The organism is Bacillus yunxiaonensis, from assembly GCF_037104695.1.
In the GTDB taxonomy this organism is placed as follows: domain Bacteria; phylum Bacillota; class Bacilli; order Bacillales; family Bacillaceae_G; genus Bacillus_A; species Bacillus_A yunxiaonensis.
This window is the reverse complement of record NZ_JBAWSV010000005.1, coordinates 173,015-403,700: the sequence shown is the minus strand read 5'-3', so window position 1 is coordinate 403,700 and position 230,686 is coordinate 173,015. Positions and strand designations below refer to the sequence as shown.

The 230,686-nt window shown below is 36.8% G+C and carries 200 protein-coding genes, 12 pseudogenes and 1 riboswitch (2 of these 213 cut by a window edge); of the genes and pseudogenes, 189 read left to right on the top strand and 23 right to left on the bottom strand.

Annotation, left to right across the window (positions count from 1 at the left end; genetic code table 11):
* The 7 genes from rlmN to spoVM all read left to right on the top strand — a co-directional run.
* Window positions 1-304, top strand: the 3' portion of a protein-coding gene (gene rlmN, locus WAX78_RS16720) for a dual-specificity RNA methyltransferase RlmN (RefSeq protein ID WP_336483147.1). It extends 785 nt beyond the left edge of the window; 304 of the gene's 1,089 nt are visible here — the last part of the coding sequence; its start codon lies off the left edge, out of view; the stop codon is at window positions 302-304.
* A 4-nt stretch (window positions 305-308) separates the two neighbouring features.
* On the top strand, window positions 309-1,061 hold the full coding sequence (locus WAX78_RS16715; RefSeq protein WP_336483146.1) for a Stp1/IreP family PP2C-type Ser/Thr phosphatase: 753 nt from the start codon (window positions 309-311) through the stop codon (window positions 1,059-1,061).
* A gap of 8 nt (window positions 1,062-1,069) precedes the next feature.
* Window positions 1,070-3,040, top strand: a complete 1,971-nt coding sequence (gene pknB / locus WAX78_RS16710; protein ID WP_336483145.1) for a Stk1 family PASTA domain-containing Ser/Thr kinase — start codon at window positions 1,070-1,072, stop codon at window positions 3,038-3,040.
* Between the two features lie 131 nt (window positions 3,041-3,171).
* Window positions 3,172-4,053, top strand: coding sequence for a ribosome small subunit-dependent GTPase A (gene rsgA, locus WAX78_RS16705; protein ID WP_336483144.1), 882 nt, complete (start codon window positions 3,172-3,174; stop codon window positions 4,051-4,053).
* Window positions 4,054-4,055: 2 nt separating this feature from the next.
* Window positions 4,056-4,700 (top strand): ribulose-phosphate 3-epimerase, encoded by a 645-nt coding sequence (gene rpe, locus WAX78_RS16700; protein WP_336483143.1) that lies wholly within the window; start codon window positions 4,056-4,058, stop codon window positions 4,698-4,700.
* A gap of 241 nt (window positions 4,701-4,941) precedes the next feature.
* On the top strand, window positions 4,942-5,583 hold the full coding sequence (locus WAX78_RS16695) for a thiamine diphosphokinase (protein WP_336483142.1): 642 nt from the start codon (window positions 4,942-4,944) through the stop codon (window positions 5,581-5,583).
* 65 nt (window positions 5,584-5,648) lie between these two features.
* A complete protein-coding gene (gene spoVM, locus WAX78_RS16690; protein WP_098309662.1) occupies window positions 5,649-5,729 on the top strand; it encodes a stage V sporulation protein SpoVM in 81 nt (26 codons plus the stop codon).
* 71 nt (window positions 5,730-5,800) lie between these two features.
* On the opposite strand, the gene rpmB is transcribed toward spoVM, so the two are convergent.
* The gene (gene rpmB / locus WAX78_RS16685; RefSeq protein WP_000124776.1) at window positions 5,801-5,989 is read right to left on the bottom strand and encodes a 50S ribosomal protein L28; all 189 of its coding nucleotides are present in this window, start codon (window positions 5,987-5,989) and stop codon (window positions 5,801-5,803) included.
* Window positions 5,990-6,362: 373 nt separating this feature from the next.
* Between rpmB and WAX78_RS16680 the strand changes: the two genes are divergently transcribed.
* The 96 genes from WAX78_RS16680 to WAX78_RS16205 all read left to right on the top strand — a co-directional run bounded on the left by WAX78_RS16680 (window position 6,363) and on the right by WAX78_RS16205 (window position 112,821).
* A complete protein-coding gene (locus WAX78_RS16680; RefSeq protein WP_336483141.1) occupies window positions 6,363-6,725 on the top strand; it encodes an Asp23/Gls24 family envelope stress response protein in 363 nt (120 codons plus the stop codon).
* 22 nt (window positions 6,726-6,747) lie between these two features.
* A complete protein-coding gene (locus WAX78_RS16675) occupies window positions 6,748-8,424 on the top strand; it encodes a DAK2 domain-containing protein (RefSeq protein ID WP_336483140.1) in 1,677 nt (558 codons plus the stop codon).
* A 734-nt stretch (window positions 8,425-9,158) separates the two neighbouring features.
* A complete protein-coding gene (gene recG, locus WAX78_RS16670; protein WP_336483139.1) occupies window positions 9,159-11,207 on the top strand; it encodes an ATP-dependent DNA helicase RecG in 2,049 nt (682 codons plus the stop codon).
* Window positions 11,208-11,294: 87 nt separating this feature from the next.
* Complete coding sequence (gene fapR, locus WAX78_RS16665) at window positions 11,295-11,885, top strand: transcription factor FapR (RefSeq protein ID WP_336483138.1); 591 nt, start codon at window positions 11,295-11,297, stop codon at window positions 11,883-11,885.
* The gene (gene plsX, locus WAX78_RS16660; protein ID WP_336483137.1) at window positions 11,882-12,874 is read left to right on the top strand and encodes a phosphate acyltransferase PlsX; all 993 of its coding nucleotides are present in this window, start codon (window positions 11,882-11,884) and stop codon (window positions 12,872-12,874) included. The genes fapR and plsX overlap by 4 nt, the downstream gene beginning before the upstream one ends.
* Window positions 12,875-12,889: 15 nt before the next feature.
* The gene (fabD, locus tag WAX78_RS16655; protein ID WP_336483136.1) at window positions 12,890-13,834 is read left to right on the top strand and encodes an ACP S-malonyltransferase; all 945 of its coding nucleotides are present in this window, start codon (window positions 12,890-12,892) and stop codon (window positions 13,832-13,834) included.
* A complete protein-coding gene (fabG, locus tag WAX78_RS16650; RefSeq protein ID WP_336483135.1) occupies window positions 13,834-14,577 on the top strand; it encodes a 3-oxoacyl-[acyl-carrier-protein] reductase in 744 nt (247 codons plus the stop codon). Before fabD ends, fabG begins: the two co-directional genes overlap by 1 nt.
* A gap of 155 nt (window positions 14,578-14,732) precedes the next feature.
* Entirely contained in the window at window positions 14,733-14,966 is a 234-nt protein-coding gene (gene acpP, locus WAX78_RS16645) for an acyl carrier protein (RefSeq protein ID WP_098309669.1), read from the top strand.
* A gap of 60 nt (window positions 14,967-15,026) precedes the next feature.
* Entirely contained in the window at window positions 15,027-15,764 is a 738-nt protein-coding gene (gene rnc, locus WAX78_RS16640; RefSeq protein WP_336483134.1) for a ribonuclease III, read from the top strand.
* Window positions 15,765-15,819: 55 nt separating this feature from the next.
* The gene (gene smc, locus WAX78_RS16635; RefSeq protein WP_336483133.1) at window positions 15,820-19,389 is read left to right on the top strand and encodes a chromosome segregation protein SMC; all 3,570 of its coding nucleotides are present in this window, start codon (window positions 15,820-15,822) and stop codon (window positions 19,387-19,389) included.
* Window positions 19,390-19,404: 15 nt separating this feature from the next.
* Window positions 19,405-20,394, top strand: a complete 990-nt coding sequence (gene ftsY, locus WAX78_RS16630) for a signal recognition particle-docking protein FtsY (protein ID WP_336483132.1) — start codon at window positions 19,405-19,407, stop codon at window positions 20,392-20,394.
* Between the two features lie 244 nt (window positions 20,395-20,638).
* On the top strand, window positions 20,639-20,971 hold the full coding sequence (locus WAX78_RS16625; RefSeq protein ID WP_154711789.1) for a putative DNA-binding protein: 333 nt from the start codon (window positions 20,639-20,641) through the stop codon (window positions 20,969-20,971).
* Between the two features lie 12 nt (window positions 20,972-20,983).
* Window positions 20,984-22,333, top strand: coding sequence for a signal recognition particle protein (gene ffh, locus WAX78_RS16620; protein WP_336483131.1), 1,350 nt, complete (start codon window positions 20,984-20,986; stop codon window positions 22,331-22,333).
* A gap of 101 nt (window positions 22,334-22,434) precedes the next feature.
* Window positions 22,435-22,707 (top strand): 30S ribosomal protein S16, encoded by a 273-nt coding sequence (rpsP, locus tag WAX78_RS16615; RefSeq protein WP_090912726.1) that lies wholly within the window; start codon window positions 22,435-22,437, stop codon window positions 22,705-22,707.
* A gap of 14 nt (window positions 22,708-22,721) precedes the next feature.
* Window positions 22,722-22,949, top strand: a complete 228-nt coding sequence (locus WAX78_RS16610) for a KH domain-containing protein (RefSeq protein ID WP_336483130.1) — start codon at window positions 22,722-22,724, stop codon at window positions 22,947-22,949.
* 120 nt (window positions 22,950-23,069) lie between these two features.
* Window positions 23,070-23,585, top strand: coding sequence for a ribosome maturation factor RimM (gene rimM, locus WAX78_RS16605; protein WP_336483129.1), 516 nt, complete (start codon window positions 23,070-23,072; stop codon window positions 23,583-23,585).
* On the top strand, window positions 23,585-24,319 hold the full coding sequence (gene trmD / locus WAX78_RS16600) for a tRNA (guanosine(37)-N1)-methyltransferase TrmD (protein ID WP_336483128.1): 735 nt from the start codon (window positions 23,585-23,587) through the stop codon (window positions 24,317-24,319). The genes rimM and trmD overlap by 1 nt, the downstream gene beginning before the upstream one ends.
* Window positions 24,320-24,461: 142 nt before the next feature.
* Entirely contained in the window at window positions 24,462-24,806 is a 345-nt protein-coding gene (gene rplS, locus WAX78_RS16595; RefSeq protein WP_035428999.1) for a 50S ribosomal protein L19, read from the top strand.
* Window positions 24,807-24,904: 98 nt separating this feature from the next.
* Window positions 24,905-25,456, top strand: a complete 552-nt coding sequence (gene lepB / locus WAX78_RS16590; protein ID WP_336483127.1) for a signal peptidase I — start codon at window positions 24,905-24,907, stop codon at window positions 25,454-25,456.
* 22 nt (window positions 25,457-25,478) lie between these two features.
* Window positions 25,479-26,342 (top strand): ribosome biogenesis GTPase YlqF, encoded by an 864-nt coding sequence (gene ylqF / locus WAX78_RS16585; protein ID WP_336483126.1) that lies wholly within the window; start codon window positions 25,479-25,481, stop codon window positions 26,340-26,342.
* 323 nt (window positions 26,343-26,665) lie between these two features.
* Window positions 26,666-27,442: a ribonuclease HII gene (locus WAX78_RS16580; protein ID WP_336483125.1), complete on the top strand. Its 777-nt coding sequence runs from the start codon at window positions 26,666-26,668 to the stop codon at window positions 27,440-27,442.
* Window positions 27,443-27,634: 192 nt separating this feature from the next.
* Window positions 27,635-28,795 (top strand): ADP-forming succinate--CoA ligase subunit beta, encoded by a 1,161-nt coding sequence (sucC, locus tag WAX78_RS16575; RefSeq protein ID WP_253630209.1) that lies wholly within the window; start codon window positions 27,635-27,637, stop codon window positions 28,793-28,795.
* Between the two features lie 20 nt (window positions 28,796-28,815).
* A complete protein-coding gene (gene sucD, locus WAX78_RS16570) occupies window positions 28,816-29,718 on the top strand; it encodes a succinate--CoA ligase subunit alpha (protein WP_098309681.1) in 903 nt (300 codons plus the stop codon).
* An 89-nt stretch (window positions 29,719-29,807) separates the two neighbouring features.
* Window positions 29,808-30,680, top strand: a complete 873-nt coding sequence (gene dprA / locus WAX78_RS16565) for a DNA-processing protein DprA (protein ID WP_336483124.1) — start codon at window positions 29,808-29,810, stop codon at window positions 30,678-30,680.
* A gap of 202 nt (window positions 30,681-30,882) precedes the next feature.
* On the top strand, window positions 30,883-32,961 hold the full coding sequence (topA, locus tag WAX78_RS16560; protein ID WP_336483123.1) for a type I DNA topoisomerase: 2,079 nt from the start codon (window positions 30,883-30,885) through the stop codon (window positions 32,959-32,961).
* A gap of 51 nt (window positions 32,962-33,012) precedes the next feature.
* On the top strand, window positions 33,013-34,317 hold the full coding sequence (trmFO, locus tag WAX78_RS16555) for an FADH(2)-oxidizing methylenetetrahydrofolate--tRNA-(uracil(54)-C(5))-methyltransferase TrmFO (protein WP_336483122.1): 1,305 nt from the start codon (window positions 33,013-33,015) through the stop codon (window positions 34,315-34,317).
* 65 nt (window positions 34,318-34,382) lie between these two features.
* Complete coding sequence (gene xerC / locus WAX78_RS16550; RefSeq protein WP_336483121.1) at window positions 34,383-35,288, top strand: tyrosine recombinase XerC; 906 nt, start codon at window positions 34,383-34,385, stop codon at window positions 35,286-35,288.
* A gap of 43 nt (window positions 35,289-35,331) precedes the next feature.
* Window positions 35,332-35,874, top strand: a complete 543-nt coding sequence (gene hslV, locus WAX78_RS16545) for an ATP-dependent protease subunit HslV (RefSeq protein ID WP_336483120.1) — start codon at window positions 35,332-35,334, stop codon at window positions 35,872-35,874.
* 22 nt (window positions 35,875-35,896) lie between these two features.
* The gene (hslU, locus tag WAX78_RS16540; RefSeq protein ID WP_336483119.1) at window positions 35,897-37,294 is read left to right on the top strand and encodes an ATP-dependent protease ATPase subunit HslU; all 1,398 of its coding nucleotides are present in this window, start codon (window positions 35,897-35,899) and stop codon (window positions 37,292-37,294) included.
* 76 nt (window positions 37,295-37,370) lie between these two features.
* Entirely contained in the window at window positions 37,371-38,150 is a 780-nt protein-coding gene (gene codY, locus WAX78_RS16535; RefSeq protein ID WP_090912755.1) for a GTP-sensing pleiotropic transcriptional regulator CodY, read from the top strand.
* Between the two features lie 351 nt (window positions 38,151-38,501).
* Complete coding sequence (rpsB, locus tag WAX78_RS16530; protein ID WP_035428981.1) at window positions 38,502-39,203, top strand: 30S ribosomal protein S2; 702 nt, start codon at window positions 38,502-38,504, stop codon at window positions 39,201-39,203.
* Window positions 39,204-39,285: 82 nt separating this feature from the next.
* Window positions 39,286-40,173 carry a translation elongation factor Ts gene (gene tsf / locus WAX78_RS16525; protein WP_336483118.1) on the top strand — a complete coding sequence of 296 codons (888 nt, stop codon included), beginning with the start codon at window positions 39,286-39,288 and terminating at the stop codon, window positions 40,171-40,173.
* A 65-nt stretch (window positions 40,174-40,238) separates the two neighbouring features.
* Window positions 40,239-40,961, top strand: a complete 723-nt coding sequence (gene pyrH, locus WAX78_RS16520; protein WP_154711805.1) for a UMP kinase — start codon at window positions 40,239-40,241, stop codon at window positions 40,959-40,961.
* Window positions 40,962-40,963: 2 nt separating this feature from the next.
* Window positions 40,964-41,521 carry a ribosome recycling factor gene (gene frr, locus WAX78_RS16515; RefSeq protein ID WP_336483117.1) on the top strand — a complete coding sequence of 186 codons (558 nt, stop codon included), beginning with the start codon at window positions 40,964-40,966 and terminating at the stop codon, window positions 41,519-41,521.
* A gap of 85 nt (window positions 41,522-41,606) precedes the next feature.
* A complete protein-coding gene (locus tag WAX78_RS16510; RefSeq protein WP_336483116.1) occupies window positions 41,607-42,383 on the top strand; it encodes an isoprenyl transferase in 777 nt (258 codons plus the stop codon).
* 17 nt (window positions 42,384-42,400) lie between these two features.
* Window positions 42,401-43,189, top strand: coding sequence for a phosphatidate cytidylyltransferase (locus WAX78_RS16505; RefSeq protein WP_336483115.1), 789 nt, complete (start codon window positions 42,401-42,403; stop codon window positions 43,187-43,189).
* A gap of 23 nt (window positions 43,190-43,212) precedes the next feature.
* Window positions 43,213-44,355 carry a 1-deoxy-D-xylulose-5-phosphate reductoisomerase gene (dxr, locus tag WAX78_RS16500; RefSeq protein WP_336483114.1) on the top strand — a complete coding sequence of 381 codons (1,143 nt, stop codon included), beginning with the start codon at window positions 43,213-43,215 and terminating at the stop codon, window positions 44,353-44,355.
* Between the two features lie 18 nt (window positions 44,356-44,373).
* On the top strand, window positions 44,374-45,630 hold the full coding sequence (gene rseP, locus WAX78_RS16495; protein ID WP_336483113.1) for an RIP metalloprotease RseP: 1,257 nt from the start codon (window positions 44,374-44,376) through the stop codon (window positions 45,628-45,630).
* A 15-nt stretch (window positions 45,631-45,645) separates the two neighbouring features.
* The gene (locus WAX78_RS16490) at window positions 45,646-47,343 is read left to right on the top strand and encodes a proline--tRNA ligase (RefSeq protein ID WP_336483112.1); all 1,698 of its coding nucleotides are present in this window, start codon (window positions 45,646-45,648) and stop codon (window positions 47,341-47,343) included.
* 82 nt (window positions 47,344-47,425) lie between these two features.
* Window positions 47,426-51,727, top strand: coding sequence for a PolC-type DNA polymerase III (locus WAX78_RS16485; RefSeq protein WP_336483111.1), 4,302 nt, complete (start codon window positions 47,426-47,428; stop codon window positions 51,725-51,727).
* A gap of 342 nt (window positions 51,728-52,069) precedes the next feature.
* Window positions 52,070-52,540 carry a ribosome maturation factor RimP gene (rimP, locus tag WAX78_RS16480; protein ID WP_154711812.1) on the top strand — a complete coding sequence of 157 codons (471 nt, stop codon included), beginning with the start codon at window positions 52,070-52,072 and terminating at the stop codon, window positions 52,538-52,540.
* Window positions 52,541-52,557: 17 nt separating this feature from the next.
* The gene (gene nusA / locus WAX78_RS16475) at window positions 52,558-53,658 is read left to right on the top strand and encodes a transcription termination factor NusA (RefSeq protein WP_098309698.1); all 1,101 of its coding nucleotides are present in this window, start codon (window positions 52,558-52,560) and stop codon (window positions 53,656-53,658) included.
* Between the two features lie 11 nt (window positions 53,659-53,669).
* Window positions 53,670-53,942, top strand: coding sequence for an RNase P modulator RnpM (rnpM, locus tag WAX78_RS16470; protein ID WP_020059150.1), 273 nt, complete (start codon window positions 53,670-53,672; stop codon window positions 53,940-53,942).
* Window positions 53,943-54,254 carry a YlxQ family RNA-binding protein gene (locus tag WAX78_RS16465; protein WP_020059149.1) on the top strand — a complete coding sequence of 104 codons (312 nt, stop codon included), beginning with the start codon at window positions 53,943-53,945 and terminating at the stop codon, window positions 54,252-54,254. It abuts the gene before it with no gap.
* Between the two features lie 4 nt (window positions 54,255-54,258).
* A complete protein-coding gene (infB, locus tag WAX78_RS16460; RefSeq protein ID WP_336483110.1) occupies window positions 54,259-56,325 on the top strand; it encodes a translation initiation factor IF-2 in 2,067 nt (688 codons plus the stop codon).
* Window positions 56,322-56,603 (top strand): DUF503 domain-containing protein, encoded by a 282-nt coding sequence (locus tag WAX78_RS16455; RefSeq protein ID WP_098309700.1) that lies wholly within the window; start codon window positions 56,322-56,324, stop codon window positions 56,601-56,603. Before infB ends, WAX78_RS16455 begins: the two co-directional genes overlap by 4 nt.
* Window positions 56,604-56,618: 15 nt before the next feature.
* On the top strand, window positions 56,619-56,975 hold the full coding sequence (rbfA, locus tag WAX78_RS16450; protein ID WP_336483109.1) for a 30S ribosome-binding factor RbfA: 357 nt from the start codon (window positions 56,619-56,621) through the stop codon (window positions 56,973-56,975).
* Between the two features lie 77 nt (window positions 56,976-57,052).
* The gene (truB, locus tag WAX78_RS16445; RefSeq protein ID WP_336483108.1) at window positions 57,053-57,976 is read left to right on the top strand and encodes a tRNA pseudouridine(55) synthase TruB; all 924 of its coding nucleotides are present in this window, start codon (window positions 57,053-57,055) and stop codon (window positions 57,974-57,976) included.
* A gap of 43 nt (window positions 57,977-58,019) precedes the next feature.
* A complete protein-coding gene (ribF, locus tag WAX78_RS16440; protein WP_336483107.1) occupies window positions 58,020-58,991 on the top strand; it encodes a bifunctional riboflavin kinase/FAD synthetase in 972 nt (323 codons plus the stop codon).
* A 100-nt stretch (window positions 58,992-59,091) separates the two neighbouring features.
* Entirely contained in the window at window positions 59,092-59,361 is a 270-nt protein-coding gene (rpsO, locus tag WAX78_RS16435) for a 30S ribosomal protein S15 (protein ID WP_020059143.1), read from the top strand.
* A 160-nt stretch (window positions 59,362-59,521) separates the two neighbouring features.
* Entirely contained in the window at window positions 59,522-61,666 is a 2,145-nt protein-coding gene (pnp, locus tag WAX78_RS16430; protein WP_336483106.1) for a polyribonucleotide nucleotidyltransferase, read from the top strand.
* Between the two features lie 272 nt (window positions 61,667-61,938).
* Window positions 61,939-62,838 carry a polysaccharide deacetylase family protein gene (locus tag WAX78_RS16425; RefSeq protein ID WP_336483105.1) on the top strand — a complete coding sequence of 300 codons (900 nt, stop codon included), beginning with the start codon at window positions 61,939-61,941 and terminating at the stop codon, window positions 62,836-62,838.
* Window positions 62,839-62,926: 88 nt separating this feature from the next.
* On the top strand, window positions 62,927-64,171 hold the full coding sequence (locus WAX78_RS16420; RefSeq protein WP_154711820.1) for a M16 family metallopeptidase: 1,245 nt from the start codon (window positions 62,927-62,929) through the stop codon (window positions 64,169-64,171).
* A gap of 287 nt (window positions 64,172-64,458) precedes the next feature.
* Entirely contained in the window at window positions 64,459-64,710 is a 252-nt protein-coding gene (locus WAX78_RS16415; protein WP_336483104.1) for a YlmC/YmxH family sporulation protein, read from the top strand.
* A gap of 170 nt (window positions 64,711-64,880) precedes the next feature.
* Window positions 64,881-65,783 (top strand): dipicolinic acid synthetase subunit A, encoded by a 903-nt coding sequence (dpaA, locus tag WAX78_RS16410; protein ID WP_336483103.1) that lies wholly within the window; start codon window positions 64,881-64,883, stop codon window positions 65,781-65,783.
* Window positions 65,780-66,379, top strand: a complete 600-nt coding sequence (locus tag WAX78_RS16405) for a dipicolinate synthase subunit B (protein WP_336483102.1) — start codon at window positions 65,780-65,782, stop codon at window positions 66,377-66,379. Before dpaA ends, WAX78_RS16405 begins: the two co-directional genes overlap by 4 nt.
* 149 nt (window positions 66,380-66,528) lie before the next feature.
* Entirely contained in the window at window positions 66,529-67,575 is a 1,047-nt protein-coding gene (gene asd, locus WAX78_RS16400; protein ID WP_098309709.1) for an aspartate-semialdehyde dehydrogenase, read from the top strand.
* 22 nt (window positions 67,576-67,597) lie between these two features.
* A complete protein-coding gene (gene dapG, locus WAX78_RS16395) occupies window positions 67,598-68,830 on the top strand; it encodes an aspartate kinase (RefSeq protein ID WP_336483101.1) in 1,233 nt (410 codons plus the stop codon).
* An 11-nt stretch (window positions 68,831-68,841) separates the two neighbouring features.
* Complete coding sequence (dapA, locus tag WAX78_RS16390; protein WP_336483100.1) at window positions 68,842-69,720, top strand: 4-hydroxy-tetrahydrodipicolinate synthase; 879 nt, start codon at window positions 68,842-68,844, stop codon at window positions 69,718-69,720.
* Window positions 69,721-70,217: 497 nt separating this feature from the next.
* Entirely contained in the window at window positions 70,218-71,888 is a 1,671-nt protein-coding gene (locus WAX78_RS16385) for a ribonuclease J (protein WP_336483099.1), read from the top strand.
* Window positions 71,889-71,991: 103 nt separating this feature from the next.
* On the top strand, window positions 71,992-72,741 hold the full coding sequence (locus tag WAX78_RS16380) for a ClpP family protease (protein WP_336483098.1): 750 nt from the start codon (window positions 71,992-71,994) through the stop codon (window positions 72,739-72,741).
* Window positions 72,738-72,944 carry a YlzJ-like family protein gene (locus WAX78_RS16375; RefSeq protein ID WP_336483097.1) on the top strand — a complete coding sequence of 69 codons (207 nt, stop codon included), beginning with the start codon at window positions 72,738-72,740 and terminating at the stop codon, window positions 72,942-72,944. Before WAX78_RS16380 ends, WAX78_RS16375 begins: the two co-directional genes overlap by 4 nt.
* Window positions 72,945-73,305: 361 nt before the next feature.
* Complete coding sequence (locus tag WAX78_RS16370; RefSeq protein ID WP_336483096.1) at window positions 73,306-75,675, top strand: DNA translocase FtsK; 2,370 nt, start codon at window positions 73,306-73,308, stop codon at window positions 75,673-75,675.
* Window positions 75,676-76,044: 369 nt separating this feature from the next.
* A riboswitch (purine riboswitch) is annotated at window positions 76,045-76,147 on the top strand.
* Window positions 76,148-76,383: 236 nt separating this feature from the next.
* A complete protein-coding gene (locus WAX78_RS16365; protein WP_336483095.1) occupies window positions 76,384-77,109 on the top strand; it encodes a GntR family transcriptional regulator in 726 nt (241 codons plus the stop codon).
* 87 nt (window positions 77,110-77,196) lie between these two features.
* On the top strand, window positions 77,197-78,279 hold the full coding sequence (locus tag WAX78_RS16360) for a BMP family lipoprotein (RefSeq protein ID WP_336483094.1): 1,083 nt from the start codon (window positions 77,197-77,199) through the stop codon (window positions 78,277-78,279).
* Window positions 78,280-78,360: 81 nt separating this feature from the next.
* Window positions 78,361-79,893, top strand: coding sequence for an ABC transporter ATP-binding protein (locus WAX78_RS16355; protein WP_336483093.1), 1,533 nt, complete (start codon window positions 78,361-78,363; stop codon window positions 79,891-79,893).
* Window positions 79,886-80,944, top strand: coding sequence for an ABC transporter permease (locus WAX78_RS16350; RefSeq protein WP_336483092.1), 1,059 nt, complete (start codon window positions 79,886-79,888; stop codon window positions 80,942-80,944). The genes WAX78_RS16355 and WAX78_RS16350 overlap by 8 nt, the downstream gene beginning before the upstream one ends.
* A complete protein-coding gene (locus WAX78_RS16345; protein ID WP_336483091.1) occupies window positions 80,945-81,904 on the top strand; it encodes an ABC transporter permease in 960 nt (319 codons plus the stop codon).
* 123 nt (window positions 81,905-82,027) lie between these two features.
* Entirely contained in the window at window positions 82,028-83,302 is a 1,275-nt protein-coding gene (gene yfmF / locus WAX78_RS16340) for an EF-P 5-aminopentanol modification-associated protein YfmF (protein ID WP_336483090.1), read from the top strand.
* A gap of 1 nt (window position 83,303) precedes the next feature.
* A complete protein-coding gene (yfmH, locus tag WAX78_RS16335; RefSeq protein ID WP_336483089.1) occupies window positions 83,304-84,590 on the top strand; it encodes an EF-P 5-aminopentanol modification-associated protein YfmH in 1,287 nt (428 codons plus the stop codon).
* Between the two features lie 21 nt (window positions 84,591-84,611).
* Complete coding sequence (ymfI, locus tag WAX78_RS16330; protein ID WP_336483088.1) at window positions 84,612-85,325, top strand: elongation factor P 5-aminopentanone reductase; 714 nt, start codon at window positions 84,612-84,614, stop codon at window positions 85,323-85,325.
* 108 nt (window positions 85,326-85,433) lie between these two features.
* On the top strand, window positions 85,434-85,682 hold the full coding sequence (locus WAX78_RS16325; protein WP_336483087.1) for a DUF3243 domain-containing protein: 249 nt from the start codon (window positions 85,434-85,436) through the stop codon (window positions 85,680-85,682).
* A 147-nt stretch (window positions 85,683-85,829) separates the two neighbouring features.
* Window positions 85,830-86,615: a DUF3388 domain-containing protein gene (locus tag WAX78_RS16320; RefSeq protein WP_336483086.1), complete on the top strand. Its 786-nt coding sequence runs from the start codon at window positions 85,830-85,832 to the stop codon at window positions 86,613-86,615.
* A gap of 21 nt (window positions 86,616-86,636) precedes the next feature.
* Window positions 86,637-87,530 carry a helix-turn-helix domain-containing protein gene (locus WAX78_RS16315; RefSeq protein ID WP_336483248.1) on the top strand — a complete coding sequence of 298 codons (894 nt, stop codon included), beginning with the start codon at window positions 86,637-86,639 and terminating at the stop codon, window positions 87,528-87,530.
* A 64-nt stretch (window positions 87,531-87,594) separates the two neighbouring features.
* On the top strand, window positions 87,595-88,173 hold the full coding sequence (gene pgsA, locus WAX78_RS16310) for a CDP-diacylglycerol--glycerol-3-phosphate 3-phosphatidyltransferase (protein WP_336483085.1): 579 nt from the start codon (window positions 87,595-87,597) through the stop codon (window positions 88,171-88,173).
* A 21-nt stretch (window positions 88,174-88,194) separates the two neighbouring features.
* Window positions 88,195-89,433 (top strand): competence/damage-inducible protein A, encoded by a 1,239-nt coding sequence (locus tag WAX78_RS16305; RefSeq protein WP_336483084.1) that lies wholly within the window; start codon window positions 88,195-88,197, stop codon window positions 89,431-89,433.
* A gap of 152 nt (window positions 89,434-89,585) precedes the next feature.
* Window positions 89,586-90,620 (top strand): recombinase RecA, encoded by a 1,035-nt coding sequence (gene recA / locus WAX78_RS16300; protein WP_336483083.1) that lies wholly within the window; start codon window positions 89,586-89,588, stop codon window positions 90,618-90,620.
* A 318-nt stretch (window positions 90,621-90,938) separates the two neighbouring features.
* On the top strand, window positions 90,939-92,501 hold the full coding sequence (gene rny, locus WAX78_RS16295) for a ribonuclease Y (protein WP_336483082.1): 1,563 nt from the start codon (window positions 90,939-90,941) through the stop codon (window positions 92,499-92,501).
* Window positions 92,502-92,684: 183 nt separating this feature from the next.
* A complete protein-coding gene (locus WAX78_RS16290; RefSeq protein WP_336483081.1) occupies window positions 92,685-93,479 on the top strand; it encodes a TIGR00282 family metallophosphoesterase in 795 nt (264 codons plus the stop codon).
* 151 nt (window positions 93,480-93,630) lie between these two features.
* Entirely contained in the window at window positions 93,631-93,891 is a 261-nt protein-coding gene (gene spoVS, locus WAX78_RS16285; protein WP_020059065.1) for a stage V sporulation protein SpoVS, read from the top strand.
* 177 nt (window positions 93,892-94,068) lie between these two features.
* The gene (locus WAX78_RS16280) at window positions 94,069-94,992 is read left to right on the top strand and encodes a dipeptidase (RefSeq protein ID WP_336483080.1); all 924 of its coding nucleotides are present in this window, start codon (window positions 94,069-94,071) and stop codon (window positions 94,990-94,992) included.
* Between the two features lie 258 nt (window positions 94,993-95,250).
* Complete coding sequence (locus WAX78_RS16275; protein ID WP_336483079.1) at window positions 95,251-97,008, top strand: 2-oxoacid:acceptor oxidoreductase subunit alpha; 1,758 nt, start codon at window positions 95,251-95,253, stop codon at window positions 97,006-97,008.
* On the top strand, window positions 96,995-97,861 hold the full coding sequence (locus WAX78_RS16270; protein ID WP_336483078.1) for a 2-oxoacid:ferredoxin oxidoreductase subunit beta: 867 nt from the start codon (window positions 96,995-96,997) through the stop codon (window positions 97,859-97,861). The genes WAX78_RS16275 and WAX78_RS16270 overlap by 14 nt, the downstream gene beginning before the upstream one ends.
* 330 nt (window positions 97,862-98,191) lie before the next feature.
* The gene (gene miaB / locus WAX78_RS16265) at window positions 98,192-99,721 is read left to right on the top strand and encodes a tRNA (N6-isopentenyl adenosine(37)-C2)-methylthiotransferase MiaB (protein WP_336483077.1); all 1,530 of its coding nucleotides are present in this window, start codon (window positions 98,192-98,194) and stop codon (window positions 99,719-99,721) included.
* Between the two features lie 3 nt (window positions 99,722-99,724).
* Window positions 99,725-100,156, top strand: a complete 432-nt coding sequence (locus WAX78_RS16260; RefSeq protein ID WP_336483076.1) for a YlbF/YmcA family competence regulator — start codon at window positions 99,725-99,727, stop codon at window positions 100,154-100,156.
* A gap of 185 nt (window positions 100,157-100,341) precedes the next feature.
* Complete coding sequence (cotE, locus tag WAX78_RS16255) at window positions 100,342-100,914, top strand: outer spore coat protein CotE (protein WP_336483075.1); 573 nt, start codon at window positions 100,342-100,344, stop codon at window positions 100,912-100,914.
* Between the two features lie 128 nt (window positions 100,915-101,042).
* Window positions 101,043-103,712, top strand: coding sequence for a DNA mismatch repair protein MutS (gene mutS, locus WAX78_RS16250; RefSeq protein ID WP_336483074.1), 2,670 nt, complete (start codon window positions 101,043-101,045; stop codon window positions 103,710-103,712).
* Between the two features lie 8 nt (window positions 103,713-103,720).
* Window positions 103,721-105,640: a DNA mismatch repair endonuclease MutL gene (mutL, locus tag WAX78_RS16245; protein ID WP_336483073.1), complete on the top strand. Its 1,920-nt coding sequence runs from the start codon at window positions 103,721-103,723 to the stop codon at window positions 105,638-105,640.
* 357 nt (window positions 105,641-105,997) lie between these two features.
* The gene (locus WAX78_RS16240) at window positions 105,998-106,441 is read left to right on the top strand and encodes a MarR family winged helix-turn-helix transcriptional regulator (protein WP_336483072.1); all 444 of its coding nucleotides are present in this window, start codon (window positions 105,998-106,000) and stop codon (window positions 106,439-106,441) included.
* Window positions 106,442-106,744: 303 nt separating this feature from the next.
* Window positions 106,745-107,683: a ring-cleaving dioxygenase gene (locus tag WAX78_RS16235; RefSeq protein ID WP_336483071.1), complete on the top strand. Its 939-nt coding sequence runs from the start codon at window positions 106,745-106,747 to the stop codon at window positions 107,681-107,683.
* A gap of 35 nt (window positions 107,684-107,718) precedes the next feature.
* Window positions 107,719-108,318, top strand: coding sequence for a flavin reductase family protein (locus WAX78_RS16230; RefSeq protein ID WP_336483247.1), 600 nt, complete (start codon window positions 107,719-107,721; stop codon window positions 108,316-108,318).
* 37 nt (window positions 108,319-108,355) lie between these two features.
* Complete coding sequence (locus WAX78_RS16225; protein WP_336483070.1) at window positions 108,356-109,303, top strand: ring-cleaving dioxygenase; 948 nt, start codon at window positions 108,356-108,358, stop codon at window positions 109,301-109,303.
* Window positions 109,303-109,914 carry an alpha/beta hydrolase gene (locus tag WAX78_RS16220; RefSeq protein WP_336483069.1) on the top strand — a complete coding sequence of 204 codons (612 nt, stop codon included), beginning with the start codon at window positions 109,303-109,305 and terminating at the stop codon, window positions 109,912-109,914. Before WAX78_RS16225 ends, WAX78_RS16220 begins: the two co-directional genes overlap by 1 nt.
* Before the next feature lie 118 nt (window positions 109,915-110,032).
* Window positions 110,033-110,644, top strand: a complete 612-nt coding sequence (gene wrbA, locus WAX78_RS16215; RefSeq protein ID WP_336483068.1) for an NAD(P)H:quinone oxidoreductase — start codon at window positions 110,033-110,035, stop codon at window positions 110,642-110,644.
* Window positions 110,645-111,673: 1,029 nt separating this feature from the next.
* Window positions 111,674-112,360, top strand: coding sequence for a poly-gamma-glutamate hydrolase family protein (locus WAX78_RS16210; protein ID WP_336483067.1), 687 nt, complete (start codon window positions 111,674-111,676; stop codon window positions 112,358-112,360).
* A gap of 281 nt (window positions 112,361-112,641) precedes the next feature.
* A complete protein-coding gene (locus WAX78_RS16205) occupies window positions 112,642-112,821 on the top strand; it encodes a hypothetical protein (protein WP_336483066.1) in 180 nt (59 codons plus the stop codon).
* Window positions 112,822-113,244: 423 nt separating this feature from the next.
* Here the strand turns inward: WAX78_RS16205 and WAX78_RS16200 are convergent.
* Window positions 113,245-113,459: pseudogene (locus WAX78_RS16200) on the bottom strand (spore germination protein).
* A 23-nt stretch (window positions 113,460-113,482) separates the two neighbouring features.
* Between WAX78_RS16200 and WAX78_RS16195 the strand changes: the two are divergent.
* Window positions 113,483-113,656: a hypothetical protein gene (locus tag WAX78_RS16195; RefSeq protein WP_336483065.1), complete on the top strand. Its 174-nt coding sequence runs from the start codon at window positions 113,483-113,485 to the stop codon at window positions 113,654-113,656.
* A gap of 33 nt (window positions 113,657-113,689) precedes the next feature.
* On the opposite strand, the gene WAX78_RS16190 is transcribed toward WAX78_RS16195, so the two are convergent.
* Window positions 113,690-114,559, bottom strand: coding sequence for a LysR family transcriptional regulator (locus tag WAX78_RS16190; RefSeq protein WP_336483064.1), 870 nt, complete (start codon window positions 114,557-114,559; stop codon window positions 113,690-113,692).
* Window positions 114,560-114,656: 97 nt separating this feature from the next.
* Here WAX78_RS16190 and WAX78_RS16185 point away from each other — a divergent pair, with 97 nt between their 5' ends.
* The 7 genes and pseudogenes from WAX78_RS16185 to WAX78_RS16155 all read left to right on the top strand — a co-directional run bounded on the left by WAX78_RS16185 (window position 114,657) and on the right by WAX78_RS16155 (window position 121,915).
* Window positions 114,657-115,568, top strand: a complete 912-nt coding sequence (locus WAX78_RS16185; protein ID WP_336483063.1) for a DMT family transporter — start codon at window positions 114,657-114,659, stop codon at window positions 115,566-115,568.
* A gap of 277 nt (window positions 115,569-115,845) precedes the next feature.
* Entirely contained in the window at window positions 115,846-116,286 is a 441-nt protein-coding gene (locus WAX78_RS16180; protein WP_336483062.1) for a YaiI/YqxD family protein, read from the top strand.
* Between the two features lie 506 nt (window positions 116,287-116,792).
* The gene (locus tag WAX78_RS16175) at window positions 116,793-117,170 is read left to right on the top strand and encodes a hotdog family protein (protein WP_336483061.1); all 378 of its coding nucleotides are present in this window, start codon (window positions 116,793-116,795) and stop codon (window positions 117,168-117,170) included.
* Window positions 117,171-117,732: 562 nt separating this feature from the next.
* Window positions 117,733-117,919, top strand: a pseudogene (locus WAX78_RS25220) (transposase domain-containing protein); the annotation flags it as partial.
* Between the two features lie 172 nt (window positions 117,920-118,091).
* Window positions 118,092-119,858: a sensor histidine kinase gene (locus tag WAX78_RS16165; RefSeq protein ID WP_336483060.1), complete on the top strand. Its 1,767-nt coding sequence runs from the start codon at window positions 118,092-118,094 to the stop codon at window positions 119,856-119,858.
* The gene (locus tag WAX78_RS16160) at window positions 119,836-120,576 is read left to right on the top strand and encodes a LytR/AlgR family response regulator transcription factor (RefSeq protein ID WP_336483246.1); all 741 of its coding nucleotides are present in this window, start codon (window positions 119,836-119,838) and stop codon (window positions 120,574-120,576) included. The genes WAX78_RS16165 and WAX78_RS16160 overlap by 23 nt, the downstream gene beginning before the upstream one ends.
* Before the next feature lie 136 nt (window positions 120,577-120,712).
* Window positions 120,713-121,915 (top strand): L-lactate MFS transporter, encoded by a 1,203-nt coding sequence (locus WAX78_RS16155; protein ID WP_336483059.1) that lies wholly within the window; start codon window positions 120,713-120,715, stop codon window positions 121,913-121,915.
* 566 nt (window positions 121,916-122,481) lie between these two features.
* On the opposite strand, the gene WAX78_RS16150 is transcribed toward WAX78_RS16155, so the two are convergent.
* Window positions 122,482-123,387: an AraC family transcriptional regulator gene (locus tag WAX78_RS16150; protein ID WP_336483058.1), complete on the bottom strand. Its 906-nt coding sequence runs from the start codon at window positions 123,385-123,387 to the stop codon at window positions 122,482-122,484.
* 253 nt (window positions 123,388-123,640) lie between these two features.
* On the opposite strand from WAX78_RS16150, the gene WAX78_RS16145 reads away from it, so the two are divergent.
* The 25 genes and pseudogenes from WAX78_RS16145 to WAX78_RS16025 form a co-directional block, all read left to right on the top strand.
* A complete protein-coding gene (locus WAX78_RS16145; protein WP_336483057.1) occupies window positions 123,641-125,095 on the top strand; it encodes a glycoside-pentoside-hexuronide (GPH):cation symporter in 1,455 nt (484 codons plus the stop codon).
* Window positions 125,096-125,115: 20 nt separating this feature from the next.
* The gene (locus tag WAX78_RS16140; RefSeq protein WP_336483056.1) at window positions 125,116-126,147 is read left to right on the top strand and encodes a galactose-1-epimerase; all 1,032 of its coding nucleotides are present in this window, start codon (window positions 125,116-125,118) and stop codon (window positions 126,145-126,147) included.
* A 172-nt stretch (window positions 126,148-126,319) separates the two neighbouring features.
* Complete coding sequence (locus WAX78_RS16135; RefSeq protein WP_336483055.1) at window positions 126,320-127,489, top strand: galactokinase; 1,170 nt, start codon at window positions 126,320-126,322, stop codon at window positions 127,487-127,489.
* Entirely contained in the window at window positions 127,486-129,015 is a 1,530-nt protein-coding gene (galT, locus tag WAX78_RS16130; protein WP_336483054.1) for a UDP-glucose--hexose-1-phosphate uridylyltransferase, read from the top strand. The genes WAX78_RS16135 and galT overlap by 4 nt, the downstream gene beginning before the upstream one ends.
* Complete coding sequence (galE, locus tag WAX78_RS16125) at window positions 129,012-129,998, top strand: UDP-glucose 4-epimerase GalE (protein WP_336483053.1); 987 nt, start codon at window positions 129,012-129,014, stop codon at window positions 129,996-129,998. The genes galT and galE overlap by 4 nt, the downstream gene beginning before the upstream one ends.
* A 100-nt stretch (window positions 129,999-130,098) precedes the next feature.
* Window positions 130,099-130,287: pseudogene (locus tag WAX78_RS16120) on the top strand (IS3 family transposase); the annotation flags it as partial.
* Window positions 130,288-130,404: 117 nt separating this feature from the next.
* A pseudogene (locus WAX78_RS16115) lies at window positions 130,405-130,597 on the top strand (hypothetical protein).
* The gene (gene fdhF / locus WAX78_RS16110; protein ID WP_336483052.1) at window positions 130,566-133,505 is read left to right on the top strand and encodes a formate dehydrogenase subunit alpha; all 2,940 of its coding nucleotides are present in this window, start codon (window positions 130,566-130,568) and stop codon (window positions 133,503-133,505) included. Before WAX78_RS16115 ends, fdhF begins: the two are co-directional and overlap by 32 nt.
* Window positions 133,506-133,520: 15 nt before the next feature.
* A complete protein-coding gene (locus WAX78_RS16105; protein WP_336483051.1) occupies window positions 133,521-134,003 on the top strand; it encodes a helical membrane plugin domain-containing protein in 483 nt (160 codons plus the stop codon).
* A 180-nt stretch (window positions 134,004-134,183) separates the two neighbouring features.
* Window positions 134,184-134,528 carry a Na-translocating system protein MpsC family protein gene (locus tag WAX78_RS16100; RefSeq protein ID WP_002168730.1) on the top strand — a complete coding sequence of 115 codons (345 nt, stop codon included), beginning with the start codon at window positions 134,184-134,186 and terminating at the stop codon, window positions 134,526-134,528.
* Window positions 134,529-134,544: 16 nt separating this feature from the next.
* Window positions 134,545-135,342 (top strand): formate dehydrogenase accessory sulfurtransferase FdhD, encoded by a 798-nt coding sequence (gene fdhD / locus WAX78_RS16095; RefSeq protein WP_336483050.1) that lies wholly within the window; start codon window positions 134,545-134,547, stop codon window positions 135,340-135,342.
* A gap of 66 nt (window positions 135,343-135,408) precedes the next feature.
* Window positions 135,409-136,425, top strand: a complete 1,017-nt coding sequence (moaA, locus tag WAX78_RS16090; RefSeq protein ID WP_336483049.1) for a GTP 3',8-cyclase MoaA — start codon at window positions 135,409-135,411, stop codon at window positions 136,423-136,425.
* A 261-nt stretch (window positions 136,426-136,686) separates the two neighbouring features.
* Window positions 136,687-137,466, top strand: coding sequence for a formate/nitrite transporter family protein (locus WAX78_RS16085; RefSeq protein ID WP_336483048.1), 780 nt, complete (start codon window positions 136,687-136,689; stop codon window positions 137,464-137,466).
* A gap of 71 nt (window positions 137,467-137,537) precedes the next feature.
* The gene (locus tag WAX78_RS16080) at window positions 137,538-138,554 is read left to right on the top strand and encodes a molybdopterin-synthase adenylyltransferase MoeB (RefSeq protein ID WP_336483047.1); all 1,017 of its coding nucleotides are present in this window, start codon (window positions 137,538-137,540) and stop codon (window positions 138,552-138,554) included.
* A 20-nt stretch (window positions 138,555-138,574) separates the two neighbouring features.
* Window positions 138,575-139,861 carry a molybdopterin molybdotransferase MoeA gene (locus WAX78_RS16075; RefSeq protein WP_336483245.1) on the top strand — a complete coding sequence of 429 codons (1,287 nt, stop codon included), beginning with the start codon at window positions 138,575-138,577 and terminating at the stop codon, window positions 139,859-139,861.
* Between the two features lie 141 nt (window positions 139,862-140,002).
* Window positions 140,003-140,467: a molybdenum cofactor biosynthesis protein MoaE gene (locus tag WAX78_RS16070; RefSeq protein ID WP_336483046.1), complete on the top strand. Its 465-nt coding sequence runs from the start codon at window positions 140,003-140,005 to the stop codon at window positions 140,465-140,467.
* A 4-nt stretch (window positions 140,468-140,471) separates the two neighbouring features.
* Complete coding sequence (gene moaD / locus WAX78_RS16065) at window positions 140,472-140,708, top strand: molybdopterin converting factor subunit 1 (RefSeq protein WP_336483045.1); 237 nt, start codon at window positions 140,472-140,474, stop codon at window positions 140,706-140,708.
* 438 nt (window positions 140,709-141,146) lie between these two features.
* Window positions 141,147-142,196 (top strand): Mrp/NBP35 family ATP-binding protein, encoded by a 1,050-nt coding sequence (locus tag WAX78_RS16060; protein WP_336483044.1) that lies wholly within the window; start codon window positions 141,147-141,149, stop codon window positions 142,194-142,196.
* A gap of 135 nt (window positions 142,197-142,331) precedes the next feature.
* Window positions 142,332-142,559 carry a hypothetical protein gene (locus WAX78_RS16055; protein WP_336483043.1) on the top strand — a complete coding sequence of 76 codons (228 nt, stop codon included), beginning with the start codon at window positions 142,332-142,334 and terminating at the stop codon, window positions 142,557-142,559.
* A 68-nt stretch (window positions 142,560-142,627) separates the two neighbouring features.
* Window positions 142,628-142,912 (top strand): hypothetical protein, encoded by a 285-nt coding sequence (locus WAX78_RS16050; RefSeq protein ID WP_336483042.1) that lies wholly within the window; start codon window positions 142,628-142,630, stop codon window positions 142,910-142,912.
* Between the two features lie 386 nt (window positions 142,913-143,298).
* A pseudogene (locus WAX78_RS16045) lies at window positions 143,299-143,403 on the top strand (hypothetical protein); the annotation flags it as partial.
* 430 nt (window positions 143,404-143,833) lie between these two features.
* Window positions 143,834-145,288, top strand: a complete 1,455-nt coding sequence (locus tag WAX78_RS16040) for a YfcC family protein (protein ID WP_336483041.1) — start codon at window positions 143,834-143,836, stop codon at window positions 145,286-145,288.
* 32 nt (window positions 145,289-145,320) lie between these two features.
* Window positions 145,321-146,445, top strand: coding sequence for a M20 family metallopeptidase (locus tag WAX78_RS16035; protein ID WP_336483040.1), 1,125 nt, complete (start codon window positions 145,321-145,323; stop codon window positions 146,443-146,445).
* 238 nt (window positions 146,446-146,683) lie between these two features.
* Window positions 146,684-147,301 (top strand): hypothetical protein, encoded by a 618-nt coding sequence (locus tag WAX78_RS16030; protein WP_336483039.1) that lies wholly within the window; start codon window positions 146,684-146,686, stop codon window positions 147,299-147,301.
* 90 nt (window positions 147,302-147,391) lie between these two features.
* Window positions 147,392-147,641: pseudogene (locus tag WAX78_RS16025) on the top strand (DDE-type integrase/transposase/recombinase); the annotation flags it as partial.
* A gap of 272 nt (window positions 147,642-147,913) precedes the next feature.
* On the opposite strand, the gene WAX78_RS16020 reads toward WAX78_RS16025, so the two are convergent.
* The gene (locus WAX78_RS16020; RefSeq protein WP_336481317.1) at window positions 147,914-148,597 is read right to left on the bottom strand and encodes a GntR family transcriptional regulator; all 684 of its coding nucleotides are present in this window, start codon (window positions 148,595-148,597) and stop codon (window positions 147,914-147,916) included.
* Window positions 148,598-149,291: 694 nt separating this feature from the next.
* On the opposite strand from WAX78_RS16020, the gene WAX78_RS16015 reads away from it, so the two are divergent.
* From WAX78_RS16015 to WAX78_RS16005, 3 genes are all read left to right on the top strand, one after another.
* Entirely contained in the window at window positions 149,292-150,380 is a 1,089-nt protein-coding gene (locus WAX78_RS16015) for an aromatic ring-hydroxylating oxygenase subunit alpha (RefSeq protein ID WP_336481316.1), read from the top strand.
* The gene (locus WAX78_RS16010) at window positions 150,381-151,790 is read left to right on the top strand and encodes an amino acid permease (RefSeq protein ID WP_336481315.1); all 1,410 of its coding nucleotides are present in this window, start codon (window positions 150,381-150,383) and stop codon (window positions 151,788-151,790) included.
* A 549-nt stretch (window positions 151,791-152,339) separates the two neighbouring features.
* On the top strand, window positions 152,340-152,705 hold the full coding sequence (locus WAX78_RS16005) for a hypothetical protein (protein ID WP_336481314.1): 366 nt from the start codon (window positions 152,340-152,342) through the stop codon (window positions 152,703-152,705).
* Between the two features lie 68 nt (window positions 152,706-152,773).
* On the opposite strand, the gene WAX78_RS16000 is transcribed toward WAX78_RS16005, so the two are convergent.
* Window positions 152,774-153,316: a hypothetical protein gene (locus WAX78_RS16000; RefSeq protein ID WP_336481313.1), complete on the bottom strand. Its 543-nt coding sequence runs from the start codon at window positions 153,314-153,316 to the stop codon at window positions 152,774-152,776.
* 277 nt (window positions 153,317-153,593) lie between these two features.
* On the opposite strand from WAX78_RS16000, the gene WAX78_RS15995 reads away from it, so the two are divergent.
* Window positions 153,594-153,935 carry a DUF3888 domain-containing protein gene (locus WAX78_RS15995; protein ID WP_336481312.1) on the top strand — a complete coding sequence of 114 codons (342 nt, stop codon included), beginning with the start codon at window positions 153,594-153,596 and terminating at the stop codon, window positions 153,933-153,935.
* A 1,521-nt stretch (window positions 153,936-155,456) separates the two neighbouring features.
* Here WAX78_RS15995 and WAX78_RS15990 read toward each other — a convergent pair.
* Together WAX78_RS15990 and WAX78_RS15985 are read right to left on the bottom strand one after the other, a co-directional pair.
* Window positions 155,457-155,615, bottom strand: coding sequence for a hypothetical protein (locus tag WAX78_RS15990; protein WP_336481385.1), 159 nt, complete (start codon window positions 155,613-155,615; stop codon window positions 155,457-155,459).
* 501 nt (window positions 155,616-156,116) lie between these two features.
* Window positions 156,117-156,518: a hypothetical protein gene (locus WAX78_RS15985; protein ID WP_336481311.1), complete on the bottom strand. Its 402-nt coding sequence runs from the start codon at window positions 156,516-156,518 to the stop codon at window positions 156,117-156,119.
* Between the two features lie 301 nt (window positions 156,519-156,819).
* Between WAX78_RS15985 and WAX78_RS15980 the strand changes: the two genes are divergently transcribed.
* Both WAX78_RS15980 and WAX78_RS15975 read left to right on the top strand, forming a co-directional pair.
* The gene (locus tag WAX78_RS15980) at window positions 156,820-157,599 is read left to right on the top strand and encodes an alpha/beta fold hydrolase (RefSeq protein WP_336481310.1); all 780 of its coding nucleotides are present in this window, start codon (window positions 156,820-156,822) and stop codon (window positions 157,597-157,599) included.
* A 359-nt stretch (window positions 157,600-157,958) separates the two neighbouring features.
* The gene (locus tag WAX78_RS15975) at window positions 157,959-158,156 is read left to right on the top strand and encodes a hypothetical protein (protein ID WP_336481309.1); all 198 of its coding nucleotides are present in this window, start codon (window positions 157,959-157,961) and stop codon (window positions 158,154-158,156) included.
* Between the two features lie 359 nt (window positions 158,157-158,515).
* On the opposite strand, the gene WAX78_RS15970 is transcribed toward WAX78_RS15975, so the two are convergent.
* The 3 genes and pseudogenes from WAX78_RS15970 to WAX78_RS15960 all read right to left on the bottom strand — a co-directional run bounded on the left by WAX78_RS15970 (window position 158,516) and on the right by WAX78_RS15960 (window position 160,368).
* Complete coding sequence (locus WAX78_RS15970) at window positions 158,516-159,175, bottom strand: protein kinase family protein (RefSeq protein WP_336481381.1); 660 nt, start codon at window positions 159,173-159,175, stop codon at window positions 158,516-158,518.
* A gap of 72 nt (window positions 159,176-159,247) precedes the next feature.
* Window positions 159,248-159,858, bottom strand: a pseudogene (locus WAX78_RS15965) (recombinase family protein).
* 348 nt (window positions 159,859-160,206) lie between these two features.
* Window positions 160,207-160,368, bottom strand: coding sequence for a hypothetical protein (locus WAX78_RS15960; RefSeq protein WP_336481308.1), 162 nt, complete (start codon window positions 160,366-160,368; stop codon window positions 160,207-160,209).
* A 507-nt stretch (window positions 160,369-160,875) separates the two neighbouring features.
* Here WAX78_RS15960 and WAX78_RS15955 point away from each other — a divergent pair.
* The 5 genes from WAX78_RS15955 (at window position 160,876) to WAX78_RS15935 (ending at window position 177,411) form a co-directional block, all read left to right on the top strand.
* Window positions 160,876-164,421 carry a S8 family serine peptidase gene (locus WAX78_RS15955; protein ID WP_336483038.1) on the top strand — a complete coding sequence of 1,182 codons (3,546 nt, stop codon included), beginning with the start codon at window positions 160,876-160,878 and terminating at the stop codon, window positions 164,419-164,421.
* A 403-nt stretch (window positions 164,422-164,824) separates the two neighbouring features.
* The gene (locus WAX78_RS15950; protein WP_336481307.1) at window positions 164,825-165,013 is read left to right on the top strand and encodes an aspartyl-phosphate phosphatase Spo0E family protein; all 189 of its coding nucleotides are present in this window, start codon (window positions 164,825-164,827) and stop codon (window positions 165,011-165,013) included.
* 634 nt (window positions 165,014-165,647) lie between these two features.
* On the top strand, window positions 165,648-170,066 hold the full coding sequence (locus WAX78_RS15945) for a discoidin domain-containing protein (protein ID WP_336481306.1): 4,419 nt from the start codon (window positions 165,648-165,650) through the stop codon (window positions 170,064-170,066).
* Between the two features lie 815 nt (window positions 170,067-170,881).
* The gene (locus WAX78_RS15940) at window positions 170,882-177,085 is read left to right on the top strand and encodes an Ig-like domain-containing protein (RefSeq protein WP_336481305.1); all 6,204 of its coding nucleotides are present in this window, start codon (window positions 170,882-170,884) and stop codon (window positions 177,083-177,085) included.
* Between the two features lie 119 nt (window positions 177,086-177,204).
* Complete coding sequence (locus WAX78_RS15935) at window positions 177,205-177,411, top strand: hypothetical protein (protein ID WP_336481304.1); 207 nt, start codon at window positions 177,205-177,207, stop codon at window positions 177,409-177,411.
* 101 nt (window positions 177,412-177,512) lie between these two features.
* Here WAX78_RS15935 and WAX78_RS15930 read toward each other — a convergent pair.
* Window positions 177,513-177,794, bottom strand: a pseudogene (locus WAX78_RS15930) (hypothetical protein); the annotation flags it as partial.
* Between the two features lie 774 nt (window positions 177,795-178,568).
* Here WAX78_RS15930 and WAX78_RS15925 point away from each other — a divergent pair.
* The 25 genes and pseudogenes from WAX78_RS15925 to WAX78_RS25215 form a co-directional block, all read left to right on the top strand.
* Window positions 178,569-179,720: a Gfo/Idh/MocA family protein gene (locus tag WAX78_RS15925; protein ID WP_336481303.1), complete on the top strand. Its 1,152-nt coding sequence runs from the start codon at window positions 178,569-178,571 to the stop codon at window positions 179,718-179,720.
* A gap of 60 nt (window positions 179,721-179,780) precedes the next feature.
* Window positions 179,781-180,734 (top strand): ABC transporter permease, encoded by a 954-nt coding sequence (locus WAX78_RS15920; protein WP_413789172.1) that lies wholly within the window; start codon window positions 179,781-179,783, stop codon window positions 180,732-180,734.
* Window positions 180,735-180,746: 12 nt separating this feature from the next.
* Window positions 180,747-181,628: a carbohydrate ABC transporter permease gene (locus WAX78_RS15915; RefSeq protein WP_336481301.1), complete on the top strand. Its 882-nt coding sequence runs from the start codon at window positions 180,747-180,749 to the stop codon at window positions 181,626-181,628.
* A gap of 17 nt (window positions 181,629-181,645) precedes the next feature.
* Complete coding sequence (locus WAX78_RS15910) at window positions 181,646-183,277, top strand: extracellular solute-binding protein (protein WP_336481300.1); 1,632 nt, start codon at window positions 181,646-181,648, stop codon at window positions 183,275-183,277.
* A gap of 76 nt (window positions 183,278-183,353) precedes the next feature.
* Window positions 183,354-184,061, top strand: a complete 708-nt coding sequence (locus WAX78_RS15905; RefSeq protein ID WP_336481299.1) for a YesL family protein — start codon at window positions 183,354-183,356, stop codon at window positions 184,059-184,061.
* Between the two features lie 213 nt (window positions 184,062-184,274).
* Complete coding sequence (locus tag WAX78_RS15900) at window positions 184,275-186,884, top strand: beta-galactosidase (RefSeq protein WP_336481298.1); 2,610 nt, start codon at window positions 184,275-184,277, stop codon at window positions 186,882-186,884.
* Window positions 186,885-186,915: 31 nt separating this feature from the next.
* Window positions 186,916-188,019: an ABC transporter ATP-binding protein gene (locus WAX78_RS15895; RefSeq protein ID WP_336481297.1), complete on the top strand. Its 1,104-nt coding sequence runs from the start codon at window positions 186,916-186,918 to the stop codon at window positions 188,017-188,019.
* Between the two features lie 293 nt (window positions 188,020-188,312).
* The gene (locus WAX78_RS15890) at window positions 188,313-188,489 is read left to right on the top strand and encodes a hypothetical protein (protein ID WP_336481296.1); all 177 of its coding nucleotides are present in this window, start codon (window positions 188,313-188,315) and stop codon (window positions 188,487-188,489) included.
* A gap of 355 nt (window positions 188,490-188,844) precedes the next feature.
* Entirely contained in the window at window positions 188,845-189,141 is a 297-nt protein-coding gene (locus tag WAX78_RS15885) for a hypothetical protein (RefSeq protein ID WP_336481295.1), read from the top strand.
* 334 nt (window positions 189,142-189,475) lie between these two features.
* Window positions 189,476-190,639 (top strand): SIS domain-containing protein, encoded by a 1,164-nt coding sequence (locus WAX78_RS15880; RefSeq protein ID WP_336481294.1) that lies wholly within the window; start codon window positions 189,476-189,478, stop codon window positions 190,637-190,639.
* Complete coding sequence (gene nagA, locus WAX78_RS15875; RefSeq protein ID WP_336481293.1) at window positions 190,629-191,828, top strand: N-acetylglucosamine-6-phosphate deacetylase; 1,200 nt, start codon at window positions 190,629-190,631, stop codon at window positions 191,826-191,828. The genes WAX78_RS15880 and nagA overlap by 11 nt, the downstream gene beginning before the upstream one ends.
* Before the next feature lie 280 nt (window positions 191,829-192,108).
* Entirely contained in the window at window positions 192,109-192,582 is a 474-nt protein-coding gene (gene agaV, locus WAX78_RS15870) for a PTS N-acetylgalactosamine transporter subunit IIB (RefSeq protein ID WP_336481292.1), read from the top strand.
* 16 nt (window positions 192,583-192,598) lie between these two features.
* A complete protein-coding gene (gene agaW / locus WAX78_RS15865; protein ID WP_336481291.1) occupies window positions 192,599-193,372 on the top strand; it encodes a PTS N-acetylgalactosamine transporter subunit IIC in 774 nt (257 codons plus the stop codon).
* Window positions 193,362-194,228 (top strand): PTS system mannose/fructose/sorbose family transporter subunit IID, encoded by an 867-nt coding sequence (locus WAX78_RS15860; protein ID WP_253630150.1) that lies wholly within the window; start codon window positions 193,362-193,364, stop codon window positions 194,226-194,228. The genes agaW and WAX78_RS15860 overlap by 11 nt, the downstream gene beginning before the upstream one ends.
* A 28-nt stretch (window positions 194,229-194,256) precedes the next feature.
* A complete protein-coding gene (gene agaF / locus WAX78_RS15855) occupies window positions 194,257-194,679 on the top strand; it encodes a PTS galactosamine/N-acetylgalactosamine transporter subunit IIA (RefSeq protein ID WP_336481290.1) in 423 nt (140 codons plus the stop codon).
* A 410-nt stretch (window positions 194,680-195,089) separates the two neighbouring features.
* The gene (locus WAX78_RS15850; RefSeq protein WP_336481379.1) at window positions 195,090-195,383 is read left to right on the top strand and encodes an amidohydrolase family protein; all 294 of its coding nucleotides are present in this window, start codon (window positions 195,090-195,092) and stop codon (window positions 195,381-195,383) included.
* On the top strand, window positions 195,380-196,315 hold the full coding sequence (lacC, locus tag WAX78_RS15845; protein WP_336481289.1) for a tagatose-6-phosphate kinase: 936 nt from the start codon (window positions 195,380-195,382) through the stop codon (window positions 196,313-196,315). The genes WAX78_RS15850 and lacC overlap by 4 nt, the downstream gene beginning before the upstream one ends.
* A gap of 15 nt (window positions 196,316-196,330) precedes the next feature.
* Entirely contained in the window at window positions 196,331-197,320 is a 990-nt protein-coding gene (gene lacD, locus WAX78_RS15840) for a tagatose-bisphosphate aldolase (protein WP_336481288.1), read from the top strand.
* A 289-nt stretch (window positions 197,321-197,609) separates the two neighbouring features.
* Window positions 197,610-198,341, top strand: coding sequence for a GntR family transcriptional regulator (locus WAX78_RS15835; protein ID WP_336481287.1), 732 nt, complete (start codon window positions 197,610-197,612; stop codon window positions 198,339-198,341).
* Window positions 198,342-198,368: 27 nt separating this feature from the next.
* A complete protein-coding gene (locus WAX78_RS15830; RefSeq protein WP_336481286.1) occupies window positions 198,369-198,581 on the top strand; it encodes a hypothetical protein in 213 nt (70 codons plus the stop codon).
* 80 nt (window positions 198,582-198,661) lie between these two features.
* On the top strand, window positions 198,662-198,928 hold the full coding sequence (locus WAX78_RS15825; protein ID WP_336481285.1) for a phosphocarrier protein HPr: 267 nt from the start codon (window positions 198,662-198,664) through the stop codon (window positions 198,926-198,928).
* 352 nt (window positions 198,929-199,280) lie between these two features.
* The gene (gene ptsP, locus WAX78_RS15820; protein ID WP_336481284.1) at window positions 199,281-201,017 is read left to right on the top strand and encodes a phosphoenolpyruvate--protein phosphotransferase; all 1,737 of its coding nucleotides are present in this window, start codon (window positions 199,281-199,283) and stop codon (window positions 201,015-201,017) included.
* 355 nt (window positions 201,018-201,372) lie between these two features.
* Entirely contained in the window at window positions 201,373-201,507 is a 135-nt protein-coding gene (locus WAX78_RS15815; RefSeq protein ID WP_336481283.1) for a hypothetical protein, read from the top strand.
* Window positions 201,508-201,766: 259 nt separating this feature from the next.
* Window positions 201,767-203,863 carry a sigma-54 interaction domain-containing protein gene (locus WAX78_RS15810; RefSeq protein ID WP_336481282.1) on the top strand — a complete coding sequence of 699 codons (2,097 nt, stop codon included), beginning with the start codon at window positions 201,767-201,769 and terminating at the stop codon, window positions 203,861-203,863.
* Window positions 203,864-204,000: pseudogene (locus WAX78_RS25215) on the top strand (PhnA domain-containing protein); the annotation flags it as partial.
* A gap of 335 nt (window positions 204,001-204,335) precedes the next feature.
* Here the strand turns inward: WAX78_RS25215 and WAX78_RS15800 are convergent.
* A complete protein-coding gene (locus WAX78_RS15800; protein WP_336481280.1) occupies window positions 204,336-204,941 on the bottom strand; it encodes a hypothetical protein in 606 nt (201 codons plus the stop codon).
* 208 nt (window positions 204,942-205,149) lie between these two features.
* Between WAX78_RS15800 and WAX78_RS15795 the strand changes: the two are divergent.
* The 5 genes and pseudogenes from WAX78_RS15795 to WAX78_RS25205 all read left to right on the top strand — a co-directional run bounded on the left by WAX78_RS15795 (window position 205,150) and on the right by WAX78_RS25205 (window position 209,628).
* Window positions 205,150-205,721 (top strand): annotated as a pseudogene (locus WAX78_RS15795) (hypothetical protein).
* Window positions 205,722-206,163: 442 nt separating this feature from the next.
* Window positions 206,164-207,416, top strand: a pseudogene (locus WAX78_RS15790) (ATP-binding protein).
* Between the two features lie 505 nt (window positions 207,417-207,921).
* On the top strand, window positions 207,922-208,497 hold the full coding sequence (locus tag WAX78_RS15785) for a DinB family protein (RefSeq protein ID WP_336481279.1): 576 nt from the start codon (window positions 207,922-207,924) through the stop codon (window positions 208,495-208,497).
* A gap of 153 nt (window positions 208,498-208,650) precedes the next feature.
* Window positions 208,651-209,091 (top strand): annotated as a pseudogene (locus WAX78_RS25210) (PAS domain-containing protein); the annotation flags it as partial.
* Between the two features lie 93 nt (window positions 209,092-209,184).
* Entirely contained in the window at window positions 209,185-209,628 is a 444-nt protein-coding gene (locus WAX78_RS25205; protein WP_413789170.1) for a methyl-accepting chemotaxis protein, read from the top strand.
* A 223-nt stretch (window positions 209,629-209,851) separates the two neighbouring features.
* On the opposite strand, the gene WAX78_RS15775 is transcribed toward WAX78_RS25205, so the two are convergent.
* Both WAX78_RS15775 and WAX78_RS15770 read right to left on the bottom strand, forming a co-directional pair.
* Window positions 209,852-210,247: a hypothetical protein gene (locus tag WAX78_RS15775; RefSeq protein ID WP_336481277.1), complete on the bottom strand. Its 396-nt coding sequence runs from the start codon at window positions 210,245-210,247 to the stop codon at window positions 209,852-209,854.
* Between the two features lie 730 nt (window positions 210,248-210,977).
* A complete protein-coding gene (locus WAX78_RS15770; RefSeq protein ID WP_336481276.1) occupies window positions 210,978-212,327 on the bottom strand; it encodes an APC family permease in 1,350 nt (449 codons plus the stop codon).
* 510 nt (window positions 212,328-212,837) lie between these two features.
* Here WAX78_RS15770 and ald point away from each other — a divergent pair.
* The 4 genes from ald to pepT all read left to right on the top strand — a co-directional run bounded on the left by ald (window position 212,838) and on the right by pepT (window position 217,380).
* Window positions 212,838-213,950 carry an alanine dehydrogenase gene (gene ald, locus WAX78_RS15765; RefSeq protein ID WP_336481275.1) on the top strand — a complete coding sequence of 371 codons (1,113 nt, stop codon included), beginning with the start codon at window positions 212,838-212,840 and terminating at the stop codon, window positions 213,948-213,950.
* Entirely contained in the window at window positions 213,947-214,945 is a 999-nt protein-coding gene (tdcB, locus tag WAX78_RS15760; RefSeq protein WP_336481273.1) for a bifunctional threonine ammonia-lyase/L-serine ammonia-lyase TdcB, read from the top strand. Before ald ends, tdcB begins: the two co-directional genes overlap by 4 nt.
* A gap of 336 nt (window positions 214,946-215,281) precedes the next feature.
* On the top strand, window positions 215,282-216,001 hold the full coding sequence (locus tag WAX78_RS15755) for a YebC/PmpR family DNA-binding transcriptional regulator (protein WP_336481272.1): 720 nt from the start codon (window positions 215,282-215,284) through the stop codon (window positions 215,999-216,001).
* Window positions 216,002-216,147: 146 nt separating this feature from the next.
* Window positions 216,148-217,380 (top strand): peptidase T, encoded by a 1,233-nt coding sequence (gene pepT, locus WAX78_RS15750; protein ID WP_336481271.1) that lies wholly within the window; start codon window positions 216,148-216,150, stop codon window positions 217,378-217,380.
* 74 nt (window positions 217,381-217,454) lie between these two features.
* Here the strand turns inward: pepT and WAX78_RS15745 are convergent, their stop codons facing one another.
* Together WAX78_RS15745 and WAX78_RS15740 are read right to left on the bottom strand one after the other, a co-directional pair.
* Window positions 217,455-217,970: a methylated-DNA--[protein]-cysteine S-methyltransferase gene (locus WAX78_RS15745; RefSeq protein ID WP_336481270.1), complete on the bottom strand. Its 516-nt coding sequence runs from the start codon at window positions 217,968-217,970 to the stop codon at window positions 217,455-217,457.
* A 1-nt stretch (window position 217,971) separates the two neighbouring features.
* A complete protein-coding gene (locus tag WAX78_RS15740) occupies window positions 217,972-218,526 on the bottom strand; it encodes a bifunctional transcriptional activator/DNA repair enzyme AdaA (protein WP_336481378.1) in 555 nt (184 codons plus the stop codon).
* 344 nt (window positions 218,527-218,870) lie between these two features.
* Between WAX78_RS15740 and WAX78_RS15735 the strand changes: the two genes are divergently transcribed.
* The 3 genes from WAX78_RS15735 (at window position 218,871) to WAX78_RS15725 (ending at window position 221,370) form a co-directional block, all read left to right on the top strand.
* Window positions 218,871-219,176, top strand: a complete 306-nt coding sequence (locus WAX78_RS15735) for a hypothetical protein (protein WP_336481269.1) — start codon at window positions 218,871-218,873, stop codon at window positions 219,174-219,176.
* A gap of 375 nt (window positions 219,177-219,551) precedes the next feature.
* On the top strand, window positions 219,552-220,091 hold the full coding sequence (locus WAX78_RS15730; RefSeq protein ID WP_336481268.1) for a DUF420 domain-containing protein: 540 nt from the start codon (window positions 219,552-219,554) through the stop codon (window positions 220,089-220,091).
* A 115-nt stretch (window positions 220,092-220,206) separates the two neighbouring features.
* Window positions 220,207-221,370, top strand: a complete 1,164-nt coding sequence (locus WAX78_RS15725; protein WP_336481267.1) for an iron-containing alcohol dehydrogenase — start codon at window positions 220,207-220,209, stop codon at window positions 221,368-221,370.
* A gap of 425 nt (window positions 221,371-221,795) precedes the next feature.
* Here WAX78_RS15725 and WAX78_RS15720 read toward each other — a convergent pair whose 3' ends face one another.
* Window positions 221,796-222,038 carry a hypothetical protein gene (locus WAX78_RS15720; protein ID WP_336481266.1) on the bottom strand — a complete coding sequence of 81 codons (243 nt, stop codon included), beginning with the start codon at window positions 222,036-222,038 and terminating at the stop codon, window positions 221,796-221,798.
* A 193-nt stretch (window positions 222,039-222,231) separates the two neighbouring features.
* Here WAX78_RS15720 and miaA point away from each other — a divergent pair, with 193 nt between their 5' ends.
* Both miaA and hfq read left to right on the top strand, forming a co-directional pair.
* Entirely contained in the window at window positions 222,232-223,182 is a 951-nt protein-coding gene (gene miaA / locus WAX78_RS15715) for a tRNA (adenosine(37)-N6)-dimethylallyltransferase MiaA (RefSeq protein WP_336481265.1), read from the top strand.
* A gap of 25 nt (window positions 223,183-223,207) precedes the next feature.
* Window positions 223,208-223,432 (top strand): RNA chaperone Hfq, encoded by a 225-nt coding sequence (hfq, locus tag WAX78_RS15710; protein WP_000813896.1) that lies wholly within the window; start codon window positions 223,208-223,210, stop codon window positions 223,430-223,432.
* A 285-nt stretch (window positions 223,433-223,717) separates the two neighbouring features.
* On the opposite strand, the gene WAX78_RS15705 is transcribed toward hfq, so the two are convergent.
* Together WAX78_RS15705 and WAX78_RS15700 are read right to left on the bottom strand one after the other, a co-directional pair.
* Complete coding sequence (locus WAX78_RS15705; protein WP_336483037.1) at window positions 223,718-225,016, bottom strand: collagen-like repeat preface domain-containing protein; 1,299 nt, start codon at window positions 225,014-225,016, stop codon at window positions 223,718-223,720.
* Between the two features lie 114 nt (window positions 225,017-225,130).
* Window positions 225,131-226,093 (bottom strand): tyrosine-type recombinase/integrase, encoded by a 963-nt coding sequence (locus tag WAX78_RS15700; RefSeq protein WP_336481263.1) that lies wholly within the window; start codon window positions 226,091-226,093, stop codon window positions 225,131-225,133.
* A 119-nt stretch (window positions 226,094-226,212) separates the two neighbouring features.
* On the opposite strand from WAX78_RS15700, the gene spoVK reads away from it, so the two are divergent.
* Entirely contained in the window at window positions 226,213-227,169 is a 957-nt protein-coding gene (gene spoVK, locus WAX78_RS15695) for a stage V sporulation protein K (protein WP_336481262.1), read from the top strand.
* 126 nt (window positions 227,170-227,295) lie between these two features.
* Here the strand turns inward: spoVK and WAX78_RS15690 are convergent, their stop codons facing one another.
* The 3 genes from WAX78_RS15690 to WAX78_RS15680 form a co-directional block, all read right to left on the bottom strand.
* Window positions 227,296-227,430: a hypothetical protein gene (locus WAX78_RS15690; RefSeq protein WP_255258187.1), complete on the bottom strand. Its 135-nt coding sequence runs from the start codon at window positions 227,428-227,430 to the stop codon at window positions 227,296-227,298.
* 12 nt (window positions 227,431-227,442) lie between these two features.
* Window positions 227,443-227,580: a hypothetical protein gene (locus tag WAX78_RS15685; protein WP_336481261.1), complete on the bottom strand. Its 138-nt coding sequence runs from the start codon at window positions 227,578-227,580 to the stop codon at window positions 227,443-227,445.
* 228 nt (window positions 227,581-227,808) lie between these two features.
* A complete protein-coding gene (locus WAX78_RS15680) occupies window positions 227,809-228,441 on the bottom strand; it encodes a trimeric intracellular cation channel family protein (RefSeq protein WP_098311110.1) in 633 nt (210 codons plus the stop codon).
* A gap of 91 nt (window positions 228,442-228,532) precedes the next feature.
* Between WAX78_RS15680 and hflX the strand changes: the two genes are divergently transcribed.
* The gene (gene hflX, locus WAX78_RS15675; protein ID WP_336481377.1) at window positions 228,533-229,810 is read left to right on the top strand and encodes a GTPase HflX; all 1,278 of its coding nucleotides are present in this window, start codon (window positions 228,533-228,535) and stop codon (window positions 229,808-229,810) included.
* On the top strand, window positions 229,803-230,686 hold the 5' portion of the coding sequence (locus tag WAX78_RS15670) for a methionine gamma-lyase family protein (RefSeq protein WP_336481260.1). The gene runs 388 nt beyond the window's last position; 884 of the gene's 1,272 nt are visible here — the first part of the coding sequence; the start codon lies at window positions 229,803-229,805; its stop codon lies off the right edge, out of view. Before hflX ends, WAX78_RS15670 begins: the two co-directional genes overlap by 8 nt.

Genomic DNA, 230,686 nt, shown 5'->3' with positions numbered 1-230,686 from the left:
CGAGAAAACAGGGCGCCGTGTTTCATTTGAATATGGCTTATTTGGAGGAGAAAATGACCAAGTCGAACATGCTGAGGAATTAGCTCAGCTGTTAAAAGGTGTGAAATGTCATGTTAACTTAATTCCAGTTAACTATGTACCAGAACGCGATTATGTAAGAACACCGCGCGAACAAATTTTCTTGTTTGAAAAAACATTAAAAGATCGTGGTGTTAACGTAACGATTCGTCGTGAACAAGGTCATGATATTGATGCAGCCTGCGGTCAATTGCGTGCAAAGGAGCGCAAAGAAGAGACGAGGTGAGATGATGAAAACCGTGTTTCTATCAGATAAAGGAAAAGTTCGTCAACATAATGAAGATAGTGCAGGAGTATTTCATAATCTAGATGGAGCTGTTTTAGCGGTTGTAGCAGATGGAATGGGAGGTCATCGAGCGGGCGATGTTGCCAGCTCGATGGCAATCCAATTGTTCCATGACTATTGGGAACAAACGTATAATATGGATACGCCTAAAAAAGCAGAACAATGGTTACATAATCATGCTCAAATTATTAATGAACGTGTATACAAATATTCTGGAGAACATCCAGAATGTAGTGGAATGGGGACAACAATCGTTGCAGCTATATGCACAGCTACTTTTGTTACAATTGGCCATATTGGAGATAGTCGCTGTTATATGTTATCGGACGATTATATGTCACTTGTAACCGAAGATCATTCCCTTGTAAATGAACTCGTTCGACATGGAGAAATTTCAAAAGAAGATGCTGAATATCATCCAAGAAAAAATGTTTTATTAAGAGCACTTGGTACGGAAGAAACCGTTATATTAGATGCGAAAACTTTAGTATTAGAAGAGGGAGATCAGTTGTTGCTCTGTTCCGATGGGTTATCTAATAAAGTTGCAATGAGCCGTATGAAAGAGGTTTTACAATCTGATGAGCTTTTGCAAACAAAAAGCGAACAACTTGTGCAGCTTGCAAATGACCTTGGCGGTGAAGATAACATTACTCTTGTCATTATTGATTATGCGGATTCGGCGAACGAAAGTAGGTGAATTACAACGTGATGATTGGAAGACGCCTAAATGACCGTTACAAGCTGCTTAAAATGATTGGTGGCGGGGGAATGGCCAATGTATATTTGGCGCATGATGACATACTTGATCGCGATGTAGCTGTAAAGATGTTACGCCTTGATTATTCGAATAATGATGAGTTTATTAAGCGTTTCCATCGAGAAGCTCAATCGGTCACGACGTTGTCGCATCCAAATATTGTTAATATGTATGACGTCGGAGAAGAAGATGGAATTTATTATCTTGTTATGGAATATGTGCCTGGTCAAACGTTAAAGCAATACATACAACAGCGAGGTCTTCTTCCTGTAGGAGAAGCGCTTGATATTATGGAACAATTAACTGCTGCGATGGCTCATGCGCATCATTTTGAAATTGTTCACCGTGATATTAAGCCTCATAATATTTTAATTCGAAGTGATGGTGTTGTGAAGGTCACAGACTTTGGTATTGCAACAGCGACAAGCGCAACGACGATTACACATACAAATTCTGTTCTTGGTTCTGTTCATTATTTATCTCCTGAGCAGGCAAGAGGCGGTGTTGCCAATAAGCAATCAGATATTTATTCACTTGGAATTGTGATGTTTGAACTATTAACAGGAAGGCCGCCGTTTTCTGGAGAATCTGCTGTTTCTATTGCTCTTAAACATTTGCAAAATGAAACACCATCTCCGAAAAGATGGAATCCTGATATTCCACAAAGTGTAGAAAATATTATTTTGAAAGCAACAACGAAAGACCCATTTCATCGCTATCAATCTGCTAATGCAATGAAACGTGATATTGAAACAGCATTATATCCAGAACGAATAAATGAACAACCTTTCCATATACCTGAAGATATGGAAGCAACAAAGGCAATTCCTATCATTCAGCAGGAGCAATTGATAAATACAAATAGTGAAGAAACGATTATTTTATCTGGAAATTCGAAAGAAGAAAAGCAGCAAAATGAAGTGAAACAAGAAGAAAAACAAAAAAAGAAAAGCAATCGATGGCTCAAAATTTTACTTGCGACTTTCATATTTTTAGTTGTGTGTGGAATATTGGCAGTGACAGTTATTCCAGGTTTCTTTATTCCAAAGGAAGTCAAAGTGCCGGATGTGTCTGGTATGACCTATGAAAAAGCTGTCAATACACTTGTTGATAAAGGGTTCGAATTGACGACACCGCAAGTTGTATATACAGATGAAGTGGAAGAAGGTAAGGCCATTAAAACAAATCCAGCGGCAGGACGGATTGTGAGAGAGAATACAAAAATCACGATTTTTCAATCAGGTGGAAAACAAAAGAAAAAAATGCCTAATTTAATTGGGAAAGAATATACTCAGATTAAAGATGAATTAACTCAATATAAGGGCGTTGTACCTTATTATATTGAAAGTGAAAAGCCGAAAGATGAAATTGTAGAACAAATTCCTGAAGCAGGACAATCTATTGTAGAGGAAGAACAAGAAATAAAAGTGTGGATTAGTAAGGGACCGAAACAAATTCGACTTGTTGATTTTTCTGGTTGGACAGAAAATAGTGTGAATAGCTATTTAAACGATAAAAAGCTTGTACCAGAAATAAAGAGAGAGTATTCAAATACAGTTGATAAAGGGCTTGTTATTTCACAATCACCAAAGCCAGATACGAACTTAAAAGAAGGGACAAAAGTAACAATTGTTGTCTCTGATGGACCTAAAGAAAAACCGACAAAAATTGTAAAAGTCGACAATATCCCAATCGAGTATCAAGCACCGGCAACTGGAGAGAAAAAACCACAAACAATTGAAATATATAAAGAAGATATGCAGAATACTATGGATAAGCCGTTTGAAACGAGAACGATAACAGAGTCTACGACAATTTCTCTTGAGTTTGTTATTCAGGAAGGAAATAAAGGACGTTATAAAATTGTTCGTGACGGAACGACGTTAATCGAAAAAGAAGTTCTGTATCCAACAGGGTAAAGTGAAACTCACGTTAGGAACTTATAAATGGTGAGTTGAACGAATCTCGTTCTAAAGTCTATTATGAATATCTATAAAAAGAAATTGGCTTTTTATGTTCTTTAGAACAAGATAAATGAAGGAGAGAATGTATGCCAGAAGGGAAAATTATAAAAGCTTTAAGTGGATTTTACTATGTGCAGCATGAAGAGGGGGTAACGCAGTGCCGAGGACGTGGTGTATTCCGTAAACATAAAATTACACCGCTTGTTGGCGATCAAGTCGTATTCCAAGCTGAAAATCCGAGCGAAGGATATGTTCTAGAAATATTAGAGCGAAAAAATGAACTTGTGCGCCCGCCGATTGCGAACGTTGATCAAGCGCTGCTTGTATTTTCTGCAGTAGAACCAGAGTTTAATCCATTGTTATTAGACCGTTTTTTAGTTTTAATCGAGTTTCATAATATTAAACCAATTATTTGTATCAGTAAGATGGATTTAATAGATGCGAAAACACGTGAAACAATTGAATCGTATGCACGGGATTACATTGCAATTGGTTACGATGTAGTATTTACTTCAACGACAACTTCAGAGAGCATAGAAGTATTAAAGCCGTTTTTACAAGGTTGTGTTTCTGTTGTAGCGGGACAATCTGGTGTAGGGAAATCTTCTCTTTTAAACGTGTTACGTCCAGATTTAGCTTTAAAAACGAGTGGAATTTCAGCTCATTTAGGACGAGGTAAGCATACGACAAGACATGTGGAATTAATTGAAGTAGGAAGCGGCCTTGTTGCAGATACACCTGGGTTTAGTTCGCTGGATTTTATCGATATAGAAGTAGAAGATCTCACATATTGTTTTCCAGAATTGAAAGAACAGAGTCAATACTGTAAATTTAGAGGTTGTACGCATCTTTCTGAGCCGAAGTGTGCGGTAAAAGATGCTGTAGAAGAAGGTGGCATTACACGCTATCGTTACGAGCACTATATGCAATTCGTTGAAGAAATTAGAGATAGAAAGCCGAGGTATTAATGATGATTAAAATTGCACCATCGATTTTATCAGCAGACTTTTCAAGATTGGGAGAAGAAATTAAAGATGTAGAAAAAGGCGGAGCGGATTACATACATGTCGATGTAATGGACGGACATTTTGTTCCAAATATTACAATTGGTCCGTTGATTGTAGAAGCAATTCGTCCAATTACTTCTTTACCATTAGATGTTCATCTTATGATTGAAAACCCGGATCAGTACATTCCTATTTTTGCAAAAGCAGGAGCGGATATTATTACAGTACACGTAGAAGCGTGTCCGCACTTACATCGTACGATTCAATTAATCAAGTCGCATGGTATTAAAGCGGGTGTTGTTTTAAATCCACATACATCAGTTTCTATGATTGAGCATGTATTAGGAGATATAGATATGGTGTTACTTATGACGGTAAATCCGGGTTTTGGTGGTCAAAAGTTCATTCATTCTGTATTACCAAAAATTAAACAAGTTGCTGACATGGTTCGTGAACGCAATTTACAAGTAGAGATTGAAGTTGATGGCGGCGTTAATATAGAAACAGCGAAATTATGTGTAGAAGCAGGAGCGAATGTTCTCGTTGCAGGATCCGCTGTATACAATCAAAAAGATCGCGGGGCGGCAATTGCAGCTATTCGTGGATAAAGTGAAACTTCCATCAGTGGTGGGGGTTATCCCCCACTGATGGAAAGCTTTCACCAATCGGGCGCATGCCAGCAGTTATCCCCCACCTATCTTCTTTACCTTTTTCTGAATCTTAAGGTGGAGGTCTTACTGCATGCAAATAGCAGGATAAAAATGAATCTGTAGATTGGTAAAATGGTTAAAGGAAAGAGGTAATCTAGCTATTGGTAGATTGCCTTTTTTCTATAGAAGGAGAGAGAACATGATTATTCATATTTTAGCTGGAGGTCCAGTAGAGTGTTGGGCGGATTTTTCAAAATATGAGAGTGAGGAGGTTGTATGGGCAGCTGTTGACCGAGGGGTATATCGTTTGTTACAGCTCGGAATAACACCACAAGTAGCTTTTGGTGATTATGATTCTGTTACAGAAGAAGAGTTAGTATGGATGCGAAAACAAAAACAAGACTTGCATATTGTACCGAAAGAAAAGGATCAAACGGATTTAGAGATTGCAATTAATTGGGCTTTAGAGCAAGAACCAGAACAGATTCGTATTTTTGGTGCAACAGGTGGAAGATTGGATCATGGTTTAGCAAACACTCAAATGCTACTAAAGGGCTTACGAGCAAATGTGAACATGAGCATTGTAGATTATAAAAATGAAATTTTTGTTAAAGAATCAGGTGCATATACAATAGAAGAAAATTCATCATTTCCTTACATATCTTTTGTTCCTGTTACAGAAATAGTATTGGGAATTACACTTCGCGGTTTTAAATATCCTCTTACAGATAAAACGATAGAATGGGGATCAACACTTTGTATTAGTAATGAACTCGTTGCGGAAAAAGGTACTTTTTCATTTACTTCTGGCATATTAATGGTGATAAGAAGCACTGATTGAAGAACTACTTTTGTCGCTACGTCATATAGTAAACAAGTGGAGTAATGGGGATTAGGAGGGAAACCATGAGATTTTATACAATTAAGTTGCCAAAATTTCTTGGTGGAATTGTTCGCGCGGTGTTGAATACCTTTAAAAAGGAATAAAAAAAGCACCTGTTACCGGTGCTTTTTTCATGAGGATAATAAAAAAAGAGCCAAAAGGCTCTTTTTTATTATTAAACACGTTCGATTTTGCCAGATTTTAATGCTCTAGCAGAAACGTAAACACGTTGAACTTTACCGTCAATGCGTACGCGAACTTTTTGAAGGTTAGCGCCCCATTTACGTTTTGTAGCGTTCATTGCGTGAGAACGAGAGTTACCAGAACGAGCTTTTCTTCCAGTAATAGCACAAACACGAGCCATCTATATTTCCCTCCCTTAACTACCGTAACCTACGTAATTTTCAATGTTAGTCTTTTATGCGATGCTAAAAACACTACTATAATTTAACACAACTAAAAAGAGAATGCAACAGTGTATCAGAAAGAAATCAAGAAAAATTACTTGACACTATATATAAGAAAAGCGGATATCAAGAAAAATCACTTGACATATTATAGGGATATGTGTTGTATAATAAAAATGGACTATTGTGCTCATCATAAAAAGAAGTGCTATATTATTCTATAAATACGAGAGCGAAAGTAAAGAACGTTGGAATTTTTTTTGAAAAGATTATATGATAGTAATTAAAGTAGTCTAGCTCACTTTCACCATTTCTAAAGGGGGAAAAGAGATGTCAATTGAAATCAAAACAAAGTTCGGTCAAATTGATATTAGTACAGATGTAATTGCAACAATTGCTGGAGGCGCTGCAGTAGATTGCTACGGCATCGTTGGTATGGCGTCAAAAAATCAATTAAAAGATGGATTAACAGAAATCTTACGAAAAGAAAATTTCACAAGAGGCGTTATTGTTCGTAAAGAGAATGATGAAGTACATATTGACATGTATATTATCGTGAGCTATGGTACAAAAATTTCAGAGGTAGCACACAATGTTCAAACGAAAGTGAAGTATACATTAGATCAAACAGTAGGACTAGCAGTAGATTCTGTAAACATCTACGTGCAAGGAGTAAAAGTAACAAACTTGTAATGTGCATTAAGGAGGAAAATCTGTGTCAATTCAAAAAATTGATGGGAAGCGTTTAGCCCAAATGATTCTGCAAGGGGCAAATAATTTAACAAATAACGTCAAGCTAGTTGATGCTTTAAACGTTTTTCCAGTTCCAGATGGCGATACCGGTACAAACATGAATTTATCGATGACTTCAGGAGCGAGAGAAGTAAAGAAAAATCCTTCTGAGCATGCTGGGAAAGTCGGAGTGAGCTTAGCGAAAGGATTATTAATGGGAGCACGTGGAAATTCTGGCGTAATTTTATCTCAGCTTTTCCGTGGCTTCTCAAAATCTATTGAGCAAAAAGAAACGTTAACAACAGTTGATTTTGCTGATGCTTTAGAAGCTGGTGTAGAAACTGCATATAAAGCAGTTATGAAACCGATTGAAGGAACGATTTTAACTGTTGCAAGAGAAACGAGTAAACATGCAGTCACAGTTGCGAAAAAACAACGCGACTTTGTTTTGTTTATGGAAGAAGTTGTGAAAGAGGCGAACGCATCTTTAAATCGTACGCCGGATTTATTACCTGTATTAAAGCAAGTTGGTGTTGTAGATAGCGGTGGTAAAGGCCTTGTTGTTGTGTATGAAGGCTTTTTAGCTGAGTTAAAAGGTGAAACAATTACTTCTGATGAGCCAGCGCAACCATCTATGAATGAAATGGTACGTGCAGAACATCACCGTAGTGTACAAAGCCAATTGAGTACAGAAGATATCACATATGGCTACTGTACAGAATTTATGGTCAAACTAGACGAAGAGAAGATGAAAGAACATAACTTCTCTGAGCAAAAATTCCGTGAAGATATTAGCGTGTACGGTGATTCATTGCTGGTTGTATCTGATGATGAAATCGTGAAAGTTCACATTCATGCAGAGCATCCTGGAGATGCAATGAACTACGGACAACGTTATGGTAGCCTAATTAATATTAAAGTAGAAAATATGCGTGAACAACATACCGCTTTATTAGATGAGCCTGCAGTGATGCATGAAGAAGTGAAACAATCTGCAGAAAAGCAGCCTTACGGAATCGTAACGGTAGCGATGGGATCTGGTATTAAAGAATTGTTTGAAAGTATCGGCGCGACGGTAGTTATTGAAGGCGGCCAAACGATGAATCCAAGTACAGAGGATATTGTAAAAGCAATTGAAGAAGCAAATGCAGAAAAAGTTATTATTTTACCAAACAACGGTAATATTGTAATGGCTGCAGAACAAGCTGCTTCTGTACTGAACCAAGAAGTAATCGTTGTTCGTTCGAAAACAGTTCCGCAAGGTATGGCAGCGATGCTAGCATTCAATTCAGTAGGAACGCTGGAAGAAAATGCAGCAAATATGAATGAGGCGCTTACTCATGTGAAGACAGGCCAAATTACGTATGCGGTTCGTGATACAGAGATTGATGGTGTAACAATTCATAAAGATGATTTCATGTGCATTGCCGATGGAAAAATTGTATCAACGGATGCAAAGAAATTAGAAGCTGCGAAAAAGCTGTTAGAAAATATGCTTGATGAAGATGCAGAAATCTTAACGATTTTACAAGGTGAGGATGCATCGGAAGAAGAGGTAGCTGCATTGGTAGCATTTGTAGAAGAAAAATTTGAAGATGTAGAGGTTGAGGTTCATAACGGAAATCAACCTATATATTCCTTTATTTTTTCTGTCGAATAAAGTGAAACTTCATCCCTGTTAGTGGTTAGCTCCGCTAATCGAACTTTGTACGTAGCGTATCTCCTTCGAAAATGGGATTGCTCTGCATAGGGTGAGACAATATAAATAATGAGAGGGCCTTACTAGCTAATGCAGTGAGGCTCTCTTTCTTGTTTATCCCGTATGAACGAGCAGTAAGCTCCCGCCTCAAGATTCGGAGAAAATCGTTGTCCAGCTCTAGCGGCTAGAATCTCCGGTCGTTTCGCCCCCTCGGACGAGGCAAAAAGCACCTCTCTGCCTTGAGCTCCAACGTCCTGCGATTCTGGGCGAGCCGCTTCCGCTTTTCTACAGAAGATAGGTGTGGGATAACTGCCCGTAAAAGTCCGATTGGTGAGAGCTTTCCATCAGTGGGGGATGAAGCACCCCCCGCTGATGGAAGTTCCGCTTTATCCCGCTATGCGTGGGCAGTAAGACCCCGTTGATGGAAATGTCGCTTTATAATAAGTGCTACATAGGAAGAAAATGGTAGGAAAATAGAAATAGGTAGCTGGAATTTGGATTGGTATATGTGGCTAGATAAGGGGGAAACGACTGTTCCGCTTTACTAATGCTATGGTAGAATAGGAGAGGTAGAGATTGCGTATTTAAAATGCGAATGGAGATATGTAGTCATTATGATGATATAACGTACAAGGAAAGAAGATACGTATTGTATGTGAAGAGTTAGGAATAAGATTTAACGGAGCGTGAAGATCTTGAATGAAGTTGTGCAAGTTCCGATTACGGATGTGAAAGGAATTGGAGAAGAAACAGCTGTATTATTAAATGAGATGGGGATTTTTACGGTTTCTGATTTACTAGAGCATTTTCCATATCGATACGAAGACTATGCGATGAAAGATTTAGCTGAAGTTAAGCACGAAGAACGTGTAACGGTGGAAGGAAAAGTACATAGTGCGCCGTTGTTGCAGTATTATGGAAAGAAGAAATCTCGTCTCACTGTACGTGTTCTCGTTGGGCGTTATTTAATTACAGCCGTATGCTTTAATAGACCGTACTATAAGCAGAAATTAAATATTGATGAAACAATAACGATAACTGGAAAGTGGGATCAACACCGTCAAACAATTTCGGTATCTGAACTCCACTTTGGACCTGTTGTACGTCAACAAGAAGTAGAGCCGGTATATTCGGTTAAAGGGAAATTGACAGTAAAACAGATGCGGCGTTTTATTGCGCAAGCATTTAAAGAATACGGTTCTTTTGTGAAAGAAGTACTGCCAGATGGGTTGTTGTCTCGGTATAAATTATTATCTCGTTATGAAGCGTTATATGCCTTGCATTTTCCTAGTGGACAAGAAGATATGAAACAGGCGCGCCGGCGCTTTGTATATGAAGAATTTTTCTTGTTCCAATTGAAAATGCAAGCACTTCGTAAAATGGAACGAGAAAGTTCAAAAGGGATAGAAAAAGATGTCTCTCTTGAGTTGTTAGAAGAGTTTATAGGTGCACTTCCTTTTCCTTTAACGAATGCGCAGCATCGTGTAGTTTTGGAAATTATGAAAGATTTGCAGTCACCGTATCGAATGAATCGCTTATTACAAGGGGATGTAGGCTCGGGGAAAACGGTAGTTGCTGCTATTGCTTTATATGCGGCGAAATTAGCTGGATATCAAGGAGCATTAATGGTACCGACAGAAATTTTGGCTGAGCAACATCATCAATCGCTCGTATCTACGTTTGCTCATTTTAATATGAATATTGAATTATTAACAAGTTCTGTAAAGGGAGCGCGTCGTCGTGATATATTAGCTAGACTAGAACAAGGAGAGATTGATATTCTTGTTGGAACGCATGCTTTAATTCAAGATGAAGTCATATTTCACAGGCTTGGACTTGTTATTACGGACGAGCAACATCGATTTGGTGTAGCGCAGCGCCGGGTTTTGAGAGAGAAAGGTGAAAGTCCAGATGTTTTATTTATGACGGCAACACCAATTCCTCGTACGTTGGCGATTACTGCGTTTGGTGAAATGGATGTATCAATTATTGATGAGATGCCGGCGGGGCGTAAAGTAATTGAAACGTACTGGGCGAAACACGATATGTTTGAGCGTGTTCTTGGATTTGTTGAGAAAGAAGTGAAAAAAGGACGACAAGCATATGTCATTTGCCCGCTAATTGAAGAATCAGAGAAACTGGACGTGCAAAATGCAATTGATTTGCATAGTATGTTGACTCATCATTATCAAGGGAAATTTCAAGTTGGATTAATGCATGGACGCCTTTCTTCTCAGGAGAAAGATGAAGTAATGCAACAATTTAGTGAAAATAAAGTACAAATTCTCATTTCGACAACAGTTGTAGAAGTTGGTGTGAACGTACCGAATGCAACAACAATGGTTATTTATGATGCGGAACGTTTTGGATTATCACAACTTCACCAACTTCGTGGTCGTGTAGGGCGTGGAAGTGAACAATCTTATTGTATTTTAATTGCTGATCCGAAATCAGAAACGGGAAAAGAGCGCATGCGTATTATGACAGAGACAAATGATGGCTTTGTGTTATCAGAAAAAGATTTGGAGCTGCGTGGTCCTGGGGATTTCTTTGGAAGTAAGCAAAGTGGTTTACCTGAATTTAAAGTAGCTGATATGGTACATGATTATCGAGCATTAGAAACAGCTAGGCAAGATGCAGCTTTACTTGTGGATTCAACTGCATTTTGGCAAAGTGGGCAGTATGAAATGCTACGGAAATATTTAGAGAAATCAGGTGTTTTTCAAGGAGAAAAGCTGGATTAAAGCGGAAGAAACAAAAAAATGTTGCATTCTGTATTTAATGCTTATATACTACTGTTAGTACCTAGTCATAAAAATGGATGGTGCGGAATGAAAAAAAGAAGGAAAAAAGAAAGACAAGAGTTGTTACAACATACAATAGAAGCAAATCCGTTTATTACGGATGAAGAATTAGCTGAACAATTTCAGGTGAGTATTCAAACGATTCGTCTTGATCGTATGGAACTTTCGATTCCTGAATTGCGAGAACGAATTAAACATGTGGCAACGAAACAACATGAAGAAGATGTAAAATCCTTACCGCTTGATGAAGTGGTAGGAGAAATTATTGATATAGAATTAGATAGACATGCGATTTCAATTTTTGAAGTGAAAGTAGAACATGTCTTTAAACGTAATCAAATTGCTCGTGGGCATCATTTATTTGCACAAGCGAACTCATTAGCTGTTGCGGTTATTGATGAAGAACTAGCTTTAACTGCAAAGTCCACCATTCGATATATTCGTCCTGTAAAATTAGGAGAGCGTGTTGTTGCAAAAGCGCGTGTTGAAGATGTGGAGAATGATAAAGGACGGACGGTTGTAAAAGTGCAAAGTTTTGTCGGAGATGAACTTGTTTTTAAAGGCACTTTTGAAATGTATCGATCTAGTAATTATAGTGAGGAAGGTAACAACTTATGAGAATCGCAATAGATGCAATGGGCGGCGATCATGCGCCAAAATCTGTCGTACTCGGAGCAATGAAGGCAATTAAACAATATTCAGATTTACATATTACATTAGTAGGAAAAGAAGACGAAATTCGTAAGTATTTAACAAGTGAAGAGCGTATTACTGTACTGCATACAGATGAAGTAATTGAAGGGACGGATGAGCCGGTACGAGCAGTACGTCGCAAAAAACAGGCTTCCATGGTACTTGCTGCGCAGCAAGTAAAAGAAGGTGCAGCTGATGCTTGTATTTCCGCAGGGAATACGGGGGCTCTTATGGCAGCTGGATTATTTGTAATTGGACGTATAGAAGGGATTGAACGCCCAGCTCTTTCGCCTACTATGCCAACAGTAGACGGCAAAGGATTTGTTATGTTAGATGTTGGAGCAAACGTCGATGCAAAAGCAATTCATTTATACCAATATGCTGTAATGGGATCTGTATATGCAGAGAAAGTGAGAGGAATTGCTAATCCTCGCGTAGGTCTTTTAAATGTTGGAACTGAGGATGGAAAAGGAAATGAGCTTTCTAAGCAAGTTTTTGCAATGCTAAAAGATGCACCGATTAACTTTGTTGGAAATGTAGAATCACGAGACTTATTACACGGTGTAGCTGATGTGGTTGTTTGTGATGGATTTACCGGAAATGTTGCCCTTAAAACGTTAGAGGGTACTGCACTTGCATTATTCTCAATGCTAAAAGAGCAATTGATGAGTTCGTTTACAAGTAAACTAGCGGCGGCGGTATTAAAACCAAAGCTTATGGTGTTAAAAGATAAAATGGATTATTCAGAGTATGGAGGAGCGGCTTTATTTGGATTGAAAGCTCCTGTCATCAAAGCGCACGGTTCCTCCAATGACCAATCGATTTTTAGTGCGATTCGTCAAACTAGAGAAATGGTAGCGAAGGAAGTTATTCCTACTATTACGAGTGTAATAGAGGAGGAGCCGCTTCAATAATGAGGAGGGTTTGAAATGGGAAAACTGGCATTTCTTTTTCCAGGACAAGGTTCACAGGCAGTTGGAATGGGAAAACAATTAGCAGAAAGTCATGAAGAGGTTGCGAAAGTATTTCATCAGGCTGATGAAATTTTAAAAGATTCTCTTTCATCACTTATTTTTGAGGGACCTCAAGAAACGTTGACGTTAACAACAAATGCACAGCCAGCATTATTAACGACAAGTATTGCAATTTTAAAGGCGCTGGAGCAGTATGAGATTAAACCTGACTATGTTGCAGGACATAGTTTAGGTGAGTATAGTGCACTGGTAGCAGCGGGTGCTATGTCATTTGAAGATGGTGTATACGCTGTAAGAAAACGCGGTGAGTACATGGAAGAAGCTGTGCCAAATGGCGAAGGTGCAATGGCAGCTATTCTGGGAGCGGATCCAGATATGTTAAAACAGGTGACCGAAGAGGTGACACAGGAAGGATATGCTGTACAAGTTGCGAATATGAACAGCACGAAGCAAATTGTCATTTCTGGTACAAAGCAAGGTGTGGAATTGGCTTCAGAAAGAGCGAAAGAAAATGGTGCAAAACGTGCAATTCCATTACGCGTTAGCGGTCCGTTTCATTCATCGCTTATGAAACCAGCGGCTGAGAAGTTTCGCGGTGTGTTAAATGAAATTTCAATTCAAGATGTGAAGGTTCCCGTTGTTGCAAATGTAACGGCAGATTGCATTACTCGTAAAGAGGATATTCAAGAAAAATTAATTGAACAACTCTATTCCCCTGTATTATGGTACCCATCCATTGAACGGATGGTAGAACTTGGTGTGGATACATTTATTGAAATTGGGCCTGGAAAGGTTTTAGCTGGTCTTATGAAATCAATCGCTCCATCTGCGAAAGTATATGCGATATATGATGAAGAGACGATGAAGGATACCATTTCAAAACTGAGAGGAGAAGGCTAATGTTATTAAAAGATAAAGTCGCATTAGTAACGGGAGCATCTCGTGGAATCGGTCGTGCAATTGCATTAGATTTAGCAAAACAAGGTGCGAAAGTAGTTGTAAACTACGCAGGAAACGAATTAAAAGCAAATGAAGTTGTAGATGAGATTAAAAAATTAGGCTCAGAAGCAATTGCAGTAAAAGCAAATGTTGCTAGTAGCGAAGAAGTGACTGATATGGTAAAACAAACAGTTGATACATTTGGTCAAATTGATATTCTTGTAAATAACGCTGGTATTACAAAAGACAATTTACTAATGCGTATGAAAGAAGAAGAATGGGATGCTGTTATTAATACAAACTTAAAAGGTGTCTTTTTATGTACAAAAGCTGTATCTCGCTATATGATGCGTCAACGCCATGGTCGGATTATTAATATCGCCTCTGTTGTTGGTGTTACTGGGAACCCAGGGCAAGCAAACTACGTTGCAGCAAAAGCGGGTGTAATTGGATTAACAAAAACTTCAGCAAAAGAGCTAGCAAGTCGTAATATTACAGTAAATGCAATTGCTCCTGGATTTATCGTAACAGATATGACAGATGTATTGGCAGAAGATGTGAAGAATGAAATGCTAAAATTAATCCCAATTGCAAAATTTGGAGAAGCAGAAGATATTTCAAATGCAGTTGCATTTTTAGCATCAGATGCGAGCCGTTATATCACTGGGCAAACACTTCATGTTGATGGCGGCATGGTGATGTAAAAGGAAAAACTACAGAAATAGGTTGATTTCATCTAGCTTTTCTGTACAATATTAAATATAATGGCTTGAGAAGATCGGAAAAATAGTGGTCTAATCTACGGATAAATTTAAAAAAGTGGTTGTTTGTCAATACTTTTTAAAGGAGGTGAATGAATATGGCAGACGTTTTAGAGCGTGTAACGAAAATTATCGTAGATCGTCTAGGAGTAGACGAAACAGAGGTAACAACAGCTGCAAACTTTAAAGAAGATTTAGGTGCTGATTCTCTAGATGTAGTAGAACTTGTAATGCAACTAGAAGATGAGTTTGAAATGGAAATTTCTGATGAGGAAGCAGAAAAAATTGCTACTGTTGGCGATGCTGTGACTTACATAGAGAGTCATCTATAATGCTTGATGAAGTCCCGTTTATATACGGGGCTTTCTCAGCATATATATCTGGAGGGACCTATGCCGTACAGAAAGTATAGAGATAAGAAGTATGAAGCGAAATATCGCGAGGCTTTTAAAAAGTTCCAAGCGAAAATAGGTATTACATTTACAAATGAAAAATTGTTGATTCAGGCATTTACGCATTCATCGTATGTGAATGAGCATCGAAAAAAGCCACATGAAGATAATGAGCGTCTTGAATTTCTTGGTGATGCGGTATTAGAACTGACGGTTTCGCAATATTTGTTTCAAAAATATCCGACAATGAGCGAGGGAGAATTAACAAAACTTCGCGCGGCTATTGTATGTGAACCTTCTCTCGTTCGTTTTGCGAATGAGCTAGCATTTGGTAATCTTGTCCTTTTAGGAAAAGGGGAAGAAATGACAGGAGGTCGCGAACGTCCAGCGTTATTAGCGGATGTCTTTGAAGCGTTTATTGGAGCACTTTACTTGGACCAAGGTTTAGACAAGGTATGGGGATTTTTAAAAACAGTTGTTTATCCGAAAATTAATGAAGGTGCTTTTTCTCATGTGATGGATTTTAAGAGTCAACTACAAGAATTAATTCAGCGTGATGGTAGCGGTAATATAGAGTATCAAATTTTGCAAGAAAAAGGACCAGCCCATAATCGAGAGTTTGTATCGCGTGTTACATTAAACGGCGAAGTATTAGGACTTGGAAGTGGAAAGTCTAAGAAAGAGGCAGAACAACATGCCGCCCAAGAAGCGTTAGAAAAATTAAAAGAGCATTCATAACGAATCCCCCTTCTACTTAGGGGGATTCCTTGTGCATAAAGGGGGAAGGCCTTTCGTGTTTTTAAAACGGTTAGAGATAGCAGGATTTAAATCTTTTGCAGAACGTGTATCGATTGACTTTGTACCAGGTGTAACGTCTGTGGTAGGTCCAAATGGAAGTGGAAAAAGTAACATTACAGATGCCATTCGTTGGGTACTTGGTGAGCAATCCGTAAAGTCGCTGCGCGGTGCGAAAATGGAAGATATTATTTTTTCAGGCAGTGATACACGTAAAGCGTTGAATGTTGCTGAGGTGACATTAACATTAAATAATGAGGATCAGCGTTTGCCGATTGAATATAACGAAGTAAGTGTAACAAGACGAGTATATCGTTCAGGAGATAGTGATTTTCTGATTAACAAACAATCTTGTCGTTTAAAAGATATTGTAGATTTATTTATGGACTCTGGTATGGGACGTGAAGCATTTTCTATTATCAGTCAGGGGAAAGTAGAAGAGATTTTAAGTAGTAAGTCAGAAGACCGCCGTAGTGTTTTTGAAGAAGCAGCTGGTGTACTGAAATATAAAATCCGTAAAAAGAAAGCGGAAGGAAAATTAGCGGAGACACAAGATAATTTAAATCGTGTAGAAGATATTATTCATGAATTGAGTGCTCAAGTTGAACCTCTTGAAAGACAAGCTTCGATTGCAAAAGATTATCTTGAGAAAAAAGAAGAATTAGAAAAAGTTGAAGCGGCATTAATAGTATATGAAATTGAAGAGTTACATGAAAAATGGGAAGCGCTTCGCGAGCAATTTAAACATAACAAAGATGAAGAAGTGAAATTATCAGCACATCTTCAAAAAAATGAAGCGGATTTAGAAGAAGTGCGTGGAAACGTACAAGCCATTGATGAATCTGTTCAATCTTTGCAAGAGGTTCTTCTTCTTTCTAGTAAAGAACTTGAAAAATTAGAAGGGCAACGTGAGCTGCTGAAAGAAAGAAAGCACAATGCGACAACACATTGTGCACAGTTAGAAGCACTCATTCATGAATTAACAGACAAAGTTTCTGCATATGAAGGAAGTGTTGTGCAAGGAACTGACGAATTAATGAAATTAACAAATCATGTGAAAGAGTTAGAACAGAAACTGCATGATAGTGAAAGATTGTTGTCTACATATGTACAAAATTTAGATGAGCAAATCGAGTATTTAAAAGGTGATTATATTGAACTTTTAAATCAACAGGCAAGTTACCGAAATGAACTTTCTATGTTAGAGGAACAATTTAAACAAAGAGATTTCAAAAACCAGCGTCTTGACGAAGAAAATGAAAAATATGTGCAGATGCGCATAGAAATTGCACAGAAAAAATCAACGTTCGTTGAAAAATATGAACATATAAAAGAGCAAATTGCAAATCTGCTGTCAAGTATGCAGCAAACGGACGTTGCACTTGGGAAATGTAAAGAACAATATAGCGAAAATGAGAGCAAGTTGTACCAAGCATATCAATATGTTCAACAAGCTCGTTCTCGTAAAGAAATGCTTGAAGAAATGCAAGTGGATTATTCGGGATTTTATCAAGGAGTTCGTGAAGTATTAAAGGCACGTGATAGCCAGTTGCATGGTATTGAAGGTGCAGTTGCAGAACTTCTTACTGTACCGAAAAAATACGAAGTGGCAATGGAAATTGCGCTTGGGGCAGCAATGCAGCATGTTGTTGTACAAACAGAAGAACATGCGCGCCGAGCAATTGCATTTTTAAAGCAAAATCGCCATGGACGTGCGACTTTTTTACCGCAAAGTGTAATTAAAGGGAGAGCACTTAATGCAGAGCAACTTCGTATTGTAAATCAGCACGCATCATTTATAGGAGTAGCTTCAGAGCTTATGCAGTACAATAATAAATATGAAAATGTTATTACAAATTTATTAGGTACGGTAATTGTTGCTCATGATTTAAAAGGAGCGAATGAATTAGCAAAGCAGCTACAATATCGTTATCGTATTGTTACATTAGAAGGTGACCTTGTAAATCCAGGGGGTTCAATGACGGGTGGTGCCGTGAAGCAAACGAATTCCTCTCTATTAGGACGTCAACGTGAATTAGAAGAGTGGAATGAAAAGTTGGCAGATATGGAAGAAAAGACGGAAAAACTAGAAAGCTACGTCAAAGCGTTAAAACAAGAAATACAAGAAAAAGAAGTGCAGATGAAAGAAATTCGACAAAGCGTCGATGAAAAGCGTGTAGATGAACAAAAATGCAAGGAAGAGATTAATCAGCTAGAACTAGAAGAGCATCGTATTAATGAGCGCTTATCTATTTATGATTTAGAGCTAGAAGGATTTTTGCAAGATCAAGTGAAGATACAAGGGCGGAAAACAGAGCTAGAAGAAACGCTTACTGAGCTGCAAGAAAAAATTATGCAACTTGATACAACAATTAAAGAATTAACGAAGCAAAAGAGTGAGCAACATTCTTCGAAAGAAAAAGTGCAGACAGAAATTACGGAGTTAAAAGTACAAGCAGCTGAAAAGCAACAACAATTATCGAATCAAAAAGAGACAGTAGACCGCCTCATGAAAGAACAAGATGAGACAAAAAAGAATCTTATAAAGACAAAAGAAGATTTAGCATTCTTGAAACAAGAAATGACATCGAATTCCAGTGGTGAAGAGCAAATTACAAGTATGATTCAAAAGAAAACCCACGATCGAAATCAAACTGTCGAATTAATTAGCTCACGCCGTGAACAACGCCTTGATCTTCAAGGGCGACTAGAATATTTAGATTTAGAGGTAAAAGAAGCGAAACGTCAGCATAAATACTTGCTCGATGTATTAAAAGATGAAGAAGTAAAAATAAATCGTCTAGACGTGGAGTTAGAAAACCGCTTGCAGCACTTACAAGAAACATATACCATTTCTTTCGAAGCTGCGAAACAAAAGTATACGATGACAATGTCTGGTGATGAAGCTCGTAAAAAAGTGAAATTAATTAAACTATCTATCGAAGAACTTGGGACAGTAAACTTAGGTTCGATTGATGAATACGAGCGTGTATCTGAGCGTCATACGTTCTTGTTAGAGCAGCGTGATGATTTGGAAGAGGCGAAAACAACATTGCATCAAGTAATTGATGAGATGGATGAGGAAATGAAAAAACGCTTTTCGTATACATTCCAAGCAATTCGTACAGAATTCCAGTTTGTGTTTAGTGAATTATTTGGCGGAGGGCGAGCGGATTTAGTTATGACAAACCCGCAAGATTTATTAAATACAGGAATTGATATTGTTGCACAGCCACCGGGAAAGAAATTGCAAAATTTAGGTCTTCTTTCTGGAGGGGAACGAGCATTAACAGCTATTGCATTGCTATTTAGTATTTTAAAAGTTCGTCCTGTACCGTTTTGTGTACTTGATGAGGTTGAAGCAGCGCTGGATGAAGCGAACGTTGCTCGTTTTGCGCAGTACTTGAGAAAGTTTAGTGATGAAACACAATTTATAGTCATTACACATCGAAAAGGAACAATGGAAGAATCAGATGTACTATATGGTGTAACGATGCAGGAATCTGGTGTTTCTAAGCTTGTATCTGTTCGTTTAGATGACGGGGCAGAAGTTGTGACAAGTGAATAGAGAGGATGGGAAAGAATGAGTTTTTTTAAAAAATTAAAAGAAAAAATTTCAAAGCAAACAGATACGGTAACAGAAAAGTTTAAACACGGTTTAGAGAAAACGAGAAACTCTTTTGCTGAAAAGGTAAATGACTTAGTATATCGTTATCGCAAGGTTGATGAAGATTTCTTCGAAGAGTTAGAAGAAATTTTAATTGGTGCGGATGTGGGTGTGTCCACAGTAATGGAATTAATTGACCAATTAAGAGATGAAGTGAAACGTCGTAATATCCAGGACCCAAGAGAAGTACAAGCTGTTATCTCTGAAAAATTAGTTGAGATTTACAAAGGCGATGGTAATTTTAATAATGAATTAAATGTACAAGATAACGCATTGACAGTTATTTTATTTGTTGGGGTAAATGGTGTTGGGAAAACAACAACAATTGGAAAGATGGCTCATAAATTTAAAGCAGACGGCAAGTCTGTATTATTGGCGGCGGGTGATACATTCCGTGCCGGAGCGATTGAACAGCTAGAAGTATGGGGCGAACGTGTTGGTGTAGATGTGATTAAACAAGGATCAGGTTCGGATCCAGCAGCTGTTATGTACGATGCAATTCAGGCTGCAAAATCACGAAAAGTTGATGTATTGTTATGCGATACAGCAGGTCGTTTGCAAAACAAAGTTAATTTAATGAAAGAATTAGAGAAAGTAAAACGTGTAATCGAACGTGAGGTTCCTGGAGCTCCTCATGAAGTATTACTTGTTATTGATGCGACAACAGGACAAAATGGTTTAAGTCAAGCAAAAACATTCCGCGAGGCGACAAATGTAACAGGAATTGTACTAACGAAATTAGATGGAACTGCTAAAGGTGGAATCGTATTAGCAATTCGTAATGAGATGGATGTACCGGTGAAGTTTGTGGGCCTTGGAGAAAAAATGGATGACTTGCAAGAATTTAACCCAGAACAATATGTATATGGACTATTTGCAGACTTTGTAGAAACAGAAGTAGAATAAAGCAAGGTTTCATTAGTGAGAGACTTTATATGTTACTAATAGTTTGCTGAATTCCTCCATGCTCTTACGTATATCTAAGTAGGAAATGTTTTTGGTAGGTATGTGGTAAAAAAGAAGAGGCGGTGCTTGCCGCTTCTTCTTTTTAAATTTAAATAAGATGTTAAGAAAAAAACTTGACACTCTTTTCTACTCCATGTAAACTAATTCATGTAAAGGTAATTCACTTAACAAAGGGTGATTCAACATGCTCGAAAAAACAACGAGAATGAATTATTTATTTGATTTTTATCATTCGTTGTTAACGCCAAAACAAAGAAGTTATATGTCACTTTACTATCTTGATGATCTCTCGCTTGGTGAAATTGCAGAAGAATTTGAAGTGAGCCGCCAAGCAGTGTATGATAACATTAAACGGACAGAAGCGATGCTTGAAGAATATGAAGAAAAGTTATTGTTACTTCAAAAGTTTCAAGAAAGGCAGCAACTTGTTGAAAAGTTAAAGCAGCTAATCAGCGAAGAAGAGCATGTAGATGAACAAGTGAAACAAGTTGTTGAAGCTATCGAAAATTTAGATTAGGAGGGCGGCAATATGGCATTTGAAGGATTAGCCGACCGACTTCAACAGACAATGCAAAAAATTCGCGGCAAAGGGAAAGTAACTGAAGCCGACGTAAAAGAAATGATGAGAGAAGTTCGTCTTGCTCTTTTAGAGGCAGACGTTAACTTTAAAGTAGTAAAAGATTTTGTTAAGCGTGTGTCTGAACGTGCTGTCGGACAAGATGTAATGAAAAGTTTAACACCTGGACAGCAAGTTATTAAAGTAGTACAGGAAGAACTTACAGAATTAATGGGTGGAGAGCAGAGTAAAATTGCTGTCTCTAACCGTCCGCCAACTGTTATTATGATGGTTGGTTTGCAGGGTGCAGGTAAAACGACGACAACAGGTAAGCTTGCGAATTTGCTTCGTAAAAAGCATAATCGTAAACCGATGTTGGTCGCGGCTGATATTTATCGCCCAGCAGCAATTAAACAGCTTGAAACACTTGGTAAGCAATTGGATATGCCAGTTTTCTCTTTAGGAGATAAGGTAAGTCCTGTTGAAATTGCAAAGCAAGCGATTGCGAAAGCTAAAGAAGATCACCATGATTATGTTCTGATTGATACAGCAGGTCGTCTGCATATTGATGAGGAGCTCATGGATGAATTAGCACAAGTTAAAGAAGTAGCCAATCCGGATGAAATTTTCCTTGTTGTTGATGCAATGACAGGACAAGATGCGGTAAATGTGGCTCAAAGCTTCCATGAACAGCTTGGTTTAACAGGTGTCGTATTAACAAAATTAGATGGTGATACGCGCGGAGGTGCAGCGCTATCTATTAAAGCTGTTACAAACACACCGATTAAATTTGCTGGTATGGGTGAGAAATTAGATGCATTAGAGGTATTTCATCCAGAACGTATGGCATCTCGTATTTTAGGTATGGGTGATGTTCTAACGTTAATTGAAAAGGCGCAGGCGACAGTTGATGAAGAAAAAGCAAGAGAACTTGAGCAAAAAATGCGTACACTTTCCTTTACGTTGGATGATTTTCTAGAGCAATTAGGACAAGTGCGTCAATTGGGACCGCTTGATGAACTTCTTAATATGCTTCCTGGTGCCGGGAAAATTAAAGGATTAAAAAATGTTCAAGTTGACGAAAAGCAAATTGGACACATTGAAGCGATTATTCGCTCAATGACAAAATTAGAGCGTGAACAACCGGAAATGATTAACGCTAGTCGTAAGAAACGTATCGCTAAAGGTAGCGGTACAACTGTACAAGAGATCAATCGTCTTTTGAAACAATTTGAAGATATGAAAAAGATGATGAAAACGATGTCTGGTATGCAAAAAGGTAAGAAAAAAGGACTAGGCGGCTTGAAGTTTCCATTTATGTAAGGAAAAAAAGATGGCTCTGTTAAGAAAAAATACTTTACAAAGGGTCACTCTTTTTGCTAATATTATTATCTGTGTGAAATATATTCGGAGGTGCTTTATAAATGGCAGTTAAAATTCGTTTAAAACGTATGGGAGCTAAAAAATCTCCTTTCTATCGTGTAGTTGTTGCAGATTCTCGTTCTCCTCGTGACGGACGTTTCATCGAGGAAATCGGAACTTACAATCCAGTTGCTCAACCAGCTGAAGTTAAAATCAACGAAGAAGCAGCATTAAAATGGTTAGGAAACGGTGCGAAACCATCTGATACAGTTCGTAACCTGTTCTCTAAACAAGGTATCATGGAGAAATTCCACTTATCTAAACAAGGTAAGTAATTCGAACAATGGCTATGACAGGGTTAATCGAAACAATTGTTAAACCCCTTGTGGATCATCCTGAAGATGTAAAGGTTACACAGGAACTGTACAACGGAGAGATGAAGTATCGATTAATCGTACATCCTGAGGATGTGGGTAAAGTCATTGGGAAACAAGGGCGAGTTGCAAAAGCAATTCGAACGATCTTATATGCAGCGGGACATCATCAAAATGAGAAAGTAACGCTGGAAATTCAATAAGCATAAAAAGGGCGAGGATCTGTTCCTCACCCTTTTTTAACATTTTAAGATAAATCGCATCTTCAGCAAAGAGAATGGAGATGCTAACGACATATAACAAACAGGGGTGACGTGCTGTTTATGACAAAATGGTTTAATGTAGGGAAAATTGTAAATACTCAAGGTGTTAAAGGAGAGGTACGTGTAATCTCTCGGACAGATTTTCCGGAAGAGCGCTATAAAGTAGGAAACATATTATACATATGGCAAGAGAAAGTGGCTGAGCCACTAGCTGTAAAGGTAACTTCTCATCGTCAGCATAAATCTTTTGATTTACTGACATTTGAAGGTTATAACAATATAAATGAAGTAGAGCAATTGAAAGGCTCTTTATTAAAAGTCCCAGAGGAGCAGCTTGGAGAATTGCCTGAAGGAGAATATTATTATCACGAAATTATTGGTTGTACTGTTGTAACAGAAGACGGAGAAACAATCGGTACGATTAAAGAAATTCTTTCTCCTGGCGCAAACGACGTTTGGGTCATCAAACAACCAAAAGGTCAAGATGTTTTAATCCCATATATCGAGGAAGTTGTCTTACAAGTAAACATTGATGAAAAGCTTGTGACCATTCAAGTAATGGAAGGATTACTGTAATGAAAATCGATATTTTAACATTGTTTCCAGAAATGTTTACGGGTGTTTTTGGTTCTTCTATATTAAAAAAAGCACAAGAAAAAGAAGCTGTGCAACTAAGAGTTGTGAACTTCCGTGATTATTCAACCAATAAACATAATAGTGTCGATGATTACCCGTATGGCGGGGGAGCGGGGATGGTGTTAACACCACAACCGATTTTTGATGCGGTAGAACAGTTAACGAAGGAAACAGAGCGTAAACCACGTATTGTGTTAATGTGTCCGCAAGGAGAGCGTTTTACGCAAAAGAAAGCTGAAGAGTTAGCGCAAGAAGAACATATAATTTTTGTTTGTGGTCATTATGAAGGGTATGATGAGCGTGTTCGCGAGCACCTTGTAACAGATGAAATTTCAATAGGAGATTACGTATTAACAGGCGGAGAACTGGCATCTATGGTTATTACAGATAGTGTTGTCCGTTTATTGCCTGATGTCCTAGGAAATCAACAATCACAAATAGAAGATTCATTTAGTACAGGCTTACTCGAACACCCGCATTATACAAGACCAGCGGATTTTCGTGGAATGAAAGTACCAGATGTACTTATGTCTGGTAATCATAAATATATTGAAGAATGGCGTCATAAAGAATCACTTCGCCGCACGCATATGCGCCGCCCTGACTTATTAGAGGAACGTAGTTTATCAAAACAAGAAGAAAAATGGTTAGCGGAATTTAAAGAAGAGAAGTAAAAAAATGCTATTGCAACAGAACGAGCAATATGCTATTATAACACTTGTGCTACTTATAGAGAGTAGCCGTTAACAACGGTGTTCCGCTGTAATTTATGAAATGACTTTGCATGAGCATCTGTTTGGAAGGAGAGAATTGAATATGCAACAATTAATCGCAGAAATTACAAAAAATCAATTAAAAACTGATTTACCTTCATTCCGTCCTGGTGACACTTTACGTGTACACGTAAAAGTAGTAGAGGGTACTCGTGAGAGAATTCAGATTTTTGAAGGTGTTGTAATTAAACGTCGTGGTGGCGGAATTAGCGAAACATTCACAGTTCGTAAGATTTCTTACGGTGTAGGTGTTGAACGTACATTCCCAGTTCACACGCCAAGAATCGCGAAAATCGAAGTACTTCGCCGTGGTAAAGTACGTCGTGCTAAGTTATACTACTTACGCAACCTTCGCGGTAAAAAAGCACGTATTAAAGAAATTCGATAAGACATGTATGGGAGCTTGTATTTGCAAGCTCCCTTTTTCCAATCTAGCTGTATTTTGCTTGTATACAAACAGCTTACATAATTGTGGAGGGGAACCGCATGACGAAACAAAAAAGTACGCTTTGGGAATGGATAAAAGCTATTTTGATCGCTGTCGTCTTAGCTTGGGTTATTAGACAGTTTTTCTTTGCTCCGATTCTTGTAGATGGTGTATCTATGTCACCAACTCTTCATGATCGTGATCGAATGATTGTCAACAAAATTGGATATCACATTGGAGAACCAAAACGCTTTGATATTATTGTGTTTCAAGCGACGGAAGATAAAGATTACATTAAACGTGTCATTGGTTTGCCGGGTGATCAGGTAGAATATCGAAACGACACACTCTATATTAACGGAAAGCCGTATAAAGAGCCGTATTTAGATAAGGAAAAAAAGCAGCTTTCTGAAGGTCCTCTAACATATGATTTTAAGCTTGAAGAAATTACAGGAAAGACAACAGTTCCAAAGGGGCAATTATTTGTATTAGGAGACAATCGCCGTTTTAGTAAAGATAGTCGTACAATTGGAACAATTTCAATGGACCAAGTGATTGGGAAAGCTAATATGTTATATTGGCCATTAAAAGATGCTCGTATTGTAAAATGAACGTAGAAAAGAAGGTGGAAATATGGTAATTCAATGGTTTCCAGGTCATATGGCCAAAGCAAGGCGGCAAGTAACAGAAAAGTTAAAATTAATCGATGTTGTAATCGAACTTGTTGATGCAAGATTGCCATTATCATCACGAAATCCGATGATTGATGAAATTATTACGCATAAGCCAAGGCTTGTCGTTTTAAATAAAGCGGATATGGCAGATGATCGTGTAACAAAGGAATGGATTGCGTATTTTGAGGGAAAAGGTCATAAAGCAATTTCTATTAACGCGCAAGCTGGACAAGGTATGAAAGAAATTACAGCAGCATGTAAAGAACTGGTGAAAGAAAAGTTTGATAAGATGATTGCAAAAGGTATTAAACCGCGAGCAATTCGCGCTTTAATTGTTGGTATTCCGAACGTTGGAAAATCAACATTAATTAATAAATTAGCAAAGAAAAATATTGCAAAAACAGGCGATCGTCCGGGTGTAACGACTGCACAGCAGTGGATTAAAGTAGGAAAAGAAATGGAATTACTAGATACACCGGGTATTTTGTGGCCAAAATTTGAAGATGAAATGGTTGGACTTCGTCTTGCAACGACTGGTGCAATTAAAGATTCGATTTTAAATTTACAAGATGTGGCTGTATATGCACTTCGGTTTATGGAGAAACAGTACCCAGAACGTTTGAAAGAGCGTTATAAGTTAAATGACATTCCAGAAGATATTGTGGAATTATTTGACGCAATTGGAAAGAATAGAGGTTGTTTAATGGGTGGGGGACTTGTTGATTATGACAAAACATCAGAACTTGTTCTTCGTGAGCTTCGTGGTGGTAAACTTGGAAAAATGACATTTGAAACACCAGAAGAAACAATAGAAGAAGCGTAAAGTGAAACTTCTATCAGTGGGAATTTTCTTCATCCTCCGCTGATAGAAAGTTTTCACCAATCGGGCACATGCCAGCAGTTAGCCCTCACCTATCTTCTTGGCTACTCTCTGAAATTTGAGGTGGGGGATTTATTGTCCGTGAAGAGCGGCATAAAACCGGACTTCTAGTTGGTTTGTTGTATTCATTGAATTTTTACTGGTAGTTATTTTAAGCTCGGTGTCTTTCATTCTTCTGAATACAGAGATAAGGCTTGCTACTTGTTAAACGGGAAAGAAAAGGCGCGCTTTTGCACGCCTTTTCTTATTTGGAGGAGGAACTGCGTATGTCTAAAAAACAAACAATTCAAGAAATAGAAGCTCTATTACGAGAAATTGTACAAGAAGACGACGAGCGTTTTGCTATGTTATTAGAAGACGAACGAAAAGGTGTGCAAAGACTCATTACAAAATGGAAAAAACAAAAAGGGGATAAAGAAAAAGAAAAACAAAAATTTATTGAGATGTCAATTTATGAAAGTACGCTCCGTCAAAGAGGAATTGTATCTATTGCTGGTATTGATGAAGTGGGAAGAGGACCGTTAGCAGGACCTGTTGTTACTGCTGCTGTTGTGCTTCCAGAAGATTTCTATATACCAGGTTTAAATGATTCGAAAAAGCTGAGCGAGGCGAAGCGTGAGCGGTTTTATGGTGAAATTCAAGAGAAGGCATTAGCAATCGGGATTGGGATTATCCCACCTAATGTAATTGATGAAATAAATATTTACCAAGCGACGAAACAAGCGATGTTAGATGCTGTTGCAAATTTATCTTGTACGCCAGAGCATTTACTAATTGATGCGATGGAACTTCCTACTTCAATTCCTCAAACGTCTATTATTAAAGGAGATGCGAAAAGCATTTCTATTTCGGCTGCATCTGTAATTGCGAAAGTAACGCGTGATCGTATGATGAAGGAGCTTGGAAAACGATATCCGCAGTATGGATTTGAGCAACATATGGGTTATGGAACGAAACAGCATTTACAAGCGATTGAAACTTACGGTGTGTTAGATGAACATCGAAAATCGTTTGCTCCAATTAAAGATATGATTAAAAAATAAGCTAATCTACAGCTTATTTTTTTATTTTTGTATATTAACATTACTATTTTTGAAAAAAGAATAAAGCGATTTCAGTTTTCTGACACTTTATTGTAGACAGCGTGGCAATCATTTTATACAATGACTAATGTAGTGTTTAAAAACATTAAAATACTTTTCGAGTAAAACAGGAAAATAGGGGAGGATGGGACCATGAATATCCACGAGTATCAGGGGAAAGAAGTCCTTAGAAACTATGGGGTAAGCGTTCCGAACGGGAAGGTTGCCTTTACAGTAGAAGAAGCTGTAGAAGCAGCGAAAGAATTAGGAACGAGTGTATGTGTAGTAAAAGCACAAATTCATGCTGGCGGACGCGGCAAAGCTGGCGGTGTAAAAGTAGCGAAGAACTTAGATGAAGTTCGTACATATGCAGAGGAAATTCTGGGGAAAACGCTTGTAACTCATCAAACAGGTCCTGAAGGTAAAGAAGTAAAGCGCTTACTTATCGAAGAAGGATGCGACATTAAAAAAGAATATTATGTTGGTCTTGTATTAGATCGTGCAACTTCTCAAGTTGTATTAATGGCGTCTGAAGAAGGCGGCACAGAAATTGAAGAAGTAGCAGAGAAAACACCAGAAAAAATCTTTAAAGAATATATTGATCCTGCGGTAGGTTTACAAGGCTTCCAAGCGCGTCGTATTGCATTTAATATCAATATTCCAAATGAGCTTGTTGGACAAGCTGTGAAGTTTATGATGGGCTTATACCGTGCGTTTATTGAAAAAGATTGCTCTATCGCAGAAATTAACCCGCTTGTTACAACAGGTGACGGAAAAGTTATGGCGTTAGATGCAAAATTAAACTTCGATTCTAATGCTTTATATCGTCATAAAGATATTTTAGAACTTCGTGATCTTGATGAAGAAGATCCAAAAGAAGTGGAAGCTTCTAAATATGACTTAAACTATATTTCATTAGATGGAAATATCGGTTGCATGGTAAACGGTGCTGGACTAGCGATGGCAACGATGGATATTATTAAACATTATAGTGGTGACCCAGCTAACTTCTTAGATGTTGGTGGCGGTGCTACAGCTGAAAAAGTTACAGAAGCTTTCAAAATTATTCTTTCTGACAAAAATGTAAAAGGTATTTTTGTTAACATTTTCGGTGGAATTATGAAATGTGATGTAATTGCAGAAGGTGTTATCGAAGCAACGAAACAAGTGGGCCTTGAATTACCGCTTGTAGTTCGTCTTGAAGGTACAAATGTAGAATTAGGAAAGAAAATTTTAAATGAATCTGGTTTAAATATTGTTGCAGCAGAATCTATGGCAGACGGTGCACAAAAAATTGTTTCACTAGTAGGCTAATAGAAAGCGGGGGAGAAGAAATGAGCGTATTAGTTAATAAAGATACAAAAGTTATTGTACAAGGTATTACAGGTTCTCAAGGTTTATTCCATACAAAACAAATGATTGAATATGGTACAAAAATCGTCGGTGGTGTAACGCCTGGTAAAGGTGGTACTGAAATCGAAGGTGTACCAGTATTTAATACAGTAGAAGACGCTGTAAAAGCAACGGGTGCAAACGCTTCTGTTGTGTACGTTCCACCTGCTTTTGCTGCTGATGCAATTATGGAAGCTGTTGATGCGGAGCTTGATTTAGTAGTATGTATTACAGAGGGTATCCCTGTATTAGACATGGTAAATGTTAAGAAATACATGCAAGGTAAAAAGACGCGTCTTCTTGGACCAAACTGCCCAGGTGTTATTACGCCAGATGAGTGTAAGATTGGTATTATGCCAGGATACATTCATAAAAAAGGTCATGTAGGTATCGTATCTCGTTCAGGTACGTTAACATATGAAGCTGTACATCAATTAACACAAGAAGGAATCGGCCAATCAACAGCAGTTGGTATCGGTGGTGACCCTGTAAATGGTACAAACTTCATCGATGCATTAAAAGCATTCAATGAAGATGAAGAAACACATGCTGTTATTATGATTGGTGAAATCGGTGGAACAGCAGAAGAAGAAGCTGCTGAGTGGGTAAAAGCGAACATGACGAAACCTGTTGTTGGCTTTATTGGTGGCCAAACAGCACCTCCAGGAAAACGCATGGGCCATGCTGGTGCGATTATTTCCGGCGGTAAAGGTACAGCTGCTGAAAAGATTAAAACGATGGAAGCTTGCGGTATTAAAGTTGCTGAAACACCAGCTGTTATGGGTGAAACTTTAATTTCTGTTTTAAAAGAAAAAGGTTTATTTGAAACTTGTAAAAATTATTAATAGTTTAGAAAGACACCTTCTGTAAAAGAGGGTGTCTTTTATACCTTTCATTGTTTACATAATATTAATTATGGGTAAGGAGAATAAATATGAAACGTGAGAGATTGTTACATATTCACTACTGTTTGGCGGATCAGTGGAAAGTACTCAGGCGTTTACTATCTATCGATCCTCAGTTAACCGACATTTATTCCTTTCAAATTCCTCAAATTGAAAAGTATCTTGGGCTGTCTATGCCAAAAGCCTCTGCACTTTTTTCTTATCTTCAAAAAACACTTCCTTCTTTCTGTATTCAAAAATTACAAGATGAAAACATTTTTTATATAACGATATGGGATGATGAATATCCGAATTTATTGCGCGAAATTCCTGATCCTCCGTTTGTTTTATATGGAAAGGGAAAAAAAGAACTGCTACAACAAGCAAAAAAAATAGCTGTTGTTGGGACGAGAAACCCGTCTTTATACGGAAAAGGCAACATACAATCTATTTTACAACCGCTTATGAAAAATGAATGGTTAATTGTGAGCGGGCTTGCAAGTGGCATTGATACAATTGCGCATGAAATTGCCGTAGAGCACCGCTTTGCGACAATTGCAGTATTAGGACACGGCTTACAATATATGTATCCAAAGAAGAATCAATCTTTTTATGAAAAATGGAAAGAACAAATCGTACTTGTAACGGAGTATCCCCCGCATTATGCACCGCAAAAATGGTATTTTCCGAGGCGAAATCGTATTATAAGTGGACTTTGTCAAGGTGTTCTCGTAGTGGAGGCGAAAGCTCGGAGTGGTTCTCTTATTACAGCGGACTTTGCTTTAGAACAAAATAGAGAAGTATTTGCTTTGCCGGGACCTAACTATATTGAGAGTGCAAGTGGAACGAATCAGCTCATCCAGCAAGGGGCGAAATTAGTTCAATGTGCCAAAGATGTGATAGAAGAACTTTCAAATTGCTAGTATATTTCATTTTTTTATTAAACAATTATTGACAAATAGTAGATTGTCACTGTATGTTATATTCATTGTTGATTGACAAAAATGAGGGAAATCAATAATATTAGTCAATAATCCATCCAAAAAAGTTTTAGGAACTTTTAGGAAGGGGCATCTGTGTAAGTGAAGATGCAGACTTGAATCCACCTCTTAAGGAGGCACTAGCATGTCAGATTACCTTGTAATCGTGGAGTCGCCTTCTAAGGCGAAAACGATTGAAAAATATTTAGGGAAAAAATACAAAGTAGTCGCGTCTATGGGCCATGTTCGCGATTTACCTAAAAGCCAAATGGGAATAGAAGTGAAAAATAATTTCACTCCCAAATATATTACCATTCGTGGTAAAGGGCCTGTTTTAAAAGATTTGAAGACAGCGGCAAAAAAAGCAAAAAAAGTCTATCTCGCAGCCGATCCAGATCGCGAAGGAGAAGCGATTGCTTGGCATTTAGCTAATACGCTGAATGTAGATGTAGAATCAGATTGCCGTGTTGTATTCAATGAAATTACAAAAGATGCCATTAAAGAATCCTTTAAACATCCTCGTGCGATTAATATGGATTTAGTGGATGCGCAGCAAGCAAGACGCGTGCTTGACCGACTTGTCGGTTATAACATTAGTCCTTTATTATGGAAGAAAGTAAAAAAAGGATTAAGTGCAGGTCGTGTGCAGTCTGTTGCAGTACGCCTAATTATAGATCGCGAAAAAGAAATTCAAGCGTTTATACCAGAAGAATTCTGGACGATTAAAACTGAATTTGTAAAAGGAAAAGAGACGTTTGAAGCATCCTTCTATGGAATGAACGGAGAAAAAGTAGAGTTAACAAATGAACAGCAAGTAAATGAAGTTATTGAAAAAATGCAAGGGAATGCATTTTCAGTTGAAAGTGTAACGAAAAAAGAACGAAAACGTAATCCTGCATTACCATTTACGACATCTTCTCTGCAACAAGAAGCTGCGAGAAAGTTAAATATGCGAGCAAAGAAAACGATGATGCTTGCACAGCAGCTTTATGAAGGGATTGACATTGGAAAGCAAGGAACGGTCGGATTAATTACATATATGAGAACAGATTCTACGAGAATTTCAGAAACAGCGCAGCAAGAAGCACGTTCTTATATTGAAGAAGCATTTGGGGCAGACTACATAGGGACACAAAAAAAGAAAGAGTCGAAAAAGGCAAATGCACAAGATGCGCATGAAGCGATTCGCCCTTCATCTGTCTTGCGTAAACCAGATGAATTAAAAAGCAATTTGAGCCGTGACCAATATCGTTTATATAAACTGATTTGGGAGCGATTTGTTGCAAGTCAGATGGCATCTGCTATAATGGATACCGTTACAGCTACATTGATAAACAATTCTGTTCAATTTCGTGCGAATGGATCTGTTGTGAAATTCCCAGGGTTTATGAAAGTATATGTGGAAGCAAAAGATGATGGAGCGGAAGAGAAGGATAGAATGTTACCTAAGTTGGACATAGGAGAAACAGTTTTTTCTAAAGATGTCGAACCGAAACAACATTTCACTCAGCCACCACCACGTTATACAGAGGCGCGTTTAGTAAAAACGTTAGAGGAGCTTGGGATTGGTAGACCATCTACATATGTACCGACGCTAGAAACGATTCAAAAACGCGGATATGTAGGGTTAGACAATAAGAGATTTATTCCGACTGAGCTTGGCGAAATTGTAATTGAACTTATTTTAGAGTTTTTCCCAGAAATTATTAATATCGAGTTTACAGCTAATATGGAGCAAAATCTTGATGAAGTAGAAGAGGGAAAAGCAAATTGGGTACAAATTGTTGATGATTTCTACAAAGAGTTTGAACCGCGTTTAGAGAAAGCGGAGAAAGAAATGCGCGAAATAGAAATTAAAGATGAGCCTGCCGGAGAAGATTGTGATCTGTGCGGTAACCCAATGGTCTTCAAAATGGGTAAATTTGGAAAGTTTATGGCTTGTTCTAATTTCCCAGATTGCCGAAATACAAAACCGATTGTTAAAGAAATCGGTGTTACATGTCCGAAGTGTAACGAAGGACAAATTATTGAGCGACGAAGTAATAAAAAGAAACGTCTTTTTTACGGCTGCGGCACATATCCTGAGTGCGACTTTGTTTCTTGGGATAAGCCAATTGGTCGGAAATGTCCAAAGTGTGAAGGGATGCTTGTTGAGAAGAAGTTGAAAAAAGGCGTTCAAGTACAGTGTATTTCTTGTGATTATGAAGAAGAACAACAAATGTGAGCCTACCAGCTCACATTTTTTTCGGGAAATGAAAAAAGAAAGGTGAGACAAATGACAACACAAGTAGTAAATGTAATTGGTGCAGGTCTTGCAGGAAGCGAAGCAGCTTACCAAATTGCAAAACGTGGCGTTCAAGTAAGATTATATGAAATGAGACCAGTAAAACAAACACCAGCTCATCATACAGATAAATTTGCTGAGCTTGTATGTAGTAACTCGCTTCGTGCGAATACATTAACAAATGCGGTTGGTGTAATTAAAGAAGAGATGCGCCGTATGGATTCTGTTATTATTCGTGCAGCAGATGAGTGTTCTGTACCGGCGGGCGGTGCTTTAGCTGTAGACCGTCATGAATTTGCGGCGAAGGTAACAGAATATGTGAAAAATCATCCGAACGTAACGGTAATGAATGAGGAACTTACAGAAATTCCAGAAGGACCTACTGTAATTGCAACAGGGCCGCTTACTTCACCAGCGCTATCAGCACAACTAAAAGAACTAACGGGTGAGGACTATTTTTACTTCTATGATGCGGCAGCACCTATTTTGGAAAAAGATAGCATTGATATGGAGAAAGTCTATTTAAAATCTCGCTATGATAAAGGTGAGGCAGCATATTTAAACTGTCCGATGACAGAAGAAGAATTTAACCGTTTTTATGATGCGTTAATTGCTGCAGAAACAGTGCCATTAAAAGAATTCGAGAAGGAAGTTTTCTTTGAAGGGTGCATGCCTGTAGAAGTAATGGCAAACCGTGGCCGACAAACATTGCTATTTGGACCAATGAAACCAGTTGGATTAGAAGATCCGAAAACAGGGAAAACGCCATATGCAGTTGTTCAATTACGTCAAGATGATGCGGCAGGAACATTATACAATATTGTTGGTTTCCAAACTCACTTAAAGTGGGGACCACAAAAGGAAGTGTTACAACTAATTCCTGGATTAGAAAATGCAGAGATTGTACGTTATGGTGTGATGCATCGTAATACATTTATTAATTCGCCAAAACTACTTCGTCCAACATACCAATATAAAAATCGAAATGATTTATTCTTTGCTGGACAAATGACTGGAGTAGAGGGATATGTAGAATCAGCCGCTTCAGGCTTATTGGCAGGTATAAATGCAGCTCGCCTTGTGAAAGGTGAAGAGCCGGTTGTTTTACCGCCAGTAACAGCAATGGGAAGTATGGCGAATTACATCACAACAACGAATGTGAAAAACTTCCAACCGATGAACGCGAATTTCGGATTGTTTGCACCGCTAGAAAAGAAAATTAAGCAGAAGCAAGAACGTAATGAAGCGTATGCAAATCGCGCATTAGAAACAATTCAAAATTTTGTAAATATTTAGTTAAATTTCTTGCAAAGGCTACTAAATTGTGATACGATTTAGTAGCCTTTATTGAGGTGAAGAGTATGGATGAACATGTGAATAAAATGTTACAATTATTCGTCGGATATTTACAAATTGAAAGAAATTATTCAAAATATACAATTGAAAGTTATCAGAATGATTTAGAACATTTTGTGCAATTTATGAAGCGAGAAGGTATTTCCTCTTTTGCGGATATTACGTACGTTGATGTTCGTTTATATTTAACCACTTTGCATAATGAAAAGTTAGCAAGGAAATCTGTAGCGCGCAAAATCTCGAGTTTACGAAGTCTGTACCGTTTTTTGATGCGTGAAGGATATAGAGAAGATAATCCATTTGCACTTGCGTCACTCCCTAAAAAAGAGTGGTCAATCCCAAAATTTTTGTACGCCGAAGAATTAGAGCGGTTATTTGAAGTTTCCGATACCGCCAAACCGTTAGGGCAGCGAGATCAAGCTTTATTGGAGCTCATGTATGCGACGGGTATTCGTGTCAGTGAATGTGTGAAGCTTCAACTTACCGATATTGATTTTTCAATTGGGACGATTTTGGTGATGGGGAAAGGAAAGAAACAGCGTTATGTTCCCTTTGGGAGTTATGCACAAGATGCTTTACTAACTTACATAGAAAATGGGAGAAAACGATTAGAGAAAAAATCGGAGAAACACTCCCAAATGGTGTTTTTAAATGCGAAAGGTACACCGTTAACAGATCGGGGTGTTCGATATATTTTAAATGAACTAATAAAAAAAACTTCCCTTACAATGCATATAAGCCCTCATATGTTAAGACATACATTTGCGACTCATATGTTAAATGAAGGGGCAGACTTACGAACTGTACAAGAGCTATTAGGACATGAAAATTTATCGGCAACACAAATTTATACGCATGTCTCAAAGGAAAGGTTACGTTCTGTTTACATGATGCATCATCCTCGCGCATAAATTGCTTTTAAAAGCTATAAAAACAAATAAAGGAGTTTTTTCTATGGGAAATTTCCATGCTACAACGATATTTGCAATTCACCATAATGGAGAATGTGCAATGGCTGGTGACGGGCAAGTTACGCTTGGAAATGCTGTTGTTATGAAGCATACAGCTCGTAAAGTGCGAAAGTTATTTCACGGTAAAGTGTTAGCTGGTTTTGCGGGTTCTGTCGCAGATGCTTTTACGCTTTTTGAGATGTTCGAAGGGAAGCTTGAAGAATACAACGGTAATTTGCAGCGAGCTGCTGTAGAAATGGCAAAGCAGTGGCGGGGAGATAAAATGCTTCGCCAATTAGAGGCAATGTTAATCGTTATGGACAAAAGTACGTTATTACTAGTTTCAGGAACAGGTGAAGTGATTGAACCTGATGATGGCATTTTAGCGATTGGATCTGGTGGGCATTATGCACTTGCAGCAGGGCGTGCTTTAAAACAGCATGCAGGTGATCATTTTAAAGCAAGAGACATTGCGAAAGCAAGTTTAGAAATCGCTAGTAATATTTGTGTATATACGAACGAAAATATTATTGTGGAAGAATTGTAGAACTGTAAGGGAGGCATTTTATATGCATTTACATTTTACTCCGCGACAAATTGTAGAGAAGCTAGATCAATATATTATTGGTCAAAAAGACGCGAAGAAAGCGGTTGCAGTGGCGCTCCGAAATCGTTATCGCCGCAGTAAATTAGCGGAAGAACTTCGCGATGAAATTGCACCCAAAAATATTTTAATGATTGGGCCGACTGGGGTCGGGAAAACAGAAGTGGCGAGACGAATTGCAAAGCTCGTAGGTGCTCCTTTTATTAAAGTAGAGGCGACAAAATTTACAGAAGTAGGTTATGTTGGTCGTGATGTTGAATCTATGATTCGTGATCTTGTGGAAACTTCTGTTCGAATTGTGAAAGAAGAGAAAATGGTTCATGTTAAGGATAAAGCGGAAGAGCAAGCAAATCAGCGAATTGTTGAAATTTTAGTACCGCATAAACAAAAAGAATCAGGATTTAAAAATCCATTAGAAATGTTATTTGGTGGGTATCAAAATCAAAATACAACTTCAGTATCGGAACAGCAGGATGAGCGGGAAATTGAACAGAAACGAAAAGAAGTAGAAAAGCAGCTTGTTGCAGGTTTACTAGAAGATGAAGCAATTACAATCGAAGTGACAGAACAACAATCATCTATGTTTGATATGCTTCAAGGTACAGGAATGGAACAAATGGGCATGAATTTTCAAGATGCACTTGGAAGTTTTATGCCGAAAAAGACGAAGAAACGTAAACTTTCTGTAAAAGAAGCGAGAAAAGTCTTGACAAATGAAGAGGCACAGCGCTTAATTGATATGGATGAAGTTACACAAGAGGCTGTTTATCGTGCTGAACAGCTTGGAATTATTTTTATTGATGAGATTGACAAAATTGCTGGTAAACAAACGAATAGCGTTGATGTATCACGTGAAGGCGTACAGCGGGATATCTTACCGATTGTGGAAGGATCGACTGTTGTGACGAAGTATGGACCGATAAGAACGGATTACGTTTTATTTATCGCAGCGGGCGCTTTTCATATGTCAAAGCCGTCAGATTTAATTCCTGAACTACAAGGAAGATTCCCGATTCGAGTAGAATTAACGAAATTGTCAGCAGATGATTTTGTGAAAATCCTTGTAGAGCCAGATAATGCTTTAGTAAAACAATATATAGCATTATTGGAAACGGAAGGTATAGAAATTGAATTTTCTGACGAAGCTATTCGTAAGATTGCCGAGATTGCCTATCAAGTCAATCAAGACACAGATAATATTGGAGCAAGAAGGCTTCATACCATCATGGAAAAACTTCTTGAAGATTTATCGTTTGAAGCATCTGAAATTACGTTAGAAAAGGTAACGATAACACCTCAGTATGTAGAGGAAAAGTTAGCGACGATTGCTAAAAATAAAGATGTGAGCCAGTTTATTTTGTAATAGTATCATCAGGTGACTCGCCCTAGTTTCCAAGTGATTAAAATTATGTGAATAATATGTAGGAGGAAATTTTGAAATGGAATTATTAGCAAAAACAAGAAAGCTGAATGCGTTATTACAGAGCGCAGCAGGTAAACCAGTAAACTTTAGAGAAATGGCTGACACGATGTGTGAAGTAATCGAAGCGAACGTGTTTGTTGTAAGTCGTCGCGGAAAATTATTAGGATATGCAATCCACCAGCAAATCGAAAACGAGCGCATGAAACAAATGCTTGCTGAGCGTCAGTTCCCAGAAGAATATACAAAGAACTTATTCAATGTAACTGAAACATCTCCAAACTTAGAAGTAAACAGTGAGTATACAGCGTTCCCTGTAGAAAACAGAGAGTTGTTTGGTCAAGGTTTAACAACAATCGTACCAATCGTTGGTGGCGGTGAGCGTCTAGGTACATTAGTATTAGCGCGTCTTGGTCAAGAATTCTTAGATGATGATTTAATTCTTGCTGAATATAGTTCTACGGTAGTAGGTATGGAAATTCTACGTGAAAAAGCAGAAGAAATTGAAGAAGAAGCACGTAGTAAAGCGGTTGTACAAATGGCAATTAGCTCATTATCATACAGTGAACTAGAAGCAATTGAGCATATTTTTGAAGAGTTAAATGGAACAGAAGGCTTGCTTGTTGCAAGTAAAATTGCTGATCGTGTAGGTATTACACGTTCTGTAATCGTAAACGCACTTCGTAAGTTAGAAAGTGCTGGTGTAATCGAATCTCGTTCTTTAGGTATGAAAGGAACATACATTAAAGTATTGAATGATAAATTTTTACATGAACTTGCAAAATTAAAAACAAACTAATTATAAGAGAAAAAGAGCTCTTCTGTATTGTGCAGAAGAGCTCTTTTTTTAATGTGCTCAGCAGAAAAAATTCTTAATGAGAGGAACGTTTTATTATTAAAATAGCTTAAAAATAAGGGAGAATGGCAATACTGTAATATGATTCGATAGTAAAAATAAGTAACTGAAAAGAAAGTTTCATAATGTATGTATTTTCGACTTGATTGTGATATTTTGTTGTGATATAGTTGTCAGTGGTGTCAGTACAAAGTACACACGTTCATTGATTTAAGTGTTGGTGCTACGCTTGTAGTTTCGCTTAAAGATGAAGTGAACGGAGGATATCAAAAACCATTTAGGAGGAACTAAATTATGTCAGTAATTTCTATGAAGCAATTGCTTGAAGCTGGTGTTCACTTCGGACATCAAACTCGTCGTTGGAACCCAAAAATGAAACGTTACATTTTCACAGAGCGTAACGGTATCTACATCATCGACTTACAAAAAACTGTGAAAAAAGTTGAAGAAGCATTCAACGTAATGAGAGACATCGCTGCTAACGGCGGTAACGTATTATTCGTAGGTACAAAAAAACAAGCACAAGATGCTATTAAAGAAGAAGCAACTCGCGCTGGTATGTACTTCGTTAACCAACGTTGGTTAGGTGGTACGTTAACAAACTTCCAAACAATTCAAAAGCGTATTAAACGCCTTAAAGACATCGAAAGAATGCAAGAAGATGGTACTTTCGAAGTACTTCCTAAGAAAGAAGTTGTACAACTTAAGAAAGAATTAGAGCGTCTTGAAAAATTCTTAGGCGGCATTAAAGATATGAAAGGTCTTCCAGATGCATTATTCATAGTAGACCCTCGTAAAGAGCGTATCGCAGTTGCTGAAGCACGCAAATTAAACATTCCAATCATCGGTATCGTTGATACAAACTGTGATCCAGACGAAATCGATCACGTAATTCCAGCAAACGATGATGCAATTCGTGCTGTAAAACTTCTTACATCTAAAATGGCAGACGCGATCCTTGAAGCAAAACAAGGTGAAGAAACTGTTACTGCGTAACAAATTTGGAAAGGTGATAAGGGGTTCGGCCTTTTATCACCTTTTTTAAGGTATAAATACATATTTTAGGAGGATGAAAAGTATGGCAATCACTGCACAAATGGTAAAAGAACTTCGTGAAAAAACTGGCGCAGGTATGATGGACTGCAAAAAAGCTTTAACAGAAACTAACGGCGACATGGAGAAAGCAATTGATTTCTTACGTGAAAAAGGTATTGCAAAAGCTGCTAAAAAAGCAGACCGCATCGCTGCTGAAGGTTTAACTTTCATCGAAACAAACGGTAACGACGGTTTAATCTTAGAATTAAACTCTGAAACTGATTTCGTTGCGAAAAACGAAGGTTTCCAAACATTAATTAAAGAATTAGCTGCTCACTTATTAGCTAACAAACCTGCTAACATTGAAGAAGCAATGGCTCAAACAATTGCAAACGGCAAAACAGTAGAAGAGCACATCAACGAAGCAATCGCTAAAATTGGTGAAAAACTTACACTTCGTCGTTTTGAAATCGTATCAAAAACTGATGCAGATGCATTCGGTGCTTACCTACACATGGGTGGACGCATTGGTGTATTAGCAGTTCTTGAAGGTACTACAGATGAAGCGGCTGCTAAAGACGTAGCAATGCACATTGCAGCAGTTAACCCTAAATACATCGACCGTGATGCTGTAACAGCTGAAGAAGTTGAGCATGAGCGTGAAGTATTAACACAACAAGCTTTAAACGAAGGCAAGCCAGAAAAAATCGTTGCGAAAATGGTTGAAGGTCGCCTAGGTAAATTCTTCGAAGAGATTTGCTTACTTGACCAAGCATTCGTTAAAAATCCTGATATGAAAGTTCGTCAGTTCGTTGAGTCTAAAGGCGGCACATTAAAAGGATTCGTTCGCTACGCTGTTGGTGAAGGTATTGAAAAGCGTCAAGACAACTTTGCTGAAGAAGTAATGAACCAAGTAAAAGGCAGCAACTAATAAAGATTGGGGGACACATTGTGTTCCCTTTTTTAAAATAAAGATGTAGGCAATGGAGGTTCATTATGAGTAAGCCAAAATATAATCGTGTAGTATTAAAGCTAAGCGGTGAAGCTTTAGCTGGAGATAAAGGATTTGGAATTAATCCGTCTGTTATTAAATCTGTTGCTGAGCAAGTGAAAGAAATTGCTGAGTTAGACGTAGAAGTTGCAGTTGTTGTTGGCGGTGGTAACATTTGGCGCGGTAAGATTGGTAGCGAAATGGGAATGGATCGTGCAACGGCTGATTATATGGGAATGTTAGCAACGGTAATGAATTCTTTAGCTCTTCAAGACAGCTTAGAGAATTTAGGAGTTCAAACACGAGTGCAAACTTCTATTGAAATGCGCCAAGTAGCTGAGCCTTACATTCGTCGTAAAGCAAATCGTCACTTAGAGAAGAAACGTGTTGTAATTTTTGCAGCAGGTACAGGTAACCCTTACTTCTCTACTGATACAACAGCAGCACTACGTGCAGCTGAGATTGAGGCAGATGTTATTTTAATGGCGAAAAATAATGTAGATGGCGTATATAGTGCGGATCCAACAATTGATGAAACAGCAACAAAATACGAATCACTTACATATTTAGATGTCTTGAAAGAAGGCTTGGGTGTAATGGATTCTACAGCTTCTTCTTTATGTATGGATAATGATATTCCGTTAATTGTATTCTCTATCATGGAAGAAGGAAACATTAAGCGCGCCGTTCTGGGCGAAAATATTGGAACAATTGTGAGGGGGAAATAATAATGGGACAACAAGTGTTAAGCAATGCAAAAGAGAAAATGGAAAAAGCAGTTGCAGCATATTCTCGTGAACTTTCAACAGTTCGTGCAGGTCGTGCAAGTGCTTCTGTATTAGATAAAGTACAAGTAGATTACTACGGTGCACCAACTCCGGTTGTACAATTAGCAAACATCACAGTTCCTGAAGCACGTTTACTAGTTATTCAGCCATACGATAAGACATCTATCGGTGATATTGAAAAAGCAATTTTAAAAGCTGATTTAGGATTAAATCCTTCTAATGATGGTACTGTTATTCGTATTGCATTCCCTGCATTAACAGAAGAACGTCGTCGTGAACTTGTGAAAGTTGTGAAAAAATATTCTGAAGATGCAAAAGTAGCTGTTCGCAACGTTCGTCGTGATGCAAACGATGAATTGAAAAAACTTGAGAAAAACGGCGACATTACAGAAGATGATTTAAGAGGATATACAGAAGATATCCAAAAAGAAACAGATAAATATATCGCAAAAGTTGAAGATGTTACAAAAAACAAAGAAAAAGAAATTATGGAAGTGTAATCGCGAAGCTTTCGCAAATATGACCCTCTTCTTAAGGGGGTCTTTTTACACTTTTAGGCATATGTCTGCTCGTTGGAGGGTTTGAATGATGTTTAGAAAACTTCCTTTTTTTAAAGGCAATAAGATCGCGTCGTTTGATCATCTCGTAGAAGAAGCAAAAAAAGGAGAAATCCCAGCGCATATTGCAATCATTATGGACGGTAATGGAAGATGGGCGAAAAGAAGAGCGATGCCTCGCATTGCAGGTCATCATGAAGGAATGCAGGTTGTAAAGAAAATTACGAAGTTTGCTAGTAAACTCGGTGTCAAAGTACTGACTCTTTATGCCTTTTCTACAGAGAACTGGAAAAGACCGAAATTAGAAGTGGATTATTTAATGAAACTTCCTGAAGAATTTTTAGGTGCATTTTTGCCAGAGCTTATTGAAGAAAATGTACAAGTACGTGTCATAGGACAAAAGGATCGCCTTCCAACTCATACGCGCAGAGCGATGGAAAAAGCGATGGAGGATACGAAAGATAACACGGGATTAATCTTAAATTTTGCGTTAAACTATGGAAGTCGTGATGAAATTGTATCTGCTGTGCAAAATATGGTTAAGGATAGTGAAGAAGGAAAACTTCGTTCTGCAGAAATAACAGAAGAAACAATTTCTTCGTACTTAATGACAAGAACATTGCCTGATCCTGATTTGTTAATCCGAACAAGCGGTGAAATTCGTATTAGTAATTTTATGCTGTGGCAAATTGCTTATTCAGAACTTTGGTTTACTGATGTATATTGGCCAGATTTTACAGAAGAACATTTATTGCAGTCCATTACTGACTTCCAAAATAGAGGTCGCAGATTTGGAGGCGTGTAGAAAGAGAGGGTTTGGTAGTGAAACAGAGAATAATTACTGGAGTGATTGCTGCCGCGCTGTTCATTCCCATCGTATTTTACGGTGGCGTGCCTTTTACAATTTTAGTGTATGCATTAGCTTCCGTTGGATTATATGAATTAATTCGAATGAATAAGTTAACGGTTATCTCTATGCCAACAGTTTTAGCAGCATTATTGCTTTGGATTATTTTAGTTCCAAGTAATGTAACGGGCGTATTTGAAACAATTGGTTTAACAAAAGTAGAAATTACATTTGTAATTGTCTTATTACTTTTATCATATACTGTCCTTTCTAAGAATACATTTACTTTTGACAATGCTGCATTTTTATTGATGGCAACAACTTATGTTGCGATGGGTTTCTTTTATTTGAATGAAACTCGTCTTGCAGGAATTCAATATGTATTTTATGCATTGTTTGTGATTTGGGCAACGGATTCCGGGGCTTACTTTATTGGAAAAGCGATTGGGAAACGAAAGCTTTGGCCAGAAATTAGTCCAAATAAAACGATAGAAGGTTCTATCGGCGGTATTTTATGTGGAATCGTTGTTGCTCTTGTGTATAATGTATTTTTACCGGTTCAGTCGAATATAAGTGTTCTTATTGCAGTTACCATTGCAATATCAGTATTTGGTCAAATTGGAGACTTAGTAGAATCAGCCTTTAAACGTCATTATGGCGTAAAAGATTCGGGTACAATTTTACCAGGACACGGTGGTATTCTCGATCGAACTGATAGTTGGTTATTTGTATTACCGCTATTACATTTCTTACATTTCATTTAATGAACGAACGAGGAGTTGGAGCAATGAAAACCATTAGTTTATTAGGTGCAAGTGGATCAATTGGAACGCAAACATTAGATGTATTGCGCTCGCACCAAGACCAATTCCGTCTCGTTGCTTTTTCTGTGGGGAGAAACATTGAGTTTGCTCAGCAAATGATTCAAGAATTTTCTCCTGAGATTGTGTCTGTACAACAAAAAGAAGATGCTTGGCGATTACAAACAGTTTGTGGAAATACGAAAATTGTATATGGAGATGAAGGGCTGCTTGAAGTTGCACTTCATCCGGATGCAGAAATACTTGTAAACGCTGTTGTTGGTAGTGTCGGATTACTACCGACGTTACGAGCAATTGAGGCGAAAAAAACGATTGCAATTGCAAATAAAGAAACATTAGTAACAGCAGGGCATTTAGTTATGGAAGCTGCAGAAAAGCATAACGTATCTTTACTTCCTGTAGATAGTGAACACTCTGCTATTTTTCAATGTTTAAACGGAGAAAATGAGAAGCGTATTTCTCGATTAATATTGACAGCATCAGGTGGAAGTTTCCGAGATAAAACGAGGAATGAACTTCAACATGTAACAGTAGAAGATGCACTTTGTCATCCAAACTGGTCTATGGGTTCGAAAATTACCATTGATTCTGCTACAATGATGAATAAGGGATTAGAGGTTATTGAAGCGCATTGGCTTTTTAATATCCCTTATGAGCAAATCGATGTTGTATTACATAAAGAAAGTATCATTCACTCTATGGTTGAGTTTGAAGATCGCAGTGTAATGGCGCAGCTTGGTACACCAGATATGCGTGTTCCAATTCAATATGCACTTACTTACCCTGATCGTTTTTCACTTCCAAACGCTAAACAGCTGAATTTATGGGAAATTGGAACATTACATTTTCAAACAATGGATATGGAACGTTTCCGCTGTCTTCAATTTGCATATGAAGCTGGGAAAATGGGAGGAAGTATGCCAACTGTGATGAATGCAGCTAATGAAGCCGCTGTAGAAGCTTTTCTGCAAAAGAAAATCAGTTTCTTAACAGTAGAAGACCTCATTGAAAAAGCAATGCACCATCACAATGTCATTGCGCGTCCAAGCTTAGAAGAAATTCAGGAAATCGATGCTGCCACAAGACGATTTGTGATGGAACAAATTTAGCAAAGGTGGTTATGGAACTTGAATACAGCGATTGTCTTTATTTTAATTTTCGGTGCACTCGTGTTTTTCCATGAACTTGGACATTTGTACTTTGCCAAACGTGCTGGTATTTTGTGTCGTGAATTTGCCATTGGTTTTGGTCCAAAATTGTTCTCGTTTGAAAAAAATGAAACAGTTTATACAGTTCGTTTACTTCCGCTTGGTGGTTATGTACGAATGGCTGGGGAGGATCCAGAAACCATTGAACTAAAACCTGGTACAAAAGTTGGACTTGTTTTAAACGAAAAAGAAGAGGTTACGAAAATTGTTTTGGATAATCGTGAAAAATATCCAAATGTTCGTGTTGTTGAAGTGGAACAAGCTGACTTGGAACACAAGTTAATCATATCTGGATATGAAGAGTATGAAGAAGATTTACAAACATTTCGGATTCACGAGAAAGCTCGTTATGTTTCAGCAGGAGAGGAAACGCAGATTGCGCCGTATAATCGACAATTTGGCTCAAAAACGTTAGGGCAACGAGCGCTTGCTATTTTTGCAGGTCCTGCAATGAACTTTGTTCTTGCTTTCGTTATATTTGTTATGATTGGTTTTATACAAGGGATTCCTGTGGATAAACCGATAATTGGAAAAGTGGTATCTGATAGCGTGGCACAGAAAGCTGGATTACATGAAGATGATAAAATTTCGTCAATTAATAATAAACCGACAAATAGTTGGCAAGATGTAGTAAATATCGTTCGTGAAAATCCAGGAAAAGAAATTAAGATGGATGTAACTCGTGATAGTAAAAAAATGACGATACAAGTTACGCCTGCTGCTGAAAAAGAGGGTAATGTTACGGTTGGTAGACTCGGGGTACAATCACCTGTTGAGAAGTCCCTGTTTGGTTCTATTAAAGCGGGATTTGATGAAACATACAGATGGACAAAACTTATCTTTGTTTCCCTTGTTCAGCTCGTTACAGGACATTTTTCGATTAACGACTTATCTGGCCCGGTAGGGATTTATAACTTAACAGGCCAAGTTGTAGAGTATGGTACGATTCGTGTTCTTAGCTTAACAGCTGTTCTAAGTATAAATCTTGGTTTGTTTAACTTATTACCTGTTCCTGCATTAGATGGGGGACGCCTTTTCTTCTTCTTAATTGAAGCGCTCCGCGGGAAACCGATTGACCGTCAAAAAGAAGGAATGGTTCACTTTATTGGTTTTGCTTTATTAATGTTACTGATGTTAGTCGTAACATGGAATGATATACGGAAGTTTTTCTTATAAAAGAGGTGCTATGGAATGAAACAAAGTATAATATTTAGTCCTACATTGCGTGAAGTACCAGCTGATGCGGAAATTAAAAGCCATCAGCTTCTACTACGCGCAGGATTTATGCGTCAAAATGCTTCAGGTATATATAGCTTTTTGCCGCTTGGTCTGAAAGTGTTGCATAAAGTAGAGCGTATTGTTCGTGAAGAAATGGAGAAAGCTGGTGCTGTAGAATTATTAATGCCAGCTCTTCAGGCAGCTGAATTATGGCAAGAATCTGGACGCTGGTATTCATATGGTTCAGAATTAATGCGTATGAACGATCGAAATAATCGTGAGTTCGCTCTAGGAGCAACACATGAAGAAGTTATTACTGATCTTGTACGTGACGAAATTAAGTCATATAAAAAATTACCTTTAACACTTTATCAAATTCAAACAAAATTCCGTGATGAACAAAGGCCGCGTTTTGGTTTGTTACGCGGAAGAGAGTTTTTAATGAAGGATGCATATTCTTTCCATGCAACGCAAGAGAGTTTAGATGAAGTGTATAACCGTCTTTTCCAAGCTTACTCTAATATTTTTGCGCGCTGTGGTTTAAACTTCCGTGCTGTTATCGCTGACTCTGGAGCAATGGGCGGAAAAGATACACATGAATTTATGGTGTTATCAGATGTAGGAGAAGATACAATTGCATATTCTGATACATCTGATTATGCTGCAAATATTGAGATGGCACCTGTTATTGCTTCTTATGAAAAGAGCGATGAGGTAGAAAAAACACTTGAAAAAGTTGCAACGCCAGATCAAAAATCAATTGAAGAAGTATCTGCGTTCTTAAATATCGAGGCATCAAATTGTATTAAGTCTATGGTCTTTAAAGCAGACGAGAAATTTATTGTTGTTCTTGTTCGCGGAGACCATGAAGTGAACGATGTTAAGGTGAAAAACCTATACGGTGCTTCTGTTGTCGAACTTGCATCTCATGAAGAAGTAAAAGAATTATTAAACTGTGAAGTCGGTTCTTTAGGTCCAATTGGTGTAACAGGAGTAGAAGTAATTGCTGATCATGCTGTACAAGCTATCGTAAATGGATGTTGCGGAGCAAATGAAGAAGGCTTCCATTATGTGAATGTAAACCCAGAACGGGACTTTAAAGTAAGCCAATATACAGATTTACGCTTCATCCAAGAAGGAGATCTTTCTCCAGATGGCAAGGGAACAATTCGCTTTGCTCGCGGTATTGAAGTGGGACATGTATTTAAACTTGGTACACGCTATAGTGAATCTATGAATGCGACATTCTTGGATGAAAACGGTAAAACACAACCGATCATTATGGGTTGCTACGGAATTGGTGTATCTCGTACAGTTGCAGCGATCGCTGAGCAATTTAACGATGAGAATGGCTTAGTTTGGCCAAAGGCAGTTGCGCCATTCCATGTACATGTGATTCCAGTAAATATGAAATCTGATGCACAGCGTGAAGTCGGTGAAAATATCTACAATTCATTACAAGAGCAAGGATATGAAGTATTATTAGATGACCGTGCGGAACGTGCAGGCGTAAAATTTGCTGATGCGGATTTATTCGGTCTTCCAGTTCGAGTAACAGTTGGTAAAAAAGCTGATGAAGGCATTGTCGAAGTAAAAGTACGTGCAACAAATGAATCTGCAGAAGTGAAAGTGGAAGAACTTCACACATACATTGCTAATATTTTAAAATAAGAAGAGGTACCTCGCTATGAGGTACCTTCTCTTTCTTTGTGGAACGTTTCAATTTATAATAGCAGATGGAAGGAGGTTGCTTATGTCATTAACAAACGAACAACAAGAGCGATTTCAAATTTTGCTCCAACAGTTACAAATGCCTGAAGACCTTATCAATCAATATTTACAAGGTGGTGGCATTCAAAGGTTAGTTGTTGATAAAGCAAATAAGAGTTGGCATTTTGATTTACAAGTACCACGTATTTTACCAACAGAATTATATGAATTGCTTGAAACGCAGCTTAAGCAGTCATTTTCTCATATTGCAAAAACATCATTTTCACTAGAAACAGAGAATAAGCAATTTACGGAAGAAGAGGTCAAGGCGTATTGGCCGCTCTGTACAGATCGAATTACTTTTTCACCTATGTTTGCATATTTAAAAAAGCAACTTCCGCATGTAAACGGAGTGAAGTTGTTACTTGATGTGAATAATGATTTAGAATCTACTGCGCTAAAGAAAAATCTTGCGAAGCCAGTCGGAGACCAATATGAAGTTTTTGGATTTCCTCGTTTTCAGCTAGAAACAAATATAAAACAAAATGAAGAGGAAGTTCAAAAGTTTCGTGAACAAACACAGCAAGAGGATCGTCAGCGCGTTATACAAGCCATGGAAGAAATGGCCAAGAAACAAGCGGAAGAAAGTGATGTTGTACACGAAGGGCCGATTGTACTCGGTTATCTTATTAAGCCTGATGAGGAGATTACACCACTTCGTGAAATTCAAGATGAAGAAAGAAGAAAAACGGTTCAAGGTTATGTTTTCCATGTGGAAACAAAAGAACTTCGTAGTGGACGTACATTATTGACATTAAAAATAACGGATTACACCGATTCTATTATGATTAAAATGTTCTCACGCGATAAAGAAGATATTCCGCTTCTACAATCGTTGAAAAAAGGAATGTGGGTAAAAGCGCGTGGATCTGTTCAAAATGATACATTTGTTCGAGATTTAGTCATGATTGCAAACGATATTAATGAAATAACAGGACCGTCTCGAAAAGATAAAGCACCTGAAGGAGAAAAAAGGGTAGAGCTTCATATGCATACGCCTATGAGCCAAATGGATGCTGTAACATCTGCATCTACACTTGTGAGTCAAGCGGCAAAATGGGGACATGAAGCAGTAGCTGTGACAGACCATGCTGTTGCGCAATCTTTTCCTGAAGCGTATTCTGCTGGGAAAAAAGCAGGAATTAAAGTGATTTTTGGTGTAGAGGCAAACCTTGTTAATGATGGTGTACCAATTGCGTATAATGAAGAACATCGACTACTTGCTGATGAGACATATGTTGTATTCGACGTTGAGACGACAGGGTTATCAGCTGTATATGATACGGTTATTGAGCTTGCTGCTGTAAAAATAAAAGGCGGAGAAATTATCGATCGTTTTGAATCCTTTGCAAATCCACATCAGCCGTTATCAGCAACAATTATCGAATTAACAGGTATTACAGACGATATGTTAACGGATGCGCCAGAAGTAGAAGAAGTGTTTAAAAAGTTTGAACAGTGGATTGGTAATCATACACTTGTAGCTCATAATGCAAGCTTTGATATGGGGTTCTTAAATGTTGGATTTAAGAAAAGTGGTCTAGAAAAAACGAAAAACCCAGTTATCGATACGTTAGAGTTAGCTCGTTTCTTATTTCCAGAGATGAAAAATCATCGTTTAAATACGCTATGTAAAAAGCTTGATATTGAATTAACACAACATCACCGTGCCATTTATGATACAGAAGCAACTGGTTATTTGCTTGTGAAAATGTTAAAAAGTGTAATCGAAAAAGGATTTGAATATCACGATCAGTTAAATGACAGTATGGGACAAGGTGATGCGTATAAACGTGGACGCCCAAGTCATGTGACGCTGCTTGCAACATCGGATGAAGGGCTGAAGAACTTATATAAACTTGTTTCTTATGCGCATCTTCAATACTTCTACCGTGTACCGCGTATTCCACGTTCTCTATTAAAGAAGTATCGCGAAGGTATATTAGTTGGTACAGCTTGTGATAAAGGCGAAGTATTTGAAGCAATGATGCAAAAGGCACCAGAAGAAGTAGAGGAAATTGCACAGTTTTATGACTACATCGAGGTTATGCCTCCAGAAGTGTTACGACATTTGGTGGAGCTTGAGCTCGTTCGTGATGAGGGTCAATTAAAAACAATTATTTCGAACTTAATAAAGTTAGGTGAAACGTTAGATAAGCCTGTTGTTGCAACAGGAAATGTTCATTATCTAAATCCTGAAGATGCAATGTATCGTAAAATTTTAGTAAGTTCGCAAGGCGGAGCAAACCCATTAAATCGTCATTCATTGCCACCTGTGTATTTCCGAACAACAGATGAAATGCTAGATTGCTTCTCCTTCTTAGGAGAAGAGAAAGCAAAAGAAATTGTTGTAACAAATACGCAAAAAGTTGCATCGATGATTGGTGAAGTAAAGCCTGTAAAAGATGACCTTTACACACCAAAAATCGAAGGTGCAGATGATGAAACGCGGGATATGAGTTACGAAATGGCGCGGAGTATTTACGGAGAGGAGCTTCCGGAAATTGTAGAGGCTCGTTTGGAAAAAGAATTGAAAAGTATTATTGGACATGGATTTGCTGTTATTTATTTGATTTCACATAAGTTAGTAAAGAAATCTCTTGTTGATGGCTATCTTGTTGGTTCACGTGGTTCGGTTGGTTCGTCATTTGTTGCGACAATGATGGAGATTACAGAGGTAAATCCTTTGCCGCCGCATTATGTTTGTCCAAATTGTAAACAATCACAGTTCTTTAATGATGGGTCGGTCGGTTCCGGATTTGATTTACCTGATAAAGATTGTCCAAACTGCGGAACTGCATATAAAAAAGATGGTCATGATATTCCGTTCGAAACGTTCCTAGGCTTTAAAGGAGATAAAGTTCCGGATATTGATTTGAACTTCTCGGGAGAATATCAGCCTCGCGCTCATAACTATACGAAAGTGCTGTTTGGTGAAGATAATGTATATCGTGCTGGAACAATTGGTACAGTTGCTGAAAAAACGGCGTATGGTTATGTGAAAGGTTATGCATCAGACCATAATTTAACGATACGAGGAGCAGAAGTGGATCGTCTTGTAGCGGGTTGTACTGGTGTTAAGCGAACGACGGGGCAACATCCAGGTGGTATTATCGTAGTCCCAGATTACATGGATGTCTTTGATTTTACACCTATTCAATTTCCAGCAGATTCTTTAGATGCGGAGTGGAGAACAACACATTTTGATTTCCATTCTATCCATGATAATTTATTAAAACTTGATATACTTGGACACGATGATCCGACAGTTATCCGTATGTTGCAAGATTTGAGTGGAGTTGATCCAAAGACAATTCCGACTGATGATCCAGAAGTAATGAAAATTTTCTCAGGTACGGAATCGCTTGGCGTAACAGAAGAGCAAATTAATTGTAAAACAGGGACACTTGGTATCCCGGAATTCGGTACAAAGTTCGTTCGTCAAATGTTAGAAGAAACGAAGCCAACGACATTCTCCGAGCTTGTCCAAATTTCTGGGTTATCTCACGGTACAGATGTATGGCTTGGAAACGCCAATGAGTTAATCTATGACGGAACATGTACACTGAGTGAAGTAATCGGTTGTCGTGATGATATTATGGTATATTTAATTTACCAAGGTTTAGAACCATCTTTAGCGTTTAAAATTATGGAATCTGTACGTAAGGGGAAAGGTGTGCCTCCGGAGTGGGAAGAGGAAATGCGTAATAATAATGTGCCGGGATGGTATATTGATTCATGTAAAAAGATTAAGTACATGTTCCCGAAAGCCCATGCGGCGGCATATGTCCTAATGGCTGTACGTATCGCATATTTCAAAGTGCATTTTGCACTCTTATTCTACGCAGCATATTTTACTGTTCGTGCAGACGATTTTGATTTAGATGCGATGGTAAAAGGTTCAGCGTCCATTCGTGCTAAAATTGATGAAATTTCGCAAAAAGGATTAGATGCATCGCCGAAAGAGAAAAGTTTACTAACAGTATTAGAGATGACACTTGAAATGTGTGAACGTGGTTATTCATTCCAAAAAGTTGATTTATATCGCTCTAGTGCAACTGATTTTATTATTGATGGAAATACATTGATTCCACCATTTAATGCAATACCTGGTCTTGGTACAAATGCTGCACTGAATATTGTAGCAGCACGTGAAAATGGCGAGTTCTTATCGAAAGAGGATTTACAGCAGCGCAGTAAGATTTCAAAAACAATTATTGAGTATTTAGACAGTCAAGGTTGTTTAGGAGAACTACCAGATCAAAACCAGCTATCACTGTTCTAGTAGGCAGGAAAAGTCTTTGCAAAACCATGGTTGCTATGATATACTAGTAAGCGAGATAACCATGTCATGTATATTTTTTTTAAAAAAAGAGTGGGGAAACCCACTCTTTCGTGTTACTATCTATGTTTCTGCGCCGAGATGATAGATGAGGCGCTGCTGTCGTATATACATATTTTGTTACAAGTTTTACTTCTTAAATTTGGTAATACTAAGACAGATATTCCCTGCTTATTGGCAGGGGCTTTTGTTAGCTAACGAGAAAGAATATATAAGCTGCGTTGGTTAACTATACGCAGAGTGAAATCTTTCAGACGGCACATGGCGGCAGAAAGGAGGCTGTTTATGGATAAGAAAGTTACAGAAATTGTTGAAGCACTTGCGCAGCCAATTGTCGAAGAGCTTGGTCTTGAGCTTGTAGATGTAGAGTATGTGAAAGAAGGAAAAGATTGGTTTTTACGCGTATCCATTGACTCTGATACAGGAGTAGATATTGAGGAATGCGGCGCGGTAAGTGAGCAATTAAGTGAAGCTTTAGATAAAGAGGATCCAATTCCTCATCTTTACTTTTTAGATGTATCCTCTCCAGGAGCGGAGCGTCCATTAAAGAAAGAAAAAGATTTCCAGCAAGCAGTAGGAAAACAAGTTGCGATTAAAACATATGAGCCAATCGATGGTGAGAAAATGTTTGAAGGAAAACTACTCGCGTACGATGGAACAACAATCACATTACTATTAACAATTAAAACACGTAAAAAAGAAATCCAAATTCCAATGGATAAAGTTGCCAATGCGCGACTTGCAGTTACGTTTTAGTAAGAAGGGGGATCCTCATGAGCACTGAGTTGTTAGATGCTTTGCTCGTATTAGAACAAGAAAAAGGTATAAGCAAAGATATTATTATTGATGCTATTGAAGCAGCTTTAATCTCTGCTTATAAACGAAATTTTAACCAAGCGCAAAATGTTCGCGTTAGCTTCAACCCTGAAGTTGGAACTATTCAAGTATTAGCACGTAAAGATGTTGTGGAAAATGTATTTGATCCACGTCTTGAAATTTCTGTTGAAAAAGCAAGACAAATTAATCCGAACTATCAAGAGGGCGACGTATTAGAAATTGAAGTTACGCCAAAAGATTTCGGACGCATTGCAGCGCAAACAGCAAAACAAGTTGTGACGCAACGTGTACGCGAGGCAGAGCGTGGCGTTATTTATTCTGAGTTTAGCGATCGTGAAGAAGACATTATGGTTGGTATTGTACAACGTCAAGATGCTCGCTTTATTTATGTAAGTTTAGGAAAAGTAGAAGCACTTTTACCTGTAAGTGAGCAAATGCCAAACGAACAATATAAACCGCATGATCGCATTCGTGTTTTCATTACAAAAGTAGAGAAAACAACAAAAGGACCGCAAATTTATGTATCTCGTACACATCCAGGTCTTTTAAAGCGTCTGTTTGAAATTGAAGTGCCGGAGATTTATGATGGAACTGTAGAAATTCGTTCTGTAGCACGTGAAGCTGGAGATCGTTCTAAAATCTCTGTGTACTCTGAAAACATAGATGTAGATCCAGTAGGTTCTTGTGTAGGGCCGAAAGGACAACGTGTACAACGCATCGTAGATGAGCTAAAAGGTGAAAAAATTGATATTGTTCGCTGGTCAAATGATCCAGTTGAATATGTAGCAAATGCATTGAGCCCATCACAAGTTGTAAAAGTGCTTGTAAACGAAGAAGAAAAAGCAACTACTGTCATTGTTCCAGATCATCAGCTTTCTTTAGCGATTGGTAAGCGTGGTCAAAATGCGCGACTTGCAGCGAAGTTAACTGCCTGGAAAATTGATATTAAAAGTGAGTCTGATGCGAAACAACTAGGACTTTTAACAGAAGAAGATATGATGATCGCATTCGATTCTGCTGAAGACGAAATCGAATAGAGGTGATGAACGTGAGCAATCGAAAAGTTCCGTTACGAAAATGTGTTGTAACACAAGAGATGAAATCAAAACGCGAGCTCATTCGCATTGTTCGTTCCAAAGAGGGAGTCGTGTCTATTGATTTAACAGGCAAACAATCAGGACGCGGTGCATACTTGTCAAAAGATAAAGAATGCATTTCTCAGGCGAAAAAGAAGAATGTCTTGGAACATCACCTAAAAGCGAAAATTGATGACTCTCTTTATGAAGAGCTAATTGAGCTTGTTGAGAAGGAGTCGAAGTAAGTGTCCAATTGGAAATCGTTTTTAGGGCTAGCTAATCGGGCCCGAAAGATTATATCGGGTGAAGAGCTTGTTTTAAAAGAAGTTCGAGGCGGTAAGGCAAAGCTCGTATTGCTTTCTGAAGATGCGTCAGCAAATACAACAAAGCGTATTACGGACAAAACAACGTTCTACAACGTACCAATGAGAAAAGTCGAAAATCGACAAGAGTTAGGGCATGCGATTGGGAGAGAAGAACGAGTCGTTGTAGCGGTGTTAGATGACGGCTTTGCTAAGAAGCTGCTTAGCATGCTCGATACAACTTACCGGGGGTGAAGGTATGAGTAAAATTCGAGTATATGAATATGCAAAAAAACACAATATCTCAAGTAAAGATATTATTACAAAACTAAAAGAAATGAATATTGAGGTATCGAATCATATGGCGATGTTAGATGATGAAGTAGTAAACAAGTTAGATAATCAATATAATGATGGAGCAGAAAAAACTTCTGTTGCAGATGAGTTTGAAGTAGAGGAAAAAGTTGTTCGTAGCAAAAAGAACAGCAATAAGAATAAGAAAAAAGGTAAAGGGAATCAAGACAAACGTCAAGAAAACTTTGCTGGAAGACAACAAACGCAAACGGTAGAAACGCCAGATAAAATCACTTTCTCTGGTACACTTGCTGTAGGCGAATTGGCAAAAAAATTAAGCAAAGAGCCGTCTGAAATTATTAAAAAGCTCTTTATGCTTGGAATCATGGCAACAATTAACCAAGATTTAGACAAAGATACAATTGAGCTAATTGCTGGTGATTACGGTATTGAAGTAGAAGAAGAAGTAATTGTTAGTGAAACAGAATTCGAAACATTTATGGATGAGCAAGACGATGAAGAAAACTTAAAAGAACGTCCGGCTGTTGTTACAATTATGGGACACGTTGACCATGGTAAAACAACATTACTTGACTCTATTCGTAATTCAAAAGTAACTGCTGGTGAAGCGGGCGGAATTACACAGCATATTGGTGCATACCAAGTTGAAGTAAACGACAAAAAAATTACGTTCCTAGATACACCAGGTCACGCAGCATTTACAACAATGCGTGCACGCGGTGCGCAAGTTACGGATATTACAATTCTAGTTGTAGCAGCTGATGACGGTGTTATGCCACAAACAGTTGAAGCGATTAACCACGCAAAGGCAGCTGGAGTACCAATTATCGTTGCTGTGAATAAAATGGATAAACCATCAGCAAATCCAGACCGTGTAATGCAAGAGTTAACTGAATATGAGTTAGTTCCAGAAGCTTGGGGCGGCGATACAATTTTCGTACCGATTGCTGCGATTAAAGGCGAAGGAATTGACAACTTATTAGAAATGATTCTTCTTGTAAGTGAAGTAGAAGAATATAAGGCAAATCCAAATCGCTATGCAACTGGTACAGTAATCGAAGCACAGCTTGATAAAGGTAAAGGAACAATCGCGACATTACTTGTTCAAAACGGTACACTTCGAGTAGGAGACCCAATCGTTGTTGGTACATCATTCGGCCGTGTTCGTGCGATGGTAAATGATATTGGTCGTCGTGTAAAAGTTGCTGGTCCGTCTACTCCTGTTGAAATTACAGGCTTAAACGAAGTACCACAAGCTGGCGATCGCTTTATGGCATTTGCTGACGAGAAGAAAGCACGTCAAATCGGTGAATCACGTGCACAACAAGCATTGCTTGCACAGCGCGGTGAAAAATCTAAACTAAGCCTAGAAGATTTATTCCAACAAATTCAAGAAGGCGATGTAAAAGAAATTAACCTAATTGTGAAAGCAGACGTACAAGGTTCTGTAGAAGCAATGGCAGCATCACTTCGTAAAATTGATGTTGAAGGCGTAAAAGTGAAAATCATCCATACTGGCGTAGGTGCAATTACAGAATCTGATATTATTTTAGCTTCTGCATCAAATGCAATCGTAATCGGATTTAACGTACGTCCTGATGTAAACGCGAAACGTACAGCTGAATTAGAAAATGTTGATATTCGTTTACACCGTATTATTTACAAAGTAATTGAAGAAATTGAAGCAGCAATGCAAGGTATGCTAGATCCTGAATTCGTAGAAAAAGTAATCGGTCAAGCAGAAGTTCGTCAAACATTCAAAGTAACGAAAGTTGGAACAATTGCAGGATGTTACGTAACTGATGGTAAAATCACACGTGATAGCGGCGTACGTATCATTCGTGATGGCGTAGTTATTTTCGAAGGACAGCTTGATACGTTAAAACGTTTCAAAGATGACGTAAAAGAAGTTGCACAAAACTATGAGTGTGGTATTACAATTGAAAGATATAATGATCTTAAAGAAGGGGACATCATTGAGGCGTACATTATGGAAGAAGTGAAGCGATGATTATCGCTTCACTCTCATTCGAATGTATGATTTATGATGTGCATTCTTTAAAAGAGAAACGAGCAATTTTACAGCGTATTTTAACTCGTGTGAAACAGCGTTACAATGTATCTGTTTCAGAAGTTGGACACCAGGATGTATGGCAACGTACAGAAATTGCAATCGTTTCCGTATCCTCAAATCGTGTTGTCTGCGAAAAAGAAATGAATCGTGTACTTGAGTATATTGACTCATTTCCTGAGATTGAACGTACGATAACACAATTGGAATGGTATTGAATGAGGTGATTAGTTATGAAGCTACGTGCAAATCGCGTGGGCGAGCAAATGAAGAAAGAATTAGGCGAAATTATCAGTCGCAAAATTAAAGATCCACGTATCGGTTTTGTGACGGTAACAGATGTGCAAGTAAGTGGGGATTTACAGATTGCCAAAGTATATATTTCTGTTTTAGGAGACGAAGAGCAGAAAGAAAATACGTTAAAAGGCTTAGCAAAGGCGAAAGGCTTTATTCGTTCCGAAATTGGACAACGTATTCGTCTTCGTAAAACACCTGAAATCTCCTTTGAATTTGATGAATCGATTGGATATGGTCATCGAATTGATACGCTTTTACATGAAATTAATAAAGAAGATAAACGTGAAGAATAATGGATAGACATTTGTCTATCCATTTTTTCAATCTGAAGTAAATTTGACATACAAAAGTATAACAATGAGGTGAACATATGGAAGGTGTAGTGTTATTACATAAACCAAAAGGAATGACATCGCATGATTGCGTATTTAAGTTAAGAAAAATATTAAGAGAGAAACGCATAGGGCATACAGGAACTTTAGATCCGGATGTGACAGGTGTATTACCGATTTGTGTGGGACGTGCTACAAAAATCGCTCAGTTTTTAACGAGTGAAACAAAAACATATGAGGGCGAAGTTACGCTGGGCTTTTCGACGACTACAGAAGATGCTTCGGGTGAAATTGTAGAAAAACAGGATGTAAATCGTATTATTACAAGTAAAGAAGTAGAATCCGTATTGGAGGATTTAACAGGAACACTTGAACAAGTACCACCGATGTACTCTGCTGTAAAAGTAAATGGAAAAAAATTATATGAATATGCAAGGGCAGGAATAGAAGTAGAGCGCCCGGTTCGTACCATTACGATTCATGAATTCACATTACTTGATGACCGTGAAGTGTTTGAGGGGGCAACAATTTCCTTCCGTTTTCGAGTGACTTGTAGCAAAGGCACATACGTAAGAACATTAGCTGTGATGATTGGTGAAAAACTTGGATTCCCTGCGCATATGTCAGATCTTGTACGAACAGCATCAGGAGAGTTTCACTTAGAAGATTGCATATCATTTGAAGAAATTGAGCAAAACGTGCAAAATGGAACAGTGGAATCTATCTTTATTTCCATTGATGAAGCATTACATAAGTTTCCAAAAATAATTGTTAATGAAGAACAAGCAGAAAAAGTAAAGAATGGTATGTTCTTACCAAATAAAGAGCAATTGACAGCGCCATTTATTACAGTCTTTGATGAAAATAAGCGCTGTTTAGCGATTTATGAGCATCATCCAAAACGTCCAGGGATGTTGAAACCGATGAAAGTACTTGTGAATAATCAAGAATTACAGCTATAATGAATAATTAGAAGGATTATTATAGAAAAAGGTGAATTTAAGCGTGAAACTCATTCATTTAACTCATCCTCATGCATTAAACAAAGCGGAAATAGAGCCTACTGTAATGGCATTAGGGTATTTTGATGGTATTCACTTAGGTCATCAACGTGTCATTCATACTGCGAAAAAGGTAGCGGAAGAACGAGGGTTTAAAAGTGCTGTTATGACTTTTCATCCGCATCCGTCTGTTGTATTAGGGAAAAAGGAAGCGCATGTAGAGTATATTACGCCTTTACGAAGTAAAGAAAAAGTAATTGCAAGTTTAGGAATTGATATTTTATATGTTGTGAAATTTGACGAAGCATTTGCGAATTTATTACCACAACAATTTGTAGATGATTATATCATTGGGCTGAATGTACAGCATGTTGTAGCAGGCTTTGATTATTCATATGGACGTTTAGGAAAAGGGACGATGGAAACTTTGCCATTTCATGCAAGAGGGGAGTTTACACAAACCGTGATTGAAAAAGTAGAATTTCAAGAAGAAAAAGTAAGTTCCACATTATTGCGAAAACATATTCGCAATGGAGAAATGGAACAAATACCATCTATTTTAGGCAGACCGTATACTGTTGAAGGAATGGTTGTTCATGGAGATAAGCGCGGACGCCAAATTGGTTTTCCGACAGCAAATATTGCTCTAAATGATGAATATCTTTTACCGCCTGTTGGTGTATACGCCGTTCGAATGAAAGTAACTGATGAGTGGCATGAAGGTGTATGTAATATCGGATATAAACCGACTTTTAAGGAAAGTGAAAAGCAGCTTTCTATTGAAGTGCATCTTTTTGAATTTCAGCGTGATATATATGATGAGTCTGTTGTTGTAGAGTGGCATATGCGAATTCGCGAAGAAAAGAAATTTAATGGTATTGATGAGTTAGTTGCACAAATTGCAAAAGATAAAAGAGTAGCAGAAGATTATTTTAGCTGTGCAAATAATACACTTGCTTTTTCGAATAAAAAGTAGTATTCTATCTTATGTACTTTAAAATAACCATTGCTTGGCATTACGACTCACCGACGTTTGCTAGGTAATTGGGGATTTATTACTTAGGAGGTGAAATAGGATGGCTTTAACGCAAGAGCGTAAAAATGAAATCATTGCACAATTTAGAACTCATGAGACTGACACTGGTTCTCCAGAAGTTCAAGTTGCTGTCCTAACGGAGCAAATTAACACTCTAAATGAGCACTTACGTACTCACAAGAAAGATCATCATTCACGTCGCGGTCTTTTAAAGATGGTTGGTAAACGTCGTAACTTACTTACTTACCTTCGTAACAATGACATCACTCGCTACCGTGAACTAATCACAAAACTTGGATTACGTCGATAGTCAAAAAAGCGGGAATATTCCCGCTTTTTTGTTAGGTAAAAATATATCTTTGACTCTTGATAGCTTACTGAATTTTCGGTAATACTAGAGGAAGGATATTGTGATATATTATTCATTTACATAGAAGAACTGAATATTTTAAATTGAGAGGGGTACTTAAATGAGTCACGAAAAGCAAGTCTTCTCGATAGATTTGGCTGGTCGTCAGCTAACAATTGAAACAGGTCAGCTTGCAAAACAAGCAAACGGAGCAGTATTAGTAAGATATGGCGATACAGCGGTTCTATCTACAGCAACTGCATCAAAAGAGGCAAAAAATGTAGATTTCTTCCCGCTTACAGTAAACTATGAAGAACGTTTATATGCAGTCGGAAAAATCCCAGGCGGTTTTATTAAGCGTGAAGGCCGTCCAAGTGAAAAAGCAATTTTAGCAAGTCGTTTAATTGACCGACCAATTCGTCCGCTTTTCGCAGATGGTTTCCGTAATGAAGTACAAGTTGTCAGCATTGTAATGAGTGTTGATCAAGATTGTTCTTCTGAGATGGCAGCTATGCTTGGTTCTTCATTAGCGTTATCGATTTCAGATATCCCATTTGAAGGTCCAATCGCGGGTGCAACAGTTGGTCGTATTGACGGCGAATTCATTATTAATCCAACAGTAGAACAACAAGAGAAAAGTGATATCCATCTTGTTGTAGCTGGTACGAAAGACGCAATTAACATGGTAGAAGCAGGGGCAGATCAAGTGCCTGAAGAAACAATGTTAGAAGCAATTATGTTTGGTCATGAAGAAATTAAACGTCTAATTGCTTTCCAAGAAGAGATTGTACAAGCTGTAGGTAAAGAGAAAACAGAAGTACAACTTTATGAAGTGGATGCTGAACTTGATCAAGCTGTACGTGAAATGGCAGAACAAGATATGCATTCAGCAATTCAAGTGCACGAAAAACATGCACGTGAAGATGCAATTAATAAAGTGAAAAAACGTGTTATTGAGCATTATGAGGCACAAGAAGCTGATGCTGAAACATTAGGACAAGTAAATGAGATTTTATATAAAATTGTAAAAGAAGAAGTACGTCGTCTTATTACAGTTGAAAAAATCCGCCCAGATGGACGTAAAGGTGATGAAATTCGTCCTTTATCATCAGAGGTAGGTATTTTATCTCGTACGCACGGTTCAGGTCTATTTACACGTGGACAAACACAAGCATTAAGTATTTGTACATTAGGTGCATTAGGCGATGTGCAAATTTTAGATGGTCTTGGTGTAGAAGAATCAAAACGCTTTATGCACCATTATAATTTCCCGTCCTTTAGTGTTGGTGAAACAAGACCAATGCGTGGCCCAGGTCGTCGTGAGATCGGTCATGGTGCATTAGGTGAACGTGCTCTTGAACCTGTTATTCCATCTGAAAAGGACTTCCCGTATACAGTTCGTCTTGTATCTGAAGTTTTAGAATCGAATGGTTCTACTTCACAAGCAAGTATTTGCGGAAGTACATTAGCGATGATGGATGCAGGTGTTCCACTGAAAGCGCCAGTTGCTGGTATTGCAATGGGACTTGTGAAGTCTGGTGAACACTACACAATTTTAACAGATATCCAAGGTATGGAAGATCACTTAGGTGATATGGACTTTAAAGTAGCAGGTACAGCTAAAGGTGTAACAGCACTTCAAATGGATATTAAAATTGAAGGCTTATCTCGTGAAATTTTAGAAGAAGCATTGCAACAAGCAAAAGTTGGACGCATGCACATTCTAGATCATATGTTATCTGTTATTGCTGAGCCGCGTACTGAGTTATCTGCGTATGCTCCAAAAATTATTACAATGACAATTAATCCGGATAAAATCCGTGATGTTATTGGACCAAGCGGTAAACAAATTAACAAGATTATTGAAGAAACAGGCGTAAAAATTGATATCGAACAAGACGGTACAGTCTTTATTTCTTCAGTTGATCAAGAAATGAATGATAAAGCGAAAAAAATTATCGAAGATATTGTTCGCGAAGTACAAGTAGGCGAAATTTACTTAGGAAAAGTAAAACGAATTGAAAAATTCGGTGCTTTCGTTGAATTATTCAGTGGGAAAGACGGTCTTGTTCATATCTCTGAACTAGCACTTGAGCGTGTAGGCAAAGTAGAAGATGTTGTGAAAATCGGTGATGAGATTTCAGTAAAAGTTATCGAGATTGACAAACAAGGTCGTGTAAACTTGTCTAGAAAAGTACTGCTTAAAGAAGAGCAGGAAAAAGAAGCGGCAGAGCAAGAGCAAGAGCAAAAACAAGAACAAGAATAAACGAAAAGCCAAGGAATTTCTTGGCTTTTTTACTATGTATAAAACCTTGAGATATATCTCAAGGTTTTTTTGTATATAACAGAGTATAGTTTTAGCGAGAACGTTTAAATTAACAATGATAAGAAAAGAAGATTTGTATTATTCTGCTTTAATAAGCAGTAAATCCGTCTCGGCATTTAGGGGAAGAGAAGAAGTGAGATTGGGCTAAATAGCAGTGGCGGATGTAGGTAACGCCTAATGATAGAAGTTTCATTTTATTGGAGGGTACTTTTATGAAAACTCGCATCATTTTACTTATAGTTATATTATTGTTCTCTGCTCAGCATGTTTCGCATATATCATATGCAAAAGACCGTTTGTACGAAGAAATTGAAGAAAAAGCGGAAGGATATAAGATTCCAGCACAAAATGCATGTATTGATAAAATATGGAAAGCAACGCCAGGTTACAACGGAAAAGAAGTAGATATAAGGGCTTCCTATGATAACATGAAGAGGAAGGGGAGTTTCGATGAGAAACAGTTGGTATATCGAGAAGTATCACCTCAAGTACATTTAACAGATTTATCTCCTGCTCCTATTTATAGAGGGAATCCAAGCAAAAAAATGGTTGCCCTTACTATTAATGTCGCTTGGGGGAACGAATATCTTTCTCGGATGTTAGAAGTACTGCAAAAACATCAAGTTAAAGCAACTTTTTTTTTAGAGGGAAGATGGGTAAAGGAAAATTTACGTTTTGCAAAAATGATTGCAGATGCAAATCAGGAAGTGGGAAATCACTCATATACGCATCCTGATATGAAAACTTTATCGGTTGATGCAATTTATGAACAATTACAAAAAACAAATCAAGTCATTGAAGCAGCAACGAATCAAAAGGTACGCTGGTTTGCACCGCCAAGTGGGAGTTTTCGTGATGATGTTGTCCATACTGCTGCAAAACTAAAAATGGGAACCATTATGTGGACGGTAGATACAATTGATTGGAAACGACCAGAACCACACGTATTGCTACAGCGAGTGTTAAATAAAGTACATCCCGGTGCCATTATTTTAATGCATCCTACTTCTTCTTCAGCAGAATCACTTGATACATTGATTTCAAAGCTAAAAGAGAAAGGGTATACGGTAGGGAACGTATCTACTTTAGTAGACGAAAAGCGTATTGATTAAACACATTTGCATGACATTCGCTGTTAAACTTGTTATGATTATATAATAGAATCTTTTTACAGAGAATTTGTCAATAGGAGGAAGGCATTTGATCAAAAAATATACGTGTAAAAATGGAGTAAGAATCGTAATGGAGAATATTCCAACAGTACGTTCTGTTGCAATTGGAGTATGGATTCATGCAGGATCACGAAATGAAAATGTAAAGAATAATGGGATTTCTCACTTTTTAGAACACATGTTTTTTAAAGGGACGAAAACACGTAGTGCTAGAGAAATTGCAGAATCCTTCGATAGCATTGGCGGGCAAGTTAATGCGTTTACATCAAAGGAATATACATGTTACTATGCAAAAGTATTAGATGAGCATGCGAAATATGCGCTTGATATTTTAGCGGATATGTTCTTTAATTCAACGTTTGTTGAAGAAGAATTGAAAAAAGAAAAGAACGTAGTGCTCGAAGAAATTAAAATGTATGAAGATACACCAGATGATATTGTTCATGATATGTTAACGAAAGCGACGTATGAAACACATCCGCTAGCATATCCAATTTTAGGAACAGAGCAAACCCTTGATACATTTACAGGTGATACGCTTCGTCAATATATAAAAGATCATTATACGCCAGAAAATGTCGTTGTTTCCATCGCTGGTAATATTGACGAATCCTTTGTTCAAATCGTCGAACAATACTTTGGGAATTATGAAGGAACGACAAATCGCGAACAAGTACATAACCCTATTTTTCACCCGAATAAAGTAGCGCGCAAAAAAGAAACAGAACAAGCCCATTTATGTTTAGGATTTAAAGGATTACAAATGGGTGACGAAAGTGTTTATAATTTAATTGTATTAAATAATATTTTAGGTGGCAGTATGAGTAGCCGCCTGTTCCAAGAAGTGCGCGAGCAACGTGGATTAGCATACTCTGTCTTTTCTTATCATTCTTCTTATGAAGATACAGGGATGTTAACAATTTACGGAGGAACAGGTAGTCAGCAGTTAGATACGCTGTACGAAACTATTCAGCAAACACTAGATACGTTAAAAAATACAGGTATCACTGAAAAAGAATTACTTAACAGTAAAGAGCAATTAAAAGGAAATCTTATGTTAAGTTTAGAAAGTACAAATAGTCGTATGAGCCGCAATGGTAAAAATGAGTTGCTGTTGAAAAAGCACCGCTCTTTAGATGAAATTATTGAAAGTGTAAACAGTGTTACAAAAGCGGATGTAGATACGCTGATTCGTAATATGTTTACAGACGAGTTTTCAGCAGCGCTTATTAGTCCAAATGGAGAACTTCCAAAAGGAATAAGAACAAAATAAATATATCTATGAAACCGTTTCTTATTAAGGAGAAACGGTTTTTTTATATACAAGGGGGCAAAATTCGGAGGCATTTTTTTTGTAAGACTAGAATAGGTACTTAATATAAAGTGAAACTTCCACCAGTGGGGGGCTTCATCCTCCACTGATGGAAAGTCACATACTAGCAGTTATCCCTCACCTACCTTCTTCGCTTTCACTTAATCTTGAGGTGAGAGTCTTACTGTCCAAAAGTAGCGAGATAAAAGAAGCATTCTAATTAGAATGTTATATAAGGAGAGGATGGAATGCGATTAAGTGAACTGAGCGGGAAAGAAATTGTTGATTTACAGCGTGCGGAAAGAATGGGAGTACTTGGACATGCGGATTTAGAGATTGATGAGAAAGATGGTAAGGTTCAAGCGCTCATTATTCCTGTCGGGAAATGGGGAGGATTCAAGCGAGGGCAGCAAGAAGTGCGTGTGGAGTGGAGTAGAATAAAAAAAGTGGGGCAGGATATGATTATTTTTGATCTTGCTAATTATTCAGATTCTGTTTAAAAGATGACCATTGTGGTTGTCTTTTTTTATTGTAGGAATCCATAGATGTAAATCATCCTTACTTTTTGTTTTTCAATCACCTTATACTCGTATATTACATATGATGTGGAGGAAAACGAAAAAAGTAGGCGCTTTTCTTATAATGAGAGAAAAAGAAGGTGAAGTAAAGGATGTTGACTGATATCCATATTGCTGTCATAGGAGGAGATGCACGGCAGCTTGAAGTTATTCGTAAGCTAGTTGAGCTTGATGCAAAACTCTCATTAGTAGGCTTTGATCAACTTGATCATGGATTTACAGGAGCAGCAAAAGAGAGTATGCAAAATCTCGATTTTACTTCTTTAGATGCCATCATTTTGCCGGTAGCTGGAACTGATGCAAACGGACAAATCGATACAATTTTTTCTAATAAAAAAGTGATAATTACGAAAGAGCAAATTGAAAAAACACCAGCACATTTTACGATATATTCAGGTATTAGTAACACTTACTTAGATACAATTGCTTCTTCTACGAATCGAAAACTTGTCAAATTGTTTGATCGTGATGATGTGGCAATTTATAATTCAATTCCAACGGTTGAAGGGACTATTATGATGGTCATTCAACATACAGATTATACAATTCATGGCTCTAAGGTAATGGTATTGGGATTTGGGAGAACTGGAATGAGCGTAGCGAGAGCATTTCAGTCGCTAGGAGCGAAAGTGAAGGTAGGTGCCCGGCGCTCTGAACATATCGCTCGTATCTCAGAGATGACATTTACGCCATTTCAAATGCGAGATATAGAGCAAGAGATACAAGATGTCGATATTGTGATTAATACAATTCCGTATCTTGTTGTAACAGCAAGTGTAATTTCAAAAATGCCAGCTCATACGTTAATTATCGATTTAGCTTCTAAACCAGGCGGAACGGATTTTCGATATGCGGAAAAGCGAGGCATTAAAGCGTTGTTAGCACCTGGACTGCCAGGAATTGTTGCACCAAAAACAGCAGGGCAAATTCTTGCGAACGTCCTTTCTAATTTATTAAAGGCAGATATAGAAGCGAGAAAGGAGAATGAAAAATGAGTGTAAAAGGCAAACGAATTGGTTTTGGATTAACAGGTTCGCATTGTACGTATGCAGAAGTCATGCCGCATTTAGAGAAGCTTGTTGCGGAAGGAGCTGAAGTGTTACCTGTTGTATCGTATACATTGCAAACGACAAATACGAGGTTTGGTGAAGGGGCAGAGTGGATTGAAAAGATAGAAACTATTACAGGTCATAAAGTAATTGACTCTATTGTAAAAGCAGAGCCGCTTGGTCCGAAAATTCCGCTAGACTGTATGGTTATAGCTCCGTTAACAGGGAATACGATGAGTAAATTTGCAAATGCCATGACAGACTCTCCTGTACTAATGGCAGCGAAAGCAACATTAAGAAATGGTAAACCTGTTGTATTAGCTGTTTCAACAAATGATGCTCTCGGATTAAACGGAGTGAATATGATGCGTCTGATGGCGACAAAAAATATTTATTTTGTGCCGTTTGGGCAAGATGCACCGCATAATAAACCGAATTCTATGGTAGCACGTATGGAATTGTTGCAGGATACAATGATTGAAGCGATGGAAGGGAAACAACTGCAACCTGTAGTTGTAGAAAAATTCAGATACATGAATTAACAAACAAAAAACAGACAATTTTTTTCATGAAACCATCACTCTTATCGCAGAATATGATAAAATTAATTCTATTAAGAATTAGAAGGAGTATTTGTTACTCCTTTTTATTCTAACTATAGAAAGATTGGTACCTAGAAAGGGGCATAGTGATGGAAAAGAAAAAATCTTTTCATGTCGCTGTAGTTGGAGCAACCGGCGCAGTTGGTGAACAAATGTTAAATACTTTAGAGCAACGTGATTTTCCAATTGGAAAATTAACGTTACTTTCATCTAAACGTTCTGCAGGCAAAACGCTTTTATTTAAAGGAGAAGAAGTAACAGTACAAGAGGCTACTCCTGAAAGCTTTGAAGGAGTGGATATTGCGCTCTTTAGTGCAGGTGGATCTGTATCAAAACAATTAGCACCAGAAGCAGCAAAGCGCGGTGCAATCGTCGTTGATAATACTAGTGCGTTCCGCATGACAGAAAATGTTCCGCTTGTTGTACCAGAAGTAAATGAAAAAGATTTATTAGAACATAACGGAATCATTGCAAATCCAAATTGTTCTACAATTCAAATGGTAGTTGCTCTCGAACCAGTTCGTCAGCACTTTGGTTTAAAACGAGTAATCGTTTCCACATATCAAGCTGTATCAGGTGCAGGGGCTGCTGCAATTGAAGAGCTTCATGAACAATCACAAGCCATTTTAAATGGCGAAGAAGTAAAAGCAAATGTTTTACCTGTAAAAGGTGATGAAAAACATTATCAAATTGCATTCAATGCGATTCCGCAAATTGATAAGTTCGAAGATAATGGCTTTACATTTGAAGAAATGAAAATGATTAATGAAACGAAGAAAATTATGCATATGCCAGAACTTGAAGTAGCGGCAACATGCGTACGATTACCAGTTGTATCAGGTCACTCTGAATCTGTTTACATTGAAGTGGAAAAAGAAGGTGTAACGGTAGAAGAACTGCGTAATTTGTTAGCGAACGCAGAAGGAATTGTACTGCAAGATAACCCGGCAGAACAAGTATACCCAATGCCAGCAACTGCAGTTGGTAAAAACGAAGTATTCGTTGGTCGTATTCGTAAAGATTTAAACAATGATAAAGGATTCCATCTTTGGGTCGTATCTGATAACTTATTAAAAGGTGCTGCATGGAACTCTGTTCAAATTGCAGAACGATTAGTGAAATTACAATTAGTGTAAACGGCTAAAAGAAGGTGCGAAAATGAAAATTATTGTCCAAAAATTCGGTGGAACGTCTGTGCGTGATGAAAATGGTCGAAAGCATGCTCTTCATCACATTCAAAAATCATTAAAAGAAGGCTATAAATCTGTAGTTGTTGTATCTGCGATGGGCCGCAAAGGTGAGCCTTATGCGACGGATACATTATTAAGCCTTGTAAATGAAAAACAATCGTTCATTTCAAAACGTGAACAGGACTTATTATTATCTTGTGGTGAGTTAATTTCGGCAATTGTGTTTTCAAATATGTTAAATGAAAATGGTGTAAAGGCTGCAGCGTTTAACGGTGCACAAGCTGGATTCATTACAAATGATGACTTTACAAATGCAAAGATTATTGAAATGGATTGTCAGCGTATTTTGAAGGAATTAGAAGAATTTGATGTAATTGTTGTAACGGGTTTCCAAGGGCAAACGAATGAGGGCGATACGACAACACTTGGGCGCGGGGGTAGTGATACATCAGCGTCAGCGTTAGGTGTTGCACTTCATGCTGAGTATATTGACATTTTTACAGATGTAGAAGGTGTGATGACTGCTGATCCACGTATTGTAAAAGATGCGCGTCACCTTGAAAATGTAACATATAATGAAATTTGTAATATGGCATATCAAGGTGCAAAAGTTGTTCATCCGCGTGCAGTTGAAATTGCGATGCATGCGAAAGTGCCTCTGCGTGTGCGTTCAACATATTCTGATAGCGAAGGAACTCTGATTGCAGCGTATGATGGCGCAACAAAAGGTCGCGATGTACAAGAGCGTCCTGTAACTGGTATTGCTCATGTTTCCAATGTAACGCAAATTAAAGTGTTGGCGAAGGACGGGGCATACGATTTACAAACAGAAGTGTTCAAAGAAATGGCAAAGGAAAAGATTAGCGTAGATTTAATCAACATTTCTCCTACTGGTGTAGCATACACAGTTAGTGACGATGTTGCAGGTCGCGCTATTGAAGTACTGCATACGCTTGGATATCATCCAATTGTAACTGAGCACTGCGCGAAGGTATCCATTGTTGGAGCTGGTATCGCAGGGGTTCCGGGAGTTACTGCAAAAATTGTAACAGCGTTAGCTGAAAACGGTGTTCAAATATTACAATCTGCAGATAGCCATACAACAATATGGGTGCTTGTTAAAGAAGAGAAACTTGTAGATGCTGTAAATGCGCTTCATCGTGCATTTGAGCTTTCAAAAGAAAAGCAACTGGAATTATAAGGAGTGAGACCATGATAGATTTTGGGACAATTGCAACAGCGATGGTCACACCATTTGATAAAAATGGAAATATCGACTTTGTAAAGACAACAAAATTGGTAAATTATTTAATTGATAACGGTACAACAGCGATTGTTGTAGGGGGGACAACAGGTGAGTCTCCTACATTAACATCTGAAGAAAAAGTAGCGTTATATCGCCATGTCGTATCTGTTGTCGATAAAAGAGTGCCTGTAATTGCTGGAACTGGTAGCAACAATACACATGCTTCTATAGAGCTTACGCAAAAAGCAGAAGAAGTAGGTGCAGATGCAATTATGTTAGTTGCACCGTATTATAATAAACCGAGTCAAGAAGGTATGTATCAGCACTTTAAAACAATTGCTGAAAGTACAAAACTGCCGGTTATGTTATACAATGTTCCAGGCCGATCTATTGTACAAATTTCTGTTGATACAGTTGTTCGTTTATCACAAATTCCAAACATTGTTGCAATTAAGGATGCAGGCGGCGATGTATTAACAATGACAGAAATCATTGAAAAGACTGATGATAGTTTTGCTGTATACAGCGGTGATGATGGCTTAACATTGCCAGCGATGGCGATTGGAGCGAAAGGTATTGTATCTGTTGCTTCTCATGTAATTGGTAATGAGATGCAAGACATGATTGCAGCATTCCAAACTGGTGATATGAAAACAGCACAAACGCTTCATCAATTGTTAGTAAGAGTGACGAATGCGCTCTTTATGGCACCAAGTCCGACTCCTGTCAAAACGGCACTGCAAATCGTAGGATTAGACGTTGGTTCTGTTCGTTTACCTCTTCTACCATTAACTGAAGCAGAAAGAATGCAATTACTTGAAGTTATACAATCTATTCCTCGTTAATAGAAAAAGTGGCTTAGTGGAAATGTACTAAGTCACTTTTTTATGTTTCCTATTCTATCTCACTACTTTAGGGCAGTAAGATCCCCTATCTACAGAGAAAATCTCCACGGACGAAAGTTTCGCTTTATTACTTAGATGAAGTGATGAAATGACTTCAGTTTATCATCTGGTACATATTCTTCTCTTTTCTTTCTTATAATTTAGCTTGTGTTCTATTTCTTGTATCAGTTATAATATGGCTAAGTAGCTTTGTACGGGTACACTTAGCAAAAATGGGAAAACTTTACGGATTATCGGATTTTATATGAAATTACATAAAACATTTGATTTATATAATGAAAGAGAGGTGGAACCTGGTTTAAAAACGAAAAAACGTGATATCGCATAGCGATAAGACCTTCGTTTTAGATGCTGAAAAATGATGGTGGAGTTTCCCCTGGTTTCTCTACAATGTTAGTGGGATCAGTTTTTACAACATTTTTAAACCAGGCAACAACATGAAGAAAAAAGAGATAGATACTGTAAAAGTATTCGCTCTCGGTGGAGTGGGCGAAATTGGAAAAAATATGTACTGCGTTGAAATTGATTCTGAAATTTTTATTGTGGATGCGGGACTTATGTTTCCAGAAGAAGAGATGTTTGGAATAGATATTGTTATTCCTGACATTACATATTTAGTGGAAAATAAAGAGCGAGTTAAAGGACTATTTTTAACACACGGTCATGAAGATCATATTGGTGGTATTGTCTATGTGTTAAGAAAATTAGATATTCCAGTTTATGGAACGAAGCTAACGAATGGCCTTGTGAAAGAAAAATTAGGAGAAGCGGGTATGTTAGGTCGTGTTGATTTAAAAACGATCGATTCTAATACTACGGTAGAATTTGACACAACGACTGTTTCCTTCTTTAAAACGACACACAGTATTCCAGATGCAGTAGGGGTTTGCTTCCATACTTCGCAAGGTGCAATTGTATATACTGGTGATTTTAAATTTGACCAAACTCCTATTGGAAATAATGGTTCAGATATTGGGAAAATGGCACAAATCGGAAATGAAGGCGTGCTTTGCTTATTATCTGATAGTACAAATGCAGAACGTCCTGGCTATACTGGATCCGAGAGAGAAGTTGGTTTGGAGATTTCTAAAGTATTTTATAATTCAGAAGGCCGTATTATTGTAGCTTCATTTGCTTCTAACGTTCATCGTATTCAACAAGTTTTTGATGCAGCGTATGAAACTGGGCGTAAAGTAGCAGTGGTTGGACGAAGTATGGTAAAAGTTGTTGATATTGCGAATAACCTAGGGTATTTAAATATTCCAGAAGGTATGTTAATTTCACTACAGGATGTTGATAATTATCCTGAGAAAAAGGTGGCAATTTTAACGACTGGTAGCCAAGGTGAGCCAATGGCAGCTCTTTCTAGAATGGCAAGACAAGCCCATAAACAAATTGCAATTCGTAAAGGTGATACAGTCATTATTGCTGCATCGCCAATTCCAGGGAATGAAACATCTGTCTCAAGGACAATTGATTTATTGTTTAGAGCAGGTGCAGATGTAGTGTATTACGGAGAAAAGAAAGTTCATGTATCAGGTCATGGTAGTCAAGAAGAATTGAAACTAATGTTGAACTTAATGAAACCAAAATATTTCTTGCCTGTACATGGTGAATTCCGCATGCAAAAGGCACATGCTCGTTTAGCTCAAGATGTTGGCATTCACTCAGACCGTATTTTTATCACGGAAAAAGGTGAAGTGATTTCCTTCACAGCTGGAGAGGCAAAACCTGCTGGTAAGGTTCCAGCGGGAAATGTGTTGATTGATGGATTAGGCGTTGGTGATGTTGGAAACATCGTTTTACGTGATCGTAAAATGTTATCACAAGATGGTATTTTAGTCGTTGTTGTAACGCTTGGAAAAGATGAGAAAAAGATTATTTCTGGACCGGAAATCATTTCACGAGGATTTGTTTATGTTCGTGAGTCAGAAGCCTTAATTGAAAGATCAACTGATATTGTACGAACAATTGTAGAACAATCTATTAAAGAATATTCTATTGAATGGTCAACGTTAAAACAAAATATTCGTGAGTTACTCGGACAATTTTTATTTGAAAAAACAAAGAGAAAACCGATGATTTTACCAATTATCATGGAAGTATAAGAGATGGCTGCCTATTTGTAGGCAGCTTTTTCTTTTTTCCTCTGTCGAATGAAATTCACAACTTAACAAATAATAGTTGTATACGTGAGAAAGGGGATACGATATGGTAGAGCGTGATGAAATGAAAAATGAAGAAAAAGAGGCCGAGACAAAAGAAGAAACGAAAGAAGCTTCTGTGCTAGAGAAAATTCAGCAACTTGGACAGACAAATGTTCCGCAATTAAATGAATCGCGTATTCATTGTTTAACAATTGTAGGGCAAATTGAAGGGCATGTACAATTGCCGCCGCAAAATAAAACAACGAAATATGAACATGTTATTCCTCAAATTGTAGCAATTGAACAAAATCCCAAAATTGAAGGATTATTAATTTTGTTAAATACAGTTGGAGGAGATGTAGAAGCTGGGCTTGCAATTTCTGAAATGATTGCTTCGCTTTCGAAACCGACAGTATCAATTGTTCTTGGTGGAGGTCATTCAATTGGTGTGCCAATTGCTGTGTCAACGGATTATTCACTCATTGCAGAAACAGCAACAATGACGATTCACCCTATTCGTCTTACAGGTCTTGTGATAGGTGTTCCGCAAACATTTGAGTATTTAGATAAGATGCAAGAGCGTGTCATCCGTTTTGTAACAAAGCATTCAAAAGTAACAGAAGATCGTTTTAAAGAGCTAATGTTTGCGAAAGGGAATTTAACACGAGATATTGGTACAAATGTTGTAGGTGGAGATGCCGTGAAATATGGTTTGATTGATGATGTTGGCGGGATTGGCCAAGCGATCAAAAAATTAAATGAATTAATTGACGCAAAAGCATCAACTGAACAAAGCGGGGCGTTATTACAATGATTTTATATACCATTATGCCAGAACAACTTGTATATCCGATGGATCATACAGAATTTGCAAGGCAGAAAATTGTACATGTAGATGGTATTGATATGGTTGTTGGAATGGGGAATGAAAATGATTATTCTGTTGTACGTGTATTAAGTACAGATCCCCAGCATTTTTTACAATATGAGCCAGGGCAAAAAATATCCTTTTCGTAAAAGCAGGATTTTGTTTATGAGCTATGGTATAATATAAAAAACAAGAAGGTGGAGCAGCCATGTATAGGCTGCTTTCTTCAATTTATCCCGCTATTCGCATGAAATTATCATCTACCTCAAGATTCTAAGAAAACAAAGAAGATAGGAGCGGGATAATTTCCAGTGAAATCTCGATTGTTCGGGCTAACGATGTGAGGGATGAAACCCTGCATTCATGGAGGTTTTACTTTATTTGTATTTGGCTTAAAATTATCCACTGGTAAGATAACATGAAGAAAATTTATAGCCACTAGAGCGGGATGGAAACTACACTTGTTTTACAAAAAAAGTTATATTTTGAATTGGAATTTGAGGTGAAGAAATGGCAAAACAAAAGCAAAGAGGGACGAAAACAAAAGCAAGACGTACCATAAAGCCAACTTTGTACTACGAAATCGTCGGTTTGACTCTTTTTGCGCTCTCCATCATTACAATTATGCAGCTAGGTGTTGTCGGAAAAGCATTCGTGCTATTTTTTCGCTTTTTCTTTGGGGAATGGTACATACTTGGAGTACTCGGAGTTATTGCTCTTTCTATAGCGTTTGTTATAAAACGAGGGTGGCCAAATTTATTGCACAAACGATTGATTGGTATATATTTAATCACATTAGCTGTGCTCATGTTTAGTCATATTACATTAGTCAACCTCCTAACGAAAGATGGAGCGGTACAAAGTTCATCTGTTATTGTGACTACGAAAGATTTGTTTTTTCATGAAATGAAAAAAGGAGTCGACACGGTTCATTTAGGCGGGGGGATGTTTGGGGCTATTATGTTTGCGACATGTTACTTTTTATTTGATGAAGTTGGCGCATACATAATTGGAATGATTCTCATTTTACTTGGTGTACTATGTATTACAAATAAACATATAGGTGAGGTGCTTGCACCGATTGGGCGTATACTTAGAGGGCAATTTGAAGTGATGCAAGGCGATTATAAAGAGTGGCAAACAAAACGTGCTGCTGAGAAAACGGAAAAGAAAAAGATTGCTCGTACGCGAAGTGAACGCCATGTGCAAGAAGTACCGGAGTTAGAAGAGAGTGTAGAAGAGGCTGATGTAGTGCCGCCAATTATATCAAACTTTACTGAAAACTATGCAACACCAGATCCAATAAGAAATGAATCGCCTATTTCTGAAACAAATCTAGAAGAATCTCTGCCTATGCAAGAGGAGCAGCCGAAGCCGAAGAAAGGCGGGAAAATTGTTGAATCTCTTGCTGGAGAGACAGCAGCACCGCCAATGCATTTTTCAGATGTTGAAAATAAAGATTATAAATTGCCTTCTTTAGAGCTATTAAAGTTTCCGAAGAATAAGCAAGTGACCAATGAAAATGAAACGATTTATGAAAATGCACGTAAGTTGGAACGAACATTCCAAAGCTTCGGTGTGAAAGCGAAAGTAACAAAGGTTCATAGAGGACCAGCTGTTACAAAATATGAAGTGTATCCTGATATGGGAGTTAAAGTAAGTAAAATTGTTAGTTTAAGTGATGATTTGGCATTAGCTTTAGCGGCAAAAGATATTCGAATTGAGGCCCCAATTCCGGGGAAATCAGCTATCGGGATTGAAGTGCCAAATTCAGAAGTTGCAATCGTTACGTTAAGAGAAGTGTTAGATTCAAAAGCAAATAATCATCCAGAAGAAAAGTTATTAATTGGACTTGGGCGTGACATTACAGGAGAAGCTGTACTAGCTCGTCTGAATAAAATGCCTCATTTACTTGTAGCAGGAGCAACTGGTAGCGGAAAGAGTGTATGTATAAACGGAATTATTACTAGTATCTTAATGCGCGCTAAGCCGCACGAAGTGAAACTAATGATGATTGATCCGAAAATGGTAGAGTTAAATGTATACAATGGTGTTCCGCATTTATTAACGCCTGTTGTAACAGATCCGAAGAAAGCGTCACAGGCGCTAAAAAAAGTTGTCAGTGAAATGGAACGTCGCTACGAATTATTTGCTCATAGTGGAACGCGTAATATTGAAGGTTATAACGAGTATATAAAGCAACATAACGAACAGTCCGAAGCGAAGCAACCCGAACTTCCTTATATTGTTGTTATCGTGGACGAGTTGGCGGATTTAATGATGGTTGCTTCTTCAGATGTAGAGGATGCGATTATGCGTCTTGCACAAATGGCACGTGCAGCTGGTATTCATTTAATTATTGCAACGCAGCGTCCATCTGTGGATGTTATTACTGGTGTTATTAAAGCGAATATTCCATCACGAATTGCTTTTGCAGTTTCTTCTCAAATTGATTCAAGAACGATTCTTGATACAGGGGGAGCAGAAAAATTATTAGGACGCGGTGATATGCTGTTTGTACCAATTGGTGCTTCTAAACCGGTTCGTGTGCAAGGAGCGTTTCTATCGGATGAGGAAGTAGAGAAAGTAGTAGAATACGTTGTTACGCAGCAAAAAGCGCAGTACCAAGAGGATATGATCCCGCAAGATGTACCAGAAACAACACAAGAAGTAGAGGATAGCTTATATGATGAAGCAGTTCAGCTTGTTGTCGATATGCAGACAGCATCAGTTTCTATGTTGCAGCGGAGGTTCCGTATTGGGTATACAAGGGCAGCACGTTTAATTGACGCGATGGAAATGAATGGTGTTGTCGGGCCGTATGAAGGAAGTAAGCCCCGTGAAGTATTAGTAAAAGATATTCAAGAGAAAAGTTCGTAATAAAGTGAAACTTCTATCAGTAGGGGAGATTTTATTCCCCGCTGATGGAAAGTCCGCCCAATCGGGCTCTTATGGGCAGTTATTCTCCATCTATCTTCTTCGTTTTCTCTGAATCTTGAGATGGGGGCTTACTGCCCGTTAGTGCGGGGGAAGGTGAAACTTCCATGAATGGGGGATAATTGCCTGTTCATGCGAGATAAAAAAGCCGATTAGAAATACTTCTAGTCGGTTTCTTTATTAAATAAAAATGATAACGCTTACTAATAGCGTGTTTTGATGAGAATACGAATGGTTATATATTATTTGATTTCAACGTTCGATTTTTTTGTTGGATTGTATTGACAGCAATCATATCAAGTGGTACGATTACTTCGGAATCAAAATAAACCTCATATAATCTTGGAAATAAGGTCCATAAGTTTCTACCTAGCAACCATAAATTAGCTAGACTATGAGGAAAAAGTGTAAATACAAGGTGTATTATAACTTTGTCCCTGACTTTTTCAGCATATGAGAAATGTAGGTGTACAAAGTTTTTTTTATGGGTTGAAGAAAGAAAATTTGACCTAAAAAAACTATTAGAATTTATTCGACAAATTTCAATTTTCTTATTTTTATTTAGGGGCATCCATGATATAGTAATTGTGGAAAAAAGAGAAAAGAGGTCTTACATCAGAGGTCGAATAAGTGAAGTGCGAGGGGAGTCTTATGTCAGTAAAGTCAGATAGTCGACATTTGTATTTACGAGTGATTGACCACATTAAAGAAAAGATTAAAAACGGGGTGTATAAAGAGAAGCAAAAGCTACCATCCGAATTTGATCTAGCAAAAGAGTTAGGCGTCAGTAGAGCAACGTTGCGAGAAGCACTTCGAATCTTAGAAGAAGAAAATGTTGTTATTCGTAGGCATGGTGTAGGGACGTTTGTAAATGCAAAACCTTTGTTTTCTTCAGGTATTGAACAATTATCTAGTATTACAGATATGATTACTAGTGCAGGGAAAACGCCAGGTACAGTATTTTTATCATCATCAATAGGTAATTTAACAGAAGAAGAAAAAGAGAAATTTCATAGTGAAGATGATTTTGAAACAGTTATGATTGAACGCGTTCGTACAGCAGATGGGGAACCTGTTGTATATTGTGTTGATAAGTTGCCGAAAGAGGTTCTTCCTGATTTGTCAGAATACAAAGAAGAATCATTGCTTACGGTTATTCATAAAAACACAAATAAACGCATTACATATGCTGTTGCTCATATTGAACCGATTGGCTATCATCCGAAAATATCACCAATTTTAGAGTGTGAGCCAGAAACAGCACTACTTGTACTAAAGCAAATGCACTATGATCAAAATGATGAACCGATTTTATATTCTATTAACTATTTCCGAGCAGATAAATTTAGCTTTCATGTGTTAAGAAAACGAATGTAAAGTGTTTCCTTTTAGGGAGGTGACAGCAAGGAAACGGGGACATGGTTATATAAATGAAAGATACATATTTTAGGAGGGGATTTTACTATGAAGAAAAAAGCTGGAATTTTATTATCATTAACATTAGCAGCAAGCACAATGTTAGGAGCTTGTGGTAACACGAATAAGGAAAGTGACAAAAAAGAGGGAAAAGAAAATAAGAACTTTAAGGTTGGTATGGTTACAGACGTTGGTGGAGTAGATGATAAATCATTTAACCAATCCGCTTGGGAAGGTTTAACGCAGTTTGGTAAAGATAGTAAATTGAAAGAAAACGAAGGGTATCGTTACCTACAATCTGCTAAGGAAGCAGACTATATTCCTAACTTAACAAAATTCGCAGAAACAAATTATAACTTAACATTCGGAATTGGATTCTTAATGCAAAAATCAATTGAAAAAGTGGCAGATCAATTCCCGAAAAGTCAATTTGCACTTGTTGATGCAGTAGCGGACAAAAAGAATGTAACGAGTATTGTATTTAAAGACCATGAAGGTTCCTTCCTTGTTGGGGTAGTTGCAGCAATGACAACAAAATCAAATAAAGTTGGTTTTATCGGTGGTGTAAAAAGCCCGTTAATTGAAAAATTTGAAACTGGTTTTAAAGCTGGAGTGAAAGCTGTAAATCCAAATATTGAAGTTGTATCTCAATATGCTGAAGCATTTGATAAACCAGAAAAAGGGTCTGTATTAGCTTCTGCAATGTATGGCCAAGGCGTTGACGTAATTTATCATGCATCTGGTGCAACTGGTAATGGTGTATTCACAGAAGCGAAAAACCGTAAGAAAAAAGGTGAAAATGTTTGGGTAATCGGTGTTGACCGTGACCAAAACCAAGAAGGTATGCCAGAAAATGTAACATTAACTTCAATGGTAAAACGTGTTGATGTTGCAGTAGAAAAAGTTTCACAAGAAGCAAAAGATGGCAAGTTAACAGGCGGTAAAACAGAAGAGTTTGGTTTAAAAGATGACGGTATCGGGATTGCAAAAACAACTGATAACGTGAAAAAAGTAAATCCAGAGATTTTAACAAAAGTAGAAGAGTATAAAAAGAAAATCATAAACGGTGAAATTAAAGTACCATCTACTCCAGAAGAGTACAAAACATACGAGGCTTCTCTTAAAAAATAATGTTAGAGAAATAGCAAAGGTTAGTTCTTAGAACTAACCTTTGTATATATAAAGAACTTTGTCCTGTCAAGGAGGAATAATATGGAATACGTAATTGAAATGAACAATATTACAAAAGTATTCCCGGGGATTGTAGCGAATGATAATATCACGCTGCAAGTGAAACAGGGAGAAATTCATGCTTTACTTGGAGAAAATGGTGCTGGAAAATCGACACTTATGAATGTTTTGTTTGGGTTGTATCAACCAGAACAAGGAGAAATTAAAATTAAAGGGCAGCCTGTAAAAATTACAAATCCGAATGTGGCGAATGACCTCGGGATTGGAATGGTACATCAGCACTTTATGCTTGTTCATAATTTTACAGTCACAGAAAATATTATTCTAGGAAATGAACCGAAGAAAAACGGTAAAATTGCTATTGATGAAGCGGCGAAAGAAATTAAAAAATTATCTGAGCAATACGGATTAGCGGTAGACCCATATGCGAAAATAGAAGATATTTCTGTTGGAATGCAACAACGTGTAGAAATTTTGAAAACGCTCTATCGCGGGGCGGAGATTTTAATTTTTGATGAACCTACAGCTGTATTAACACCGCAGGAGATTCAAGAGCTTATTCATATTATGAAAAAGCTTGTACAAGAAGGGAAATCTATTATTCTTATTACACATAAGTTGAAAGAAATTATGGAAGTGTGTAATCGTTGTACAATTATTCGTAAGGGAAAAGGGATTGGTACGGTAGACGTTGCAAATACAGATGAAAACAAGCTTGCAGAATTGATGGTCGGACGTCAAGTGAATTTTAAAACTGAAAAGTCAGACGCCAAACCATGTGAAGATGTACTTAAGATTTCTAATCTTGTTGTGCACGATGCACGTCAATTACCTACCGTAAAAGGACTTGACTTAACTGTTCGTGCAGGAGAGATTGTTGGTATTGCAGGAATCGATGGAAATGGACAAAGTGAATTAATAGAAGCGATTACTGGTTTACGAAAAGTTGAGTCAGGCTCTATTACGCTAAGAGAGAAGGACGTGACGAATTGGCCGGTTAGGCGCATTACAGAAGAAGGCGTTGGACATATTCCAGAAGATCGTCATAAACATGGGCTCGTTCTTGATTTTTCTATTGGAGATAATATGGTACTTCAAACATATTATAAAAATCCGTATTCCAAAAAAGGTGTTTTGAATTTTTCGAAAGTATATGAAAAAGCAAAGTCGTTAATTCAACAGTTTGATGTTCGTACACCGAGTGAGCATACACCGGCACGGGCGTTATCTGGAGGAAATCAGCAAAAGGCAATTATTGCTCGTGAAGTGGACCGTGATCCGGATTTATTGATTGCTGCACAGCCAACACGCGGTTTAGATGTCGGGGCAATTGAATTTATTCATAAAAAGCTAATTGAACAGCGTGATAAAGGAAAAGCAGTTCTACTACTCTCGCTAGAGCTGGACGAAATTTTAAATGTAAGTGACCGCATCGCTGTTATTTATGAAGGGAAAATTGTGGACATTGTGAATGCGAAAGAAACAAATGAACAACAGCTAGGTCTATTAATGGCTGGGGGAAAGAAGAAAGAGAAGGTGAATACAAATGGCTAAAAAGTTTTTAACGGAGCGAACGATTAATATTTTAGTACCTGTATTATCCGTTATTTTTGGTTTACTTGTTGGAGCCATTGTTATGATTACGACCGGATACGATCCAATCGCCGGCTATGCTGCATTATGGGATGGAATGGTTGGAAATCCACGTGCGATAGGAGAAACACTGCGAACGATGATTCCACTTGTTCTTGCGGGTTTATCGGTAGCATTTGCGTTTCGTACAGGTTTGTTTAATATCGGGGTAGAAGGACAATTATTAGTTGGTTGGCTCGCTGCTGTTTGGTTCGGTTATGCTGTTTCTCTGCCAGCCTTTCTACATATTCCATTATCGATATTAGTTGCAGCCCTTGCTGGCGGACTGTGGGGATTTATTCCTGGATATTTAAAAGGGAAATACAAGGTGAACGAAGTTATCGTTACAATTATGATGAACTATATCGCGCTTTATGTAACTTATGATATTATTAAACGTTTTTTACATGAAGGAAATGAAAAATCGTATGATATACAAGCGAGTGCATCTCTAGCTTCTTCTTGGTTATCATCTTTAACAGGCGGTTCTCGCCTGCACTGGGGAATTATTGTAGCAATTATTATGGCGATTATTATGTGGTTTTTATTAGAACGAACAACATTAGGTTACGAGCTAAAATCAGTTGGATTTAACCAACATGCCTCCAAATATGCAGGGATGAAAGTGTCGCGTAATGTTATATTGTCAATGACAATTGCTGGTGCGTTTGCTGGGATTGGCGGTGCGATGGAAGGGCTTGGAACATTCCAAAGTATGACAGCGATGACTTCTTTTACAGGAATAGGATTTGATGGTATTGCTGTTGCTCTTCTTGGTGCAAATAATGCATTTGGTATTTTGCTAGCAGCACTTTTATTTGGCGGGCTGAAAAGTGCAGCGCCGCAAATGAATTTTGAAGCGAATGTTCCATCTGAATTAATTAATGTCATTGTTGCTTGTATCATTTTCTTTGTAGCATGCAGCTACGTTTTACGATGGGCACTTTCTCGTTTTAGCAAGGAGGGGAAATAAATGAGTTTCCTAGATATTGTAGCTATTCTTGTCACAGGTACGTTATATACGGCAGCGCCGCTTATTTTTACGGCGCTTGGCGGCGTGTTTAGTGAGCGTTCCGGGGTTGTTAACATTGCATTAGAAGGTTTAATGTTGTTTGGGGCGTTTATTGGCGTTATTACAACTTTATTAATGGGGGATACGTGGGGAGCGATGACGCCGTGGATTGCGCTGATTTTTGCAGCAATTGGCGGAGGGTTATTTGCACTTCTTCATGCGGTTGCGACGATTACATTCCGTGCTGATCAAGTTGTTAGTGGAGTAGCGATTAACTTTTTATCATTAGGGTTAACAGTGTTTGCAATTAAAAAGATTTTCGGAAAAGGTCAAACTGATTTTATCAAATACCGTATTGAAAAAATTGATCTTCCTGGTCTTTCTGACATTCCAGTTATTGGCAAAATTTTCTTTTCTGATGTACCATTAACTTCTTATATTGCAATTATTTTAGCATTTGTTGTTTGGTATGTGATTTATAAAACACCATTTGGTTTACGGTTACGTGCAGTTGGAGAGCATCCGATGGCAGCTGATACAATGGGAATTAACGTATATAAAATGCGTTATGTCGCAGTTTGTATATCAGGTATGTTTGCAGGTGTCGGTGGTGCTGTATTCGCGACATCTATTTCAAATAATTTTTCGGGTGCTACAATTACAGGACAAGGATTTTTAGCGTTAGCGGCCATGATTTTTGGAAAATGGCATCCAATTGGAGCCTTAGGTGCAGCGTTATTTTTCGGATTCGCACAATCACTTGGCGTTACAGGTGGTACAATTCCAGGTTTAGATCAAATTCCAAGTGTCTTTTTAACGATATTACCATATGTATTAACAATTTTTGCACTTGTCGGTTTTGTTGGACGTTCCGAAGCCCCAAAAGCGCTTGGAACACCATATGAAAAAGGGAAACGATAAAAGCTTGCACATTAGTGCAAGCTTTTTTACATACAATAACGTTAATACATGAGAAAAGTTGCAATTTCTTTTGTGAAAACTGTATATTGAAGAAGAAAATTCCTTTTTAGAGGAGGTTTACCAATGGAGCTTATAAAACAAGAAAGACATGAATTAGGTGGATTACGCGTACATATGATTCCAACAGACAAGTATAAAACGAATACATTTGTATTGCGCTTGAAGGCGCCGTTATGTGAAGAAACAGTAACAGAGCGAGCATTACTTCCTTATGTATTACAAAGTGCTACAGAAACACACCCATCTGTTATTCGTGTTCGTCAATATTTAGAGGAGTTATATGGCTCTTCATTAGCTGTAGACGTAAGTAAAAAAGGTGAAGATCATATTATTTCTATTTATATAGACATTGCCAATGAAACGTATTTACAAGAAGCGCCGCCGCTCTTTGAAAAAGCGCTTGCTATGCTTGCTGATATTTTACTAAAACCAGCAACAGAAGGAAATGGTTTCTTACAAACGGTTGTGGAAAGTGAGAAACGTGCGCTTGTGCAGCGTATTGAATCTACGTTTGATGATAAAATGCGTTATGCTAATGAACGCCTTATTGAAGAGATGTGTAAAGTAGAGTCATATCGATTAAGTGCGAATGGTCAAAAAGAACGTGTTTCTGCTATTACAAGTGAAACGCTGTATCAATATTATAAAAAAGTGTTAGAAGAAGATGAAATGGATTTATATATTATAGGTGATATTGAAGAGGGGGCTCTTGACCTTGTGAGACAGTATTTCTCTATTTCTAAACGTGAGGTGAAAGAAAGAAATATACTGTTGCATAAGAAAAATGAAGAAGAACAAGAAGTTGTAGAAAAACAAGAACTAAAACAAAGTAAATTAAATATTGGATATCGCACATATATTACGTATCGTGACGAAGACTATTTTGCATTGCAGTTATTCAATGGTTTGTTTGGTGGTTTTTCACATTCAAAATTATTTGTTAATGTACGCGAGAAAAACAGTTTGGCATACTATGCTGCTTCTCGTTATGAAAGTCACAAAGGACTTCTGTTCGTGATGTCTGGAATTGAGGGTAAAAATTATGAAAAAGCTGTTACGATTATTAAAGAACAAATGACAGCGATGCAAAATGGTGATTTTACTGATGAGGAAGTCGTACAAACAAAAAGTGTAATTAAAAATCAAATTTTAGAGACAATTGATACACCGCGCGGTCTTGTAGAACTTCTATATCATGAAGTAATTGCAAATTATGAACGCCCTGTAGAAGAATGGTTAACAGGGGTTGAACAGGTAACGAAAGATGCAATTGTTAAAGTGGCTAAAAATATCCAGCTAGATACAATTTACTTCTTACACGGAACGGAGGGTGTTTAAGATGGAAAAAATCGTATACGAACAATTAAAAGAAACGTTATATTACGAAAAACTTTCGAATGGTTTAGAAGTATATATCCTTCCGAAGCAAGGTTTTAATAAAACGTATGCAACATTTACGACAAAGTATGGTTCTATTGATAATATGTTTGAGCCGCTTGGAAAAGATGAGATGCTCCGTGTACCGGATGGAATTGCACATTTTTTAGAGCATAAATTATTTGAAAAAGAGGACCATGATGCGTTTCAATTATTTAGTAAACAAGGAGCTTCCTCAAACGCATTCACATCTTTTACAAGAACTGCATATTTATTTTCTTGCACATCAAACGTTGAAACAAACCTAGAGACATTATTGGATTTTGTGCAAGAACCGTACTTTTCTGAACAAACGGTTGAGAAAGAGAAGGGAATTATTGGCCAGGAAATTCAAATGTACCAAGATAATGCTGATTGGCGTTTATATTTTGGATTAATTGACGGCTTATATAGGAAACATCCTGTAAAGATTGATATCGCCGGAACAATTGATTCTATTAGCAAAATTACGAAAGATTTACTGTATGAGTGCTATCAAACATTTTATCACCCAAGCAATATGTTATTATTTATTGTCGGTCCTATTGATCCAGAGAAGACAATGAATTTAGTACGTGAAAATCAAGCGAAGAAAAATTATACCGCTCAATCTGAAATTGTTCGGTCTTTTGATGAAGAACCAGAACAAGTAAACGAGAAAAAAATGGTGATTACAATGCCGGTACAAACACCAAAATGTTTAGTTGGTGTGAAAACACAGGACTTAAAGCAAGAAGGAAAAGATTTGCTGAAACAAGAAATTGCTTTAACCCTTTTATTAGATTATTTATTTGGAAAAGGTTCCACTCATTATGAAACATTATATAATGAAGGTTTAATTGATGATACATTTTCGTACGACTATACAGAAGAAAGCAGTTTCGGTTTTGCGATGATTGGCGGAGATACAAAACAACCGGATGAATTAGCAAAGCAAATCACAAATATTTTATTGCAAACAAATTATGATGAGTTATGCGGAGAAACGTTAGAGCGTGTGAAAAAGAAAAAAATAGGTGGTTTTTTACGTTCGTTAAATTCACCAGAATATATTGCAAATCAATTTACACGCTATGCATTTAATGGCTCCAGTTTATTTGATGCACTATCTGTTTTGGAAAGTTTATCAGTTGAAGATTTACAAACAGCCGCGAAGGACTTTTTAAAAGAAGAACGATTAAGTGTTTGCCAAGTTCTTCCGAAAAAATGATGTAGTAGAGAGAGGAAAAGAATGAAGAAATATGCATTAGTTACCGGGGGAAGTGGAGGAATCGGTTCTGCCATTGTAAGGCGGTTAGTGAAAGATGGGTATACGGTATATGTCCATTATAACCGAAGTGAAAAGAAAGCTCGGGAGTTACAGCTTGAACTAGAAGGTATTATTCCAATTCAAGCTAACTTATCAGAAGCGGATGGTGTTGAGCGTCTATGGTCTCAAATTCATCATCCAATTGATACTATAGTATATGCAGCTGGAAAAAGTATCTTTGGATTAACGACCGACATTACAGATGAACAATTAAATGAGATGGTGGAGCTGCAAGTGAAAAATGTATATAAACTTGTTTCATCTGCGCTGCCTTCAATGATTCGAAATCGAAGTGGAAATATTGTTATTATCTCCTCCATATGGGGACAAATAGGTGCTTCATGTGAAGTATTATATTCTATGGTAAAAGGAGCTCAAAATTCGTATGTAAAAGCTTTGGCAAAAGAAGTTGCACTAAGCGGTGTACGAGTGAATGCTGTTGCTCCTGGTGCAATTGAAACCGAGATGCTATGTGTGTTTTCGGATGAAGAAAAGAAAGATATTGCAGAAGAAATTCCGCTTGGACGATTAGGAATGGCAGAAGAAGTTGCAAATACGGTAGCGTTTGTAATTTCTCCTCAAGCATCTTATATAACAGGTCAAATTATTGGGGTTAATGGGGGCTGGCATTGCTAACTGCTTAAAGTAAGGAGCATTGTATTTTGTTTTCTGTTCATACATAAAAAAGGACATAATAGCAAATAGTAAACATGACTCCATTACTTTATAGTGAGGTGCTTAATAATGTCAGTATTAGAAAACTTTGAACAATGGAAAGGCTTTTTAGGAGAGCGTTTAGAACAAGCGCAAGGAAAAGGGCTAGATGGCGGAGCGATTAATGACATGGCTTATCGCATTGGTGATTATTTAGCAAATGAAGTAGAAGCGCGTAATGACCAAGAAAAATTATTGATGGAGCTTTGGAAGGTTGCAGATGAGCAAGAGCAACATACAATCGCAAACTTAATGGTGAAAATGGTAAACCATAAGTAAGAAAAGGGAGGAGGAATCCTCCCTTTTTTGTCGATGTTGAAAATCTCTAGATTAAATCGAGTTCTATTATACATTTCGCTTTCCTATTAGAGGAAAATCATATAATATAGTACGTAGGTGTAAAGTAAGCAAGGGGAGTGTCATCAAATGATTGAATGGTATTTTGAGTATGAAATACATAAAAACCGACCTGGCTTGCTTGGTGACGTTTCTTCGTTAATCGGTATGCTTGGTATTAATATCGTAACAATTAATGGGGTAGACAACGCTAGGCGTGGACTATTGTTAATGTGCGATAATCAAGAACAAATTTCTAGACTTGAATCAATTCTAAATACGATGGATAATATAACCGTAACGAAATATCGTTCACCGAAGCTTCGTGATCGGTTAGCAGTTCGACATGGAAGGTATATACAGCGAGATGCGGATGATAAGAAAACATTTCGTTTTGTTCGTGATGAACTAGGCTTGCTTGTGGATTTTATGGCGGAACTCATGAAAAAAGAAGGCCATAAATTAATTGGAATTCGCGGAATGCCGCGTGTTGGAAAAACAGAGTCTATTGTTGCGGCAAGTGTTTGTGCGAATAAACGGTGGCTTTTTGTATCATCGACTCTCATTAAACAGACGGTGCGTAGTCAATTAATTGAAGATGAATATAATGATAATAATATCTTTATTTTAGATGGAATCGTTTCAACGAAGCGCGCAAATGAACGACACTGGCAGCTTGTTCGCGAAATTATGAGATTGCCAGCGACAAAGGTTGTAGAGCATCCAGATATATTTGTGAGTCAGTCAGAATATACCCTTGAGGATTTTGATTACATTATTGAGTTACGAAATGATTACGATGAAGAAATTCAATACAACCTAGTAGATGAAATTGAACAAGGAAATCAAAATAATTTTTCCATGTTTGACTTTTAAAGAAATATTGAGGTGTTAGCATTGACGGAATTAGGACAAAAGCTGAAAGAAGCACGAGAACAGAAAGGTTTTTCCATCGATCAGCTGCAAGAAGTTACGAAAATTCAAAAACGTTATTTGATTAGTATCGAAGAAGGAAATTTCAGTGTATTGCCTGGGGATTTTTACGCGCGTGCCTTTATAAAGCAATATGCAGAAGCGGTCGGTCTTAATGGAGAGGCAGTATTAGAAGAGTATAAACATGAGATACCGCAGCCAGTTTCTCAAGATGTTCCGCAAATTTCAAGAGGACAAAAAACGCAGGAAACTGTACAGAGAGCAACTTCATCACCGATTGCAGATCATATGCCTAAAATTTTAATTACAGTGCTTATCATTGCAATTGGTGTTGCAATTTGGTTTGTTTTCCGATTTGTATCAAACAAAGACAGCGGCCAAGTAAAACAAGTGCAAAGTGCACAAACAGAAGTAGAGAAAGCGAAAAATTCGCCTCTTGATCAAAAGAAAGAAGATCAAAAGAAAGAAGGGGAAACTCAACAAACGCAGCAACAGCCGAAGCAACAACAACCAGCTACGGGTCAAGAAGAGGTTAAATTTGTTGAGACAAAAGATAACGTATCTACATTGGAACTTCGCAATAACAAAGCATTCAAATTAGAAGTTACTGCAAAAGGTACAAGTTATGTAGATATTAAAGATGAAAATAATAATGTACTCTATAAGGGTACTTTAACAGAAGGGCAAACTCAACAACAGGATTTATGGTCAAAAAATGTTGTGCGGTTAAACATTGGTAGTGCTCCAAATGTTGACATTAAAATTAATGGGCAAGTTGTTGCTTACCCAATTAAGCCAGAAGACACGTATCATCAAATTTGGGTGATTAAAAACTTAGGAGAACAACCTGCGCAATAATAGTCATCGTTCCGATGACTTTTTTCAATGCACAAACCGTTTTTGACATGATGGAGGAATAGCTGTGAATTTACCAAATAAAATTACTGTATCAAGAATTTGTTTAATTCCTATATTTTTAATTATTATGCTCGTTCCATTTGATTGGGGTGCATACACAATTGGAAATGTAGAATTGCCAATTCAGCACTTAGCTGGAGCTATCGTTTTTATTATTGCTTCTGCTACAGATTGGATTGATGGGCATTTAGCAAGAAAACATAATCTTGTAACGAACCTAGGAAAATTTTTAGATCCTTTGGCGGATAAATTATTGGTATCTGCAGCATTAATTACGCTTGTAGATTTACATTTTGTATCAACTTGGATAGCAGTTGTTATTATTAGTAGAGAATTTGCCGTTACAGGCTTGCGTCTCGTATTAGCTGGCACTGGGGAAGTGTCGGCTGCAAAAATGCCTGGGAAAATTAAAATGTGGATGCAAGTTATTGCAATTTCTGCGTACTTGTTGCATGATGTTCCATTCAATTTAATTCATATTCCAATTGCAGAAATTTCAATATGGATTGCGCTTATTTTTACGATTATTTCAGGATGGGATTATTTCTGGAAAAATAGAGAGGTTTTTGTCAATTCGAAATAACGGCTTATGGGGGAATAGCAGATGAATGCAGAGATTATCGCGGTTGGTACAGAGTTATTGCTTGGACAAATTGCGAATACGAATGCCAAATTTTTATCAGAAAAGCTGGCAGCTATCGGAATTGATGTATACTATCACACTGTTGTAGGAGATAACAATAATCGCTTGCGTCAAGCAATTGAAATTGCTCAAAAACGTGCAGATATATTGATATTTACAGGTGGATTAGGACCAACAAAAGACGATTTAACGAAAGAAACAATTGCTTCTTCTCTGCAGGAAGAGCTTGTATATGATGAAGTAGCGCTCGCTTCAATTGCTGACTATTATAAACGAACAGGAAGAGAGTTTACGGAAAATAATAAAAAACAAGCTCTTGTTTTAAAGGGTTCAACCGTGTTTGCCAATGATCATGGTATGGCTCCAGGGATGGGATTATGCAAAGATAACAAGGTGTATATTTTACTTCCAGGACCACCTAAAGAAATGAATCCAATGTATACAAGTTATGTAGAAACTTGGCTACTTCCTTTTACATCTGGTGAGAATCTATATTCTCGTACTCTTCGATTCTTTGGAATTGGGGAATCACAATTAGAGGCAACGATTCAAGACTTAATAGATGAGCAATCGAACCCAACGATTGCTCCACTTGCTTCTGAAGGAGAAGTAACGCTTCGTCTAACTGCAAAGCACCATGATGCAAAAGAGGCTGAAACGCTAATAAATGATATAGAAAAATTGATTTTACAAAGGGTAGGACAATTTTTTTATGGATATAATCAAGATCTTCTTCATAAAAAAGCAATTACGTTGTTAAAACAAAAAGGTTTGACGGTTGCATGCGCTGAAAGTTTAACAGGCGGATTATTTGGTGAGCGTATTACTGAAGTTGCTGGTGCGTCTTCTGTGTTTACAGGAGGCATAATTTGTTACAGCAATGACGTAAAGCAGCGTATTTTACATGTCCCAGAAGAGATTTTACAAACAGATGGAGCTGTTAGTGAAGCATGTGCTCGTCATCTTGCGGAAAATGTGAAAAAGATTATGCAAGCCAATATCGGAATTAGCTTTACTGGAGTAGCAGGGCCAGAGGCGTCTGAAGGAAAAGAGCCTGGGACAGTATTTATTGGATTAGCAATGGATGAACAGCCGACGATTGTTATTCCGCTTACATTAAGTGGAAGTCGCCAGCAAATTCGTGAACGAACTGTCAAATATGGATTTTACCATCTGTATAAGAAGCTAGAAGAGATATAAATCTCTTCTAGCTTCTATTATTTTATATGGTGGAATAAAGGTTTTCGTCTACTGGAAAATAAAAAAATCGAATAAACGTTCGATTTTTGTTGGCATAATGGAAAGAAGATATTATAATAAGATTAGCATTTAAGTTAAGGAGGAATTTTTGAATGAGTGATCGTCAAGCGGCATTAGATATGGCGTTAAAACAAATAGAAAAACAATTCGGTAAAGGCTCTATTATGAAACTAGGAGAGCAAGCGGAACGAAAGATTTCTACTGTACCAAGTGGTTCGTTAGCACTTGATGTTGCCCTTGGAGTGGGTGGTTATCCACGTGGCCGTATTATTGAAATTTATGGACCTGAAAGTTCAGGTAAAACGACAGTTTCCTTACATGCGATTGCAGAGGTACAACGCCAAGGCGGACAAGCGGCGTTTATTGATGCAGAACATGCAATGGATCCTGTATATGCACAAAAACTAGGTGTTAATATTGATGAATTATTATTATCTCAGCCAGACACGGGAGAACAAGGATTAGAAATTGCAGAGGCATTAGTACGAAGCGGTGCAATTGATATTATTGTTATTGACTCTGTAGCAGCACTTGTTCCAAAAGCGGAGATTGAGGGAGAAATGGGTGACTCTCACGTCGGTTTACAAGCACGTTTAATGTCACAAGCTCTTCGTAAATTATCTGGTGCGATTAACAAGTCAAAAACAATTGCAATCTTTATTAACCAAATTCGTGAAAAAGTTGGAGTTATGTTTGGAAATCCAGAAACAACTCCAGGTGGTCGTGCGTTGAAATTCTATTCAACAGTACGTCTTGAAGTGCGTCGTGCTGAGCAGTTAAAGCAAGGTAATGACATTGTCGGTAATAAAACAAAAATTAAAGTAGTAAAAAATAAAGTAGCACCTCCTTTCCGCGTAGCAGAAGTTGATATTATGTACGGAGAAGGGATTTCAAGAGAAGGCGAAATTTTAGATATGGCTTCTGAACTTGATATCGTTCAAAAGAGCGGAGCTTGGTACTCTTATAATGAAGAGCGCTTAGGACAAGGGCGTGAAAATGCGAAGCAATTTTTAAAAGAAAATCCAGAAGTTACAGATGAAATTGCATTCTTTATTCGTGAGCATCATGGCATTGGTGAAGAAGCAGCATCTGGAAGCGGAGAAGATATGAATCTTCTTGATGGTTAAAAGACACGGTTTCGTGTCTTTTATTTTTTAACAGAGGTAAAGAAAGTAAAAGTAGACAACGCTTGACAATGAAAATAGCGCTAGATACAATAATAATGTATATTTTTTCTTGTAATATATACGATACACTCTTCTCAAGAAGAGAAGTAACATTCGGATAGGAATTATACTTTCCGAAATAAGCATATGTCTATTTTAATTGTGAAATGAAGAAAGTCCCTTGAAAAGGCGGGACGACAGTCATTGCTGTACGTTGCAAGTGCAAACAATGTACATCCATGCAGTCTTTTTTCATTCATAGCAAGAGGAGGTGAAATTATGAGTAATGTAGTTTGGATACTCATCTCCATTTTGCTGGCCATCGTCAGTGCAGTTGTTGGATTTTTTGTTCGAAAGTCCATTGCAGAAGCGAAGATTAACGGTGCGGCCAATGAAGCGAAGCGTATTGTAGAAGATGCAAATCGTCAAGCAGAAGCACTGAAAAAAGAAGCGCTGTTAGAAGCAAAGGATGAAATTCATACACTTCGTACAGAAGCGGAATTAGAAATTCGTGATCGAAGAAGCGAGTTACAAAAACAAGAAAATCGTTTAATGCAAAAAGAAGAGAACCTTGATCGAAAAGACGAATCGCTTGAGAAAAGTCAACAATTGTTAGAGAAGAAAGAGGAATCTCTTGTAGTAAGACAACAGCAGATTGAAGATTTGGAAAGCAAAGTGGGAGAGTTAGTACAAAAACAGCAAGATGAATTAGAGCGTATTTCTAGCCTAACACGTGATCAAGCAAGAGCCATTATCCTAGAAAAAGTTGAAAATGAAATTTCGCATGAAATCGCTGTTATGGTAAAAGAAACTGAAGTACGTGCAAAAGAAGAAGCAGATAAGAAAGCGAAAGAGATTTTATCTTTAGCTATGCAAAGATGTGCTGCTGATCACGTTGCTGAAACTACGGTTTCAGTTGTAAATCTTCCAAATGACGAGATGAAGGGACGTATTATCGGACGTGAAGGTCGTAATATTCGTACGCTAGAAACGTTAACAGGTATTGATTTAATCATCGATGATACACCAGAAGCGGTAATCTTATCAGGCTTTGACCCAATTCGTCGTGAAACTGCTCGTATTGCTCTTGATAAACTTGTACAAGATGGACGTATTCACCCGGCACGTATTGAAGAAATGGTTGAAAAATCAAGACGTGAAGTGGATGAGTATATTCGTGAAGTTGGAGAACAAACGACTTTTGAAGTAGGAGTACACGGGTTACATCCAGATTTAATTAAGATTTTAGGTCGTTTGAAATTTAGAACAAGCTACGGTCAAAATGTCTTAAAGCACTCTATGGAAGTTGCTTATTTAGCTGGACTAATGGCGGCTGAACTAGGTGAAGACGAAAAACTTGCTCGTCGTGCTGGCTTATTACATGACATCGGAAAAGCAATCGACCATGAGGTTGAAGGCAGCCACGTTGAAATTGGTGTTGAGCTTGCGACAAAATATAAAGAGCATCCTGTTGTTATCAATAGTATTGCATCTCATCATGGTGATACAGAACCGACTTCTATCATCGCAGTTCTTGTGGCAGCGGCGGATGCACTGTCAGCAGCAAGACCTGGGGCACGAAGTGAGACGCTTGAAAATTATATTCGTCGTCTTGAAAAGCTTGAAGAGATTTCTGAGTCTTATGAAGGTGTTGAGAAATCCTATGCAATTCAAGCTGGACGTGAGGTTCGTATCCTAGTGAAACCAGATACAATTGATGATTTAGAGGCTCATCGTTTAGCGCGTGATATTCGAAAACGTATTGAAAATGAACTAGATTATCCAGGGCATATTAAAGTTACTGTTATTCGTGAAACACGTGCAGTTGAATACGCAAAATAAAGTGGTGGTGTTACACCACTTTATTTTTTTGTGCCGGGAATGGACATAATATAGAAAAGCCTGTAGAATCGGAAACAATTTATGAAATAAGATAATGAGAGTACATCTGTATTTTTTATAAATTGAGTTTACAGCTTAGGAATATAAACTACGAAGAATGTATAGATAGAAAGGGTAAGAAATATGAGAATTTTATTTGTTGGGGATGTAGTAGGCTCACCAGGAAGAAAAATGATTCAAGATTACGTGCCTGCATTAAAGAAAAAATATACACCTACAGTTACGATTATTAACGGAGAAAATGCTGCAGGTGGACGTGGAATTACAGAGAAAATTTATCGTAACTTTTTAGAGTGCGGTGCACAGGCAGTTACACTTGGAAACCATGCATGGGATAACCGCGAAATTTTTGAATTTATCGATGATGCAAAGTATCTTGCAAGGCCAGCAAATTTCCCAGAAGGAACACCAGGAAAAGGGCTTATTTTTGTAAACTGTAATGGTATAGAAGTTGCAGTGATTAATTTACAAGGCCGCACATTCCTTCCGCCAATCGATTGTCCATTCCGTAAAGTGGATGAATTGATTAAGATTGCGAAAAAGCGTACAAACATTATTTTTGTTGATTTTCATGCTGAAACAACGAGTGAAAAACAAGCGCTTGGCTGGTATGTAGATGGACGCGCTACAGCAGTTGTTGGAACGCATACACATGTTCCGACTGCTGATAATCGTATCTTGCCAGAGGGAACAGCTTATATTACAGATGTTGGCATGACAGGTCCATATGATGGGATTTTAGGGATGGACCGTGAAGCTGTGCTGAAGAAGTTTTTAACAAACCTTCCAGTACGATTTGAAGTGACGAACGGAAGAACACAGTTAAGTGCCGTGTTAATTGACGTGGATCCAAATACAGGAAAAGCTAAGAAAATTGATCGCATTTTAATTAATGATGATCAGCCATTTTTTGAATAAAAAACAAGAAAAGTTAGAAAAGAAAATATATTTTAATTTTTTAGAAAAATCACAGGGTTTTAGCAGGAATATGAACCATTGCTCGTGAATATAAGTTAAAAGTGAATTCAATCGCTAATACTTTCTTAAAGAAACGAGGAGGAAACGTGCAATGGAAATATTAAAAGTTAAAGCAACTTCGGTACCTAACTCTGTAGCTGGTGCACTTGCTGGAGTTATTCGTGAGCGTGGCTCAGCAGAAATGCAAGCAATCGGCGCAGGTGCATTGAATCAAGCCGTGAAGGCAGTAGCAATTGCGAGAGGATTTGTAGCGCCGAGTGGTGTGGACTTGATCTGTATCCCAGCTTTCACAGATATTATGATTGATGGTGAAGAACGCACAGCGATTAAATTAATTGTAGAGCCTCGTTAAATTGGATGACCTGTTTGCATTTGCAAACAGGTCATTTTTATCCTATATTAATGGGCGGAGTAAGCTCCTTCACTGATGGAAGTTTCACTTTATTATTTTTTACGAGAAGAAATTTACTTCCAACTGTAAAAATATAATGGAAAATAATTCTACTTTAAGAAGGGAGGATGACGAATCTTGAAAATTTTTGATGCGCATTGTGATGTATTATGGCAGTTATGGATGGGGAAAGGGAAAAAAAACTTTCAAAATGAATCTTCTTTACATATTACGTACAATCAGTTAAAGCCAAAGGCCGGCAGTGTTCAGTGTTTTGCCATTTATGTGCCGGAAGAAGTGCCATATGGACAGCGATTTGCAGTTGCATTAGAGATGGTAAATATATTTCACGAACAAATTTTGACACTGCCGAATATAAAATGGATCCGGACAAAAGAAGATATTCAGCAATTAGGTACAGATGATATAGGAGCGCTTTTAACTTTAGAAGGATGCGATGCAATTGGAAAAGAATTAACGAAGCTACAAACGTTGTACTATCTTGGTGTTCGTTCTGTTGGACTTACTTGGAATTATGCGAATTTAGTTGCTGATGGAGCGTTAGAGTCTCGAGGTGGTGGTCTAACACTGTTTGGAGAAAAAGTAGTGGAAGATTTAAATCGTTACAAGATATGGACAGATGTTTCTCATCTGTCAGAGAAAGGGTTTTGGGACGTGATGGAACTTGCAAATCATCCCATTGCTTCTCATTCGAATAGCTACGAGTTATGTCAGCATCCAAGAAATTTAACGAATGAACAAATAAAAGCATTGATCCAAAAAGATGGAATGATTGGGATAACATTTGTACCGATGTTTTTAGCTGCAAACAAGTCTGTTTGTGTGGATGATATATTACGCCATGTTGAGCATGTATGTATGCTTGGTGGAGAAAAAAATGTTGGATTTGGATCAGATTTTGATGGAATAACAGAAACAGTGGTACATGTAGAACGGTATGAACATTATGAATATGTCATAAATGAACTATTAAAACGATATAAAGAAGAGCAAGTGAACAATTTCATATATCGTAATTTTATACATCATATTTCATTCTAAGTTTTTATTATACAAAAGATTATAGAAGGAAAGAATAAATATTAGAAAATTTAAAAAACATACAATAAAATTGTATCAAATTCTTGCATTTTTACTGTGGTAGAGCTAGAATTGTAAACGAATTAATATTATATAAAGCATTTACTAAAATCAGAAGAGGTATAATTTGTGTCCATTGTAGTTTCTTGTCTTAAAAAGTGCTAAACTAGTACTGTAAAAAAATACACTACAATGTATGCAGTTAAAGGGGTGTAGGAAATGATTAGTCAACTTTCATGGAAAGTTGGAGGCCAACAAGGTGAAGGAATTGAAAGTACAGGAGAAATCTTCTGTATTGCATTAAATCGACTAGGTTATTATTTATATGGTTATCGCCATTTTTCATCACGAATTAAAGGTGGTCACACAAACAATAAAATTCGCGTAAGTACAACAGAGGTACGTGCGATATCAGATGATTTAGATATTTTAATTGCATTTGATCAAGAAACTATTGATTTTAATTTCCATGAACTACGTCCTGGTGGAATTGTTGTTGCAGATGCAAAATTTAATCCTAGCATTCCTGAAGGAAGGGATGTAATTTTATATGCAATTCCATTTACGGATATCGCTTCTGAGCTAGGTACATCTTTAATGAAAAACATGGTTGCGGTTGGAGCATCTAGTGCGGTATTAGGGCTAGATGAAAAAGTGTATTTAGAAGTTGTAGATGAAATTTTCGGTCGTAAAGGAGAGCAAGTTGTTCAGAAGAACATGGAAGCAATTCAACGTGGCTCTCAATATATGAAAGAATTGCTCGGTGAAAAAGTAAATATGATGCAGCTTGAAAAAGCAGATGGAAAAAAACGTATGTTTATGATTGGGAATGATGCAATCGCATTTGGTGCAGTAGCTGGCGGTGCTCGTTTTATGTCTGCTTATCCAATTACACCTGCTTCTGAAATTATGGAATATTTAATTAAGAAGCTTCCAAAAGTAGGAGGAACTGTTATTCAAACTGAGGATGAAATCGCTGCTTGTACGATGGCAATTGGTGCAAACTATGCTGGTGTACGTACATTAACAGCTTCAGCAGGTCCTGGTTTATCTCTCATGATGGAAGCAATTGGATTAGCTGGGATTACAGAAACACCTCTTGTAATTGTTGATACACAGCGTGGTGGACCAAGTACAGGGTTACCAACAAAACAAGAACAATCTGATTTAATGGCAATGATTTACGGAACGCATGGTGAGATTCCGAAAATCGTTATGGCACCAAGTACTGCTGAAGAGGCATTCTATGATATTGTAGAAGCATTTAACTTAGCGGAAGAATATCAAGTCCCTGTAATCTTTTTAACAGATTTACAACTTTCTTTAGGTAAACAAACAGTAGAACCGCTTCAATTAGAAAAAGTTGAAATTCGCCGCGGTAAACTTGATTTACAGGCAGAGTTACCAGAGCGTGAAAATAAAGCATACTTCAAACGTTATGAAGTAACAGAAGATGGGATTTCACAACGTGTTGTACCTGGTATGAAAAATGGTATTCACCATGTAACAGGCGTAGAGCACGATGAAACAGGTAAACCATCTGAGTCAGCACTTAACCGCAAAGCACAAATGGACAAACGTTTCCGTAAAATGGAGAATATCAAGTTTAATACCCCTGTATACAAAAATGCAAAATATGATGACGCTGATGTATTATTAGTAGGCTTTAACTCAACTCGTGGTGCAATTGAAGAAGCGATGGAACGTTTAGAGCAAGAAGGATTAAAAGTAAATCATGCTCATGTTCGCTTAATTCATCCGTTCCCAACGGCTGAAATGCTGCCGCTTGTGAAAGATGCAAAACGTGTTGTCGTTGTAGAAAACAATGCAACTGGACAGCTTGCTAATATTATGAAGATGAATCTTGGCTATGGTGAAAAAATTTCTAGTCTACTGAAATATGACGGAAACCCATTCTTGCCAAAAGAAATTTACAACGAATGCAAAAAAGGGGTTGTTTTAAATGGCAACATTTAAGGACTTTCGGAATAGTGTAAAACCAAACTGGTGTCCAGGTTGCGGTGACTTCTCAGTACAAGCAGCAATTCAGCGTGCTGCTGCAAATGTAGGTTTAAATCCTGATGAATTAGCGGTTATTTCTGGCATCGGTTGCTCTGGTCGTATCTCTGGTTATATTAACTCTTACGGTGTTCATAGTATTCATGGACGTGCCCTTCCAATTGCACAAGGTGTAAAAATGGCAAATCGTGATTTAACAGTTATCGCATCTGGTGGTGACGGTGACGGTTTTGCAATCGGTATGGGACATACAATTCATTCTATTCGTCGTAATATTGATATTACGTACATTGTTATGGATAACCAAATTTACGGTTTAACGAAAGGTCAAACTTCACCACGTAGTGAAGCGGGCTTTAAAACGAAAAGTACGCCGCAAGGATCGATTGAGCCAGCGCTATCTGTAATGGAAATGGCATTAACTGCTGGAGCAACGTTTGTAGCACAAAGTTTCTCTAGTGATTTAAAAGAATTAACACAGCTAATTGAAGCTGGTATTCAACATAAAGGGTTCTCACTTATTAACGTATTTAGCCCATGTGTAACATACAACAAGGTAAATACGTATGATTGGTTCAAAGAGAATTTAGCAAAACTTAGCGAAGTAGAAGGATATGATCCATCTAATCGTATGGTTGCTATGCAAACATTAATGGAAAACAAAGGTTTAGTAACAGGTTTAATTTATCAAAATACAGAGCAGCCTTCTTACCAAGAGCTTGTAAAAGGATATAGTGAAAAACCATTAGTTCATGCTGATTTGCAAATGGACCAAAAAATGTTTGATGAACTTGTAGCAGAATTTATGTAATATATGAAAGGCTATCGAAATTTCGATAGCCTTTTCTAATGCAAATTTATGATAAAGTATTTTTGTGATGGGATGTACTTTCTTTACTAAGAAAATTCAGAATGATAAAATAATAAATAAGAGTTACATTAAATATGAGCTCTTCCCTTCCTTTTAGTATCAAGTAAAATCGTTCATGAATGCAAGGCCTCTCTATTGTTTAATTTGACTGAACGCTTTATACTATAATAATGTGTATAGGAATGAAGCGATAAGCTTTTTTATAAGGACAAAATAAACAATAACTAAAAATCAAAACTGTGTATATGTAAGGTTGAAAGGAGATTATTCATGAACGAAGAGCAACGATTAGCAGGGCAACAAGCAACTTCAACTACTAAAAAAGCAGAAAAAGATTATAGTAAATATTTTGAAAGTGTATATCAGCCACCTTCTTTAAAGGATGCGAAAAAACGCGGAAAAGAAGAAGTTAAAATTGAACGTGATTTTGGCTTACCAGAAGAGTTTCGCAATTTTGGTGCAGGAAGAAAGTTTTATATCCGTACTTATGGATGTCAAATGAATGAACATGACACAGAAGTAATGGCTGGTATCTTTACAGCTCTTGGATATGAACCAACATTCTCTACAGAAGATGCAGATGTGATTCTATTAAATACATGTGCTATTCGTGAAAATGCTGAAAATAAAGTATTCGGGGAACTTGGTCATTTAAAATCTTTAAAACAAAGAAATCCTGATCTTTTAGTCGGTGTATGTGGTTGTATGTCACAAGAGGAATCTGTCGTAAACAAAATTATGCAAAAACATCAGCATGTAGATATGGTATTTGGTACACATAACATTCACCGTTTACCATACATTTTAAAAGATGCTATGTTCTCGAAAGCGACAGTTGTTGAGGTATGGTCAAAAGAAGGAGATGTCATTGAGAATCTTCCAAAAGTACGCCGCGGGGATATTAAAGCGTGGGTAAACATTATGTACGGATGTGATAAATTCTGCACGTACTGTATTGTACCGTATACTCGTGGTAAAGAGCGAAGCCGCCGTCCTGAAGATATTATTAAAGAAGTACGTCATTTAGCGGCAAATGGTTATAAAGAAATTACGCTACTAGGTCAAAACGTAAACGCATACGGAAAAGACTTTGAAGATATGGAATATGGTTTAGGAGATCTTATGGATGAACTTCGTAAGATTGACGTAGCACGTATTCGTTTTACAACAAGCCATCCGCGTGACTTTGATGATCATTTAATTGAAGTACTTGGAAAAGGCGGCAATTTAGTTGAACACATTCACTTACCAGTGCAATCTGGAAGTACGGATATGTTGAAAATTATGGCACGTAAATACTCACGTGAGCATTATTTAGAACTTGTACGTAAAATGAAAGAAGCGATTCCAAATGTAGTATTAACGACTGATATTATTGTCGGTTTCCCAAATGAAACAGATGAACAATTTGAAGAAACGATGTCGTTATATCGCGAAGTAGGTTTCGATAGCGCATATACATTTATTTATTCACCACGTGAAGGTACACCAGCTGCAAAAATGGTAGATAATGTACCGATGGAAGTGAAAAAGGAACGCTTGCAACGTTTAAATGCGTTAGTAAATGAATTTTCTGCGAAGAAGAATAAAACGTATGAAGGACAAATTGTTGAAGTGCTTGTTGATGGAGAAAGTAAAAATAATCCTGAAGTACTTGCAGGTTATACACGTGTCAATAAGCTTGTAAACTTCGTAGCTCCAAAATCTGTAATCGGTCAGCTTGTAAAAGTGAAAATAACAAAAGCAAAAACTTGGTCTCTAAACGGGGAATTGGTTGAGGAGCCGATCGAGGTGAAATAATAGATGAAAATCTTTACAAAAGATGAAATTGTAGAGCAAGCGAAAGAATTAGCAAAAATGATTTCTGAAACAGAAGAAGTTGATTTCTTTAAACGTGCAGAAGCACAAATTCATAAAAATGAGAGTGTAAAACGTACGATTGATGAAATTAAAGCTTTGCAAAAACAAGCAGTGAATCTACAACATTATGGGAAATGGGAAGCGCTAAAAAAAGTAGAATCAGAAATTGATGCGTTGCAAGATAAATTGGATGAAATTCCAGTTGTACAGCAGTTCAAATCTTCTCAAACATATGTAAATGATTTATTGCAGCTTGTTGCAAGTACAATTTCAAACACAGTCACAGATGAAATTTTAATTTCAACTGGTGGAGATGTGTTAAAAGGAGAAACAGGTGCTGAAGTAGCGAATAAAAAAGGTACGTGTGGCTGTTAAAAGAGATGTCGAGTTCGACATCTCTTTTTGTTTCTTTTTAACAGGTAATAATGTATTGTATTCTTCTGGAAAATAGAAGTTTCATGTTACATAATGAACAGGACAGGTCATTTTAAAAAAAGAATAACACATTCCGCATTTGTCCCGCATATAATGAATTGAACATTCATTGAGGAGGGGTTCGTATGCCTGAATTTAGAGAGATTATTACGAAAGCTGTTGTGGGCAAAGGCCGTAAGTATATGAAAGAAACTCACACTGTTGCACCGAATCATCCACCGACAAGTATCTTGGGGTGCTGGGTTATTAACCATGCATATGAAGCAAGGAAAAATGGGAAGTATGTAGAAATCGAAGGATTCTACGATATTAACACATGGTATTCGTATGAAGAAAATACGAAAACAGAAGTTGTGACAGAACGCGTGCATTACACAGATGATGTGAATATCGGCTATCGTGATAAGAATTTTTCTGGGGAAGATCAAGAAATTATTGCACGTGTCATACAACATCCAAATTGTTTAGAAGCTGTTATTTCACCAAATGGAAATAAAATGGCTGTCACTGTGGAACGGGAATTTGTAACCGAAGTCGTGGGCGAAACAAAAATTTGTGTGAGTGTGAATCCAGAGGGCTGTCAAGAAGATGATGATCAATTTGAAGTTGAAGCTGACGTTGAAGTTGAAATTGAAGTGAATGATGAAGAGTTTGAAGAACTTGATCCGAACTTTATCGTAGAAGCGGAAGAGGAATAAGTTGAAGCTAGGGAGAACCTCTTCCTAGCTTTTTGTATGTGTTTCAGATGATGGTTCAAAATCATTCGTGTATAATTGTGTTATAATATATTTTTAAAGTGAAAAAGAAAGACGTATGGAGGATCAAAATGGCACAGTACACGCCGATGATGCAGCAATATTTAAAGATCAAGGCAGATTATCAAGATGCCTTTTTATTTTTTCGATTAGGCGATTTTTATGAAATGTTCTTTGAGGATGCTGTAAAAGCAGCACATGAACTTGAAATTACATTAACGAGTCGCGATGGGGGCGGGAGCGAACGGATTCCGATGTGCGGTGTACCGTATCACGCTGCGAAAAACTACATTGAACAACTGATTGAAAAAGGATATAAAGTAGCAATTTGTGAACAAGTTGAAGACCCAAAAACAGCAAAAGGTGTTGTGCGCCGCGAAGTTGTTCAGTTAATTACACCAGGAACGATGATGGAAGGTCGTACAATAGATGAAAAGGAAAATAATTTTCTTGCAGCACTAGCACATTTTGAAGATGGTTCTTATGCATTGGCTTGTAATGACTTAACGACAGGTCAAAATACAGTAACATTGTTAACCGGAACACTTGAAGATGTATTACTAGAAGTATACGCAACAGGTGCGAAAGAAATTGTCGTATCTTCCACGTTCTCTAAGGAAGAGTTGGACAAGATGTTAGCAACATTGAAAATGACAGTTTCATATGAGGAAGAAACGAAAGTTCCAGAGAGTCTTATGCACCTCGTTCAAAATGTAACGCAAACAAAATTAATTGCAGCAGTTGGACGTTTATTTAGTTATGTTTTACGAACACAAAAACGTTCACTAGATCACCTGCAACCGGTTGAAATTTATTATACAAATCAATTTATGAAGATTGATGTCCACTCTAAACGCAACTTAGAGTTAACGGAAACCATTCGAACAAAAGAAAAAGCAGGTTCCTTATTATGGTTGTTAGATAAGACGAAAACAGCGATGGGGGGACGCATGCTAAAACAGTGGATGGAACGTCCACTCATCCAAAAAGAAAAAATTGAAGAACGTTTAGAAATGGTTGAAACATTTGTGAATGACTACTTCTTACGTGAAGATTTGAAAGAAAAGCTAAAAGAAGTGTATGATTTAGAACGTTTAGCAGGAAAAGTTGCATATGGTAGTGTCAATGCGCGTGATTTACTGCAATTAAAGCGTTCCTTATTGCAAGTTCCGGCTATTTTAGAGGCAGTTAGTCTTTTAGATAATTCTTATGCTGCAAACTTAATTCAAGGTGCCGATCCATGTGAAAGTTTAACAGTGTTATTAGAGAAAAGTATTCAAGAAAATCCACCGCTTTCTATAAAAGATGGTGACATTATAAAAGACGGTTATAGCGAGAAATTAGACCAATATCGCTATGTAAGTAAAAACGGAAAAACGTGGATTGCAGAGCTTGAAAAACGTGAGCGTGACATAACAGGAATTAAATCATTAAAGATTGGTTACAACCGTATTTTTGGTTACTATATTGAGGTTACGAGAGCAAACCTTGCTGCACTTCCAGAAGGACGTTATGAACGGAAACAAACACTTGCGAATGCAGAGCGGTTTATTACCGATGAGTTAAAAGAAAAAGAAACGTTGATTTTAGAAGCAGAAGAAAAAATCGTTCAGTTAGAATATGATTTATTCACGGCTCTTCGCGAAGAAGTGAAAGTATTTATTCCGAAATTGCAGCAATTAGCAAAAATTATTAGTGAGCTAGATGTACTTCAAAGCTTTGCAACTGTAAGTGAAGAAGAGCAATTTGTAAAACCGATATTAACAAGTAAACGAGAAATCTTTATTAAAGATGGCCGTCATCCAGTTGTGGAAAAAGTATTAAACGGCAAGTTATATGTTCCAAATGACTGTATAATGCCTGAAAATATGGATGTCTTTTTAATTACTGGTCCAAATATGTCCGGTAAAAGTACGTATATGCGTCAATTAGCATTGATTACTGTTATGTCGCAAATCGGTTGCTTTGTACCGGCAGCAGAAGCTGTACTTCCTGTGTTTGACCAAATTTTTACGAGAATTGGGGCAGCTGATGATTTAATTTCAGGCCAAAGTACGTTTATGGTCGAAATGTTAGAAGCAAAAAACGCGATTGCGAATGCGTCGGAAAGAAGCTTAATTTTATTTGATGAAATTGGCCGTGGTACATCTACGTATGACGGTATGGCATTAGCGCAAGCAATCATTGAGCATATTCATGATCAAATTGGTGCGAAAACGTTATTTTCAACACATTATCATGAATTAACAGTGTTAGAAGAAAGTTTAGATCAGCTTAAAAATGTACATGTTTCAGCAATTGAGGAAAACGGCAAAGTTGTCTTCTTGCATAAAATTCAAGAAGGAGCAGCAGATAAGAGCTACGGTATTCACGTTGCTCAACTTGCAGAGCTGCCAGATAGCTTAATCGCTCGTGCTAAAGAAGTATTAGCACAGCTTGAAGGACAAGAGGAGATTATGATTCCGAAACGAACGGAAGTTAAAGTTCCAGAAGAAATCGTACAAGAACCTGTAGTCGTGAAAGAAGAACTAGAGGCATTGCCGCAGGAAGAAGTGGAAGAAGAATCACAGCTATCCTTCTTTGCAGCGGAACAACAAGTGAAAAAAGAAGACAAACCTGTACTTGATTCAAAAGAAACAGCGGTATTAGCACAAATTAAAAAAATTGACTTACTTGATATGACACCGTTAGAAGCGTTAAATGAACTGTACCGTTTACAGAAAAAGTTGAAGAAAGGATGAGTAAGTAGATGGGGAAAATTCGCAAACTCGATGATCAACTTTCTAACTTAATTGCGGCAGGGGAAGTAGTAGAACGACCTGCTTCGGTTGTAAAAGAACTTGTCGAAAATTCCATCGATGCGAATAGTACATCTATTGAAATCCACTTAGAAGAAGCTGGATTATCGAAAATTCGCATCATCGATAATGGAGATGGCATTGCTGAAGAAGATTGTATCGTTGCCTTTGAACGACATGCAACAAGTAAAATTAAAGATGAAAATGATTTGTTTCGTATTCGGACGCTTGGTTTTCGCGGTGAGGCATTGCCGAGTATTGCATCTGTTAGTGAATTAGAGTTAATCACGAGTACAGGGGATGCACCAGGAACACACCTTGTTATTAAAGGTGGCGAGATTTTGAAACAAGAAAAAACAGCGAGCCGTAAAGGAACAGATATAACGGTTCAAAACTTGTTTTTTAACACACCAGCACGCTTAAAATACATGAAAACAATTCATACAGAGCTTGGAAACATTACGGATATTGTATATCGCATTGCATTGTCACATCCAGAAGTCTCATTGCGTTTGTTTCACAATGAGAAAAAATTGCTTCATACATCAGGAAATGGTGATGTAAGACAAGTTCTTGCTGCAATTTACAGCATTCAAGTTGCGAAAAAACTAATTCCAATTGAAGCAGAATCGCTAGACTTTACTATTCGTGGTTATGTGACGTTACCAGAAGTAACGCGTGCATCTCGTAACTATATGTCAACGATTGTAAATGGTCGTTACGTTCGAAACTATGTCTTAATGAAAGCTGTACAGCAAGGCTATCACACATTGCTACCGGTTGGACGCTATCCAATTGGCTTTTTATCAATTGAAATGGATCCAATGTTAGTTGATGTGAACGTTCATCCGGCAAAACTAGAGGTTCGCTTTAGTAAAGAACAGGAACTATTGCAACTTATTGAAAAAACATTGCAAGATGCTTTTAAAAAGATTCAACTCATTCCTGATGCCGGTGTTACGACAAAGAAAAAAGAAAAAGATGAAAGTGTCCAAGAGCAGTTTCAGTTTGAGCATACAAAACCGAAAGAACCGTCGATGCCAAATATCGTTTTGCCAAGTGGAATGGATGAGCCAGAAGAAAAGCCGAGATCACAGCCACTGCTTTGGAATCCACCAAAACAAGAATGGCAGTCGCCACAATCTCTTGTAAAAGAAGAAAATAATTGGCAACCGTCCAAGCCGATTGTAGAAGAACCACTTCCACAAGAGAATGAGTGGGAAGAGAATAAGGAAGACTTTGAGTTAGAAGAGCTGGAAGAAATGCAAGAAATCGAAATGAACGGAAACGATTTACCGCCGCTGTATCCAATTGGACAAATGCACGGAACATACATTTTTGCTCAAAATGATAAAGGGTTATATATGATTGATCAACATGCCGCTCAGGAGCGTATCAATTATGAATATTTCCGTGATAAAGTAGGACAAGTTGCACAAGAGGTACAAGAATTACTCGTTCCATATAGAATTGACCTATCACTCAATGAATTTTTACGAGTAGAGGAACAACTAGAAGAACTGAAAAAAGTAGGATTATTCCTAGAACAATTCGGTCATCAATCGTTCATTGTACGCTCACATCCAACATGGTTTCCAAAAGGGCAAGAGATGGAAATCATTGATGAAATGATGCAGCAAGTATTGAAATTGAAAAAAGTCGATATCAAAAAATTGCGCGAAGAAGCCGCTATTATGATGAGCTGTAAGGCATCAATTAAAGCAAATCAATATTTAACGAACGATCAAATCTTTGCATTGCTAGAAGAATTGCGAACAACAACAAATCCATATACATGTCCGCACGGTAGACCTATACTTGTGCACCATTCGACGTATGAACTGGAGAAGATGTTTAAGCGGGTGATGTAGGATTTTTGTGTTGAGGGAAAAATCAAAAGAAAATAATAAGTTTTTTGTTATTATTTTGATAAAATATTGAGTTGAGAAAAAGAAGCGATAGGAACAAATCGCTTCTTTTTTAATTAATCTTTTAGGTTCTGGTGCAAATATGATTTTTTAATGGTCGTAGCTATTGATCGATTAGGACGTGATTATAATGAAATTATTCGTACAATAGAAGAAAAATAATGTGATATTTTAATGCAGTATTTTATCAATTCAGGTGAAAATGAATATTTTTATGAAAAAATCAAAAAAGGTTGACAACCAACATTGAGTGTTATAATATTATCTCTAATTCGAGATAATTAAAAAGGAATTGATGTTATGGATAGGATTAATAATGAAGATTTATCTCTCAAGTTATTTGTTACTTTTTCACGTGCAGGGCAATCAGTCACAAAACGTATTGAAGAAGATATAAAGAGCTATGGACTTAATCCTACTGAATTTGCAGTTCTTGAGTTACTATTTAGTAAAGGGGATCAACCTATACAAAAAATTGGTGACAAAATATTACTTGCAAGTAGCAGTATTACGTACGTTGTTAATAAGTTGGAAAAAAAACAATTTTTAGTACGAAGACCTTGCCCTAAAGATCGCCGTGTTACGTATGCTGCCATTACGTTAGAAGGAATTAAACTAATGGAAGGGATATTTCCTAAGCACAAAGAGGCGATTCAACAAATATTTGGCGGTTTGAGTCCTGAAGAAAAAAGGATAATGATTGAACAGCTAAAAAAACTAGGATACTATGCTCAAAAGCTATAATTTTTTTGTAATTTATCTCGAATTCGAGATAAATTACATTTAAGCAAGCTATAAAAGGGGGATATTGTTATTCTTTTTATAGCTCGTCTGAATGGTTAATATAATTAAGAGGTAACTGGTATTTTTTACTGCTGATTATCTCGAATTAAAGATAATTGAATTCAAGATAATTATCTACAATATGAATTTAACTATGCCTTGTAGCCAAGATTAAATGTAACGAATAAAAAGGAATAAGGAAATAACTCATGTTTAATGATTAAAAGAGTTTTTAAATACCTAAATAAAAAAGGAGTATACAAAATGAATAAGAAAACAATGGGGATTCACCATATTACAGCAATCGTAGGTCACCCACAAGAAAATGTAGATTTTTATGCTGGGGTTTTAGGGTTACGCTTAGTAAAACAAACGGTAAACTTTGATGATCCAGGGACATATCATCTTTACTTTGGTGATGAAGGAGGAAAACCAGGGACTATTATTACATTTTTCCCGTGGGCAGGTGCTCGTCAGGGAATCATTGGAGATGGTCAAGTAGGGGTAACTACTTACCTTGTTCCGAAAGGTGCAATGGAGTTTTGGGAAAAGAGATTGGAAAAGTTCAATATTCCGTATACAAAAATGGAGCGCTTTGGAGAACAGTATTTAGAATTTGACGATCCTCACGGCTTGCATTTAGAGATTGTTGAAAGAGAAGAAGGAGAAGTAAATAATTGGACTTTTGGAGACGTAAAACCAGAAGTTGCGATTAAGGGATTTGGTGGAGCAATTCTGTTATCTGCTCAACCTAGCAAAACTGCAGAGTTATTAGAAAACGTAATGGGATTAGAACGAATTGGAGAAGAAGGAGATTTTGTTCGCTTCCGTTCCTCAGCTGAGATTGGAAATATCATTGATCTAAAACTAACTTCTATTGGACGTGGACAAATGGGTGTAGGTACAGTTCACCATATCGCATGGAGAGCTAGTGATGATCAAGATCAATTGGATTGGAGAGAACACGTTTCACGCTATGGATATGGTGTGACACCTGTAAGAGATAGAAATTATTTTAATGCAATTTACTTTAGAGAGCATGGCGAAATCTTATTTGAAATTGCAACGGATCCTCCAGGATTCGCACATGATGAATCACAAGAAACAATGGGTGAGAAACTCATGTTACCTGAACAATATGAGCCGAATAGAAAACAGATTGAACAAGTATTATTGCCGTTTGAAGTAAGAGAATTAGACTAATTTCACGAAGGGAATGATTTCTTTGCTATCGATCGATCCATCCATCCAAAAATACGGAAAGAGAAAATTATAAATTTCTTATAGGAAGTATTATTCCAAGACCGATTGCCTTTGTTACGACAATTTCAAAGGAACATATTTTGAATGGTGCACCTTTTAGTTACTTTAATATCGTTTCCTCTAATCCACCAATGATTTCATTAGCGATTCAACGGTCAGAGGGGAGACAAAAAGATACAGCAAAAAATATTCTCGATAGTAAGGAATTTGTTGTTCATATTGTGGATGAACAAAATGTAGAAAGAGTGAATAAAACAGCTGCTAATCTGCCTCCTACTCAAAGTGAAATTGAACTTGCAAGTTTTACTCCAATTGCAAGTGAAAAGATTTCTGTACCAGGAATACAAGAGGCTAAAGTTCGAATGGAGTGTGTATTAGAGCATTCTTTAGAATTAGGCGATTCTGATTCTCCTAGATGTGATTTGATTATAGGAAAAGTGGTTCAATTTCATGTTGAAAATGAAATTTATGAAAAGGGAAGAATCGATCCAAAGGGATTGGGAGCGGTGAGTCGATTAGCAGGCCATAATTATGCGAAAATAGGTGAGATTTTTTCCATTGAAAGACCTCAGTAATTTGAATATAGCTTAATAATGAAATGGAGAGAGAATAATGTCCAATAAAATAGCAGGTATTCATCATATTTCTGCAATGGTAAATGATGCACAGCGGACAATTGATTTTTATGCAGGCATTCTAGGGCTAAGACTTGTAAAAAAGACAATTAATTTTGATCGACCAGAAGTGTATCATTTGTACTTTGGGAATGAATCTGGTGAACCGGGAACTGTCATCACATTCTTCCCATGGCCCAAACAGTTAAAAGGACGAATTGGAACAGGACAGGTTGGAGTAACCGGTTATATGATACCAAATGGGTCTATGTCATTTTGGGAGACTCGTTTGCAGAAATTCAATATTGAATATGTTTCATCTGTTCGTTTTGGAGAAACATATTTGCAATTTCAAGATCCGGACGGCCTTCAAATTGAGCTTGTGGAGCGAGATGGTGGTCCGCAAAATACATGGAGTTTTGGGGGAGTTGGAATAGAAAATGCGATTATGGGATTTAGTGGCGCTACTTTATATTCTGCACAACCGCATAAAACAGCTCAATTGCTGGAGCACGTATTTGGATTAGAATGCATCGGACAAGAGAATGAATTCTTACGATTTCAGTCAAAAGCAGAGATTGGAAATACAATTGATATTAAATTAAGTGCTTCAGTCCGAGGGCTAATGGGAGCGGGAACGGTTCATCATATTGCATGGCGTGCAAAAAATGAAGAAGAACATCAAGAGTGGTGGTCTATTCTTAAAGAAAAAGGATATTATCCGACTGAAATTCTTAATCGTAATTATTTTAAGGCTCTTTATTTTCATGAAGCAGGCGGTATTTTATTCGAAATAGCAACAGATCCACCGGGTTTTACAGTGGATGAATCGACAGAGAATTTGGGTGAAAGGCTTATGTTACCATCTTGGCTAGACCCAAAACGAGAAGAATTAGAAGAACTCTTACCTCCTATTGAGGTGCGGGTTTTGGAAGGGGATAAATAATGAAACATTTTTTTCATAAAGGGAAGGATTTAACAAAACCAACATTATTATTACTTCATGGTACTGGTGGGAATGAGTTAGATTTATTACCACTTGCGGGCAGAATTGATGAAGAAGCTTCTGTATTAAGTGTTCGTGGAAATGTATTGGAAAATGGAATGCCTCGTTTCTTCCGAAGATTAGCAGAGGGCGTTTTTGATGAAGAGGATCTTGTTTTTCGTACTAAAGAATTAAACGAATTTCTTGATGAAGCAGCAAAAACATATGACTTTGATAGAGAAAATATAGTAGCAATTGGTTATTCTAATGGTGCAAATATAGCAGCAAGTTTATTATTCCATTATCAAAATGCACTGAAAGGTGCCATTCTTCATCATCCTATGGTACCAAGAAGAGGAATAGAGCTTCCTGATTTATCATGTAAATCTGTATTTATTGCAGCTGGGACAAATGATCCAATCTGTTCACCTATGGAATCGGCAGAATTACAAACGTTATTAGAAAAGGCGAATGCAAATGTATCATTACATTGGGAAAATAGAGGACATCAGTTGACTGCGAGTGAAGTAGAAGCAGCAGCTCAGTGGTATCGTACTTTTCTAAATGCGTGATAAAAAGATTTTATGGTATGGATTATAATTTGAAAAAAGTGAAGAAATAGGTAGGTGTAATAAAATGGGGATTTTATCCAAGTTGTTTGGAAATTCATCAATAAAGGAGAAGAAAACAATGGAAAATGTAAAATTAGCAGTGATTTATTACAGCATGGGTGGAACAAACTATCAACTAGCAAAGTGGGCTGAGGAAGGTGCAAAAGAAGTTGGTGCAGAAGTAAAAGTATTAAAAGTACCAGAATTAGCTCCACAATCTGTAATAGAAGGAAATCCGGTTTGGAAATCTCATATTGAAGCAACAAAGGATGTACCAGAGGTAACATTAAATGATTTAGAATGGGCAGATGCGATTATTTTCAGTGTACCAACTCGTTTTGGGAATATGCCTGCACAAATGAAACAATTTTTAGATACAACAGGTGGATTATGGTTTAATGGGAAGCTTGTAAATAAAGTTGTGAGTGCGATGACTTCTGCACAAAACGCTCATGGTGGCCAAGAAGCAACAATTTTATCATTATATACTTCTATGTATCATTGGGGAGCAATTGTGGCTGCACCTGGATATACGGATCCAGTAACATTTGGTGCAGGTGGAAACCCATATGGTACTAGTGTTACTGTTGGTCAAGATGGAAAAATGATTGAAGATGTACAAGCAGCCGTGAAACATCAAGCAAAACGTACAGTAACTGTTGCCGATATGGTTAAAAAAGCAAATCAATAAGAAAAAGCACCAATCAAGAATTAAGATTGGTGCTTTTTTAGTTTAATTCTCTATAATGTAACAACTTTATTGTCACTCTACATTTAAAGGTATTTAGTATAATTTCTATTATGATTTTAAATAATTTAATAGCATTTTAAATTAATAATAATATATATACATGAGGGAATTAAAAGATAAAAAATAGGTAAAATTTTGAAGGTGGAAATTATCTAGACTGCGTTTAAAAATGAATTAAATCAATAATTTCCAGTCTAAATAAATTTTCTCTGAACACAGTGTTATCCAAAGGGAAAAAGTTCGCTACTGGGTAATGAAAATGGTTTGTACTGTTGAAGGTTATTATAAAGAATGAAAAGTACCACTAAATGAATGAGTTTTTACGTTAATATATTTAAAAAATAATATTGTAAGAGAAGAATTTTTTAATAGCGAAAAAGCATGACAATTTTATGTCATGCTTTTTGTTAGTTATCCGTAATTTAATTGTACTTAAACTAACGCGTAGCGTTAGTTTAACAAGACAGGCACTTATAATCTTCCACAACCTGGCGCTATTGTTGAAAAAAATTAGATTTTTTAAACGACTTTATTGTTATATTTTCTAGTGTAGTTAAATATCTTATATCAAAAATTAAATCACTATATTTTTAACCCCGTCCTAAATTTAGAACGGGGTTATGCTTGTTTGAACTTTTAAAACTAAATAACTTTATTGTCATTTTACATGATGAATAGATGGAATGTTAAAATATGTATAAATAGGTTTTAATCACCTTTTATGTATTGGACTATATATAGGAAACATATGAATTAATGCTTAAAAAATAAGCAATCGCATAGCAGACAAAAATCAATGTTTTTTCTTCGAAATATACTGCGTTATAGTAATACATCCATTGTTTATTTTACCTTTATATACATTTCATTGACTCTTCAGGAGTCGCTTATTCGCTTAAGATGACCATGTATTCATTTTCAGAATTTAGGATCATACAAGTGAGAGTTAAAATGAACAGGGGAATTGAAATGAAAAAACTTATGTTAGCTCTAACATCTTTGTTCACTGCCTCAGCATTCTCTATGTCTACAGCTTCAGCCACATTGGACATATCAGAGGCATCAGATATATACAAGAACTTTGCAGAATTGTCGGCGCATTATCAAAAAGGTATAGATTATACCATCGAAACCCAAGACATACCAAATTCTGATGTAATCATTCTAGCAATCCACGGTGGAGAAATCGAATTTGGAACTGACCAAATTGCAAAAAAAATTGCCTTAGGTGATTACAGTTACTACATATTTAATGCTAAAAAAAAGGAAGACTCTAATCACGATGGGCGAAATGATTTGCATCTAACTTCTACCCATTACGACGATCCAATAGCTTTGAAAATGATAGCACAAAAAAGCAAAGTTGTTTCTATTCATGGTGTGAAAGGAACAGAAAAACTAGTTTACATGGGCGGACTTGATGTGGAATTAAGGGATAAGATTTCGAAAGAATTGTCCGATGCAGGTTTTCGTATGGGGGATACGCCTGACAAGTTGAAGGGGATCAGCCCAGAAAATATCGTAAATAAGGGTAAAAATCTAAAAGGAGCGCAATTGGAGCTCACCGATGATTTGCGTACCGAACTTACAAATAATACTTCCAAGATGGAAAAATTCAGTGATGCTATTCGTTTAGCGATAGCTGAGTCAAAGTGATGATAATTTCGATCCAATTTAATAACCTAATTATTGTACATGAATTTGTCCACAGACTGATACACGCTACAAATGAAGAGACGATTAGGAAATATATGAGAATAATTCAATTGAACGATAAACAATTAAAGAAAATAAACGAACTCTGTAAAGTTTGTAATCTAGTTACTTTAGTATAAAAGGAGAAGATGGGACGCTGTATGCGATGAAAGTCGCACGTACAGTGTTAAGATAACTTCAAATTCTTACCTATCGTAACTAGTAGCAAGGGAGAATGAGAGATGTTGAATAAAGGTGACACAGTGATAATGCATACCTGTTTAGAAGCGAAGCGTTATGACGGGAAAATATGGACGTGTAAAACAGATGAGTTTACAGCGTATAGCGGTGCATCAGTGGTGTTTTTAGAAGGGTTTGTGGATACTTTTCCACTAAATATTTACGACATATGGAAATACTAGAAACCATATAAAAACTTCATTCTAATATAAAACAAGCCCTGACTGAATAGGGGGGTGTCAGGGCTTGCGGGGCTTTTGAACAAGGATTATTAATTGGTTTATGTAATGATTTTAACACATATATTAATGTAACGATGTGTGTTGAATTTTACGATATTGTGAACAAAAAATTCATTTTGTAGAGAAATGAGGTGTGATGGTGCTTGGAAAAGTCATTCTGATTTCCATGAGGGAAATAATGAAAAATGAATGTGAAATGATAAGGAAAACGAGAGGGATACAAGTTCAATAAAAGAGTAGCTAGTAAAAGCTGACTATTCTACAAAAGAAATATGGGGTCGCTTCGCTACAATTAACTGAAACTAGCTGTAGTATAAACGGGATTTGAAATAATATGCAGTGGAGAGAAAAGGATAAATAAATTTAGACTGTTCCAATTTGATTTTGATCAGCTACATCTGAATCAAATGTATTCGTACCACTTACACTGTTAAAGGTATTAAGAACAAAAGCAACGCTAGATGCACCGGATCCGTTATAAAGTTTCGTATTTACTTTCTGAGATACATTATAGAAGTCTCCTAAGTAAAAGAAGCGTTACTATTTTGAACGACTAGGTTCCAAACAATACACGTCATATTTTCACCTACTTTATCAGGGAATGTTTAAATCACTATATGATTCATTTTTCGAAAGGGTTCGACTGCAATTTATTCATGGAATTGCAAAGGGATTAAAACAAAAAGGTGATAAAGCAACATTAAATGATGTATTTGTTGCTTTGGAGAGAATGGTAAAAGATGAGGAAATTAAAAGAGCAGCTAACAAAAGCTAACCGCTCCCCCTTCATATAAGGGATAAGCCTATTTTACAAAGAAAACAGCTCTTGCACCTCTTCAATAAATAATTGGACTGCAAGTGATGATTCCTTTAATGAAGGGACAGCTAGACCAATTTCTCTCCAAACTTGTGGTTCTAGCTCTCGAGTTCGAACATTCGGGGGTAGATTAGATAAGGATAACTCAGCTAAGATGGCCAACCCTAGCCCTTCTTGTATCATATTTAGTGATGTCGTTACGGTAGAAACTGCATATTTAATGCGGAGCGGTACTCCGGCTTGTTTAAACATATCGATAATCGGAGGTTCATATCCCCCTTTAAAAATAATGATAGGTTCATTATTCAAATCCTGTATCGTAATAGCTGATTTCTTATATAGGGTGTGATCATCTCGTAGTACCACAACCATTTTCCCCCTTGTCAATGGGATAATTTCCATTTCTTCATTTGGAAGGATAACTATCCCGATATCGATGACGCGAGACAATAACCAACCTTCTACTTCCTTAAGTGTTCCTTCATAAAGGATCAGCTCTAAGTTCGGATATTTTTGCTGAAAGATGTTAATGATTTTAGGCAAGAAATGTGCGGAAGCACTCGGAAAACTTCCAATACGAATTTTCCCTACTTCATGTCCCTTCTCTGCCGCTACTTCTTGTTCCACCTTTTCTATCCCATTCAAAATCTCTCGAATATGAATAAGAATACGTTTCCCGACATCAGTAAGAATTAATCCTTTTCTCTTATCACGAATGATTAGTGTGACGCCTAATTCTGATTCAATACTAGATATAGCGTGGCTCACAGCAGGTTGTGTCATATTCAGACTTTGAGCAGCTTTCGTGAAACTTTCCATTTCGACGGTTTTTACAAATATTTGAAGTTGCGTAATGGTCATAACGAATTACTTATACTCCTTATAAAAAAGATTCATTTCATTTATTATGTCCAATATCATATCATAGTGAAATGAAATACAACAAGGAGGTTTTAACGTGACACAACTTTCGCGAACAAGAATGGCTTTACTTCTTACATTTCTTGTTATCATGTGGGGAATCAATTGGCCTTTGTCAAAATTCGCTCTTCATTATACACCGCCAGTGTTGTTTGCGGGAATGAGAACAGTGTTAGGCGGATTCATCCTACTTATTTTTGCCTTGCCAAAATATAAAGAGTTGAACTTAAAGAAAACATGGCATTTATACTTTATTTCTGCTTTACTTAATAACATATTATTTTATGGACTTCAGACTATAGGACTTGAATATATGCCAGCTGGCCTGTTTTCAGCTATCGTTTTCCTTCAGCCAGTGCTGCTCGGTATTTTCTCCTGGATTTGGCTCGAAGAAGCAATGTATGGATTAAAAATCTTTGGCTTGATTCTTGGATTTTTCGGTGTGGCTGTTATAAGTTCGAGTGGTTTAAGTGGTCATATTTCTATCGTTGGAATATTACTCGCTTTAGGCTGTTCACTTGGCTGGGCACTTGGTACGGTGTTCATTAAGAAAACCGGTAATCGTGTAAACGCAATTTGGATGGTTACACTTCAACTAATTATTGGTGGCTTTTTCTTAATCGGGTTTGGATCAGAATTTGAAAGCTGGTCTAGCATTGTTTGGAACGTGCCATTTACATCTATATTACTGTTTGTCTCTATCTTTGTTATTGCAATGGGCTGGCTAGCTTACTTTACACTTATCGGCTCAGGAGAGGCAAGCAAAGTGGGAGCCTATACATTTCTTATTCCACTTATTGCGATTGTAGCGAGTGCTATTTTTTTACACGAAGCAATTACCCTTAGTCTTTTTGTTGGACTCTTATTCATTATTGTGAGCATCTGTTGTGTGAATATAAAGCCTAAATCACTTGCAATTAAACAACAAGTTGAACCTAAAAAATGTTAATTAAAATTATTAAAGAAAGCGCCTATTTTTCAACATAGGCGCTTTCTTTTGAAATAAAGTTTGATTAAAAGCATCTCGCGGTGTCTATGTTTTCTTTTACGACAGGGACATTCATAGAAATCCAATTTTCTTTAAGGACGCTAATCCTATTATGGAAATGCGCCCTTTAATAGAACAACTGTTTTTTAATGATTTTAGGTAAACCATCTTTATCGTTTGACAAAGGCTAAATTTGCCATTATCATCAATTCAAACTTATTTAAGGGGAGAGGTTAAGATGAAAATTTATGTTGATGCAGATGCTTGTCCGGTAAAAGATATCATTATCTCTGAAGGTACGAATGCTGAAATTCCTGTTATCCTTGTTGCTAGTTTTTCTCATTTTTCTAATGCGGAACAACCATCAGGAGTGGAAACCATTTATGTTGATTCTGGAGCAGATGCTGCGGATTATCGGATTATGAAGTTAGCAGAAAAAGGAGATATAATCGTTACGCAAGATTATGGTCTTGCTTCGCTAGGTTTAGCAAAAGGGTGTGCAGTACTTCATCATAATGGGTCTAGCTATACAAATGAAAACATTGACCAATTATTACAAACACGTTATTTGAGTGCAATGGCTCGAAAAAGCGGAGGGCGTACAAAGGGGCCAAAACCATTTACATCAGAAGATAGGGAGAAATTTAAGGGGCTTTTTAAAAGAGCGATTTCACATTAAAAAAGAACCGTTCATTTTTAAGAAAAACCTAGAAAAAAATTGTGACAAAACTTAAACTAACCTTGCCACGTTAGTTTAAGTGAAACACTTCACAAATAATGATCTTTTTATCAGTATTCTTACTCTTTCTGTTTCCTCAACAATCTGGCCCGATTGTTGAACAAAGAAATACTCTACAAAACGGATCTTTTTATCAAACTTTTTTACAAGTTATCAATCTTTATTATAAATGATCGAACTATATTTTAAATCAACATTTGAATAAAGTTGCGACGTTTTCCTTATTTAATAAACGGAATATAATAATTGAATTGCACTATAAAAAAGAACGTCTGTATTATAGATTTATAATAAAATTTGATTGGAAATATTGGATAAGGCGGTTTGAATTATCTTCTTTTATCATGTCTCTGTATAATAAATACAAGAATACTTTGATGTTAGTTAACTGTGTATTCCAACTGTAAAATTAGGTGAATCATAAAATGTTTTGAGGAGGGGTATGGATGGAATTGCAAGTAGGCGAAAAAATCACCTTTGAGCGAACGTTTACAAAAGAAGATGTTGTCTTATTTACGAAGGTATCTAAGGATCAGGGGATTCATCATGTTACACCAGATGAACAAGGACGATTTGTTGTACAAGGACTTTTAACATCAACACTCCCTACGAAAGTTGGCGGTGATTATAATGTATTGGCTCGTAAGATGGATTTTGAATTCTTACGCCCCGTCTTTAGTGGTGATACAATCCGTTGTGACGTAATTATTGAACAATTTGAACTGGATGAAAAAAATCGCACAAAAATTACTGCGGCGTTTACATGTATGAATCAACTTGAAAAAGAAGTATTAAAAGGAAGTTTCTCAGGCATAATTCTTTAATCATTTATAAAAATATGTAGTATAACTTTTAACAGAGTTGAAAAATCAAATAAGATAGATGTGCAATTTTGTACTATAGAAACTTAAACAATCGATGTAATAATTCAATGAGAGAAACTTGAAAAGGAGTTTGTTTCATGAATATTACATCTTTTTTGATTTACTGTTTTATTATTACGTTTACACCAGGACCGACAAATTATAAAATCAGCGTCCTTAACATACTTTTAATCAAAATTTATTCCAAATCGGCATAAATTTGATGATGAAGGTTGCTATACCGCAAGAGATAAAAAAAATCTTTACTCATTCGAGAATGTAATGATTAAGCGGTTTGCTAGTAAAGAACTTTTTTATATAAGGACAATTAGAACAATCAAAGTTTTCCTCATTCGCATAAAGAGTGTTTATGTTGAATAAATCGGTAAAGAAAAAAACGCTCAGAGTTTTTTTCTTTACCGATAACGGCGTTAGTTAGCCTGTTAATTTAAATGGTAATCTGCTGTGAAAAATGAAAGTTTAATCAGAGAAAAGCGTCCGATATGTTCAACGAAAAATCGGTGAGAGAAAAAATTGGATGTTTTCAAATACACCACAAGGTGCTAGGGGGAAGTGCCATCATGTATAGTGTGGTTGAAACCGCAAAAGAGAACAATTTAAGTTCCTATCATTATCTTCGTTATTTGTTTGAAACGCTCCCCAATATCGATTTAAATAATAAAGAGGAAATTGATAAAGTCTTGTTGTAGTCAATGGATTTACCATCTAGTTGCAAAGACCGAAAAAAGTGAAGTAAACAAAAGGTAACTCTAAAATCAATCTTTATAGTATTTTTTTGGATTCTATTAACATTTACGGTATAAACATAATCATGTAATATATTGAATGAAATAAAGTGAATACATGAAGGATGGACATAAAATGGGAGATTTATTATTGATGATGATTGAACGCGTTGGTTTAATCGTTATTTTAGGATATTTACTTTCGCATATTAAGACGTTCCGTTGGCTGCTACATAAGCAAGATGGCTATAAAGGTAGCTTTATGTTAATTGGCATATTTTCATTATTTACAATTGTAAGCAACTACACAGGGATTGAGATTTCTGGTAATACGATTATGAATGATAACTGGCTGCGGGGCGTCTCTTCTTCTAGTACGATTGCGAATACGCGTATTATGGGAATTGGAATTAGCGGGTTACTTGGAGGTCCAATTGTTGGAATAGGAGTAGGATTTATAGCTGGCATTCATCGTTTTGTGCTAGGGGGAACGACTGCAGTAAGCTGTGCAATCTCTTCTATTTTAGCTGGGATTGTGACAGGTTATATTGGCTATTTATATCAAAAACGGAATCACGTTGTAACCCCTAAGTTTTCTGCAGTGCTTAGCATCTGTATGGTATCGCTGGAAATGCTTATGATTCTTTTCATAATTGATGACGGCTGGAGCATTGTGAAAACTATTGCAATCCCAATGATTATTGTAAATGGTTTCGGAAGTTATATTCTATTGTCAATGATTCAGTCCATTATACGACAAGAAGAACATACGAAGGCATTACAAACGCATAAAGTATTGCTCATTGCTGATAAAACGCTTCCGTATTTCCGCCAAGGATTAACGGAAGAATCATGTACGCAGGTGGCACAAATTATCCATCGCTTTACAGGAACAGATGCAGTATCTTTAACAGATACAGAAAAAATATTAGCACATGTTGGATTAGGATCTGATCATCATATTCCTTCCCATAGCTTAATTACTGAATTGTCAAAAGAGGTGTTAAAGACCGGGGAAATTATGAAAGCAAAGTCGCACGAAGGGATTAATTGTCAGCATGAAGGGTGTTTATTACAAGCGGCAATCGTGATTCCGCTCACATCTCGTGGAAAGACCATCGGTACGTTAAAGCTTTATTTTAAAAATCCCAATTCATTAAGCCCCGTGGAGGAAGAGCTGGCAGAAGGATTAGCGAAAATCTTTTCAACGCAGCTTGAGCTTGGAGAAGCAGAACTGCAAAGTAAATTATTGCAAGATGCGGAAATAAAGGCGCTGCAAGCACAAATTAACCCTCATTTTCTTTTTAATGCGATTAATACAGTCTCTGCTTTATGTCGTACAGATGTGGAGAAAGCAAGGAAATTATTGTTACAGCTAAGCGTGTATTTTCGCTGCAATTTACAAGGTGCAAGGCAGCTTCTCATTCCGTTAGAACAAGAATTGAATCATGTGCATGCATATTTGTCGTTAGAACAAGCAAGATTTCCGAACAAATATGAGGTAAAAATGTACATTGAAGACGAACTGCATAATATTTTGCTTCCACCGTTTGTGTTGCAACTATTAGTGGAAAATGCTCTTCGTCATGCATTTTCTAAAAAACAGCCTCTATGCCAAGTTGAAATTCATGTTTATGCCAAGCAAAACAGTGTACATTTCAAAGTAAAAGATAACGGTCAAGGGATTGAACCGGAGCGATTAGAGCGGTTAGGAAAAGCAATTGTATCGTCAAAAAAAGGAACGGGAACAGCATTATATAATATTAATGAACGGTTAATGGGGTTGTTTGGAAAAGATACAACGCTTCATATTGTCAGTGAACTGGAAGCAGGGACGGAGATTTCCTTTACGATTCCAATTCAAAGAAAAGGGGGAAGCGATATTGAGAATATTAGTAGTTGATGACGAAATGTTGGCGCGTGACGAATTAAAATATTTATTATATCGAACGAAAGAGGTCGATATGATTGATGAGGCAGACAGTGTAGAAGAAGCGTTAGAGAAGTTGATAGAAAGTAAACCGGATCTTGTTTTTTTAGATATTCAGCTGTCGGATGATAATGGGTTTGAGATTGCTAATATACTAAAGAAGATGAAAAATCCACCTGCTATTGTATTTGCAACGGCCTATGATCAATATGCCATTCAGGCATTTGAAGTAGATGCTTTAGATTATATTTTAAAGCCGTTTGACGAAGAGCGCATTGTCCAAGCGCTTAAGAAATTTAAAAAACGAAAACAGCATGAAATGGCGGAGAAACAAGAAGTACATGTGCCGGATGTATCTAGCAGAATGGAAAAATTAGCGCTGCCGATTGATGAATCGATTGTATTAGTGAATATAGAAGATATCGTATATGCTGGATTGTTGGACGGAAAAGTAATTGTGAAAACGATTTGTGATACGTATGTGACGTACGATACGCTTGCCATATTAGAAAAGAAATTGCCACAAATGAATTTTCTGCGTGTGCATCGCAGTTTTATCGTAAATATAAATCATATTTCTGAAATCCAGCCGTGGTTTAACTCTACGTATAATTTAATTATGAAAGAGGATTCAAAAGTGCCTGTAAGCCGTACTTATGCAAAAGAATTAAAGAAGCTGCTTCGTATTTAACAAGCAGCTTTTTGCATTTCATCCTTCTTTTTCTGTAACTGATTTCATATATTTGACGCTCTGTGTTGTAAGTGCTTACGCAATCATTTACATCCTATACAATAAAGCTATCAAATCGAAAGAGGTGGCGGATGGTATGAAACGTTCATCTATTAATCCATGGCTTGTTGTCCTCGGTACAGTCATTGTACAAATGGGACTTGGAACGATATATACATGGAGCTTATTCAATCAGCCTTTAGTGAGTAAATACGGCTGGAGTCTTAACGCTGTTGCGATAACCTTCTCAATCACTAGCTTTTCTTTAGCATTTTCAACTTTGTTTGCGGGTAAATTACAAGAGAAATTGGGACTTCGTAAACTCATTATGATAGCCGGATTAGCCTTAGGAATTGGCTTGATGCTTAGTTCGCAAGTTTCCTCATTACCAATGCTTTATGTACTAGCAGGTGTTGTTGTAGGTTACGCAGATGGTACAGCTTATATCACTTCACTATCCAATTTAATAAAGTGGTTTCCGGAGCGTAAAGGTTTAATTTCTGGTATATCTGTCTCTGCATATGGCACGGGTAGCCTAATTTTTAAATACATTAATGCAAAGTTCATTGCTTCTGTTGGTGTATCACAAGCGTTTTTATATTGGGGCTTAATTGTCGCGGTTATGGTAGTCATAGGCGCTTGTTTAATCCATAAAGCGGCTGAACAAGATACAGTTCATGAAACAAAAAGTCATGACTTTACAACAAGAGAAATGCTAGGCACAAAACAAGTTTATCTGTTATTTGTCATGTTATTTACATCATGTATGAGTGGCTTATACTTAATTGGTATGGTAAAAGATATCGGTGTTCAACTCGTAGGACTTAGCGTAGCAACAGCAGCTAATGCGGTCGCTATGGTTGCGATTTTTAATACGCTTGGCCGAATCATTTTGGGACCGTTGTCAGATAAAATCGGCCGTTTAAAAATTGTTACCGCAACGTTTGTTGTTATAGCTACATCTGTTTTTGTTCTTAGTTTTGTGGACTTAAATTATGGCATCTATTTTGCTTGTGTAGCAAGCGTAGCTTTTTGTTTTGGTGGAAATATCACGATTTTCCCAGCCATTGTTGGTGATTTCTTCGGTCTAAAAAATCATAGTAAAAACTACGGAATCGTGTATCAAGGCTTTGGTTTTGGAGCACTCGCAGGTTCCTTTATCGGTGCACTTCTAGGTGGATTTAAACCAACTTTTATGGTGATTGGCGCATTGTGTGTCGTGTCATTTATTATCGCTATTTTCATTCGACCACCTAGTCAGCAAAAAGAAAAACAAGAAAATTATCGCAGCGTAGCGTGAGCATTTTCAATTTTTATTACATCCTAAAAGTAAACGTAAAGTAATTCCAAAATATACAATAAAAGTTGATATGGAGATAATTGTGAAATAACGAACAATAAAAGTAAAAAAGTGTGCAACTAATTCAAAAAATCCTATTCTTATGCGATTTGCCAGTAGCGAACTTTTTTCTCTTTTGACAATTTTTGTCTAAAGAGAAAAAAGTCCGCTACTGGGTAATGAAAATAGTCTGTACTGTTGAAAGTTAGTATGAAGCATGAAAAGTACTACTGAATGAAATTTTACGTTATTATACTAAAAAAATAATAATGTACGAAAAGAAATTTTTATAGGCAAAAAAGCATGACATAAAATTGTCATGCTTTTTGTTAGTTATCCGTAATTTATAGGTTCGATGTTTTGTGGTACGTATAGAGACTACTAATGGTAGAGTGGATTTGCTTGAGGTTATAAAATCTCTCAATTATTGTATATTTTGGAGTTGCTTTACGTTTACGTTACAACTTAAATTCTTCGTACTTTTTTTGAATTTATAATTGCTATTCTAGAAAATTCATTCATTTTTCCTAAGTGGCCCGTGAAATAATTTCTTGTTCTTCAAGTAAGAACTTCAAGCTTGATAAAGAGATTGTTTGGAAATTCTCTTTCGACATACGTTTTCGATAATGCGTAGGTGTTTCTCCAGTCACTTTTTTAAATATGCGGCTAAAGACTACTAAACTACGAAAGCCCACCTGATAAGAAATGTTTTCTACCGATTCATTTGTCATTGAAAGTAAATACGCTGCGTGATTAATGCGCACTCTTAAAATCCAGTCCTTCATGCTCATCCCGAAATGATTGTGAAAGACCCGCGAAAGATGGCTTCGATTGACCGCAAGATGATTTGCCACATTACTTACTGTAATCTCCTCCACATAGTGCTCTCCAATATATATCATCGCTTCAATCGCGAGTCGTGAAAACTTTTGTTTTACTCCTGTTGATAATTCGCCACCATCTGTAAGTAATAATCTTAAAAAACGATAGGTCAACTCATTCAACTTTAATTCATCTTCTAATGTACCATGGGAGCAATTCATACACTCCAAGATAATATCCGAATATTGTTGAATATTAGTTGAAGTAACAGAGTAGTTATCTTCTTTAAAACTCGAATAACGAATAATTTCGTCTGCTACCTTCCCACCAAATGACAGCCACACATACAACCATGGTTCTTCTGCATCTGCGCGATAAAAGGTTGACTCTCCTGGACGAATGAGAAAAATATTTCCTTTCTTTAATGAATATTTTTTATCTTTTACATAGTACGTTCCTTTTCCATCCAACACGACATGAATAATGTAGCTGTTACGTACAGCTGGTCCAAAAGCATGAAAAGGCAGTGTTTTTGAAAAACCACAAAAATCAAAATAAAGTTCGCTTGAGAAGTGGTGATGTTCTTTTTTCATAAAGATTGCTTGTTCCATGGGTTTCGCCCCTCTTCGTGATTACTATAACTTAATCTGCCTTTTGAAGGAAGAAATGCAACAAAAGGTTAAATCAAGGTCACAAAATGATATAAAACAGAAAGCGCTTTCTTGCTAAACTATACTTGAAAAAGAAAACGATAGGAAGGAGATTCATGTAGTTCGTTAGTTTTTTTATGTTTAACTTTGTAAACGCTCTTTTATCATTATTAAATTTAAGTAGTGGGAAAAATTACAAAAGAGGAGAATGAACATGAATGGAAAACTAAAGCAACGTGTTTCCTATGCCTTAGGTGCATTTGGTCATGACATATTTTATGCAACTTTGAGCACTTATTTTATGGTCTTTGTTACGAGTGCGATGTTCACTGGGGCTGATAAAGCAACGACTGGAAAAATGATTGGAATTGTTACAAGTTTAGTCGTAGTAATCCGATTGGTAGAAATTGTTTTTGATCCGATTATTGGAGGAGTAATTGACAACACAAAAACGAGATTCGGGAAGTTTAAGCCTTGGTTAGTCATTGGTGGTGTAGTTAGTTCTATCCTTCTTGTATTCATATTTACCAATTTCTTTGGTCTTGCAATTCATAATACTACACTGTTCATCATTTTATTTGCAATTGTTTATATCTTACTCGATAGTTTTTATTCCTTTAAGGATATTGCTTTTTGGTCGATGATTCCAGCGCTAAGCACTGAAACCAAGGAACGAGAAAAATTGGCAACATCTGCACGAATTGGTTCATCACTTGGTGCAAATGGGACTACACTAGCAGTTGTACCAATCGTTACCTTCTTTACTTTCTTGATGACTGGTGAACATTCTCAAGGTGCCTCTGGTTGGTTTTGGTTTGGCTTGATTGCTGCTGTTATTGCTGGTGGAACAGCAATTATTACAGCACTTGGCACAAAAGAAAATGATAGCGTAATTCGTCAGCAACAAGAAAAAGTAGCCTTTAAAGATGTTTTCAAAGCTATTGCTAAAAACGATCAGCTGATGTGGCTGGCACTTTCATATATTGCATATGCGATTGCCAATGTTGCAACTACTGCTGTGTTATTCTTCTTCTTCAAATATATTCTAGGAAATTCAGGTGAGTTCTGGATTGTGGGATTAATTGCAGCTGTATTAGGCTTAATTGCCGTTCCACTTTTCCCAATGCTCACGAAATTAATTTCAAGACGTTTTGTCTATATTGGCGGTATTGTGATGATGCTTCTGGCATATGTATGTTTCATCTTAGCTGGAACAAGTTTACCAATGGTTATTGTGGGGTTAGTGCTCTACTACTTCCCTCAGCAGCTAATTTTCCTTTCAGCTTTGATGACGATTACCGACTCAGTTGAATATGGACAATGGAAAAATGGTACCCGAAACGAAGCTGTGACTTTATCAATTCGTCCATTACTCGATAAAATGGCCGGAGCTTTATCAAACGGAATCGTTGGGTTTGTAGCTGTTGCTTCTGGGATGACTGGCAATGCTACAGCAGCAGACATTACTGCACAGGGTGTTTCAACGTTTCATCTTTATGCGTTCTACCTTCCAGCAGCACTCATGATTTTCTCTGCCATCATTTTCGCATGGAAGATCACATTAACAGAGAAAAAACATGCACAAATCGTCAAAGAACTAGAAGCAAAGCTAACTCATGGCGAGAAAGCAACTAAAAAGTTCAATTCTAGTGGTTCACTTGCTAAATAAAGAAGTAGAGGATATCTAAAATGAACATTACAACAAAAGATTTCGGTGCAGGTTATACGATTATCACTATTACCAATCTGAACGGCCTGCAATTGACTGTTTCAGATTTAGGTGCTCGCATTACGAGTTTAAAGGTACCAACAACGAATGGTCTACGTGAGCTCGTACTTGGTTTTGATACGGCAAAGGAATATTTTGAAAAGGATTTATATATTGGTGCTTCAATTGGACGAGTAGCTGGACGAATTAAAAACGGAATTTTTCAAATTGATAAGCAAGTCTATAAAGTACAAATCGATGAGACGACCGGAAACACTTTACATGGCGGTACCCCAGGATTTGAAAGCAAAAAGTGGCAATATCAAGTTATCGATAATAATGATGAGGTCTCAGTGGTATTTCACATGGTGAGTCCAGATGGTGAAAATGGTTTTCCGGGGAATCTTGATGTCGAGATACGTTACACGTTAACTAACACGAATGTTTGGAAAGTAGAAACTAAGGCGACAAGTGACAAAGATACTTTGTTTAATCCAACAAATCACGTGTACTTCAACTTAACTGGTGATGTAACGCAACCTGTAAATGAACACACATTATGGGTGGATAGTGATAAATTTGCACCACTTGATTGGGGAAGTATTCCAATTGGTGAAAAGTTGCCTGTAGAAGGAACTGCTTTTGATTTTCGAAAGCCAGTTAAACTCAAAGAAACCTTCAATAGTACTTTTGGTCAAAAAGAATTAGTGGATGGAATTGATCACCCATTTTTCTTGAACCGACCTGAACTATCCCATAGTTCAGTGAAACTCATTAGCCCGGATGAAGTGGTTACAATTGAAATAGCCACAAAAGAACCAAGTGTCGTCATCTTTACGGCAAATTTTGGTGAGAATACGCCTCTCATGCATGGCAAGCAACTTGCAAACCATGGCGGAATTACCTTTGAAACACAGGTTTCCCCGGGTGCTGAACAGTATTCTGATTTTGGGAATATAGTTCTTAGGGCGGATTCAACTTATCAAACGATGACAGAATTTCATATTATTTGAGATCATATTTTGGATAGTCTCTTTAAATATGAAACATGTATAGAAAAAATTAGATACTGCTATCAGAATTTATTTAAAATACGATGTTGTGTCTAGAAATAATGATGAATTGTTAGAAGTGAGCCAGTGAATACTGAGATAATTCCCGAATGTAAAAGGGAGGTTTATACTTATGGAAAAGAAACGTGAACTAGCTTTAAAATTTGCTGAGGTATTTGGACCTCAAGAAACAACTCAATATTTTTCTCCAGGTCGTATCAACTTAATCGGAGAACATACAGACTACAATGGCGGCTATGTATTCCCCGCTTCTATTACTTATGGAACTTATGGAGTAGCTAGACGCCGTGAGGATGATAGAGTATTAGTTTACTCAACAAACTTTGAAGAACTTGGAGTGATTAGCTTCACGTTGAATGAACTAGATTACGATAAAAATGCTAATTGGGCAAATTATGTAAAAGGAGTTATCTTAACACTGAAAGAAGCAGGTCATAGAATAGACTGTGGTTTTGAGTTATTAGTTGAAGGAACGATTCCAAATGGAGCGGGACTTTCAAGTAGTGCTTCACTTGAATTACTTGTAGGCGTAGTATTAGAAGACTTGTTCAACTTAGACATAACGCGACTTGAATTAGTGAAAATGGGTAAAAAAGTTGAAAATGAATTCATTGGTGTAAATTCTGGTATCATGGATCAATTTGCCATTGGATTTGGTGAGAAAGACAAAGCGATTCTCCTTGATACCAATACGTTAGAGTATGAAATGGTTCCAGTGGTTTTGGACGACTATGCTATTGTAATTATGAATACTAATAAACGTCGTGAACTAGCAGATTCAAAATATAATGAGCGCCGTGCTGAATGTGAAGAAGCACTCGCACGTCTCCAAACGAAGTTAGAGATTCATGCACTTGGAGAACTAAGCGAAACAGAATTTGATGCAAATCAAAATCTTATTGGAGATGAAACCCTAATTAAACGCGCGAAGCATGCAGTCTACGAAAATGAACGCACAAAAAAGGCCAAAGCAGCTCTTACTGCAGGTAATTTAGAAGAATTCGGAAAGCTATTGAATGCTTCTCATACATCTTTAAGAGATGATTATGAAGTAACCGGGCTTGAATTAGATACATTGGTAGCCGCTGCGCAAAAACAAGAGGGTGTGCTTGGAGCCCGTATGACTGGAGCAGGATTTGGGGGATGCGCCATCGCATTAGTAAAAGAAAGTGAAACCCATACTTTTAAAAACAATGTTTATGATGAATATCTCAAAGTTGTGGGATATGCGCCTGTCTTTTATGTGGCACACATTGGTAGTGGAACTACAGTGATTGGATGATGAATGAGGTGGAAACGATGAACACATGCCAAGCAATTTATGATTTTACTACACTTGCGATTGAGAATGGAGCCATTGAGGAAAATGACCGAATTTATATGCACAATCAGCTATTACGTTTGATTGGCGAATCGGAAATGGGAGAGATTACTAGCGTAGTCGAAACGGACCCACATGTGCTGTTGGATACGCTTATGGATAAAGCGACGGAAAACCTTATTATCTCTAAAAACCAAGCCAATCGTGATATGTTCGAAGCACTTTTAATGAACGTGATTACACCGCTTCCATCCAAGGTCAATGCGAATTTTCAGGAGGCATATCGCAAAAGTCCTGAACAAGCAACGGATTATTTTTTTAAACTAAGTAAACGCAATGATTATATAAAGACCCGTGCGATTGCAAAAAATATTCATTATTTAGCAGAATCAAGATATGGTGAACTTGAGATTACTATTAATTTGTCCAAACCAGAGAAAGATCCAAGAGAGATCTTAGCGGCTAGAAATGCACCGAGGGGCAATTATCCAAAATGTTTACTTTGTATTGAAAATGAAGGGTATTTCGGTCGCTTGAACCACCCAGGTAGAAGCAATCACCGAATCATTAACATCGAGCTAGATGGAGAAGAATGGGGTTTTCAATATTCACCATATGCATACTTTAACGAACACTCCATCGTATTATCTAAGAAGCATCGACCAATGAAAATTTCTCGTGAGGCATTCTCTCGTTTATTTAGTTTTGTAGAAATCATGCCACATTATTTCATTGGTTCAAATGCAGATTTACCTATTGTAGGAGGATCTATCTTAAGTCATGATCACTATCAAGCTGGACGCCATAACTTTCCAATGGCAAAGGCTAAAGTTCTTAAAACATTTGAACTATGTGACTATCCAAATATTTCTTGCGGTATTGTCAACTGGCCAATGAGTGTGATTCGCCTCTCTTCTTTAAACAAAGAAGAACTAATTAGTGCCAGCACCTACATCCATGAAAGTTGGAAGAACTATTCAGATGAATCCTTACAAATTCGTGCGCAATCAAAAGATGGCACAAAACATCATACAATTACACCAATTGTGCGGCGTCGCGAAGAAAAGTATGAAATTGATCTTGTACTGCGTGATAATAATGTGAGTGAAGAATACCCTGATGGAATTTTTCATCCACATCCAGATGTACAGCATATTAAGAAGGAAAATATCGGGCTTATTGAAGTCATGGGCCTTGCGATTCTCCCTCCACGTTTGATTGAGGAGCTTCATGAAGTTGAGCTGTACTTATTAGATAAGGAAGCCAATGTTCCTGAAATCCATCAAAAATGGGCAGATGAATTAAAAGCACAGGGCGGCTATACGGAAGAGACCATCCAAAGCTTTCTTCAAACTGAAGTTGCAAAAAAATTTGAACGCATCTTAGAAGATGCTGGTGTCTATAAGGCAAATGAAGATGGTAGGGCAGGGTTGGATCGCTTTATCAAAGAATTACAAAGCGCAAATCGAGAGGTGATGACTAGATGACAGTTTTAGTTTTAGGTGGTGCAGGCTATATCGGTTCACATGCCGTCAATCAATTAATCACAAATGGCTATGATGTAGCGGTAATCGATAATCTATTGACCGGTCATATCGAGTCGTTGCATGAAAAAGCGCGTTTTTACAAGGGAGATATACGTGATAAGAAATTCATGTGTGAAGTCTTCTCTCAAGAAAAGAATATTGAAGGTGTGATGCATTTTGCGGCATTTTCACTTGTTGGTGAATCAATGGAAGAGCCATTGAAATATTTCAATAACAACGTTTACGGTACGCAGATTATCTTAGAAGTCATGAGAGAATTCGGCGTGAAATACATTGTCTTCTCTTCAACTGCTGCAACGTTCGGAATTCCAGAAGAGATGCCAATTAAGGAAACAGCTCCAACAAAGCCAATCAATCCATACGGTCAAAGTAAGTTGATGATGGAACAAATGATGAAATGGCAAAGCGAGGCAAGCGACATGAATTATGTGGCGCTTCGTTACTTTAATGTTGCAGGTGCAAAAGAAGATGGCTCAATTGGAGAAGCCCATAATCATGAAACACATTTGATTCCGATTATTTTACAGGTAGCACTTGGTCAGCGTGATGAGCTCATGATTTATGGGGATGATTATAACACGCCGGATGGAACGAACATCCGTGACTATATCCAGGTAGTAGATTTAATCGATGCACATATCAAAGCGCTAGAATATTTAAAAGCTGGCGGAAAATCGGACGTATTTAATCTTGGTTCAGCAAAAGGCTTTTCAAATAAAGAAATGCTTAGAGCTGCTCGTGAGGTTACAGGACATCCAATTCCAGCAAAAATCGGTCCACGTCGCCCAGGTGATCCAGATGTGTTAATTGCATCAAGTGTGAAAGCCAAGGAAGTTCTTGGTTGGGAACCAAAATATACTTCTATTAAGGATATTATCGCTACAGCATGGAAATGGCATCAAAGTCATCCAGAAGGGTATTAAAACATTCGAAAAAGAACTGCATTAAGAGGGATGAACTGCACCCCAATTGTTAGACAAAAAAGCTAACTATTGGGGTGTTTCTTTATGTTAAAATACACACAATCATAAAACTGTCCGTCGCTTGATGAACGAGATGGGCTTACAATGTCTTCTCCGTATGAAGAAGTATCGCTCTTACCGAGGGAAAGTAGTCAAGATCGCACCAAACCTGTTAGCGCACAATTTCAGTGCGACAAAGCCGAATGAGAAGTGGGTAACTAGTTACGTTTTGGTCACCGATATTAAAATTACGAAGCCTTTCATTAGTTCACAGCACTTCATAAGTGCTGTGGCTTTTTTATAATTTTTATATTGTATATTTTTGGAGTAAACGCTATAATGATAGTGTTAAAGATGGAATCGTGATATGACCTGTTATGAATCTATCATTTTATTTACAAATAAATGGATTGGTATTTTAGCAAGATGTGCTAATGAACTACTCCACCATGATGATAGCGTACCTATTAATTCGGTGCGTATATTTTCGTGGTGGAGTTTTTTTATTCTCAAAAAGGGGGAAAGACCATGAACGACAGCATGGTTCATATTACAATTGACGGCAAAGAATATACAGCTGAGCCCGGTTCAACTATCTTGGGCATCATTAATCAAAATGGGATTGAACATCCACAAATTTGTCACGTGCCTGAAGTGGATCCTATCCAAACGTGTGATACTTGTATTGTAGAAGTTGATGGAAAACTTGTGCGATCCTGCGGGACGGTAGCGACGAACGGTATGAATATTGAGTTGTCCTCTATTAGTGCGAAGGCAGCACAAAATGAGGCGATGGACCGCTTATTGGAAAATCATTTACTTTACTGTACGGTCTGTGACAACAATAATGGGAACTGTAAATTGCATAATACGGCAGAACTAATGGAAATTGAGCATCAAAAATATCCTTACAAACCAAAAGTAGATGTGAGTGAGGTTGACATGTCACATCCATTCTATCGCTATGACCCTAATCAGTGTATTGCGTGTGGTCAATGTGTAGAGGTTTGTCAAAACTTGCAAGTAAATGAAACGTTATCAATTGATTGGGAGGCAGAGCGTCCTCGTGTTATTTGGGATGATGGAGCGGCTATTAATGATTCTTCATGTGTAAGCTGCGGTCAATGTGTAACCATTTGTCCTTGTAATGCTTTGATGGAGAAATCGATGCTTGGTGAAGCTGGATTTATGACTGGGCTGAAACCGGACATTCTTGAGCCGATGGTTGATCTTATAAAAGAAGTTGAACCTGGATACAGCGGTATTTTCGCTATATCAGAAGTAGAAGCTGCCATGCGCGAAACTCGTACGAAGAAGACGAAAACGGTATGTACGTTCTGTGGTGTAGGGTGCTCATTTGAAGTGTGGACGAAGGGACGTAAAATTCTTAAAGTACAACCAACTTCTGAGGCACCAGTTAATGCAATTTCTACTTGCGTAAAAGGAAAATTTGGTTGGGACTTCGTAAATTCTGAAGAACGCCTTACTAAGCCCTTAATTCGTAAAAATGGAACGTTTGTTGAATCAACTTGGGAAGAAGCGCTTAATTTAGTTGCAAATAAATTAGGATCTATTAAACAAGAATACGGTAAAGGTTCTGTAGGCTTTATTTCTTCTTCTAAAATTACGAATGAAGATAACTATGTCATTCAAAAATTAGCTCGACAAGTGTTCGAAACGAACAACGTGGATAACTGCTCTCGTTATTGCCAATCACCAGCAACAGATGGATTGTTCCGTACAATTGGTATGGGCGGAGATGCGGGAACGATTAAAGATATTGCGCAATCAGGTCTTGTTATTATCGTTGGTTGTAATCCAACAGAAGGTCACCCGGTATTAGCGACTCGTGTGAAACGTGCGCATAAACTTCACGATCAAAAACTAATTGTTGCAGATCTTCGTAAAACCGAAATGGCAGAGCGTTCAGATATCTTTATCAGTCCAAAGCAAGGAACAGACCAAGTATGGTTAATGGCTGTTACAAAATATATGATTGATAAAGGCTGGCATGATCAACAGTTCATCGACGAGAATGTAAACTTCTTTGAAGATTTCAAAGATAGTCTTACAGAATATACGCTTGAATATGCAGAAGAGATTACAGGCATTTCAAAAGAAACTCTCGTTCAAATGGCAGAAATGATTCGTGATGCAGATGGTACTTGTATTCTTTGGGGAATGGGTGTAACGCAAAATACGGGTGGTTCAGATACTTCTGCTGCGATTTCAAACTTACTTCTTGCAACAGGAAATTATCGTCGCCCAGGTGTTGGTGCATATCCGCTTCGAGGTCATAATAACGTGCAAGGTGCTTGTGATATGGGAACTCTCCCAGGCTGGCTTCCAGGATATCAGCACGTTACCGATGATATAGAACGTGCGAAATTTGAAATGGCTTACGGGGTAAAAATTGAGAACAAACCAGGTCTTAACAACATTGAAATGCTTCATGCAATTGAAGAAGGGAAAATGAAAGCCATGTATCTTGTTGGAGAGGATATGGCTCTTGTAGACTCTAACGCAAATCATGTACATGAAGTTCTATCAAGCCTTGATTTCTTTGTCGTTCAAGATGTATTCCTTTCTAAAACTGCTCAATACGCCGATGTAGTGTTACCAGCAGCGCCATCTCTTGAAAAAGAAGGTACTTTTACAAATACAGAGCGTCGTGTACAAAGACTATATCAAGTACTTCCTACGCTCGGAGATGCGAAACCAGACTGGTGGATTGTACAACAGGTTGCAAATAAATTAGGTGCAAACTGGAACTATAGTCATCCAAGTGAAATCTTTGCTGAAATGGCTAGTTTATCACCACTTTTCGCACACGCAAATTATGAAGTGCTTGAAGGGTGGAACAGTTTCCATTGGGGAAGCTTTGATGGAACGAATACGCCTCTTCTTTTCAAAGATGGATTTAACTTCCCAGACAAAAAAGCTCGTTTTGCAATAGCTGATTGGGTACGTCCTGCTGAATTCCCAGCGGAATACGATCTTCACATTAATAATGGTCGTATGCTTGAACATTTCCATGAAGGTAACATGACGAATAAATCAAATGGTATTCAAGCTAAAGTACCTGGTGTTTTCGTTGAAGTTTCTCCAGAACTTGCACAAGAACGTGGAGTTAAAACTGGTTCGTTAGTACGCCTTGTTTCTCCTTTTGGAGCACTTAAATTACGTGCACTTGTAACGGATCGTGTAAAAGCGAATGAGCTTTATTTACCGATGAACTCGACAGATAACGAAACGGCGATTAATTTCTTAACTGGTCCAGCTGTCGATCAACGTACAAATACGCCTGCATATAAACAAACGAAAGTTCGTATGGAAGTATTACAAGTAGAAGGTGAAAATCCGATGCCAAAAACGAACCCACGTAACAAAAAGCGTCACCCTCAAAATGGGATTGAGGTAAATCGTAAGTGGGCTCGTCCAGGATACGTACACTTAACGGATAATTAGGGAGGAGAAAAGAATATGGCAGCACCTATTAAAGCGATCCAAAAGCAGGAGCTAACTGAGGAAGAACAAAAACAACAAAAGCTAGAAGATTTAAAAGTACTTCTAGCTAATAATGAAGAAGCTTTAAATCAAATGTTTAATATTATAGGTGAACTGAATGACATTGGGATGCTGGAAGCTGCAAATTCTATGCTTAAAGCGAAAGAACCAATCGCAAAAATTGTTCTAGGACAAGTCACTCGTGAACCAGTTACGAATTTAATTAATAATATGATGGGCGCTGCAGGAGCTTTAACAGAACTTGATCCGGAACTTACTAAAAAACTTGTAAGTAGTGTATTAACAGGTATGGATGAAGGAAACGAACACCTACAAAGTAATAAAAAAGTAGGAATACTGGACCTTATGAAAGTACTTAAGGATCCAGATATTAACCGTGCTATCGGATTCGGTCTTCATTTCTTAAAAGGTATGGGTAAAGGGTTAAAAGACGAATAGGTAAGCAACAATAATATTATTTCATATGTTGTATGCATATTTGAAATAATTCTAAAAGATGAGCCTTTTCGTCTAATTATTTAAGTAAATAATTTAGACGAAAAGGTCATTTTGTTACAATGTGTATGATGAAGTAATATTTGAAAACGTATTATTGATTAACTGGGGAGGAATGAGAGAATGTCAAAAATGGTACATGAATTTAATGATATGATACGAAAGCTTCGAAAGGATTTGTTCGGTAAAGGGCCGGAACGAATTCATACTGTATTTGCCGAGAATATGGCTATTGCCACGCTTTATGGGAATTTGACACCTACTGAGAAATTCATTTCGGGAACTATGGATGGTGCGGAAATGGTTCATATGGCTAGAACGAAAATGATTCAGGAGGTGTATGCTGTTAATTCTCGTGAACATTTGGAGGAACTTGTTGGGGCGAAATTAGTTCATCTGTTTTCGGATATGAAAGTGGACGAAGATATTGCAGTTTCAGTGTTTGTCTTTGATAAAAATATAACGTGAGAGAAGGATACTGATCGTGAAATCGATACAGGTGGAACGGGAAATTTTCCGTTATGAGCAAGGGGAATTTAAACATATAGAGGACAGCATTGTAACAGAGTTTCCAGTTACAGTTAAAATTAACGGCCAGGAATTTGTTACAATGGTTAGTACTCCAGAATATATTGAAGATATGGTAATAGGCTTTTTAGCATCTGAAGGTATTATCCGAAAGTATGAAGATATTGATGAAATATGGGTACAGGAGAAAGAAGGATATGTACATGTAACAACGACAAAAATCAATCCTTATTATCGTGACATCCAAAATAAACGTTATATTACTTCATGCTGTGGAATGAGTAGACAAGGATTTGTTTTCGCAAACGATGCGCTGACTGCAAAGAAGATGAATGATATTCGTGTAAAAATCTCTGCCCAGGATTGTTTTCGATTAATGAATGATATGCAGCAATCTGCGGCTACTTTTCATCATACAGGCGGCGTTCATAATGCAGCTTTATGCGATGTGAATGGGATTGTTTTAAGCCGAATGGATATAGGAAGACATAATGCTTTAGATAAAATTTACGGCTATTGTTTAAAAAACAACATTTCTATTGGTGATAAAATAATTGTTTTTAGTGGCCGTATATCTTCTGAAATTCTATTAAAAGTTGCGAAAATTGGCTGCGAAGTAATATTGTCAAAATCCGCTCCAACTGAGTTAGCACTAGAGCTAGCAGAACAATTAGGGATTACTACAATAGGCTTTATTCGCAATCAATCTTTAAATGTATATACTCATCCGGAGCGGGTTGTAAATATTAAATAAATGTAAACCGGCTAGCAAATAAAACTTGTACGGAATTATAAAATATGCAGAAGTGAGGCAATAAACATGAAATCTGTCACATTAGACAAATTGCACCGTCCTTTAAGGGATTTACGTATTTCTGTTACCGATCGCTGTAATTTTCGCTGTCGATATTGTATGCCGGAGGAAATATTTGGTCCTGATTATTCTTTTTTGTCTAATGATAAAATTTTGTCTTTTGATGAAATTGAAAGGGTAACACGTATTTTCGTTTCTTTAGGTGTAAGAAAGTTGCGTATTACTGGGGGAGAGCCTTTACTTCGGAAAAACCTACCTGAACTAATTGAACGACTTAACAAAATTGATGGAGTAGAGGATATTGGTTTAACTACAAATGGATCCCTACTTAAGAAGTTTGCTCCTGATTTATATAAGGCGGGTTTATCACGTGTGACAGTTAGTTTGGATTCTTTGGAAGAAGAGCGTTTTGCTTATTTAAATGGTAATAGAAGTAAAGTGAAAACGGTTCTTGGAGGAATACAGGCTGCAGCGGAAGTTGGGATGAAAATTAAAATGAACATGGTTGTCCAAAAAGGAAAAAATGAACAGGACATCGTTCAGATGGCACAATACTTTAAAGAGAATAAACATATTCTTCGGTTTATTGAATATATGGATGTAGGGAATTTTAACGGCTGGAAATTAGACGAGGTAGTCTCTAAACAAGAGATATTAGAGATGATTCATAAAGTTATGCCGCTGGAACGAATTGAAGCAAACTATCCTGGTGAAGTTGCCACTCGCTATCGTTATATCGGTAGTGATGAGGAAATAGGAATTATTTCATCTGTAACAGATTCTTTTTGTTCATCATGTACAAGAGCTCGTATTTCCGCAGAAGGAAAGCTATATACTTGTTTGTTTGCTTCCAAAGGAAATGATCTTAGAGAATTACTTCGTTCTGGGTATACCGATGAGGAGATTACCGATGTTATTCGTGACATTTGGAATAATCGTTCAGATCGCTATTCAGATGAACGGTTGAACAACACAAATGAAAAAACATTGCCAAAAATTGAAATGTCGCATATTGGTGGATGAGAAATAAATGATATGTTAGGAAAAAATTCAAAACACTATGAAAGAAGGTTATCAGTAGCTTCTTTTTGTTATAGCAAATAACGCTTGAATATACGAAGTGGAAAGTGTGCAAGTCCTGTAGATTTTCTATTTTATAGTAAAAGTGATGATTGATATCTCTGTAAGAGAAGTGCAGGGAGATTAAGCAGCATTCAAAAATCCTTACTATGTTAAGGGGTTCTTGAAGCTGTTTTTTTATTTGAAAAAATGGAGGAATTGGTTATGGCATTTCATAAACCGGAAAAAATCGCTGAGCTTGTGATTGAGGCCGGTGTTCAAAAGGTAAGGCAATCGCTATCCGCCATGCTTATTCTTGGTTTTTTAGGAGGAGCATTCATTTCGTTAGGGTTTTTGCTTAATATTCGAGTTCTTGGTAATTTACCGGAGCAATGGGGAAGTCTAGTCAATTTTTTGGGAGGAGCAGTTTTTCCTATAGGGCTTATGCTCGTTGTCCTGGCGGGAGGAGAATTAATTACGGGAAACATGATGTCAGTGTCCATGGCCCTGTATGCACGAAAAATCTCATTGAAAAGTGTGTTAAATAATTGGGTTTGGATAATCTTAACAAATTTTGTTGGTGCACTTTTCGTAGCTTATTTTTTCGGTCACCTTGGCGGGTTGACGGAGGGGGCATATTTAAATAAAACAGTAGCAATAGCCCAAGAGAAATTACATGAATCGTTTGGGAAAACATTAATTTCAGCAATCGGTTGTAATTGGCTTGTTTGTCTTGCCATTTGGTTGGCTCATGGAACTAACGATTTTGTTGGAAAAATTATCGGAATTTGGATTCCTATTATGACATTTGTGGTAATTGGATTTCAGCAAGTGGTAGCAAATATGTTTGTAATCTCAGCAGCTATTTTTGCAGGTCACCTTTCATGGATAGATCTTGCAGAGAATTTTGTTCCTGTTTTTATAGGAAATGTAATTGGTGGAGCTGGATTTGTTGGATTTGCTTACTTTTCTTGTTATCAGAAACAAAGTCATATAGAGAAATAGTTAAAAAAACAACCTCATATGAAGCAGATTTTTTAGAACAAGAATTAGCTAAAAGAAAGGAAGGCTATCTAATGATAGAGCGGTATTCACGTCAACAGTTGTTCACTCCTATTGGGAGTAAAGGACAAGAGAAGATTAGAAATAAGCATGTGTTGATTGTGGGGGCAGGTGCATTAGGAAGTGCAAGCGCAGAAGCGTTGGTTCGTGCAGGTATCGGAAAGTTAACGATCATTGATCGTGATTACGTAGAATGGAGTAATTTACAGCGACAACAACTTTACGTTGAACAAGATGCAACAGAAAAATTGCCAAAAGCAATTGCAGCTCAAAATCGTTTAAAACAAATCAATTCAGAGGTACAGATTGATGCTTTCGTGATGGATGCAAGAATAGAGAATATGGAAGTTTTGTTAGATGATGTCGATATTATTATTGATGCAACAGATAATTTTGATATTCGATTTGTGATAAATGATCTATCACAAAAATATGATATTCCCTGGATTTATGGTTCTTGTGTGGGGGGATATGGCATGAGCTATACCATTATTCCAGGGAAAACACCGTGCTTACATTGTGTACTTAAAAGTGTGCCGATTACAGGAACGACATGTGACACGGTTGGAATCATTAGTCCAGCTGTCCAAATGGTGGCAGCGTATCAAGTGGTGGAAGCATTCAAAATTCTAGTAGAAGATTTTTCAGCAATTAGAAACACCTTTTTAATGTTTGATATATGGAGTAATCAACACCATTCTGTCAAATTAGAAAAGATTAAAACGGACAATTGTCCTTCGTGCGGAACGCATAGAACCTATCCTTATTTATCTTATGAAAACCAAACAAAGACAGCTGTTTTATGTGGGAGAAATACGGTTCAAATTAGACCCCCGCATAATAGTTGTTACAATTTTGACCATTTAGAAAAACAACTAAAAAAACATGGGAAAGTAGATCGAAACCCGTATTTGCTATCTTGTCAACTAGATGATTATCGTTTGGTTATGTTTCAGGATGGTCGTGTATTTATCCACGGGACAAATGAAATTCAAAAAGCGAAAAAAATATACTATCGTTTATTAGGGTAACAGAAGGAGTGAGGAAAATGATAGAAAAACGAATACCGATTGCAGTTGGAGAGGCCGTCCATAAAGTAATGGAATTTGCCAACCATGGTTTAAAAGAACTGGTACCACTTGAATTAGCTTACGGACGTATATTAGCCGAGGATTTAGTAGCTGATCATGATGTTCCCTCCTTCGATCGCTCACCCTATGATGGATTTGCTATTAGGGCAGAAGATACTGCCTGGGCCAGTTATGAGAATCCAACTATATTCGAAGTAATCGGCGAAATTGGGGCAGGTTCCATATTTCCTCAAGAGGTAGGGCCATTTCAGGCAGTTCGAATCATGACGGGGGCACAAATTCCGGAAGGATGTAACGCGGTTGTGATGCTGGAACTGACCCGTCAATATGAGGATGTCAGTAAAATCTATATGGAAGTGAAACGCTCATTCAAAAAAGGAGAAAATATTTCCTTTCAAGGTGAAGATACACGTAAAGGGACAATTCTTGCGAAGAGAGGCGTTTACATTAATCCAGGTATTTCAGCTCTCCTTGCTACATTTGGTTACAGCGAAGTGCCAGTTGCTAAAAAACCTATGATTGGAGTATTAGCGACTGGGAGTGAGCTTCTTGATGTAAATGAATCGCTAAAACCCGGGAAAATTCGAAATAGTAATACGTACATGATATTGTCCCAAATTCGAAGAGCGGGGGGCAGAGTGAAATACTTTGGGAAGTTTAGTGACGATTTTGATACGTGCCACGCAGCCGTAAAAGAAGCGTTAAGTCAAGTGGATATGTTAATTACAACCGGTGGTGTTTCGGTAGGGGATTATGATCATTTGCCAGCTATCTACGAAAAACTAGGGGCATCGGTTCTTTTTAACAAAGTTGCAATGCGGCCGGGCAGCGTCACGACCGTAGCACAATTAAATAAAAAATTGTTATTTGGATTATCAGGTAATCCCTCTGCTTGTTATGTAGGCTTTGAGTTATTCGTAAGACCTAGCATTCGTACCTATATGTTTAGTGAAAAGCCGCATTTAAAAAGAGAAAAAGCATTACTGGGAGAAAATTTTTTAAAACCTAATCCATTTACAAGGTTTGTACGAGCAAAGCTCATATATAACGAAGGACAATTAATCGTCTATCCATCAGGATTTGATAAGTCTAGTGCGGTTTCTTCATTAGCAGGATCAAACGCTTTTATCGTACTCCCAGGTGGTACAAGAGGATATAAAAAAGGGATGTTTGTAGATATTCTCTTATTAGAAGATAACCAAGGAAGTGAATGGCCTTGGAGTAATATTATTCCATCCTATAAATAATAGAGTTTAAAACAACGAGAAGATAATGTTGATAGGAAAATAAATTACAAGAGCTGTGAAAAAAAGAAATGATATTAGCTATTCAAGTTAGCAGAGGATAAAAAATGAATTCATTTTTTATTAAGATAGTGAGGAAATTTGATGGGACAAGTATTATTTGAAATTGTAGATACTCCTATTTTAGTCGAAGAAGTAACGAATAAGGTAGCAAGAAAAGAAGCAGGTGCCATTACAACCTTTATTGGAACAGTAAGAGAATTGACAAAAGGAAAACGAACTTTACATCTAGAGTATCAAGCATACGAATCAATGGCAGTAAAAAAACTTACTCAAATTGGTGAAGAAATCAAGAAAAAGTGGCCGGATGCAAAAATAGCAATTACACACCGGGTGGGACGACTAGAAATAATGGATATTGCAGTTGTAATTGCAGTTTCGTCGCCACATCGTAAAGTGGCCTACGAAGCGAATGAATACGCAATTGAACGCATTAAGCAAATCGTCCCAATTTGGAAAAAAGAATTTTGGGAAGATGGAACAATGTGGATTGGAGATCAGCTTGAAAATACTCCGTATCCAGAAGGAAAACCAAAGAAGGAAGAATGAGAAGATGATTACAATATTACTGTTCGCAAATTTGCGAGAAGAAGTCGGCTCAGATCAATTATTAATAATAGAAAAAAAAGAGATAAGGGTTCAGCAATTAAAAGAATGGCTCAAGGATAGCTACCGTTTACAATCTTTGGATCAAGTCATGACGGCTATCAACGAAGAATTTGCAATTGATGATGATATTGTGAAAGATGGAGATACAGTTGCGTTTATTCCTCCTGTAAGTGGAGGATAATGTTGTTTGATTTTTGTAATTGTTTAGAGAATGCAACTATTTAGTTTGTTATTAAAGTTAACGCTATAATTATGATTATAATAGATGGAATGGTAATAATGAATTGTTATCATTTTATCACTTTTTATTTATGTTACAAATGGTTGGATTGGTATATTAGTAAGTATTGCTAGTAATCTATTCCACCATGAGTACACAAGCCTATTTAATTAGGTTCGGGTACTCATGGTGGTTTTTTGTTTACAAATTAAGACAGGAGGCAAGAAATATGTACGAATCCATCTGGGGTACTTAATATGAGGCGTTGAATAAACGAATAATTTTATCCCTCTATTCGCGGGCTTTCCATCAGTGGGGATGAAGAAAACTCCCACTGATGGAAGTTTCACTTTATTTGTACTAAAAATGATTAAATAAAAATAAGAAGGATTGAGATTTATGCTTACTCATGAACAAATTATGAATGCACTAAACCATGTTCAAGATCCAGAGTTGCACAAAAGTATCGTGGAATTAAACATGGTAAGAAATATTCAAATTGATGGTACACAGATTCAACTTGAAGTTGTTTTAACTATTCAAGGTTGTCCTTTAAAGGCAAAAATTCAACAAGATATTGAAGACTCTCTTCGAAATATTGGAGCCTCTAAGGTTTCTTTGGCCTTCGGCTCCATGACACCAGAAGAACGAGCCGCATTAACACAAACTTTAAAGAAAAATTCTAGAACGGAAACCGGCATGCCTAGTATGCTGCAACCTGATTCAGGGGTACGTTTTATTGCTGTGACAAGTGGAAAAGGTGGAGTAGGGAAATCAACTGTGACAATTAACCTTGCTACGGCTTTAGCCCGTATGGGGAAAAAGGTTGGGATTTTAGATGCAGATATATATGGATTCAGTATTCCAGCTATGATGGAAGTTAATCAAAAGCCAACAATGATAGATCAGACAGCGATTCCGGTCGTTAGTCACGGCGTTAAAATCATGTCAATGGGATTTTTTACAGAGGGGAATAACCCAGTTATGTGGCGAGGACCAATGCTAAACAAATGGATTCAAAATTTTCTTGCCAACACTCACTGGGGAGAATTAGATTATCTTCTTCTTGATTTTCCTCCTGGTACAGGAGATGTTGCGATTGATGTGGCTGCGATGATTCCTCATGCGAAGGAAATTATAGTTACTACTCCTCATAATGTAGCTTCGTTTGTTGCTTCCAGAGTAGGGGTAATGGCAAAGCATACAAAACACGATATTTTAGGTATCGTTGAGAATATGGCATATTATGAGGAACAAGATGGTTCAAGGAACTATCTCTTTGGGAAAGGTGGAGGCGAAATGTTAGCAGAACAACTGCAAACAGAAGTGATCGCACAAATACCTTTTGCAAAGCCTGAAGAAAATAAAGGTTCGTCCGTATATGACGAAGATTCGCTTGTTGGGGAGATGTTTACATCTTTAGCTCAAAATCTTATCTACAAAGAGTAATTTATCAGCTACGTGCTAAGTTGGATAATTTCCACATCATCAAAAGAACCAAGACGGTATTCTAGATCGAAATTAAATATCAACATAGTAAAAGGACAGAACTTGTAAAAGAGATAGATATAAGGAGGGATTTTAATGGGAATGTGTAATGTAGATCATTCTTCTGAAGATGTAATCAATAAACTTGAAACTCAACAATACTTTTTGCCCGAATTTTTGGTTAAAGACTTACATGAATTTCTAAAGAGCAATCATTCACAGCAAATATTAAATGAACTATTTCACCCTTTAAAAAAGTACGACCTAGCATCTAAAGAAGAGCGGGAGAAAAGAAATGAACAATTAATGTTACTTATAAGTTAATCAATAGAATTAACAGTAGTATTTAACTTGCGTTCTCTTTAGTTAGCTTTTCGGAAAGGATGAATCTCATGGATATCAAAAAGATGATAGATACAATAGAGACAAAAGAAATTGATGCAGAATCATTTGTTTCTGAGCTACATGATAAACTGGTAAAACTCTATAATGAAAAAGATATTGAATGGTATACTGAGATTTTCAAAGATATGCTATCGTTGGCTGTTCATCTTAAATTTGATCTTGTTTTAAAATATTTTGAGTACGCACTACTGTTACTTCAAATGAACGAAAACAATTTCAGGAAACATTTAAGTGCTTGGCTACGCGGAATAATAATAAAGATTGGTTTTTGAATTCATGCAAGTAAAACAGAATTAATATCTGATTTTTTGAGCCTAATCTAAGTAATAAAAGTGCAAATCCTATAAAGAATGAAATTGAAGTGAACTCATTAAAGCTCTACTGAAATTTAGAATGAGAGAAACAAATTGATAGTTTAAGAATTTTGTCTTTTACTGATTTAATAAGAAATTAGAATGTGAAGGATTGCACTTCAACTAACGGATGCGTTACTTGAAGAAAAATAAGCTAAGTTGTATCTATTTCTCTATTTTGTTATTCCATTATAGGCGCGTTTATTGAACAAGAAGTAAAAGGATGTAACATATTATTCATGTATAATATGTTACATCCTTTATTTTTTATCACTTTTTACGATTTAGATCTTGATAATCATGTCAGCGGCCGCTGTGATAACTGTGGTTAGGATAAGTTCAAGTCTTCAGTGAAGAACTTCAAGTTTTTGCGGGAGTGTCAAAATTGTGGCATGAAAAAGAATATTTGAATAAAAAAGCCGGTAGGTTTTTTTGTTTTGAATTAACCACAAAGATAAAAGATGAATTAGACACTTATTGTATATTAGCTAATTCAACAATTAGGCGCATGTACGTGCTATTGGAGCTTTATCCCTTTACGATATATAATCTGTTTTTATGAATTTTGTTCATAATATAATAATGGTTATATTATAGGTTATCCAATAACCAATAAAACATCCTATAAACTGACCGGAGATCAGTATTTGATAGATTATTTGTGGTATTTAAAGTTGGCATGATTCTTGCTTGACAAGAAAATGTAAGCGCTGAACTTTATAACACAATGAAATGAGGGAGATGACCTGTTCAAGAGTCAATCAAATTAAGGGGTTCAAAGCTCCAAAGGAAAGAAGAGGAGCAAGATGAAAAAAGAATTTCGGAATTGGGGGGAATTTCATGCAATCTATTAGGAAAGAGATAGCAGTTGAAAAGACAGCCGGTCAGGAGAAAGCGGAGAGGAAAAGAAAATTCATACAGCCTGACGCTTATGTTCTATTATTTTTTGTTGCATTGATCTGCGCTATTGCGACATACATTTTACCGGCAGGTAAATTTGTAAAGATAAAAAAGGGAGATATTTCCATGACGGTACCTGGAAGTTATCACCATGTTGCTTCAAATCCCACTGGTTTCGTAGATTTCTTTACTACGATCCAAAATGGAATGGTGAAAGGCGCACCGCTTATTTTCCTTATCCTATTTACAAGCGGAGCCTTAGCTGTCATTGAAAAATCGGGTGCGATCGATGCGTTTCTTAAGTCCACCCTTACTCGGTTCAAGGATCGATTGCTGCTTTTAATTATCCCTGTAGCATTCATATTGTCTGCTTTGGGAACGACTGGAATTGTGGTCAATTCCGTAATCGCTTTCATACCATTAGGGTTATTTATCGCACGTGGATTGAAATTGGATGCTATGTTCGGCGTTGCTCTTATCTATCTAGGAACATATGCTGGTTGGAACGTACCTGTTTTTGCTCCTCAAACGCTTGGATTATCCCAGCGTATTGCTCAACTTCCGCTTTTCTCGGGAATGGGCTACCGGATCATTATCTACCTAGCGTTTCTGGCTGCTACTATTATATATATATATATGTATGCACGCAAAATTCGAAAAGACCCGACTAAGAGTATCCTCGGTCCAGAATCGTTCACTTCTGAGATTGTCGAGAAAGGTGATGAAGTAGAGACTACGGTAACGGTTTCCTTGCAGCAAAAGCTAATTTTATCGTTTGCGGGATTATCCTTATTAGGTTTTATGATTTTCTCTCAGGTATTTAAATGGACGGAAAATGAAATGGCTGCTCTTTTCATTTTTATTGCCATCGGCGCCGGTTTAATCGCGCGAATGAGTGCAAATGATATTGCATTTACATTTATTCAAGGCTGTAAACAAATGGTCTATGGAGCTCTCATTGTGGGGATGGCCAGAGCAGTAGGCATAATCCTTGAGGATGCAAAGATATTAGATACCATCGTCAATGTATTGGCAAAACTCCTTGAACAGTTGCCTCCGGTTGCCGGTTCGATTGGAATGTTTGTTGGAAGTGCGGCTCTGCACTTTTTGATTTCTTCCGGTTCCGGGGAATCTACTGTGTTGATGCCGATTCTTGTCCCTTTGGCAGATGTGCTGCATATTACGCGTCAAGTAGCTGTTCAGGCGGTTATCCTTGGGGAAGGAGTAGTAAACACAATCAATCCGACATCTGGTGTGATGATGGGTGTACTAGCAATGAGCGGCATCTCTTATGGAAAATGGTTGAAGTTCATGCTTCCATTAACGGCAGTTTGGTTTGTTCTCGGATGTCTTTTCATCATTATCGGTATGATGATCAACTGGGGACCTTTCTAAGAAATTAGCAATAAATAAAGGAGACTCCAAATATGGATAAAGTACTAGAATATTTAAAACAACACCAAGAAGAGATCATGGAGGATCTAAAAACACTTGTGCTAGCTGAATCGCCTTCGCATTCGAAAGTACGGGTGGATCAATGTGGAGAAGTGATTCAACAGCTGTTTAAGAAGCATCTTGACGTTGAGGCGGAAGTAATTTTCCAAGAGCATGCGGGGAATCACCTGCGGTTTAGTTATGGGGAAGGCGATGCCCAAATCTTAATCATATGCCATTTTGACACTGTTTGGGAGGTGGGAAGGCTTTCCTACCGAGTAGAGGGAAACAAGGCGTATGGGCCAGGCATCCTAGATATGAAGGGAGGAATTACCCAAGCTCTTTGGGCGCTGAAAGCCTGCCGTGAGTTGGGAATTTCCTTAAACAAAAAGATCGTTTTCCTTTGCACTGGCGATGAAGAGGTTGGAAGCAAAACGTCTAGGGCATTGATCGAACGGGAAGCTTTAAAGAGCGAGGTTGTTCTTGTTCCGGAGCCGGCAGCGCCACATACAGGTGCACTTAAAACAGTTCGAAAAGGAGTTGGCAAGTTTTCGATCAAGATTAAAGGAAAAGCAGCGCATGCAGGGCAGGATCATCAGAATGGAATCAGCGCGATACAGGAATTGGCTCATCAGGTTTTATTCTTGCACTCACTTACCGATTATGAGTCGGATACAACTCTAAATGTTGGCGTGGTACAAGGCGGAAGCTCCGGAAATGTGGTAGCAGAACAAGCGGAACTGGCTGTGGATCTGCGAATCAGCCAGCTCGGTGAGGGGGAGCGTGTTTCGGAAATCATTTATGGGCTAAAGCCGCATCAGGAAGGGATATCCTTACAGGTTTCAGGTGGAGTTGTCCGCCCGCCTATGGAAAGAACAGCTCAAAATGAAAAATTGTTTAATTTGGCAAAAACATGTTCATCTGAATTAGGGTTTCACTTGACTGAGGAATCAGTGGGTGGGGGCAGTGATGGGAATTTCACTTCCGCATTAGGCATTCCAACGCTAGATGGGTTAGGTCCAGTGGGAGAAGGTAACCATGCCGAACATGAGCATATTGAAATTAATCAACTTCCCGTTAGGGCTGCCTTGATTGCCCACCTTCTTCGTAAATTATAATTTTAATAAAAAAAATGCAACTCCAGGTTTGGTGCTTGCATTTTTTTGTATAGGAAAGTTTAAATTAGAAAAAGTGTGAGAAACGAACGGATTTTCCTATCGGGATAAAAAACTTCCTCTAATAGCCGTCTGGTTTCCTTGAAATACTCCAATAGGAGTTTTTATTAGGTATAGTATAGTTTTAGGTTTGTGTTTAGGTTGTTTTTATTCTAAAAAAGGGTTTTAAGGGGAGAGAAAAATGGGAAGACCAAGCATTTTACTGCTAACAAGAGGGGAAAAGCTAGTACAAACCTTTGAGACTAACCTGAGAATGTTTTTCGGTACCAATATTCAGATTTATACCGTTCATGAGCACGGGGAGCTAGATAGCCAATTAGTGAATGAGTGTGAACTGATTCTAGTTTCCGCCGAAAGTATATTGGATCGGTTACCGAAACTACTCCATGAGCGGGCGCTGTTTGCCAGAAGAACCGTTCATTTGCCAAAGCTCGAACAACTGATGGATTTAGCTCCGGGAACCCAATGTCTATTTGTCTCGAATAGTATGGACACGATTGTAGATGCCATCGAGCTTTTGAATCGTCTGGGGTTTGATCATTTGCACTTTATTCCATATGTTCCGCAGACAGCGGAAGTGCCCGTACTTGAGGATATCGATGTGGCGGTTACTCATGGATTAAAAGAACTTGTCCCGGAGACGATTGATAAAGTAATTGATTTGGGCATACGCCCGATCGATTTGACAACGATTTATGATATTGCTCAACAATTGAATCTTCCTGTGGAAAATGTGTATTTCTATATAGCAGAGTTTTGTCCACCTTGGAAGAAATTTAGCCAATTCCGTAAACAATGAGAAACGATTAAATCAATAGTTGGAATCTGTATTTTTTGTGCTTCATGCGTGGCCAAAGCATACGGGGTGTAAACAATTCTGTTTAAGTAGTTGAGGCAAATTCGGTATCTAAATAACATTGTGGAACAGGATCACCGTTTCATTAAGAAACGTGTACGTTCTGTGTTAAGATTCAAGTCGTGTGAAACAGCCACTTCTATATTGAGTGGTATTGAAGCTGTACATATGATGAAAAAAGGGCAGACTTCACCCACAGGTGAAGTCTGCCTAAAATGAAGTTGGATTCATACATAAGTTGTTTGGAATTGCAACAGAATCTGTTATTGAACAGTCCATGTAGGTTCTATGTCTCTATCAAATGGTTTTTGCACTAGAACCATTGAGTTTATGGTTCTTCTTCTCTTATTCTAGTAGCCTGCTTAGAATTGTAAGGATAGGCAGGTTAATCCATCGTCCTGCTTACGACTATTGAATATAGCGAAGCGTTAGCTCAAAATAAATTGCTGCATGAGCTTGTGGATTGTTAGGTAATACAAGTAATAACCTATTTTTTGTGATTTTACTGTTACTAAAAAAGAATAGTTCATTGGGCAATAGATACAACATTAGCCCTTATAGGAAAAGAATATCGTCTTGTAGCCCACTATCTTCCAATTTCAAACCAGCTATCACACTTGTCAAATGCTTCTCCATAGCTTGTTCTGCTTCCAGTTTATTCCTTGATTCAAGGGCTTTTACTATAGCAAGGTGTTCTTCAATGGATGGGTTTATTTTCAATGTATCCAGAGGATCGAACAATACCACGTAAATCGTTGTCCTGCTTACAATATCTTTAACATATTCAAGCAATAGTTTGTTTTGTGATGCTTCAGCTATGATGAAGTGGAACGAGTCATTCATTTTATAATAACCATCCGTATCACGATGATCAAATGTCCGTTTCTCCTCATCTATTAATTTATAAAGCTTTTCAATGTCTTCTTTTCTAATCCGCTCTGCTGCTAATCCAGCAGCTTGCTTTTCTAGAAGTAACCTGACTGAATAGGCATCTTTCATCTCCTCTGCCGTTGGTTTAATGACAAATGCTCCTCTATTTGGGATAACTTGCACATATCCTTCATGCTCTAGTTTTTTTATAGCCGCTCTTACAGGTGTCCGACTGACATTTAGCTTTTTTGCAATTGCCGCTTCTACAAGCTGGCTACCAGGTCGAATGAATCGGTTATAGATAGATAATTTAATCTTTGTATAGACCAGTTCTTCCATATTTGCTTTTTGAATACTTTGTTGACTCATATAGTAACCACCTAACATTGATAGGAATAATTAAACCAGCTTTTCTTTTTATTATATTACCTTTTTTTCCTCCTATTGCCAAACGCTAGCAGGGTAGCCTATTTATTAAATTGTTGACCGTAAAGGGCCACATCTCTAGAGTATACTCACAAAAGATATGTTCGCTTACAGAGAATTGCGTTCACCACTTCCATGAAAATAGTCTAGAATGCCTTGATATGGATTCTTCATATTTCAAGAAAATACTAAATTACAATCTGGACAATTTATAAAAACCCTTTCGCTCCTTACTAGATTCTGGATGTGGAAAGTCTCTGTTATAAGTAGACTTTTCTCGGGGAAACTCAACTTAGTTAAGTTATTTTATATTTTATTTATTTTCAGAAAAAAAAGCAAAAAATTGTATACTAAAATTGTATACTATGTTAACATACTTTTTAAGAAAGTGATATTATGTGAAGATTCTAAATTTTTTAATAGATTTTTCAGGAGGAGGGATTTAGATAATAGATAGCTCAAAAGACAAAAAGGTTGTCGTAACCATGGATTATTCAACAAAAGCAAAGTTCAGCACCCTGCTTTTTTGTTTCTGAACAAATAAAACATTTTCAAAAGCAAAACTAAGGATTTATGAATTCCTATAAAATTCTCAAACTATTCTGTCTAACATTAAGGAAAAGCGAGGTTATGAAAAATGGAACACAAAGTTCATACAAATTTGAGCCAATCACATACGCTGCCATCCCATCTTTATACAGAAGAGGCCGCATTGAAAAACGAACAAGAGAAAATTTTTGAAAAAACATGGCAATTTGCCGGTCATATCAGTCAGGTCAAAAACAACGGCGACTTTTTTACGAAGGACATTGCCGGACATTCGATCTTAATTGCCAAAGGAAACGATGGAGTGATTCGAGCATTTTACAACGTCTGTACCCATCGAGCAGCTAAACTAGAAGAAGCGGAATGCGGTCATAAAAAGTTGCTTCAGTGTCCATATCACGCTTGGACGTTTACCTTGGATGGTGACTTGCACCGGGCACCCAATATGAAAGGGCTCCATTATGATGCGAAAGAATTTTGTTTAAAACAACCAAAACTGGAAATTGTGGCGAGTTTTATTTTTATTAACTTAGATGAAAACGCTTCTTCCATGTCGGAAGTGTTTGGACAACTGTTCGACGGACTAAAGGATTATCCGCTTGAGGAGTTGAAAATCGCACGCGTGAAAGAGGATGTAGTGAAGTGTAATTGGAAAGTGACGATTGACAATTATTTGGAATGCGATCACTGTCCGACCATTCATAAAGGGTTTGTGAACACACTGGATATGGATAATTATGAAATCAGGACATTCGATAACTACTCGTATCAAGGCGTGCCGTTGCGCTCTGGCACCAGTAAACCGGACCAATTAGGGCAAAGCGCGAAATATTATTTCTTATACCCGAATATGTGGATTAGTGTGAATCCGGGGCTTCCGAACGTTTCTGTCAACCAGTCGATTCCAATCGACCACGAAACGACGAAGTTGATTTATACGACTTATTTCTTAGATTTGAACGACCTGGAAGCTCAAAAAAAATTCTATGCATTTCTAGACCAGGTTCGGGAAGAGGATTTTGTAATCTGCGAGACAGTTCAAAAAGGGCTCCAATCAAAGGGCTATACACAAGGGCGTTTTTCTTTAACGGAAAATTGCGTCCATCACTTCCATTTGTTAGTTCAACATGCTCTTGAAAACGAAGAAGCGTATGTCCCATTAACAATCGAGGTGAAGTAAATGGAAGGCCAACAGTTAAAACGGGTATTAAAAACGCGCCATTTATCGATGATTTCGATGGGCGGTGTCATCGGAACAGGTTTATTTTTAGGGTCAGGATTAACCATTAACAGCGCGGGAGCCGGTGGTGCAATTGTCGCTTACTTGGTTGGTGGGGTCATGACGTATATGGTGATGCTTTGCCTCGGAGAACTAGCGGTTGCCATGCCGGTGACAGGTTCATTTCAAGCCTATGCGACGAAATACATTGGTCCATCGACCGGCTTCATGGTCGGAATTGCTTATTGGATGAGTTGGGCGACCACAGTCGGTCTTGAATTTACGGCTGCTGGTCTGTTGATGAAACGCTGGTTTCCTCATACCCCGACTTGGGTCTGGTGCTTATTTTTTATCGTTTTACTGTTTGGGTTAAATGCGTTAACCACAAAAGGTTTTGCAGAAACAGAATATTATTTTGCAGGAATTAAGATTGTGGCGATCATTTTATTTATTATCATTGGCGGCTGCGCCGTTTTGGGCATCATTTCATTAAAAGGCGGTCAAGCAGCCCCGTTCTTCTCTAATTTGTACAATGACGGGGGTTGGTTTCCAAAAGGGTTCACACCCATATTGGTTACCATGATCTCCGTCCTGTATGGATTCCAAGGAACAGAACTGTTGGGGATTACGGCAGGTGAATCCGAAAACCCGAAACGGGACATTCCAAAAGCCACGAAAAACATTATTTTCCGTGTCCTTCTATTTTACGTGACAAGCATCGTGATTGTCAGCGCGTTGGTGCCATGGAGAAAAGCAGGTCTTGTGGAAAGCCCGTTTGTAATGATGTTTGATAAAGTGGGGATCCCCTATGCGGCAGATATCATGAACTTCGTCATTTTAACCGCTGTCTTATCCGTCGGGAATTCTGGTTTATACCTTTGCTCACGGATGTTTTTCGCGATGAGCGAAAGCGGACAAGTCCCTAAAACATTCGGGAAATTAAATAAACGCGGCATTCCGATGAACGCGCTTTTAGTAAGCTTGGGGTTTGCTCTTTTATCCCTGTTGACAAGCATCATAGCAGCCAATACCTTGTTTGTTGTATTGTTAGCGATATCAGGAATCGGCACGACTATTGCATGGGCGGTCATTGCGCTTTCGCACATAAGTTTCAGACGTTCGTATGTTAAAAATGGCGGTAAATTGGAGGATTTAGTATTTCGTGTGAAATGGTATCCATTTGTTCCGATTTCTTCGTTCATTATGTGCGTAGGAATTATTTTGTCACTTGTATTAGACCCAAACCAACGCGCTTCGTTCTATTGGGCAACCGCGTTCGTAGTCGTATGCTACGTCTATTATCTAGCGCGATTTAAACGGTTTAATAAAGCTATACCAATACAAACATCCAAAATGGAGGAAAATTTGTAGAAGAGTCTTTAATCAAGTCTGGTGGAAAATATCCTCCAGACTTGACTTTGGAAAATAAAACTTAAAACCTTCTCTTCAACAGATAACTACTTCATTTGTGAGATGCCAAATAGTAAATCGCGAGCAAAAAAAGCATTATAAAATATCCACCAATGAAATCCCGGTATATTTTCACAAAAAAATGGCTCGAATTTAAAAATTTTACCACCTAAAGGATTGAGAATTAGCGGTTGTTGCTTGGTATCCAGTTTCTGATTTCTTTCGTTTGGAACATGCTTTGAAAGTCAATAGTTTACTAGGAAAAGATCATGCAAAGGTTGAAATCTTCCTTCATGCAATCCATTCTTCAGTGAGATTTGAAACAAAAGAAAATATTGAACGTACTTTTGATTTCATTGATAAGGGGTTTTGTTATGAATAGGTTCCTTTCATGTTGTGTTATGTTAACTCAATGTGTATAAGGTATACATACATTCTATATGGCTTTATATCTTAGATGTTTCGTAAGCTAAAACTAAACGGATTCGATTTTAGAAGGAGAAAATAAGAATGTTTAAATACGATGAGTTATTTCAGGATTACGTTTTTGAACTAATGAAGGCTGTTATCGAAGAAAAAGAACGATTTGAAAGAATTCGTAGGATAAATCAGGATAAATTCGAAAGTAAGCAAGAGTTAGAAAAATGGATTCAAGAGAGATTTGGAACTATCTCTAATCAAGGACGCATAATTGCTGTCTTTAGGACATATTGGCTGAAATGTGAAGAATTAAACATACTAGGTGAAGATGAGTACGCTAATCCGAGAGATTTTGTTGTAGATTGGTTATCGGGAACGTACCCAGAACTGTATGAGATTATAAAATCTATGCCATATTATCCAATTGGAGTTGATGAAGAAGGAAACTATTGTTAACTCCGCTGACGGGAATTACGTTAATTAAACAAACAAAGAGGTCTTAATAGACCTCTTTGTTTTATTCATCACTCAATAGTATTTGCAATTTGGACTAAGACTTTTGATGAAGCTTTATCTAATCCTCTACTATCAATAATCAGCATATATTGCCAACCATTCCTTTCAAATGTAAGAGTATCAAGACTTGAACTTTCCCTTATACGAAATAATATTGCTTTTGATTTATCCTTCAGTGTATATACACCCTTAGTCAGTTCTTGTTTAATTGGAATTTTATACTTGAAAGGGCGGACTCTTATCATATAATGTTTCGTACCCGTATGCTCATTTATATACTCAATTTCAAAACTGTCATTTACATTATATTCACTGTTATTACAACGTCCAAATTGATGAGTAAATTCTACTGATGGTAGCCTTGTCGGCAATGTAATGCCTCGTTGAAATAATTTTTCGCATTCAGTTATTGCTTCTCCGACAGATTTATAACCAATCTTATACCAAAACTTTTCAAAAGACTGCTGTTCTTGAGCTTTAGCAGGAGTATTAATAACACTGATAATTAAAGCAAAAAGTATTGATATCAATATTTTATGTCTTTTACTCATTAATGGGTTCTCCTTAAAAATACTTGCAATATACTGTATTGTTTATCATGCCCTTTAATCTCAATATCATTTTTCACTTTCAATAACAAAAATTATGTGAACACGAAAGTCCTCCAGTTAAACAATCTGGAGGACTTTTAATAGTCTTCTTAATACACTAAATCCCGATGATAGTTGAATAAAGGCCCATAGATACTGGGAAAGCTATTCCACAAAAAAACAACGGATGGTGATATCCATAAGAAGACCTTTTATTTTATTATTAAGTATTACATTTTTGTTTTTAACAACAACTAATGTCTATTCACAAAATGAACCTACAAGAGAGAAACTATTGGAAGAAACTTTGATGATTAGGTATCTACCATTCATTTTAGAAAGTACTAATAATAAATTATTTATGTGTGAAAGAATTACTGACATAAAAAGGCTTGGTGGAAATAATCGTCAACACGAATTAACAATAGAGGTAATAACCTTTGAACAAGCACATTCGCCCCCTTACAACTTAATTCGAGTAACACTGACCGATATACCACCAAAGGGGATAAATGTCACAAATGTAGAACGTGAAGAAAATTTATCAATTCAACAATTTAATAAACATTGCGGAAAGTAAATATTATTCAAATTTTATTAACGGGTGTGATACTTCAACAAGGGTATCACATTGACTTCCGCTAACGAGAATTATGTGAACACAAAAGTCCTCCAGTTAAACGATCTGGAGGACTTTTGATAGTCTCTTAAATACATTGAATCCCCATAATTTTACATTCTGGTTAATAAAATGCATAAAACAACAATAAGCGACCTCGATCATCCTCTTAGGAATCACAAGGTCGCTTACACTATTTCTTCATTCATGATATTCGTAATCCTTTCTGTTCATTACAAATGAACGATGATGTTATCCCTTTCTTTATTAATTTAGATAAAAGCAACTTTTTATCTAAATAATAAGGTATGATACACTTTCACCTTCCGCTACTCTGGTGATACCACCCTCTTTTTCAATAGATTTTGATTTTATACCCTGTACATTATTTGTACATTCGCCTTGCTCTATTCCACTGGATTCACCTTCTTTTTTGATATGTATGTTTTGCTTGTACTTATCATACACCCAGAGTCGAATTTTATAAATACTAAAAATTATAAATTTTCTAAAAATTAAAAATACATCACAATCATATGGTAATAGTAAATAGTTACCATATGATTTTAGTGTACATACATTAAAATGAATTTGCTCATGATATAGGTATCGGGTACGTAACGGTTGAGCCCAGATCTATATATGGTTCATAACAGAGGTGTATATAGGTCGGTCAAAGATTGTATACAGGTCATTAGTTCATATAAACTATGTGGTTTGTTTGCAGTCGGAGAGAAGATTCTATTCGGTGGGGAAAAGGTTTATTGTAGTCGTATGCTAGCTGCTATGATTACAATGAGGTTCCAACTTATCGGATAGGGTCGAGCTAAGATCGTGCTGGGTACCGCAGGCTTTAGAGAGCAATTTAGCTCTTATAAGGCTAACGGTCATATATAGCCGAAAGGTTATATATGGTTGTACAGGTATTTTGTACGGTCGAACGAACCATTAGTATGAGTGGTGAACTGCTTGTTTATAGTCGAAAGATTGTAGGTGGGTAATAAACTATTTATATTAGTGCAAGGTAGATCGTTACGTGCTCGTGTTGTTCTAAAATTTGATACATAAAATCGAGTATTTAAATTATATTGAAAAGCAAACGAGATCTAATAAGATCTCGTTTTTATTTTAGGTGTCATTTTTAAAAAAAATCGAAGAAGAGCATAAGAGGTTTTTGATATCACTTAACGGGGTAGCACCAGCAAAACGCGGTAAATATACGTTAGGACAAATATTGTAAATAATCGTAACCAAAAACGTTTAAATATCGCTTTTGTGGTTATTTGTTTTTAGTTATGGTTTTGGATATACGGAATTGTTATACGAAAAGGAAAATAAAAGTACCACTTAAAATCACCAAAACGAAGGTTTATGTTGGAAAAATCCCTTAGCGTATAAAAAATGCGGTTTTTACTTCCAAAAAAATGTCTTAGCGTATGTTTTCCGCGAAATGTTGGCGGGACCCCTAGCATTTTTCACAATTTATTTATCTGTTTGTTTTTGCTTCTTTTTCAAATACTCCGCACGCAATTTTTCAATTTGCTGCTTTTTATCAAATTTGGCAGGCTTCTGTTTTTCATGAAACTTTGTCACAGCTACCTGACTTTTGTAATCCAATTGATACTTTCCCACTTTGTTCACCTACTTTTCTTATCTTTAAAGAGAATCTATTCAACAAATATAATATACCTTATTTTACTGAAGTAAACCTTATTACTTTATTAGTTTCCTACAACAAGAACTATGTTGACTAAAATGAAGACCGCGCGGTCTTCATTTTTTTGTACACAGCTTATTGAGGGTCTTACTGCAACATCGGTTCTTCTATGTTGTAGTAAATGAGGTCATATGTTGTACAAAAAAAGAATAGATCAAGCACATAATCTCTGCTTGTATCTATTCTCCTCATTCCCTCTCTTATAAAAACTATAATATTATATAAGAGATGTAGTCTTAATCGAGAATACCCTGTTTTTTCTGTTACTTAATAAAATCATTTTACTAAAGGGGATTTTTATAAGCTTTTAAACATATTAAATTCCAATAATAGGACGTTATGTTAACCGACCATGAATATCTATTCATCAATATTTTTTATGATTTTACTTTTTGATCTAAAAGTATCTCCAATTTTTTTCTCACCTACATACCAATAAACATATTTTTACTATTAGGACCCCAATTTTCTCCCATGAAACCTGACATTCCCTCTAAGTTAACGAAGCATGGAAGCACAGTATACATTACGCCCTGCATTGCATTAACTCTAAAAGTTATAACAAATCTCATTTTTGAATTATCAACGGGTGCTATCATTCCCATATCTGGACGTATAGCGTTTTCTGCCGTAAGTGCCTCTTTCATTCCTACACTAGCAATACCGACGGGGCCCATATTACTTCTAATCCAATAATTCGAAACATTTGTTGCAGATGCCAAATCAGTTGGTTTATCATAAGTCATTAAAATTTGATTAGAAGAAATTTGTCTAGCCTCAAGAAGTATCGGGTGAGCGACCATTTGGCGAGGGTAATAAGTAAACATAGTATTCCTCCGTTGTTTTTTGAAATAGATAAATTACCCAGATAATATATGCAGATTTTTGATTTGAGTTCACGATAACGAATTCGAGCGTTGCGTTTGGTAGAACCCAAAATAATAGGACCTTATATAGACTTCACATGTATACCCTATTCATTGTTCTTTCTTCAACGAAATGGCAGAATAATTCAATAAACCCCGTTCTTTTTCACTTTTCTAACCTACAATTGGGCTAGGTACTCATCTATGTTAACTAAAATGAATATCTTATTGTTGAAACCATATTAATTACGGAGGAATTAGCATGGGATACTTTGTTACTGTAGAGTCAGGTGTAAATCTATATGTGGAAGATATTAACCCAGGGGGTAACAAGACCATAGTGTTTATACATGGTTGGCCATTAAGCCATAAACAGTTTGAGTATCAGTTTGATGTTCTTCCCGCAATGGGTTACCGCTGTATTGGCATAGACTGGAGGGGCTTTGGTAATTCGGATAAGCCAATGAACGGCTACAACTATGACCGATTGGCAGATGATATTGGCTCCGTTATTGATGCACTTCAATTGAAAAACTTTACACTAGCGGGTCACTCTACAGGTGGGGCTATCGCTATTCGTTATATTGCTCGACATAATGGTTATGGAGTATCTAAACTTGTCCTTATAAGCGCTGCCGCTCCTGTAGGTTTTACAACAGAAACTGCTAATAAATTTCTTAAAGAAACATTAAATGATCGCCCTAAAATGATGCAGGAAGTAACAGATAGTTTTTTCTTTCAGTATATAACTGGCCCATTCTCGAACTGGTTTTTTCAAATGGGATTACAGGCGGCAGGTTGGTCAACCGCCGCAGTCGTAGTTATGCTAAGAGATGAGAAGCTATATACTGATTTGCTAAAAATATCAGTTCCTACTTTAATCTTGCACGGCATTCACGACAAAGTAATTCCATTTGCACAAGCTCAAGAACTAAATCAAAAAATAAAAAATTCACAGCTTGTTCCGTTTCAATATAGTGGTCATGGTCCTTTCTGGGAAGAACGTGACAAGTTTAACCAACTATTGACACAATTTATTTAGTTAAAAATTTGACCTTAATTCAAATAAATGGAGAACGATAGCACAATAATCGGGTACCCTTTACGGACAGTAAAATCTTTGCTGTAATTATTATGCTCGATTCATTGTTCAACGAAAGAATGCTTGAGTTGAATAAGAAAGTAAAAAAACAAATCAAATAATTTCCGATAACGAGAATTATGTAAATGAGCTGTCCATATGGACAGCTCATTATATTTTTTTACTTATTGAAATAGCACCAATATTTCGCGGATTTTGTACGCTAAGGCATAACATGTTCATTGATTGGAAATATTTTGTAGGATATTCTAAATGTAGAAATGCACGAGGAATATTCTTTAAGGGAGAGTGATTGCTTTATGTTAGGAAAATGGATAAATAAAGAAAAAGAACCTAAATGTATACATAAATATAACTTTATTAAAACTCAGGATAGTGAAAATTTTAAAACAGGGCAGATGGGCACAGCTAGTTTTTATAAGTGCGAAAAGTGTGGAAAAGAAAAGATCGAATATAAATATAACAATGATATAAATATTAACCCCTGGAATATGTAAAATAATTTTTTCAACTTAGAGATTCCTCTTTTGTTGTCGAGACCCCTTATTAGGCCCAGTACCAGCGTTCTTGTAACCAGGGGCAAAGTAGCAATTAAGTTTAGAAAGTTAGTCCTATATGCATGTATTTTGCAGTAACAAAAAGGTGCTAAATGAGTAAGGTTACGATTTATTTTTGATACAGTATTTTGTTACAACGAATTCAAGGGTTATAGAAACTATTATTTTTAAGCACTTCATGTAACATAAACGTTCGATTTTGTTACAAAATAAATTACTTTGCCCCTAATCGTAGCTACGCTGGTATTGGGCCTACTAGTGGTTCATTTATCTAACCTAAAGATAAGTATGTGGTCCCTTTACAATTTGAATTTATTTTTAAGCTTCTTATATTTTCTATATGAACGTCTAACAATGTTTAACATGAAATACGGTATTTTAACAGGGAAAGGCAATTTATAAATGAAAGGCAAGTAAAATGTAAAATATGCCTTTTCTAGGTCTCTCCACTTACTATCTTCTTTTGTTTTTAAGAAATCAGATACATCGACTACATATCCCCTTCCGTTTTCCATCATCACATTTTTCCCGTGAACATCACAAGGAGTTAATCCTTGTTCCCTTGCATACTCTAAAGCTTCATTGATATCAAGGATTACCTGCTTAGGAATTTTAATCCCCTTATGAATAGCATCGTATAAGGTAATTTCTTTTAAACGTTTCAATACTATGAAATTTTCTTCTTTATATATAAGCTTCGAATAAGAAGGATGATTTCCGATTCTTCGGTATACTTCTGACTCTTTTTCAATTCCTTCTCCTTCTCGCGCGTAAACTTTCACTACCCAATCTTTGTATTCTTTGTGCATAAATACTGCGGCATAATTACCTGTCCCTAAACACTTCCAAAGTCTAGGAATATCTTTAACTACTACAGGCTCGAATTCATCCTCACTTCTTATGCTTACCTCTTTTAATAATTCGTCCTTTATCAATCCCACAAAACTATTTATACTCATCATTTCCACTCCGGTTTTGTTAAAAGGGGTCCCATCCACATTTTAAAATGAATATGTCAAAACATATACAATTTAATTTTCCTCATACTGTTTGGCAAGTTTATAAAATGAGGAACGTTTGATGCCATACTTTTTCATAGCTCCTACGGCTGTAATTGAACCAGATTTCCATTCCTTGTAAGCATCCATAAATTCTTCTGTTATTTCGACAGGCGGACGTCCTAAACGTTTACCTTGCTTCCTGGCAAGAGCAATTCCTTCAGCTTGACGTTGTTTAATATCAATTCGCTCTTTTTCTGCAAAGGCTGATAATATTGTAAGAGTTGCTTTTTGAATTGCACTCTGAATGACATCATTTGTACTTTCTCCAGTGTAATTCACGTTAATATAAGGTTCCTTTATAAATTGTAAATTTACTCTATGCTTTTCATAGTACCTAAATTCTTCTAATGTATCATTCATATTTCTCCCAAGTCTTGTTAAGGAATCAAATACAATGGTATCTTCCGCACGAACAAGACGTTTTAGCATTTGATAGTTCTCTCGCTCCATATTTTTTCCAGATTCTTTATCAATGAAAATATCCCGATCTTCTATCCCTAAATCCTTCATATTCTGAATTTGTCGTTCTTCGTTTGATCTTTACTTGAAACTCGTACATAACCAAATTTTTTATGTTTCATATACTACACCTCACTGGTAATTTTACCAATTATGTCTGTAAAAGTGTATAAAATAAATAGATGTCTGTAAAGTTCGAAACAGACATTTATAGACGTAGTTTTTTATAGTTTTCTAGTTATCTGTAAAGGTATACTTTTACAGATAACTCAAGGGACTAACTTAACACCAAATACATGAAAGTAAAAAATGTATCTAAAGGTGTACCTTTTGGTACAAAAAAGAATCCTTATATTACAAGGATTCTTTACAGAAATAGTTATAATTATATATGGTACAACTTGTTATAAACAAATATACATATTTAAGAGCTCGTATTATAACTGAATTTCTCTTCTTTTTAAGAATATCTATTCCTTTTCTAGCCAAGAAATGGGAATTTCTTTTTCGCCAGCTACTTCAAACTGAATTTCTCCATTTACTTCAAAAACCCGTTCGATAATGGGTATTGTAATCATTTTATTTTCCTTTCTTTTTCTTTTTCGTACTAGTTCTAAGTCGATAATATTCATGATGAAATCCCCTCTGTATTTGTAAGACAGCAAAAAAAGCACCCACATGAGTACTTTTTTAACTTGAATCACCATTTTACTTTTTGAGCTGTTACTCTATGTATATTTTACCATATTTATCTATGACATTTGTTGATAAATTTATTTTATGAATATTATTACCCGATTGCACCACTCCAACCGTTTTTTGCACCACTAAATATACAAATACAAATTTGAGTTTATTTGCAATGAGTTAGTAAAATAGTAAAAAATTTTTCGGAATAGGGAGGAAAATGGAGGGTGATGTTGAATGATTATTTTTTGATTTTAACAATTATTCAAACTATTCTAATAATTTCTAGAAACATATAACAATTTAACCTATAATTGTAATTATTCAGCTTTAAAATTGAGGAGGGATAAAAGGAAATTTAGTCTTTGTGTTTCAAAATAATGGTTAAACAAAGGCTGTAACTTCACGAAATGACAAGCAAAGAATTTAGAAATCGAGGGGGAGAAAACGAATTGAAGAGAAAGAAACAACATCACATGCGATTATTTAGTATTGTAGCAGCATTGATTATGATATTTTCATTATTAACACCCGGACTTGCGAATGCTGAATTAATTGAGAGATCATCCCGTTATGTAAATGATTCTGAAACTGCTGCGAAAGAAAAGATGAGTAATCGTTTACTAGCTAAGTTTGAAAAAGATGACAGAGTAACCTTTTTAATTAAATTTAAAGAAAAAGCAGATACAACAAAAGCCATAAAGCAAACAAAAGCTATTGCGAAGAAAGAAAAACTATCTGCGAATAAAGAAAAGTTTATGCAACGCTCTGCAGTTGTTTCTGAATTAAAAGCTACTGCACACGAAGAACAACAAAACGTTGTAAAATATCTTGAACAAGAAGTACATAGAGGGAATGTCGAATCTTTTAAGTCCTATTTTATCGTCAATGGTATGGCTGTTACAGCAACGAAAGAGGTAGCAAAAAAGATAGCAGCCTTTTCTGCAGTTGAAAAAGTATTACCAAACGAAACAAGACAATTATTTGTTTCAACAACTAAAGAGAATAGTCTTAATTCAAATCTAGCAAATGTAGAGTGGAATATTGAAAGAGTTGGAGCTCCAGCTTTATGGGAAAAGGGGATCAACGGTACAGGTGTAGTTGTAGCAAGTATTGATTCCGGCGTTCAATGGGATCATCCCGCATTAAAGGAAAAGTATCGAGGCTATAATGCAGCAACTGGAGAAGTTAATCACGACTTTAATTGGTTTGATGCCACTGCTGGACGATCTGTGCCATATGATGATTTAGCACATGGAACACATGTGACTGGAACAATGGTCGGTAGTGAACCTGATGGATCAAATAAAATAGGAATAGCACCCGGTGCAAAATGGATTGCTGTTAAGGCATTCTCAGAGACTAGTGGAAGTGATGCGAATTTATTGGCTGCTGCAGAGTGGATTTTAGCACCAACAGATTCAAAGGGGAATACTCGGGTTGACATGGCGCCAGATGTGGTTAACAACTCATGGGGTGGCGGACCGGGGCTTGATGAATGGTATCGAGATGTAGTAAAAGAATGGAGAAATGCTGGGATATTTCCCACATTTTCAGCTGGAAACACGAGCATGACTAATAATGGCGGACCTGGATCAGTCGCTAATCCAGCAAACTATCCTGAAGCATTTGCGGTGGGAGCAACCGATAGTAATGATATAGTTGGAGATTTTTCATTACGCGGCCCTTCACCATATGGTGAAATAAAGCCAGATATTTCAGCGCCTGGAGCAAATATTCGTTCATCAATACCTCGCAGCGATTACGAAGGTGGATGGGATGGCACATCGATGGCGGCCCCCGCTGTATCAGCAATTGTAGCATTATTATATGAGGTTGATGCAAGTTTATCAGTTGATAAAATAGAAGAAATTTTAATAAAAACAGCAACGCCTTTAACAGATAAGGAATATCGAGAATCACCGAATGATGGGTACGGGTATGGATTAGTCAATGCATACAATGCTGTATCATCTATTAGAGAAGGTCTGGGGATTTTGGAAGGAAAAGTGGTTCAAACAAATGAGGATTCAGATTTGCCGATAAGAGGTAAAGTAAGTGTCCTTGAAAGCAGACAGTACGTTAACACAAACCCTGAAAACGGCGCTTATAAACTCGCACATGCTATCGGTAATTATACAGTTCAAGCTGAAGCCTATGGATATCAATCTAAACAGCAATCAGTAACATTCGAAAAAGATAAAGTACTTCAAGCAGATTTCACATTGAAAGAAATCCCTAAAGGAACTGTAAGTGGTGTCATTACGGATGAAAAATCAGGGGAAGCTGTCGAAGGTGTGACATTACTCCTTATTGAAGATGCCAATATTGCACCTGTGTCGACGGATAAGGACGGTAGATATACTCTCACAGCTTACGAAGGTACTTATACATTGAGGGCAATGAGAAGTGGCTATCACAGTCAAGATGTTAAAATTACAATTAATGGAGATTGCCACGTAGATATCGATCTTAAGCCTTTTTTCACGTATCCGGGTGGCGAAATTGGTTATGACAATGGAATTGTTGATGCTGCCAGTATGTATTTTGGCGGTGGAGCTGGATGGGCAGTAAAAATGTCATTGCCAAAGGATAAGAAATCAGCCATTGTCACAGATGGTGTGTTTCGCTTCAAGAACAAAAAATACTCAGACACGGTTGGAACGGAATTTAGTGTGGAAGTATGGGATGCTTCTGGAAGCAATGGATTACCGGGTAAGAAACTTGCTGGACCGATAACTGCTGAAGCCGTATTAGATGATTGGACGGTAGTAGATTTAAGAGATTACAATATCAAGGTTGATGGAGATTTTTATATGGTGTATGTCCAAACACTGAATTATCCAATTGCACTTGGTTTAGCAACTGATAATGGTAACCCATATATGGAGAGAAGCTATCAATATCTTGACGGTGAATTTTATCCAGCATTTGTTGAAGACGGTAACTATATGATTCGTGCCCGTGTAAGTTATGAAGTAGACACTCCTGTTATTACTTCTCCAAAACATGATGAAGTATTCAAAGACGAAAACATCATTGTAGAAGGGACTGCCTCACCGACAACAACGATTAAGTTGATGAATAATAATAAAGAGCTAGGTACTGCAAAAGTTAGTGATGACGGAAAATTTACAATCCCAACGAAAATGACAGAAGGTGAAAATAAATTAGTAGCAGTCTCAATGTTAAATGGTAAATTGACCGGAGAATCGGATCCAGTTACCGTTTCACTAATAAAAGAGAAGCCCGTCATTAAAGATTTAAAACCAGCAACTGACCAAAATGTGTTCCCAGGTGAGAAGGTAGAAATATCTTTCCAAAGTAATGTAATAGGCGGCGAAGCAAACTTTGAAGTGAAACTCCCTGCTCAAAAGAATGCGCAATCTTCTTCTAAAAATAAAATGGAAGAGGTAGAGCCAGGAGTTTATAAGGGTGTTTGGACCGTTCCAGATGTAAAGATTCAAAATGCTATTATTGAAGTGGAGCTAACAGATGCCGATGGAAATAGAGTCACACAGGAAGCGCAAGGTAAACTAACTATTAATCAACCTGAAGTTGAAGAAGTGAAAACTGGCTGGAATTTTGAGAACGGCAATTGGTATTACTATGATAATAAAGGTAGTAAAGTAACAGGATGGAAAAACGTTGATGCGAAATGGTACTACCTAGATAAGAGCGGTGCGATGCAAACAGGCTGGCTGAAAGAAGGAGCAAAATGGTACTACCTAGATAAGAGCGGAGCGATGCAAACGGACTGGCTGAAAGAAGGAGCAAAATGGTACTACCTAGATAAGAGCGGAGCGATGCAAACGGGCTGGCTGAAAGAAGGAGCAAAATGGTACTACCTAGATAAGAGCGGAGCGATGCAAACGGGCTGGCTGAAAGAAGGAGCGAAATGGTATTACCTAGATAAGAGCGGAGTTATGCAAACAGGCTGGGTAACGATTTCTGGAAAACGATACTTCTTCAATAGTAGTGGAGTATGGGTTAAATAATCCGGAATAGTTAAACTGAATGATAAAAGAGAGACTACAATTGTGAAGTTGTAGTCTCTCTTTTTGTGATTTAAATTAAGGTGCTACCCCTAGTATCAGTATGTCCAAGTTTCAGAGGTTAGTTACATAAGTCTTATACGGGTATGTACGAGATAAGTCCAAAAACGGCCATATAGATGGATATTAATGTAAAATCATTTTTTGGGAGGTCGCTGCATGTCTATAGATGGCCCTGCCAACCAAATGACCTAAAACACACGTTAAGATAATACTTACCAAAAGAAAAGCTTTTTTATAAACATCGCGTCTTTTTTTTAAACACCTTGACTTTATTTAAAAGCAACAATAACTTCCAAAAACGGGAATTATGTGAACTAGCAAAAGTGAAAGGTGAGTAAAGTTAATGATTTCGAGAAAATTATTAGCTCTAAACAAGAGTATTGATGAACATCGCTATGACATGTATGAATTAGCAAAGGAGAAAGGCTTATTAGATCCACAGATAATAAAAATCAGCCAACAATTAGATAGAGAAATTATTATATGGCAAAAATCGGTTCTTGTGCAAAAAACTCAACACAATTGCAATTAATCTCTAAAACAAAGAAGTTATACGCGCTACCCCTATCAGAATATTTACGTTAAAGGGTTGACCCATCAACCCGATTTATTATATATTATATCTGTTAGAAAATTCTATCAATTAAGACTGAAAGAGAGGAGGGAATGGATCTTACATTAGAAATAAAACAGAAAATGCATCCCAGTAGGTAGCAAGGGCATTACAAATAAAAGGCAACGAAGGGCTAAATTGATAATGACAACACATCCCTCTAACATTCATCGACGATCATTTCTCAATCGTAAATTTCCTATCAATATAGATTTTACGTAATCTGCTAGTATACCAAATTTCATTTTTCATCATATATAACCTCAAACTAAGACTTTATAAAGGTCTTACTTAATTATGCTTATATATTTAGGGATATATAAATATATAAAAAATATAGAAGGGGTGGTGGTATAAATGATTTTTTGCAAGTCAAAAAAAGATCGTTACCCATAAACAGGGAAAATTGCAAGCTTTTAAGTTTTTAAGGGGACTGTCTTTCTTTTCTTGTGATTGAATCCACTAGGAATTGATACGCCAATTATCCATACGAAGAGTTAAAGACTATTGGAATTTATTTTCGGTAAACCACTATTACATTCGGAGGTAGAATATGCTAAGACGTCGAGCTAGGTTTAAAAAATTGGTAAGCTTGTCCTTATCAGCGGGTATATTGCTTTCTATGCTTCCAACAGCATCTGCTACTACAAATAATAAGGAGTACTCCATTAATAATGTATCTAACAATCAAACCTATAAGACTATAGGTAAAATTACTAAGGTTACGAAAGAAAGAAATAACGTATACTTTGACTTAGAAACAGGAGAAAAAATAAAAATTAACTTTCTAAAAAATAATGTTTTTCGATTGAATTTGGACCCAAAGGGTGTTTTTGAAGAATATCCAACTCCAAATAGCCCTGATCATGAGACGAAAATTATCGACAAAAATGTTAGCGATTACAAAGAGGAATATGGACCAATTAACATTAAGGTCGATGAAAGCGATAACAATGTCTATAAAATATCTACTAATGCTTTAGAGTTAAGAATAGATAAAGCTACTTCAAAGATGAGCCTGTACGATAAAAAAAGAGCAAAGATTCTTTGGAGTGAAAGTGAACCGCTAAAACATTCGAGCGGAAGTACTGTTCAAACCCTCGATACAAAAGAAAGTGAATATTTTTATGGCGGAGGTCAACAGAATGGGTTTTATGCCCATAAGAATAATTCCATAAATATTGCAGTCGGGGGAGGTTGGGATGCAGGAGCTGCATCAAGTCCAGTCCCATTCTATTTAAGTACTGAGGGCTACGGAGTCATGCGAAATACGTTTAAGCCGGGTGTTTATGATTTTACCAAAACGGCTACCTTTACTCACAATGAAGACAGATTTGATGCTTATTATTTTGTAGATGATTCCATTCCAAACATCATTAACGACTATACAGAATTAACCGGGAAAGCGGCCCTTATGCCAAAATATGGTTTCTATTTAGGGCATGCAGATTGTTTTAATGGAACTCATAATGGTCATAAGGACCAACGAACACTCCTAAATAATGGATTAAATACATTAAATCAATATGCAGATAACGATATGCCTTTAGGATGGATGTTACCAAATGACGGCTATGGATGTGGATATGGCGGATTGGATAATTTGGAGAAATTTGCTAATAAAGCAAATGACAAAAAAGTAGAGGTGGGTTTATGGACACAAAGTAATCTCCATCCAGACCCTAATTTACCCGCGGATAGCCCTTTACGCAGAGACATTGACGGGGAAGTTAAAGCAGGTGTTCGAGCAGTAAAGACGGATGTTGCATGGGTTTGGCAAGGATATTCCATGGCCTTAAATGCTACACGCCAAGCAGCGGAAGGAATTCAAAAAGATGAGAATTCAGGTGGTGCACGTCCATTTGTTATTTCGCTAGATGGGTGGGCTGGTACTCAACGTTATGCTTCATTATGGTCAGGCGACCAAACTGGTGGTAATTGGGAGTATATCAGAATGCATATCCCTACTTACATTGGCGCAGGTTTATCAGGAAATCCAAATGTCGGCTCAGATATGGATGGTATATTTGGCGGAGATGCAAAAGTACAGACACGTGATTTCCAATGGAAAGCATTCACTCCTATCCAAATCGATATGGACGGCTGGGCATCCGGAGGTAATGATTATAGTAAGTCTAAAAATCCATGGAATTATGGTGAACCTTATGCCTCGATTAATAGGATGTATTTAAATCTAAAATCACAGATGCTGCCTTATATCTATACGAATGCTGAGGAATCCACATCAAAATCTATGCCGATGGTTCGAGGGATGATGTTAGAATATCCGAATGATCCATATACGTACGGGACGCAAACACAATATCAATATATGTGGGGGCCAAATCTATTAGTAGCACCAATATATGATGGAAACTCTAATGCAGCTGAAGTAAGGAACGATATTTATCTTCCGGATAAAAATCAAGTTTGGATCGATTATTTTACAGGTGACCAGTATCAGGGAGGTCAGGTTCTTCATAACTTTAGCGCTCCACTATGGAAGACCCCTGTATTTGTTAAGGCTGGTGCAATTATTCCAATGGCACCAGAAAATAATTCTATTAATGAATTAAATGGTTCTGAAAATAGAATATTTGATGTTTATCCATCGGGAAAATCAGAGTTTACTCTATATGAAGATGATGGTAAAACTGTTGAGTATAAGGAAAAGAAAAATACAACAACGAAGGTCACTTCAAGGGTAATGAAGGAAAAAGCTGTTATAACCGTTGATGCCGCAAAAGGAAAAGGCTATAAAGGTATGGTTAAAGACAGGGGCACAGAAGTGATTGTTAATACACGTGTAAATCCAAAAGATATAACGGTTAAGATTGGCAATGAAGATGTTACATTAAGGAAAGTTACGAATGAAGAGGAATATAAAAACTCAGAAAACGTGTACTACTATAATGAACATCCAAACCTGAACAAATATTCTACAAAAGGCTCACCTTTTGAAAAGACTGACATTATTACATCACCAAAGCTTTATATTAAGGTAGGAAAAACAGATATCACGAAAAATAAAATAACTTTTACAGTAGATGGCTTCGATAATACTCAAAAGAAGGATGTAGTAGATAAAGAGGTACCAACGATTCCATCAGGGCTAAAAGCTGATGACGTCAACATTACAGATAAAGATATTAAATTAAATTGGGACAAGGTTGATGGTTCGAATACAACGTATGATTTAATGATTGATGGTATTGTTCATACAAATGTGTTTAAGTCAAGTGATAGTCAGCAAGCACCATTCTATCTCCATACAGGTTTAACATCTGATACAGAACATTCTTATCGAATAAGAGCAACGAATACAAAAGGGTCATCTGGCTGGAGTGATGAGATCAAAATAAGAACGAAGCTTGACCGATACAGAAATGTCCCTAAGGGTATGACGGCAAAAGCAGATAGTGAACAGCCGGGACAAGCAGCATCTTTAGCTGTCGATGGAAAGGATGATACATTGTGGCATACTGCATGGGGAGATGCGGGCAATAAACTGCCACATACATTTGAGATTGATATGAAATTAGCTTATAAATTAGATAAGCTTGAGTATGTTCCAAGACCAGATGCAGGGAATGGGACAATATTAAAATACAATTTAGACGTAAGCTTAGATGGAAAAACTTATAAAAACGTCATCACGGATGGAACATTTGAGAAAAATAAGGAAACGAAAGTCATTAATTTTCCGGAAAATATTACTGCAAGGTATATTAAGTTGACCATTACAGATTCTGTAGGCGGCTTTGGGAGTGCACAGGAATTCAGGCCATACAAAAAGGATAAAACAGAAGGAACGGTTGTAGGTGAGAATATACCGAACGGGGCCATTGATGAAGCTGATCTGCTCTTCTTTGCCAGCTATATGGGTGTCGATCAAACTGAAGCTTGGGAACAGGTTTCAAAGGTGGATATTAATTTCAATGGTGTAATAGACGCATACGATTTAATGTATGTAGCATCACAATTGGGTCAAAAACCACTTCAAGCAACAGGAAAATCGGTTGCCGGATTATTGGATATTAGACCTAGTAAGCAGGAATTAAAAGCAGGAGAGGAATTTTCAGTAGAAATAATAGGAGCAGGATTACAGGATATTAATGCATTCAACTTAGAACTAAAACTAGACCCTAACAAATATGAATTAGTAAAAGAGTGTAAGCCTGACGGGACTTGCGGTGGAAATATTGTTTCAGCTTCCAATGAAACTGCTAATATGTTGAATTATTCCTTACTTGCGGGGATTGGAAAGCCTGAACAACGAATTATGGCTGCATTTTCCAATAAGGGAACACAAAATACATTAGATGGTACGAAGACATTGGCCACGATTAAGTTAAAGGCTAAGAAAGATCTTCAATTTGATATGCCGATAACTAGGTCCTTACTGATTAATACAGCCTTTGACACGATTGATAAAATAGGAGAGGTTTTAAATCCTGGCCAAGAACCGGGAGAGGTTGAACAACCACAAGAGCCTAAGGAACTACAATTATCTAATAAAGATATGACGGTTACTGGTGCAGGTGAAAAGATGCAAGGCGGTGCAGCAGCTTTTGCCAAGCTGATTGACGGTGAGATAAGTGAAAATTCATTGGCGGAATTGAAATGGAGCCTCACTGGAAATGAAGGAATTTCACTACCGTTACCCGTTGATTTTAACTTTACTAAACCACAAGAATTGACTAAATTTATCGTTTATAATCGCCCGCAATATACGAACGGCAAAATTAAAACACTAAGTGCCAAAGTATATACTGAATCTGGAAAAGAGTATGATTTAGGTGCAAAAAGTGTTAAATTCGACGATAAATCAGTAACTTTCGATTTAACAGAGGCTGCGATACCTACTGGAACTAAATTTACAAAGTTATCGATTAACTTTGAGGAATCGCATAGCGGGCCGCTTATGCTGTCTGTTGCAGAGGTAGAAGTTTTTGCAAAGAATCCAGCTTAAGTAGAGAAATAAAAATAAACATTTCTTATTATCTTAGTGGTGTTAGGGTTGACCCGTCAATCCTAACACCACAATTTTTATTATGATTGGAGGGGAAATTAATATGTATATGAGATGCTGTTCTTTTTTCATAAAAATTGCTTGTTCCATGGGCTGTTTCCCTCTTCGTGATTACTATAACCTAATCTACCTTTTGAAGGAAGAAGTGCAACAAAAGGTTAAATCAAGGTCACAAAATGATATAAAACAGAAAGCGCTTTCTTGTTAAACTAAAAAGAAAACCATAGGAAGGAGATTCATGTAGTTCGTTAGTTTTTTTATGTTTAACTTTGTAAACGCTTTTTTATCATTATTAAAATTGAGTGAAGAGAAAAATTACAAAAAAGGAGAATGGAAATGAATGAAAAATTAAAACAACGTGTTTCCTATGCCTTAGGTGCATTTGGTCATGACGTTTTTGTAGCTTGATGAATTCATTTGGAGTAACAAAAGAACCGTCTTCTAAATCGATGGGGGGAAAACTTTTTGATCCATTTATAAATCGTCACTTCAGAAACGCCATATTCGCTGGTTAAATCTTTTACTAAGCTACCAGAACGGTAAAGCCACCCTTTTTTTGAAGTCTTCATTGAGTTTTTTGCTTGTATTTTGATGACTTGTAAAGGACGCATCCTTTCATTTTCATTATGGTCAATGATAAGAAAACTTAACTAAGATGTGTCCATGAAACAATACTAGTATCAGCATAAAGTGTTTAGTCAGAATATACTGAATATAAAAGAAAAGTTGAAAAATTGATGAATGGAGCTAAAGGTATGAAGTTTAATAAGATATTAAGCTTAGCTATAGCTACAGTAGTATTTACAACTTCTTTAGGGACAACAACATTGGCAGAGACTATAGCAAGAGATAATAGTGAAATAGTTAGTACTACAAATAATGAATCACAAAGAACTATATCATTTAACGATGATTGGAAATTCAATTTAGGAGATGTAGCAGGAGCGAAAGAAAAAGACTTTAATGATAGTGAATGGAGAAAGTTAACGTTACCTCATGATTGGAGCATAGAGTTAGACTTTAATAAAGATTCTAAAGCAACTCATGAAGGTGGATATCTAGATGGTGGAATTGGCTGGTATAGAAAGAGCTTTGTACTTCCTAAGGAGATGGAAGGAAAGAAAATAAGCATTAACTTCGGTGGAGTATACATGGATAGTTATGTTTATGTGAATGGAAAGCAGATTGGTAACCATCCTTCTGGATATACTCCATTTTCATTTGATATTACAGATGATGTAGTATGTGATGGTGTTACTCAAAACGTTATAGCTGTAAAGGCGACAAATCAGCAGCCAAGTAGTAGATGGTATTCAGGTAGTGGTATATATAGAGATGTAAACCTTACCGTGACTGAAAAGGTTCATGTTGCAGAGTATGGTACTTATGTAACTACACCAGATTTAGAAAATGAATACAAACAAGGTAGAGCTAAAGTTAATATTAAAACAGACATTATGAATGAGGAATCTACAGATAAAGAGGTAAGTGTTAAATCAGTTATTTTAGATGCTAAAGGAAATAGCGTAGCGGAAAATATAACTACTGAAGTAGTTAGTGCAAGTGCTACTAAGAAATTTAATGCAGATGTAACTGTTGAACATCCAACACTTTGGGGAACTGAAAATCCATATTTATATAAGGTAGCTACTACTGTAATGATTGATAATAAAATAGTGGATGAGTATAAAACAGATTTTGGTATGAGATGGTTTAATATGACACCTAACGATGGCTTTTTTTTAAATGGGAAGCAAACGAAGCTTAAAGGCGTGAGTATGCATCATGAACAAGGAGCTTTAGGTGCTGTTGATAATAAAGCATCAATAAGAAGACAAGTTAAAAAGTTAAAAGATATGGGAGTAAATTCTATAAGAGGTACTCATAATCCTGCATCACAACACTTAATAGATATTTGTAATGAAGAGGGGATGCTTCTTATAGAGGAGTCTTTTGATACCTGGTATGGTGGAAAGAAGCCATATGACTATGCAAGATTTTTCGAGCAAAAATCAATGTATGGAAATATGACTTGGGCAGAGTATGATATTAAGCAAATGGTTAATAGAGGGAAGAATGCACCGAGTATAATGATGTGGTCATTAGGAAATGAAATATGGGAAACAAGTGAAGCAAAGGGTGTGGAAACAGTAACCAAGCTTCAGAAATGGGTTAAGGAAATTGATACTACAAGACCTACAACCACTGCAGAAATTCAATTTGCATTTGGTGGTGGGGAGGGACCTCATGAAAACGTATCTGATATTGTAGATGTTGCAGGCTTTAATTATGCTGAAAATAATTATGATAAACTTAAAGAAAAACATAAAGATTGGATCATGTACGGCTCAGAGACTTCTTCTGCTATAAGAAGTAGAGGAGTATATGCACATCCAGAAAGAAATGGTGTAGGTGATAATCATACAGATTTACAACAATCTTCTTATGATAATGATTATGTTCCTTGGGGTAAAACAGCAGAATCATCATGGAAGATGGATAGAGATAGAAAATATATACAAGGAGAATATATTTGGACAGGCTTCGATTATATAGGAGAACCAACTCCCTATTATAATAAATTCCCATCAAAATCGTCATATTTTGGAGCTATAGATACGGCAGGATTTGAAAAGGATGCATTCTATTTCTACCAAAGTCAATGGTCAGATAAGCCAATGGTTCATTTATTACCACACTGGAATTGGGAGAATGATGATAGTATAAAGGTTGACGGAGATAAAATATTAGTTTATGCATATACGAATGCTAATTCTGTTGACTTATATTTTAATGAAGATGTAACAAGTACTGATTTAGGTAAATTAGTAGAAAGTAAAGGATATGAAGTTACAAAAGCAGGTTACAATGGAACTTATAAAGAGACTAAGGATGGTAAGCTTCACTTAGAATTTAGAGTTCCGTATAAACCAGGTAAATTAACTGCTGTTGCAAAGGATGCAAATGGTAAAGAAATTGCAAGAGATGAAGTGAAAACTGCTAAGGATGCGAAAAAGATTGATTTAAGTGCGGATAGACAAGTTATAACTGCAGATGGATATGATTTATCATTTATAACAGTAGATGTAACTGATAAAAATGGAACTTTAGTACCAAATGCTGATAACTTAATCAATTTTGACGTGAAAGGTAATGGTAAGATTGTAGGAGTGGATAATGGTAATGCTGCAAGTGTTGAGAGATATAAAGATAATAAGAGAAAAGCGTTTAATGGTAAGGCTTTAGTTATCGTTCAATCAACAAAAAATGCAGGCTCATTTACATTGACTGCAACCAGTCAAGGAATTTCTTCTGATAATATAACAGTATATACTGTTCCAAAAGAAGAGTTAAGTGAAAATAAAATAGTAGGATATGATGTAAGCGACGTTGTCGTACCTATTAATGGGGAACTAAAACTTCCAGAGAAAGTAACAGCACTTTATTCAAACGGAACTAAAAAAGAGGTAGATGTTACTTGGGATGCAGTTCCGGAGGATGCTTTAAAAACTCCTGGAATATTTACAGTTAAAGGAAAAGTAGTAGGTAGTGATATTTCAGTAAATATGAAAGTAATTGTTAAAAACGTTATTGGTGTATTAGATTCTAGGATGTTAGTACCTGTTGGCAAACAAGCTAAGCTTCCAAAAGAAGTATCAGTCGTAAGCAATGACGGAAGTATAGAAAAGTACCCAGTAACTTGGGATAGAGAGTTAACAACAGAGGATGTTAATTCACCTAAAACGATTACAATAGAAGGTAAGATTGCAGGAGTAGAAGGCTTACATCCTAAAGCTATCGTAGTTGTATCTAATAATTTTAAAGAGAAAAATATAGCATTAAATGAAGGTAAAGCTTATCCGAAGGCATTTGGTTCATATACTGCAGGATGGGATAGTATAAATGATATAAATGATGGTGTGGTTTCTAAGGAGAGCAATCCAAAGAATAGATGGACAAACTGGGGGAAACCTGGAGAAAATTATGATGATTATGTTGGTATTGAATTCGATAAGGAGCATTCTGTAAATAAAATAGGAATCTCATTATATAGTGATTATGGAGTTGCTATTCCAAGTGAGATTTTAGTTGAATATTGGAATGGTAGTAAGTGGGTTGGAGTTTCTAATCAAAGTAAAACAAAAGGATTCTCAGCAGAAGGTATAGAAGAGATTACTTTTGATGAAGTAAACACAACGAAAATAAGAGCTTTATTAAAAGAAGATACTGCAGCTAATAAAGCAGTTGGGCTTACTGAATTCTATGTTTATTCTAATGTAATAGAAAAGACAGGAACAGCATTACTAAGTGATATTAAAGTAGATGGTGCAGCTGTTGAAAACTTTAATGAAAATAGTAATGAATACAGAGTGAATCTACCATATGGATCAAAAGTGCCAGTAGTTACAGCTACTGCTAAGGATAATGCAAGTGTATTTGTAGTTCCAGCGTTAAATGCTGATAGTAACGCTACTATTATTGTAACAGCAGAAGACGGAACGACTAACAATTATATCGTTAATTTTTCAGAGGGTGAGCCACAATTAGCTTCAGCAACAATAGAATTATCTAAGAAGGATATAATTGAAGACGATATTGTTAATGTTAAAGTAGATGGGAAATTAGAAGATGATTCTTTAATTGGGTCAGATCAGCTACAAGTAAAGTATAATGTATCTTCAGATAATACAGGAGAAGCCAAGGTAGAAGGAAATAAATTATATGCTTATAAAGAAGGAACAGTAACTTTACATGCAGAGGTAACTTATAAAGGTAAGACTGTTACTACTAACAATATCGTAATAAATATTGGAAAGAATACTGCCCAAAAGACTATTATTTCTTATGAAAAAGTAAATATAGAAACTGATAAGGGAGTTGCACCAATATTACCAGAAAAGGTAAAGGCGATATATGATACTGGATTACCTAGAGAGGTAAAGGTTACTTGGGGTGAAGTAAAAGAAGAATTATATAATAAGTATGGAGTATTTGAAGTTGAAGGAACTGTTGAAGGACAAGCTTTAAAAGTGAAGGCAAGCGTTGTTGTAAAAGGATTATCAGCATTACAAAATATTTCAATGGCAACGAATGTAAAGGTAGAGCCAAATCTTCCACAAACGGTAAAGGCTTACTATACAGATGGAACAATAGTTGATCTTCCTGTTACTTGGAAAGATTATGATAAAGAGTTATTAAGTAAAGTTGGAATTTTTGTTATAAACGGAACAGTAAACGGAACAGATAGAGTTGTAACTGCAAGTATCAGCGTAAGTAATGACACTGTAAAAGGTGTTAATATTGCTGGAACAAAGGCAGGTTTTGATCTGCCAATGGCAATAGCTTCATTTACAAATGATGCAATTGTAAAACCATATTCAAAGGATAAAATTCAATATGTAAATGATGGAGCGATAAATGATACTAGGTGGACTAACTGGGTAGAAAATCCAAGAAGTGGTGATTGGGTTGGCATTATCTTCGGATCAGGTTTACCAGAGGAGAAATATATAAATAATCTAGAAGCTACTTTCTTTGAAGATTGGGGATGTAGCAGTCCAGAAAGCTTTGAAATACAATATTATGTTGGAGATAAGGTTGTTGTACCAAATCAACCATCACATGTATTAATGGAGGCAGAAAATCCATTTAATGATGATAAAAATTGGGTAACTGTAACAAATCTAGTTGCTAATCCGAATGTAACTTCATCAACAGATACAAATTATTATACTTTTGATATGGTAAAGACAAAGGTATTAAGAATAAAGATGAAACCTAAAAGTGGTAAATCTTTAGGAATAAAAGAAATAAAAGCTTTTGAAGAGAGAGTTAAACAAAATTCAGATTTTGTTGTAAATGATATAAAAGTTAATGGAAAAGGTTTAGAAGGTTTTGCAGCTGATAAATACAACTACACAATTAAATTAGCTGCTAATGAAAAGTTACCAGAAATAACTGTAGATGCAACTAATAATGCATCATCCTCTGTAGTTTATACTGTAAATAATTCAGAGAAGCTAGATGTTATTGTAAGGTCTGAAAATGGACTTAAAGAAGTTAAATATGGAATAACTTTAGAAAGAGAAGTTAAAGAAGACGAAGTTAATAAGCCAGCATTAAAGATAGCTTTAGACTATGCTGATAAAGGAGTAGCTAATGGTGGATTAGAAGGTGTAGTACCAGCCGTTGGTAAAGAATTTAATGAATCATTAGCGCAGGCTAAAAAAGTTTATGGAAATCATGATGCAACAGAAGTAGAAGTAGATGCTGCATTTAAGAGATTAGTTAATTCAATATGGATGCTTGAGTTTAAGCAAGGAAATAAGGAAGCATTACAAACTCTTGTAAATTCAGCAAAAGTATTAGTTGAAAAAGAGTATACATCAGATTCATGGGCTAACTTAAAAAGAGTTCTTGGAAAAGCAGAAGGTGTATTAGCTAAAGAAAATGCAATGCAAAAGGAAGTAGATGAAGCATTAAATAACTTAAAGACAGCTATAGATGCTTTAGTTAAGAAGAATATAAATAAGCCAGCTCTTCAAAACTTAGTAAATATGGTTGAAGGCTTAAATAAAGATAAATATATTAAAGAAACTTGGAATAAGTTTGAAAAAGCATTAAATGACACTAAAAAGGTTTTAGGAAATAAAGATGTAACTCAAGAAAAAGTAGATGAAGCTTATAATAACTTACTTAAGTCTTACCTTGATTTAAAATTAGTTCCAGATAAATCTGCTCTTGAAGATTTAATAAATAAAGTAAAGAAAATGGATTTGTCTAAATATACTAAGGAAAGTGTAACAATGCTTAAGGAAGAATTAAAGAATGCTGACAAAGTATTAAAAGATAAAGAAGCTACACAACAAGAAGTAGTTGCAGCAACAAAAACCTTAAATTTAGCTTTAGCCAATTTAAAGGAAAAGGGAGGATCAAATCATTCAGGTAACGATAAGTAAAATAAAGACAGCGGAAAAGGTGGGGAATTACCTAGTACTGGAGTAGTAGTGCTTCCACTTAAATAAATTTTCATTCGTCATACTGATTACTCTCCTTTTTTTAGAGTAGTAGTATCGGTATGTCCAAGATTTATAGATTACTTGCGATCAATTTGATTTTTTTGCACCAGAATCCCAAAGTATATACTGAATCTGGAAAAGAGTATGATTTAGCAGAGGCGAAAACAGCAAGATACGTAAAGATTGTTCAATCAAGTGGTGCACTAACAAATGCTATTTCATTTACCGGTGCTGAAATTTACCTGTTTGAAGATACTACTAGATAAGACAACAACGGTCCCGGAGACACTAATAAAAGAATGATCAAGTCAAGTGAATTAACGATTAAACAAGTAAATGAAGAAAAATACAAAACGGGGAAACGAATTCAATTCGTGTTTGAAGAGTATGAAAAGTATAACTCGGTATGGACCATTAAGTACAACGTATTTGTGGAGGATAATGCTCCTTTAATTTCATATTTACGGGGCCGTGCGGCTTTGAACCATTGAAAGCAAAGTATAAAGATAAGAACAACGTCAATAGCGTCGCAGCCATAATACATGAGCATGCCGCCACTTTCTGCCTGTGCCGCGGGTACGCCAGTAGGTGAATGAACATAAATATACTTTGATAAGATACCGTGACCAGCTAAGGCAATCAGTTGCACGGTATCAAATCTGGTATTTTTATTCATATAGATCCTAATCCCAATTGTGCTGTAGGCAGATAAAAAAATTCAAATTCAATTCTGGTTGATGGGTTGACAGGTTCATTGTGGGGAGTGTATATTTAAAATAGTTAGAATTTTCAGTTTAAAAAGAGATAGAAACTTGCTAAGACTTAATTCTTAGCAAGTTTTTTAAAATAACTTGTACCTACAACCCGTTAACAGTAAGAGTGTATATTCCTATTTTAATGAAATTCTTTAAAGAATTTCATTAAAAAAATTATTAAATTCAGGAAATTTATATTTATTATTCTAGTAAAGAAAGCGCTTAAATTAAAAACCTAAGAGAAGTCTTACTAGTGACATGATGGCGATAGTTGCCATAAGAGCTGTCATCGAGAACAATTTAGAGATCCCAAAAGATATAGCTTTTTTCGGATTAGATAATATGGAAATGTAAGAATATTCAACATTGTCTCTCTAAATGGTAGATATCCCTAAATGCCAAATGGGAAAGATGGCTGCAAAAAACAATTATGGACATGGTAGAGGAGAAAATTGAGCTGTCAATCAAAATCATATTACTATTCGAATTAGTCATTCGGGAATCATCTGAAAGGAAATAGGATCTAAAAGATTCTATTTTAACGCCATTCAGGAAAACGTTTGGATGATAATAAGGAAATACTTCCACAAGACTTTAAGGAGGTGGTTCACCAAGAGGAATCATCAAAAGTAGCAGGGATAAGAAGAAAGGATAGGAGGAAGTATCAAATGGAAACTGTAAGAATTGGGATTATTGGTGCAGGACTTCGGAGTGGTATTGCAAAGTATTGGCATAACCCAGGTGGGAATTCAGTTGTCGTTGCTGCAGCTGATGTTTCGATGGAAAGGTTGAAAGCCTTTCAAGAAAAAATTAACAAACATGCATATATTACTACCGATTATAAAGAGTTGCTCGCTCGCACGGATATTGATGCTGTTGCCATTTTGTCTCCAGATTATTTACATGAGGAGCATGTCATTGCGGCACTTCAAGCTGGTAAGCACGTCTATTGTGAAAAGCCGTTAGCGATCACAGTAGAAGGATGTGACCGGATCATCGAACAAGCGGAAAAGTCGGGAAAACATTTAATGATTGGATTTAATATGCGCTATATGAGTATGTACCAAACAATGAAAGAGATTATTGATTCAGGTGTGATTGGTGACCTCAAAGCCGTTTGGGTTAGACACTTCGTTGGATTTGGCGGTTATTATTACTATCACGACTGGCATGGAACAGCTAAAAATACGACTTCTCTTTTATTGCAAAAGGGTTCTCATGATCTCGATGTGATCCATTGGATTACTGGAAAATATACAAAAAAGGTTTCGGCTTTTGGGGGACTCGATTTTTACGGTGGAGATAAACCAAATACATTAACATGTCCTACTTGTGATGAAAAGGATACCTGTACGGAAGCGAGTCTGAACGTATTGACCCAATGCGCTTTTCGGGAAGAAATCGATGTTGAGGACAATAATATGTTGATTATGGAACTTGAAGGCGGCATTAAAGCCTCCTACTTGCAATGCCACTTTACACCAGATTATTCAAGAAACTATACCTTTATCGGTACAAAAGGCAGAGTAGAGAATGACGATGTAAATGAAAAAGTATATGTGAAAACGAGAAAATCAAACTCCTGGAATGAATTTAGTGACATAACCTATGATATGAAAAAAGAACAAGGCAGCCACGGTGGTGCGGATCCAAAAATATGCAGAGACTTTGTCGAACTAGTCTTAAACAACAAGCAGCCTTTAACCACACCATATGCAGGAAGAATGAGTGTTGCGGTCGGCTGTGCAGCGACTGAGTCCATTCGCTCTGGCGGAAAGGTTATTGAGGTCAGTCAAGGTTCAACTGTCAAGTATGTGTGATTAGCTTCCGTATGAGAAGGGGGAGAGGATTTGGAAAAAATTATTCAAAGCAAGACTAGTATGCAACACGTTAGTATATTAGAAAAAAAATCAGAAGCTTCCTTGTCAAAGTGGACAATTTTAAAGAAGTCGTTCCGTAAAAATTGGGAACTTTATTTATTGGTTTCTCCTGTAATCGCTTACTTTATTGTATTTCATTACATTCCTATGTACGGCGTGCAAATTGCTTTTAAAGATTTTATTCCAACGCTAGGGATATGGGATAGTCCATGGGTAGGGATGAAACATTTTGAGCGTTTTTTTAATAGTTACTATTTTTGGAGACTTATTAAAAATACGTTGGGTATTGGTATTTATACACTAGCAGTGGCATTCCCGATTCCAATCATCATTGCCCTAATGCTAAATGAAGTAAGAAATTCTAAGTTTAAAAAATTCGTACAAACCATTATTTATGCTCCTCACTTTTTATCTACAGTAGTAGTTGTCGGGATGTTAATCCTTTTTTTAAAGCCGGATGGATTAATCAATCAAGTTAGTATTCTAGTGGGTGGAAAACCAATCGCATTTATGTCAGAACCAAGTTGGTTTAAAACATTATACGTGTTTTCCGATGTCTGGCAAACCATGGGATGGAGCTCTATTATTTATCTTGCTGCTCTAACTTCTGTTGACTATTCCTTACATGAATCAGCAATGATTGACGGTGCTTCGAGACTTCAAAGAATATGGCATATTAATATCCCAACCATTATGCCAACGATTATTATTCTTTTTATTCTAAATGCAGGATCTGTTATGTCGGTTGGATTTGAAAAAGTTTTCTTAATGCAAAATACCCTAAACATGTCGACATCAGACGTTATATCTACCTTTGTTTATCGCAGCGGTATCGAACAAGCTGAATACAGCTTTTCTGCTGCAGTAGGGTTATTCAACTCAATCATAAATTTCATTATGCTTGTAATGGTGAATTTCTTTGCTAAGAAAATCAATCAAACAAGCCTATGGTAGGTGGTGAACTAGATGGAAAATACAGCATCCGATAAAGTTTTTAGTTTTTTTAATTATTTCTTTTTAACAATCATCGCGTTACTGGTTGTTTATCCTTTGATCTTTATCGTAAGCGCGTCGCTTAGCAATCCAATCCATGTGTTAAACGGAGAAATTTGGTTTTGGCCAAAGGGGTTAAATTTTGAAGCGTACAAAAAATTATTTTCAAATCATGATATTATAAACGGATTTCTCAATACAGTTAAATATACGGTAGTAGGGACTGCTATTAACGTAGTATTAACGATTATGGCAGCATATCCACTTTCTAGGAAAGACTTTGTTGGCCGTAATGTGATTATGGGAATCTTTGTTTTCACGATGTTTTTTAGCGGTGGTTTAATTCCTAGCTATTTGCTTATCAAAAGTCTTGGAATGATTGATACCTTTTGGGTAATGGTTATTCCTAATGCCGTATCTATATTTAATATTATTATCATGCGGACGTTTTTCCAAACAACCATTCCACTTGAACTTCAAGAAGCGGCCATGATTGATGGCGCAGGAAATACTAGAATTCTGCTAAAAATAGTTTTGCCTCTTTCCATGCCTGTTATTGCCGTTATGATTTTGTTCTATGCAGTTGCACACTGGAATTCTTACTTTACAGCATTAATTTATTTACAAAATAAAGAACTTTTTCCACTTCAATTAATCTTAAGGGAGATCCTTATTCAAAACCAAGCGAGTGATATGGTTAAATCAACGAGTGAAAGCTTCTTAAAACAGCAGATGAGTGTGGAAGGGCTAAAATATGCTGTTTTAATTTTTGCGAATTTACCAATGTTGATTTTGTATCCATTCTTACAAAGGTATTTTGTTAAAGGATTTTTGGTTGGATCTATTAAAGGATAAAATCAGGGGGTTGCGAAATGAAGAATAAGAAGAAAAAGTCTAGTATCCTATCGCTTGTTCTAATGGGTTCACTCGTATTAGGCGCATGTTCCAACGAGAAAACCGCTGTCGAAAAGAAAGACAGTAAAAAGGAACCTACAATAGCTAATTTTAATCAAACTGGAATGCCCATTGTAAAAGATAAGATTGAGTTGAAAGGCTTTGCGGGAAAGTTTTTGCAATCACAGGATTGGAACAATTTAATGCTTTGGCAAGAATATGAAAAAATGACCAATATTCATATCAATTGGGATACTGTCCAAACACAAAGTTTGAAGGAAAAACGAAATCTCATGCTTGCAAGTGGTGAATATCCAGATGTATTATTCGCAGCTGCAGTGCCGAAGACGGATTTAGTAAAATTTGGTCAGCAGGGTGTATTTATTCCTTTAAATGACTTAATTGATAAGTATGCTCCGAATTTTAAAAAGATTATGGAAAAATATCCTATAGTGAAAAAAGGGATTACGATGCCTGATGGAAAAATCTATGGGTTTCCGACTTTTTATGATCCTGAATTCAAGGGGCTCCTTTATGGAACGCCATGGATTAAAAAGGATTGGCTTGATAAATTAGGATTGAAAGAACCAACGACTCTTGATGAATTTGAATCCGTATTACAGGCCATAAAAGACGGTGATCCAAATGGTAATGGAAAAGCAGACGAAATTCCTTGGGGCGGGGCATATGGAATCGATGATTTTATTTACGCCTTAAAAGGATCTTTTGGCTTAAATAATCATGGAATTGCGAATAATAATGTTGACTTAGATCCGAAAACAAAAAAAATGCGCTTTGTACCGACCACTGATGGATATAAAGAGCTACTGCAATATTTAAACAAGCTTTATACTAAAGGCTTAATTGATAAAGAAATCTTCACCCTTAAGACGGAAGAGTTTAGTGCGAAAGCTTCAAAGAATACCTTTGGCGTCATAAACGGAGTTGATCCTGGGACGACAGAAAATCTGAGTGGATTTGTAGGAATTCCTGTATTAAAAGGCCCTCATGGAGATCGGTTAAATACAGCAATTGGTTCACCTTTAGGAAACATAGGGATGGCTGTTATTACCAATAAGAATAAGAGTCCTGAAGCGACGGTAAGGTGGATCGATCATTTGTATAGTGATGAAGGATCAAAAATGTTCTTTATGGGCTTCGAAGGTAAGACCTACACCCAGGATCCAAAAACGGGTAAATTGGATTATGTTGATGAAATTAAGAAGAATCCGGATGGATTAACTCTAGACCAAGCAGTAAGTAAATACCTAACATGGCCTGGTGGTTATTATCCTGGTTTTGTTCAGCAAAAATATTTTAACGGGGCAGAAAGCAAGGAGGCTACAACCGCAAATGCCAAACAAGCAGAACCGCTATCGCTTAAATTGGGTGATGTTTGGCCGGCGTTTAACTTTACAGCAGAAGAACAGAGTGAGTTAACACCAATTTCAACCGATATGGATACGTATCTGAAAGAGATGACAGCAAACTTTATTACAGGAAAAGCAGATTTCTCTAAATGGAATGAATATAAAAGTACGTTAGAAAAAATGGGCGTTAAACGTTACATAGAAATTTATGAAGCAGCATACAAGAGAATGGAAAAATAAAAAAGTTGATTGAACCGTACGGATGACACTTGTTCTCCGTACGTGTTTCCTTCTTAGGAAGAGGGTTATGGTGTTTATGGAAACCAATGGTCTAATATGGAAGTTTTATCGTTTTTCGGAAATTGTTATGAAAATAGCCATTTTTCAAATCCTTTGGATCGCCCTGACTTTAATGGGAGGCATTATCCTAGGGCTGATGCCGGCAACTGTAGGGTTATTTACAGCCATAAGAAAATGGCGGATGGGAAACGAACAATTCCGCTCATTAGTTAAAGTTTATTGGATTACTTTCCGGAAAGAGTTTTGGAAAGCGAACACCATAGGCTTTGTTTTGTTTTTCATTGGGTTCCTAATCTATCTAAACTTTTCCATTATTCGATTTACCAACGGGTTCATGCATCTATTATTATTTATCTTCATTATCACGCTTAGTATTCTTTTTTTAATTCTACTATTATATGTTATCCCTGTTTTTGTTCATTTTGAATTTAAGCTGCAGCAATACCTGACAATGTCCTTATTATTGGGAATATCCTTCCCGTTCCATACGATGCTATTAGCTTTCGGTTACTATATTTTATTTAGGTTGTTTTTGCGGGTTCCGGGTTTAATTCCATTTTTTAGCGTTAGTGTTGTAGCTTTTTTTACGATGTGGGTGTCAATGAATATATTTCATACGATGGAGAATAAAGTGAGAGAGACTTCAAACTTTAAATTTTCCGGTTTGAATCTGTTCTTTCATAAAAAAACATTACCATCTGAAAATCAGACCAAGGAAGTTTAAGGAAACTCTAACAAATATGGAAAAACCAATATTTACATTTTTCGTTATTAGCGATATCCAATTAACTTGCGAAAATGAGATTTCTTGCCCAAGCTCCCGGGTATCATGACATTAAAGAACAGCTATTATTTCATTAAATATGAGCAGAGCTTGAAAAAGAACCAATATGGATGCCAAGAATATCTGGCGCATAGAAAGTATGGAGGCGATTAAATGATTACCTATGACCAAAAGAGCTGGAAGATACAGAATCAAAGAATCTTCATCTTATCTGCTGCCATTCATTACTTCCGTCTGCCGAGGTCTGAATGGGGCGAAGTTTTAGATAAAGCAAAAGCAGGGGGATGCAATACAATTGAAACATATATTCCATGGAACTTCCATGAAATGAATGAAGGAGAATGGGATTTCTCTGGTGATAAAGATGTAGCTCATTTTTTTCAGTTATGTGCTGATAAAGGATTGTATGTTATTGCAAGACCAGGTCCATATATTTGCGCAGAATGGGATTTTGGAGGGCTTCCTTGGTGGCTCTCTACGAAAAAGGGTATTCAATATCGTTCGTCAGAACCTACCTTTTTACAATATGTAGATAAATATTTTGATCAAATCATACCAATCATCGATGAATTCCAGTTGACGAAAAATGGGACAGTAATCATGGTTCAAGTAGAAAATGAATTCCAGTCTTATGGAAAACCAGATAAACAGTATATGGAATACCTGCGGGATGGGATGATTGCAAGGGACATTGAGGTACCATTTGTTACATGCTACGGAGCAGTTGATGGTGCTGTAGAATTTCGCAACTTTTGGTCAAATTCAAAGCATGCGGCTACGATATTAGACGAAAGATATACAGATCAACCGAAAGGAGTTATGGAGTTTTGGATTGGCTGGTTTGAACAATGGGGTGGAAATAAAGCCAATCAAAAAACACCTGAGCAGCTTGAACGGGAGTGTTATCAGCTTTTAAGCAATGGTTATTCTGCGATCAATTATTATATGTATTTTGGCGGTACAAATTTTGATCACTGGGGCGGCCGGACATCTGGAGAGCAGACTTTTTCCATCACTTCGTACGATTATGATGTTGCTTTAGATGAATATTTGCAGCCGACAAAAAAATATGAAGTATTGAAAAGGTATCATGCATTCGTCAAATGGCTGGAACCGCTATTAACGAATGCAGAACAAGCAAGTTCGGATTTGAAGCTTCCTAGTGACTTAACATCTCAAAGAATTGTCAGTCCATATGGCGAAGTGACCTTTATCGAGAATAATAGAAATGAACGAATTCAATCGCAAGTTTATCATAATCATAGTCTTGTACCTTTTACAATTGAAGCTAATGCAGTTTTGCCAATAGTCTGTAATGTTAACGCAGGGAATTATTTCAAAATTGAAGCCCTAACGGGTCGGACAACAGGTTTTGGTTCTGATGAAGCGGTTGTTTATCAAGAGGAAGGTCAACGTTCATCCTTATTATTACAGCTTAATAGAAAAGCTGACATCGATTGTCCTCTTCCCAACCAATTTGAATTAGTAGAAGAAGATCGTATTGCGTTTCGTTTTTTCCATGGAAGCCAGCCACAGACCGTTCAGCTCTTATTTGAGGATGGTTCGACTTATTGTATAAGTATTGTCTCGAGACAGTCCATGGAAGGGAATAGTGTTCCGTTGAAAAAAAGCACCTCCATTGCTCCATTAAAATGGGAAACAGCAGATGAAAACCTTTGTTTTTTACGCGAAGGTGTGAAAGAGGTTGAAAAACCGCTTGATTTCAGCAGCTTTGGACAGTTTAGCGGTTATTTAGGTTATGAAAGCGAATTTTATTCCTCGGAAACAAAAGAAACAACGATTGTCTTTCCGAGGATAGAGGATCCAGTCATGGTCTTTTGCAATCATCAATTTGTAGGGAAGCTCAGCAAGCTTGGGGCTTCTTCCATAGATGTCTCAGTAAAGCAAGGGAAAAATACGTTAACATGCCTTGTCCAAAATATGGGGCGCTATAACTTTACTCAATCTATTGGCGAACCAAAGGGAATTAGTGAAGCACCTGCACTAAGCGGTAAGCATCTATCATTACTGGGGAATTGGCAAGTGGAGGGTTGTGGAGTTCAGCATCATTTGTCACAAATACCAAAAATTGATGGCAGAATTGGATTTTTAAGTTCTTTTCTGAATGTTGGCTATGACAGTGCAATCCTTGTTGGCGAAGGAGTTTCGCGTGTTAACGTAAATGGAAAGCCTGCAAAGATGCTGATGGATAACCAAACGGCTTGGGGAAAAAGCAGTGCTGTTTACGGGGTTGCAGATATTAGCGATGCGTTAAAGCAAGGGGAAAATGTTCTGGATTTAGACGTTCAAAATATTTCCAACATTCGCCGTTTTGATCTTTACTTGTTTAATGAAAGAGAGCAGATTCATGGGTGGAAAATGAAATCATGTGCTCAGCTTCATGAGGAAAAGAAATGGACACTATCTGAAAATGGTGATAAGCAATCGGTTTATCCCCGCTGGTATAAAGGACACTTTTCCTGGACCCCTGATCAGGGCACAATCGTAAAGGTTCGTTTTAATCATTTGAGCAAAGGATGCTTTTGGGTAAATGGCCAATGTTTAGGAAGGTACTGGAACATTGGGCCGCAAGAAGATTATAAGATTCCAGCATCCTTGTTAGCAGAGCAAAATGAAATTGTCATATTTGATGAAGAAGGCTTGATGCCAAATGATGTGGTTATTCATTCTTATACGGCATTTGCACCGTTACAAGAAAAGCAGTTTGTCATCAATTTACCTACATCTCAAAAAATCTTATAATTCGATTAATTCAAAAAAGGAGTGAGTAATCTTGGCAGAACTTGTATTAGATCATATTTTTAAAGTTTATGATAATAAAACAACTGCTGTTTCTGATTTTAATTTACATATTCAAGATAAAGAGTTCATCGTATTTGTCGGTCCTTCTGGATGCGGAAAATCAACCACTCTACGTATGATTGCGGGTCTAGAAGATATTTCTGATGGCTCATTTTATATTGATGGAGAACTCATGAATGATGTCGCTCCAAAAGACCGCGACATTGCTATGGTATTTCAAAATTACGCACTATACCCACATATGTCTGTTTATGATAATATGGCGTTTGGCTTGAAACTACGCAAACTTCCAAAAGATGAAATCAATCGCCGCGTAACAGAGGCGGCGAAAATCTTAGGACTTGAAGATTACTTAAAGCGGAAACCAAAGGCATTATCAGGTGGGCAGCGTCAACGTGTTGCGTTAGGAAGAGCTATCGTTCGTGACGCAAAAGTGTTTTTAATGGACGAGCCCCTATCCAATTTAGACGCAAAATTACGTGTAAGTATGCGTTCTGAAATCTCTAAACTTCATCGCCGTTTAAACACGACCACTGTATATGTAACACATGACCAAACAGAAGCAATGACAATGGCATCACGCCTTGTTGTTATGAAAGATGGGCTCATCCAGCAAGTTGGTACTCCAAAAGAAGTATATGATGCTCCTGAAAACATTTTTGTCGGCGGATTCATTGGTTCTCCAGCTATGAATTTCTTTACTGGAACATTAAAAGATAACTATGTTCATATAGAAAACATTCGGTTTAAAGTACCCGATGGACAATTAAAAGTATTGCAGAAAAAAGGCTATAACGGAAAAACTATTATACTCGGCATTCGCCCTGAAGACATTCATGATGAACCAATTGTTATTCAAGCTTCTCCTGAATCAACTGTCGAAATTACAGTTGAAGTTGCTGAATTATTAGGTGCTGAAACGATGATTCATGGAAGACTTGCGAATCAAAGTTTTGTTGCACGAATCAATGCTCGTTCAGAAATTAAAGCTACCGATAAGCTCCCATTAGCTTTCAGTTTAACGAAAGCACATTTTTTCGATATCGAGACAGAACAACGTATACGTAATGAATAGACAGACTTGATTAAAGTATAAACTATTTTTCTTCCTGACCCTTCCTCACTATTCAACTAAGAAAGGCCAGGAAGATTCTTTTTAATATTTTATTTTTTTACTAGTAGTATATTTAACCCTTTTTGTTTATTATTGCTAACACATGACACTCCTCTTATTTTCCCATTTCCCTTAACATTTTCTAGCTATTCTTCTTTATCTTGCCATTTTCAGATTCCCCCATCTCAAGATTTAGAAAGAAACAAGGAAGATAGCTTGGGATCAACTGCCCGTAAAATCCCGATTGGTGAGGGATGGAGAAAACCCCACTGATTAAAAGAGCTGCGGAGTTTTCAAAATTAGCCGCTGCTTACGAAGAAATGACTCTTTTCGATGATAAGCCTTATTCAAAGAAAAGTTTAAACAGCTCAGGATTTAATGCTTTAAAGGATAAATTTGTAAATGTATATAAAAATCCTAATTCAGCATAACCTGAAATAGATGAAGCTTCTTCTGATTTCACGCAAAACTTTGTGGCTATTTTATCCCGGTTGAAGCAAAAAAGCCAATAAAAACCTTAGAAGCTCTAGTAGCAAAGGGTTCATTGAGAGAAGAGAAATCTATAAGAGGATGATTTCTTTTCTCTTTTTAAAATGTGCGGTTGACCCATCAACCTATGTATTGTATATTTAAATTATAAGAATAATTTGTATTTTACAAAAAAACAATAGGGTTTAAGTGGAAAAAAGGATTAGCAGTGTGATTATTTCAATCCTGTTGTTCGCTATTTTTATTACCTGCAGCAGCAGTTCTTCTTTAGAAAAAACCACAATCAAGTACTGGTCTATGTGGAACAAAGGGGAACCGCAACAGGTTGTCATCCAAAAAATTATTGATGAATTTGAGGATGCGAATCCAAATGTCAAAGTGGATGTACAATGGATGGGCCGTGAAGTCTCGAAGGTGAGAAATGCGGCGTTAAGTGGGGATACACCGGACCTTACAGAGCAATCAGGGGCAGAGGTGGAAGGAACATTAATTAATAACAAGTTAGGAGAACCTTTAAATGACTTACTATCTAGGAAGATTCTAAATGAAGGAACAGCATTTCAAGATGTATTTATAGATGACATTCTTCCGTAATGATTTTAAATTCTGTTGAATTATGGAATGAGTTTTTACTTGCAAAAGTATATATGAATGTAAATTACCTGAAAGTTAAATATATTTCACTTGTTGGGTTGACCCTACATTTTGATGTGATATAATATAATTACTTACAATATTCAGAGTATTCTCATAGTCTAATTTCTATGAGTTTTTCTTCCGTTCAACTTATACCATCAACCCAATGTTATAAAGGGTGTGGAATGGATTTTTTGAAGAAAACTCGTCTTCCCACATACTGGCGCAGAATAATGGTGTTGTTGGTGCAAGATTGCGAGTGTTCGAAAGAATTGAAAGAGGAGTGTCGGATATGTTTACATTCAGTCAAGAAAAATTAGTACCATTAGGTGCGCAAATCACAACCGCAGAAATAAAACAGCAGCCTGATCTATGGGCTGAAACCTTTGCATTGTATACGGATAGAAGCAGTGAGATTGAAAAGTTTTTACTAAAAATATCAATGAAACATGACCGGGTTCGCGTTATTTTTACCGGTGCCGGAACATCTGCCTATGTCGGTGATACCGTCACCCCATATCTAAAGGAACAAGTGGATGAAAAACAGTGGGAATTGCTGAGTATTCCGACAACGACCTTGGTATCCAATCCTTATCAATTCCTAAAAGCGGATTTTCCAACCTTACTCGTTTCGTTTGCAAGAAGCGGCAATAGCCCGGAAAGTGTTGCTGCCGTCCAATTAACGGAGCAAATTGTGACCGATTTGTATCATCTAACAATCACTTGTAATAAGGATGGTCAATTGGCCAAGCGGGCAGCAGGGGATGAAAATAATTTGTTGCTTTTGATGCCTGAAAAATCGAATGATCAAGGATTTGCGATGACGGGAAGTTATACGTGCATGGCACTATCGACTTTGCTTGTTTTTGATCCTAAGCCTCTGGAAGAAAAAATGACCATTGTAAAAACGATTCGGCAAATGGGTGAAAGTGTCATTCAAAGAGAAGACGTCATTCAAGCGATCATTGATCGTGATTTTGACCGCATCATTTACTTAGGCTCTGGCAGTTTAGAAGGTTTAACGAGAGAAGCACAATTAAAAATATTAGAACTGACAGCTGGAAAAGTAGTCACTGCCTTTGATTCATCGTTAGGTTTCCGACATGGTCCTAAATCATTTGTGAATGAAAAGTCCGTGGTTTTTGTGTTTGTTTCCAATCAGCCTTATACACGTCAATACGATTTAGATATGTTAAAAGAAATGCAGAAGGACAATGTTGCCAGCTATATATGTGCCATCGAGGTTGAGGGAGAAACCAATTATGATGGGAACGTATTTAGTTTCGGCAAAGAGGCCCAATCTATACCAGATGCTTATCTAGCCTTACCTTATCTCATGGTTGGCCAGACGGTTTCATTGCTGGCCTCAATAAAGGTTGGCAATACACCAGATACCCCGTCGCCGACAGGAACAGTGAACCGTGTCGTTAAAGGCGTGACCATCTATGAATACTAGTAATTTGGGTAGGGAGAGCAGCAAGTCGATGTTTATCTTTGCCGATCAGTTTTTTCTTGAGGGGAAGGTCGTAGGGCCTGGATTTTTGGAAATAAAAGATGGGAAATTTGGTATCTTTTCCGAAAATCGGCCTGATGAAGCGGCAGAAATCATTGATTACACGGGATATTGGATTGCTCCTGGTTTAGTAGATACACATATTCATGGATTTCGAAATCACGACATTATGGACAACGATTTTCAAGGATTGAATGAGATATCTGAAGGACTTCTTTCCTGCGGAGTTACCTCATTTTTGCCGACAACCTTAACCTCTTCAACAGAAGTGTTGAATCAGGTCGTTGAAATGATCGGTGCCAATTATACGAAAGTCAGGGGAGCCAAAATTAAAGGCATCTTTTTAGAAGGGCCGTTTTTTACCGAAAAGCATAAAGGGGCACAAAATACGAAATATTTTTGTAACCCATCCGTTGAAAAGTTGAAAGATTGGCAGAGATTATCCAATGATTCTATTAAAAAAATTGCTCTTGCACCTGAAAGAAACGGTGCAGCGGAATTTATTGAATATGCTGTCGGTGAAGAGATAGCTGTGGCGTTAGCTCACAGTGATGCAACTTATGAAGAAGCAAAGCAAGCGGTTGAGAGGGGGGCTTCGATTTTTGTTCATACGTTCAATGGAATGAGCCCGCTGCACCATCGTGAGCCAGGGATGGCCGGCGCTGCTATGAATCTAAAAGATGTTTTTGCGGAAATCATTTGTGACGGATACCATGTTCATCCTGCTGCCGCCAATATTTTAATGAATGCACGCGGCAGAGATCAAACCGTTTTGGTCACCGATTGTATGATGGCTGGGGGAATGCCGGAAGGAAACTATCAACTCGGAGAATTTGCTGTAGAGGTGAAAGCTGGTGTGGCCCGTATCGAGGGCGGCAGTTTAGCAGGCAGTGTTTTACAGCTGAAAGATGCAGTCAAAAATGTCGTTGATTGGGGGATTGCCACCCCGGAGGAAGCGATCTATATGGCGAGTACCGCACCTGCTAAAAGTATTGGGATGGATGGGGAATGCGGGAAAATTGCTAAGGGCTTCGCTGCTGACTTTATTGTGTTGAATTCTGAACTGGAATTAATGGCGACGTACCTTGATGGTGCTTGTCGTTACCATTTACGGAAAGAGGGAGTACGATGATTTTATCCATCCGTTGGGGTAGATCGGGTGATTGAATATACGAATACCATCGCCAGGGGGTGATAAGTTTAAATACCATGTTCGCCTAGAAAATTAATCTAGGTACGCTCTAATTGGTAATGACGTGTCTTCCTTTCCTTGAACTATTTGCTTTATGGTCTGCTTTTTGCATTTCGATTTATTTGGGAATAGCTCTAGATAACCCATCACCATCTGGTATGGTAAACCGGGTTGTTAAAGGAGTTAAAATATATTCATCATATTTATAGGGGGTAATATCATGCCGAATATTTTACTAACAAGAATCGACAACCGATTGGTTCATGGTCAAGTAGGAGTTACATGGGTTAATCATTTAGGAGCTAATTTAATTGTCGTCGCAAATGATGAAGTGTCTGAAGATGAGATACAACAGGATTTAATGGAGATGGTTGTTCCGGGGTCAATCGGAATTCGCTTTTTCTCAATCCAGACAACAATTGATGTGATTCACAATGCAGCAGATGAACAACATATCTTTTTAGTTGTAAAAACACCACAAGATGTATTGCGACTTGTAGAGGGCGGTGTGCCAATTGATAAAGTAAATATTGGAAATATGCATTTTTCTCAAGGGAAAATACAATTATTCTCCACCGTTTCCGTTGATGAAGATGATAAAGAAGCCTTTAGGAAGCTGCGTGACTTGGGAGTGAAACTTGAGGTACGTCGTGTTCCGGATGAAAGACCAGATGATATTTATAAACACTTATAGAAAGAAGTGAGAATGAATGGATAATCACATGCTGCTTCAAGCCTTATTAGTTGCCATATGGGCTGGAATTGCAGGAATAGACCTGTTTAACGGGTTGTTCCACATTCACCGGCCAATTGTAACCGGTGTCATTATTGGTTTGATTTTTGGGGATTTACAAACAGGGGTTATGACAGGTGCTGCCATTGAGTTAGTGTGGGCCGGTATGGTGCCGCTCGCTGGGGCACAGCCGCCAAACGTTGTTATTGGGGGAATAATCGGAACGTCGTTTGCGATTCTGACAGGACAAGAGCCAAAAGTGGCAATCGGTATTGCTGTTCCGTTTGCAGTTGCAGTTCAGGCATGTATCACCCTCATGTTTACTGCTTTTTCTCCGGTTATGCATAAAGCTGACAAATATGCACAAGAGGCTAATACAAAGGGAATCGAACGAATTAATTATTTGGGAATTCTTACATTATTTGTATTCTATTTTGTTATTGCTTTTTTACCAATTTATTTTGGCGCAGAAGCTGCTAAAGGGGTCGTAGAGACTTTACCAAAATGGCTTATTAGCGGTCTTGGTGTTGCCGGGGGAATGATGGCCGCAATTGGTTTTGCGATGCTATTAAAAATTATGTTGAAAAAACAATATATTGCCTTTTTAATCGTCGGATTTATTTTAGTCACATATATGAACATGCCAGTTATTGCTGTTGCTTTAATTGGGATTGCCATCGCGCTATACGATTACTTCAAAGCAAATTCTGGTGATGGATCAGTAAAGGGGGTTGCAAAACGTGGAATCTAAACAAGTGGTAACGACAGTGGACCATACGAGCAGTCCGGATTATTATCAAGACGGTGCGACAAAACAGGTCTTGACCAAAAAAGATTTAAACAAGATGGTATGGCGATCCCTTTTACTTCAAGCGTCATTTAACTATGAGAGAATGCAGGCTGCAGGATGGTTATATTCGATTTTGCCAGGTTTGAAAAAGATTCACAAAAATAAGCACGATTTAAGTGAATCGATGAAAAGTCATATGGAATTCTTCAACACGCATCCATTCCTTGTAAACATTATTATGGGGATTGTCCTTGCTCTGGAGGAAAAGAAACAAAACCGAAACACGATTAGAGCCATTCGAGTAGCCATGATGGGACCGCTTGGAGGAATTGGTGATGCCCTTTTCTGGTTGACCCTCCTTCCCATTTGTGTAGGTATAGGTGCTTCACTTGGGCAAGATGGAAACCCTATGGGAGCAGTGATCTTCCTATTAATCTTTAACGCAGTTCATTTTGCTCTTAGATTTGGATTAATGCATTACGGTTATAGTGCCGGAACAAATGCTATCAGTTCTTTAAAGGAAAATACTAAAAAAGTAGCACATGCAGCATCTATTGTAGGGTTAACAGTTGTTGGCGCATTGATTGCCTCATTCGTAAAGTTAGAATCAAGTTTAGTGATCCATGCTGGTAAGGCAAAAATTGCCCTGCAAAAGGATGTACTCGATAAACTCATGCCGAACTTATTGCCTTTAGCATATACTTTATTAATGTACTACCTATTAAAAAAGGGATTTTCTCCAGTTAAGCTAATTATCATTACCGTTATCATCGGTATTATTGGTAAAATTCCATTTCCTTTTGGAACCATTTTATAATATTTAGCATGTTAGGAGGATTTTTAAAATGAATGGTTTGATTATTAGCGGTCATGGATCGTTTGCAACGGGTCTTCAATCTTCGGTAAAACTAATCGCTGGAGATCAACCCAATGTGGAATACGTGGATTTTCTTGAATGCGATTCAACATGTGACCTTGAGAAAAAGCTACTTGAGGCTTTTTCAAGATTACAAAAATGTGAATTTATCTTAGTCTTATGTGATTTAGTTGGCGGTTCTCCGTTTAAAACGGCCGTTTCGCTTACGAATGGAAGGGAAGGTTCTGCTGTGGTTGGCGGAACAAATCTTGCGATGGTTATTGAAACTGCTCTACTAAAGGACGGACTTCAAATCGATGGATTAAGAGATTTAGCGATCAATACTGGTAAAGAAGCGATTAAAGGTTTTCAAAAGTCGGAACGTCCAAGGTTCAAAGAGTCTAGCATATAATGGAAGCGATAACAATCTATAAGTCTAATAATTGTGACTCCCACGCCCTGATAAGGAATATGATAGTACGGGACTACAACTGAATATTGTAAGGGTGGCTAGGTTGTCGTTCTCATTTCTCTGAAAATTAAAACATTTAATGCGGACGGATTCGGCCGCATTAAATGGCTTATTGTTGCTGGGTTAACCCTACAAATTACGGTGACATAATAGAATTACTTAAAACAATCTAGCTATTATTCTCATAATCTAGTTTCTATGAGTTTTTCTTTCGTTTTAACTTGTACCAACAACCCAATGTTACAATTGTTTTTTTGGAAGAAAAACTCGTCTTCCTGATTACATCAATTTTTAAAACAGATGAGCAGGTACACTAGAATAAATAGAGGTGCAGGAACATGAAAATGGCAATAAGCATTGATATTGGCGGGACAAAGATTGCGGTGGGCAGTATTTTGCAATTAAAAGAGGCTGTCAAAAATGCTGTTGATTGGGGAATTGCGACCCCTGAGGAAGCCTTTTATATGGCAAGTACAGCATCCGCTAAAAGTATTGGCATCGATGGGGAATGCGGTATGATTACGAACGGTTATGATGCCGATTTTATCGTCTTAACACCGGAGCTCGAATTAACTGCCACGGATCTTGATGGGGTTTGCCGGGTTCAAGCTGAAAACTTGATAGGGAAAGAGGGAGTGCAATGATTTTAGCTGTCACTATGAATCCATCCATTGATATTTCCTATCCAATTCAAGATTTTAAGCTAGATGATGTAAATCGTGTGGAAAGTGTTCGTAAAACCGCCGGCGGAAAAGGCTTAAATGTCGCCCGGGTTGTCAAGCAGATGGGAGAAGACGTTTTGGCCACAGGTGTAATTGGCGGGACTATTGGGGATTGCATTATTCAAGAATTGACGAAAAGTGATATCAGGAATCATTTTTATAAAATTAATCAAGAATCAAGAAACTGTATCGCGATTCTTCATGATGGCAAGCAGACAGAAATCCTCGAATCCGGGCCAATTTTATCCATGGAAGAAGGAGCAGCCTTTTTAGAAAAATATCGGGAACTGCTGTCTGAAGTTTCTCTTGTTACTATTTCGGGTAGTTTGCCAAAAGGGCTTGAGTCTGGATTTTACCGTCAGATGGTCGAAATTGGCCGGGAGAAGGGAATTCCCGTGATTGTTGATACATCAGGGGAGCCGCTTCGACAGGTTTTAAACCATAATGTAAAACCTTTTGCGATCAAGCCGAATATCTCAGAACTGTTCCAGCTTCTTGGCATGGAAGTGGAGGAGAACACAAGCAGCTTGAAGCAACTGTTAACTAATAAGTTATTTCATGGGATTGAATGGATTGTCGTTTCGATGGGAGCGACAGGTGCTTTTGTCAAGCATGGTGGAGATTATTACAGGGTTACCATTCCTGCTATCGAGGTCGTGAATCCTGTTGGCTCGGGTGATGCGACTGTTGCGGGATTAGCGGTTGCCTTGAAACGAAAGCAATCCGTTCCGGACATTCTGAAAACTGCGATGACGACGGGCATGCTCAATACGATGGAAGAGGGAACAGGTTATATTGATCCGAAGAAGTTCGATCAATTTTTTGAAATGGTAGAGGTTATTAAAATAGATTAATAGAGGTGATTGTTGATGTTAGAATTAACGAATAATAAATTAGCAGCTCTTAAGCGTTTGTCGGATGAAAATGGAATTATTGGAGCTTTGGCGATCGATCAACGCGGTTCATTAAAGAAAATGATTGAAGCTGGAAGTGAGAATAATGTCGGGGATGAGGGCATCATTCGCTTCAAAGAATTGGTTTCTGAAGAGTTAACACCATATGCAACGTCGATTCTATTGGATCCGGAATATGGTCTGCCGGCTACGAAAGTCCGTCATTCGGACGCTGGGTTATTGGTGGCATATGAAAAAACAGGCTATGATGCAACAGCCGAGGGTCGATTGCCTGATTTATTGCCAGAGTGGTCCGTTAGACGCCTGAAGGAAGCTGGAGCAGATGCGGTTAAATTTTTACTATACTATGATGTAGATGAAGATGAAAAAATTAATGACTATAAGCACGTTTATATGGAACGAGTTGGATCAGAGTGCGCGGAAGAAGACATTCCGTTCTTCCTTGAAATAGTGTCTTACGATGCCAGAAATGATGATGTGAAAAGCATGGAGTATGCCAAAGTGAAGCCTCATAAGGTTATCGAGGCCATGAGGGAATTCTCTAAACCACAATACAAGGTGGACGTTTTAAAGGTAGAAGTTCCAGTAGATATGAAGTTTGTAGAGGGTTACGCAGAAGGCGAGATAGCCTACAGCAAGGAAAAAGCGGCTGCGTATTTCAAAGAGCAAAGTGAGGCAACAGATCTGCCGTTTATCTTCTTAAGCGCCGGCGTAAGTGCCGAATTGTTCCAAGAAACCTTGATGTTTGCGAAAAAATCCGGCTCAACTTTTAACGGTGTCCTCTGCGGCCGGGCAACATGGAAAAATGGCGTCGCTCAATTTTCCGAAAATGGTGAACAAGCCGGACGTGCTTGGTTACAAGAAACCGGCAAAAAAAATATCCAAGAACTAAATATTGTCTTGAAAGAGACAGCAAGCCCGTGGTTTGTAAAAATCTCAGGGTAAGGAAGCGAGGTAAGAAAGTGTGGGGAAGGTTCTCGCGCTTCCTTATTTTTTGATTTATTTTTAAAAGTCGTTTTGACTGGAACACGGAAAACGGTCCGATTAAGGAGGCTATCAATATTTTACAAGCGTAGAAGATATTAATTGCGACTTTGATAAACCATCATTATTATAGTTTGGTAGAAACTATTCCGTTATAGAACCTAGTTGTTAGGTTGACGCTATAAGTGTTGATGGTATAATTTAGGTTATTAAAAGAACATTAGTATGATTTGGAGGCAGGTTTAATAAAATGAAACCATTGCAGCATGAAAGTATAATCCCGCTTTATCATCAATTAATGGAAAGATTAAAGGATTCAATTGAAAAAGGTCATTGGGAACTTGGTGATAAAATCCCATCAGAAAATCAGTTAATGGATCAATTTGGTGTGAGTCGCAACACGGCAAAAAAAGCGATTGAGGAGCTTGTACAGGAAGGAATTCTATACCGAATCCAAGGAAAAGGTACCTTCGTGGCAAAACCAAAATTGCAGCAGTCATTGATGGGATTTTACAGCTTTAGTAAAGTATTGAAAGAAAAAGGCTTGAACCCTAAGGATATCATTCTGAAAATAGAAGAAGTCAAACCGACTGCCAAAATCAAAGAAGCGCTTCAGCTGAGTGAAGATGTGAATGTCATTGAAATGAAACGCCTTCGCTGTGCTGAAGATGAGCCGTTTATTTTGGAATCATCTTTTATTCCGAAACATGTTGTTACAGATGTAAAGCAGTTAAAAAAGGTAGGCGAAGTTTCTTTATATGATTTATTTTCACAACAGTTTAATACCGTGGTAACAAGAGCAAATGAGGCATTTGAACCCGTTCTCATCCGTGCCGACGAAAGTGAATATCTGCAAACGGAGGCAGGTCGTCCCGCACTTCTGCTTGAACGAACTGCCTACGATATCAATGGTGTGCCTGTTGAATTTTGTATATCCATAGTGCGGGGCGATCGCTGCCGCTTTTACACTGAATTAACCTAATCGTTGAATCACTCATAACATTTGTTTATGAGTGATTCAATTGATCTATTTTTACAATACCCCATTATATATTCTAAAATTTCCTCTAGTTACAGTTCAGGTGGCGTACCACAATATAATCCGGTGGAAAAGGACGGAAATAGATATGGTTGCGGACATAACTTACTAGGAAAAGGTTCACTGGCAGCAGCTATAGCACTTCGTTATTACGGTTGCTTTGGAGAAGAAATTGGCGGATAAAGAGGGATTTTCAGTATTAGAAAACAAAATAGATACTAGAATGAGTATTAAAATTTAGTAAAGAAAGAGAGAAATATAAAATGGCAGAAAAAACATTTAAAATTATCGAAAAATTCGGTATTCATGCAAGACCAGCAGCACAGTTGGTTAATAAAGTAGGTCAATATCAGGCAGAAATAGTTCTTCAGTACAAAGGGAAGTCTGTAAATTTAAAATCAATTATGGGTATCATGTCTCTTGGGGTTCCGAGCGGGGCTGAAGTCACAATCGTAGCTGAAGGTAACGATGCAAAAGAAGCATTAGAAGCGCTCGAAGAGTTAATAAAAAGTGAGGGGATTGGCCAATAACGTCGGCACGAATGTTACAGGAATTGCAGTTTCTTTAGGAATCGCGATTACGAGAGCTTTTAGCCCCCTCTGTCAAATAGAGAGCACAAAATTATTTAATAGAAACATAGAAGCTATATAGCTTATCAAATTACAATTATATGTGGTTAGAAATAATTTATGTGACTGTATTACAAAAATAAAAGTTTCATATATAAGGCATAAAGATGTAAAGACGAACATGAAAAAAGTAACATTGTACATTTGCTTGGTGTAAATCCGTTTGAACAGCTGGACGTTGACGTACAAGAAAAATATAAAATTAAAATAAGTTTGAGCTAAAAAATAACATGAGAAAGGGGTTAATAAAACAATGTCCATCATAATTAAAGGGATTGCAGCTTCTTCAGGCATTGCTATTGCCAAAGCTTTTCGCTTAGAAAATCCAGAGTTAATTGTAGAAAAAATAGCAGTAACGAATACAGATCAGGAAGTAGAACGCTTTGAACAAGCGATCGAAACATCAAAATCAGAGCTTGAAGGAATAAAAGAGCATGCTCGTAAAGAACTTGGCGAAGATAAAGCAGAAATCTTTTCTGCCCACCTTCTCGTGTTGAGCGACCCGGAACTAATCAATCCAGTTAAGGACAAAATCAAACACGAGCAAGTCAATGCGGAGTTTGCTTTAAACGAAGTGGCCACTATGTTTGTGAACTTGTTTGAGACAATGGACAACGAATATATGAAAGAGCGCGCTACTGATATTCATGATGTGACAAAACGTGTGTTATCGCATCTTTTAGGTGTGACCATTGCCAATCCAAGCATGATTTCAGAAGAAGTAGTGATTGTCGCAGAAGACTTAACACCATCTGATACCGCCCAATTAAACCGCAAATATGTAAAAGGTTTTACAACGGATATAGGCGGACGTACATCGCATTCAGCGATTATGGCGTGTTCTATGGAAATTCCAGCAGTCGTTGGTACGAAGATGGTAACAAATGATATCGAAAACGGAGTATTAGTTATCGTCGACGGCTTAGAGGGCAAAGTAATCGTCAATCCAACAGAAGATGTTGTGAAGATATACGAAGATAAAAAAGCTGTTTACGAAGCCCAAAAAGCAGAGTGGGCCAAGCTTGTGAATGAGCCTACATTATCATCTGATGGACATCATGTGGAGATTTTTGCCAACATAGGTACTCCTGAGGATGTAAAAGGTGTCCTTGAAAATGGTGGTGAAGGAGTAGGTTTATACCGTACTGAATTTTTATACATGGGGCGCGATACACTTCCAACAGAAGAAGAACAATTTGAGGCTTACAAAACGGTATTAAAGCGAATGGAAGGTAAGCCGGTTGTTGTTCGTACACTGGATATCGGGGGCGACAAAGAGCTTCTATATTTAAATCTTCCAAAAGAAATGAATCCATTCTTAGGGTTCCGCGCGATTCGTTTATGTTTGGAAATGCAGGACATGTTCCGCGCACAACTTCGTGCGCTGTTGCGTGCAAGTGTGCACGGTAATTTAAAAATTATGTTCCCGATGATTGCTACACTCGATGAATTTCGTCAAGCAAAAGCAATTTTAATAGAGGAAAAAGAAAAACTTCAAGCTGAAGGCACAACCGTTTCCGAAAGTATTGAGGTAGGGATGATGGTGGAAATTCCATCTTCTGCTGTGATGGCTCACCTGTTTGCAAAAGAAGTTGATTTCTTTTCAATCGGAACAAATGATTTAATTCAATATACGCTGGCAGCAGACCGCATGAATGAGCGTGTTTCTTATCTGTACCAGCCATATAACCCGGCGATCCTTCGCTTAATCAAAAATGTCATTGATGCAGCACATAAAGAAGGAAAATGGGTAGGTATATGTGGTGAAATGGCTGGGGATGAAATCGCGATCCCTATTCTTCTTGGTTTAGGATTAGACGAATTTTCTATGAGTGCCACTTCTATTTTACGAGCAAGAAACCAAATTCTTAAGTTATCAAAAGCGGAAATAAACTTAGTTATTGAACAAATTTTAAATATGACAACATCTGAGGAAGTGGAGAGATTTGTAAAAGATATATTTATAAAACCAAAAAGTTTTTCTGTTTAATTTTATGCTTATCTGTAATATTTTAAAAACATTAATGACCATCATATTTCAGTCAGAGCAACTTCATAAATTTAGAAAGGTTCCTTGTTTATCGAGGAGCCTTTTCATTTCATTAACTTTGGAAAAACCAGGATGAAATATGTTGGATGTAATTGTTACCTTTAATACCGTATTAAATTTCTTATCATCTCGTTCGTAAAAGTACAACGTCTTGAATGTCTGTAAAAGTTTATTTTTAATTTACGAACGTTCATTACATCACGACTATGTTTGCGGACGGTTTTTGATTCGGATCAGTCCTGCTCCCTTTTGATCTAACATATGGATCTTAGAAAGGTGATCGGGAGGGGGGGGTATGAGAGGGTTCGGAGTCCATGGCGGTTTATTTTGTTTCGAGAATGTAACTTACGGACCAATAGAAGAGTTTTTGATCGTGCTAATTGGCCTTATCATCATTTACTTAAGCTATAAATTTATTTATAAAAGATAAATTGTATATTTATTTTTAATTTATATAATCGGTTAGAGGAAGTTAATCAAAATATAAAGTTGACTTTAACAGCCAGCTTTATACACTATTTGAACACCATACCTTTTCTAGATTGATAGTATCAGTATGTCCAAGATTTAGAGGTAAGTTTCAAGTTAGCTGAAATTTTTGCACCAGAACCGTTTTTTATTAGGTATAGTTTTAGGTTTGTGTTTAAGTTATTATTATTCTAAAAAAGGGATTTTAAGAGGAGAGAAAAATGGGGAGACCAAGTATTTTACTGCTAACAAGAGGGGAAAAGCTAGCACAAACCTTTGAGACTAACCTGAGAATGTTTTTCGGTACCAATATTCAGATTTATATCGTTCATGAGCACGGGGAGCTGGATAGCCAATTAGTGGATGAGTGTGAACTGATTCTAGTTTCCGCCGAAAGTATATTGGATCGTTTACCGAAACTAATCCATGAGCGGGCACTGTTTGCCAGAAGAACCGTTCATTTGCCAAAGCTCGAACAACTGATGGATTTAGCTCCGGGAACCCAATGTCTATTTGTCTCGAATAGTATGGACACGATTGTAGATGCCATCGAGCTTTTGAATCGTCTGGGATTTGATCATTTGCACTTTATTCCATATGTTCCGCAAACAGCGGAAATCCAGCCTGTACTTGAGGATATAGATGTGGCGATTACTCATGGATTAAAAGAACTTGTCCCGGAGACGATTGGTAAAGTGATTGATTTGGGCATACGCCCGATCGATTTGACAACGATTTATGATATTGCTCAACAATTGAATCTTCCTATAGAAAATGCGCATTTCTATACAGCGGAGTTTTTCCGTGATTTTGTCCGCCTTGGAAGAAATTTAGCCAATTCCGTAAACAATGAGAAGCGGTTAAATCAAAAGCTGGAATCCGTATTTAATGCTGTTCATGAAGGGATTATCAGTATGGATGAATGGGGATATATTACGGTTTTTAATGAAGAAGCGGAGAAAATCCTTAGCCTGTCTGCAGAGAATTGCCTTGGAAAGAGGTGCTGGGATATAATCCCTGAGTTTAACCTGAATCCGATTTTTCAGTCCCACGCGGAGGAATCCAATCAATTATTGGAGATACGGAACAAGGTTCTTCTGGTTACCAAAGTTCCCGTGATGATGGACGGGCATTTGATGGGTGTCGTTGTTACGTTTCAAGACGTCACGATTGTCCAACGAAATGAACAGGAAATCCGCAAAAATAGCAGTCGTCTGGGACTAACGACAAAATATTCTTTTGAAAATATTATCGGTGTAAGCGATTCTATCATTTCTGCGAAACAGGTTGCTGTCAGACTGGCAGAAAGTGATTTTACCGTATTAATCACAGGGGAAAACGGTACGGGCAAGGAAGTATTTGCCCAAGCAATTCATAGGTATTCCACCCGGCGTGATGGCCCATTCGTCCCGGTCAATTTTGCCGGTCTTACAGAAAGTTTGGCAGAAAGTGAATTGTTTGGATACGAAGAGGGCTCTTTCACAGGAGCTAAAAAAGGAGGGAAAATGGGTCTATTCGAATTGGCCCATAATGGAACCATTTTTCTGGATGAGATTGGAGATGCTCCTCTCAGTATTCAGGCAGCCTTGCTGCGTGTGCTCCAAGAGCGGCAGGTGATGCGAGTAGGAGGAAATCGCGTAATTCCCATTAATGTTAGGGTAATTGCTGCCACAAACCGAAATCTGAATAGTATGGTGTCGAAGGGTACTTTTCGGGAAGATTTGTACTATAGACTCAACGTTTTGCCGTTACATATCCCAAATCTTAGAGAAAGGCAAGAGGATCTTTTTATCCTCATTGACTATTTCCTTCATGATAATGGGAGAAAGCTACAATTTACACCTGAAGTAAAAAATGTTCTTTTAAACTACAGCTGGCCAGGTAATATTCGGGAGTTAGAAAATTTCATTAAGTATCTGATGGTAATCGTAGAAGGAGATATAGTGAAATTACAACATATTCCTGAACGTATATTGAATAGCAGCGTCATCTTGTCAACACCTTACAGTCCAATAGCCGAAGGGGAAACAATGGAGAGGGAGGACATCCTTCAATTCTTGTCACGCCATGGTTCCCTGATGGATTATGAGGATATATTGACGATCCTGTGGAATATCAGTAAACGGCAGGAGCGGGTGGGACGAACTGTTTTACGCTCATTGCTCTCCCGTCCTTTATCCGAAGCTCAAATTCGCAATAAGCTATCGATTCTCAAACGATGTGGGTGTGTCGCAGTGGGTGTCAAGAAGCAAGGTACAACGATTACTCCTATGGGAATACAGGTTTTACAAAGTATCAGAGAGAAAATAATGAATTGAAAAGGAAGTCCATTAGTTATAAAAATAGGTACAAAAGTAAAAATATACGTTTGGTTGAGAGAGATCATGATATTGATTGCAAAATTGATGGTATTGGAGCTATGCAATTAATATCTGAATTTGTTAAAAATGTATAAATGAGGTTAGGGTTTATTTGGTATGCAGATTTTTAGATAGTTGATATCAATTTTTTAGAAAACAGAAAAAATCTAGTTGAACAGAATTTTACTTAATTTTAAGTTGATGGGCATGTGGCGGTACTCCATGCTCATCAACTTAAGAATATTCACTACCTGATTGCTATCAACTTAAAAAATATTGATCCTCCAAACGAAAAAATGAGCTTAATTCTTATAAATTAACTGTAGAGAGAAAATTTCGTTTTCTGGGTGCTTCAAAATATTAGCTTGATGGCGATGAGGTAAAAGCGGCTTAGTTTGAAAAAACGATTATAGCTTCATAACTTTCTAAATTACACCTGTGTTTTAATTCCAGGTGATTTATAGATTCCGAAATCGGTAATATACATTTCATTTTGTTTTCCAGAAGTAACAACAATTGGTCTTTCTAAACCGCCACCACCTGTTGTAAAAGCAGCAAGCCCTGTTTTATTGATCGCAAATGTCATAATTACTCCCGTTTCAGGATTGATTCTAGATACACGATGACCTACTTTTCGTGCAGGTTTACCACCTGTCGTATTAGGTGCTTCACTTCCGAATTCAGCAATAAAAGCCTCTCCAACAGGCCCGAAAATAACACGATTGTTATGATGATCCCCAAAACTAAGTAGTCCTGAAATAATATCTTTCTTGGATCCATCTGGTTTTACAATAGTAATAAATCCTCGATGTGCAACATAGATGTTATCTTTGTAAAAAGTAATACCTGTAAGCGGAGGTTTAAACCCCTCAGCTATTACCTTTGTTCCAGTTGGGATAATCATTAACGCCTTGCCATTTCCTGAAGCAATTCCAGCATCTGCAATTAGTATTTCCCATTGATCTGTAAACGTTAAATTGAAGGGAGTTGTAAGGTTTTCAGCAAGCGCTTCGATTTTATATCCGGATGGAACCAAAATATCTTCGGTTTAATAATTCTTTTAATTGCATTAGCGCGATATAACGTATCCCCCTTAGAAAAGGCTTTTATTTTTAATTATTCATAGGGGAGTAGTCCTCATTCCAAGTGATCGAAAAGCATGACTAGTAGGTAATACTGCATAAAACATAAGGCAATGAATATTATAGGAAGTGGCAAATGGGATATTTTGAGGAGGGATTTCAATGAAACGGTTTGTTCGTTATTGGTGTAAACCGATAATAGAGACAGGTTCAAATTCTCTTCATGTACGAAAGATGGCACTTGCAACCCAGTTGGTAATCACAGCCTTATTGAGTACATTTGCTGCCATGTTTCAATCAGCAGGAGGCATTATGCCGGGGATAGGATTTCTGATTAGTTGTCTAGCAACATTACCCATTTTTTTAGCCACTTACTTTTCAATCCGTCAAGGAATCCTTTCTTATATCCTTACGATTTTCCTCTTATTTATTATCCAGCCGAGTGAACTGATTATCTTTCCCTTTACAACAGGTTTATTAGGAGTAGCGCTAAGTGTAGCTTTTTTACAATTGAAGAGGAGAATTGCGGTTGTTTTTTTTCAGCGGCATGTTTACTGGTGGGAATTATGATAAATCTGTACGTATTCCGTTTTCCGGTTTTAGGTCCTACGGTTGATACAACTATGGATCCAAAGGTTATTGCATTCATATTTATATTAAGTTTTCTTTACTGTTGGATCTTCGCAGAGCTTTGTAGAATGTTCATAAATAGGTTGTGTCAGGTGTTGTCTTAAATTTGGATGGGAATCTATTTAAACGAATAAGCATTGTAATAATCTAGAAAAGTTCTTTAAGAAATAAAGGGACTTTTCATTTACATAATTAATGCTATCAGTAGTTAATCTATGTAAAAATATAGAAAATAAAATTTTCTACAATTTAATACAAAAAACGACTAAAAAGATGAAATTTTCCGATTTTTTTGTTGCAATATGACGATTTTCATGTTAGTATAAAAGCAATCACACAATAGGTGGTGATATCTCTTAAAAATTAACAGAATATTCAAAAATTGTGTAATCGTGAGTCGTTATTGTTATTTGCTTTCTTCTTGTATTTCCCTTTAAAGAATGTTTTTTTGCCATCAACTCTAAATAAGCAGTAAAAAAGCACTTGAAAAAGTGCTTTTTTACCTTTTTTTCACTCTTTTTATAAAGAATTAGGGAGGGATAAAAGATGTGGATCTCTACACTACTATTAAATACATTCATTATTATAATTTGTATCCTTGGTTATCAAGTGTTTTGGTTAGACAAAACTGAAAAAAAAGCATGCAACAATATATTAATTTCTTTTCTTTCATCCATTGCAATTATTCTTTGTATGACCTTCCCGATCCATTTTCACGCTGGGTATATTTATGATCTGCGCTTTATTCCTATTCTTTTAGTTGTACTATATGGAAACACAGGAAGTCTAATTTTTATCAGCATTGTATATTTTTCATATAGATTTTACTTAGGTGGAACTGGTTTTTTTTCATCAGTTGTTATATACGGTATTATTATAATTACTATTACAATATTTCATAAGTTTTTCCTCATTCATTTCGAAAGAAAAAAATAGTATTCAACATACTACTTATTTTAATTTGTACCAGTTTTCTTTCAGTTTTTGCTGTAATAAACCAGATTGAAATAATTGGTAAAATAGAAGTTGATTTTATTAAATTATTAGCTAATTATATAATAATTAATATTTTCACAGGATTATTATCTATTTATTTAGTAGAAGGAATGATAGAAAAATTTAAGATGAAAGAAAAAATTCAAAGAGCAGAGAAATTTTGTCTAATTAGCGAATTGGCCGCATCTATTGCACATGAAATCTATAATCCAATCACTACTGTATACGGATTCACTCAATTATTTCATAAAAATGAACTCTCAAAAGCATCTCAAAATAACTACTTGGAAATTATGTTAGTTGAACTGGAAAAAGTACAATTCATTATTAATAATTATTTATCTTTAACAAAACCGCAAAACATAGTAAGCGAATCAATACATATTAAGCAACTTTTTCATCAAGTAAAAAATATTATTTTACCACTTGCACTTTCACACAATGTTGAAATAAAAAGCGATATCGAAAATTCTCTATATATAAATTCCGATCCAGAAAAACTAAAACAATGTTTAATCAACATTGCACAAAACGGAATTGAAGCTATGCAAAATGGTGGAGTATTACAAATTAATATACAAAAAATAAAAAATAATATTGTAATTGATATTATTGATTCAGGAATAGGAATGTCTTCTCAAGAAATGAAAAGAATTGCAATGCCATTTTATTCAACTAAAGAAAAAGGAACCGGACTTGGCACTATGATCGCTTATAGCATCATTAAAGAATTAAACGGAGATATAGAAATAAAGAGTAAAAAAGGAAAAGGAACACATTTTTCTATCATTATACCTTGCTAATACAAAAGTAAGTTTATGAAATGTTACCAATTCATATTTTTGTTTTATAATGTAGAGTAGAGAAACAATCTAAATAGCATAGAAAATCGAGTGTGAAATCGCATAGATTTTATACTCGATTTTTATATTTTTATAAGGATTTATTGCATTTCAACTATTAAAATAGCATTCGAAATAGTATTGCTTTTAACACGCTAACAATTTCTGTTGTCTTATTTACATTTAATATGTAATTTAGGTTGTTAATTTAAATATTAAGAATAAAAGATGACGAGGATTAGGGAAATTATGTTAAAATATTCATAAGATTATGAAGACGCGTATTCAACAAACGGGCAGGATTGTTGAGTTAAGTAGTATCGGTTATTGATATAAGTGTATATGAAAAGAGTACATGTAGCATATGTACTTTTCATTGATAAAAATAACGAAAAAATAAGAAAATTTCTGTTTAGAAAGATTTCACTGGAGTAATCCTTATGAAATAAAGTGGGGGAGTTAATAGATGAAATCTGAAAGTATGACACACCATTTCCAAACATTAAGACAGCAGCGGCATTGTTTTTTTCAAAAAGTACAATTTATTTCAAATGATAAACTATGGGATCAAAAAGAAGGAAAATGGTCTATTGGTGAGCATATTTATCATCTATATTTAATTTTAAGAATGGTTAAAGTTGCAACAAGATTTTCTTTTGTTCTTATTCCGTATGCAAAAATGAGAAGAAAGAAAGCATTTGCCAGCCAAATACATGATATTTATGCAGAATATAAAGAGAAGCATGGAAGAGGGATGAAAGCGCCTTTCATTTTAGTGCCACCGAAAAAAGTGATTCATACTATGGACAAAGAAGAGTTAAAGAGATTGCTGTTAAATGAAACGGATAAATTGAGAGAGTTAGTTATAAATATTGAAGAAGAGATTGCTGGACATATTGTGTTTTTTGATCCAATGGCCAACTATCCTAACTTAATTCAGGCTATTCAACTTTTAGCGATACATGAAGAGCATCATTATAAAATTATTGAAAGCTATTATAGTGACATAATGAAAGAGTTTGCTACTGAAGGTGCAAGGTAGAAGATATCTTTAGTACTGATATTTGAAAAGGAAAAGGTTATAGTTTATCTTGCTGGAGAACGATGAGACAGAAATACATTTTAGTTGAATTCTTAAATTGATTGGCATGGGGGATTTGTAGACAGTATTATATTTTTTTGATATAACGATTATATGAGGGGCGTAATGAGGCTTATGGCTAAAAGAGAAAGGGGTTATATTATGAATGATATAAATGATAGACAGGATTTATCCACTGATGAGGCATCAGATCGCTTAGTTATGAAAGCTATGGAGCGAAACCTTGCGATTATTCGCTTTAACGTTAATCGCCGAGTTGCTTATGTTAACGATCTTTTTGCAAGAACGATGGGATACTTGCCAACTGAAATGGTTGGAAAATTGCATAAAGAATTTTGCTTCCCTGAGTTTACTAACAGTCCTAGTTATGAAGAATTTTGGAATGATTTGTTAAACGGAAAAAGTTATCAAGATAAAATTGAACGTATGGATGCAGCAGGAAATCGAATTTGGTTGGAAGCTACATATATGCCTATTTTTAAGGATGATGGGAAAACAGTGGTGGGGATTTCGAAAATTGCTACAAATATAACGAAAAGACAAAATAGTATTTTACGTACAGCTAATGAAGTCCAAGTTTTATCGGAAACACTTTCTCAAAAATCTGAAGTTGGAAAAGAGAGAAGTTTGGCTCTGTTGAGTAAGATTCAGCAAATTAATCATGAATCTGATGAAAACGTAACGAATTTATCTCAACTTCATGAACAAGCAAATTTAATATCAGGAATCGTTAAAACTATTCAAGATATTGCAGCACAAACAAATATGTTGGCTTTAAATGCAGCAATTGAGGCAGCGCGTGCAGGAGAGTATGGTAGAGGATTCGATGTTGTCGCTAAGGAAGTACGAAGTCTTTCTGATAAAGTTTCACTTTCCATTAGTGAGGTTAAAAACACTGTTGAAGGCATTACATTAGAAATTAATCGAATGTCAAAACGTATCGAAGCTGTTTCGTTAAGTGTGAAAGAAGGAAAAATGCTACTTGATGAAACAGTTAATGAATTTGAATCTATCTCTGAATCGGCAAGTGCTCTAGATCGACAGGCTAAGCAATTCGTAGAAATTTTATAATGGATTTTAATTTGATAAGTAATTGAGCTAAGATTTATTTTGTGGCAATGATGATATTTAAAATAGTTGATTTAGCTGTACGAAAAAAATGTAATCCTAACACCCAATTAGTATTATCTCTATCTATATAAAATAAGCTGAATTTTCTATTTTAAGTAAAATTCAGCTATTATCTCAAACTGGAGTAGGGCACTACTGCCTAATTTAAGTTGTTTTATATGGTTCATATAAATCCCGAAATCTTTTTTTTCTTTTCGATTAATGTAACTTCTTCTGTTCTCACATATTTTTCGAATTTTTCTCCGACATGTGAGTGCATTCCAAATTCACGCCCTATTTTAGAATCAATGGAATATAGTAATACGGTTCCTTCTTCTTCATTTACCCTTATTATTTGAAATTCAATTCCTTTATACTGTGCAAATGGTACAACATCATATGCTGTTTCTAAATCGGTTGTTTTTACTTTTTTATAGTATAAATCTGAATTTAGTTTAAAAGGAAGAAACCCATTCTCGACATCTTGTTTATCTTTAGAAATTAATTTTAAGTGACCACCCATTTTAATAATTCTATATTCTTTCCCTTTGTAAATTGCATATTTGTTATGTCTACTCATTATTCATTCTACTCCTCTCTTTTTTAGGTCTAGCTAAGTTAAATATTTCTAAGGATTATTTTCTATTCGTGCACTGTTTATACAATGTTTAAGCATTCAGAACACTGTTATCTTTGAATGGATATTGATTTTCATATATAAATTAGTTTTTTAGTATTCAGAATCTCTATTGTTTATTTGAATTTCTATGAGGCTATTATGGAATGTAAAACTGAGATGAACCTGAATTGAAACTGAAAATTAGCTGAAAATGAAGTGGCGTATTTTGGGATTAAACTAAAATGTATTGAGGAGGGACTTTACAAACTTTCAGATTTCATTCAGACCAATTTAATATTTTTATAAGAATAAAAAATAAGATGTAGTGCATGTTTTGGTTCAAATATTAGCGATATCTGTCCTCATCAAATTAAAAAATTCTTTGTTCTCTAAACGAAAAAACGAACTAGATTCTTATAGGTAACCGAAACAGGAGTAAACTCATAATTTAGAGGTATTTTAAAATGTTAAGTTGATGGGTATCGGATAACGTGTCATTATCATGGAATGATAGCTATATTAAATAGGAGTTTATATTATTTGCATAGGTGGGGGATTTTTTATAAAAAAAATTAACTGTATATACAAAAAAGAAACGTGTATTAGATCCATCATCTATTTAGAGTAAGAATCTAATACACGTCTGCACTATAAGAAACAATTGATATAATAGTGAACGATTGAGTTATTACTAATTATTATTTTTAATTTGAACATGTTTATTCCGCATTGCAAAGTAAATAGGAAGACCTAAAGCAGTTAAGCCGATACCACATAATGCTAGCAACGTTTGTGTGAAAAGTGTATTAATAACGATAAATGATCCGCCTATAATAGATATCATTGGTATAATAGGGTATAGAGGTACTTTGTAAGGACGCACAAGTTCCGGTTCTCTTTTACGTAAAATGAATACTGCTACAAAAGTCATTGTGTAGAATATCCATATAACAAATACTAACATATCTGTTAAAGTATTGAATCCACCGATAACCATCATTATAATAGAAACAAATAAGATAAATAATCCAGAATTATAAGGGATTCGACTATTTTTAGATAATGTCGCAAACCATTTACTAAAAGGTAGTTTGTTTTCTAATGCCATTGCATAAGGGATACGCATTCCTGTCATGATATATCCATTGATTGTTCCAAATACGGAAATTAAAATACCGATTGTAACTAATTTTCCTCCCATTGCTCCAAACAGAATTGTCGCTACTTCAGATGCAGGTGTATCAGTTCCTGCAAGTGCTGTTGCAGACATAACCATAAGGAAAGCAATATTAATAAGTAAGTAAACAACCATAACAGTAGATAATCCGATTACGATTGCTTTAGGTAAATCTTTTTTAGGATTTTTCATTTCTCCAGCGATATTTCCTACATGAATCCATCCATCATAAGCAAACATTGTTGCAAGTAAGCCAGATCCAAGTGCAGATATAAGTGATTTACCTGGTCCTGCTTCAACTGGAAATAGTTGTAGAGTTACGTCACCTTTGTGGAATAATCCAAAAATAATAAGTAATGCTAAAGGCAGTAGTTTACATATAGTCGAGACAGTTTGAATTCCTCCGGCTGCTTTCGCGCCTAAGAAGTTCATCAAGGTTACGAATGTTGCGGTAACAACAGCAATTCCAATAATCATCATTTTATGTTCATTTGCATTTAATCCAAATAAACTAACTGCTTGTGTTCCAAAAATAATAGCAAGTGCTGCAATATTAGCTGGGAAGTAAATGACTGTTTGTGCCCAGCCTAGTAGGAAAGCAGTTAAGTTTCCATAAGTACGCTTTAAATATGCCATCATTCCACCAGTTTCAGGAATAGCTGCCGATAATTCAGCAGCAGTTAAACCTGCGCAAACAGTTAGTATTCCACCTATTACCCATGCAAGTAATCCTAAACTCGCTGTTCCGGTTGCACCGTATAAGGCAGTAGGCTTAAAAAATACACCTGCCCCAATAACGGTACCAATAACAGTGGTTAATGCTGCAAAGAAGCCGATTTCTTTTTTTAGTTGTTCTTGTGACATAATAATCACTCCTGTTTGGAAAAATACATGCAGTCTCTGATGAATTCATTTTTATTTCAATTTTAAATAGTATATCCTCTCATTTTTTTAATAGTGCTTTATATTGATAAAATTTAATTTTATTTGTGATATAATTCACAAGTTTGCGGAAAATACTATAAAGTATTTCTACGTTCGTATGTGAAAAAAATCACAAAAGTAAGTAAAAAAATAAAATTGCATTTCATTTGAATTCATAAGAGATGTTACTCGTGACAAAGTCTAGCACAAGCTGAAAACGGATTCAATGCTTATTTGAATGAAAAAAAGTTATTTCGAAATAAATAAAAACATTTTGTGAACTATTTCACAAAATGTTGACTCATCATTTTTCTGAGTGCTATCTTGTAGGTGTAAACAGGCGATTCAGACAAATGAGGAAATATAGAAACGTTTAATATATTCCGCAATTTTATTTGGATCGTATAACAAATAATGTAATGAATATTACATTTAAAAGGATGTGTCAACATGAAAATAGGCGTAGTTAAAGAGATTAAAAAAGGTGAAGCACGTGTTGGGATGACACCAGAAAATGCCCAGAAATTAATTAAAGCTGGACATGAAGTTTTAGTAGAAAAAGATGCTGGTGTGGGATCAGGTTATACAAATGAAGAATATACGAATGCAGGTGCTACTTTAGTAAATCAAGAGCAAGCTTGGGATGTTGATATGGTAGTAAAAGTAAAAGAACCTTTAGCGGAAGAATATAAATATTTTAAGAAAGATTTAATTGTTTGGGGATTTTTACATCTAGCAGCTTCAAAAGAGTGTGTTGAAGCGATGACAAAAGCGGGAACAACCGCTATTGCTGGAGAAACAATTAGTGAAAATGGAGTTTTAACGTTATTAAAACCGATGAGTGCAATTGCTGGGCGCCGGGCAGTATTTATGGGAGCTTATTATTTAGAAAAACAACATCAAGGAGAAGGTATTTTATTATCAGGAATAGATGGTATTCCCGCTGGTAATGTTGTCATTTTGGGCGGCGGCAATGCGGCAATTAATGCTTGTGATATGGCTGTTGGAATTGGTTGCCATGTAACGATTTTAGAGTTAAACAAAACACAAATTACTTATTTACAAGAAAAATATGCAAATGCTCCAGTTGAAATTATGGAATCTAATACTGAAAACTTAGAGAAAACAATTAAAAATGCAGACCTATTCATTTCAACCATTTTAATTCCGGGTTCTAGACCACCAAAAATTGTGAAAGAGTATATGGTTCAGTCTATGAAACCAGGAAGTGTTATCGTTGATATTGCAATCGATCAAGGCGGGACGGTTGAAACGATTGATCACTATACAACACATAATGATCCTATATTTATTAAGCATGATGTCATCCATTATGCTGTACCAAATATGCCTGGAGCGACACCGCGTACTTCTACTATGGCGTTAGCGAATGGAAACATCGATTATTTATTAGCGATTGCTAACGATGGTTTAGAAGAGACTCTACAAAATAAACCGGCATTAGTACACGGTATCAATATTTATAAAGGAACCATTACCTATGAAAATTTAGGAACAACGTTAGGATTAGATTATAAACAATTGAAAGAGGTGTTAGTATGATTACTGAAACCTTGCCACTAAACATTGTTGATATAAAAAAAGCCAAACAAGTTCTTGATAGAAATGCTCGCAAAACACCGCTTGTTAAATCGTTTTATTTAACAAGCAAAACAGGCGGGGAGATATACTTAAAATTAGAAAATATGCAATTAACAGGATCGTTTAAATTTCGCGGGGCATTTAATAAAATTTCTAATTTAACAGATGAGGAAAAAGCTCGCGGAGTTATTGCTTGTTCAGCTGGAAACCATGCACAAGGTGTTGCATTATCTTCACATTTACTTGGAATTAAAAGTAAAATTGTGATGCCAACTTCTGCTCCAAAAGCAAAAGTTGAAGCAACGAAAGGATATGGTTCAGAAGTTATTTTATATGGTGATACGTTTGATGATGCAAAAGCAAAATGTGAAGAAATTATAAAAGAAACGGGAGAAACATATTTACATCCATATGATGATGTAGAAGTAATGGCAGGTCAAGGAACAATTGGCTTAGACATTCTTGATGATATGTGGGATGTTGATACAGTACTTGTACCGATTGGCGGTGGTGGAATTATTGCTGGAATCGCGGTAGCACTTAAATCCTTTAATCCGTCTATCAACATTATTGGCGTCCAAGCTGATAATGTACATGGAATGAAAGCCTCGTATGATAAAGGTGAAATCGTAGAGCATTATGAAGCACCTACTATCGCTGATGGATGCGCAGTAAAAATTCCAGGAACTTTAACTTTTGAAATTGTGAAAGAGTTAGTAGATGACATTGTAACTGTATCAGAAGATGAATTAGAAGTAGCTATGAAAGATTTATTACAACGTGGAAAAGCTGTTGTAGAAGGCGCAGGAGCATTAGCGACAGCTGCTCTTCTTGCAGGTAAAGTTGATCCATATATAAAAGGGAAAAAAGTAGCAGCAATTATTTCTGGTGGAAATGTTGATTTAACTCGTATTTCTAGTGTATGTGAGCATTTCTTTGGGAATGAAGTAAAATAAAAAATGAAACTAAGCGATAGACTTATAGAATAGAAGAAGAGCTAAGAGAGAACCTCTTAGCTCTTCTTCGTAAAAGGGGGCACCAATAGTAATTGTAATAGTTCAATATTTTTACAATAACGGATGAGAACTATTTGTCTTTTTTTGATTATTAAACTTGTAATGAGGTATAATACAATATGGTAAATAAATACGACTTCTTCAATGCATATTGTTTGTCGGTAATGTGAAAAATAACGAACTTTTTATATTTAGTTTGAAAAAGTGTTGAAGAAGTAGCATATTTCATATTACTATTTTTATGTAGATTCAAAGCTGAAAGAGAGTGAAAGAAGTATGGGCCGTAAATGGAATAATATCAAAGACAAGAAAGCGTCAAAAGATGCAAATACAAGCCGTATCTATGCGAAATTTGGACGTGAAATTTATGTAGCAGCAAAACAAGGGGAGCCAGATCCAGAATCTAACCAGACTTTAAGAGTTGTACTTGAGCGTGCAAAAACGTATAGCGTACCAAAAACAATTATTGACCGTGCAATTGAAAAAGCAAAAGGTGGTTCAGAAGAAAGCTATGACGAACTTCGTTATGAAGGCTTCGGACCAAATGGATCAATGGTAATTGTAGATACATTAACAAATAACGTAAATCGTACTGCAGCAGATGTACGTGCTGCATTTAGTAAGAACGCTGGTAACATGGGCGTAAACGGATCTGTAGCATATATGTTTGATGCAACAGCTGTAATTGGTCTTGAAGGTAAAACAGCAGATGAAGCACTTGAAATCTTAATGGAAGCAGATGTAGATGTGCGTGATATTTTAGAAGAAGAGGAATCTGTTATCGTTTATGCGGAGCCAGACCAGTTTCATGCAGTGCAAGAGGCATTCAAAAATGCTGGTATAACTGAATTTACAGTTGCAGAACTAACAATGCTTGCACAAAGTGAAGTAACACTTCCAGAAGATGCACAAGTGAAATTTGAAAAAATGATTGATGCATTAGAAGATTTAGAAGATGTTCAACAAGTGTACCACAATGTTGATTTAGGTGAATAATATAGGAAAGCAGACCTTTGTTTTATAACAAAGGTCTGCTTTTTTGATTGTTCATTGAAATGTAAAAGATAAAGTCAAAAGAAATAAAAAAATTTGTAATAAAGGCTTATAATAAATAAAGATGGATAAAAAAGGAGTGTAGTAGAATGAAACAGGAAATTATAGAGCGCTTTACAAGATATGTTCAGGTGGATACACAATCTGATGCAGAAAGCCATACTGTACCATCAACACCTGGCCAAATTGAGTTTGCAAAACAACTAGTAGAAGAGCTGAAGTCGATTGGATTACCAGAAGTAACGATGGATGAGAATGGCTACGTAATGGCAACGCTTCCTGCTAATACGGACAAGCAGGTTCCTGTAATCGGTTTTTTAGCTCATTTAGATACAGCTACAGATTTTACAGGGAAAAATGTTAAGCCACAAATTCATGAAAATTTTGATGGTAAGGCAATTACGTTAAATAAGGAACTTGGTGTTGTTTTAACACCAGAATTATTCCCAGAGCTTCCATCTTATAAAGGGCATACATTAATTACAACTGATGGAACAACACTTCTTGGTGCAGATGACAAAGCGGGAATTACAGAGATTATGACGGCAATGAATTATTTATTACATAACCCACAAATTAAACACGGGAAAATTAGAGTGGCATTTACGCCTGATGAAGAGATTGGTCGTGGTCCATCTCACTTTGATGTGGAGGCTTTCGGAGCTGCATTTGCTTATACAATGGATGGAGGTCCACTAGGTGGATTAGAATATGAAAGCTTTAACGCTGCTGGTGCTAAGCTAATTTTTAAAGGGAATAGCACTCATCCTGGTACAGCTAAAAATAAAATGGTCAATGCAACGAAATTGGCAATGGAATTCCATGGACAACTACCAGTAGAAGAAGCGCCAGAGCATACAGAGGGATATGAAGGCTTCTACCATCTTATTTCTCTAAATGGTGATGTTGAGCGAAGCCAATCTAACTATATTATTCGTGATTTTGACCGCGCTCATTTTAATATTAGAAAAGAGAATATAACAGCTATTACAAAACAGATGCAAGAGAAGTATGGTGAGGAAAATATCATTCTTGAGATGAATGATCAGTATTACAATATGCTTGAAAAAATTGAACCAGTGAAGGAAATTGTTGATATTGCTTATGAAGCAATGAAAAATCTAGATATCGAGCCGAATATTCAACCAATTCGCGGTGGAACTGACGGCTCCCAATTGTCATATATGGGCCTGCCGACACCAAATATTTTTACAGGCGGAGAAAATTACCACGGTAAATTTGAATATATTTCTGTAGATAATATGGAAAAAGCTGTTCAAGTTATTATCGAAATCGCACGATTATTTGAAGAGAAAGCTTAAAAGAAATAAACCCGGATAGTAATGCTTCTATTCGGGTTTATTTTTCATATAATCTAGGTGTTCTATTGATATTTTTATTGTTTTTCAAGCGTTAGCAGTTGCTTCTTCATTTCTAAGCCACCTCTAAATCCAGTTAATTTTCCATTTTTTCCAATGACGCGGTGACAAGGAATTACAATTAAAACGGGATTAGTTCCGATTGCGGTACCTACTGCACGTACTGACTTTGGTTTTTGGATTAACTCTGCAATATTTGAATATGAATAAGTTTGTCCATAAGGAATGTCACATAATGCATTCCAAACTGTTAATTGGAATGGTGTTCCGGTGATATGAACAGGACATGAAAAAGTCGTACGTTGTCTTTTCAAATACTCTATTAATTCATCAACATATGGTTGTAATTTTTGTTCATTTTGTACCAAGGTATATTGCGGTAATCGTTTTTTAGCCCAATTTGATAATCCTTCAAAAGCTTGATTTTTGGATCCTACATAACATAGTCCTTTGGATGTAGCAGCAATATACATACTCCATTTTTCGTAAGTGAATAATGTCCAATAGATTGTTTGATTTGTTTTTGATGCCATTTTATCTTACCTCTTTTGTGCGATTCATTTTTCGATAATCTGTAGGAGTATATCCTGTTTTCTTTTTAAATAGGGTTGTAAAATGTGCGGTATTCGGTATACCTACAGCCAAACTAATTTCCATAATTGTATGATTCGTATTAGTAAGGTATTGCATAGCTATGGAAATACGTGTTTGTTGTATATATTCAATTGGGGCTATTCCTTTAATCCTCTTAAATGTGCGCTGTAAATGATAAGGGCTACCGTGACACATATTTGCTAGTCTTGCAAGCGTTAATGTTTCGGAGTAATGGTTATCAATGTATTCCGTAATTTGCTCTATCCAGTCTTCTTCAGGTAATTTTAGGCCATTTGGCTTACATCGTTTACAAGGGCGAAATTTTTCTGAGAGAGCTTGTTGTGCATTGAGAAAGATTCGTACATTGTTTCTATTAGGAGTTCGAGATTTACATGACGGGCGGCAAAAAATACCTGTTGTTTTTACAGCGTAATAAAATGTATCATCATACGATGAATCATTGTGTACAATTGCTTGCCATCTTTCATCTGTCATAAAATCTTGATACTTAGGTGTTTCTTTTTTGATCTTTTCATGGCGTGTTGGTCTTTCGCTTTTCATATAACCACCTCTGAAATCAGTATATCCTGAATAGAGTGCGTATGTACGGATTTATGAATGTAAGAGCAAGATTACAAAGATGAAAATATAAAATTTTATGTGATGAGGGAAGTAAAGGAAATGAAGGAAATGAATTTCTATATTGGCTAAGTTGAGATCAAGCAATAAGGGGAATGCCATTATATGTAATCCCTATTGTCATAGTGAATATAAAATATTTTTCTTGACTTTTTATACGAACACGAGGAAAATAGGGAAAAAGGAAGGGAGGGGTAACGTTGGAGGAATATGTGCTAGATGTATATAATTTTTTGAGTACAACTGATTGGGAAGATATCATTTCAATCGTAAGTATTTTATTGTGTATTCAATTCGTGTTTTTATATGCGCAAATGAATGGCGCTGAGTTTTCTTTAACGTCCCCATCCGACGTACAAGGGAAAATATCGTTAAAGCAGACAAATATAAAACATGTATATTTCCCTTTAAACATTATTTTCTTTATCCGTTATATTACTGCTGTTGTAAAGAAAAAAGAAGGAGACGACCACTGTAATCCGATTTGTCATTTAGATTTTAAATAAATGATACAAGGAGGAGATTCGTATGTGGATTCGTTTCTTATTAATTGGATTCTTTTCATTAACAGCAATGTCTCTTATAACTTTTCAATTAGCTGAGATTTTTCAAGCGTATACTGATATGTTTTTAAATAAAAACTAAAATGGACGTTACAGTTTGAAATATTTAATGTGAAACGGTACAATCCTTCTTAAGTGGTAAAAAACTTAAGGAGGATTTTCTATTTTTATCCCGCTATTCGTGGGCAGTAAGCACCCCGCTGATGAAAGTTTCACTTTATATAATTATTTCAAACATTTGTCACATTTACACTGTTGATAATATGTTAAAATAATGAAGCTACTATATACTTTAAGAAGAATGAGGGAGTGAACAATTTGACTGATCGTTCTGTTAAACAGAAGAGCTATGCTCCTGTTGTAATAACGCTTTCTGTGGTCGTCAATGCAATTATTTTGTTCTTATTTTTTGGACCGGTTGGTTACAAAGGAGAAGTACATTTTGATGTAAAAATTTTGCCGATGTTAAATGCGATTTTTAATAGTTTTACATTTGTGTTTTTAATCGCAGCATTGTTTTCAATTATTAAAAAGAATGTGAATCTACATAGGGGATTTATTCTTGCAGCATTTACAACTACATTGTTATTTTGTGTTTCGTATTTAACGTATCATTATTTAGCACCAGCAACGCACTTTGGCGGAGAAGGAATCATTAAATATGTATATTTCTTTATTTTAATTACACATATTTTCCTTGCCGCTATTATTGTACCGCTTGCATTATTTTCTTTAGTATTCGGATTTACAAACCAACTGACTCGTCATCGTAAAATTGTACGTTGGACAATGCCAATTTGGTTATATGTAAGTCTTTCAGGTGTTATTGTATACTTAATGATTTCACCTTATTATTAAAAAGAGTCTCAGTTTTAGCTGAGATTCTTTTTTTGTGTAAGCAAATATTTTTGTGAAAAGCTAAATATATGATATATAAAAGTATAGTTACTTTTAGTTAGGAAGGATGAAAAGTATGCAAAACTTCGTGTTTCGTAATCCAACAAAACTTATTTTTGGAAAAGGTCAATTAGAGCAATTGAAAACAGAGGTGCCACAGTATGGGAAAAAAGTTTTACTCGTATATGGCGGCGGAAGTATTAAACAAAATGGAATTTATGATAATGTGATGTCTACGTTAAAAGAAATTGACGCAGAAATTTTTGAGTTAAGTGGTGTGGAACCTAACCCGCGTTTATCCACAGTAAATAAAGGTATTCAAATTTGTAAAGAAAATGATGTCGAGTTTATATTAGCTGTAGGTGGTGGCAGTGTAATAGACTGTACAAAAGCTGTTGCGGCTGGCAGCAAATACGATGGAAATGCGTGGGATCTCGTTACGAAAAAAGTTATTGCAAAAGAAGCATTGCCTTTTGGAACAGTGTTAACTCTTGCGGCAACAGGTTCTGAAATGAATGCAGGTTCTGTTATTACAAATTGGGAAACAAACGAAAAGTATGGCTGGGGTAGTCCAGTAACATTCCCGCAATTTTCTATTTTAGATCCGAATCATACAGTATCTGTACCGCGCAACCAAACAATTTACGGGATTGTTGACATTATGTCGCACGTACTCGAGCAATATTTCCATCAAGGCACGAATACAATGCTGCAAGATCGCTATTGTGAGTCTATTTTACAAACGGTTATTGAGACAGCTCCGAAGCTGCTACATGATTTAGAAAGTTATGAGCACCGTGAAACGATTTTATATTGCGGTACAATGGCGTTAAATGGTATTTTAGCGATGGGTGTACGCGGAGACTGGGCAACGCATAATATTGAGCATGCTGTTTCGGCGGTGTATGATATTCCGCATGGCGGTGGCTTAGCAATTTTATTCCCAAATTGGATGAAACATGTTTTACATGAAAATGTAGATCGTTTTAAACAATTTGCGATTCGAGTATTTCATGTTCAGGCAGAAGGTAAAACTGATGTTAAAATAGCATTAGAAGGTATTGAAGCATTGCGTCAATTTTGGACATCTATTGGAGCGCCATCTCGCTTAGCTGATTACGAGATTGGTGAAGACCAAATTGATATTATGGCAGAAAAAGCAATGGTATATGGTGAATTTGGGCAATTTAAAAAGCTAAATAAACAAGATGTTTTAGATATTTATCAAGCATCATTATAAACAAATAAAAAACACTTCTTTATTGAAGTGTTTTTTATTTGTTAATTTTCCCACCAACATATATTTGCATTGGTAGAAAGAACGCCAGCAACTATTAAGGAAGCGCTTATTGTAATAGAGATAGCCTTATATGGAAACAATTTCTTCAGTTCGTTTTCTTAAATATGCAAAGGTTGTTGTGAAGGGAGAAGGAACTGGAAAGGTTATTGTTTATTTACAAGGACAAATGTTAGTGTAATATTTAAATATCAATGAAAATTCGCTATAAAATGAAAGACTGATGATAAAACGGAAATTAGTGAAGAGAAGTCAATATTATTATAAATTATGTTTATAAAGCAGCAGAAGGGGGAGGATGAACCTGAAACCTCTAAAAAAAACAGTTATAGCCGAACTTGTTAAACAATTTAAAGCAGAGAAATGATTTAGAATGGATATATCGTTCGCCCTGTCACGATGTTATATGCGGAGCAAAATTGTGTTTGTGTATATTCGGTTGTTTTAGCATCTGTCTCATCACTTACAAGCATCGTATGAAACGAACGCAGTAAACAATTTAGTGCGAAGTATAATTCTTCCTGAGAGCAATTTTTTTCTTTTGTTGCTGTTGCTAAAATTAAATCCTCTAGTAACGAGCAAAAATCAATAGTAGCTTGTCCAACTTTCATAGTATCATCTCCGTTTTCATTTTTAACATGTATATGAAGTGGTTGGACAAAACATGCAAAATAGATTATATTTTTAACGAATACATGTAATTTCAATTACCGTAATAAGATAACTTGCATTTTGACTATTAAAATTGGTAAGATTGGGTATAATAATCAGATGGATAACTTTACATAAAGAGAGTTGAAGTATATGGGAGAAGAAAAACGGGACGAAGTTATTGTTATTATTGGGCCAACAGCAGTTGGAAAGACAAAGCTTAGTATTGAACTGGCAAAAGCGTTAAATGGAGAAATTATTAGTGGCGATTCAATGCAAATCTATCGTAATATGGATATAGGTACGGCGAAAGTTACAGAAGAAGAAATGGATGGAATCCCGCATTATATGATTGATATAAAAAATCCAGAAGATTCATTTTCCGTTGCGGAGTTTCAAGAACTTGTGCGCGGTCATATAGCAGATATTACAAAACGTGGTAAACTTCCTATTATTGTTGGCGGAACAGGCTTATATATACAATCGGTGTTATATGATTACCAGTTTTCTGACGAGCCGGGAGATCCTGTGTATCGTAAACAGTTAGAGCAACAGGCGGAGGAATATGGTGTAGAGTATGTACATAGGAAGTTAGAAGAGGTTGATTCGATAAGTGCAAAGCGAATTCATCCAAACAATGTAAGACGTGTCATTCGTGCTTTAGAAATTTTTCATACAACAGGGCAGACGATGAGCGATCAATTAGAACAACAGGAAAATGAGTTGCTATATGATGTTGCTTTAATTGGTTTAACGATGGATCGAGGTTTATTATATAGTCGCATTAATTTACGTGTAGATATTATGATGGAGCAAGGTTTATTAGCTGAAGTTGAACGTTTGTATGAAGATGGAGTTCGTGATTGTCAGTCTATTCAAGCCATTGGTTACAAAGAATTGTATGAGCATTTTGAAGGGAAAACATCGTTAGAAGAAGCCGTGACGGCTTTGAAAACAAATTCACGCCGCTACGCCAAAAGGCAGTTAACTTGGTTCCGTAATAAAATGGATGTTAATTGGTTTGACGTTACAAGTGGTGAAAAAACCATAGAAATTTTAGAGTACATAGAAGGAAAGCTACAACTTAAGTCGAATAATAAGTAAGTAGAGAAAAAGAGGAGGATTCGACATGAAGCAATCAATCAATATTCAAGATCAATTTTTAAACCAACTCCGTAAAGAGAATACGTTTGTCACGCTGTACTTATTAAATGGTTTCCAACTTCGTGGTCTAATTAAAGGCTTCGATAATTTTACTGTACTGTTGGAAACGGAAGGTAAGCAACAGCTTATTTATAAACATGCTATTTCTACATTTGTTCCGCAAAAGAACGTTTCAATCGAATTAGAATAGTACAGAATTGTACATAGCAAAAAGAGCGAATCATTCGCTCTTTTTTTATGCTCAAAATATATAGGGATCTTAATGGAAAATCTTTTAATGGATATATAAGCTAAAAAGTTTAGCTATTGTGCCATCTATTTCAATGATTAGAAATGGATTTTTTGATTGGAATTTTATCCCGTTATCCGTGGGCAGTGAGCCCCTACCTTAAGATTGAAAGAGAAGCGAAGAAGATAGGTGAAGGATACCTGCGGGATTTGCACCATCAGTAGGGTGTGAAGATGCTGGCTTTTATTACACCGTTTGATGGCGAGGAGCTATATCTGATTGTTCGAGAAAATCTGGTTGAACTGCAAGCTCCGGTTGTTCAAGAATATCTGATTGAGCAAGAGTTTCAGGTTGATCAAGAAAATCTGGTTGAACTGCAAGCTCCGGTTGTTCAAGAATATCTGATTGAGCAAGAGTTTCAGGTTGATCAAGAAAATCTGGTTGAACAAAAAGCCCTAGTAGTTCGAGAAGAGCTTGTTGAACTAGAGGTTCTGATGGGTCAAGAAGAGCCTGTTGCTCGAAAAGCTCCGGTTGTTCGAGAACATCTGATTGAATTAGAGGCTCTGAATGCTCGAGAAGCTCTGTTTGTTCGAGAATATCTGATTGAAGTAGAGGTTCAGGTTGCTCGAGAACATCCGATTGAATTAGAGGTTCTGAATGCTCGAGAAGCTCCGGTTGTTCGAGAACATCCGATTGAATTAGAGGTTCTGAATGCTCGAGAAGCTCTGTTTGTTCGAGAATATCTGATTGAACTGGAGGTTCTGAATGCTCGGAAAGCTCCGGCTGTTCGAGAACATCCGATTGAATTAGAGGTTCTGAATGCTCGAGAAGCTCTGTTTGTTCGAGAATATCTGATTGAACTGGAGGCTCTGAATGCTCGAGAAGCTCTGTTTGTTCGAGAATATCTGATTGAATTAGAGGTTCAGGTTGCTCGAGAACATCTGATTGGACTAGAGGTTCTGGATGCTCGAAAAGCTTAGGGTGTTCGAGAATATCTGATTGAACTAGAGATTCTGAATGTTCGAGAAATTCAGGTTGCTCGGGAAGAACCTGTTTACTTTGAAATTGGCCATTCATTCCGATTGGCGTAATTTGTAGTAAAGTTACTTGTAATTCCTCTGTTTGCTCAATGATATTTTCGAATTCATGATGATTCATCATGGATAATTTTGTAATATGCAGTGAAAAGTTGAGTAAATTTTGTAATTCAATATATACTGTATTTGCTACAAAAGGTTTCTCGTTTAAAATAGTAATTAAATTTTCGACAATCGCAATGCCAGTTTCTTGCTGTGTAAGTGTTAAGCTTAAATGTTTCAGACCCCCCTTTATTGTTTTTAAGGTGTTTATAAGTTTTTTCGTGTTATATTGTGATGGGTTTGAAAATGCGGATGGAATTATATCAGTTAAGTCACTTAATGCTTTTGAAAAAAGGGTGCCGTACGATTCTCGATTAGGGGTATAATGAACAGCTGGAAGTCGGCGAGGTTGCTTTGGAAAATAAGGTTTTGAGATTTTTTTCTGATTATCTTTAAAATTAGACATTGAAAGTCTCCTTCCTGATAGGGATAGTTAAAAACCTATCATAGTAGATGCAAGTAGTATATAAAATGGGATAGGAGAACGAGCCGTTTCTATGAAAAATAACAAAAACGCCTATTATGAGGCGTTTTCTTTTTGTTTTGCATAGTTATAATATCTTTTTAATGAAATCTTTGATTTAAAACCAATTCGTTTTATAATTTCTTGTTCTGGAACATGGTTTTGGATGAGGCGTAAAATAAATGTATTTCTTAAATGTTGACCAGAAATTCCTTTTCGCAGCCCGGCGCGTGCAACTTCAAGCCGAATCATTTTTTGTACAGCGATTTCCGTTAATGCTTTTGGGGCGTCATTTTCGTATACCCAGCGAAATGTATTTCGGTTAAAATCAAAAGCTATAAATAAAGGGTCTGTGCTATGGTATCTCGGACGTACTGGCTCGGGGATTTTCTTGTAGTAATGATATAGCTTTTTTTTATCTTCTTCTGTTAATGTAATAATTCGTTCTATTCCAGATACAGCGGGAATAGATAATGTATTATTTTCAAAATGAACGTGGTGCATATTTAGTGAAACGAGCTCTTGTAACGATAAACCGTAATCAAGCAAAATCATTATAATACATACGTTTCGATCCATGAGTAACGGACGTACAGGACGTTGTTTATCTGAAAGTCCTTCTAAAGAAGTTAAAATATGTTTTAAACGCTGTTCCTCTTGTGTTGAAATGAAGTCTTCATCTCGCAATGCTCGATCTGGCTGTATAACAAGTTCCATATCTTTTAGTGGGCTAGGTAGGTTTAAAAAATAGTACAATCGATTTAACACGATTAAAACACGGTGCATTGTTTTTTCGGAGTAATGACGCTTCATTTTTAAGTCTGAAAAATAATCTTCATAGTCTTTTGTACAAAGAGTCCGCCATATATTATTAGAAGAAATTTTTTTGTTCTTTTGTAACCAATGAACAAAATCTTCAATGTCATAGACGTATCGCTTAATAGTTGAAGGCTTCCGTCCCTTGTTGATTAAATACGCAGAGAAAGCTTGTACTGTATCATCAAGTTCTTTTGTTGTCATAATCCCACCACCCTAGTTTTCTTACATTATACCAAAAATTTTCAGAAAAAGTTTATTTCTTGGGAAAGCGCAAATTTTGACAATAATCGTCAATGGAATGATAAAGGTGAGGTGATTGTATGGAACAGTCGATGCGAAAGAAGAATAATAATCAAATTAACATTGTGCTAAATCACCGAAAGAAAACTTCTGTTTCTTCGCCAGAACAAAAACCAAATCTTTCAAATGAAACTGTTACAAAACATGAAATGTTGCAACGGATTGAAGAAGAAATGAGCAAGCTTGTTGGAATGCAGGAAATTAAAAAAATTATAAAGGAAATTTATGCATGGATTTATGTAAATAAAAAACGGCAAGAAATGGGGCTGAAATCAGAGAAGCAAGTCCTTCATATGTTGTTTAAAGGTAACCCAGGAACAGGGAAAACAACAGTTGCTAGAATGATTGGGAAATTATTGTTTGAAATGAATGTTCTATCGAAAGGGCATTTAGTTGAAGCGGAACGAGCTGACTTAGTTGGTGAATATATTGGGCATACTGCACAAAAAACACGTGATCTTATTCGGAAAGCAATGGGGGGAATTTTGTTTATTGATGAAGCTTATTCGCTTGCGCGTGGCGGCGAAAAAGATTTTGGAAAAGAAGCAATTGACACGCTTGTTAAACATATGGAAGATAAGCAGCACGCTTTTGTACTTATTTTAGCAGGGTACTCACGTGAGATGAACCATTTTCTGTCACTAAATCCAGGGCTACAATCTCGCTTTCCTTTCATTATTGAGTTTTCTGATTACACGGTCAATCAATTATTAGAAATCGGAAAACGTATGTATGATGAACGGGAGTATCAATTATCAAAAGAGGCAGAGTGGAATCTTCGTGAGCATTTAAATGCGGTAAAATATTCATCGCAAATTACTTCTTTTAGCAACGGACGTTATGTTCGTAATATTGTGGAAAAATCCATTCGTACACAAGCGATGAGATTACTTCAGGAAGAAGCGTATGATAAATACGATTTGCTTACAATTTCAAGTAGTGATTTAACGCTTGAAGAAGAAGGGCACGGTTTATAAGATGAAACTTCCATCAGTGGGGGCTTCATCCCCACTGATGGAAAGCTCTCACCAATCGGGCTTTTACTGCCCGTTAATGCGGGATAAATTGTTTAAAATAAAACACGAGGCGTAATGCTTCGTGTTTTATTTTGTATTCTTTGTTTTTGCGCGTTGTTCTAATTTACTTTTTGGACTTTGATCTGCTACATCTGATGCGATTCCTTGTGGATTAACGCTACTGTGTTGTCCTCGGTTGCTTTTGTTATTTCCTTTTGCCATCCAATATCACTCCTATTCTTCTTTGGCCTTTTGTTGGTATGCTCTATGATATTTTCCCATTTTTTTGCTTTTTTCGTGAGCGGAATTTAAATCGTGTCCAAATTGATCTACGGAGCTTCTTTGTGCACCTTTATTTACGTGTTTTGTCACTTATCTCACCTCTCTTTAAGAAATAGTATTTACGGATAAGTACAAAAAACATGCAATAAAGTACAACTTCTATTAGTGGTATTTTTTTGTCTCTATGGATGGTCAGCACTGTTAATTAAGATTTCACATATGGTTAGGGCGAAGTGAAATAGAAAAGCCCTTTACAGAAGTAAAGGGTTGATTTGTTATTTATGCCGTTATTCGTTGGTAGTAAGACTACTTCGCTGATTAAAGTTTCACTTTATCATTGAAATGTTCTATCTTTTCTACACTGCGATGTGGCAGATGCCATTTGTAATGAATAGAAATCATACGGAAACATACGATAAGAACGAATAAAACATATAAAGCCCAGTCACTCGTAACAATTTTAGCTCCAATTAAAAATCCAGCTAAAATCGTCCAAAATGCATAAACTTCAGCTCGCAGTACAAGTGGTTTACGACGTGCCAATAAATCACGGATAATACCGCCGCCAATTCCTGTTAAAACAGCTGCGACAATCGTTGCGCTAATTGGTAAGTTTAGTTTTTGTGCATATAATGCCCCTTGAATTGCAAAAGCAGATAAACCGATTGCATCGGTAATGTTTTCCCAGCGTTTCCAATGTTTGATAAGTTTGTTCGGGAATAAAAATATAATAGTCATTGACAAGATTGCAATTTCAAATAACATATCTTGTTTCCAAAACGCATCAATTGGATAACCGATTAATAAATTACGCAGTGCTCCTCCCCCGAATGCAGTTGCCATTCCTAAAATATAAACCCCGAAAATATCGTATTCTTCTTCCATCGCGATGATTGCTCCGCTTAAAGCAAATGCAATTGTACCAATGATGCTAAATAAATCCCATGCCATGAAATTCTCCCTCACTAACTAGATGAAATGTTCTTACTCTGCTATTATATTAGAAGGTTTAATTTTCGAAAAGGATGAGTGAGCATATTTGATAGAAGAAAAAGAAAAAGTGATAATAGTTGGTTGTCAATTGCCGCCAGATGATGATGAACGTTTTGAACAATCGATGGAAGAATTAGCATCATTAGCGAAAACGGCACAAGCGGAAGTGTTGGTTTCAACAGTGCAAAAGCGTTCTAAGTTTCATCCGGCAACGTATGTTGGGAAGGGAAAGTTAGAAGAGCTTTCTCTACTTGCAGAAGAACTAGAACCAGATGTTATCATTTTTAATAATGAATTAACACCAAGTCAAATTCGAAATTTATCAGCACAGTTAGACGCGAGAGTCATTGATCGTACACAGCTTATATTAGATATTTTTGCTCAGCGCGCGAAATCAAGAGAAGGTAAATTACAAGTAGAACTTGCGCAGCTTCAATATGCATTGCCTCGTCTTGTAGGACAAGGGCAAGCCTTATCTCGTCTTGGTGGTGGTATTGGTACTAGAGGCCCGGGGGAAACGAAGTTAGAAACGGATCGTCGTCATATTCGCTCTCGTATCGATGAAATTAAAAGGCAGCTTTCTGGTGTGGTAGAGCACCGCAAGAGATATCGTGAACGTCGTAAAGAAAATCAGGTTTTTCAAGTTTCTTTAGTCGGATACACAAATGCTGGTAAATCTACGTTATTTAACAGGTTAACGGCGGCTGATACATTTGAAGAAGATTTACTGTTTGCAACACTTGATCCGACGACGCGTAAAATGCAGTTGCCGTGTGGATATACAGTGTTATTAACAGATACAGTTGGATTTATTCAAGACTTACCAACATCGCTAGTGGCGGCATTTCGTTCTACGTTAGAGGAAGTGAATGAAGCGGATGTTATTTTGCATGTTATCGATTCAGCTGATCCAAATTACATTGGGCATGAGGAGACAGTGAAAAAATTACTGCAAGATCTTGAGTTTGACCACATTCCAATGATTACAGTGTACAATAAAAAAGATAAGTTACATCCGAACTTCATCCCATTCCCAAAGAATGATTTTATTATGACGAGTGCTTTTGATGCGGCGGATTTAGAGAAATTAAAAAAAGTTGTAGAAATAGAAATGATGAAGCGGATGGATTCATATGAATTAATGATTCCGGTAAGCGAAGGTAGATTGTTGACGCTTTTAAGAACAGAAACAGTATTAACAGAAATGACGTTTCAAGAAGAGAAGCAAGCATACGAATGTACAGGGTATATTTTTGCTCATTCTCCGCTAAACGGACAAATCAATAGATATTCAGCAAGAAAAGGAGAAGAGAAAGAAGATGTTTAATCGATTGAAGAATGGGGAAAAGATTGCTCCAATTGTAAAAGAAGTTGAAATGCAAATTACAGACATACATAAACGGATTGATCAAGTAATTGAAAGTAATCAATTTCGTGTGTTAGAAAGTTTTCGTAGTCATAAAATTAGTGATTCACACTTTATTCCGACAACAGGGTACGGCTATGATGATATCGGTCGTGATACGTTAGAAAAAGTGTATGCTGATGTGTTTGGAGCGGAAGCAGGTCTTGTACGGCCGCAAATTATTTCTGGAACTCATGCAATCTCTACAGCGTTATTTGGAATTTTACGCCCTGGTAACGAATTATTATATATAACTGGGAAGCCGTATGATACGTTAGAAGAAATTGTTGGTGTTCGCGGGAAAGGTGTTGGCTCATTTAAAGAGTATAACATTGGTTACCAGGCAGTTGCTTTAACGGAAGAGGGACGTGTTGATTTTACTGCAGTGCAAGCGGCGATTCATGAAAATACAAAAATGATTGGTATTCAACGTTCAAAGGGATATGCAACTCGTCCGTCATTTACAATTGCCGAAATTAAAGAAATGATTGCATTTGTAAAAGAAATTAAGCCGGATGTCGTTGTGTTCGTGGACAACTGTTACGGAGAATTTGTAGAAGAACTTGAACCATGTCATGTCGGTGCAGATTTAATGGCGGGTTCACTTATTAAAAATCCAGGTGGCGGCATCGTGAAAACGGGCGGTTACATTGTTGGGAAAGAACAATATGTAGAAGCATGTGCATATCGTTTAACATCTCCAGGTATCGGAGCAGAAGCTGGTGCATCTTTATATAGTTTGCAAGAGATGTATCAAGGGTTTTTCTTAGCGCCACATGTTGCTGGTCAAGCGTTAAA

Excerpts from the sequence above, each read along its gene's own strand:
- lacD (WP_336481288.1), top strand. The coding sequence starts at position 196,331 with ATGTTAGAATTAACGAATAATAAATTAGCAGCTCTTAAGCGTTTGTCG.
- WAX78_RS15925 (WP_336481303.1), top strand. The coding sequence starts at position 178,569 with ATGGAAACTGTAAGAATTGGGATTATTGGTGCAGGACTTCGGAGTGGT.
- WAX78_RS16225 (WP_336483070.1), top strand. The coding sequence starts at position 108,356 with ATGTCCAATAAAATAGCAGGTATTCATCATATTTCTGCAATGGTAAAT.
- WAX78_RS16035 (WP_336483040.1), top strand. The coding sequence starts at position 145,321 with ATGGATAAAGTACTAGAATATTTAAAACAACACCAAGAAGAGATCATG.
- WAX78_RS16360 (WP_336483094.1), top strand. The coding sequence starts at position 77,197 with ATGAAGAAAAAAGCTGGAATTTTATTATCATTAACATTAGCAGCAAGC.
- WAX78_RS16490 (WP_336483112.1), top strand. The coding sequence starts at position 45,646 with ATGAAACAAAGTATAATATTTAGTCCTACATTGCGTGAAGTACCAGCT.
- moaA (WP_336483049.1), top strand. The coding sequence starts at position 135,409 with ATGAAATCTGTCACATTAGACAAATTGCACCGTCCTTTAAGGGATTTA.
- WAX78_RS15745 (WP_336481270.1), bottom strand. The coding sequence starts at position 217,970 with ATGGCATCAAAAACAAATCAAACAATCTATTGGACATTATTCACTTAC.
- lacC (WP_336481289.1), top strand. The coding sequence starts at position 195,380 with ATGATTTTAGCTGTCACTATGAATCCATCCATTGATATTTCCTATCCA.
- dpaA (WP_336483103.1), top strand. The coding sequence starts at position 64,881 with ATGTTGACTGATATCCATATTGCTGTCATAGGAGGAGATGCACGGCAG.
- agaW (WP_336481291.1), top strand. The coding sequence starts at position 192,599 with ATGGATAATCACATGCTGCTTCAAGCCTTATTAGTTGCCATATGGGCT.
- WAX78_RS16070 (WP_336483046.1), top strand. The coding sequence starts at position 140,003 with ATGGGACAAGTATTATTTGAAATTGTAGATACTCCTATTTTAGTCGAA.
- WAX78_RS16060 (WP_336483044.1), top strand. The coding sequence starts at position 141,147 with ATGCTTACTCATGAACAAATTATGAATGCACTAAACCATGTTCAAGAT.
- spoVK (WP_336481262.1), top strand. The coding sequence starts at position 226,213 with ATGGAACAGTCGATGCGAAAGAAGAATAATAATCAAATTAACATTGTG.
- tsf (WP_336483118.1), top strand. The coding sequence starts at position 39,286 with ATGGCAATCACTGCACAAATGGTAAAAGAACTTCGTGAAAAAACTGGC.
- WAX78_RS16055 (WP_336483043.1), top strand. The coding sequence starts at position 142,332 with ATGGGAATGTGTAATGTAGATCATTCTTCTGAAGATGTAATCAATAAA.
- WAX78_RS16030 (WP_336483039.1), top strand. The coding sequence starts at position 146,684 with ATGGGAAGACCAAGCATTTTACTGCTAACAAGAGGGGAAAAGCTAGTA.
- WAX78_RS15825 (WP_336481285.1), top strand. The coding sequence starts at position 198,662 with ATGGCAGAAAAAACATTTAAAATTATCGAAAAATTCGGTATTCATGCA.
- WAX78_RS16345 (WP_336483091.1), top strand. The coding sequence starts at position 80,945 with ATGAGTTTCCTAGATATTGTAGCTATTCTTGTCACAGGTACGTTATAT.
- WAX78_RS16080 (WP_336483047.1), top strand. The coding sequence starts at position 137,538 with ATGATAGAGCGGTATTCACGTCAACAGTTGTTCACTCCTATTGGGAGT.
- WAX78_RS16000 (WP_336481313.1), bottom strand. The coding sequence starts at position 153,316 with ATGAGTAAAAGACATAAAATATTGATATCAATACTTTTTGCTTTAATT.
- WAX78_RS16290 (WP_336483081.1), top strand. The coding sequence starts at position 92,685 with ATGAGAATTTTATTTGTTGGGGATGTAGTAGGCTCACCAGGAAGAAAA.
- WAX78_RS15705 (WP_336483037.1), bottom strand. The coding sequence starts at position 225,016 with ATGTCTAATTTTAAAGATAATCAGAAAAAAATCTCAAAACCTTATTTT.
- WAX78_RS15975 (WP_336481309.1), top strand. The coding sequence starts at position 157,959 with ATGTTAGGAAAATGGATAAATAAAGAAAAAGAACCTAAATGTATACAT.
- WAX78_RS16610 (WP_336483130.1), top strand. The coding sequence starts at position 22,722 with ATGACAGGGTTAATCGAAACAATTGTTAAACCCCTTGTGGATCATCCT.
- ylqF (WP_336483126.1), top strand. The coding sequence starts at position 25,479 with ATGGTAATTCAATGGTTTCCAGGTCATATGGCCAAAGCAAGGCGGCAA.
- rny (WP_336483082.1), top strand. The coding sequence starts at position 90,939 with ATGAGTAATGTAGTTTGGATACTCATCTCCATTTTGCTGGCCATCGTC.
- WAX78_RS16085 (WP_336483048.1), top strand. The coding sequence starts at position 136,687 with ATGGCATTTCATAAACCGGAAAAAATCGCTGAGCTTGTGATTGAGGCC.
- WAX78_RS16010 (WP_336481315.1), top strand. The coding sequence starts at position 150,381 with ATGGAAGGCCAACAGTTAAAACGGGTATTAAAAACGCGCCATTTATCG.
- WAX78_RS15915 (WP_336481301.1), top strand. The coding sequence starts at position 180,747 with ATGGAAAATACAGCATCCGATAAAGTTTTTAGTTTTTTTAATTATTTC.
- WAX78_RS16015 (WP_336481316.1), top strand. The coding sequence starts at position 149,292 with ATGGAACACAAAGTTCATACAAATTTGAGCCAATCACATACGCTGCCA.
- sucC (WP_253630209.1), top strand. The coding sequence starts at position 27,635 with ATGAATATCCACGAGTATCAGGGGAAAGAAGTCCTTAGAAACTATGGG.
- WAX78_RS16105 (WP_336483051.1), top strand. The coding sequence starts at position 133,521 with ATGGCAGCACCTATTAAAGCGATCCAAAAGCAGGAGCTAACTGAGGAA.
- WAX78_RS16100 (WP_002168730.1), top strand. The coding sequence starts at position 134,184 with ATGTCAAAAATGGTACATGAATTTAATGATATGATACGAAAGCTTCGA.
- WAX78_RS16275 (WP_336483079.1), top strand. The coding sequence starts at position 95,251 with ATGATTAGTCAACTTTCATGGAAAGTTGGAGGCCAACAAGGTGAAGGA.
- yfmH (WP_336483089.1), top strand. The coding sequence starts at position 83,304 with ATGGAAAAAATCGTATACGAACAATTAAAAGAAACGTTATATTACGAA.
- rpsP (WP_090912726.1), top strand. The coding sequence starts at position 22,435 with ATGGCAGTTAAAATTCGTTTAAAACGTATGGGAGCTAAAAAATCTCCT.
- WAX78_RS15740 (WP_336481378.1), bottom strand. The coding sequence starts at position 218,526 with ATGACAGATGAAAGATGGCAAGCAATTGTACACAATGATTCATCGTAT.
- WAX78_RS15690 (WP_255258187.1), bottom strand. The coding sequence starts at position 227,430 with ATGGCAAAAGGAAATAACAAAAGCAACCGAGGACAACACAGTAGCGTT.
- trmFO (WP_336483122.1), top strand. The coding sequence starts at position 33,013 with ATGACAACACAAGTAGTAAATGTAATTGGTGCAGGTCTTGCAGGAAGC.
- sucD (WP_098309681.1), top strand. The coding sequence starts at position 28,816 with ATGAGCGTATTAGTTAATAAAGATACAAAAGTTATTGTACAAGGTATT.
- WAX78_RS16680 (WP_336483141.1), top strand. The coding sequence starts at position 6,363 with ATGTCAATTGAAATCAAAACAAAGTTCGGTCAAATTGATATTAGTACA.
- WAX78_RS16350 (WP_336483092.1), top strand. The coding sequence starts at position 79,886 with ATGGCTAAAAAGTTTTTAACGGAGCGAACGATTAATATTTTAGTACCT.
- ptsP (WP_336481284.1), top strand. The coding sequence starts at position 199,281 with ATGTCCATCATAATTAAAGGGATTGCAGCTTCTTCAGGCATTGCTATT.
- WAX78_RS15900 (WP_336481298.1), top strand. The coding sequence starts at position 184,275 with ATGATTACCTATGACCAAAAGAGCTGGAAGATACAGAATCAAAGAATC.
- ald (WP_336481275.1), top strand. The coding sequence starts at position 212,838 with ATGAAAATAGGCGTAGTTAAAGAGATTAAAAAAGGTGAAGCACGTGTT.
- WAX78_RS15720 (WP_336481266.1), bottom strand. The coding sequence starts at position 222,038 with ATGAAAGTTGGACAAGCTACTATTGATTTTTGCTCGTTACTAGAGGAT.
- WAX78_RS16195 (WP_336483065.1), top strand. The coding sequence starts at position 113,483 with ATGTTTAAATCACTATATGATTCATTTTTCGAAAGGGTTCGACTGCAA.
- WAX78_RS16380 (WP_336483098.1), top strand. The coding sequence starts at position 71,992 with ATGGTAGAGCGTGATGAAATGAAAAATGAAGAAAAAGAGGCCGAGACA.
- rpmB (WP_000124776.1), bottom strand. The coding sequence starts at position 5,989 with ATGGCTCGTGTTTGTGCTATTACTGGAAGAAAAGCTCGTTCTGGTAAC.
- WAX78_RS16270 (WP_336483078.1), top strand. The coding sequence starts at position 96,995 with ATGGCAACATTTAAGGACTTTCGGAATAGTGTAAAACCAAACTGGTGT.
- WAX78_RS16210 (WP_336483067.1), top strand. The coding sequence starts at position 111,674 with ATGAAAAAACTTATGTTAGCTCTAACATCTTTGTTCACTGCCTCAGCA.
- WAX78_RS16175 (WP_336483061.1), top strand. The coding sequence starts at position 116,793 with ATGGAATTGCAAGTAGGCGAAAAAATCACCTTTGAGCGAACGTTTACA.
- WAX78_RS15680 (WP_098311110.1), bottom strand. The coding sequence starts at position 228,441 with ATGGCATGGGATTTATTTAGCATCATTGGTACAATTGCATTTGCTTTA.
- fabD (WP_336483136.1), top strand. The coding sequence starts at position 12,890 with ATGGGAAAACTGGCATTTCTTTTTCCAGGACAAGGTTCACAGGCAGTT.
- WAX78_RS16695 (WP_336483142.1), top strand. The coding sequence starts at position 4,942 with ATGATTATTCATATTTTAGCTGGAGGTCCAGTAGAGTGTTGGGCGGAT.
- fapR (WP_336483138.1), top strand. The coding sequence starts at position 11,295 with ATGAAAAAAAGAAGGAAAAAAGAAAGACAAGAGTTGTTACAACATACA.
- cotE (WP_336483075.1), top strand. The coding sequence starts at position 100,342 with ATGCCTGAATTTAGAGAGATTATTACGAAAGCTGTTGTGGGCAAAGGC.
- rimM (WP_336483129.1), top strand. The coding sequence starts at position 23,070 with ATGACAAAATGGTTTAATGTAGGGAAAATTGTAAATACTCAAGGTGTT.
- pnp (WP_336483106.1), top strand. The coding sequence starts at position 59,522 with ATGAGTCACGAAAAGCAAGTCTTCTCGATAGATTTGGCTGGTCGTCAG.
- WAX78_RS15960 (WP_336481308.1), bottom strand. The coding sequence starts at position 160,368 with ATGAATATTATCGACTTAGAACTAGTACGAAAAAGAAAAAGAAAGGAA.
- WAX78_RS16190 (WP_336483064.1), bottom strand. The coding sequence starts at position 114,559 with ATGACCATTACGCAACTTCAAATATTTGTAAAAACCGTCGAAATGGAA.
- WAX78_RS16305 (WP_336483084.1), top strand. The coding sequence starts at position 88,195 with ATGAATGCAGAGATTATCGCGGTTGGTACAGAGTTATTGCTTGGACAA.
- WAX78_RS15985 (WP_336481311.1), bottom strand. The coding sequence starts at position 156,518 with ATGTTTACTTATTACCCTCGCCAAATGGTCGCTCACCCGATACTTCTT.
- WAX78_RS16455 (WP_098309700.1), top strand. The coding sequence starts at position 56,322 with ATGATTATCGCTTCACTCTCATTCGAATGTATGATTTATGATGTGCAT.
- spoVS (WP_020059065.1), top strand. The coding sequence starts at position 93,631 with ATGGAAATATTAAAAGTTAAAGCAACTTCGGTACCTAACTCTGTAGCT.
- mutS (WP_336483074.1), top strand. The coding sequence starts at position 101,043 with ATGGCACAGTACACGCCGATGATGCAGCAATATTTAAAGATCAAGGCA.
- WAX78_RS16370 (WP_336483096.1), top strand. The coding sequence starts at position 73,306 with ATGGCAAAACAAAAGCAAAGAGGGACGAAAACAAAAGCAAGACGTACC.
- fabG (WP_336483135.1), top strand. The coding sequence starts at position 13,834 with ATGTTATTAAAAGATAAAGTCGCATTAGTAACGGGAGCATCTCGTGGA.
- yfmF (WP_336483090.1), top strand. The coding sequence starts at position 82,028 with ATGGAGCTTATAAAACAAGAAAGACATGAATTAGGTGGATTACGCGTA.
- WAX78_RS15935 (WP_336481304.1), top strand. The coding sequence starts at position 177,205 with ATGTCCAAGATTTATAGATTACTTGCGATCAATTTGATTTTTTTGCAC.
- truB (WP_336483108.1), top strand. The coding sequence starts at position 57,053 with ATGGAAGGTGTAGTGTTATTACATAAACCAAAAGGAATGACATCGCAT.
- rbfA (WP_336483109.1), top strand. The coding sequence starts at position 56,619 with ATGAAGCTACGTGCAAATCGCGTGGGCGAGCAAATGAAGAAAGAATTA.
- WAX78_RS15950 (WP_336481307.1), top strand. The coding sequence starts at position 164,825 with ATGATTTCGAGAAAATTATTAGCTCTAAACAAGAGTATTGATGAACAT.
- WAX78_RS15920 (WP_413789172.1), top strand. The coding sequence starts at position 179,781 with ATGCAACACGTTAGTATATTAGAAAAAAAATCAGAAGCTTCCTTGTCA.
- topA (WP_336483123.1), top strand. The coding sequence starts at position 30,883 with ATGTCAGATTACCTTGTAATCGTGGAGTCGCCTTCTAAGGCGAAAACG.
- WAX78_RS15815 (WP_336481283.1), top strand. The coding sequence starts at position 201,373 with ATGAGAGGGTTCGGAGTCCATGGCGGTTTATTTTGTTTCGAGAATGTA.
- WAX78_RS15810 (WP_336481282.1), top strand. The coding sequence starts at position 201,767 with ATGGGGAGACCAAGTATTTTACTGCTAACAAGAGGGGAAAAGCTAGCA.
- WAX78_RS16375 (WP_336483097.1), top strand. The coding sequence starts at position 72,738 with ATGATTTTATATACCATTATGCCAGAACAACTTGTATATCCGATGGAT.
- WAX78_RS16180 (WP_336483062.1), top strand. The coding sequence starts at position 115,846 with ATGAAAATTTATGTTGATGCAGATGCTTGTCCGGTAAAAGATATCATT.
- WAX78_RS15940 (WP_336481305.1), top strand. The coding sequence starts at position 170,882 with ATGAAGTTTAATAAGATATTAAGCTTAGCTATAGCTACAGTAGTATTT.
- WAX78_RS16145 (WP_336483057.1), top strand. The coding sequence starts at position 123,641 with ATGAATGGAAAACTAAAGCAACGTGTTTCCTATGCCTTAGGTGCATTT.
- WAX78_RS16415 (WP_336483104.1), top strand. The coding sequence starts at position 64,459 with ATGCGATTAAGTGAACTGAGCGGGAAAGAAATTGTTGATTTACAGCGT.
- WAX78_RS15700 (WP_336481263.1), bottom strand. The coding sequence starts at position 226,093 with ATGACAACAAAAGAACTTGATGATACAGTACAAGCTTTCTCTGCGTAT.
- hfq (WP_000813896.1), top strand. The coding sequence starts at position 223,208 with ATGAAGCAATCAATCAATATTCAAGATCAATTTTTAAACCAACTCCGT.
- trmD (WP_336483128.1), top strand. The coding sequence starts at position 23,585 with ATGAAAATCGATATTTTAACATTGTTTCCAGAAATGTTTACGGGTGTT.
- WAX78_RS16715 (WP_336483146.1), top strand. The coding sequence starts at position 309 with ATGAAAACCGTGTTTCTATCAGATAAAGGAAAAGTTCGTCAACATAAT.
- fdhF (WP_336483052.1), top strand. The coding sequence starts at position 130,566 with ATGAACGACAGCATGGTTCATATTACAATTGACGGCAAAGAATATACA.
- miaB (WP_336483077.1), top strand. The coding sequence starts at position 98,192 with ATGAACGAAGAGCAACGATTAGCAGGGCAACAAGCAACTTCAACTACT.
- WAX78_RS16220 (WP_336483069.1), top strand. The coding sequence starts at position 109,303 with ATGAAACATTTTTTTCATAAAGGGAAGGATTTAACAAAACCAACATTA.
- dapG (WP_336483101.1), top strand. The coding sequence starts at position 67,598 with ATGAAAATTATTGTCCAAAAATTCGGTGGAACGTCTGTGCGTGATGAA.
- dxr (WP_336483114.1), top strand. The coding sequence starts at position 43,213 with ATGAAAACCATTAGTTTATTAGGTGCAAGTGGATCAATTGGAACGCAA.
- moaD (WP_336483045.1), top strand. The coding sequence starts at position 140,472 with ATGATTACAATATTACTGTTCGCAAATTTGCGAGAAGAAGTCGGCTCA.
- WAX78_RS16325 (WP_336483087.1), top strand. The coding sequence starts at position 85,434 with ATGTCAGTATTAGAAAACTTTGAACAATGGAAAGGCTTTTTAGGAGAG.
- plsX (WP_336483137.1), top strand. The coding sequence starts at position 11,882 with ATGAGAATCGCAATAGATGCAATGGGCGGCGATCATGCGCCAAAATCT.
- WAX78_RS16365 (WP_336483095.1), top strand. The coding sequence starts at position 76,384 with ATGTCAGTAAAGTCAGATAGTCGACATTTGTATTTACGAGTGATTGAC.
- rplS (WP_035428999.1), top strand. The coding sequence starts at position 24,462 with ATGCAACAATTAATCGCAGAAATTACAAAAAATCAATTAAAAACTGAT.
- wrbA (WP_336483068.1), top strand. The coding sequence starts at position 110,033 with ATGGAAAATGTAAAATTAGCAGTGATTTATTACAGCATGGGTGGAACA.
- agaV (WP_336481292.1), top strand. The coding sequence starts at position 192,109 with ATGCCGAATATTTTACTAACAAGAATCGACAACCGATTGGTTCATGGT.
- WAX78_RS16510 (WP_336483116.1), top strand. The coding sequence starts at position 41,607 with ATGATGTTTAGAAAACTTCCTTTTTTTAAAGGCAATAAGATCGCGTCG.
- codY (WP_090912755.1), top strand. The coding sequence starts at position 37,371 with ATGGAATTATTAGCAAAAACAAGAAAGCTGAATGCGTTATTACAGAGC.
- rnc (WP_336483134.1), top strand. The coding sequence starts at position 15,027 with ATGCCGTACAGAAAGTATAGAGATAAGAAGTATGAAGCGAAATATCGC.
- WAX78_RS16320 (WP_336483086.1), top strand. The coding sequence starts at position 85,830 with ATGATTGAATGGTATTTTGAGTATGAAATACATAAAAACCGACCTGGC.
- ftsY (WP_336483132.1), top strand. The coding sequence starts at position 19,405 with ATGAGTTTTTTTAAAAAATTAAAAGAAAAAATTTCAAAGCAAACAGAT.
- WAX78_RS16485 (WP_336483111.1), top strand. The coding sequence starts at position 47,426 with ATGTCATTAACAAACGAACAACAAGAGCGATTTCAAATTTTGCTCCAA.
- WAX78_RS16625 (WP_154711789.1), top strand. The coding sequence starts at position 20,639 with ATGCTCGAAAAAACAACGAGAATGAATTATTTATTTGATTTTTATCAT.
- WAX78_RS16260 (WP_336483076.1), top strand. The coding sequence starts at position 99,725 with ATGAAAATCTTTACAAAAGATGAAATTGTAGAGCAAGCGAAAGAATTA.
- WAX78_RS15980 (WP_336481310.1), top strand. The coding sequence starts at position 156,820 with ATGGGATACTTTGTTACTGTAGAGTCAGGTGTAAATCTATATGTGGAA.
- WAX78_RS16240 (WP_336483072.1), top strand. The coding sequence starts at position 105,998 with ATGGATAGGATTAATAATGAAGATTTATCTCTCAAGTTATTTGTTACT.
- ffh (WP_336483131.1), top strand. The coding sequence starts at position 20,984 with ATGGCATTTGAAGGATTAGCCGACCGACTTCAACAGACAATGCAAAAA.
- rpe (WP_336483143.1), top strand. The coding sequence starts at position 4,056 with ATGATTAAAATTGCACCATCGATTTTATCAGCAGACTTTTCAAGATTG.
- WAX78_RS15970 (WP_336481381.1), bottom strand. The coding sequence starts at position 159,175 with ATGAGTATAAATAGTTTTGTGGGATTGATAAAGGACGAATTATTAAAA.
- WAX78_RS16385 (WP_336483099.1), top strand. The coding sequence starts at position 70,218 with ATGAAGAAAAAAGAGATAGATACTGTAAAAGTATTCGCTCTCGGTGGA.
- WAX78_RS16020 (WP_336481317.1), bottom strand. The coding sequence starts at position 148,597 with ATGAGTCAACAAAGTATTCAAAAAGCAAATATGGAAGAACTGGTCTAT.
- nagA (WP_336481293.1), top strand. The coding sequence starts at position 190,629 with ATGAATACTAGTAATTTGGGTAGGGAGAGCAGCAAGTCGATGTTTATC.
- pyrH (WP_154711805.1), top strand. The coding sequence starts at position 40,239 with ATGAGTAAGCCAAAATATAATCGTGTAGTATTAAAGCTAAGCGGTGAA.
- WAX78_RS15880 (WP_336481294.1), top strand. The coding sequence starts at position 189,476 with ATGTTTACATTCAGTCAAGAAAAATTAGTACCATTAGGTGCGCAAATC.
- xerC (WP_336483121.1), top strand. The coding sequence starts at position 34,383 with ATGGATGAACATGTGAATAAAATGTTACAATTATTCGTCGGATATTTA.
- hslU (WP_336483119.1), top strand. The coding sequence starts at position 35,897 with ATGCATTTACATTTTACTCCGCGACAAATTGTAGAGAAGCTAGATCAA.
- miaA (WP_336481265.1), top strand. The coding sequence starts at position 222,232 with ATGGGAGAAGAAAAACGGGACGAAGTTATTGTTATTATTGGGCCAACA.
- WAX78_RS16040 (WP_336483041.1), top strand. The coding sequence starts at position 143,834 with ATGCAATCTATTAGGAAAGAGATAGCAGTTGAAAAGACAGCCGGTCAG.
- WAX78_RS15910 (WP_336481300.1), top strand. The coding sequence starts at position 181,646 with ATGAAGAATAAGAAGAAAAAGTCTAGTATCCTATCGCTTGTTCTAATG.
- WAX78_RS15835 (WP_336481287.1), top strand. The coding sequence starts at position 197,610 with ATGAAACCATTGCAGCATGAAAGTATAATCCCGCTTTATCATCAATTA.
- galE (WP_336483053.1), top strand. The coding sequence starts at position 129,012 with ATGACAGTTTTAGTTTTAGGTGGTGCAGGCTATATCGGTTCACATGCC.
- WAX78_RS16150 (WP_336483058.1), bottom strand. The coding sequence starts at position 123,387 with ATGGAACAAGCAATCTTTATGAAAAAAGAACATCACCACTTCTCAAGC.
- rimP (WP_154711812.1), top strand. The coding sequence starts at position 52,070 with ATGGATAAGAAAGTTACAGAAATTGTTGAAGCACTTGCGCAGCCAATT.
- WAX78_RS16005 (WP_336481314.1), top strand. The coding sequence starts at position 152,340 with ATGTTTAAATACGATGAGTTATTTCAGGATTACGTTTTTGAACTAATG.
- WAX78_RS16135 (WP_336483055.1), top strand. The coding sequence starts at position 126,320 with ATGGAAAAGAAACGTGAACTAGCTTTAAAATTTGCTGAGGTATTTGGA.
- infB (WP_336483110.1), top strand. The coding sequence starts at position 54,259 with ATGAGTAAAATTCGAGTATATGAATATGCAAAAAAACACAATATCTCA.
- frr (WP_336483117.1), top strand. The coding sequence starts at position 40,964 with ATGGGACAACAAGTGTTAAGCAATGCAAAAGAGAAAATGGAAAAAGCA.
- WAX78_RS15830 (WP_336481286.1), top strand. The coding sequence starts at position 198,369 with ATGAGTGATTCAATTGATCTATTTTTACAATACCCCATTATATATTCT.
- rsgA (WP_336483144.1), top strand. The coding sequence starts at position 3,172 with ATGCCAGAAGGGAAAATTATAAAAGCTTTAAGTGGATTTTACTATGTG.
- hslV (WP_336483120.1), top strand. The coding sequence starts at position 35,332 with ATGGGAAATTTCCATGCTACAACGATATTTGCAATTCACCATAATGGA.
- WAX78_RS16235 (WP_336483071.1), top strand. The coding sequence starts at position 106,745 with ATGAATAAGAAAACAATGGGGATTCACCATATTACAGCAATCGTAGGT.
- WAX78_RS15905 (WP_336481299.1), top strand. The coding sequence starts at position 183,354 with ATGGAAACCAATGGTCTAATATGGAAGTTTTATCGTTTTTCGGAAATT.
- galT (WP_336483054.1), top strand. The coding sequence starts at position 127,486 with ATGATGAATGAGGTGGAAACGATGAACACATGCCAAGCAATTTATGAT.
- WAX78_RS15885 (WP_336481295.1), top strand. The coding sequence starts at position 188,845 with ATGTGGAACAAAGGGGAACCGCAACAGGTTGTCATCCAAAAAATTATT.
- WAX78_RS16165 (WP_336483060.1), top strand. The coding sequence starts at position 118,092 with ATGGGAGATTTATTATTGATGATGATTGAACGCGTTGGTTTAATCGTT.
- WAX78_RS15755 (WP_336481272.1), top strand. The coding sequence starts at position 215,282 with ATGGGCCGTAAATGGAATAATATCAAAGACAAGAAAGCGTCAAAAGAT.
- WAX78_RS15785 (WP_336481279.1), top strand. The coding sequence starts at position 207,922 with ATGAAATCTGAAAGTATGACACACCATTTCCAAACATTAAGACAGCAG.
- dprA (WP_336483124.1), top strand. The coding sequence starts at position 29,808 with ATGAAACGTGAGAGATTGTTACATATTCACTACTGTTTGGCGGATCAG.
- rpsB (WP_035428981.1), top strand. The coding sequence starts at position 38,502 with ATGTCAGTAATTTCTATGAAGCAATTGCTTGAAGCTGGTGTTCACTTC.
- WAX78_RS16205 (WP_336483066.1), top strand. The coding sequence starts at position 112,642 with ATGTTGAATAAAGGTGACACAGTGATAATGCATACCTGTTTAGAAGCG.
- WAX78_RS16405 (WP_336483102.1), top strand. The coding sequence starts at position 65,780 with ATGAGTGTAAAAGGCAAACGAATTGGTTTTGGATTAACAGGTTCGCAT.
- WAX78_RS16050 (WP_336483042.1), top strand. The coding sequence starts at position 142,628 with ATGGATATCAAAAAGATGATAGATACAATAGAGACAAAAGAAATTGAT.
- WAX78_RS15725 (WP_336481267.1), top strand. The coding sequence starts at position 220,207 with ATGCAAAACTTCGTGTTTCGTAATCCAACAAAACTTATTTTTGGAAAA.
- recA (WP_336483083.1), top strand. The coding sequence starts at position 89,586 with ATGAGTGATCGTCAAGCGGCATTAGATATGGCGTTAAAACAAATAGAA.
- WAX78_RS16355 (WP_336483093.1), top strand. The coding sequence starts at position 78,361 with ATGGAATACGTAATTGAAATGAACAATATTACAAAAGTATTCCCGGGG.
- WAX78_RS16425 (WP_336483105.1), top strand. The coding sequence starts at position 61,939 with ATGAAAACTCGCATCATTTTACTTATAGTTATATTATTGTTCTCTGCT.
- nusA (WP_098309698.1), top strand. The coding sequence starts at position 52,558 with ATGAGCACTGAGTTGTTAGATGCTTTGCTCGTATTAGAACAAGAAAAA.
- rpsO (WP_020059143.1), top strand. The coding sequence starts at position 59,092 with ATGGCTTTAACGCAAGAGCGTAAAAATGAAATCATTGCACAATTTAGA.
- tdcB (WP_336481273.1), top strand. The coding sequence starts at position 213,947 with ATGATTACTGAAACCTTGCCACTAAACATTGTTGATATAAAAAAAGCC.
- agaF (WP_336481290.1), top strand. The coding sequence starts at position 194,257 with ATGAATGGTTTGATTATTAGCGGTCATGGATCGTTTGCAACGGGTCTT.
- WAX78_RS16155 (WP_336483059.1), top strand. The coding sequence starts at position 120,713 with ATGAAACGTTCATCTATTAATCCATGGCTTGTTGTCCTCGGTACAGTC.
- asd (WP_098309709.1), top strand. The coding sequence starts at position 66,529 with ATGGAAAAGAAAAAATCTTTTCATGTCGCTGTAGTTGGAGCAACCGGC.
- acpP (WP_098309669.1), top strand. The coding sequence starts at position 14,733 with ATGGCAGACGTTTTAGAGCGTGTAACGAAAATTATCGTAGATCGTCTA.
- dapA (WP_336483100.1), top strand. The coding sequence starts at position 68,842 with ATGATAGATTTTGGGACAATTGCAACAGCGATGGTCACACCATTTGAT.
- lepB (WP_336483127.1), top strand. The coding sequence starts at position 24,905 with ATGACGAAACAAAAAAGTACGCTTTGGGAATGGATAAAAGCTATTTTG.
- WAX78_RS15890 (WP_336481296.1), top strand. The coding sequence starts at position 188,313 with ATGGAGAAAACCCCACTGATTAAAAGAGCTGCGGAGTTTTCAAAATTA.
- WAX78_RS15945 (WP_336481306.1), top strand. The coding sequence starts at position 165,648 with ATGCTAAGACGTCGAGCTAGGTTTAAAAAATTGGTAAGCTTGTCCTTA.
- ymfI (WP_336483088.1), top strand. The coding sequence starts at position 84,612 with ATGAAGAAATATGCATTAGTTACCGGGGGAAGTGGAGGAATCGGTTCT.
- WAX78_RS16580 (WP_336483125.1), top strand. The coding sequence starts at position 26,666 with ATGTCTAAAAAACAAACAATTCAAGAAATAGAAGCTCTATTACGAGAA.
- spoVM (WP_098309662.1), top strand. The coding sequence starts at position 5,649 with ATGAGATTTTATACAATTAAGTTGCCAAAATTTCTTGGTGGAATTGTT.
- WAX78_RS15770 (WP_336481276.1), bottom strand. The coding sequence starts at position 212,327 with ATGTCACAAGAACAACTAAAAAAAGAAATCGGCTTCTTTGCAGCATTA.
- mutL (WP_336483073.1), top strand. The coding sequence starts at position 103,721 with ATGGGGAAAATTCGCAAACTCGATGATCAACTTTCTAACTTAATTGCG.
- pepT (WP_336481271.1), top strand. The coding sequence starts at position 216,148 with ATGAAACAGGAAATTATAGAGCGCTTTACAAGATATGTTCAGGTGGAT.
- WAX78_RS15775 (WP_336481277.1), bottom strand. The coding sequence starts at position 210,247 with ATGAGTAGACATAACAAATATGCAATTTACAAAGGGAAAGAATATAGA.
- WAX78_RS16140 (WP_336483056.1), top strand. The coding sequence starts at position 125,116 with ATGAACATTACAACAAAAGATTTCGGTGCAGGTTATACGATTATCACT.